The sequence below is a fragment of the Pseudomonas sp. SbOxS1 genome, assembly GCF_013416725.1.
Lineage (GTDB): Bacteria > Pseudomonadota > Gammaproteobacteria > Pseudomonadales > Pseudomonadaceae > Aquipseudomonas.
Genome location: NZ_JAAVXC010000024.1, coordinates 1 through 162,819, shown reverse-complemented (window position 1 = coordinate 162,819; position 162,819 = coordinate 1). Strand labels below are relative to the sequence as shown.

The 162,819-nt window shown below is 60.2% G+C and carries 129 protein-coding genes and 1 pseudogene; 64 read left to right on the top strand and 66 right to left on the bottom strand.

The features are described from left to right. Positions 1-493 precede the first annotated feature (493 nt). The 6 genes from HFK74_RS20215 to HFK74_RS20190 are packed head-to-tail and all read right to left on the bottom strand — an operon-like array spanning position 494 to position 8,094. Positions 494-1,921: a capsule biosynthesis protein gene (locus HFK74_RS20215; RefSeq protein WP_180205022.1), complete on the bottom strand. Its 1,428-nt coding sequence runs from the start codon at positions 1,919-1,921 to the stop codon at positions 494-496. Continuing rightward, positions 1,918-2,529 (bottom strand): GNAT family N-acetyltransferase, encoded by a 612-nt coding sequence (locus HFK74_RS20210; RefSeq protein ID WP_180205021.1) that lies wholly within the window; start codon positions 2,527-2,529, stop codon positions 1,918-1,920. The genes HFK74_RS20215 and HFK74_RS20210 overlap by 4 nt, the downstream gene beginning before the upstream one ends. After that, positions 2,519-4,027 carry an LTA synthase family protein gene (locus HFK74_RS20205; protein ID WP_180205020.1) on the bottom strand — a complete coding sequence of 503 codons (1,509 nt, stop codon included), beginning with the start codon at positions 4,025-4,027 and terminating at the stop codon, positions 2,519-2,521. The genes HFK74_RS20210 and HFK74_RS20205 overlap by 11 nt, the downstream gene beginning before the upstream one ends. Before the next feature lie 4 nt (positions 4,028-4,031). Then, positions 4,032-4,808: an SDR family NAD(P)-dependent oxidoreductase gene (locus tag HFK74_RS20200; RefSeq protein ID WP_180205019.1), complete on the bottom strand. Its 777-nt coding sequence runs from the start codon at positions 4,806-4,808 to the stop codon at positions 4,032-4,034. Next, the gene (locus HFK74_RS20195; RefSeq protein WP_180205027.1) at positions 4,805-6,031 is read right to left on the bottom strand and encodes a capsular biosynthesis protein; all 1,227 of its coding nucleotides are present in this window, start codon (positions 6,029-6,031) and stop codon (positions 4,805-4,807) included. The genes HFK74_RS20200 and HFK74_RS20195 overlap by 4 nt, the downstream gene beginning before the upstream one ends. Positions 6,032-6,063: 32 nt before the next feature. Next, positions 6,064-8,094 (bottom strand): capsular polysaccharide biosynthesis protein, encoded by a 2,031-nt coding sequence (locus HFK74_RS20190; protein ID WP_180205018.1) that lies wholly within the window; start codon positions 8,092-8,094, stop codon positions 6,064-6,066. A 1,185-nt stretch (positions 8,095-9,279) separates the two neighbouring features. Here HFK74_RS20190 and HFK74_RS20185 point away from each other — a divergent pair. Then, the gene (locus HFK74_RS20185; RefSeq protein WP_368738170.1) at positions 9,280-9,546 is read left to right on the top strand and encodes a DUF6124 family protein; all 267 of its coding nucleotides are present in this window, start codon (positions 9,280-9,282) and stop codon (positions 9,544-9,546) included. 133 nt (positions 9,547-9,679) lie between these two features. Here HFK74_RS20185 and HFK74_RS20180 read toward each other — a convergent pair whose 3' ends face one another. Further along, positions 9,680-10,741, bottom strand: a complete 1,062-nt coding sequence (locus HFK74_RS20180) for a phosphotransferase (RefSeq protein WP_180205017.1) — start codon at positions 10,739-10,741, stop codon at positions 9,680-9,682. Positions 10,742-10,998: 257 nt separating this feature from the next. Here HFK74_RS20180 and HFK74_RS20175 point away from each other — a divergent pair, with 257 nt between their 5' ends. Further along, positions 10,999-11,931 (top strand): SIS domain-containing protein, encoded by a 933-nt coding sequence (locus tag HFK74_RS20175; protein ID WP_180205016.1) that lies wholly within the window; start codon positions 10,999-11,001, stop codon positions 11,929-11,931. A 206-nt stretch (positions 11,932-12,137) separates the two neighbouring features. Here the strand turns inward: HFK74_RS20175 and kdsB are convergent, their stop codons facing one another. Further along, complete coding sequence (gene kdsB / locus HFK74_RS20170; protein WP_180205015.1) at positions 12,138-13,424, bottom strand: 3-deoxy-manno-octulosonate cytidylyltransferase; 1,287 nt, start codon at positions 13,422-13,424, stop codon at positions 12,138-12,140. Positions 13,425-13,455: 31 nt separating this feature from the next. Further along, complete coding sequence (kdsA, locus tag HFK74_RS20165) at positions 13,456-14,298, bottom strand: 3-deoxy-8-phosphooctulonate synthase (protein ID WP_180205026.1); 843 nt, start codon at positions 14,296-14,298, stop codon at positions 13,456-13,458. 671 nt (positions 14,299-14,969) lie between these two features. On the opposite strand from kdsA, the gene HFK74_RS20160 reads away from it, so the two are divergent. Continuing rightward, positions 14,970-16,052, top strand: a complete 1,083-nt coding sequence (locus HFK74_RS20160) for a DUF563 domain-containing protein (protein WP_180205014.1) — start codon at positions 14,970-14,972, stop codon at positions 16,050-16,052. A gap of 59 nt (positions 16,053-16,111) precedes the next feature. Here the strand turns inward: HFK74_RS20160 and HFK74_RS20155 are convergent, their stop codons facing one another. Then, on the bottom strand, positions 16,112-17,344 hold the full coding sequence (locus HFK74_RS20155; RefSeq protein WP_180205013.1) for a tetratricopeptide repeat protein: 1,233 nt from the start codon (positions 17,342-17,344) through the stop codon (positions 16,112-16,114). A gap of 347 nt (positions 17,345-17,691) precedes the next feature. On the opposite strand from HFK74_RS20155, the gene HFK74_RS20150 reads away from it, so the two are divergent. Then, positions 17,692-17,961: a hypothetical protein gene (locus HFK74_RS20150; RefSeq protein ID WP_180205012.1), complete on the top strand. Its 270-nt coding sequence runs from the start codon at positions 17,692-17,694 to the stop codon at positions 17,959-17,961. 174 nt (positions 17,962-18,135) lie between these two features. On the opposite strand, the gene HFK74_RS20145 is transcribed toward HFK74_RS20150, so the two are convergent. From HFK74_RS20145 to acnA, 9 genes are all read right to left on the bottom strand, one after another. After that, positions 18,136-21,078 (bottom strand): glycosyltransferase, encoded by a 2,943-nt coding sequence (locus tag HFK74_RS20145; RefSeq protein WP_180205011.1) that lies wholly within the window; start codon positions 21,076-21,078, stop codon positions 18,136-18,138. Then, a complete protein-coding gene (locus HFK74_RS20140) occupies positions 21,075-22,502 on the bottom strand; it encodes a mannose-1-phosphate guanylyltransferase/mannose-6-phosphate isomerase (RefSeq protein WP_180205010.1) in 1,428 nt (475 codons plus the stop codon). Before HFK74_RS20140 ends, HFK74_RS20145 begins: the two co-directional genes overlap by 4 nt. 33 nt (positions 22,503-22,535) lie before the next feature. Further along, positions 22,536-23,600 carry a polysaccharide biosynthesis/export family protein gene (locus HFK74_RS20135; protein ID WP_180205009.1) on the bottom strand — a complete coding sequence of 355 codons (1,065 nt, stop codon included), beginning with the start codon at positions 23,598-23,600 and terminating at the stop codon, positions 22,536-22,538. Positions 23,601-23,640: 40 nt separating this feature from the next. Next, entirely contained in the window at positions 23,641-24,747 is a 1,107-nt protein-coding gene (locus HFK74_RS20130; protein WP_180205008.1) for an ABC transporter permease, read from the bottom strand. Positions 24,748-24,795: 48 nt separating this feature from the next. Further along, positions 24,796-25,371: an ABC transporter ATP-binding protein gene (locus HFK74_RS20125; protein WP_257230371.1), complete on the bottom strand. Its 576-nt coding sequence runs from the start codon at positions 25,369-25,371 to the stop codon at positions 24,796-24,798. Positions 25,372-25,459: 88 nt separating this feature from the next. Further along, positions 25,460-26,254 carry an ABC transporter permease gene (locus tag HFK74_RS20120; protein ID WP_180205006.1) on the bottom strand — a complete coding sequence of 265 codons (795 nt, stop codon included), beginning with the start codon at positions 26,252-26,254 and terminating at the stop codon, positions 25,460-25,462. A gap of 239 nt (positions 26,255-26,493) precedes the next feature. Further along, on the bottom strand, positions 26,494-27,285 hold the full coding sequence (locus tag HFK74_RS20115; protein WP_180205005.1) for a CPBP family intramembrane glutamic endopeptidase: 792 nt from the start codon (positions 27,283-27,285) through the stop codon (positions 26,494-26,496). A gap of 657 nt (positions 27,286-27,942) precedes the next feature. Then, entirely contained in the window at positions 27,943-28,206 is a 264-nt protein-coding gene (locus tag HFK74_RS20110; protein WP_180205004.1) for a hypothetical protein, read from the bottom strand. 724 nt (positions 28,207-28,930) lie between these two features. Next, positions 28,931-31,672 (bottom strand): aconitate hydratase AcnA, encoded by a 2,742-nt coding sequence (acnA, locus tag HFK74_RS20105; RefSeq protein ID WP_180205003.1) that lies wholly within the window; start codon positions 31,670-31,672, stop codon positions 28,931-28,933. 222 nt (positions 31,673-31,894) lie between these two features. Between acnA and rlmM the strand changes: the two genes are divergently transcribed. Beyond that, entirely contained in the window at positions 31,895-32,968 is a 1,074-nt protein-coding gene (gene rlmM, locus HFK74_RS20100; protein WP_180205002.1) for a 23S rRNA (cytidine(2498)-2'-O)-methyltransferase RlmM, read from the top strand. A gap of 160 nt (positions 32,969-33,128) precedes the next feature. Further along, the gene (gene tusA, locus HFK74_RS20095; protein ID WP_033042637.1) at positions 33,129-33,380 is read left to right on the top strand and encodes a sulfurtransferase TusA; all 252 of its coding nucleotides are present in this window, start codon (positions 33,129-33,131) and stop codon (positions 33,378-33,380) included. 118 nt (positions 33,381-33,498) lie between these two features. On the opposite strand, the gene HFK74_RS20090 is transcribed toward tusA, so the two are convergent. Next, a complete protein-coding gene (locus HFK74_RS20090; protein ID WP_180205025.1) occupies positions 33,499-34,896 on the bottom strand; it encodes an MATE family efflux transporter in 1,398 nt (465 codons plus the stop codon). Between the two features lie 281 nt (positions 34,897-35,177). Here HFK74_RS20090 and pdxB point away from each other — a divergent pair, with 281 nt between their 5' ends. Beyond that, on the top strand, positions 35,178-36,320 hold the full coding sequence (gene pdxB, locus HFK74_RS20085) for a 4-phosphoerythronate dehydrogenase PdxB (protein WP_180205001.1): 1,143 nt from the start codon (positions 35,178-35,180) through the stop codon (positions 36,318-36,320). Between the two features lie 268 nt (positions 36,321-36,588). Here the strand turns inward: pdxB and HFK74_RS20080 are convergent, their stop codons facing one another. Beyond that, positions 36,589-36,768, bottom strand: a complete 180-nt coding sequence (locus HFK74_RS20080; RefSeq protein WP_008057927.1) for a PA1571 family protein — start codon at positions 36,766-36,768, stop codon at positions 36,589-36,591. Positions 36,769-37,018: 250 nt separating this feature from the next. On the opposite strand from HFK74_RS20080, the gene HFK74_RS20075 reads away from it, so the two are divergent. Then, complete coding sequence (locus HFK74_RS20075; protein WP_180205024.1) at positions 37,019-38,800, top strand: ABC transporter transmembrane domain-containing protein; 1,782 nt, start codon at positions 37,019-37,021, stop codon at positions 38,798-38,800. Between the two features lie 324 nt (positions 38,801-39,124). Here the strand turns inward: HFK74_RS20075 and HFK74_RS20070 are convergent, their stop codons facing one another. Then, a complete protein-coding gene (locus HFK74_RS20070) occupies positions 39,125-41,053 on the bottom strand; it encodes a transglycosylase SLT domain-containing protein (protein ID WP_180205000.1) in 1,929 nt (642 codons plus the stop codon). A 213-nt stretch (positions 41,054-41,266) separates the two neighbouring features. On the opposite strand from HFK74_RS20070, the gene HFK74_RS20065 reads away from it, so the two are divergent. Further along, a complete protein-coding gene (locus HFK74_RS20065; RefSeq protein WP_180204999.1) occupies positions 41,267-43,186 on the top strand; it encodes an ATP-binding cassette domain-containing protein in 1,920 nt (639 codons plus the stop codon). Between the two features lie 166 nt (positions 43,187-43,352). On the opposite strand, the gene HFK74_RS20060 is transcribed toward HFK74_RS20065, so the two are convergent. Further along, entirely contained in the window at positions 43,353-43,793 is a 441-nt protein-coding gene (locus HFK74_RS20060; RefSeq protein WP_008057932.1) for a universal stress protein, read from the bottom strand. Positions 43,794-43,897: 104 nt separating this feature from the next. Between HFK74_RS20060 and HFK74_RS20055 the strand changes: the two genes are divergently transcribed. The 7 genes from HFK74_RS20055 (at position 43,898) to HFK74_RS20025 (ending at position 53,085) form a co-directional block, all read left to right on the top strand. Further along, on the top strand, positions 43,898-44,335 hold the full coding sequence (locus HFK74_RS20055; protein ID WP_180204998.1) for a hypothetical protein: 438 nt from the start codon (positions 43,898-43,900) through the stop codon (positions 44,333-44,335). 612 nt (positions 44,336-44,947) lie between these two features. After that, entirely contained in the window at positions 44,948-47,095 is a 2,148-nt protein-coding gene (gene fadB, locus HFK74_RS20050) for a fatty acid oxidation complex subunit alpha FadB (protein ID WP_180204997.1), read from the top strand. Between the two features lie 32 nt (positions 47,096-47,127). Then, on the top strand, positions 47,128-48,303 hold the full coding sequence (gene fadA, locus HFK74_RS20045; protein ID WP_180204996.1) for an acetyl-CoA C-acyltransferase FadA: 1,176 nt from the start codon (positions 47,128-47,130) through the stop codon (positions 48,301-48,303). Positions 48,304-48,401: 98 nt separating this feature from the next. Further along, positions 48,402-48,638, top strand: a complete 237-nt coding sequence (locus tag HFK74_RS20040; protein WP_020800559.1) for a DUF1653 domain-containing protein — start codon at positions 48,402-48,404, stop codon at positions 48,636-48,638. A gap of 114 nt (positions 48,639-48,752) precedes the next feature. Continuing rightward, entirely contained in the window at positions 48,753-51,380 is a 2,628-nt protein-coding gene (topA, locus tag HFK74_RS20035) for a type I DNA topoisomerase (protein ID WP_180204995.1), read from the top strand. A gap of 803 nt (positions 51,381-52,183) precedes the next feature. Continuing rightward, positions 52,184-52,708, top strand: a complete 525-nt coding sequence (locus HFK74_RS20030; protein ID WP_180204994.1) for a DUF6586 family protein — start codon at positions 52,184-52,186, stop codon at positions 52,706-52,708. A gap of 143 nt (positions 52,709-52,851) precedes the next feature. After that, positions 52,852-53,085, top strand: a complete 234-nt coding sequence (locus tag HFK74_RS20025) for a hypothetical protein (RefSeq protein ID WP_008064452.1) — start codon at positions 52,852-52,854, stop codon at positions 53,083-53,085. Positions 53,086-53,168: 83 nt separating this feature from the next. Here the strand turns inward: HFK74_RS20025 and sulA are convergent, their stop codons facing one another. Beyond that, positions 53,169-53,642 carry an SOS-induced cell division inhibitor SulA gene (gene sulA, locus HFK74_RS20020; RefSeq protein WP_180204993.1) on the bottom strand — a complete coding sequence of 158 codons (474 nt, stop codon included), beginning with the start codon at positions 53,640-53,642 and terminating at the stop codon, positions 53,169-53,171. Positions 53,643-53,653: 11 nt separating this feature from the next. Then, positions 53,654-54,262 carry a transcriptional repressor LexA gene (gene lexA, locus HFK74_RS20015; RefSeq protein ID WP_008064450.1) on the bottom strand — a complete coding sequence of 203 codons (609 nt, stop codon included), beginning with the start codon at positions 54,260-54,262 and terminating at the stop codon, positions 53,654-53,656. A 229-nt stretch (positions 54,263-54,491) separates the two neighbouring features. Here lexA and HFK74_RS20010 point away from each other — a divergent pair, with 229 nt between their 5' ends. The 3 genes from HFK74_RS20010 to HFK74_RS20000 all read left to right on the top strand — a co-directional run bounded on the left by HFK74_RS20010 (position 54,492) and on the right by HFK74_RS20000 (position 57,117). Further along, on the top strand, positions 54,492-55,199 hold the full coding sequence (locus HFK74_RS20010) for a TetR/AcrR family transcriptional regulator (RefSeq protein WP_008064449.1): 708 nt from the start codon (positions 54,492-54,494) through the stop codon (positions 55,197-55,199). A 158-nt stretch (positions 55,200-55,357) separates the two neighbouring features. Further along, the gene (nagZ, locus tag HFK74_RS20005; protein ID WP_180204992.1) at positions 55,358-56,368 is read left to right on the top strand and encodes a beta-N-acetylhexosaminidase; all 1,011 of its coding nucleotides are present in this window, start codon (positions 55,358-55,360) and stop codon (positions 56,366-56,368) included. An 11-nt stretch (positions 56,369-56,379) separates the two neighbouring features. Beyond that, on the top strand, positions 56,380-57,117 hold the full coding sequence (locus tag HFK74_RS20000) for an S-methyl-5'-thioinosine phosphorylase (protein ID WP_180204991.1): 738 nt from the start codon (positions 56,380-56,382) through the stop codon (positions 57,115-57,117). A 141-nt stretch (positions 57,118-57,258) separates the two neighbouring features. On the opposite strand, the gene HFK74_RS19995 is transcribed toward HFK74_RS20000, so the two are convergent. Genes HFK74_RS19995 through mfd form a run of 3 tightly spaced genes read right to left on the bottom strand, consistent with a single transcriptional unit; the run spans position 57,259 to position 63,990 of the window. Next, complete coding sequence (locus tag HFK74_RS19995) at positions 57,259-59,952, bottom strand: DEAD/DEAH box helicase (RefSeq protein ID WP_180204990.1); 2,694 nt, start codon at positions 59,950-59,952, stop codon at positions 57,259-57,261. A gap of 11 nt (positions 59,953-59,963) precedes the next feature. Beyond that, positions 59,964-60,530, bottom strand: coding sequence for a CsiV family protein (locus HFK74_RS19990; protein WP_180204989.1), 567 nt, complete (start codon positions 60,528-60,530; stop codon positions 59,964-59,966). A 10-nt stretch (positions 60,531-60,540) separates the two neighbouring features. Further along, positions 60,541-63,990 (bottom strand): transcription-repair coupling factor, encoded by a 3,450-nt coding sequence (mfd, locus tag HFK74_RS19985; RefSeq protein ID WP_180204988.1) that lies wholly within the window; start codon positions 63,988-63,990, stop codon positions 60,541-60,543. 362 nt (positions 63,991-64,352) lie between these two features. Between mfd and HFK74_RS19980 the strand changes: the two genes are divergently transcribed. From HFK74_RS19980 to sthA, 7 genes are all read left to right on the top strand, one after another. Continuing rightward, positions 64,353-65,816 carry a glyceraldehyde-3-phosphate dehydrogenase gene (locus HFK74_RS19980; protein WP_033043386.1) on the top strand — a complete coding sequence of 488 codons (1,464 nt, stop codon included), beginning with the start codon at positions 64,353-64,355 and terminating at the stop codon, positions 65,814-65,816. Positions 65,817-66,527: 711 nt separating this feature from the next. Continuing rightward, positions 66,528-67,733, top strand: coding sequence for an HlyD family secretion protein (locus tag HFK74_RS19975; RefSeq protein ID WP_180204987.1), 1,206 nt, complete (start codon positions 66,528-66,530; stop codon positions 67,731-67,733). After that, positions 67,730-68,974 (top strand): hypothetical protein, encoded by a 1,245-nt coding sequence (locus tag HFK74_RS19970; protein ID WP_180204986.1) that lies wholly within the window; start codon positions 67,730-67,732, stop codon positions 68,972-68,974. The genes HFK74_RS19975 and HFK74_RS19970 overlap by 4 nt, the downstream gene beginning before the upstream one ends. Position 68,975: 1 nt before the next feature. After that, on the top strand, positions 68,976-71,126 hold the full coding sequence (locus HFK74_RS19965; RefSeq protein WP_180204985.1) for a glycosyltransferase family 2 protein: 2,151 nt from the start codon (positions 68,976-68,978) through the stop codon (positions 71,124-71,126). A gap of 9 nt (positions 71,127-71,135) precedes the next feature. Further along, on the top strand, positions 71,136-72,575 hold the full coding sequence (locus HFK74_RS19960) for an efflux transporter outer membrane subunit (RefSeq protein WP_180204984.1): 1,440 nt from the start codon (positions 71,136-71,138) through the stop codon (positions 72,573-72,575). 232 nt (positions 72,576-72,807) lie between these two features. Then, a complete protein-coding gene (locus HFK74_RS19955) occupies positions 72,808-73,824 on the top strand; it encodes an FAD:protein FMN transferase (RefSeq protein ID WP_180204983.1) in 1,017 nt (338 codons plus the stop codon). 207 nt (positions 73,825-74,031) lie between these two features. Next, entirely contained in the window at positions 74,032-75,426 is a 1,395-nt protein-coding gene (gene sthA / locus HFK74_RS19950) for a Si-specific NAD(P)(+) transhydrogenase (protein ID WP_008064424.1), read from the top strand. Between the two features lie 42 nt (positions 75,427-75,468). Here sthA and HFK74_RS19945 read toward each other — a convergent pair whose 3' ends face one another. Continuing rightward, a complete protein-coding gene (locus HFK74_RS19945) occupies positions 75,469-76,191 on the bottom strand; it encodes a glycerophosphodiester phosphodiesterase family protein (protein WP_180204982.1) in 723 nt (240 codons plus the stop codon). Positions 76,192-76,205: 14 nt separating this feature from the next. Further along, on the bottom strand, positions 76,206-76,787 hold the full coding sequence (locus HFK74_RS19940) for a PilZ domain-containing protein (protein WP_180204981.1): 582 nt from the start codon (positions 76,785-76,787) through the stop codon (positions 76,206-76,208). A 94-nt stretch (positions 76,788-76,881) separates the two neighbouring features. On the opposite strand from HFK74_RS19940, the gene HFK74_RS19935 reads away from it, so the two are divergent. The 3 genes from HFK74_RS19935 (at position 76,882) to HFK74_RS19925 (ending at position 80,134) form a co-directional block, all read left to right on the top strand. After that, on the top strand, positions 76,882-78,132 hold the full coding sequence (locus tag HFK74_RS19935; RefSeq protein ID WP_180204980.1) for a lipoprotein-releasing ABC transporter permease subunit: 1,251 nt from the start codon (positions 76,882-76,884) through the stop codon (positions 78,130-78,132). Between the two features lie 7 nt (positions 78,133-78,139). After that, positions 78,140-78,823: a lipoprotein-releasing ABC transporter ATP-binding protein LolD gene (lolD, locus tag HFK74_RS19930; RefSeq protein WP_162831855.1), complete on the top strand. Its 684-nt coding sequence runs from the start codon at positions 78,140-78,142 to the stop codon at positions 78,821-78,823. A 66-nt stretch (positions 78,824-78,889) separates the two neighbouring features. Further along, entirely contained in the window at positions 78,890-80,134 is a 1,245-nt protein-coding gene (locus tag HFK74_RS19925) for a lipoprotein-releasing ABC transporter permease subunit (RefSeq protein ID WP_180204979.1), read from the top strand. A 108-nt stretch (positions 80,135-80,242) separates the two neighbouring features. Here the strand turns inward: HFK74_RS19925 and HFK74_RS19920 are convergent, their stop codons facing one another. Both HFK74_RS19920 and HFK74_RS19915 read right to left on the bottom strand, forming a co-directional pair. After that, entirely contained in the window at positions 80,243-81,592 is a 1,350-nt protein-coding gene (locus tag HFK74_RS19920; RefSeq protein WP_180204978.1) for a heavy metal sensor histidine kinase, read from the bottom strand. Continuing rightward, positions 81,592-82,272 (bottom strand): heavy metal response regulator transcription factor, encoded by a 681-nt coding sequence (locus HFK74_RS19915; protein ID WP_180204977.1) that lies wholly within the window; start codon positions 82,270-82,272, stop codon positions 81,592-81,594. The genes HFK74_RS19920 and HFK74_RS19915 overlap by 1 nt, the downstream gene beginning before the upstream one ends. Positions 82,273-82,428: 156 nt before the next feature. On the opposite strand from HFK74_RS19915, the gene HFK74_RS19910 reads away from it, so the two are divergent. Beyond that, positions 82,429-82,950, top strand: coding sequence for a plastocyanin/azurin family copper-binding protein (locus tag HFK74_RS19910; protein WP_180204976.1), 522 nt, complete (start codon positions 82,429-82,431; stop codon positions 82,948-82,950). 61 nt (positions 82,951-83,011) lie between these two features. After that, positions 83,012-83,842, top strand: coding sequence for an NADPH-dependent 7-cyano-7-deazaguanine reductase QueF (queF, locus tag HFK74_RS19905; RefSeq protein ID WP_020798478.1), 831 nt, complete (start codon positions 83,012-83,014; stop codon positions 83,840-83,842). A 136-nt stretch (positions 83,843-83,978) separates the two neighbouring features. Here queF and HFK74_RS19900 read toward each other — a convergent pair whose 3' ends face one another. Together HFK74_RS19900 and HFK74_RS19895 are read right to left on the bottom strand one after the other, a co-directional pair. Further along, entirely contained in the window at positions 83,979-84,242 is a 264-nt protein-coding gene (locus HFK74_RS19900) for a DUF4404 family protein (RefSeq protein WP_180204975.1), read from the bottom strand. A gap of 109 nt (positions 84,243-84,351) precedes the next feature. Further along, a complete protein-coding gene (locus HFK74_RS19895; protein WP_180204974.1) occupies positions 84,352-84,981 on the bottom strand; it encodes an HAD family phosphatase in 630 nt (209 codons plus the stop codon). A gap of 198 nt (positions 84,982-85,179) precedes the next feature. On the opposite strand from HFK74_RS19895, the gene HFK74_RS19890 reads away from it, so the two are divergent. The 3 genes from HFK74_RS19890 (at position 85,180) to rssC (ending at position 87,863) form a co-directional block, all read left to right on the top strand. Then, positions 85,180-85,869 carry a VacJ family lipoprotein gene (locus HFK74_RS19890; protein WP_180204973.1) on the top strand — a complete coding sequence of 230 codons (690 nt, stop codon included), beginning with the start codon at positions 85,180-85,182 and terminating at the stop codon, positions 85,867-85,869. Positions 85,870-86,199: 330 nt separating this feature from the next. After that, positions 86,200-87,381 (top strand): two-component system response regulator RssB, encoded by a 1,182-nt coding sequence (gene rssB, locus HFK74_RS19885; RefSeq protein ID WP_008064410.1) that lies wholly within the window; start codon positions 86,200-86,202, stop codon positions 87,379-87,381. Next, positions 87,381-87,863: an anti-sigma factor antagonist RssC gene (gene rssC / locus HFK74_RS19880; RefSeq protein WP_008064408.1), complete on the top strand. Its 483-nt coding sequence runs from the start codon at positions 87,381-87,383 to the stop codon at positions 87,861-87,863. The genes rssB and rssC overlap by 1 nt, the downstream gene beginning before the upstream one ends. A gap of 187 nt (positions 87,864-88,050) precedes the next feature. Here rssC and tal read toward each other — a convergent pair whose 3' ends face one another. Then, the gene (gene tal, locus HFK74_RS19875; protein WP_180204972.1) at positions 88,051-88,977 is read right to left on the bottom strand and encodes a transaldolase; all 927 of its coding nucleotides are present in this window, start codon (positions 88,975-88,977) and stop codon (positions 88,051-88,053) included. Between the two features lie 319 nt (positions 88,978-89,296). Beyond that, on the bottom strand, positions 89,297-91,444 hold the full coding sequence (locus tag HFK74_RS19870; RefSeq protein ID WP_180204971.1) for a methyl-accepting chemotaxis protein: 2,148 nt from the start codon (positions 91,442-91,444) through the stop codon (positions 89,297-89,299). A 209-nt stretch (positions 91,445-91,653) separates the two neighbouring features. Here HFK74_RS19870 and HFK74_RS19865 point away from each other — a divergent pair, with 209 nt between their 5' ends. Together HFK74_RS19865 and HFK74_RS19860 are read left to right on the top strand one after the other, a co-directional pair. Beyond that, positions 91,654-92,970, top strand: coding sequence for a Na+/H+ antiporter family protein (locus HFK74_RS19865; protein WP_180204970.1), 1,317 nt, complete (start codon positions 91,654-91,656; stop codon positions 92,968-92,970). A gap of 104 nt (positions 92,971-93,074) precedes the next feature. Then, complete coding sequence (locus tag HFK74_RS19860) at positions 93,075-93,236, top strand: metallothionein (RefSeq protein ID WP_180204969.1); 162 nt, start codon at positions 93,075-93,077, stop codon at positions 93,234-93,236. A gap of 27 nt (positions 93,237-93,263) precedes the next feature. Here the strand turns inward: HFK74_RS19860 and HFK74_RS19855 are convergent, their stop codons facing one another. Both HFK74_RS19855 and HFK74_RS19850 read right to left on the bottom strand, forming a co-directional pair. Then, positions 93,264-93,542 carry a hypothetical protein gene (locus HFK74_RS19855; RefSeq protein ID WP_180204968.1) on the bottom strand — a complete coding sequence of 93 codons (279 nt, stop codon included), beginning with the start codon at positions 93,540-93,542 and terminating at the stop codon, positions 93,264-93,266. A gap of 28 nt (positions 93,543-93,570) precedes the next feature. Continuing rightward, positions 93,571-93,798, bottom strand: a complete 228-nt coding sequence (locus HFK74_RS19850) for a DUF6555 family protein (protein WP_180204967.1) — start codon at positions 93,796-93,798, stop codon at positions 93,571-93,573. 168 nt (positions 93,799-93,966) lie between these two features. On the opposite strand from HFK74_RS19850, the gene selD reads away from it, so the two are divergent. Then, positions 93,967-95,001 (top strand): selenide, water dikinase SelD, encoded by a 1,035-nt coding sequence (gene selD, locus HFK74_RS19845; RefSeq protein ID WP_180204966.1) that lies wholly within the window; start codon positions 93,967-93,969, stop codon positions 94,999-95,001. Further along, on the top strand, positions 95,001-96,098 hold the full coding sequence (gene mnmH, locus HFK74_RS19840; protein WP_180204965.1) for a tRNA 2-selenouridine(34) synthase MnmH: 1,098 nt from the start codon (positions 95,001-95,003) through the stop codon (positions 96,096-96,098). The genes selD and mnmH overlap by 1 nt, the downstream gene beginning before the upstream one ends. A 101-nt stretch (positions 96,099-96,199) precedes the next feature. Here mnmH and HFK74_RS19835 read toward each other — a convergent pair whose 3' ends face one another. Beyond that, entirely contained in the window at positions 96,200-96,874 is a 675-nt protein-coding gene (locus HFK74_RS19835; protein ID WP_180204964.1) for a histidine phosphatase family protein, read from the bottom strand. Between the two features lie 365 nt (positions 96,875-97,239). Between HFK74_RS19835 and HFK74_RS19830 the strand changes: the two genes are divergently transcribed. The 3 genes from HFK74_RS19830 to hemB all read left to right on the top strand — a co-directional run bounded on the left by HFK74_RS19830 (position 97,240) and on the right by hemB (position 99,925). Next, positions 97,240-97,953, top strand: a complete 714-nt coding sequence (locus tag HFK74_RS19830) for a glutathione S-transferase family protein (RefSeq protein ID WP_180204963.1) — start codon at positions 97,240-97,242, stop codon at positions 97,951-97,953. 18 nt (positions 97,954-97,971) lie between these two features. Next, the gene (locus HFK74_RS19825; RefSeq protein WP_180204962.1) at positions 97,972-98,814 is read left to right on the top strand and encodes a PhzF family phenazine biosynthesis protein; all 843 of its coding nucleotides are present in this window, start codon (positions 97,972-97,974) and stop codon (positions 98,812-98,814) included. Between the two features lie 136 nt (positions 98,815-98,950). Further along, positions 98,951-99,925 (top strand): porphobilinogen synthase, encoded by a 975-nt coding sequence (gene hemB, locus HFK74_RS19820; protein WP_180204961.1) that lies wholly within the window; start codon positions 98,951-98,953, stop codon positions 99,923-99,925. Positions 99,926-100,665: 740 nt separating this feature from the next. On the opposite strand, the gene HFK74_RS19815 is transcribed toward hemB, so the two are convergent. Then, positions 100,666-102,201: an FAD-dependent oxidoreductase gene (locus tag HFK74_RS19815; protein ID WP_180204960.1), complete on the bottom strand. Its 1,536-nt coding sequence runs from the start codon at positions 102,199-102,201 to the stop codon at positions 100,666-100,668. A gap of 85 nt (positions 102,202-102,286) precedes the next feature. Beyond that, positions 102,287-104,491 (bottom strand): TonB-dependent siderophore receptor, encoded by a 2,205-nt coding sequence (locus tag HFK74_RS19810; protein WP_180204959.1) that lies wholly within the window; start codon positions 104,489-104,491, stop codon positions 102,287-102,289. A gap of 278 nt (positions 104,492-104,769) precedes the next feature. On the opposite strand from HFK74_RS19810, the gene HFK74_RS19805 reads away from it, so the two are divergent. Next, complete coding sequence (locus HFK74_RS19805) at positions 104,770-105,855, top strand: DUF1615 domain-containing protein (RefSeq protein ID WP_180204958.1); 1,086 nt, start codon at positions 104,770-104,772, stop codon at positions 105,853-105,855. Positions 105,856-105,931: 76 nt separating this feature from the next. On the opposite strand, the gene HFK74_RS19800 is transcribed toward HFK74_RS19805, so the two are convergent. Further along, positions 105,932-106,411 (bottom strand): hypothetical protein, encoded by a 480-nt coding sequence (locus tag HFK74_RS19800; protein ID WP_180204957.1) that lies wholly within the window; start codon positions 106,409-106,411, stop codon positions 105,932-105,934. A gap of 225 nt (positions 106,412-106,636) precedes the next feature. Between HFK74_RS19800 and HFK74_RS19795 the strand changes: the two genes are divergently transcribed. Next, on the top strand, positions 106,637-107,260 hold the full coding sequence (locus HFK74_RS19795; RefSeq protein WP_180204956.1) for a glutathione S-transferase N-terminal domain-containing protein: 624 nt from the start codon (positions 106,637-106,639) through the stop codon (positions 107,258-107,260). A gap of 141 nt (positions 107,261-107,401) precedes the next feature. Here the strand turns inward: HFK74_RS19795 and HFK74_RS19790 are convergent, their stop codons facing one another. Further along, positions 107,402-107,842: a CBS domain-containing protein gene (locus HFK74_RS19790; protein ID WP_180204955.1), complete on the bottom strand. Its 441-nt coding sequence runs from the start codon at positions 107,840-107,842 to the stop codon at positions 107,402-107,404. A 291-nt stretch (positions 107,843-108,133) separates the two neighbouring features. On the opposite strand from HFK74_RS19790, the gene HFK74_RS19785 reads away from it, so the two are divergent. Further along, positions 108,134-110,494 (top strand): DNA polymerase II, encoded by a 2,361-nt coding sequence (locus HFK74_RS19785; protein ID WP_180204954.1) that lies wholly within the window; start codon positions 108,134-108,136, stop codon positions 110,492-110,494. On the opposite strand, the gene HFK74_RS19780 is transcribed toward HFK74_RS19785, so the two are convergent. After that, positions 110,459-110,929 (bottom strand): DUF1810 domain-containing protein, encoded by a 471-nt coding sequence (locus HFK74_RS19780; RefSeq protein WP_180204953.1) that lies wholly within the window; start codon positions 110,927-110,929, stop codon positions 110,459-110,461. The two genes, HFK74_RS19785 and HFK74_RS19780, sit on opposite strands and share 36 nt — an antisense overlap. Before the next feature lie 27 nt (positions 110,930-110,956). Next, on the bottom strand, positions 110,957-111,778 hold the full coding sequence (locus tag HFK74_RS19775) for an aldo/keto reductase (RefSeq protein ID WP_180204952.1): 822 nt from the start codon (positions 111,776-111,778) through the stop codon (positions 110,957-110,959). Positions 111,779-112,085: 307 nt separating this feature from the next. On the opposite strand from HFK74_RS19775, the gene HFK74_RS19770 reads away from it, so the two are divergent. Both HFK74_RS19770 and HFK74_RS19765 read left to right on the top strand, forming a co-directional pair. After that, a complete protein-coding gene (locus tag HFK74_RS19770) occupies positions 112,086-112,835 on the top strand; it encodes a hypothetical protein (protein ID WP_180204951.1) in 750 nt (249 codons plus the stop codon). 316 nt (positions 112,836-113,151) lie between these two features. Then, complete coding sequence (locus HFK74_RS19765; RefSeq protein WP_008054687.1) at positions 113,152-113,937, top strand: sulfite exporter TauE/SafE family protein; 786 nt, start codon at positions 113,152-113,154, stop codon at positions 113,935-113,937. A 33-nt stretch (positions 113,938-113,970) separates the two neighbouring features. Here the strand turns inward: HFK74_RS19765 and HFK74_RS19760 are convergent, their stop codons facing one another. From HFK74_RS19760 to speF, 3 genes are read right to left on the bottom strand one after another with little or no spacing between them, the layout of a single operon-like run. Next, a complete protein-coding gene (locus HFK74_RS19760; protein ID WP_180204950.1) occupies positions 113,971-114,876 on the bottom strand; it encodes an amino acid ABC transporter substrate-binding protein in 906 nt (301 codons plus the stop codon). A 46-nt stretch (positions 114,877-114,922) separates the two neighbouring features. After that, a complete protein-coding gene (gene potE / locus HFK74_RS19755; RefSeq protein WP_180204949.1) occupies positions 114,923-116,263 on the bottom strand; it encodes a putrescine-ornithine antiporter in 1,341 nt (446 codons plus the stop codon). A gap of 31 nt (positions 116,264-116,294) precedes the next feature. Next, entirely contained in the window at positions 116,295-118,481 is a 2,187-nt protein-coding gene (gene speF / locus HFK74_RS19750) for an ornithine decarboxylase SpeF (protein ID WP_180204948.1), read from the bottom strand. Positions 118,482-118,794: 313 nt separating this feature from the next. Here speF and HFK74_RS19745 point away from each other — a divergent pair, with 313 nt between their 5' ends. The 6 genes from HFK74_RS19745 to HFK74_RS19720 all read left to right on the top strand — a co-directional run bounded on the left by HFK74_RS19745 (position 118,795) and on the right by HFK74_RS19720 (position 124,508). Next, on the top strand, positions 118,795-119,544 hold the full coding sequence (locus tag HFK74_RS19745; protein WP_180204947.1) for a tetratricopeptide repeat protein: 750 nt from the start codon (positions 118,795-118,797) through the stop codon (positions 119,542-119,544). Between the two features lie 76 nt (positions 119,545-119,620). Further along, positions 119,621-120,523, top strand: coding sequence for a LysR family transcriptional regulator (locus HFK74_RS19740; protein WP_180204946.1), 903 nt, complete (start codon positions 119,621-119,623; stop codon positions 120,521-120,523). A 235-nt stretch (positions 120,524-120,758) separates the two neighbouring features. Then, the gene (locus HFK74_RS19735) at positions 120,759-121,733 is read left to right on the top strand and encodes a hydroxyacid dehydrogenase (protein WP_180204945.1); all 975 of its coding nucleotides are present in this window, start codon (positions 120,759-120,761) and stop codon (positions 121,731-121,733) included. 14 nt (positions 121,734-121,747) lie between these two features. Next, complete coding sequence (locus HFK74_RS19730; RefSeq protein ID WP_180204944.1) at positions 121,748-122,446, top strand: RraA family protein; 699 nt, start codon at positions 121,748-121,750, stop codon at positions 122,444-122,446. A 76-nt stretch (positions 122,447-122,522) separates the two neighbouring features. Then, positions 122,523-123,809 (top strand): CitMHS family transporter, encoded by a 1,287-nt coding sequence (locus tag HFK74_RS19725; RefSeq protein WP_180204943.1) that lies wholly within the window; start codon positions 122,523-122,525, stop codon positions 123,807-123,809. Positions 123,810-123,992: 183 nt separating this feature from the next. After that, the gene (locus tag HFK74_RS19720; RefSeq protein WP_180204942.1) at positions 123,993-124,508 is read left to right on the top strand and encodes a DUF4405 domain-containing protein; all 516 of its coding nucleotides are present in this window, start codon (positions 123,993-123,995) and stop codon (positions 124,506-124,508) included. Between the two features lie 13 nt (positions 124,509-124,521). Here the strand turns inward: HFK74_RS19720 and HFK74_RS19715 are convergent, their stop codons facing one another. Further along, the gene (locus HFK74_RS19715) at positions 124,522-124,890 is read right to left on the bottom strand and encodes a VOC family protein (protein WP_180204941.1); all 369 of its coding nucleotides are present in this window, start codon (positions 124,888-124,890) and stop codon (positions 124,522-124,524) included. 168 nt (positions 124,891-125,058) lie between these two features. On the opposite strand from HFK74_RS19715, the gene HFK74_RS19710 reads away from it, so the two are divergent. Continuing rightward, entirely contained in the window at positions 125,059-125,628 is a 570-nt protein-coding gene (locus HFK74_RS19710) for a DUF4174 domain-containing protein (protein ID WP_180204940.1), read from the top strand. A gap of 12 nt (positions 125,629-125,640) precedes the next feature. Here HFK74_RS19710 and HFK74_RS19705 read toward each other — a convergent pair whose 3' ends face one another. The 3 genes from HFK74_RS19705 to HFK74_RS19695 all read right to left on the bottom strand — a co-directional run bounded on the left by HFK74_RS19705 (position 125,641) and on the right by HFK74_RS19695 (position 132,148). After that, complete coding sequence (locus HFK74_RS19705; RefSeq protein WP_180204939.1) at positions 125,641-127,836, bottom strand: autotransporter outer membrane beta-barrel domain-containing protein; 2,196 nt, start codon at positions 127,834-127,836, stop codon at positions 125,641-125,643. Positions 127,837-127,933: 97 nt separating this feature from the next. Further along, complete coding sequence (locus HFK74_RS19700; RefSeq protein ID WP_180204938.1) at positions 127,934-131,521, bottom strand: transporter substrate-binding domain-containing protein; 3,588 nt, start codon at positions 131,519-131,521, stop codon at positions 127,934-127,936. A 3-nt stretch (positions 131,522-131,524) separates the two neighbouring features. Further along, the gene (locus HFK74_RS19695; protein WP_180204937.1) at positions 131,525-132,148 is read right to left on the bottom strand and encodes a response regulator transcription factor; all 624 of its coding nucleotides are present in this window, start codon (positions 132,146-132,148) and stop codon (positions 131,525-131,527) included. Between the two features lie 494 nt (positions 132,149-132,642). Here HFK74_RS19695 and HFK74_RS19690 point away from each other — a divergent pair, with 494 nt between their 5' ends. The 5 genes from HFK74_RS19690 to HFK74_RS19670 all read left to right on the top strand — a co-directional run bounded on the left by HFK74_RS19690 (position 132,643) and on the right by HFK74_RS19670 (position 140,449). Then, complete coding sequence (locus HFK74_RS19690) at positions 132,643-132,987, top strand: DUF6124 family protein (protein ID WP_180204936.1); 345 nt, start codon at positions 132,643-132,645, stop codon at positions 132,985-132,987. Positions 132,988-133,264: 277 nt separating this feature from the next. Beyond that, on the top strand, positions 133,265-135,985 hold the full coding sequence (locus HFK74_RS19685; protein ID WP_180204935.1) for a type VI secretion system Vgr family protein: 2,721 nt from the start codon (positions 133,265-133,267) through the stop codon (positions 135,983-135,985). Then, complete coding sequence (locus HFK74_RS19680; protein ID WP_180204934.1) at positions 135,982-137,799, top strand: phosphatidylserine/phosphatidylglycerophosphate/cardiolipin synthase family protein; 1,818 nt, start codon at positions 135,982-135,984, stop codon at positions 137,797-137,799. The genes HFK74_RS19685 and HFK74_RS19680 overlap by 4 nt, the downstream gene beginning before the upstream one ends. Continuing rightward, on the top strand, positions 137,799-139,079 hold the full coding sequence (locus tag HFK74_RS19675) for a sel1 repeat family protein (RefSeq protein ID WP_180204933.1): 1,281 nt from the start codon (positions 137,799-137,801) through the stop codon (positions 139,077-139,079). Before HFK74_RS19680 ends, HFK74_RS19675 begins: the two co-directional genes overlap by 1 nt. Continuing rightward, a complete protein-coding gene (locus HFK74_RS19670) occupies positions 139,079-140,449 on the top strand; it encodes a DKNYY domain-containing protein (protein ID WP_180204932.1) in 1,371 nt (456 codons plus the stop codon). Before HFK74_RS19675 ends, HFK74_RS19670 begins: the two co-directional genes overlap by 1 nt. A 134-nt stretch (positions 140,450-140,583) precedes the next feature. Here the strand turns inward: HFK74_RS19670 and ampC are convergent, their stop codons facing one another. Continuing rightward, complete coding sequence (gene ampC / locus HFK74_RS19665) at positions 140,584-141,741, bottom strand: class C beta-lactamase (protein WP_368738169.1); 1,158 nt, start codon at positions 141,739-141,741, stop codon at positions 140,584-140,586. A gap of 101 nt (positions 141,742-141,842) precedes the next feature. Continuing rightward, positions 141,843-143,189, bottom strand: a complete 1,347-nt coding sequence (locus HFK74_RS19660) for a 2-hydroxycarboxylate transporter family protein (protein ID WP_180204931.1) — start codon at positions 143,187-143,189, stop codon at positions 141,843-141,845. 129 nt (positions 143,190-143,318) lie between these two features. Here HFK74_RS19660 and HFK74_RS19655 point away from each other — a divergent pair, with 129 nt between their 5' ends. After that, positions 143,319-144,236, top strand: a complete 918-nt coding sequence (locus HFK74_RS19655) for a LysR substrate-binding domain-containing protein (protein ID WP_180204930.1) — start codon at positions 143,319-143,321, stop codon at positions 144,234-144,236. Between the two features lie 39 nt (positions 144,237-144,275). On the opposite strand, the gene leuD is transcribed toward HFK74_RS19655, so the two are convergent. Beyond that, positions 144,276-144,881 carry a 3-isopropylmalate dehydratase small subunit gene (leuD, locus tag HFK74_RS19650; RefSeq protein WP_180204929.1) on the bottom strand — a complete coding sequence of 202 codons (606 nt, stop codon included), beginning with the start codon at positions 144,879-144,881 and terminating at the stop codon, positions 144,276-144,278. A 3-nt stretch (positions 144,882-144,884) separates the two neighbouring features. After that, positions 144,885-146,306, bottom strand: coding sequence for a 3-isopropylmalate dehydratase large subunit (gene leuC / locus HFK74_RS19645; protein ID WP_180204928.1), 1,422 nt, complete (start codon positions 146,304-146,306; stop codon positions 144,885-144,887). 284 nt (positions 146,307-146,590) lie between these two features. Between leuC and HFK74_RS19640 the strand changes: the two genes are divergently transcribed. Beyond that, the gene (locus HFK74_RS19640; RefSeq protein ID WP_180204927.1) at positions 146,591-147,991 is read left to right on the top strand and encodes an amino acid permease; all 1,401 of its coding nucleotides are present in this window, start codon (positions 146,591-146,593) and stop codon (positions 147,989-147,991) included. 17 nt (positions 147,992-148,008) lie between these two features. Here the strand turns inward: HFK74_RS19640 and HFK74_RS19635 are convergent, their stop codons facing one another. Continuing rightward, positions 148,009-148,941 (bottom strand): universal stress protein, encoded by a 933-nt coding sequence (locus tag HFK74_RS19635; protein ID WP_180204926.1) that lies wholly within the window; start codon positions 148,939-148,941, stop codon positions 148,009-148,011. A gap of 677 nt (positions 148,942-149,618) precedes the next feature. On the opposite strand from HFK74_RS19635, the gene HFK74_RS19630 reads away from it, so the two are divergent. Then, a complete protein-coding gene (locus HFK74_RS19630; protein WP_180204925.1) occupies positions 149,619-150,359 on the top strand; it encodes a Mut7-C RNAse domain-containing protein in 741 nt (246 codons plus the stop codon). A 75-nt stretch (positions 150,360-150,434) separates the two neighbouring features. Beyond that, positions 150,435-151,016, top strand: a complete 582-nt coding sequence (locus tag HFK74_RS19625) for a hypothetical protein (protein WP_180204924.1) — start codon at positions 150,435-150,437, stop codon at positions 151,014-151,016. Between the two features lie 25 nt (positions 151,017-151,041). On the opposite strand, the gene HFK74_RS19620 is transcribed toward HFK74_RS19625, so the two are convergent. The 7 genes from HFK74_RS19620 to HFK74_RS19590 form a co-directional block, all read right to left on the bottom strand. After that, positions 151,042-151,662 (bottom strand): TetR/AcrR family transcriptional regulator, encoded by a 621-nt coding sequence (locus tag HFK74_RS19620; protein ID WP_180204923.1) that lies wholly within the window; start codon positions 151,660-151,662, stop codon positions 151,042-151,044. A 77-nt stretch (positions 151,663-151,739) separates the two neighbouring features. Next, positions 151,740-153,167, bottom strand: coding sequence for a cytosine permease (locus HFK74_RS19615; protein ID WP_180204922.1), 1,428 nt, complete (start codon positions 153,165-153,167; stop codon positions 151,740-151,742). Between the two features lie 93 nt (positions 153,168-153,260). Beyond that, positions 153,261-154,403, bottom strand: a complete 1,143-nt coding sequence (locus HFK74_RS19610) for an acyl-CoA dehydrogenase family protein (RefSeq protein WP_180204921.1) — start codon at positions 154,401-154,403, stop codon at positions 153,261-153,263. Then, positions 154,393-155,559: a CaiB/BaiF CoA-transferase family protein gene (locus HFK74_RS19605; protein ID WP_180204920.1), complete on the bottom strand. Its 1,167-nt coding sequence runs from the start codon at positions 155,557-155,559 to the stop codon at positions 154,393-154,395. The genes HFK74_RS19610 and HFK74_RS19605 overlap by 11 nt, the downstream gene beginning before the upstream one ends. A gap of 139 nt (positions 155,560-155,698) precedes the next feature. Then, complete coding sequence (gene hutU, locus HFK74_RS19600; RefSeq protein ID WP_180204919.1) at positions 155,699-157,378, bottom strand: urocanate hydratase; 1,680 nt, start codon at positions 157,376-157,378, stop codon at positions 155,699-155,701. A 395-nt stretch (positions 157,379-157,773) separates the two neighbouring features. Next, the gene (gene hutC, locus HFK74_RS19595) at positions 157,774-158,526 is read right to left on the bottom strand and encodes a histidine utilization repressor (RefSeq protein WP_180204918.1); all 753 of its coding nucleotides are present in this window, start codon (positions 158,524-158,526) and stop codon (positions 157,774-157,776) included. Positions 158,527-158,653: 127 nt separating this feature from the next. Further along, entirely contained in the window at positions 158,654-159,886 is a 1,233-nt protein-coding gene (locus HFK74_RS19590) for an NADH:flavin oxidoreductase/NADH oxidase family protein (RefSeq protein WP_180204917.1), read from the bottom strand. A gap of 292 nt (positions 159,887-160,178) precedes the next feature. Between HFK74_RS19590 and HFK74_RS19585 the strand changes: the two genes are divergently transcribed. Further along, positions 160,179-161,105, top strand: coding sequence for an acetoacetate decarboxylase (ADC) (locus HFK74_RS19585; protein WP_180204916.1), 927 nt, complete (start codon positions 160,179-160,181; stop codon positions 161,103-161,105). A gap of 53 nt (positions 161,106-161,158) precedes the next feature. On the opposite strand, the gene HFK74_RS19580 is transcribed toward HFK74_RS19585, so the two are convergent. Continuing rightward, on the bottom strand, positions 161,159-161,602 hold the full coding sequence (locus tag HFK74_RS19580) for a MerR family transcriptional regulator (protein WP_180204915.1): 444 nt from the start codon (positions 161,600-161,602) through the stop codon (positions 161,159-161,161). A 119-nt stretch (positions 161,603-161,721) separates the two neighbouring features. Between HFK74_RS19580 and HFK74_RS19575 the strand changes: the two genes are divergently transcribed. Continuing rightward, a complete protein-coding gene (locus HFK74_RS19575; protein ID WP_180204914.1) occupies positions 161,722-162,552 on the top strand; it encodes an alpha/beta fold hydrolase in 831 nt (276 codons plus the stop codon). A 48-nt stretch (positions 162,553-162,600) separates the two neighbouring features. Here the strand turns inward: HFK74_RS19575 and HFK74_RS32995 are convergent. Beyond that, positions 162,601-162,819: pseudogene (locus tag HFK74_RS32995) on the bottom strand (hypothetical protein); the annotation flags it as partial.

Genomic DNA, 162,819 nt, shown 5'->3' with positions numbered 1-162,819 from the left:
ACACAAGATCCAAGACCGCCTTCGCCGGCAAGCCGGCTCCTACAGGTCGCATGATTTTTGTAGGAGCTGGCTTGCCAGCGAAGAGGCCCGCAAGCCCGACACAAGATCCAAGACCACCTTCGCCGGCAAGCCGGCTCCTACAGGTCGCATGATTTTTGTAGGAGCTGGCTTGCCAGCGAAGAGGCCCGCCAGCCCGACACAAGATCCAAGACCGCCTTCGCCGGCAAGCCGGCTCCTACAGGTCGCATGGTTTTTGTAGGAGCTGGCTTGCCAGCGAAGAGGCCCGACAGCCCGACACAAGATCCAAGACCACCTTCGCCGGCAAGCCGGCTCCTACAGGTCGCATGATTTTTTGTAGGAGCTGGCTTGCCAGCGAATGGGCCCGCAAGCCTGATGCAAGATCAAGGCAGCCTTCGCCGGCAAGCCGGCTCCTACAGGGGCTGGTTGCCTGTGATATTGATGCGATATTCGAGGCCGTCTCGAACGGCAATGTTCAGAGCATGCCTTTGAGGTATCTGCGAACCTGTCGATACCGCGCACACCCTTCCAGCAGTCCTGCTTTAGGGCGGGTTTTATCAGCCTGGGCTTGCTGCGGGCTGCAAGGCAGGCCGCGGATCTGCGCCAGGGGTTGTTCATCGCCGCACGGCCATTGCAACGCATCCGGGCGGATACGCCACAGTGGCACGCCGTGGGCCTGGGCACGGGCTGGCAGATCGCCCGATTCGTAAGCATGCCACACCATCAGCTTGCCCGTTTCGCGGGCCACAGTCGGGATCAGCTCGGCGCTGTCGCGGGCAAACGTCAAGCGGCCCCAGCGACTGTTGAGCAACCTGCGCAGCGCCGGCCGCTCGCGGCGCGGCACGCCGATCAGCGTCAGGTTGCCGGCAAACTGGCTGTCCTGCCGCTTTTGCCGGGCCAGTTGCCGGGCCACGGTCATGACGTCACAGCGCTGGTCGGTCAGCGGGTCGACGTAACGGCAATAGCGGATATACGCCGCCGCCACCAACTGCACCAGGGTTGGACGTGCCTGGCGGCGGGGGATGGCCAGGCGATCATCGGTCAAGCCCCAGCCGGCATAGAACGGCAGGCCGAAACAGGTCACCGGGATGCCCTGGATCAAGGCCTCGAGCCCGGCCTGGCTGGTGCCCACATAAACCCGTTGGGCCCGGCGCGCCAGGGAGGCCCAGGACACATGACGACTCTCCAGCACCAGGCCGCGTTCGCGGGCCGCATCGAGCAGGCAGCTTTTCTTGTGGCCGGTGACGCAGTCCGGGTGAATCCGCACCCGCACATCCGCCTCGGGATTTTCCGCCAGCGCCGCGTCGAGCATGCGGATAAAGTCCGCCTCACACAGCCCGCCACCGGGAATCGAAAAGTCGCCGTAGGTCTGGTCCACCACAAGCACCAGCGGCCGCTCACGCCCCAGCGGATCGTCATCGCTCAAGTCCGGCGCATTGTTGTACTTGCCGATGCCGCTGCTGCGCATCAGGGCAATCAGTTCCTGCGCGGTGGCCAGATCCGCATCGCTCAGGGTGTGCGGCACCTGCAGGATGTTCTCCAGCAACGACGGCCGATCGGCCAGGTAGTGAATGCCGATCGGATCGACCACCATCGACATCGGCGTATCGCCTTCCACCCCCAGCGACGAAGAACGCAAGAAGCCATCCTCCAGCGCCACGTAGGGAATACCCCAGCGCTTGCACAACACCCGGGCATGATCCGACGAGCTCTTGTAGCCGATCCCGGAAATCGCCTTCAACCCCGCAGGCCGTTGTCGACCGCGTCGCCACAACCACTGCGGCGTTCCTTCAGGGTCGAGAAACTCACCCAGGTGAAAGACTTTCCACATCACCCATTGCGACATGATGCCCACCCAGCCGGGGCCTTCCACCAGGGACTCAAGGGCGACGGGTCGATTCATTTCGTGGGCACTCGTGAAAGGGGTGACAACGTGCGGCGCAGGTTGATGACCGTGGGAATCGGCATCAGGCGGCTGAGCCAGCGCAGGGTGCGGATCGGCACAAAGCCGTGGCGGGCATAGAACGCCCGGGCGGCGAGGTTTTTCGCCTGCACTTCCAGCTCGACTTTTTCATGGCCGCCGCCCAACGCCTGCTCGAACACCGCCTGCAGCAAGGTGCTGGCAATTCCCTGGCGGCGGGCGACCTTGTGCACGCGCAAGCCATACAGGTAAAACCCGTAGTACCACTCACGGCACTCGCTGATCATGAACAGCCCGTAGCGCAGCGTGCCACCCAGCCAGCCGAACTCACGCACAAAGGGCGCGAGGCCTGGTGAAAACGGCCCGAGTCGATGATGTTTGAACGCCGCGTAACCGATGACGCCATCACTGCGAGAGGCAATCAACACCCTGTCCCAATTGATCCCGTCGGCCAACAGGCGATAACGGCAATCTTCGTCGCCGAGGATGAACGCCAGCGAGCCACGCCCCGAGGTGATCCAGCGTGCAATCGCCGGCTCGCGCTGCGCAAGGCTGGAGGCGAGGACGATCTGCACCGGTTCACGCTGCATCGTGTACCGACGCCAGGTGATCGATAAACGCCTTGGCGAGGTGCTCGACCCCCATGTCCGCGGGAGCGCTGGCGCTGCGCGCGGTATTGGACCAGATGAAGTACTCGGTATCGCCATCCGGCTCACCCAGGGCGCCATACACGTCGGGCAGGATCGGCACATGGTCGCCGAAGAAACACAGCCCGGTCGGCGTGTCGCGCGCCAGCAAGTGCTCACGCAACTGGCCGAGCATGCGATTGGCGTTGCCCAGGTGGCGCACGTACGGCGCCAGGTCGCGCAGGTCTTCAGGCAGGGGACGGTCGAACCATTGCGCCAGATCGGCCGCTTCGACGCTTTCCAGGTGCAACGGCCCGTGGTTCTCCATGGTGATGGCATGGATGTACAACGGCTGCGTACGACCCGGCGCATCCAGCAATTCGCGGATCTTGTCCGCCACCGCACAGTCACCGATAAAGGGGCCGGCCTTCTGCTGCTCGGTGAAGCTGCGCACGTCGATGAACTCATCGAAGCCCAGTGCCGGCAGCACCTTGTCGCGACCGTAGAAACTGCCCACATAAGGATGCACGCACACCGTGCGATAACCCCGGCGCTTGAGTTCCAGGGCGATGCTGGCAACGCCCTGGCGTGCCAGGTGGCGATAAGGGTTGAAGCGATGGACGCCGAGCTGGTCGACCTTGATGCCGGTCAGGAAGGCGAACTCGGTACGCACCGTGTTGGCACCCCAGGCCGCCACCTGCAAACGGCCGTGGGCCAGCGCTTCATCGCGCAAGGTGTCGAATTGCTCGAGCACCTGCGCACGAACACCGGGCCACAGCCTGCGCGCATCGAAAAACGATTCACTCTGCACCGACACCAGGTCCGCGAGGGTGGCATCGGCCATGGGCCGTGCTTCCTCGCCAAGGAACGGCGACTTCAATGACGCCAGCGCCACAGGGCGCCGGGCGGCAAAAAAGTACGTCCACAAACTGGCCGCCAAACCCCAGCGCCCCAAGTCCAGGCCGGCGTCGAAGGTCGGCTTCAGGGGTTTAAATCCACCAAGCCAGAGCAGCGCCAGGCCACCGATCAAGGTGCCCGTCGCCACGGCATGGGCGTTGGCACCCACCGGTTCGAAATACAGGCCGCAGGCCAAATACACCAAAAACAGCAGCGCCAAACCAATGGCCTTGCCGATGCCGAAGAACGGCAGGTACAGGCGCGGATAGCGCACCGCATCGCTGAAGTATTCGAAGTCGGCGCACACGAAGGGCTCGCGCAGCGAATGGTACTTGGCGTTGCTCACCAGCACGATCAATAGCCACAGGGCCAGCACGTTCACCGCGCTGAACCAGGCACGGCCGGTGATCAGGTACAGCAAGCCGATGGCGAACCCCCAGGCACCGGCGTGCAACAGCCAGGCGCGCAGCGGGCGACGCCAGCCGGGGCAGGGCACCAAGAGTTTTTCGAACGCGCACGAGAGGAAAAAACCGAGCACAACCACCAGGCTAAACGCACTACTCAACACATCAGGCACCGTAATCCAGCCACCGCAAAATGATCGACGACAGCCGTGGCGGAATAACCCCCAGGGCCCAGCATCCAAGGTTCAGCGGGAACGGAAAGCTGATCCGTGCCTGGTTTGCCGCCAGGCCACTGCGAATCCTGCGCGCGGCCTTGTCCGGCACCCACAGCAAGGGTTTCGGGCCGGGCATTTCAAAGCACATCTTCGATTCGACGTAGCCGGGCATGATCACGTTGATCTTCACCCCGTCCACCGCCACCAGGTCGCGCATCGCTTCGCCGTAGGCCTTGATCGCCGCCTTGCTGGCGCTGTAGCTCGGGGTGGCGGGCAGCCCGCGCCAGCCGGCCAGCGAACTGAACAGGGCGATCTGCCCGGACTTGCGCGCGCGCATCGCCGGCAACGCCGCCTGCACCGTGGCCAGGGCCGCCAGCACATTGATTTCGATCAGCGCCTGGGACAGTTCCCAGATTTCGCCCTCGCCGTTATCACCGGTGGAGGTGTTGACCCCGGCGCCAACGATGATCAGGTCCGGCGCCTCGCTTTCGCTGATCTCACTGATCCAGCGGCGCAAGGCTTCCAGGTCCTGGACGTCGAGCGGCTGCAGCAACACCCGGGCACCGAGGGCGCGGCATTGCACAGCCATTTCTTCCAGGCGATCCAGGCGCCGGCCTTGCAGGATCAGGGTCACCCCCGGTGCCGCGTAAGCAGGCGCCAGGGCACCACCGATGCCGCCGGTGGCACCGGTGATGAGAATGCAGCGTGGAGACTTGTGCAGCGTCATAGGTACTGTTCGATCTTCGAGGTTTTCGCCATCAACACTTCCAGGGAGTTGTTCACCGCCATGTCGATGCCACAGCGGGTATAGAAGCCGCCGTTGACCTGCGTGGTGTGAATGACCGTGCTGCGAAAGCGTTGAAACAGCGTGGAGTCAGGTGGTTCCGGGTGGTCCCAGAACGCGTCGAGGCCGCCCTGGTGGGTCAGCCCCTTGAGGTTGTAGATCGGGTCGCTGAGGGCGATGGTTGGCACGTTGTGCATCAGCGACGAGCCGCCCACGGTGCTGTTGACCGTGACCACGCCGGCGACATGAGACAGCAGCGTCGGCATGTGCCCGCTCTCGAGGAAATCCACGCGGCCTTCGATGCCCAGCTTGTGGGCGATGCGCCGGGTGATGCGCTGGTAGTTGACGATGCCGGGCGTCAGCGGATGGTTCTTCACCACCAGCCGCGCATCGCTGCCGGCATGCCGGGCGAACGAGCCCATCACATGCTTGAGCACATCCTTCATGTGGCGGAACGGCGAGTGATCGCGGATCTGTGCATCGCTGTCCAGTTGCAAGGGCAGCAGGAAGGTGCGGTGACGGTTGCGCACCACCTCACTGATCACCTCGGAATCGCGACCCTTGGCACTCAACAGGCGAAGGCCCTGGCGAATATAGCCCGCATACTCCACCGCCGCGTTGAACGGCGCGTGGGTCTTGTAATGGGGAAACACCACTTTGTTCAGCGCGCCGCCGACGTGATACATCACATCGTGCAGGGCCCGGGAGGCAAACGACAGGCGAAACTCGTTGCCGTTGTGATAACGCGGGATGTACTTGCCCACCTCCCGATACCACTCCGGATCCCGGGGCAGCAGCGAATGACTGTTCACGCCATTGCGCTCGAGGGTAATCCAGTAGGGTCGGAAGTAGCCTTCCTCGAACACATGCACACGAATACCCAGCGACTTGGCCAGCGCCACCGCCGGTTGATGCACCGGCCGGCAGTCGCCGAACAGCACCACGTCGGTGATGTGCTCCGCCTTGAAGCAGTGGTTGTAGAAATCCGCCAGCTGCTCGGGGCGCGCCGAGTAAAACACCCGCGCACCGCTGCCATACAGGGTATCGCCCATGTTGAAACTGACCGACTTGACCCGCTGTCCCTCGTTGCGCAGGGCTTGCGCCAGGCGCGAGAAAAACGGCGAACTGACGCCCTGCAAAAACAGGAACGAGTTGCGCGGCTTCACCGGCACCGGACGCAGCGAGCGCTGCCTGGGAATCAGGATTGCCTGAGGCGTGGTTTCAAAACCGTAAGGAACAAACGCCGAATCATCTCTCGCCATGTTGAAGTTCTTCCTTGCGTTGGTACTTCATCCCAGTTCTGGATCTCGATAAGCGTGCGTTCAGGCGTGGTAAATTTTCGGGTGATGCGGCTGACATAAGTCGGGTAGCGGATCAGCGTCGCGGCCACCAGCTCGTCCAGGCTCAGGCGCCGGGTACGGCGCGCCTGGACGTCCGGGCTCAGGTCGCGATCCTGGGTCAACCCCCAACCGGCATAGAACGGCTGGCCATAAGTGGTTACCGGCACGCCGCGCAACAAAGCTTCGAAGCCCGATTGCGAGGTCAGCACATGCACCTCGTCGACCTCGGACAACAGCGAGTGGAAAGGCACATCGCCCACCACCTGGTTGCACCAGTCGCTGGTGCGTTCTTCGTCTTCGCCGGCCTCACGTGTGCCGGCCAGTACTTCGGGGTGCGGCTTGTACAACAGCCACGCCATCGGATGACGCTCGCGCACCGCCTTGAGCAAATCCAGGTTGCGGTGGATCCGGTGCGCGCCATAACGAATCGACGCATCCGACTCCACCTGCCCCGGCACCAGGATCACCCGCTCGACACCGGCCGGGCGTTTCCACGGGGTGCCGGGCAGGTTGTACTTGGTCACGCCGGCCACGCAGATCGCTTCACGCAACGCCGCTGCCCGCTGCAACAAGCCCGGTGCACAAGGCTCGTTTTGCAAGATGTGTTCCAGACGTGAAGGGCGGGTGGCGTCGTAGTAAATGCCCAGGTCGTCGAACACCCAGGACAGAGGGCGGGTTTTCTTCGCACCCAGGCCGACGGAGCGCAGGAAGCCGTCTTCGACGCGGCCGAGGTGGCGAGTTGATTTTCCGGACAGGGGCGTATCGTGCTGGCAACCCCAGGTGATCACCGGAGCGGTCACGTGGCGACGGGAGAAACGCCCGAGAAACCGAACGGATGAGCCGTTGAAGAAGTCGAGCACCAAGGGTTGTTTCCACTTGCTGAAGCCGACCATTTGCAAGTCATGGGGCAAGCGACTGCGCATCCGTCGCTGCAAACCCAGCCACGCCAGCACGGTATCGACCTGACACGGCGCACCCGTCTCCGGGTCGACGTAGCGCGGATATTCCACCAGCGCGGCATGCAGCAACTGCTCAAGGCTGACCGGCTGACGTCGCTCAGGCGCGGGCAGCGCATCAAGGGTCAAACCCCATCCGGCATAGAACGGCATGCCAAAAGTGTGCACCGGCACGGCCCACAACAGGGCATCGAAGCCCAGTTGCGAAGTCATCACGTACACCGCATCGACGGCCGACATCAGCTCGGCAGGGTGCACGTTATCGCTGATCACCTGCACCCGCGGATGCTTACGCAAGGCCGCCAGGTCGAAGTGCCCCTGCTTGCGCCCGGCCACTACGTCCGGGTGAACCTTGACCACCACCGTGCTCTGCGGGTGACGGGCCAGCGCAGCGTCGAGCATGCGCTGGAAATCGGCGGCAGTGGCACCTTGTAGCGAGGCATCGCCACGGGTCTGATCAGCAACCAGCACGCAAGGCTGCGGCAATGCGCAGGCCTCGATCCGCGCGCCGTTGTACTTCGACACCCGCTCTTCGCACCAGCTCGCCTGCAAGGCACGGGCACGCAGCACCTGCGCTTGGGTCAGCGGTACGGGAATCAGTTGTTCGAGGCGAGAAGGAGCGCTGGCGTCGTAGTAGATGCCCACCGGGTCGACAACCAACGACAGCGGCGGGTCTTCAGCACCGAGTCCCACCGAGCGCAAAAAACCGTCTTCGACCGTAATCAGCGGCAACCCGCCAGCATCGGCAGCGGTCTTGGCACGCAGCGCACTGGGCTTGCGTCCCCACGCCAACACGTCATCGGCCTGGGTAATGTCGCCCACCGTACCACACAGCAGCCGATATTCAGGCAGCAAGGCGGGGAGCGTGGAGATCTGTTGCGCACCCTTGGACAGAATCAGCAAAGAGCGACGCGGTGGAGCAGCATTGTCCATAAAAAACAGCGGATATCCATAACGGGCGCACTCTTCGGTCAGGCACAAATCATTGCGTGTGCCTGGAGGAAATGCTCAATGAAATTTGCTGCGGATGATAATACAAACGGACGATTGCCATTCATAAAAGTAGGAGGATTCTGACGACTTTTTCACATAATTCGTGATTTCCCGAAACACGTGCAGACCCCGCCAGCCAGCGGCCCGATGAGCGGCAGCTGCGGCGCTCACGGGCCGATTGACAATCATAGAAAGCCTATCCCCCAGCCTAAGAGCGGACTTGCCAGAGAAGACGTCGGCAAGCCCGGGACCGGCGTTTTTTACAGCCGCACTAAATGACGCGATGACAGGGTTCAAGAAAGAAGGCCGGTTCCAGGTAATCACTCGGTGCATCAATGGCGGGCTCAATGGACGGACAGATCGGCTGAAGCTGTGGGCGAAGGCTTCGACGTGTTAGCGTGATCTCGCTGTCGAAGCCTCTCTGCTGGCTGTATGCAAGGCGTGCGTGCGTGATTTGAATCGATAGGATTTTCGGGCGAATAATACAGGTCGTCTTCGTCATCCCGCAGGTGGCAGTACCACCCATACAGCGATGCCACAAGGGTGACAACGATCATGGCTATGAGGATGAAGACTAGATAACGCATCGTACTCGGCTGCCTTTAGTGGTGCGAGTGTATGGTTGAGATGCGTCCTTGCTGGTAAGCGAATTTAAGCCACTTGGAGAAACTGCTGTCTGTAGGGTAAAGCCCTACATGAGGGTTTTTTTCCCCTAGATGCAGGAGCCGGCTTGCCAGCGGCGGCGCCTATCCAAGCCAATCTATATCGCCTAAATTCACTCAACCTCCGAAGAAACATCCCACAACCCTTTCAGGTTGCCCCTCGGAAGCTGCATCTCTAGCCTTTGCCCGCCGCTGTCAAATCAGCGGCCGGGGCTGGCAACCCCGAAGTGTAAACGGCGCTAAAGCGCCCTTCATAACGAAGGATTGCGCGCTTTTAATGTGTGCACTCCGTTATGGCGGCTGTGCGCTGGAGACCTCCGTGTCTACCGGGTTGCCGTTTGCTCGTGTTTCCAGCCTGCGTACAGCTGCCACCCCTTCGCCTGGAAGCGGATGGGGGGCATCTCAAAGCATCAAACGGAGCTTCATCATGCCCAAACCTTTCCCCAATCCCCCCGAAACATAAATTGACCTGCACCTGAAACCCGCAATCCTCAAACCCTGCGCGTCCCACAATCCCAGCTCGATGTTCGTCGTCGCCCCAGGCATCGACACTGAAACGCTGCTGGCCCACGCCTGCCAATCGCTGGCGTCTGCCAGTGTCATGGCCAGTGATTTCGCAACATTCGTGGATGGGCCGCTGCGCAGCATGCTGCTAGGTATCCAGCAGGTGATCATGCTGGCTGATATGGCGGTGAATCGAGCGCTGGATAATCTTGATCCGCAAGGGTGATCACGTACGCAAAACCCCGGGCATGAAGACGCCCTCCTGTCAAACAAGCCCATTGTAGGAGCTGGCTTGTCGGGTCGCCGCATCGCAGCGAAGGCGTCCTCACCTCAAACAACGAACGTCCGTATCGACTCGCCTAACGCCCCGAAATCAAGGGTAGTGCCAACAAGTACTCATACTTCTCAAGCAACAGATCCAGCTTGCCCCGTCGCTTATAGTCAGCAATGGTCGTGGGCCGCAGGAAATACCAGAGAGAGTTTTGCAGGAACAAGTAATCCAGGTTGCGCAACGCCTGTTGCTGGTCGAACCGAGGGTCCAGCACTTCGACATAGGTGGCGAGGAACTCGGCGCGAACGCTGATAAAGCGTTCCATGTCACTGCGCCGGAATACCGCACTCACATAGGAACCGCCGTCAAATCCGACACGCCCGATCTTGAACTCGCTCCAGTCGATCATTTGCAGACCCTGGGGCGACTGGAAAAAATTCTTGCGCAAGTAATCCATATGACAAAAACAGCGCTGACTGTTTTTTGCCCGATTGGCCTCCCGACGCACTATCGGCCGTAGTGCGAGAAGTCGACGGGGCAGGTCAGCAAAGCGGTTATCGTCTCGAGCCAATTTCACAAGGGAGTGCAAATAGCGCTCGAAATTGAAGCGCGGCCGCACTAGATACCAAGGCCGAAAAAAATCCATGGTCCAGAACTTGGGAGCCTGCCACCAGGCCGAGAAGCCGAGATATCGACTGGACAGATTCTCGATTTCGGCAATGCCCGGCGCCATGATCTTGGCGATAGATGCCAGGCGTGGCGGACGGCCTTGTACATAACTGGTAAAAATCAGGCTTTCCCACGGTGTCTCAATGACGCCCAGGCAAATTGGGTGCTTGAAATGAACGCTTCCCCATAGCACGTTGCGCTCTCGATAAAAGCGTGACTCAAGACTGGGGATAAAGAGAATTTTGCGAATCGACTTTTCGATCACGTCAACCGTGGCGCCGGTACGGAGATCCGTTATTCGGTGATGCCGAACGTAATTGACGAACGAGGCATTGGACGCCAAGCCGGTCGTGACGATGCTGAAACCATCAGCTCGATACGCAGGCAGGAAAAAGCTCAAGCGTTTTTCCAGCGTGGAGCGGCTTAACCAGAAAGCATTCCTGTTGCTGGCGAATATTGTGGTGTTCGAATCGATACCCATGCGTTCCAACTGTAAGCAATCATCCATTTTTTGCCTGACACACCAGTGAAGGCGGCGCGGTCCTTGCCCACTTCCCCGTAACAGTTGACCAGAAAGGGCGCGATAGTACGGATTCTGTCCATTGATTGCCAATTATCTGGCGCGTAACGACTTATTCTTGGGAAATTTCCTACAGACGGAAGTCTATTGGCGTTCCATGACCGGTGTTGAGCCGTTACCATACGCGCCTTCAAAATCAAGGAACGATAAGGTCCCCCATGAATCACCTTCCGATTGCCAAAGAAGCCCTCTGCGCCCAGGCGCAAGCCATCAGTCAGCTGGCGGAGCGCCTGGATGGCGAATTCCAGCGTGCGGTCGAACTGATCCTCGGTTGCAAAGGTCGCACCGTCGTGTGCGGCATGGGAAAATCCGGCCTGATCGGGCAAAAGATGGTCGCGACCTTCGCCTCCACCGGCACCCCGAGCTTCTTCCTGCATCCGGCTGAAGCCTTCCACGGCGACCTGGGCATGCTCAAGCCGATCGACGTGCTGATCCTCATCAGCTACAGCGGCGAGACAGAAGAACTGATCAAGCTGATTCCAAGCCTGAAATCCTTCGGCAACAAAATCATCGCCATGACCGGCAACGGAAAGTCGACCCTGGCCAAGCACGCGGATATCTGGCTGGACATCTCCGTCGAGCGAGAGGTATGCCCAAACAACCTGGCGCCGACGACCTCCACCCTGGCAACCATGGCCATGGGCGATGCCTTGGCCGTAGCTTTGATCGAAGCCATTCAATTCAAGCCGATGGATTTTGCCCGCTACCACCCCGGTGGCAGCCTGGGTCGCAAGTTGCTGACCCGAGTCAGCGATGTCATGCACACGCCAGCACCGATCGTCACCCCGGCCACCAGCTTCCACGACTGCCTGCTGGTGATGACCCAAAGCCGTATGGGCCTGACCGTGGTCATGGAAGAGGGTGCGCTGGTCGGTATCGTCACCGACGGCGACCTGCGTCGCGCACTGCTGGAAAACGAAGGCGTGATCCACACCACCGTTGCCCACTTCATGACCGCCAACCCGCACACCATCAAGGATGATTCGCAGCTGTCGGAAGCGGAAGCCTACATGCTCGACAACAAGATCCGTGCCCTGGCCGTCACCAACAGCGCCAACGCTGTCGTAGGCGTCGTCGAAATCTTCGACTGATACCGTCAATCTCCAGGCGCCACCAACTCCTACGATCCAACGCGCTCACTGTAGGAGCTGGCTTGCCAGCGAAAGCGCCCGCAAGGGCGCCTTCATTTTCAAGCGTGCAAACGCTGCATCCCGCGTAGTCCATATATCGATCTGCAGAAACGAAAACGGAGCCCAACATCGGCCCCGTTATTGTCTTCCATGAACGACTCGTCGGCTTACTGCGCCATCTTCGCCATCACCTGCGCATAACCCGCCGCAGTGCCCAGTACCGCATCCTTGCCCTGAGCAAACAGAATACTGTCCGCGACTTCACGGAATGCACCGGTACCGCCCGCTGCGCTCAGCACATGGGTGGCCGCCGCTTTCACGTACACCGGCGCATCCGCCACGGCAAACGACAGAGCGCAAGCCGCGAAGGCCGGCAAGTCAATGCAGTCGTCACCAATGCACGCCGTTTGCGCGGCGCTGACACCGGCTTCCGCCATCAACTGGTTGCACGCCGACTGCTTGTCCTTCACGCCGAACTGGCAAAGGGTAATGCCCAGGTCAGCCACGCGCTTGCGCAACGTTGCCGAATCACGCCCGGACAACACCGCCACCCGCACACCGTTTTCTTCCAACAACCGCATGCCCATTCCATCGCGCACATGGAAGCGCTTCAGGCATTCGCCAGTGGCGTCGTAATAGATGCCGCCATCGGTAAGCACACCATCCACATCGGTGATCACCAGACGAATATCGTTAAGGGTCGGCTGTGGGGCAGGGGCCTGGCCGCTAATCAGCGCCCGCACTTGCTCCAGGCACTCCGGTGTGTCCACGCCCGGCCCGGTCGGTTCGACCTCGTACGCCCGAATGCAGTAACCCGCGGCCATCAGCCTCAGTTGCTCGAGTTTCTCTGCATGCTCCAACATCGGCTGTGGCAGGCTGCTGTAGTCGGCCAGCACATCGCGACGATAGCCGTAGACACCAACGTGCTTGAGGTAGTGCGCGACTTCGCCGTCCCGTGGGTACGGAATCGGCGAACGGCTGAAGTACAGCGCGTTACCGTTATTGGCCAGCACCACTTTCACAGTGTTGGGGTTGCCGGCTTCGTGCGCTTCGATCGGGTGGCACAGGGTGCCAACCTTCACGCTCGCATCAGCGAGCATGCCCGCAGCCAGCGCCTCGATGTCCGCTGGACGTACCAGCGGTTCATCTCCTTGCAGGTTGATGTAGATGTCCGCATCAATCTGCGCCATGACTTCGGCCAGGCGGTCGGTGCCGGAGGGGTGATCCGGCGAGGTCATGACGCATTCGCCACCGAACGCGCGCACTGCTTTCGCAACGCGTTCGTCGTCAGTGGCGATCACCACCACATGAGCATTGGCGACTTGCAGGGCGCGTTCGTAAACGTGTTGCACCATTGGCTTGCCGGCAATATCAGCCAGCGGCTTGCCCGGCAGGCGAGTCGAGCCATATCGGGCCGGAATGACAATCGCGACTCGTTGTTCTGTACTTGCCATGTTCACAATCCTTGTTTCAACAGATTTGGCTTCAGGCAATGTTCAGTGGCGGGAACGACTTGACCAGATCATCCAGTGCCTTGATCTGCGCCAGGAACGGCTCCAGTTGATCCAGCGGCAGGGCGCTTGGGCCGTCACACTTGGCTTGATCCGGGTTCGGGTGAGCTTCCAGGAACAGACCAGCCAGGCCAACACCCATGCCGGCACGGGCCAGTTCAACGACCTGCTCACGACGACCACCCGATGCAGCGCCCGACGGATCACGCTGCTGCAGGGCATGAGTCACGTCGAAAATGATCGGCAGGTTCGCGCAGGTACGCTTCATCACGCCGAAGCCCAGCATGTCCACGACCAGGTTGTCATAACCCAGGCAGGTGCCGCGGTCGCACAGGATCAACTGGTCGTTACCGGCTTCCTTGAACTTGTGCACGATGTTCTGCACTTGCGACGGGCTCAGGAACTGAGGCTTCTTGATGTTCACCGGCTTGCCGGTTTTGGCCAGAGCCACTACCAGATCGGTCTGGCGGGCCAGGAATGCAGGCAGTTGCAATACGTCAACCACTTCGGCGACAGGCTCGCACTGGTAAATCTCGTGGACATCGGTAATCACCGGTACGCCGAACTCAGCCTTTACCGCTTCGAAAATGCGCAGGCCTTCTTCCATGCCTGGGCCGCGATAGGAGTGGATGGAGGAGCGGTTGGCTTTGTCGAAACTGGCCTTGAAGACATAAGGAATGCCCAGTTTCTCGGTGACGCGCACGTATTCGGCACAGGCGGTCAGGGCCAGGTCCAAGGATTCAAGGACGTTGACGCCGCCAAAAAGGACGAAGGGGGCGGTGTTGGAGCATTCGATGGTTGGGGTGATTTTCAAGATCTATAGTCCATTTTGGAGAGTTTTTGACGCGTTGATTCATTCAACAATTAATTTTAATTGTTTTTGAGAATATGGTCTATTTTGGTTTTATCAGTTTGAAAAAGCTTATGGGCAATAAAAGCTATTTGATTACTCACTTGTGCCTGATGTCATGTTTTTGTCGCCACATGGTTGAGGGGACCTCGCGTCTTTCGGTTTTGTTGACGAGCCTCTGGATCAAGCGATCTCCTTCGCCAAAGATTCGATTCGATCGAAATCTTTACGCATAATTCCTAGGAGCAATGCCTGGCCACCTCATAGCTACGACATTTACCGAGCTATAGAGAGCCTTGCATGGACCGCATCCACACAACGTTGCTCCCTTCATTTGCTCCGTCTCGTGCCGGGGCAATTCTAGGAGGGGGCCTCTAGCGCCGCAATTCCCAAGGGCAACGCTAAATAGGCACACGTTTTGCTAGAACATATTCGGTTTGTGTAGCAAAATTGGCCTGTCAAACAGGGGGGTGAGCAATGCCGACACCACAATGCTCAGATATTGACTTCGCGCTGAATAATTCCCTAGCTACCCAATCCATATATAAGAAGCAAAGTAGGGTCTGCACGAAAAGCCTAAAAGTATAATAACACTGCAGCATGCATCATCCGGCACAATAAATTTGGATCAAAAGAATATGATGTTAACAGGAATAAATGTAAGTTTAAAAACAGCGGCTGAAAATTCTGGCGGAACATGGCATCCAGTGGATTTGCAGCACGAAAGCTACGACTGGATTAAGAGAGAGCGAAAGCACGTTGAGTTTGGTGTGGCTGAACTCAATAACGTAATTGTGAATCATGCTTCGCAGATTTTCTTGCCGCAGCATGACATGTGTGTGCTTGACGAAGGTTATGTAAACGCACTGAAGTGGTTTCCGATGCCTCACAGTATGGAGGGCGATCGGTTTACTGCGACGATAGATAAGCCTATCACTGAAATTACAGCTCCTACTGTGTTGGTTGGAGGGCAGAATAATCACTGGCATATGCTAATGAACTGGCTTCCAAGAATCATGCTTTTCGAGAAAGTATTTGGAACTGCGTCCCGTTATTGGATAGCGATGCATTCAAGGCCTCACCCTTCTCAAATGGACTTCCTTCGGCTTCTGAAAATTAATACCGATAAAAGCATGGTATATAATGAGCCGAATTATGGAATAACGAAAACTTTCCACTTTTTTAAAAAATTATACGTTCCAACATTTTTCTCAAATCATACTTTGAATCCGGCGGTAATTAACTGGTGGAGAGATGAAATTGCGGAAAAGCTGAACAGGACAGGGCCTCAACTTTACAGTGGTGGTATCTATGCCAGCCGCCAAAACGAAAAAAGGGTGCGTAGACGAATTCGAAATAGTTCAGAGCTTGAATCCGCCTTGGCGGTTAAGGGGATTCAGCCAATATACTGCGATGATCTATCACTCCAGGGGCAGGCTCGAGCTTTTAGCGAGGCCCCAGTAATCGTAGGCGCGCACGGTGCTCAGCTAGCAAATCTTGTATTTGCCAAGCCAGGCACTAAAGTTATTCTCTTTGAATATAAAGACATAAGCGAGTACGAAGCATTATGCGATATGGCGGGGTTGGAGTGCCATAAAATCATAACCCCGCAGGTAGAGGGGACGCCTGAATTTGGCGGAAATGCTACTGAGGAACGCCTCCGGGATTTCGAGGTAAATATGTCAGACGTTAATGGTGTGCTGTCTAAAATATACGGTTAGAGTAAAGCAATTCCCCCCTCCTTTCTCCAGAAGGGGGGAGTTTCTAATGCGTCGACATCCTACGATTGCTGTGTTTCAAGCGCTGCAAGGCACTCGGGAGTTTTGGCAAGAATCTCAGCCCCCGCACAGTCACCAAGCTTTCTTAAGATCTCAATTTTCTTTTTATACAATGCTCCGATGTTTGGGGATGCAGTGAGCCCTTCGTTTACCTCAACTAGAGCTTCATCATATTTTTCGAGCTTGATGTAAAGATGGCTAATGTGAACTCGATAAAAAGGGTTGCTGTTATCTAAGAAGCAAGCTAATTTGGCTGAGTGTAGCGCAAGCTCTAACTTCGATAAGCCTAGTAATACTTCGCTTTTTTGGCGATGCAGTACGGCCATGTCACTGTGCAAGCTTAGGCCTTTATCTATAAGTTGCAATGCGCTTTGGTATTTTCCATGCTTTGTTAGGAGTTTGCTGGCGCGCAAAATAATTAATGGGTTAGAGTCCAGCTGAATTGCTTCTATGAGCGAGTCTACTGATTCAGGTAGTTTGCCCATTGCTTCTAATATTGTGCCCTTATGAATAAAAAGAGATGGCGTAGATTGGTCAAGCTCAATAGCTTTGTTGATAACAAAAAGCGCGCGGCTGAATTTCTTGTTTTTGTAGAGATGAAAGGAGAGATTTCTCAGGTAGGACTTCGAAGTTTTCCTGGATGTTCGAAAATCTGTATTTATCACATCACTTCCAAGGAAAACATTTAATGCCAGTTCTTTTAGTTGGTTTGATTCAAGTAGGAAGCTGCTAACTGGATGTCCAGCAAAAGGAAGTTCCAGAAATACATAGTTTTCTGCTGGGATCAGTTTCTCAAATAGTTGGGCGTGCGCATTATCTAAGTCATGTGGATCATAAGCAATAACGTACTTGCATTCTTTGCTGATGGACTCTGGGGAGATTTGGTGGTTCCAGAGGATTTTATTCGAAAGTTTTTCCCATCGGCAATCAAATTCATCAACTATTGAATATTGGGGGGAGAGTGCTAGTACTGCATTGCAGCCAATATATTTAGAGAACTGAATTGCTGCATAGCCACCCATGGATGAGCCATATGCCACAACTGAGCTATAGCCTTTTAGATTAATTATTCGATTTATTTCTTCTAGGAGTTCGATTGTTACTGATTGAAACCAATCATCGTTATCGCACTTAAATGCAATCACATCAATTTTATTGCTAAGTAAGAATTTTCCACCAAAGCCCTCTCCCGTCAGCGTCCTATTACCACTTGGGCTGAAGGTAATTGCAACCATGTGAGGAGGGATCAGTGGGTTATGGTAGTAGTCAACGCAGAGGTTCGAAGACTTTATTATTGTCCCATTAACTATCATTTACGCCAGCTATATAATTAAATTGAATGATTAAAAAGCGCTAACGGGCATAAAAATGACCGAAGCTTGGGAACGCATCATGGTGCCCATGATGCAACCTTAGCAAATCTATCTCAAGCCAATCTTGACGTCGTTTTTTTGACGCTTGTGGCATGCTTTTGCGGAGTTCAGGCATTAATCTGAGGTGGGCGGATCAAGACGCGGTTAGCCTAAATCTCAGCTACGTGTAGGAGCTACCAGCACTGAGGGAGGCAACGAGACGTACAGTAATGTCGGTTGTCATCGAAAACCAGCCATTCTGCTCGGAGCCGACTGAAAAAATCAACGTCACAGGTCGCATCTCAGAAACCACTGGTGGTTACCTGGCGGGGAAGTGGAAAAATCTTAGCTTTGTGTTGACGAGGGATATTGGCAGTCGGAAACGTCGTGCCGAGCCTTCGACCCAGGTATTTATCATCGGAAAACCAAGCTGGATAGTTAGTGCCATGTTCAGGAAACGACAGAAGATGAGTGATTCTATAGGTTGGTTTAGCTTGTGAAAGTAATTGGCTAAGCGCGATTTACTAAATAGCTTACGATAATGACGTCGGCTGAGGTCGTGGGGGGTAGATGGAATTGTGTTTATCTGAATGCTTAAGTGGGCAGAAAGGTAATAAAAGTCACTGTTTGGATACTAAAAAACGGACTGTCATTTTGATGACAGTCCGTTTCTATTAGGCTGTTACTGGGTAGAAGTATTCATCAACATAAAATTCGTTTGCTGTCATTGCTTTTGGTTTTATAGCGGCTTTTGACGAGATGATGGTTATTGAAAGTAAGTTCGATTCGCCGGTCGCCCTTTCGTCAGCATTGTTTATAAATTTGATTTCTGCGCCAGTTGCTTTTTTGAAATGTGCAGAAATAGTCTCTTCTGTCACTAAGGGGCGAGTGTTTCCGTTAAGCCACAGGTACGTTTCTGGTTCGAGCATGTTGCGGACTTCGATTTTACTCGCAGTACCCAGTGCGGTAACGTAATTTTTATAGTATTGCATATACTGCGAAGCCATTTGAGCTGGTTTTGGCGCAGCTAATGAGTTATTAATTACAACTCCATTTTTCAGTAGAGCTGATTCGATAACTTTTCTGTTGGCTTCCATATTGTCTAGGCGGATTAGGCTTGCACTGAATAGCTGGTGAACTAGAGCCTCAGTCCTAAGCTTAACGGTATCATTATCGATTTTGTTAGTAATGATCGTCCTAACGGCTTGTTCAATATGCTCTTTATGGAAGGCATCAAGAGTGATCCCTTTTCCAGAATAGACGCTATGACCAAGCGCAATAGTTGGGCGTTCGAGCAAAATTGATTCTAGTCCAACGGTTGAGTTGATAATCACGTTCGCAACAGAGTGTTTCAACATTGTGTGTAGGTGTAGTGAGTTATCAAATGTAATGCTCGGAAAGCGCTTCTTCAACTCCGAAAGAGTAATTGTGTTTTCAGGGTGTGGACGGCAAACTATTTTAATGCCGGTGCGGCGTGATACGAGCTTAAGATCGTCGATCACTTCAACCATCTTTTTATAGATGGGCGAGTTGAGGATGATGTTCGAATCGCCTTCAATCTGCATTGGAAAGAAAATATATCGGCTAGTTGCTGCTAAGCCGATGCGCTTAAGAACGTCGTCCCGAGATAGAGTGTTATCCGCGTCTTTGCCGACGATCGTTTTGCCTTGTGCACCGAACTGTTCAATGTATTTTCTTGCTATTGCGCGCTCATTGTTGTTGATCAGTGGTAAGTAACTTCCAGCTATATAGCTCTTGAAGTTTACACCCTGTGGATCAAATACAAGCGTGTCAGGCAGCAGTCCGCGCTCGACGTGGAAGATCGGAAGATTCGAAATTTTTGCTGCGACTTTCATCAGGAAGATGAAGTGAGGTCCATTTCCATTCCAGCCGACAATAAAATCAGGAGAGGTTTTGGCGATTCTGCGCAGAATGGAATCTAGAATTAAAATGGCATGCGCTGCCACATCGATAAGCTTTTTACCTTCAAAGTGCTCGGGAAACATCTCTTTGTATGTGTTGAGATCGTCGGTAATATTGACGCCTTTGAGGTTTATTTCTATTTTTCCCTCTGTATCAAGTTGTGTCTGAAGGTCAGCTTTTATACTGGCTCTTTTTTTCTTGTCCAAGTCAGGTCTGGTTGCATGCGCCAGGTAACCTTCAGATAGAAAGCGATTAGTGCGTGCCGCATCCATTGTTATGAATTCAGAATATATGCCAAGCTTCTTGAAGTTTTCTGCTAATGCAAGCTTGTAAGAGATGAGGTAGTCAGCATCGGAGCTGTAAATAAGTGCTTTGGTGCGGCGTTGAATGGCACTTGTCGGTATGGAAGCAGAAGTGCTCTCACTCGGCATCAACTCGGGGCGATAGGTGAAGTCGTTGTTGATGATCGTATTATAGCTTATTGCGGCCGTGCTTTTGCTATACATGCTTCTGGCAAGCAAGTAAGCATTTTTAGAGATTTTTGCGCGGTGTGCATTGTCAGTCAATAGCTTGAGCACGGCTGCTGAAAAGCTGCTGTTGTCGTCTGTAATGATGCAGTTCACGCCGTCGGTGCCCTCAATGCCATCCATGGAGAAGCTGGTGGCTACAAGGGGCATTCCGTGAGAGAAGGCTTCAATGTTTTTGACTTTCATGCCTGCGCCGCTCACGATCGGTGAGACAACTACTTTTGATGCGGCATAAGTGTGGGTCAAGTTTTCTACTCGCCCCAAGTATATAATACTGTCGTTTTTTAGTGCTTTCACCGATGCGATATTGCTCACTTCGCCAGCAATGGCAAGGCGGACGCTAGGCATTGCCTTTCGAATTGCTGGAAGGCAGTGACGGATAAAGTTTTTGATTCCTTCTGCGTTAAACGGCGACGCAGATCCTACGAAAAGAATATCGTATATTTCTTTTCCGGGAATGTGTTTGTATTGGAAGTCATTGAATGCAGGAAGCGTCAGAATTTTTTGTTCTGGTAGCCTTTCCTTGATTTCCCTGGTTTCGTTCGGGTTGATCGAAATGACATAGTCATATTTCGAGAGAAGACCAAACTCTTCCGCCTCGAATTGTTTCATGTCGATTTGTTTTTTGAACGTCCCGCTTTTTATCGCAGCATTAATGATGTTCGTTTGGATGTCGTGCGTGTCAACGATCTTTATTCCACTATAAGAGCGAGGAATTGCTCGGTCCAGCTTTACATAATTGACCAGAATGTGGCTTGGATTGATGTCCTTGACCATCTGATGAACAAGTTTTTTGTAGCTGTCCGGGCAGGAGTCTCTATTGGAGACCTGGCCCTTGTCGGTGAGCTTGTGGAGTTTTGTGAGAAGCGGGTTGGCCGGTTGCTTGTTGAATCTCGGGTGCCTTCTTACTTCCACTGCCTCGATCGTGGGATAGTGGTTTTTTATTTCCGCTTGAACGGAGGCCGAGCTTCTATCCTCTTGATTGAAGTTCAAGATAGCTAGCGAAACCTTGTGTCCCGCTTCGAGAAGTACTTTCAGAGTCTGGTCGATACGGCTCTGATTGCCCTTGAAAACCGGAAACGGGATTTCAGGAGTAAGAACGAGGATGTGCTTTTCTTGTTTCATGAGACTAGGTTTACCAATGAGGAAATGGAGATAGGTATTCATGCGGGTTCGGTAGCTACGTCTACTCGACCGTACCTATCTTCAAATCGGACGATGTCATCCTCGCCCAAATATCCACCTGATTGAACTTCAATCATTTCCAGAGGAATTTTCCCCGGGTTCTCAAGCGCGTGTACGACGCCCACTGGGATGTAGGTCGACTGGTTTTCGGTTAGCAGTATCTGTTTGTCGCCAATCGATACTTTCGCCGTGCCAGTCACGACAATCCAGTGTTCAGCGCGGTGATGGTGCATCTGTACCGAGAGCTTTTGCCCTGGTGCAACGGTGATGCGCTTCACCTGATAACGTGGTCCGTGGTCAATGGAGTCGTAAGCACCCCATGGGCGGTACACTTTGCGGTGATTTGTCGCTTCAGTGCGCGCGCTCTGTTTGATGCGATCAACCAGCAGTTTTACGTCTTGCGCTTTGTCCTTAGCCGCGACCATCACAGCGTCTGCGGTTTCGACCACGATGACATCATCGAGACCCAGTACGGACACCATGCGGTGCTCAGCATGAACGTACGCATTGCGGGTGGCTTCGAGCATGACGTCGCCGCGGGATGCATTTCCCTGGGCGTCCTTTTCGGCGATTTCCCAGACCGCAGACCATGAGCCTACGTCGTTCCACCCGGCGTCCAGCGGTACCACAGACACCTGGTTGGATCGCTCCATCACTGCATAGTCGATGGAAATGTTTTCTGCAGTTGCAAAAGCCATGGTGTCCAGGCGGGTGAAGTCCAGGTCTTCCTTGGCATTTTTCAGTGCGGCCTGTACAGCATCCAGCACTTGCGGGGCGTGTTCTTCCAGTTGAGCGAGCATGCTTGATGCCTGGAACAGGAACATGCCGCTGTTCCAGTAATAACGGCCATCAGCCAGGTATTGCTCTGCGGTGGCGAGGTCCGGTTTTTCAACAAATTCTTGAACAGCCTGAATTTCGTCGGATTTCTCTGCAACGCGAATGTAGCCATAACCTGTTTCGGCTTTGTTCGGTACGATTCCGAAGGTCACTATCCGGCCGTTACGGGCTGCGGGTGCCCCGATTTCGAAAGCCTTGTGCAGTGCATTCAGATCATCGAAGACGTGGTCGGCAGGCAACACCAGCAGCAATTCGTCCCTGCCTGTAGCCAAGGCCTTCACGACCGCAGCGGCAATGGCAGGGGCGGTGTTGCGGCCGATCGGCTCGAGCAAAATAGCTTGAGGGTTGATGCCGAGTGCGCGGCATTGTTCTGCCACCAGGAAGCGGTGGTCTTCGTTGCTGACCACGATTGGGGTTAGCGGTCCATCCTGGATGCCCGCCAACCGCGACAACGTCGCCTGGAACAGCGACTGGTCGCCGTTGAGAGTGAGGAACTGCTTTGGGTGCATGGCACGCGAAAGCGGCCAGAGCCTGGAGCCTGAGCCACCAGAAAGTATTACCGGGATCATGTAATTTCCCTATCGCTGATCGAAATTCAAAGGTTACTTGTAAGCGCCCACTGTGCGGCCCAACACCATGGTCTGTACGATTGGCGAGATAACTTTTTGCCATTCGTAAATCGCTGCGTTAGTCACATAGATGGTGTCATCCGGTTTGATCATGATCTGGCGAGCGTAGAAAACCGCTGCCGGATCACGCATGTCCAGGCGCAGGACTGTCGGTTTCGGGTTAGCCCCTTCGCCCATGCGGAACACGAATACACCTTCAGGGTTAGCGTTGGCTTCTCGTAGCCCGCCAACACTGCCCAGTGCATCGAGCAAGCTGGTGTTCTGGGCTGGCAGGTCTTTCAGGCCTGGCTCGCCAACGGCGCCCATGGCGACGAAGCGTTGGCGGGCGCGGTCCAGCACGACTTCCGAGTTAGGGCGCAGCACCATGTTGTTGCCGGCCAGTACATCTTCATAATTGAACTGTTGAACCTGGCTGCCGGTGCGCACAGTGACGTTGACCAAGTGTGGCTCCATTACCGGGCCGCCAGCCTGGTTGACGGCGTCGAGCAGCGTCAGTGGGCCTTGCAGGGTGCTAAAGCGGCCAGGGGATTTGACCGCGCCGGCTACCAGCACCGACCCCGACAAATCACCGACCAGTTCAACGTGGGTCTGCACGTCGGTGGTCACGCCTTTCAGCTGCTTGCGGATCATGTTCTCAACCTCGTTGAGCGTCATGCCAGCGACGAACTGACGACCGACATAGGGCAGGGAGATCATACCTTGGTCGTCGATACGAGTTTTGAGCTGGGTACCTCCAACGGACAACGGTGCGAACAGGGCCGAGCCTTCCGGGGCATTGTCGGTGATCAGCACGTTGAGGATGTCACCGGCCATCAGTCGCGCAGAGGGAGCGACTGGCTTGGCAATGCTCGATTGAATCGGGCGTACTGCACCACGCATGTAGGGAGCGATGGTGCTGGCGTTGATCTCGACCAGGTTGTACGGCTGGTTTTTGCTTTCGATATCGCCCTTGTAAGGACCGGCGCCGGACAAAGTGCCGCCGCAGCCTGCCAAGCTCAGGGCGGCCAGCATCAAACCCGCTACAGCGCTGTTTCGCATGCTCACGTTTAGGGGGCGAAGGGGCAGGCCAGTAATGGATTTAATCACGATGATCCTCGATCGATGCAATTAGGAAGCGGGTGATGCCATAGAGCAACAACAGTGCCAGGAAGATGGTTGCCAGGTTGTAGAGGCGCTCTGGGTAGATGGCCAGTTGCGGCGTGTTCGGGCTGACCACGGTGACCAGGGTGCGAATCTTCTTGCTGGCTTCGATACGGGCGTTGTCGAGTGCGGCGACGGCAGTCTTGTAGGTTTCTTCAGCGATGCCGGCGTCCAGGGTCAATTGCTGGAAGCTCGAGGCAACGACGTTGAGTTGGTCACCATCGGGTGCGGATACCAGTAGGCGTTTTTCAGCATTCAGCTGTTCGCGAATGGCGCTCACGCGTTGTTGCTGCTGCTTGACCTGCGGTGAGTCGGCGCGAAGCTTGTAGAGCATCTGGGTGAGCACGGCGCGCTCTTTGGAGTGCTCGCCTTCCAGAGTGTCGATGATGCTGGCGCGGCCTTGGGCCGAGCTTCTACCGTCCAGTACCTTGTTGCGGTTCTGGAAGCTCAGCAGCTCTTCCTTGCGTTGGGTGTAGTTCGCTTTCGCGCCTTCCAGTTCGCCTTGGGAGAAGCGCATCTGCTCGCGGGCGATGCTGTGGGAGACTTCGTTGACGAAGTGTTCACTGGCTTCCAGGATGACCTGAACCATTTGCTCGGCGAGTTCCGGGCTGAAGGCTTGTACTTCAACTTTGAGCAGGCCGGTGGTTTCGTCATAGTGCGCGGTGACCATGCGCTGGTAGTACTTGAGCAGGTCTTCGCGCTCGGTGTCGGTGCTCAGCCAGAAAAACGGGTCGTTGCGTTGCTTGCTGTATTGTTCGACCCAGTGCAGGCGGTCTTCCAGCAGCTGCATCATGTCCATCGACACGATGTATTCGCGCAGGTACAGGGTCTCTTCGCGGGAGGCCGGATTGGTGCCGCTGAGCAGCATGGCCAAGCCGGGCAATTGGGCGCTGGGGTTACTGCCTTCTTGGCGCACCACGACTTGCGCTGAGCTGACATAACGATCCACAGCAAAAAAGCTGTAGTAGATGATAGCCACTACCATTGGCACTACAATCAGCCCTACTGTCAGACGCCAACCCTTGAATTTACCCGTACTGCTCATATGCACACGCATCCTTGAAATAAAACATTCACGCCACGGTCAGGGCGATCAGGTGTTGTAGGCCTTGATGCCCTCGGCGACATCGTCATAGATCTGCACCCCGCCATCGCGCACCAGCAGTACGACATCGCAGAGTTTTTGAATTTCATTCATGTTGTGTGAAACCAGGACGACCTTGGCTTTTTGCAGGCGCTCTTCGAACACGTCAGCACATTTGCGCTTGAACTGGGCATCACCCACCGACATCACTTCGTCGATCAGGTAGTAGTCGAAGTCGAACGCCATGCTTAGACCGAACGCCAAACGCGAACGCATACCGGAGGAGTAGGTCTTGACGGGTTCATCGATCCAGCTACCGATCTCGGCGAAGTCTTCGACGTAGGCCACCTTTTCACGCATAGCGTCGCCGACCGCACCGTAGACACGGCTGACAAACTTGATGTTTTCACGGCCGGTCATGCTGCCCTGGAAGCCGCCAGACAAACCGACGGGCCAGGAAATGCTCTTGTTGGTGGCAATGGTGCCGGAGTCCGGTACATCGGCGCCTCCCAGCAGGCGAACCAAGGTCGATTTGCCCGCGCCATTGCGACCGATCAGGCCGATGTTTTTTTCGGGTATCTTCAATGACAGGTCACGAAAAACATGACGACGCCCTTTGGGGGTCAAGTACGACTTGGTGATATTTCTGAGCTCGAACACGGTAAGCCTGCGATTAGCCGTTCTTGGTGGAGATCAAATGCAGTCGACGAACCCGGTATGTTCCGAGCGATACGAACAACAAAACCAGGGTTACAGCGATCACGTACTCAAGAGAGACGCCATCGACGGGCACGTAGTAAGGGAAGATCTCGGCGCGGATCAGTTCCAGCAAGTGCAGGAACGGGTTGAGCAAAAGCAACGGAAGCATGGCGTGTGGGAGGTAGGAAGCTGGAATCAACACGCCTGAAATGAAATACAGTGGAAAGAACATCATGCGGATGAATATTTTGCTACCGGGGATCGCATGAGCGACCAACGCCAGTAGCATGCCCAGGCCAAAGGCAAACAGCAGGCCCAGCAGGATGGTCAGTACCCATTGGATAGGTGCCTTGACCGACATGTCGAAGCCATACCAGGCGAAGCCGAACACCAGGATGGCGTACACCATGGCGGAGATGCTGAATTCCACCAGGGCTCGGGCGATGAAGGTGTCGAGGGGTTTGATCTGCTTGTAGGCGAACAGCGAACGGTTTTCCTTTGGGCTGTCCATCAGGCGCAACGCTGTGTTGCGAAACAGCAGGAAAGGTGCGAGTCCAACGAGGACAAAGACAGGGAATTCGAGGCCAACTACCGTTCTGCCGCGAATCAGTGCGAACAGAACGCTCAAGACTAAAAGGTGGGCTATCGGTTCAAGCAGCGTCCACACTGCGCCCAAACGGCTCGCGCCTATACGCGCTCGAGCTTCGCGCAATACTAGGGCGAAAATGACGGATTTTTTAATCTGCAGGGGGGAGCGGGGCTTAAGCATGATTTACCGCACAGCACAACACCGCGATAAACGCGTTGCTTGAATTCATTTTCAGAGGACTTTCTGTCGATGTAGGACAGATCGCTTCCATTCGTGGGGCGGGAGGTTAAACGCTCGGCCTGACAGGAGTCAAGCTGCATAGTTCCCTACTGATAATCGGCTGTTTTTGCCATCGGGGAGGGCATTTTGACGGGATTTGACCACTCGGTCAGGACTTTGCTTTTTCGTTGAGTGATGGCTCAGGTCGCCATCATTGGGTAAGTGAATAAGCCGAAGTGCAGCAAATTCAAGCCGAAGTGGGTGGCGATGGCGGCTGCCAATCCGCCGAATCGATAGGCCAGTCCGTAGCCAGCGCCTGCCAAGGTTGCCAATAATACCCATTCCCATCCGGCGCCCCAATGGGCTAAGCCAAATAGTAGAGAAGCCACCAGCAGGGCGAGGTGTTCACCGTAGGGTAGGTGTTGGAATCGTTGGCTCAAGCCACCTTGCAGGTAGCCACGAAACAGCGCTTCTTCTACCAGCGTTACCAGCAGCAGGTTGTTGTTTATCCACAGCCATGATTGTGGCGGCCATTTTGGTGACCACTCGACGATTCCCAGCAGCCATGCGACTCCCAGGGTAACGAGCGCCGTTAGACTCAGGTTCAGGGCACCTGCCTTCAATGCTTGTGTCCATGAGTGGCGGCCGATGATCCATGGGCATATGAGTAACAGCCAGAAGCCTATCAGTGGTTTGTCCAGGTTGAGGTACATCGAGAAGGGCAGGGCGTTCTCGGTGAAGCGTTCCTGGTCGATCATCCTGGCGTTGTGAAAACCCGGCCACCAATGCAGGGCCAGGGTGAGGGCCAGCAGGATAAACAGTGCGTGACCCAGATAGCGGCCGTAGCGAACGTGCTGTTGCTGGACGGCGAATCCGGCGAGCAGCAGCAGGATAATTGCGATGCTTGCCTGGGGGGAAATTTGCCCGTAGGTGAGTGCCAGGACATAACCGGCGGAGAGGAGTGTCAGGTATGGCCAGGGCATTACGAGCATGAACGTTTCCTTGTTTCGGGTGAGCTCGCTCTCATGTGGGGCATTTAGGCAGATATGGCCGTGCTTCTGCAATTGTGATGCTGTGTCTTAGTGCGTAAAACAGAGTGCGTGACTATGTTTAAAGGTGCCTGACATTCGTTTGGAAGGTGCTCTGCCGAATCCTGCTGGAAAAAGGGGAAGCATATGACAAGTTGGTCCGTGATCGCTGTGACGTTGTTGATGTTGATGCCTGTGATGGCCCTGGTTACTTCGATAAGAGGGTGGGTCGTGCATTTCAAAATCGAAGGTGATACCGAGTACTAGTCGTGGTTTGACGGCGCATCGGTTATTTCTAGAGCGCGAATACTGGGCACAGGGATGTGGTCCTTCCGCAAATACGGCATTTTGTGCGTAGTGCTGTTCCCTTCAGGAGATTGCCCCACTATTGGGCAGGCTCGGCCTCTGGAGGCGGGGCGGATCAAGGTTCAAGGATTCCAGCTTTCAGATACCTGGCAGATCCTCGGCGGACGCAGTCGTTGTGTCATGACGATCAGTCTGTAGGCGCCGGCAAGCCGGACTCCTGGACTGATCGCGTTGGTGGCTGATCAGGCCTATGTTCGGGAAGCTGGCGGAAAGAAAATGAAACGTCCGCTCAGGTGCGTCAGCACAGGGTGAGGCTTAATGAACGGCCGATGACCTTGGCACAGGAACGCGATCAAACCTGGAAACCTCTTTGATCCAGAATCGACGGTATTCAGTCTGGTCCGGCGCCAATGGCTTGTGGTTTGACCAGGTGTGTCCAGTTTTCAGGCTTTCGCGATATGCCTCCCACTCTTTTTCCTCGGCGACTTCCTTCGCCTTTTTTTCATCGTCGAACCAGCCAAGAACATACACTTCGCCTTGATCGATGCCGTGCTCGATCAATAGATAAATCTCTTTCATACGCTAAACCCATAACGACACATTTCTAAAATACCCTACCACAGCGTATTGCCCTGGCTATCGGCAGGGGTTTTGATTTCTTGAGCGAATGCAATGACAGTGGAACTTGAATGATCGTTTTGGGTTGAGCTCTCAGGCGGTCAAGTAACCTCGCGCAGGGGGGGCGCCTAATGTTGATCATCGGCTGTCAGGCCGCCTTCGCTGGCAGGCCAGCTCCCACAGTGGATCGGGTGCGTTCGGGAGTGATGGGTTGGCTGTCGGGTTGCCTTCGCTGGCAAGCCAGCTCCTACAGTTAATCGGGTACATTCGGGAGTGATTGGTTGGCTGTCAGGCCGCCTTCGCTGGCAGGCCAGCTCCCACAGTGGATCGGGTGCGTCCGGGAGTGATTGGTTGGCTGTCAGGCCGCCTTCGCTGGCAGGCCAGCTCCCACAGTTAATCGGGTACATTCGGGAGTGATGGGTTGGCTGTCGGGTTGCCTTCGCTGGCAAGCCAGCTCCTACAGTTAATCGGGTACATTCGGGAGTGATGGGTTGGCTGTCGGGTTGCCTTCGCTGGCAAGCCAGCTCCCACAGTGGATCGAGTGCATTCGCAAGTAATTGGTTGGCATTAAGGACGCCTTCGCCGGCAAGCCTGGCTCCAAGGATTGAGTGTGGAGGGTGGGGGTAGCGTCACAGGCGCCGTTACCGCAATAACGGCGCCTGAAGCCCCAACGCTTATTCCGCGCTTACGACGCAATCAACTGCCGCAGCACATAGTGCAAAATCCCCCCCGACTTGAAGTATTCCACCTCATTGAGCGTGTCGATCCGGCACAGCACTTCGATTTTTTCCCGGCTGCCGTTTTCCCGGGTGATGACCAGGGTCAGGTTCATCCGCGGTGTCAGCTCGACGCCGCTCAGGCCGAGGATGTCCAGGGTTTCGCGGCCGGTCAGGTTCAGGCTCTTGCGGTTCTGGTCGAGCTTGAACTGCAGTGGCAGCACGCCCATGCCCACCAGGTTGGAGCGGTGGATGCGTTCGAAGCTTTCGGCGATGACCGCCTTGATCCCTAGCAGGTTGGTGCCCTTGGCTGCCCAGTCGCGGCTTGAGCCGGTGCCGTATTCCTGGCCGGCGATTACCACCAGCGGGGTGCCGGAGGCTTGGTAGCGCATGGCGGCGTCGTAGATCGCCAGTTTCTCGCCGGTGGGGATGTAGTAGGTGTTGCCGCCTTCTTCGCCGTGGAGCATTTCGTTGCGGATGCGGATGTTGGCGAAGGTGCCGCGCATCATCACCTGGTGGTTGCCTCGGCGTGAGCCGTAGGAGTTGAAGTCGCGCGGTTCCACGCCTTTGTCGCGCAGGTAGTGGCCTGCCGGGCTGTCGGCCTTGATGTTGCCGGCGGGGGAGATGTGGTCGGTGGTCACCGAGTCGCCGAGCAGGGCGAGGATGCGTGCGCCGCTGATGTCCTTGACCACCGGTGGCGGGCCGCCGATGTCGTCGAAGAACGGCGGATGCTGGATGTAGGTGGAGTCGTCCTGCCAGACGTAGGTGGCCGCTTGCGGCACTTCGATGGCTTGCCATTGTTCGTCGCCGGCGAACACTTCGGCGTATTCCTTGTGGAACATGGCGGTGTTGACCCGTTCGACCGCCTCGGCGATTTCCTGGCTGCTGGGCCAGATGTCGCGCAGGTACACCAGCTTGCCGTCCTGGTCTTCGCCCAGGGGTTCCTGGCTGAGGTCGATGCGTACGGTGCCGGCCAGGGCATAGGCGACCACCAGCGGCGGCGAGGCCAGCCAGTTGGTTTTCACCAGCGGATGCACCCGGCCCTCGAAGTTGCGGTTGCCCGACAGCACCGAGGCCACGGTGAGGTCGGCCTTCTGGATGGCTTTTTCGATGGGCTCCGGCAGTGGCCCGGAGTTGCCGATGCAGGTGGTGCAGCCATAACCGACCAGGGCAAAACCCAGGGTGTCGAGGTACTGCGTCAGGCCGGCGGCCTTGTAGTAGTCGGTGACCACTTTCGAGCCCGGGGCCAGGGAGCTTTTTACCCAGGGTTTGCGGCGCAGGCCTTTTTCCACGGCTTTTTTCGCCACCAGCCCGGCCGCCATCATCACGCTCGGGTTGGAGGTGTTGGTGCAGGAGGTGATGGCGGCGATCACCACCGCGCCGTTTTTCAGGCGCAGGGTCTGGCCTTCGAATTCGTAGTCCACTTCACCGGCCATGTCCGCGTTGCCCACGGCCACGCCGCCACCGCCTTCGCTTTCCAGGCGGCCTTCTTCCTTGCTGGTGGGTTTGAGTTGCAGGCCGACGAAGTCGCTGAAGGCTTGCGCGACGTTCGGCAGCGACACGCGGTCTTGCGGGCGCTTGGGGCCGGCGAGGCTGGCTTCGACGCTGGCCAGGTCCAGGGCCAGGCTGTCGGTGAACTGCGGCTCCTTGCCCGGCAGGCGCCACAGGCCTTGGGCCTTGCTGTAGGCCTCGACCAGTTTCACCGTGGCCTCGGGGCGCCCGGACAGGCGCAGGTAGTTGAGGGTGATGTCGTCCACCGGGAAGAAGCCGCAGGTGGCGCCGTACTCCGGCGCCATGTTGGCGATGGTCGCGCGGTCGGCCAGGGGCAGGTCGGCCAGGCCGTCGCCGTAGAACTCGACGAATTTGCCGACCACGCCTTTCTTGCGCAGCATCTGGGTGACGGTCAGCACCAGGTCGGTGGCGGTGATGCCTTCCTTGAGTTTGCCGGTGAGCTTGAAGCCGATCACTTCGGGTATCAGCATCGACACCGGTTGGCCGAGCATCGCCGCTTCCGCTTCGATGCCGCCGACGCCCCAGCCGAGCACGCCGAGGCCGTTGATCATGGTGGTGTGGGAGTCGGTGCCGACCAGGGTGTCGGGGAAGGCGTAGGTGCGGCCGTCTTCATCTTTGGTCCAGACGGTGCGGCCGAGGTATTCGAGGTTGACCTGGTGGCAGATCCCGGTGCCCGGTGGCACCACGCTGAAGTTGTCGAAGGCGCTCTGGCCCCAGCGCAGGAAGGCGTAGCGTTCGCCGTTGCGCTGCATTTCGATGTCGACGTTCTGTTCGAAGGCGCTGCTGGTGGCGAACTTGTCGACCATCACCGAGTGGTCGATCACCAGGTCCACCGGCGACAGCGGGTTGATGCGCTGCGGGTCGCCGCCGGCCTTGGCCATCGCCGCGCGCATGGCGGCCAGGTCGACCACGGCGGGCACGCCGGTGAAGTCTTGCATCAGCACGCGCGCCGGGCGGTACTGGATCTCGCGGTCGGAGCGACGCTCCTTGAGCCAGGCGGCGATGGCCTTGAGGTCGGCTTTGGAGACGGTCTTGGCGTCTTCCCAACGCAGCAGGTTTTCCAGCAGCACTTTGAGCGACATGGGCAGGGCGTCCAGGTCGCCGAGGCTTCTGGCGGCCTCCGGCAGGCTGTAGTAGTGGTAAAGCTTGTCGTCGACTTGCAGGGTCTTGAGGGTCTTCAGGCTATCGAGGGACGGCATTACGATCACTCCTTTGAGTCCGCACGGCTACGGACTGAGGGAACGGGCAGAGCACTAAACCTAGCCCTGTTTTAAGTAGCTGGCTAATAACTGGACTCTATGGGCAAGTCCGAGGTTCCGAAGTCGGCTATCATGCGCCGGTTTTCGTGACAGGCTTTGCGCCAGCGCAAGTCTGGGCATCGCGCAGTGGTCGAATGTTTCGCCATCTGCCCAGGAGTAAGAATGAACACCCTTTTCATGCATTGCCGGCCGGGCTTCGAAGGTGAAGTCTGTTCCGAGATTTCCGACCTCGCCGCACAACTGAACGTGGCCGGTTATGCCAAGGCCAAGGCCGCCAGCGCCTGCGCTGAGTTTGTCTGCACCGAGGAAGACGGCGCCGAGCGCCTGATGCGCGGGCAGCGTTTTGCCAATCTGATCTTCCCGCGCCAGTGGGCCCGGGGGATTTTCATCGACCTGCCGGAGAGTGATCGCATCAGTGTGATCCTCGCGCACCTGGCGGATTTTCCGACCTGCGGCAGCCTGTGGCTGGAAGTGGTCGACACCAATGATGGCAAGGAGCTGTCGAATTTCTGCAAGAAGTTCGAAGGCCCGCTGCGCAAGGCGCTGACCGGCGCCGGCAAGTTGGTGGACGATGCCAGCAAGCCGCGCTTGTTGCTGACCTTCAAGAGCGGCCGTGAAGTGTTCGTCGGCCTGGCGGAGTCAAACAACTCGGCGATGTGGCCGATGGGCATCCCGCGCCTGAAATTCCCCCGCGAGGCGCCGAGCCGTTCGACCTTGAAGCTCGAAGAGGCCTGGCACCACTTCATCCCACGGGACCAGTGGGATGAGCGCCTGCACAGCGACATGACCGGGGTCGACCTGGGTGCTGCGCCTGGCGGCTGGACCTGGCAGCTGGTCAACCGCGGCATGCTGGTGACCGCCATCGACAATGGCCCGATGGCTGAAAGCCTGATGGACACCGGCCTGGTGCAGCATTTGATGGCCGACGGTTTCACCTTCAAGCCCAAGCAACCGGTGGACTGGATGGTCTGCGACATCGTCGAGAAACCGGCACGCAACGCGGCGATGCTGGAGGAGTGGATCGGCGAGGGGCATTGCCGCGAGGCGGTGGTCAACCTCAAGCTGCCGATGAAACAGCGCTACGCCGAAGTGAAGCGCCTGCTCGAGCGGATCGCCGATGGCTTCAAGGCCCGGGGCATTCGCGTGGAGATCGGCTGCAAGCAGCTGTACCACGACCGTGAGGAAGTGACCTGCCATTTGCGCCGGTTGGATGTGAAGAAACCGAAATCCCGCTGACTGTGCGTACTGATCGTTCCCACGCTCTGCGTGGGAATGCATCCCGTGACGCTCTGCGTCACATCCAGAGCTGGAACGCGGAGCGTCCCTGGCGGCATTCCCACGCAGAGCGTGGGAACGATCAGCGGTGTACAATGCCGGCAAGTTTCAGGAGTTAATCATGAGTGAAATGCTTGATAAGCCGGTAGACGGCACCCTCGACGCCACCGGTCTCAACTGCCCGGAGCCGGTAATGATGCTGCACCAGCACATCCGTGACCTGGTGCCTGGCGGCCTGCTCAAGGTGATCGCCACCGATCCGTCGACCCGCCGCGACATTCCCAAGTTCTGCGTGTTTCTCGACCATGAACTGGTGGGGCAGCATGAAGACGCCGGCACCTACCTCTACTGGATCCGCAAAAAATCCAGCTAACCCACAAAACCCTTGTAGGAGCTGGCTTGCCAGCGAAAGCGGTGCGTCATCCAACAGAGATGGCGACTGATACACCGTCTTCGCTGGCAAGCCAGCTCCTACAAATAAAGGATGGTGGTTAAGCCAGGCGAATCCGCTTGCGTGCACTGCGCGTCAGGCGGATCGACAGCATCAGCGCCGCGCAGCTCAGGCCGACGATCAGGCCCTGCCACAGGCCGCTCGGGCCGCTAGGCGTGCCGAACCAGTCGGTCAGGCCGAGGGCGTAGCCCACCGGCAGGCCGATGCCCCAGTAGGCGAACAGCGTCAGGATCATCGTCACCCGGGTGTCCTGATAGCCGCGCAACGCGCCGGCCGCCGTGACCTGGATCGCATCGGAAAACTGGAACAGCGCCGAATACACGATCAACATCGCCGCCACCTTGATCACCGTCGGGTCCGCCGTGTAGATCGTGGCGATGTGCTCGCGCAGCAACAACATCATGCTCGCCGACAGACAGGCGTATGCCAGCGCCGTGCCCATGCCCACGCCCGCGGCGAAGCGCGCTTCACGGGGTTGCTCGCGCCCCAGCGCCTGGCCGACCCGCACGGTCACGGCCATGCCCAGGGAGTAGGGGATCATGAACACCAGCGAGCTGAAGTTCAGGGCGATCTGGTGCCCGGCGACCACGGTGGCGCCGAGGCTGCCGATCAACAGGGCGATCACCGCGAAGATGCTCGACTCGGCGAACACGGCGATGCCGATGGGCAGGCCGATGCCCAGCAGGCGCTTAATTACCGACCATTGCGGCCAGTCGAAACGGCTGAACAGCTGGCTCGATTGATACGCCGGCGCCCAGCGCTCCCAGCCGGCCATGCCCAGGGCCATCACCCACATCACGATCGCCGTGGCCCAGCCGCAACCGACGCCACCCATGGCCGGCACGCCGAAGTGGCCATAGATGAACACGTAGTTCAGTGGAATGTTCAGCGCCAGGCCGCACAGGCCCAGGACCATTGCCGGGCGGGTGCGCCCCAGGCCGTCACTGAAGCAGCGCAGCACATGGTAGAGCGCGACCGCAGGCAGGCCGCTGGCGATGCCGTGCAGGTACTGCATGCAGGGGCCGATCAGTTCGGGATCGACCTTCATCACGCGCAAGATGGGTTCGGCGCACAGCAGCATGCCGGTCGCCATCAGGCCCACCACCAGGGCCAGCCACAGTGCCTGACGCACGATCGGGCCGATCTCGCTGTGGGTGCCAGCGCCGAAGCGCTGGGCGACTTTTGGCGTGGTGGCCAGCAACGTGCCGGTCATCAACAGGAACACCGGCACCCAGATCGAGTTGCCCAGCGCCACCGCCGCCAAGTCGCGCGGCCCGACCCGACCGGCCATCACCGCGTCGACGAAGCCCATCGCCGTGGTGGCCAGTTGCGCGATCATGATCGGCAAGGCCAGGCCGAGCAGGTTTTTCAGCTCCAGGCGGACCCGGGCGGGGCGGGAGAGGGAAGGGCGGGTGGTGTGGTCAGTCACGGAGTTCAAGGGCAAAACGTCCAAGGATTTTTCATGCGCGGGTGCGCATTCTACGCGTTGACGCAACGGTCAGGAAAAGACTGTGTTGGGCATTTGTAATTACACCCCCTTTCCCCTGTAGGAGCGAGCGGTGCGGCGATCCGACTTGCCCGCGAAGGGTGCGCCGCGGTGCACCTGAAACCCCGCGTTATCGTTCTTCGCGGGCAAGCCTCGCTCCTACAACAAGCGATGCGTGCTAGGCGCCAGGTACCCTCTACGCCTACACTGCCGGTCCGCCAAAGGAGCCTGACATGCTGATCGTTGCCGACGAAAATATCCCCCTGCTCGACGCCTTCTTCCAGACATTCGGTGAAATCCGCCGGGTGCCGGGGCGTTCCATCGACCGTGCAACGGTCGAACAGGCCGATGTGCTGCTGGTGCGTTCGGTCACCCGCGTCGACCGTGCGTTGCTCGAAGGCAGCAAGGTGCGTTTTGTCGGCACCTGCACCATCGGCACCGATCATCTGGACCTGGAATACTTCCAGCAGGCCGGCATCACCTGGTCCAGCGCGCCGGGCTGCAACGCCCGGGGCGTGGTCGACTACGTGCTCGGCAGCCTGCTGACCCTGGCTGAAATCGAAGGCGCCGACCTGACCCGGCGCACTTACGGCGTGGTTGGTGCCGGTGAGGTGGGTGGACGCCTGGTCAAAGTCCTGCAGGGCCTGGGCTGGAACGTGCTGGTCTGCGATCCGCCACGCCAGGCCGCTGAAGGGGGCGACTACGTCAGCCTTGAGCAGATCATCGAGCAATGCGATGTCATCAGCCTGCACACCCCGCTGACCCGCAAGGGTGCCCAGCCGACCTGGCACCTGTTCGATCAACGCCGCCTGAACCAGCTCAAGCCCGGCACCTGGCTGATCAACGCCAGCCGTGGCCCGGTGGTGGACAACAGCGTCTTGCGAGAGGTGCTGCTGGAGCGCGAAGACCTGCAGGCGGTACTCGATGTCTGGGAGGGCGAGCCGGAAGTCGATGTGGCCCTGGCCGAGCTCTGCGTGCTGGCCACGCCGCACATCGCCGGCTACAGCCTCGATGGCAAGCAGCGCGGAACGGCACAGATCTATCAGGCGTACTGCGAGTTCCTCGGGCAAGCGCCCCAGGTCAGCCTCAGCGACTTGCTGCCAGCCCCCTGGCTGTCGCAGGTGACCTTGAGCGGGGACACCGACCCGGCCTGGGCCCTGGCGATGTTGTGCCGTGGCGTGTACGACCCGCGCCGTGACGATGCGGATTTCCGTCGCAGCCTGGTCGGTAGTGTGAGCGAGCAGCGTGCGGCGTTCGACGTGTTGCGCAAGCAGTACCCGTCGCGACGGGAGATCGACGGGTTGCAGGTGCGCATCGATGGGGATGCGCCAGCGTTGCAGCAGATCGTGGCGGCGCTGGGCGCCACGGCGCTCTGAAAACCGGGCACCTCGTATCCGTAGGAGCGAGGCTTGCCCGCGAACCAGGCACCGCGGTGTAACTGCTGCACCGCGTAATCGTTCTTCGCGGGCAAGCCTCGCTCCTACAGGCGAACTAGACATTGCGGTGTATCTGTTAAACCGCGTCATCGTTTTTCGCCGGCAAGTCGGATCGCCGCACCGCTGGCTCCTACAGAAAAATATGCGGGTTCTCAGGCAATAAAAAACCCGGCCCTCAAGGGCCGGGTTAATGAAAACCGTGGCTACATCACTTCTCTTCGGCAGGCTTGACCAATCGCTTCTCCAGTTCGCTGCACGCTTTCTGGATCATGTCTTCAGTGATCGGCACTTCGCGGCCCTGTTCGTCGATAATCGAGCACCCCAGAGACTGGTCTGGCTGCGTGCGGATCACTTCAATCTTGTCATCGCTGCGTTGTTGCAAGGACATGGCCTGTCTCCTCATCAGGTTGTGTGCCTAGTGTAGAACCGTCAGGTGACCAGGCTATGACAACTCCCTGCGATCACTCCTGAACGGCACCGCCAGTCGACCAGAAATAGCCCAGCCTGGCTACCGCAACTTTAGACCAATAATGTCTAGGTACTAGACTGCACGGTCATAATTAACCTGACTCATTCTGATTCAGCCATTGCACCTCGTTGGTCGGTGTACGCTGGTCCTGTCAATGGCTCCATTGTGGATGATGCAAATGCTCACAGTTCGTCACCGTCGCGCGATTCGCCTGGCCAGTCGTTTCATCGCCCCTTATCGCTGGCAGGCGCTGGGTGCCCTGTTCGCGCTGGTCGTCACGGCCGGCATTACCTTGTCCATGGGGCAGGGCATTCGCCTGCTGGTGGACCAGGGGTTCATGACCCAGTCGCCGCATTTGCTCAACCAGTCCATCGCTTTGTTCATGCTGCTGGTGATCGGCCTGGCGGTCGGCACCTTTGCACGGTTTTACCTGGTGTCGTGGATTGGCGAACGTTGCGTCGCCGACATCCGCCGCCGGGTGTTCAATCATCTGGTCTACCTGCACCCGGGGTTCTACGAGGACAACCGCAGCTCCGAGATCCAGTCGCGCCTGACCGCCGATACCACGCTGCTGCAATCGGTGATCGGCTCGTCTCTGTCGCTGTTCCTGCGCAACTTGCTGATGGTGATCGGCGGGATTGTCCTGCTGTTTGTCACCAACCCCAAGCTCACCAGCATCGTGGTGATTGCCTTGCCGTTGGTGATCGCCCCCATCCTGATCTTCGGCCGGCGGGTGCGCAGCCTGTCGCGCCTGAGCCAGGACCGGATCGCCGACATCGGCAGCTATGTGTCCGAGACCCTGGGCCAGATCAAGACCGTGCAGGCCTACAACCACCAGGCCCAGGACGAACAGCGCTTCGCGGCTACCGTGGAAGAGGCGTTCGACACGGCGCGCAAGCGCATTTTCCAGCGGGCCTGGCTGATTACCCTGGTGATCGTGCTGGTGCTGGGCGCCGTCGGCGTGATGCTCTGGGTCGGCGGCATGGACGTGATTGCCGGGCGGATTTCCGCGGGTGAGTTGGCGGCGTTTGTGTTCTACAGCCTGATCGTCGGCAGTGCGTTCGGCACCCTGAGTGAGGTGATCGGCGAGTTGCAGCGCGCGGCGGGCGCGGCCGAGCGGATCGCCGAGTTGCTGCGCGCGCAGAACATCATCCAGCCACCGACCACTGGCCGAGTGACCTTGCCCGAGCGGGTACGGGGTGACCTGGTGTTGCAGGACGTGCGCTTCTGCTACCCCTCGCGCCCGGAAAGTTACGCGGTCGATGGCCTGAGCCTGACCATCCAGGCTGGGGAGACCCTGGCGTTGGTCGGGCCGTCCGGGGCCGGCAAATCGACGGTGTATGACTTGTTGCTGCGCTTTTACGACCCGGCCGAAGGGCGCATCCTGCTCGACGGTGTTCCCCTGACTCAGCTCGATCCGCTGGACCTGCGGCGTTGTTTCGCCCTGGTCTCGCAAACCCCGGCGCTGTTCTTCGGCAGCATCGAGGACAACCTGCGCTACGGCAACCCGACGGCAACCCTGGCCGAGGTCCGCGAGGCGGCAAAAATCGCCTACGCCCACGACTTCATCGAAGCCATGCCCAACGGTTACCAGACGCACCTGGGGCACGGCGGCCTCGGCTTGTCCGGCGGCCAGCGCCAACGCCTGGCCATCGCCCGCGCGCTGCTGGTGGATGCGCCCATCCTGCTGCTGGACGAAGCCACCAGCGCCCTCGACGCCCAAAGCGAACACCTGATCCAGCAGGCATTGCCGAGCCTGATGAAAAACCGCACCACCCTGGTCATCGCCCACCGCCTGGCCACGGTCAAGAACGCCGATCGCATTGCGGTGATGGACCAGGGGAGGCTGGTAGCGGTGGGGACGCACCAGTCGCTGATTGCGAGCAACGCGCTGTATGCGCGGCTGGCGGCGTTGCAGTTCAGTGATGGACAGACTGTCCCCGAACTGTAGGAGCTGGCTTGCCAGCGAATGCGCCCGCAAGACCGGCGCAATGTTCGAGGACGCCTTCGCCTGTAGGAGCGAGGCTTGCCCGCGAAGGGGCCCGGAAGGCCGGCGCAATGTTCAAGGACGCCTTCGCCTGTAGGAGCGAGGCTTGCCCGCGAAGGGGCCCGGAAGACTGGCGCAATGTTCGAGGACGCCTTCGCCGGCAAGCCTGGCTCCTACAAAGTAAAGAGGCCCGGAAGGCCGGCGCAATGTTCGAGGACGCCTTCGCCGGCAAGCCGGGCTCCTACAAATGAAGGCGTCCGGAAGGCCAGCGCAATTCAGGGCCGACTGTTACTGATCGTCGAAGTACCGCTCATGCCAATCCACCAGCGGCTGCGGCGAGTTGAGTTTCTGGCCGTAGATCACCGAGTACGACAACACGTTCTGCACGTACTGGCGGGTTTCGTCGAACGGGATGCTTTCCACCCAGACGTCGAAGCTCAGGTGGTCGGCGCCACGCAGCCACTGGCGCACGCGACCGGGGCCTGCGTTGTAGGCGGCGGAGGCGAGGACGCGGTTGCCGTTGAACTGGCTGTGGACCTGGCTCAGGTAGGCTGCGCCGAGCTGGATGTTCTTGTCCGGTTCGAACAATTGCTGCGGCGACGCATAAGGAATACTGAACTTGCGCGAGGTTTCCTTGGCGGTGGCCGGCATCAGTTGCATCAGGCCGCTGGCGCCGACGCTCGAGCGGGCGTCGTCCATGAAGGCGCTTTCCTGGCGAGTGATGGCGAACACCCAGCTCGAATGCAAGCCGCGGTTCCTGGCTTCACGCACCAGCGTGTTGCGGTGGGCCATCGGGAAGCGGATGTCCAGGTCGTCCCAGTACTGCGCCTGGCTGATGGTGCGAATCGCCGGGAAATACCATTTCAGGTCGTAGGCCAGTTTGGCCTGGGCGACCATTTCGTCGCGGCTGAAGTGGCGGCTGACGTGGTACCACTCGCGGCGACCGTCGACGATCTGCCCGCGGGCATGGAACTCCAGGGCACGACGCACACCGGGGGTGTTGCGCACCTTGTTGATCAGCGCCTGGCTGAGCACCAGCGGTTTGTTGTTCAGCGAATACGGCGACTGCGAACGGTCGGCGGCGAGGAAACCATAGAAATCGCGCTCGCGGGCGAGGTTCTTGTAGAGGGTTTGCGCCTCGGGGTTCTGCGGTTGCGCCAGTTCCAGGCTGCGGGCCTGCCAGTAGCGCCAGCGGTTGGTGGTGGCCAGGTCCTGGGGCAGGCGGCGGGTGAGCTGGTAGGCATCGTCCCAGCGCGCCAGGCGCAGCAACAGGCGCAGGCGCCATTCAGACACCGTGTTGTCGCGCAGTTCCGGGTCGTATTTGGTCATCATGTCCAGCGCGCGGCTGTCGAAACGTCGGGCCAGGGTCAGCCCGATTTCCCGGGCGATGGCCACTTTTTCGTCGCGCGAGAAGTGCATGCTGCTGGCGTAGCCGTCGAGCAGGGCCATGGCCCTGTCCGGATCCTGGCGGGCGAGGCGGCGCAGGCCGAGGCTGACCACGTCGGACATCGGTTCGTCAGCCGGGGTGAAGCGCGACGGTGAATTGAGCAGCTCCGGGTTCTGTGCCACATCGATCAGCAGGCGGCCACGGGGGGCGAGGGTGGTCAAGCCATTGACCAGGCTGCCGGCCAGTGGATAGTTGCGCGCCTGGGCGGCGAGCTTGGTGCGTTCCCAGCGCTTCTGCTCGGTCAACTGGCCTTCGGCGGCCCACATGCCGAACAGGGCGTCACAGGCGGCCGGTTGCGATTTGCCGGTCAGCCAGAGCTTGTTGGCGTTGGCGTAACCTTCGGTCTTGAGGTTGTGGCTGATCTGGTATTGCGCGTTCAGGCAGTCCAGTTCGGTGAAATTCATCTTGGGGTCGTAATACTTGACGAACGTCGCCCAGTCGCCGCGTTCGGCCAGCCAGCGCAACCAGCGCAGCTTCATCCAGTTGGCCTGGGGCAGGTCGCCGTGTTCGGCGAGGAACTTCTCGATCTCGGCATTGCTCGCGGTTTTCAGGCGCGCGGTCAGCTCGTCGTAGGCCAGGTACGGCTCCAGCGGATAGTCGGCCAGGGCCTGGCTGTAGCGGAAGTACGGTCCGGTGTCGCCCTTGGCCAAAGCACGCTTGGCTTCATCGTAGTACTGGCGTTGGGTGGACAGGTCTACCGCCTGGACGGATTGAACGGCAGCGGCAGAAAGTAAAAAACACGACAAAAGATTGAGGAGGCGACTGCGCATGAGACGTCCGGACAGAAAAAACATGACAAGTGCTGGCGATGCCCGCACTGAATTATCCGTAGCTTAGCCTTTTGCCAGCAACGGGTGAAAGCTTTGCGGTCCCGTCTGCATCAGTTCGCAACATTTGTCGTGCAGAGTGTTGCCAGGGTGAAAATGCCGGCCTGCTGAGGCCCCAATTCAGGTAGAATGCGCGCCCGGTTTTTGGAGAAGCTCATGACCCTGCTCAAATTCAGCGATGTGTCCCTTGCTTTCGGCGCTATGCCGTTGTTGGACAAGGTGTCCTGGCAGATCGCCCGTGGAGAGCGGGTGTGCATCATCGGCCGCAACGGCACTGGCAAGTCCAGCATGATGAAGCTCGTCAAGGGCGACCAGAAGCCCGATGACGGCTCGGTTTGGCGCGCACCCGGGCTCAAGATTGGCGAATTGCCGCAAGAATTGCCGGTAGCCGACGAGCGGACAGTGTTCGACGTGGTTGCCGAAGGCCTGGACGGTGTTGGTGCGTTGCTCGCCGAATATCACCACCTGAGCCAGAACATCGTCACCGATGCCGACCTGGACAAGCTGATGCACGTCCAGCACGACCTCGAGGCCCGCGACGGCTGGCGTTTGCAGACCCTGGTCGACAGCACCCTGAGCCGCCTGCAGTTGCCGGCCGACAAGACCCTCGCCGAATTGTCCGGCGGCTGGCGTCGTCGCGTGCTGCTGGCCCAGGCCCTGGTGTCCGAGCCGGACCTGCTGCTGCTCGACGAACCAACCAACCACCTGGACATCGGTGCGATCGCCTGGCTGGAAGAAGCGCTGAAGGATTTCCAGGGCGCCGTGCTGTTCATCACGCACGACCGTTCCTTCCTGCAGAACCTGGCAACCCGCATCCTGGAACTGGATCGCGGTGGCCTGATCGACTGGAACGGCGACTACGCCAGCTTCCTGGTGCACAAGGAAGCCGAACTGGCCGCCGAAGCCACCGCCAACGCGCTGTTCGACAAGCGCCTGGCCCAGGAAGAAGTATGGATTCGCCAGGGCATCAAGGCCCGTCGTACCCGTAACGAAGGCCGCGTGCGCGCCCTGAAGGCCCTGCGCGTCGAGCGCAGCGAGCGTCGTGAGCGCACCGGCAAGGCCAACATCCAGCTGGAAACCGCCGACAAGTCCGGCAAGCAGGTGATGGTGCTCGAGAACGTGAGCTTCGCTCACCCGGGTGGTCCGTTCCTGATCAAGGACTTCTCCATGGTGCTGCAGCGCGGCGACCGCATTGGCCTGCTCGGCGCCAACGGCACCGGCAAGACCACGTTGCTCAAGCTGATGCTCAGTGGCCTGCAGCCCACCAGCGGCAAGGTAGAAGAGGGCACCAAGATCGACGTCGCCTACTTCGACCAGTTGCGCCACCAGCTGGATCTGGAAAAGACCGTGATCGACAACGTCGCCGAAGGTCGCGACTTCATCGATATCGACGGCCAGAGCCGCCACGTGCTGAGCTACCTCGGTGACTTCCTGTTCAGCCCGCAGCGTGCCCGCACGCCAGTCAAGGCGCTGTCCGGTGGCGAGCGTGCCCGTCTGTTGCTGGCCAAGCTGTTCAGCAAGCCGGCGAACCTGCTGGTGCTCGACGAACCGACCAACGACCTCGACGTTGAAACCCTCGAACTGCTCGAAGAGGTCTTGCTGACCTTCAACGGCACCGTGCTGATGGTCAGCCACGACCGGGCATTCCTCGACAACGTGGTCACCAGCACCCTGGTCTTCGAAGGTGAAGGCAAGGTGCGCGAGTACGTTGGTGGTTACCAGGACTGGCTGCGTCAGGGCGGTTCGCCGCGCCTGCTGGGCGTGACCGAGAGCAAGTCCGGCAAGGCTGACTTGAATTCCGCCGTGGTCAAGGCCGAGCCTGCACCTGTCGCGGCTGCGGTCGAGGCGCCGGTGGCGAAGAAGAAGCTCAGCTACAAGTTGCAGCGTGAGCTGGAAGCGTTGCCGGGGCAGATCGAAGCCATGGAGCAGCAGATCGTTGCGGTTGAGGGGCAGATGGCCGATGCCGGCTTCTACCTGCGTCCGGCAACGGAAACCGCCGCCGTGATCGCGCAGCTGGCGCAGTTGCAGGCTGAACTCGACATCATGGTTGAGCGTTGGGCCGAGCTGGATGCCTGAATGATCCTGCAATAAAAAAAGCCCGGCACTCAGTGATGAGCGCCGGGCTTTTCATATCCAATGCAATCCCTTGTAGGAGCTGGCTTGCCAGCGAAGAGGCCCGCAAGACCGATACAAAATCCAGGACCGCCTTCGCCGGCAAGCCGGCTCCTACAGACGATGGCTATCAGCTTTTGCTTTGCAGGCGCACTGCAAGCACATCGCAAGGCGCGCCGTGCAGGACGTCGTTGGCGGTGGAGCCCAGCAGCAGTGCCAGGCCATGGCGGCCGTGACTGCCGACCACGATCATGTCGCACCCTTGCTCCTTGGCCAGGTGGTGAATTTCCTGGCGTGGCTGGCCGTAGGTCAGGTGGCTGTATTCCCTGGAGAGCTCAGGGTATTTCAAGATCAGGCGATCGAGTCGCTCCTTGGCCTGGTCGAACTGCTGTTGTTGCAGTTGTGACAGGTCCATTGGCACATCGCCACCAAAGGCCATGGCCATCGGCTCGACGATATGCACCAGGGACAACTTCGCCCCATTGCTCACCGCCAGCTCGCGAGCACGGTGGATGACAGGGTCGCACTCTTCGGTCAGATCTACAGCGACCAGAATATGGTTGTAGGGCATGAGGTGCTCCTCCTGAGGATTGCAATATTGGTAAGTATGGCTGGTTTCAAGCGCATTGGCTCCAAAGTGACTCAATGCGCTCATCAAGAATCGGGAGTACAGATATGACGGTCTGGATAGTGGTGTCAATCCTGCTGGTGGTGTTGAGCCCCTTGGCATGGCTGCGACCCTCGCGCCATCAGAGCGGGCGCATGGCCCTGCGCATGGAGGCGCGACGCATTGGCCTGGCCATGCAGCTGGCGCCTCAGGAGTGGCCGCACTGGCTCAGCCAGGAGCCGCCAAACCCTTGTGCGCAGTACCATCGACCACGCCGGGGCAACCAACCGGCGTGCTGGAGTTACTGGCAAAAATCACCGGGTGTGTGGGTCAACCAGTGGCAGGAACCCTGCGACGACCCGGCGCTGCTCAATCATTTCGAAAAGTTGCCGGACAATGTCTACAAGGTCGAGGCCGACAGGCAGATGATTACCCTGTATTGGGGTGAGAAGGGCGAAGCGACCGTTTTGCAAAATATCGATGCCACCCTCAAGGCCCTGGCCTGAACCCGATCTTCCTCGCTGAACCCGACCCCCTGTAGGAGCTGGCTTGCCAGCGAAGCTTTTAGCGTCAGTGAGGACGCCTTCGCTGGCAAGCCAGCTCCTACAAGGGCTCGCGGCTTTTTTGCAGGCAATAAAAAGCCCGACAACGTCATCGGGCGGGGTTGGCCAGGCAGGCCGGTAATTCGGTTTGGGCTGATCTTACGCTGGGCATTCGCCAAAAGCGTTCATTTTTTTCCCCAGGTTCCGCCAGCGTAGCCGGTTAAACACCGGCTGCCGCGAATTAGGGCGAATTTTCTAATCATTGATTCTATGAATGTTTGCCAATGCAGCCTCGTGTTGCAGGCCTTCGTCTTACAGAAATGACCGTCAGGTCGCCGCTCAACCCATACTTTGGGCGATTGACAATTGTCGGAATTTCCGTGAAGGTGGCGTACCCAAATCAAACGGGCGTATGAAATGAGCGTTTGTATGACAAACAGCTCCTACAGAATCCCGACTATCGCGTTGGCGGGTGTGCCGGGTGGATAGGCGTAGCATCGACGAGAGACGTCCCTGCCAGCCATCCGCCTGCGTCCGGCGTGTACTGTTCAGCTTCCATATCGTGGAGATCAGTTGATGATTTACGAAGGTAAAGCCATCACGGTTAAGGCTCTTGAAAGTGGCATCGTCGAACTGAAGTTCGACCTCAAGGGTGAGTCCGTCAACAAGTTCAACCGTCTAACCCTGAACGAACTGCGTCAGGCTGTGGACGCCATCAAGGCAGATGCTTCGATCAAGGGTGTGATCGTCAGCAGTGGCAAGGACGTGTTCATCGTCGGTGCCGACATCACCGAATTCGTCGACAACTTCAAGCTGCCGGATGCAGAGCTTGTGGCTGGCAACCTCGAAGCCAACAAGATTTTCAGCGATTTCGAAGACCTCAACGTCCCGACAGTCGCCGCGATCAACGGCATCGCGTTGGGTGGCGGTCTGGAAATGTGCCTGGCAGCGGACTACCGCGTCATGTCGACCAAGGCCAAGATCGGCCTGCCGGAAGTCAAGCTGGGTATCTACCCGGGCTTCGGCGGCACCGTGCGCCTGCCGCGCCTGATCGGTACCGACAACGCCATCGAGTGGATTGCCGCCGGCAAGGAAAACCGTCCTGAAGACGCACTGAAAGTCGGTGCCGTCGATGCCGTGGTTGCTCCTGAGAAACTGCAGGAAGCTGCGCTGGAACTGATCAAGCGCGCCATTTCCGGCGAGTTCGACTACAAGGCCAAGCGCCAGCCGAAGCTTGAAAAACTCAAGCTGAACGCTATCGAGCAAATGATGGCTTTCGAAACCGCCAAGGGTTTCGTGGCCGGCCAGGCTGGCCCGAACTACCCGGCCCCGGTCGAAGCGATCAAGACCATCCAGAAAGCCGCGAACTTCGGTCGTGACAAGGCCCTGGAAATCGAAGCCGCCGGTTTCGTCAAACTGGCCAAGACCGCCGCTGCACAGAGCCTGATCGGCCTGTTCCTGAACGATCAGGAACTGAAGAAAAAAGCCAAGGCCTACGACGAAATCGCCAAGGACGTGAAGCAGGCCGCCGTACTGGGCGCTGGCATCATGGGTGGCGGTATCGCCTATCAGTCGGCGTCCAAAGGCACGCCGATCCTGATGAAGGACATCAACGAGCACGGTATCGAGCAGGGTCTGGCCGAAGCCGCCAAACTGCTGGTTGGCCGCGTTGACAAAGGCCGCATGACCGCCGCGAAAATGGCTGAAGTGCTCAACGGCATTCGTCCGACCCTGTCCTACGGTGATTTCGGTCACGTAGACCTGGTGGTCGAAGCGGTCGTCGAGAACCCGAAGGTCAAGCAAGCCGTACTGGCCGAAGTCGAAGACAAGGTCAAAGAGGACACCATCCTCGCCTCGAACACCTCGACCATTTCCATCAGCTTGCTGGCCAAGGCCCTCAAGCGTCCGGAAAACTTCGTCGGCATGCACTTCTTCAACCCGGTGCACATGATGCCGCTGGTGGAAGTGATCCGTGGCGAGAAGTCCAGCGAACTGGCAGTGGCCACTACCGTTGCCTACGCCAAGAAAATGGGCAAGAACCCGATCGTGGTCAACGACTGCCCGGGCTTTTTGGTCAACCGCGTGCTGTTCCCGTACTTCGGCGGTTTCGCCAAGCTGGTCAGCGCCGGTGTGGACTTCGTGCGTATCGACAAGGTCATGGAAAAATTCGGCTGGCCAATGGGCCCGGCGTACCTGATGGACGTGGTCGGCATCGACACCGGCCACCACGGTCGCGACGTGATGGCTGAAGGCTTCCCGGACCGCATGAAGGACGACACCCGCTCGGCCGTGGACGTGCTCTACGAAGCCAAGCGCCTGGGCCAGAAGAACGGCAAGGGCTTCTACGCCTACGAGACCGACAAGCGCGGCAAGCAGAAGAAAGTCGCCGACCCGTCGGTGCTGGAAGTGCTCAAGCCAATCGTCTTTGAACAGCGCGAAGTCACCGACGAAGACATCATCAACTGGATGATGATCCCGCTGTGCCTGGAAACCGTGCGCTGCCTGGAAGACGGCATTGTCGAAACCGCCGCCGAAGCCGACATGGGCCTGGTCTACGGTATCGGTTTCCCTCCATTCCGTGGCGGTGCGCTGCGCTATATCGATTCGCTCGGTGTGGCAGAGTTCGTTGCCCTGGCTGACCAGTACGCTGATTTGGGCGCGCTGTACCACCCGACCGCAAAACTGCGTGAAATGGCCAAGACTGGCCAACGGTTCTTCGGTTAAGCGTCCCAACTTTTGAGCGAGAGTGAAATTTTATGAGCTTGAATCCAAGAGACGTCGTGATTGTCGACTTCGGTCGTACTCCGATGGGCCGCTCCAAGGGCGGCATGCACCGCAACACCCGCGCCGAAGACATGTCGGCGCACCTGATCAGCAAACTGCTGGAACGCAACGTCAAGGTTGACCCGAGCGAAGTCGAAGACGTGATCTGGGGCTGTGTGAACCAGACCCTGGAGCAGGGCTGGAACATCGCGCGCATGGCGTCGCTGATGACCCAGATCCCGCACACCTCGGCCGGCCAGACCGTCAGCCGCCTGTGTGGCTCGTCGATGAGCGCCCTGCACACCGCTGCGCAAGCGATCATGACCGGCAACGGTGACGTTTTCGTGGTTGGCGGCGTCGAGCATATGGGTCACGTGAGCATGATGCACGGCGTCGATCCGAATCCGCACATGTCGCTGTACGCGGCAAAAGCGTCGGGCATGATGGGCCTGACCGCGGAAATGCTGGGCAAGATGCACGGCATCACCCGTGAGCAGCAGGACGCCTTTGGCGTGCGCTCCCACCAACTCGCCCACAAGGCGACCGTGGAAGGCAAGTTCAAGGACGAAATCATCCCGATGCAGGGCTATGACGAGAACGGTTTCCTGAAAACCTTCGACTACGACGAAACCATTCGTCCGGAAACCACCCTGGAAAGCCTGGCGGCATTGAAGCCTGCTTTCAACCCGAAGGGCGGCACCGTGACAGCCGGTACTTCGTCGCAGATCACCGATGGTGCCTCGTGCATGATCGTGATGTCGGCGCAGCGTGCGCAGGACCTCGGCATCCAGCCCCTGGCGGTGATCCGCTCGATGGCGGTGGCAGGTGTGGACCCGGCGATCATGGGCTATGGTCCAGTACCGGCTACACATAAAGCATTGAAGCGTGCGGGTCTGAGTATCTCCGACATCGACTACTTCGAGCTCAACGAAGCTTTCGCTGCACAGGCCTTGCCGGTGTTGAAAGATCTGAAAGTGCTCGACAAGATGAACGAGAAGGTTAACCTGCACGGCGGCGCGATCGCCCTGGGTCACCCGTTCGGTTGCTCCGGTGCGCGGATTTCCGGCACTTTGCTGAACGTGATGAAGCAGAATGGCGGCAACCTTGGGGTAGCCACCATGTGCATTGGTCTCGGCCAAGGCATCTCCACCGTCTTCGAACGCGTTTAAGCGTTGCGTTGATGGAAGCCGGGGCCAAGTGCCCCGGTTTTTGTTTTTGCGGATTTTTTTATTTTTTATTTCAAACTGATTTGAGTGAGGGCCGAAGCATGCCGATACAACCTGGGCTCTACCAACATTACAAAGGTCCGCAGTACCGTGTGTTCAGTGTCGCACGGCATTCGGAAACCGAGGAAGAAGTGGTCTTCTACCAAGCCCTGTATGGCGATTACGGCTTTTGGGTACGCCCCTTGAGCATGTTCCTGGAATCGGTCGAAGTTGACGGCGAACAGGTGCCACGCTTTGCTTTGGTGCAGGCCGAGCCAAGCCTTTTTAACAAGCCATAAGCTGAGTGCGCGCAGGACCCTGCGCTTGACCTCACCTTGTAGCCACTATATATAGCGGTGCCGCGTCAGGCGCCAACCGCCTTTCACTTCTAGAATTCAGGAATTTTCTGATCCATGGGCAAATCGCTGGTCATTGTGGAATCCCCGGCTAAGGCCAAGACCATCAACAAGTATTTGGGCAACGAATACGTGGTGAAGTCGAGTATCGGCCATATCCGAGACCTGCCCACCAGCGGTTCGGCTAGCGCCAGCAAAGAGCCAGCCGCCAAGCGCGGCAAGGCTGCTGCGGGCGAAGCGCCGGCCTTGTCGCCGAAAGAAAAGGCGCGCAAGCAGCTGGTCGCGCGCATGGGTGTCGATCCCGATCATGGCTGGAAAGCCAAGTACGAGATCCTCCCGGGCAAGGAAAAGGTCATCGAAGAGCTGCGCCGGCTCGCCAAGGATGCTGACACCATCTATCTCGCAACCGACTTGGATCGCGAGGGGGAAGCCATTGCCTGGCACCTGCGCGAAGCCATCGGTGGTGACGACACCCGCTACAAGCGCGTGGTGTTCAACGAAATCACCAAGAAGGCGATCCAGGAAGCCTTCTCCCAGCCAGGCGAGCTGGACATTGATCGTGTCAACGCCCAGCAGGCGCGTCGTTTCCTCGACCGCGTGGTGGGTTACATGGTGTCGCCGCTGCTGTGGGCCAAGATCGCCCGTGGCCTGTCCGCCGGTCGGGTACAGTCGGTTGCCGTGAAGCTGGTGGTGGAGCGTGAACGTGAAATCCGTGCGTTCATCCCGGAAGAGTACTGGGAAGTCCACGCCGACCTCGGCACCGCCAAGGGCGCGACCGTGCGTTTCGACGTCGCTCGCGAGAAAGGCGAAGCCTTCAAGCCGCTGAACGAAGCCCAGGCCATGGCCGCGCTGGAGAAGCTCAAGGCGTCCAGCTACAGCATCGTCAAGCGCGAAGACAAGCCGACCAGCAGCAAGCCGTCGGCACCGTTCATCACGTCCACCCTGCAACAGGCCGCGAGTAACCGCCTGGGCTTTGGCGTGAAGAAAACCATGATGATGGCCCAGCGTCTGTACGAAGCCGGCTACATCACTTACATGCGTACCGACTCGACCAACCTCTCGGCCGATGCCGTGGCGATGGCGCGTACCTATATTGAAGGCGAGTTCGGCAAGAAGTACCTGCCGGAAAACCCAAACGTCTACAGCAGCAAGGAAGGCGCCCAGGAGGCTCACGAAGCGATTCGCCCGTCCGACGCCAACACCGAGCCAAGCAAGCTGTCGGGCATGGAGCGTGATGCAGAGCGGCTGTACGAGCTGATCTGGCGCCAGTTCCTCGCCTGCCAGATGCTGCCGGCGCAGTACCTGTCGACGACCGTCACCGTCGGTGCCGGTGACTTCGAGCTGCGCGCCAAGGGCCGTATCCTGAAGTTCGACGGTTACACCCGGGTCATGCCGCAAATCGCCAAGCCGGGCGATGACGACGTGCTACCGGACATGGCTCAGGGCGACGCGATGAAGCTGATCAAGCTTGATCCGACCCAGCACTTCACCAAGCCGCCGGCGCGTTACTCGGAAGCCAGCCTGGTCAAGGAAATGGAAAAACGTGGCATCGGTCGTCCTTCGACCTACGCCGCGATCATTTCGACCATCCAGGACCGCGGCTACGTGGCGCTGCACAACCGTCGTTTCTATTCGGAAAAGATGGGTGACATCGTCACCGAGCGCTTGTCGGAAAGCTTCTCCAACCTGATGGACTACGGCTTCACCGCCGGCATGGAAGAGCACCTCGATGACGTGGCCCAGGGCGAACGCGACTGGAAAAACGTGCTGGACGAGTTCTATGGTGACTTCAAGAAGAAGCTCGAGGTAGCCGAGAGCCCGGAAAGTGGCATGCGTGCCAACCAGCCGGTGATGACGGACATTCCGTGCACGACCTGTGGCCGTCCGATGCAGATTCGTACTGCATCCACCGGTGTGTTCCTCGGTTGCTCCGGTTACAGCCTGCCGCCGAAAGAGCGCTGCAAGGCGACCGTCAACCTGGTGCCGGGCGATGAAATCGCCGCGGACGACGAGGGTGAATCGGAATCCCTGGTGCTGCGTGGCAAGCACCGTTGCCCGATCTGCAGCACGGCGATGGACGCCTACCTGCTGGACGAGAAGCGCAAGCTGCACATCTGCGGTAACAATCCGGATTGCGACGGCTATGAAATCGAAGAGGGCACCTATCGCATCAAGGGCTATGAAGGTCCGAGCCTGGAATGCGACAAGTGCGGCAGCGAGATGCAGCTCAAGACCGGCCGTTTCGGCAAGTTCTTCGGTTGCACCAACGCCACCTGCAAGAACACCCGCAAACTGCTGAAAAGCGGTGATGCGGCGCCGCCGAAGATGGACCCGGTGAAGATGCCTGAGCTGAAATGCGAAAAGGTCAACGACACCTACATCCTGCGCGACGGTGCGTCGGGCCTGTTCCTGGCCGCCAGCCAGTTCCCGAAAAACCGCGAGACTCGTGCGCCGCTGGTGATGGAGATCATCCCGCACAAGGATGAAATCGATCCGAAGTACCACTTCCTTTGCGAAGCGCCAAAGAAAGATCCGGATGGCCTGCCTGCTGTGATTCGTTACAGCCGCAAGACCAAGGAGCAGTACGTGCAGACGGAAGTCGACGGTAAGCCGACTGGTTGGAAAGCGTTCTACGACGGTGGCAAGTGGAAGGTCGAGGACAAGCGACCGGCTGCGAAGGCGTAAAAGTCGCCAAACCGAAAAAACCGCATGAGAACCTTCGGGGTTTCATGCGGTTTTTTTGTTTGCGATGTCTGTGGGGTGCCGGCTTGCCGGCTTGCCGGCTTGCCGGCGAAGGCGGCCTGACAGCCGACCTGATCGGGAGCCGTACGCGTTCCCCCTGTAGGAGCCAGGCTTGCCGGCGAAGAACGATAATTCGGTGTAACAGACACACCGCAGCGCTTGGTTCGCCGGCAAGCCTGGCTCCTACAGGGGATCAGGTGCAGCAGTAAAAGTCAGGTCGGCTGTCAGGCCGCCTCGCTTTTGTTTTTGATCTGGGGCGCCCCGTTAACCACGCTGGCCGAACGCAGGCATTGCGCAGTGGGTAAACCGGCAGGACGCCGGTTTAGCCGCGCTGGGCCATGGATGGCCCATTGCGGCGACCCACGGAGCAATGCCTTCGTTATGGCATGCCGAGCCCTAGCGAGGCACCGAGTGGTGGGGCAAAGCCTTTTGCTTCCTTTTTGCTGGGCCGGCACTCCGGCGTTTGAAAAAGGGAGTCGCTGTAAGAGCGAAACCATAAGTGGCCGTTACCGCAGGAACGGATATGTACTCAGACAACCATCTCCCACAGGCTTTGACGCGGGGTCGGCCGCCCTGATCGGGAGTCGTGCGCTTTTTTCCAGGGAGCGGTTTCGTTCACAAGGGTGGTGGCGATTTATTGAGTGGGAGTGTCATTCAGGATCAGACAATGCTTGCGGGATAAGGAGTTGATCCACGACACTGTCTGACCTGCGTGAAGCAATTATTTCGTTGTGGAGGCTGCCGTCATGGCCCACGAACTCTATACCCGTACCAACCAGAAGATCTATTTCGCCGGCCTGTCGCTGGAAGCGCTCGCCAAAGCCGAAGAGGGGCGGGCGATGAATTCCCTGGCGCTGATTCAGGCGGGGCGCGAATCGGCGTTGTTTCACTTGTACGGCGCCTTGCTGGGCCTGTGCCACGAGATTGCCGGCTTCTATCGTTTGCCCCAGGCCAATGCCTCCCGGGCCGAATCGTTGCTGACGCGCGAAGTGCTGGAAAGCATCGCTATCCCGGAAATGGCCGAGATGGTCGAGCTGGCCAATAACCCGGAAACCTGGCTGGCCAAGTTGCTGGCTGCCCATGCTGCGTTGTTCCAGCCGCCACGGGCGCCGCACAAGCCTAAAGGCGATGTGACGCAGCCGTTGATCCTGGCGGTAAACCTCGATGAAGAAGAGGCGCCTCAGGAGCTGGGTCGCGAGGAGCTGGAGAGCTGGCGGCAAAACCTGAAAAGCCTGGCCATCCGTTTTCGCGAAGGCTTGAACGAGTGCTGAGGGACTGAACAGCGCAGCGAACGATCTTTGGGGTTGTTTGCTCGGCTGCTGAGTCGTTTATCGCGAGGGTATCTGGTCAAGATCCCGAGCGAAGCCTGGCCGATGCCTATATAATGCTGGCCTTTCGTGGAGAACAGACCTTTATGCCAACGTCCTTTCTAGAAATTGTCGAGTTACCAGACGGCCGAATCGAGCTGCGCAGGGCTGAGGACGAGGGTTCTCTGGTTACTTTGGATTTCTCCGAGGACGCCAAAGCGTTCCTGCAAGGCCAGCACGTAGAAGTCGCCAAGGCGATGTTGAGCGTCGGCGTGCAGATGGCCGGGCGCATGGTTGAAGGCGAATTCGAGAAAGAAGAGGGGCCGCGGGTCCTTCATTGATCTCCGCCTGTCGGTTTTTACCGGCACCGCCTCCAATAGGCTTCTCTATCCTTGCAGAAGCCCTGCGCGTTCAGCGTGCGCCGTTAACCCAGTCGAATATTCAGGCTTTGAGCGTCCCCGGTCCGGGCGGCGCTGATCAGCTGTTGCCGTGAGATTTTGCTCAATGGGTTGAGCCAGCTGACCACCGTGTGGCTGCGGCCAAGGCGAAGGGCCTCGCAAGTCAGTTGCTGGGCACTTTGGGTGCCGCGCGGTTGCAGCAACAGGATGCGCTCGCGATTGAGCCCGGCGTCCCGCAGCCAGGCCTGGGTCAGGCTGGCGGGCGGGGCGATCAGGGTCAGCCAGCGTGCATCCTGGTCCTGGCTGAGTTCCCGCAGGATCGGCGCCAGAAGGTTCAGGCAGTTCCCGGCAGCACCAAGCAGCGACAGTTCACTGAAGACCTCGGGCTCGGCGCTCCAGGGCGACGCGTCCTCCTTCAGGATTGGCGCCAATGGCTGTGCCATGAACGCCTCGAACTGAAGCGGCAGTTGGGCTTGCTGTGATGTGTATGGGAACTGCATAAAGCCTCCTTTTAGCGGCGAATGACGCCGACGCTCAAGCCTTCGATCACCAGTTCCTGATCTTTAAGGTTCACTTCGATAGGGGCAAACTCAGGGTTTTCGGCCAGCAGCCAGACTTTGCTGCCGTCGCGCTTGAAGCGCTTGACGGTGACTTCGTCGCCGATCCGCGCAACCACGATCTGGCCGTTGCGGGCTTCGCGGGTGGTGTGGACGGCCAACAGGTCGCCGTCGAAGATGCCCACATCCTTCATGCTCATGCCGTGTACCCGCAGCAGGTAATCGGCGCGCGGGTGGAAGAACGCAGGGTTGATGTTGCAGGACTCTTCAACGTGTTGTTGGGCGAGGATCGGCGCGCCGGCTGCGACGCGGCCAATGATCGGCAGGCTGGAGTCGTCGGCCTTGGCCTCGAAACCCGGAATGCGAATGCCGCGCGAAGCGCCCGGCGTCATCTCGATCGCGCCCTTGCGGGCCAGCGCCTTGAGGTGTTCTTCCGCCGCGTTGGGCGATTTGAAACCCAGTTCCTGAGCGATTTCCGCGCGGGTCGGCGGGTAGCCGTTGTCTTCGAGGCAACGTTTGATGAAGGCCAGAATCTCGGCTTGGCGTGGCGTCAGCTTTAGCATATTGATCGCTCTGTCTTTTTATACAGTGACTGGGATTATATACAGTGGAACGGTCTTGGCAATGCCCCTTTTTTTGTGCGCCGCCAGACGGTCGCTCAACCGGCTGATGGAAGCTTTGCGGTTGTGTGGTTAAATGCATGACCGACCATTCCCGAAACGAACTGCCAGACTTGACAACGCACGGGCTGAAACGTATGTTTCAAACAAGTGTTTGTCAGGCGGAGTAGCCATGGCCCAGTCGGAAACCGTTGAACGCATTCTCGATGCTGCCGAGCAGTTGTTCGCGGAAAAAGGTTTCGCTGAAACCTCGTTGCGCCTGATCACCAGCAAGGCGGGTGTCAACCTGGCGGCGGTGAACTATCACTTCGGCTCCAAGAAGGCCCTGATCCAGGCCGTCTTCTCGCGTTTCCTGGGGCCGTTCTGCATCAGTCTCGATAAAGAGCTGGAGCGGCGCCAGGCCAGGCCTGAAAACAAGCCTTCCCTCGAGGAACTGCTGGAAATCCTCGTCGAGCAAGCCCTGGTGGTACAGCCGCGCAGCGGCAACGACCTGTCGATTTTCATGCGTTTGCTGGGACTGGCCTTCAGCCAGAGCCAGGGGCATTTGCGCCGTTATCTAGAAGACATGTATGGCAAGGTGTTTCGCCGCTACATGATGCTGGTCAACGAGGCCGCCCCGCGCATCCCGCCGATCGAACTGTTCTGGCGCGTGCACTTCATGCTGGGTGCGGCGGCGTTCAGCATGTCCGGTATCAAGGCCTTGCGCGCCATCGCCGAAACCGACTTCGGGGTCAACACCTCCATCGAGCAGGTCATGCGCCTGATGGTGCCGTTCCTGGCGGCCGGCATGCGTGCCGAATCCGGTGTCACCGACTCGGCCATGGCCACCGCGCAGCTGCGCCCTCGTAGCAAATCGACACCGGTTGCCGCCAAGGTTTAACCGCTCATGGGTGGGCGCGGCAGCTGACATCCGATAAGCTAGCCGCCCATGCCGACTCTCGTTCTGAACCCGTTCCCACTGATGATCGCCGACCTCCCGGGTACAGCCCAGGGCGGCGCATCGTTGCGCACCGGGTTTATCGTTATCAAGGAATTGCTATGACTGCTGGCCTGCAAGGCTCGTTGATGGTGGACGTCGCCGGTACCTGGCTGACGGCTGAAGATCGCCAATTGTTGCGCCAGCCCGAAGTGGGTGGCTTGATCATTTTCGCCCGCAACATCGAACATCCGCGCCAGGTTCGCGAACTGAGCGCGGCGATCCGCGCCATTCGTCCCGACCTGCTGCTGGCAGTGGACCAGGAAGGCGGGCGGGTCCAGCGCCTGCGCCAAGGGTTCGTGCGTCTGCCGGCGATGCGCGCCATTGCCGATAACCCGAACGCCGAATACCTGGCCGAACAGTGCGGCTGGATCATGGCCACCGAGGTGCTGGCCGTTGGCCTGGACCTGAGCTTCGCCCCGGTGCTGGATCTCGATCACCAGCGTAGCGCCGTGGTCGGGACCCGTTCCTTCGAAGCCGATCCGCAGCGTGCCGCGCTGCTGGCCGGTGCTTTCATTCGCGGCATGAACAGCGCGGGCATGGCCGCCACCGGCAAGCACTTTCCTGGCCACGGCTGGGCCGAGGCGGATTCCCACGTGGCGATCCCCAATGACGAGCGCAGCCTCGAGCAGATCCGTGCCCATGACCTGGTGCCCTTCGCCCAATTGAGCAGGCAGCTGGCCGCCGTCATGCCTGCCCACGTTATTTATCCACAGGTCGATGCCCAGCCAGCGGGCTTCTCCCGGCGTTGGCTGCAGGACATCCTGCGGGGCGAGCTGCAATTCGACGGGGTGATTTTCAGCGACGACCTGTCCATGGCCGGTGCCCACGTGGTTGGCGATGCCGCCAGCCGTATCGAAGCGGCGTTGACCGCCGGTTGCGACATGGGCCTGGTGTGCAACGATCGCGCTGCCGCCGAACTGGCCCTGAGCGCCGCCCAGCGTTTGCAGGTCACGCCGTCGGCGCGCATTGCGCGGATGCGCGGCCAGGCGCATGCGAGCACCGAGTACCGCCAGGATCCGCGCTGGCTGGCGGCCGTGGGCGCGCTGAGGGATGCACAGCTTATTGATTAAGGAGGGGCGCCATGACGGTTTACGCGATTATCGGCGGCAGCGGCCTGACCCGGCTGGACGGCCTCCAGATTCGTCAGTCATTGGCGCTGGATACGCCCTACGGTACGCCGTCTGCCGAGGTGCAGGTCGGCGAGTACGCCGGCAGGGACGTGTTGTTTCTCGCGCGACATGGTCATCCGCACCGTTTTGCCCCGCACCGGGTGAATTATCGCGCCAATCTCTGGGCGCTGAAGCAGGCCGGTGCCGAGGCGATTCTGGCGGTCAACGCGGTGGGCGCGATCAGCGGGGCGATGGGCACCGGGCATTTCTGCGTGCCGCATCAGTTGATCGACTACACCAGCGGTCGCGAGCACAGCTACTTTGCCGATGACCTGGAACCGGTCACCCATATCGATTTCAGCTACCCCTACAGCGAATCGCTGCGCCAGCGCCTGATTGCAGCGCTGGCGGCCGAAGGCGTCGGTTTCAGCGATCAGGGGGTGTATGCCTGCACCCAAGGCCCGCGATTGGAAACCGCTGCCGAGATCCTGCGCCTGGAGCGCGACGGGTGCGACATCGTCGGCATGACCGGGATGCCGGAAGCGTCCTTGGCCCGCGAGCTGCAACTGGATTATGCCTGTCTGGCGCTGGTGGTGAATCCGGCGGCGGGCAAGTCGGCCTCGGTGATCAGCATGGCCGAGATCGAGCGGGCGTTGGGGGAGGGGATGGTTAAGGTGAGGTCGATGTTGGCGCGGGTGCTTGCGGGCTAAGCCGGGCGCGGGACCGAGTTGCTTTCTTCGCGGGCAAGCCTCGCTCCTACGGGTCTTGGGTCAATCGCGAGATATGCGATCAACACGAAACTGTAGGAGCGAGGCTTGCCCGCGATAGCGATCTGTCCGGCGCCGCAGTTCTCAACGCTTCTCCAGCTTGTCCGGCAACGGCGCAAACAACGCCTCGATATCATCGCTCTGCAACTTCCAGTCCCCGGCCTGCCGTCCATCCAGCACACCCGCCGCCAGCTCGGATTTCTCCTTCTGCAGGTGCTGGATCTTCTCTTCCACCGTGCCGCGCGCGATCAGCTTGTAGACGAACACCGGCTTTTCCTGGCCGATGCGGTAGGCGCGGTCGGTGGCCTGGTTTTCCGTTGCCGGGTTCCACCAGGGGTCGTAATGAATCACGGTGTCCGCTTCCGTCAGGTTCAGGCCGACACCACCGGCCTTCAGGCTGATGAGAAAGATCTGACGCTTGCCGCTCTGGAATTCCTTCACCGGTGTACGACGGTCACGGGTCTGTCCGGTCAGCAGTGCGTAGGGCACGCCGCGCTTGTTCAGCTCTTCTTCGATCAATGCCAGCATTGAGGTGAACTGCGAAAACAGCAGAATCTTGCGGCCTTCCTCGAACAGCTCTTCGAGCATTTCCATCAGGCTGTCGAGCTTGCCCGAGGTGCTGCCCCTTGTCGGCAGGGGGGCTTCATTGACCAGGCGCAGATCGCAGCACACCTGGCGCAGCTTGAGCAGCGCCTCGAGGATGATGATCTGGCTGCGGGCCACGCCCTTGCGGGTGATTTCGTCGCGGACTTTCTTGTCCATGGCCAGGCGCATGGTTTCGTACAGGTCGCGTTGGGTTTCGTTGAGTTCGACCCAATGGATGATCTCGGTCTTGGGCGGCAACTCGGTCGCCACCTGTTCCTTGGTGCGACGCAGCAGGAAGGGTTTGATACGGCTGTTGAGGTGTTGCAGCCGGACTTCGCTCGCGCGCTTTTCGATGGGAACCCGGTAGTCGCTGTTGAAGCTTTTGACGTCGCCGAGCCAGCCCGGCAGCAGGAAGTGAAACAGCGACCACAGTTCGCCCAGGTGGTTTTCCAGCGGCGTGCCGCTCAGGCACAGGCGCTGGCGGGCGTTGAGCTCGCGGGCGGCCTGGGCGGCCTTGCTGTTGGGGTTCTTGATGTATTGCGCTTCGTCCAGTACCAGCACATGCAATGGCTGCTTCGCCAGGCGTTCGACATCCTTGGGCAGCAACGCATAGGTGGTCAGGATCAGGTCGTAATCGGCCAGGTTGTCGAAATGCTTTTTGCGACTGGCGCCGTACAGCGCCAGCACCTTGAGTTGCGGGGTGAAATGCGCCGCTTCGTCGAGCCAGTTGGGAATCAGGCTGGTGGGCATCACCACCATGCACGGGCGATCGAGGCGACCGGCGTTTTTCTCGGAAAGAACGTGCGCCAGGGTCTGCAGGGTTTTACCCAGGCCCATGTCGTCCGCGAGGATGCCGCCGACTTCCAGCTGGCGCAACGACTGCATCCAGCTCAGGCCTTCGAGCTGATACGGGCGCAGTGTCGCGTTCAAGCCGTCCGGTGCCGTGGCGGTGTAGTCCTTGATGTCGCGCAGGCGTTGGGCAAAGCTGCGAATCTGCTCGCCACCTTCCCAGAGCAGCGGCAGGTCTTCCAGCGAATTGAGGCGCGTGGCGTCGGCCTTGCTCAGGCGCAGCGTGGTTTCGCCAGGTTCTTGCAGATAGAACTCACCAAGGGTCGCCAAAACCGGTTTCAGGCGGCCGAAGGGCAGGGCGACTTGCAAGGGGCCATGCTCGGCGTTCGGCCGGTTGGGAATGTTGACCAGGATCAGCTCGTCGTCACGTCGGCGGGCGAGGCGTTCCGGGTTGAGCAGTTCGGTGTGGGAGCGCATCAGGTTCAACAGGATCGGCAACAGGCTCAACCGCTCGCCATTGACGATGATCCCCAGCTCCAGGTCGAACCAGTCGCGCTCCGGTACCTGTTCGACCGTGGCGTACCAGTCGTCCACGGCGGTCAGGTCGAAGCCGAAGTCCTCGTTGATCTGCAACTCCCAGCCCTGGGTGCGCAACTTCGGCAGTTCATTGAGGGTGAAGGTCAGCCAGGCGCTGTCATTGACCATCTCGAACAGTTCGCCGGCGCTTTCCGGCAGGGCCTTGCTTTGCCGGGTGGCAATCTTGAAGCCGAGGATTCGCAGCTGTTCCCGGTAGGACTGTTCGACGTCCGGGTGGCGTTTTATCCGTAGGGTCTGGGTCTCCTGGCGAATCAGGATGTCGGAATTCTTCTGGCCCGAAACGTACTCATCCAGATAACTGAACGACAGCGCCGCGCGATGCTGGATGTAACGCTGCATCCGCCCGTTGCGCGGCTCGAAGGCGCTGAACTCGATGCTCGCCAGCCACAGGCGCGGTACCGGTTGCACGTTGTCCACCAGTACCTGCGGTGGCGCCTTGGGGCTACGGTTTTCCAGCACTGCCTGGAGTTTTTCCAGGAGTTCGGCGTCTTTGGCGGCGGCGGGGTAGTCGAGGGTTTCCTGGATTTGCAGGAGCACCGCCGCGCAATGTTTGCAGTTGCTGTGCACCGGGCAGGAGCAGATGGCGTCGACCATCAGCAAGGTGCCTTTGGCCGACTCGCGCAGGCGAATGGTCTGACGGTAAACGTTACCGCCAGAGCCTTCGCACGCCGCGGTGATCGTCGCGTCGCCGACCTCGACTATCCTGACGCGGTTCTCCAGTGCATACCGGCGACCGCGCTCCAGGCTTTGTTCCTTGAATCGGCTGACCCAGGAAGGTGCCAGGGGTTTGCTCAGGGTCGCGGACATGGGGGGCTCGATCAGTCCGGGACGACTTCAGGGGCTTCCCGGGGAGCGGGCGCCGTCAGTGAGGTGATCTTGATCAGCAGGCCCAGGTGGCCGTTGTCGAGGAAGTTCAGCTGGCCGTTCTTGGTGTGGCTTTCCTGTTTCAGGCGTTCGCTGGCGGTGACCAGGCCTTCGTCGTTGAACTGGTTGACATAGAAATCGGCGTCTACATCGGTGAAGCGTCCCAGCGTCAGGTTCAGGGTGCCTTCGATCGGGTATTGGCCGAACTGTTCCTTGCCGTCGCTGACCGCCACCTTGACCGCTGTCTCGCCGAGTGTCTGCTGCCACGCCTTGTGCAACAGCACGCTGTATTCATTGCTGGCGGTGAGTTTTTCCACTTCGCTGTTGAGGCTCGGCGTGCGCAGGCTGTCGGGGCTGACGGCTTGCGCGCCGGCGGCCCAGTCTTCCGGCGCGGCGCGGCTGACAATCGCCGGCACAGCATTTTGCCGTACCAGAATCATTTCAATCTGATACAGATCATCGGCAAACACCGAAGGGGCGACCAGGGTTATCAACAAGGTCAGTGAGCGAAACAGGCGCATGCGGCGTCCTTCAAGCAGTTTTCGGGATGAGGCGCTCAAACAGCGCCTCTACAGTATTAAAGCGCTCTTCCGAGCGCTCCATCGGGACTTGGAATTTAAACATCGTGGCCCCTTCGAATTTGTAGCGTTTGGGCTGGCTCTGGATCAACTTGATCAGGGTCAGCGGGTCGACCGGGGTCTGTGTCGCAAACTCGATTCGGCCACCCTGCGGGCCGCCGTCGACTTTCTTGATGCCCAGCAACTCGGCCTGCAATTTCAGCGAGGTGATGCGCATCAGGTTCTTGGTCGGCTCGGGCAACAGGCCGAAACGGTCGATCATCTCCACCTGCAGATCCTTGAGGCCTTCCTCGTCGGTGGCCGAGGCGATGCGCTTGTAGAGGATCAGGCGGGCATGGACGTCCGGCAGGTAGTCTTCGGGAATCAACGCCGGTACGCGCAAGTTGACTTCCGGGCCACCGCCTAGCGGTTGATCGAGGTTGGGTTGTTCGCCCTTGCGGATCGACTTCACCGCGCGCTCGAGCATTTCCATGTACAGGGTGAAGCCGACCGCCTGGATCTGCCCGCTCTGGCCGTCGCCGAGCAATTCGCCAGCGCCGCGGATTTCCAGGTCGTTGGTGGCGAGCACGAAGCCGGCGCCGAGGTCCTGGGTATTGGCGATCGCTTCCAGGCGCTTTTCCGCGTCCGCGGTGATCTGCTGGCGCGGCGGCGTCAGCAGGTACGCATAGGCCTGGTGGTGACTGCGACCGACACGACCACGCAGCTGATGCAATTGTGCCAGGCCGAACTTGTCGGCGCGTTCGATGATGATGGTGTTGGCGCTCGGTACGTCGATGCCGGTCTCGATGATGGTCGAGGCGATCAGCACGTTGAAGCGCTTGTGGTAGAAGTCGCTCATCACCTGTTCGAGCTCGCGCTCGCGCATCTGCCCGTGGCCGATGCCGATCCGCGCTTCCGGCACCAGTTCGGCGAGGTCGGCGGCGCATTTCTCGATGGTCTTGACGTCGTTGTGCAGGTAATAGACCTGGCCGCCACGCAGCAGCTCACGCAACAGGGCTTCCTTGACCGTGCTCTTGTTCTGCTCCATGACAAAGGTGCGCACCGACAGGCGACGGGCTGGCGGCGTGGCGATGATCGACAGGTCGCGCATGCCCGACACGGCCATGTTCAGCGTTCGCGGAATCGGCGTTGCGGTCAGGGTGAGGATGTCAACTTCACTGCGCAGGGCCTTGAGCTGTTCTTTCTGGCGCACACCGAAGCGGTGTTCTTCGTCGATGATCACCAGGCCCAGGTTTTTGATTTTCACATCGTCCGACAGCAGCTTGTGCGTACCGATGACGATGTCGATCTTGCCTTCAGCCAGGTCGGCGACCGCTGCATTCACTTCCTTGGCCGACTTGAAGCGGCTCATCACTTCCACGCTCACCGGCCAGTCGGCGAAGCGGTCGCGGAAGCTGTTGTAGTGTTGCTGGGCGAGCAGGGTGGTGGGTACCAGGATCGCCACCTGGCGACCACCGTGCACCGCAATGAACGCCGCACGCATGGCCACTTCGGTCTTGCCGAAGCCGACGTCGCCGCACACCAGGCGATCCATCGGTTTGGGTGCGAGCATGTCTTCGCGCACCGCTTCGATGGTGGTTTGCTGGTCGGGCGTTTCTTCGAACGGGAAACCGGCGCTGAAGGTGGCGTAATCGGCTTTCGGGTCGGCGAAGGCGTACCCTTCGCGAGCGGCGCGGCGCGCATAGATGTCGAGCAATTCAGCGGCGACGTCGCGCACCTGTTCGGCGGCCTTGCGCTTGGCTTTTTGCCAGGTCTCGGAGCCCAGGCGATGCAGCGGGGCGAGGGCGTCGTCGCTGCCGGTGTAGCGGGCGATCAAGTGCAGGTTGGCCACCGGCACATACAGTTTGGCGCCCTCGGCGTATTCCAGGGCGAGGAATTCGGCGGTCTGGCTGTCGATTTCCAGCGTCGCAAGACCGAGGTAGCGACCGACACCGTGGTCGATGTGCACCACCGGCGCGCCTTCGCGCAGCTCGGTGAGGTTCTTGATGACCGCGTCGTTGTTGGCGTCGGCGCGTTTCTCGCGGCGCCGGCGCTGCATCACGCGCTGGCCGAACAACGGGCTTTCAGCGACCAGCGCCAGGGCCGGATCGTCGAGCACCAGGCCTTCGTCCAGCGGCGCGATGGTGATCGCCAGGCGCTCCTTGCCAGCGACAAAGTCCGGCCAGCTGTCGACGGTTTTCGATCGCAGCTTCAGGCGTTCCAGCAGTTCCAGCAGTACTTCGCGACGGCCCGCGGATTCGGCGGTGAACAGCACGCGCCCGGGGAACTCGTCGAGGAAACTGGAGAGCGCCGCCAGCGGCTGGTTGGCCTTGGCTTCGATGGCCAGGTTCGGCAGTTCCCGCGCGGGGAAGCGTTCGCGGCCGGCACCGGTTTCCACGTCCTGCTGGCTCGCCACCACCCGCGGCCAGTTTTTCAGGCGCGCGAAGCAGTCTTCCACCGGCAGGAACAACTCAGCCGGCGGTAATAAAGGACGGGATGGATCGACGCGCCGCTCTTCATAACGGTTGCGCACGTCGTTCCAGAAGTTTTCCGCGGCCTGTTCGATACCTGGCAGGGAGAACACCTGGGTGTCCTGGGGCAGATAGTCGAACAGCGTCGAGGTTTCTTCGAAGAACAGCGGCAGGTAGTACTCGATGCCGGCAGGGGTAATCCCGCTGTTCAAGTCCTGGAAGATCGGGCAACGTCGGAAGTCGACATCGAAGCGTTCGCGAAAGCGCGCCTTGAAGCGGGTGACGGCTTCCTTCTCCAGCGGGAATTCCTTGGCCGGCAGCAGCTTGACCGAATCGACCTTGTCGATGGAACGCTGGTTTTCCGGGTCGAAGGTGCGCAGGGTTTCGATTTCGTCGTCGAACAGGTCGATCCGGTAAGGCAACTTGCTGCCCATCGGGAACAGGTCGATCAGGGAGCCGCGCACAGTGAATTCGCCGTGCTCGTACACAGTATCGACGTAGCGATAGCCGGTGGCCTCGAGGCGGGTGCGCATTTGCTCGACGTCGAGCTTCTGGCCGACATCCAGCACCAGGCTGCTGCCGAGCAGGAATTTGGTCGGCGCCAGGCGATGCAGGGCTGTGGTGATCGGCACCACCAGCACGCCATGACTCAGCTCCGGCAATCTATATAGAGCGGAGATGCGCTGGGAAATGATGTCCTGGTGCGGCGAGAACAGGTCGTAGGGCAGGGTTTCCCAGTCGGGGAAATGCAGCACGGGCAAATCCGGGGCGAAGAAACTCAGCTCCTGTTCCAGTCGTTCGGCACTTTGGCTGTCGGCTGTGAGCAGCAGGGTAAAGCGCTTGGCAGCGCTGGCGGCCTCGGCGATGGCCAGGCTCAGGGCGGCACCGGGCAGGTTGCCCCAGTGCTGTTTACCTGCCGCGGCAGGGAGAAGCGGTAGACGCAGAACGGGCACGGAAGGTTGAGCTCCAAGCGTTGCGACAAAGTCGGTAATTGTAGCGGTCCCGGGTGCCGGCTGTCAGTCGCTGATGTGTCTATTACGCGGGTAAGGAGAAATGTAGTGGTAAAGACAAAATCGCGGTGTTTTTTACCGGAAATTAGCGATTATGTAGTGGCAAAACCAACCAGTGTTACGGATGGTTACGGACAAGATTGCGCTGTCCCCAAAAAATTGACGATGCTGGAGGCCCCGGTTTCATTGGGCTTCAGCGGGGCGTGATTTTTTTGAAAGGAATTTTGTTACTGACAGTACGACAAGCGCGCATTGCTACACGAGGCGCGCGGCGGCATAATGTAGCCCCTTTTTTCTGCCCCTACATGTGGAAGGTTCCCGTGACTCAGAAGCCCGACCAGTGTCTTGGTGAATGGATCGACCGTGAAGCACTCGCAGAAGCGATGATTCCGCTTATCGGTCAGCTCTACCGCAATAACAACGTGGTGAGCTCGATCTATGGCCGCAGCCTGATCAATCGTTCAGTCATTGCGATTCTCAAAGCTCACCGCTTTGCTCGTCACCGTCAGACCGACGATACCGAGCTGTCCGTCCACGAAACATTCCCGCTGCTCAAGGCGATGAGCGAGCTCAAGCTCGGCGCTGCTTCGGTAGACCTGGGCAAGCTGGCAGCCAAATTCAAGGCTGAAGGCAATGGCCGTACTGCCGAGCAGTTCGTCCGTGAAGAACTGGCCGACGTGGTTGGCCAGCAGAACGCTTCCGCCCGCAAAGGCACCGACGTTGTCCTGTACGGCTTCGGTCGTATCGGCCGTCTGCTGGCGCGCATCCTGATCGAGAAAACCGGTGGCGGCGACGGCCTGCGCCTGCGCGCCATCGTGGTCCGCAAGGGCGCCGAGAACGACCTGGTCAAGCGTGCCAGCCTGCTGCGTCGCGACTCGGTCCATGGTCCGTTCGATGGCACCATCACCATTGATGAAGCCAACAACACCATCACCGCCAATGGCAACCTGATCCAGGTTATCTACGCCAAGAGCCCGACCGAAGTCGACTACACCCAGTACGGCATCGAGAACGCACTGATCGTCGACAACACCGGTGTATGGCGTGACGCCGATGGCCTGGGCCAGCACCTGGCCTGCCCGGGCGCTGCCCGCGTGATCCTCACCGCACCTGGCAAGGGCGCGCTGAAGAACATCGTGCACGGCATCAACCACGGCGACATTAGCCCCGACGACAAGATCATCTCCGCGGCTTCCTGCACCACCAACGCCATCGTGCCGGTGCTGAAAGCAGTGAATGACAAGTTCGGCATCGTCAACGGCCACGTCGAAACCGTTCACTCGTTCACCAACGACCAGAACCTGATCGACAACTTCCACAAGGGCAGCCGTCGTGGCCGCGCCGCGCCGCTGAACATGGTCATCACCGAGACCGGCGCCGCCACTGCAGCCGCCAAGGCGCTGCCAGTGCTCAAGGGCAAGCTGACCGGCAACGCGATTCGCGTACCTACGCCGAACGTGTCGATGGCCATCCTGAACCTGAACCTGGAAAAGGCCACCACCCGCGAAGAGATCAACGAGTACCTGCGCCAGATGGCCATGCACTCGGACCTGCACAAGCAGATCGACTACGTCAATTCGCAGGAAGTGGTTTCGACCGACTTCGTTGGCTCGCGCCACGCAGGCGTCGTGGACGCTGAAGCGACCATCACCCAGGATAACCGCGTTGTACTGTACGTCTGGTACGACAACGAATTCGGTTACAGCTGCCAGGTGGTACGCGTGATGGAAGACATGGCCGGTGTAAACCCGCCAGCTTTCCCGCGCTAAGCCTTTAGCTGCATTTGAAAACGCCCCGACTTAGGTCGGGGCGTTTTTGTTTGTGCGATTTGCCGGAGTGAAATGTGTTGTCTGAACCGGCCTCTTCGCGGGCAAGTCGGAACGCCGCCCGCTCGCTCCTACAAGATTGTGTCCTGCCCAAATATTGCGGAAACACAAAGCCCTGTAGGAGCGAGCGGGCGGCGTTCCGACTTGCCCGCGAAGAGGCCCTTAAACCCGTCGCAAAACTTCTATTACTTATATCGATTTAATCTTTCTGGTAAGCAGTTAAGCGTTATTTAGATTTCGATACAAAGTTCATTTAATTATTAAAAATAAAAACTCCCAATAAAAATAGGTAGTTGGCGAGCGGTTGCGTCTGGGTGGTTTTTATGGATCCAATTATAGAGCTGTTACATATTTGACGTCATTTAATTGTTCGAAGCGGATGCTTGACACTCCATTTCTCTGAATCTAGTGTCGCCAATAACAGACCCGCTCTGCCACGGGTTTGGTAAGTCCTGCTACTGCGCTGAACAGCAACCCTCCAAAAAGACGGGAATCCCATTCCCGCTCACATCACAATAAAAATCATATGAACCAGCGTCGGCTTAATTGCCGTCCAGCGATCAATTGCGTTTGCTCACCCTGCCAAAAGTATTTCGCGGTCATGGCCTGTTATTGCCTGGCTGATATGCGGTTGGTCTATCGGGAGAGTCGAACATGGCGCAAGAACGCTCGAAGTTGTTATCGCTGTTACCGCGCCTGGTGGGATTGGGTGTGCTGGGGTTTATCGTCTGGCTGTTGCTGTCGACCTTGCTCATGCCGCTGGTGTCGGCGTCTGCTACCCGGGCGATTCTGAATGCGCCGGTGATTCTGTTGACCACACCGATCGATGGCGTGGTGAGTTCCCTGGCGGTCAAGCCCGGTGTGACGTTCGCCCAGGGCCAGAAAATCGCGGTGGTGGAAAACCCGCGGGCGAACCAGGAAACCTTGCTTACCCTGCAAACCCGGCGCCTGACCCTGGAGCAACAGTTGTCGTCTTCGGCCAGCCAGGCCGAGCACGATCAGCGTTACTACGAGGAGCTGGAGAAAACCAGCCAGCGCTACCAGGCCGCGTTTCATACCCGCCAGCTGTACACGCAAAAGGCCCTGAAAGCCGAGAACAGTGCCGCCAGTGCGCGCTTGATCGATGCCCAGGAAACGGTCGAGCGCAATCTCGAGTTGTTCGTCCAGGGGGCGGTGAGTGGTGCGGTGGTGGCTTCGTCGAAAGCACAGCTGGCTTCGTTGCAAGGCGCGGCCGAGTCGGTGCGTTCGCAGTTGCGGATCACCGATGGTGACGTCAGTGCTGCCAACAAGCAGGTCTACCTCGACCCCGATCAATTGCGCATGTTCGATCTCAGCGCGCAAATGACCACGCTCAAGCTCAGCCTGGAGAATCAGGCGCGCAACCGCGCGACCTATCAACAGGAACTGGCCAACCTCGACCAACTGATCGCGACCGAACAGAACCGGATCAAGTTGATGGCCGGCTACGACGTCGTGGCGTATTCGCCCGGTACCGTCCAGGAGCTGCTGGCGCCCCAGGGCACGCTGGTGCAGGCCGGCTCGACCTTGCTGCGGGCCACCGATTGCGCGCAGAGCTATGTGATCGCGGTGTTCCCCGAGCGCATGGCCAGCAAGATCGACCGCGACAGCGTGCTGACCGTGAAAATCCGCGGCCTCGACCAGCCCCTCAAGGCCAGTGTGGTGCAGTTGTTGTCCAGTGCTTCGGACATGCGCGCCAATACCTACAGCGTGCCGTTTCCCTATGCCGAGCAAAATTCGGTGTACGTGGTGGGCACCTTTGCCGCGGACCTGACGGACAGCCAGCGCGCCATGACCTGCAACCCGGGCTTGTGGGCCAGCGCCGAGGTGTCGCGGCCATGAACAGGATTTTTCGCGCAGTATCGGGCGTGATGCTGATCGCCAGTGGAGTGCCCGCCATGGCAGAGCAAGCCCGGCCGCAACTGGCGGCAATGACTTGTGCGGCGTTGGATCAGGCCGTGACATCGCAGCCGGCGGGGCCGGTGCTGGTGGCCAGTTATCCGCCGCTCGCTGGCCAGCCCGCGCCGATCCTGGCGTTGCGCGGCGTGGCGTTCACCTACGACAACGCGCTGGCGAGCATTGCCTTGTTTGCCTGCGGCAAGGCCGAGTCGGCGCGGCGCATTGCCGATGCGTTGGCGTTCGCCACCGGCCATGATCCGGAGTATCAGGACGGGCGCCTGCGCAACGCCTACGCCGCAGGCCCGGTGGCAGCGCCGTCGATGAAGTTGCCGGGCTATTGGAGTGTCGAGCGCAACGCCTGGAACCAGGACGCCTATCAAGTCAGCAGCGCCACCGGCAATCAGGCCTGGGCGGCATTGGCGCTGCTCGAAGCGTTTCGCCAGAGCGGCGAGGCGTCATACCTGGAGGCGGCGCGAAAAGCCCTGCACTGGTCGCAGCACAACACCTACGACGGGCAGGCGCCGGCCGGTTTCAGTGGTGGCTACTACGGTTACTTTTCCCAACAGGTCCAGCAGAGCTGGAAATCCACCGAGCATAACGTCGACCTCGCGGCGGCATGGTCGGCGCTCGACGCGGTGGCGCCGAACCAGGATTCGGCGAAACAGGCGCACATTGCCCGGCAGTTTGTCGCGAGCCAATGGGACGCCGGGGAAGGGCGCTTCCTGATCGGCACTGGCGCGGATGGCCAGACTTCGGACCGCGTGCGCTCGGGGCTGGATGCGCAGATCTGGCCCTTGATCGCCCTGCATGAGCCACCCAAGGACTGGCGGCGGGTTTTCGCCTTTATCGACCGCGCTCACCGTGCCGGCGAAGGTTACGGTTTCAATCGCGACCCTGATGGCCTGTGGACCGAGGGCACGGCCCAGGCCGCTGCCGTGGCGCGCTTGAGTGGCTTAAGTGACAAAGCCCAGCCGTTGTGGAGTGTGCTGCTGGCCCAGCAGGCCGGCAACGGCTGGCTGTTCGCAACCCCGGCGGCGCGCATCAGTACCGGGCTGGCCATAGGCCCGGACTCGGTCAGCAACGATTTTTTCTACTACCACCTGCCTCACCTGGGCGCTACAGCGTGGGCGGCGATTGCCGCCACCGGCGTCAATCCCTTTACCGGTTCGCAAGAGGCTGACTGACATGCAGGCACTGGACTCGCTGCAACTGCTGCAAATCAATTTCTGGACGCTGGCAGCGGTGATTCTGTTCACCTGCCTGACTCACCGCGATCAATGGGCCGCGCGGGTCGGTTTCGGCGCGGTCACCGCGTTGCTGCTGGTCAACTATGCGGCCTGGCGGATTCGCGACACCTTGCCCGACGGCCATTCCGGATTTGCCACGGTCTGGGCCTACACCTTCCTGTTCTTCGAGATGCTGGCGATTGGTTACACGCTGTTTTCCATCGTGGTGATGCTGTGCCGCACGGATCACCGCAAGGCGGCGGATGCCGGCGAACGACGCTTGCGAGCGCAAGGGAGCGCGGTGCCGGCAGTGGATATCTTCATCGCCACCTACAACGAAGGCCTGGAAATCCTCGAAAAAACCATTATTGCCGCCCAGGCGATCGACTATCCGAACTTCACCATCTGGGTGCTCGACGACACCCGCCGCGACTGGTTGCGCGACTACTGCGCCGAAATGGGCGTGCAGTATGCGCGGCGTCCCGATAATTCCCACGCCAAGGCCGGCAACCTCAACAACGGCCTGCGCCAGTCGGCGGCCCTGAGCAACGCGCCGTACATTCTGGTGCTCGATGCCGACTTTGCGCCGCAGCAACCGATCCTCCTGCGCACCCTGGGACTGTTCGACGACCCCAGGGTTGGCCTGGTGCAGACGCCACAGTTCTACTACAACCCCGATCCGATCCAGCACAACCTCGGCACGTCGGCCTGCTGGGTGGATGAGCAGCGGGTATTCTTCGATGTGTTCCAGCCGGCGAAGGATGGCTGGGATGCGGCGTTTTGTGTCGGCACGTCCTTCGTGGTGCGGCGCGATCTGATTACCGAAGTCGGCGGTTTTCCTACGGGCTCGGTGTGCGAAGACATCTACACCACCTACCGGTTGTTGCAAAAAGGCTATGTCACCCGCTGGTTGAATGAGCGTCTGTCCATTGGTTTGTCTGCCGAAGGCTTGACCGAGTACATCAACCAGCGGGGGCGCTGGTGCCTGGGCACGATCCAGGTGGCGTTGCTCAAGGAAGGGCCGTTGCGCGGCAGCGGCTACACACTCAATGACCGGCTGCACTACATCCACGGGCTGATGCACTGGTTTTCCAAACCGTTCATTTTGATGATGCTGGTGTCGCCGGTGCTGTACTGGTACTTCGGCATCGCCGGGTTCTACGCCAATCCGGTGGATTTCCTGGCGTTCGGCATGCCGGCGCTGATTGCGTTCTGGGGCTACGGAACGTGGGTAACGGACCGGCGAACCTTGCCGATCTTTACCGAGGTCACGCAGATCGTGGCCTCGCTGGCGGTCACGGCCACCATCGCCAGCGCCATGATCCGCCCGTTCGGAAGGCCGTTCAAAGTTACCGCCAAGGGTCTCGACCGGACGAAAACCATGGTGCACTGGAAGCTGTTCGGGTTCTTCCTGGCCCTGACCCTGCTTTCGCAATTTGGCGCCTACATCGCCATCAGCACCGCGGCCTCGTTCGACGGCAACATGCTGTTCAACCTCTGCTGGACGGTGGTGGCGCTGATCTACAACCTGGCGACCCTGGTGGCCTGTGTCGACCGCCCACGCTTGCACGGCGAAGAGCGCTTTCCGTTCGACAAACCCACGGGGTTTCGTTTTGGCGGCAAGGTCCTGGCGGGGCGCCTGGTGGATATTTCCCTCAGTGGCGCATCGCTCAATTGCGCCTTCGCTTCCTCGATCAAGCCGGGCCTGTGCGGCCAGATCTGGATCGACAAGCTCGGTTGGCTCGATGTCGAGGTCATGCGCAATCACGGTGAGGACCAGTTGGGCCTACGCTTCGCCGACCTTGATGAAGCGCTGCGCCGACGCCTGATCGCGCGGTTGTTCAGCGACGCGACCATCAACGTCGTCAGCAAGGCCGAGCCAGCACAGGCCTTCGGCACCTTGCTGCAGCGCTCGTTACTCGGTGAAAAACGCCTGGCGCCGCGTTCACCCAAGCCGGTCAAGACGCCGGCCTACATCGCGCCACCGCGGTGGCGGCCGATCAGTGTGCGTTCGCGTAAACAGGCTGTGCCGTACATCAGTACCGAGCGGTCGGGCCTGTGGTCGTTGCTTCTTTCCCCCTTGCGAGCTTTGCTCGGCCAACGTCTTTAGGTGCGCGCCATGAACCGTTGCTTGCCCACTTCATGTTTCATGACCTTGTTTTTGCTCGGCGGTTGTTCGCTGGAACCGACCTACGAGAAACCCGAGGCACCGATCGACCAGCAGTGGCCGGCGAACACCGCCGGTGAATGTTGCAACGGCAAACAGGCTTTCGATAAGGATTGGCGCGGTTTTGTGGTCGACGAGCGCCTGCGCCAGTTGATCGACATGGCCCTGGCCAACAACCGCAGCCTGCGGCAGTTCGCAGCCAGCGTCGAGGAGGCGCGGGCGGGGTATGACAGTGCGCGTTCAGGGCTTTTTCCTACGATCGGCATCGACACTTACGCCGGTCGCAGCAAGTTGCCGCCGTTGGTGCGCACGCCGGGAGGCGGCGATACGGCTGGCAGCATCGCCAACACCTATCAGGCAACGGCTGGTTTTACCTCCTATGAGCTGGACCTGTTCGGTCGCATCCGCAGTCAGCGCAATGCTGCCGGGGCGCGATTCGAAGCGTCCGAGGCCGACTACCAGACGGCGCGGCTGGCGCTGATCGGCGAAGTCGCCAGCACCTGGTTGAGCCTGAAGGCCAACCAGCATTTGCTCGACCTGGCGCAGACCACCTGGCAATCCCAGGACCGTTACGGGCAGCTGTTGCGCAAGAGTTATAACCTCGGTTCCAGTGCGCGGATCGATGTCCACCAGGCGGATGCACAAACCAACACGGCGGCGGTGCAGGTTAATACCTATCGCATGCAAGTGGCGCAGGACATGAATGCGTTGCGGGTGCTGGTGGGGCAACCGGTGCCGGTGGGGTTGCTGCCGACCGGCCCGCTGGGTGAGCAGTTGGCAACGCTGGACGTGCCGGCGGGGTTGCCTTCGGCGCTGGTTGAACGACGGCCCGACATCATGTCGGCCGAGGCGCAGCTGCGTGCAGCCAACGCGGATATCGGCGCGGCCCGCACGGCGTACTTCCCGACCTTTTCCCTGACGTCGGCACTGGGCAGCCTGACCGGGGAATTTTCCCAGTTGCTTTCCGGCCCGGCGGAATTCTGGGCGGTGGCGCTGGCCGGCTCATTGCCCTTGATCGACGGGGGCGCGCGGCGCGCGCAAGTGGATGCCAGTCATGCCCGTTTCGCCGGCCAGGCAGCGGCCTATGAGGCCACGGTGCAGAATGCTTTTCGAGAAGCGGCCGATGCCTTGAATGCCCGGCAGGAAATGCTCACTCAGGTCGAGTACCAGAAAAAGCTGGTAGGGGATTATCAGGAAGCCTACCGCCAGTCGCGCCTGCGTTTCGAGTCGGGGCTGGACAGCTATTTTTCCACCATGGATGCGCAGCGGTCATTGTTTGATGCGCAGCAGAAATGGGCGCAACTGGAATTGGCGCGGGAGATCAACCAGGTGACGTTGTACAAGGCATTGGGGGGAGGGTGGAGCCAGTCGTTGAAGATGGCGGATCGTTGATACCACAAATCCCTTGTGGGCGAACCTTTGTGGCGAGGGGATTTATCCCCGTTGGGTGGCGAAGCCGCCCCAAATCCTGCACACACGTTGTGTCAGATGTACAGCATGCACTGGGTTTACGACTGCTGCGCAGCCGAACGGGGATAAATCCCCACGCCACAAAGGCTCATTCCCACATTTGTATCGCATAATGGCTGAGTCTGGCGTTGTGTCCGGGAATGATTGGGGGAATTTGTTGAATAGGTGGCAGGCAGTTTTTTTTGTGTTGATCGCCACCTTGTCCGCCTGCGGCAATGGCGACTCCATGGAAAGCTTCGGCGGCCCGACCATGGGCAGCACGTATTCGATCAAGTACGTGCCTCACGCCGGTCTTCCCGCCCCGGCCGACGTGCAGGTCGAGGTCGAAAAGATCCTCGCTGATGTCGACCGGCAACTGTCGACCTATCGCAGTGATTCGGATATCGAGCAATTCAACGCGCTACCGACCAACCACTGTCGGGTAATGCCTGCGTCGGTCCTGCAATTGGTCCGCGTGGGTGAGCAGCTGTCAGTGCAAAGCGCAGGCGCCTTCGACTTGACGGTCGAACCGCTGCTCAATCTCTGGGGTTTCGGCCCACAGGCCCGTGCAGAAAGAATCCCCACCGCCCAGGCGCTGGCTGAGGTGCGCGAGCGTGTCGGTCACGACCATCTGCGCATCGACGGCGATCGGTTGTGCAAGGACGCCGCCGTCGAAGTCGACTTCAACAGCATCGCCGCCGGTTATGCGGTGGACACCATTGCCGCCAGGCTCGAGGCCATGGGCATCCACGACTACCTCGCCGAAGCCACCGGTGAACTCAAGGCCGCCGGCAGGAAACCCGACGGCACAGCGTGGCACATCGCCCTGGAAGAACCCCGCGACGATCAGCAGGTGGCCGAGCGCATCATCGCCGTCGACGGTTATGGCGTGTCGACGTCGGGCGACTACCGCAACTATTTCGTGCAGGGTGGCCAGCGTTTTTCCCACACCCTCGATGCCCGCACCGGTGTTCCGGTCTCACACAGCCTGGCGTCCGTCACGGTGATTCATCCTTCAGCGTTGATGGCCGATGGCTTATCGACCCTGTTGCTGATTCTCGGCCCGGAGCAGGGTTGGGACTACGCGGAAAAACACGACATCGGCGCATTTTTTGTGATGCGTGCCGATACAGGTTTCGTCACACGCAGCAGTCACGCTTTTGAGCGTCTGAGTGGCAATAAAACCGAGTGATTGCGGCGATTCGGGCATTGAAACCTGGCGTTGTAGTGCAGGCAAAACTAGCCTACGACGCGACCAAGGGTTAATGTGCGCGGCGTTGACGCTTCTATAGACTGTGTCCGGGTTCTGCATGGGCCCCAAATTGTTCCTTCATGCCACAGATTGGCGTGATTTAGCCGCAGGTGCCGCTGGCGCCGCGGCCTGTTCTGAGGAGTACGCATGGCTGTCTACAACTACGACGTGGTGGTGTTGGGTTCCGGCCCGGCAGGGGAAGGCGCGGCAATGAATGCCGCCAAGGCAGGGCGCAAGGTCGCGATGGTCGATAGCCGTCGCCAGGTCGGCGGCAACTGCACTCACTTGGGCACCATCCCGTCCAAGGCACTGCGTCACTCGGTCCGGCAGATCATGCAGTTCAACACCAACCCGATGTTCCGGGCCATTGGTGAACCGCGCTGGTTCTCGTTCCCGGACGTGTTGAAAAGCGCTGAAAAAGTGATCTCCAAGCAAGTCGCCTCGCGCACCGGCTACTACGCCCGTAACCGCGTCGATGTGTTCTTCGGCACCGGCAGCTTCGCCGACGAACAAACCATCGAAGTGGTCTGCGCCAACGGCGTTGTCGAAAAACTGGTGGCCAAGCACATCATCATCGCCACCGGCTCGCGCCCTTATCGTCCGGCCGACATCGATTTCCATCACCCGCGTATCTACGATAGCGACACCATCCTCAGCCTCGGCCACACCCCGCGCAAACTCATCGTTTACGGCGCCGGTGTGATCGGTTGCGAATACGCCTCGATCTTCAGTGGCCTGGGTGTACTGGTCGAGCTGGTGGACAACCGCGGTCAGTTGCTGAGCTTCCTCGACTCGGAAATTTCCCAGGCCCTGAGCTACCACTTCAGCAACAACAACATCACCGTTCGCCACAACGAAGAGTACGACCGTGTCGAGGGCGTGGACAACGGAGTGATCCTGCACCTCAAGTCCGGCAAGAAGATCAAGGCCGACGCCTTGCTCTGGTGTAACGGCCGCACGGGCAACACCGATCAGCTGGGCCTGGAAAACATCGGCGTGAAGGTCAACAGCCGTGGCCAGATCGAAGTCGACGAGGCGTACCGCACCGCCATCCAGAACATCTACGGCGCAGGCGACGTGATCGGCTGGCCGAGCCTGGCCAGTGCCGCCCACGACCAGGGCCGTTCGGCCGCTGGCAGCATTGTCGACAACGGCAGCTGGCGCTTCGTCAATGACGTGCCGACCGGGATCTACACCATTCCGGAGATCAGCTCGATCGGCAAGAACGAGCAGGAGCTGACCCAGGCCAAGGTGCCGTACGAAGTGGGCAAGGCGTTCTTCAAGAGCATGGCCCGCGCGCAAATCGCCGGCGAGCCGCAAGGCATGCTGAAGATCCTGTTCCACCGTGAAACCCTGGAAGTGCTGGGCGTTCACTGCTTCGGCTACCAGGCCTCGGAGATCGTGCACATCGGCCAGGCGATCATGAACCAGCCGGGCGAGTTGAACACGTTGAAGTACTTCGTCAACACCACGTTCAACTACCCGACCATGGCCGAAGCCTATCGGGTCGCCGCGTACGACGGCCTCAACCGGCTTTTTTGAGCGGCTCCGGCCGGTGGCCTGAGCCGGCCGGGGAGACCGATTTCAGCAATTCTCGAGCGTGGCAGTGGCCAAACCGGGAAAGTCTGTAATCAGGCTGTCAACGCCGAAATCAGCGAGCCTGCGCATCAGCGCGGGTTCGTTGACTGTCCACACCGACACATGCAGCCCCTGGCGCTGCGCCTTCTGCAGGCGTTCCGGCGTGCACAGGGTCCAGTTCAGCGCCAGGATCTCGCAGCCGTAACCTTGCGCGACCTTCAACGGGTCGAGCCAGGCGTATTCGGCCACCAGGCCGCGGGACACGTCCGGCACCAGGTCCAGCGCCGCCCTCAAGACTTCCCGCGAACTCGAGGTGATGGTGACCCTGTCCAGCAGGCCATGACGTTGGGCCATTTCGCGAATCGCCAGCACCGTCGTGGCGGCGCGGGTGCGTGAAGCGCTCTTGACCTCCAGCTGCCAGTGCTCGAAATCACATTGCTCGAACAACTCTTCCAGGGTCGGAATCGGGCACGGCTTGATCCAGCCCGGCCCGCCCTTGCGCGCATCGTAGGTCACCAGGTCCGCCGCGGTGTGCTCGGCGACCTTGCCGCGGCGGTCGGTGGTGCGCTTGAGCGTCGGATCGTGGATGACCATCAGCTCGCCGTCCATGGACAGGTGCAGGTCCAGTTCACAACGGCGCACGCCGTGCTTGAGACATTGCTGGAAGCTGGTCAGGGTGTTTTCCGGTGCTTCGCCCTTGGCGCCGCGGTGGCCGTAGATGAGGGTCACGATCGTTCCTTAATTTAAATGCCTGATTCGTTCAGTTCGCGGGCCAGGCGTCGTTCCTGGGCCTGCCTTTGCAAAATGTAGCGCGCCAACAGTTGCCGCTGGGCGTCGGTCAGGTGTTCGAACTCGGTGCCGACATCAAAGCCCTCGCCCTTGCGGTCGCAATGGGTGACGCGTGCACGCACCAACAGGCCCAAGGCCTGGGGCATCAGCACCAGCTTGATCGACAGGCGCGCGTTGGTGGCGATGGGTGAGGGGTGCTGGAAGTCGATGCCGCCTTCGGAAATGATCACCGGCTGTGGTTCGCCGATCTGCCCGAGCACGGTGATGGCAACCACCTGGCTGAGCAGGTCGATGCGCTTGTTCTGGGATTTGAGGAACGCCGCGAGGTTGCGGTCGCGCTCGCTGATCTGGCGCAGCAGGTGCTGGGACTCGAATTCGCTCAGGTGCAGTTCGCTGAGCAGATTGAACAGCGGGGAAGCATCCTGCAACACTTCCTGCCCGGCGGCTTCGAGGGCTGACAGGGGCCGAATTTCCAGTGCGATCATGTCCTCGATACGGTAGTATTCGCGGCGATCTTCTTCATCTAATGTCGACATGGCGAACCCATGGTAGCGGCGGTGGTCTGAGTGTAAAGCTGGTTATCGACCCCCGCCACAAGGACGTTCCTTTTCCCTCCGAACAAGCCCCGACATGTTCAGACCTCTCTTCGTATTTATCGGCACGCGTTATACCCGTGCAAAGCGTCGCAATCATTTTGTGTCATTCATTTCCCTGACCTCGATGATCGGACTCGCCCTTGGCGTGGTCGTGATGATCGTGGTGCTGTCGGTCATGAACGGCTTCGATCATGAGATGCGCACCCGCGTGCTGGGCATGGTGCCCCACGCGACCATCGAATCCGGCGAGCCGATCAGCGATTGGCAGGGCCTGGCCACCAAGGTCAAGCAGAACCCGCAGGTGTCGGCCGTAGCGCCGTTCACGCAAATGCAGGGGTTGCTGACCAACAACGGCAAGGTCAACAAGATCCTGCTCAATGCCATCGACCCGGCGCAGGAGCGCCAGGTGTCGATCATCGACAACTTCATGCAGCAGGGCAAACTCGACGACCTGGCGCCAGGCGAGTTCGGCATCGTCATCGGCGACAAGGCGGCGGCCAAGCTCGGTGCGGCCGTGGGCGACAAGCTGACGTTCGTGGCGCCGGAGGTCACGGTGACCCCCGCCGGGATGTTCCCGCGCATGAAGCGCTTCACCGTGGTCGGCATCTTCCATGTCGGTGCCGGTGAGCTCGATGGTTACCTGGGCATCACCAACCTGCAGGACCTGGCGCGCCTGCATCGCTGGAAGCCGGATCAGGTCCAGGGCCTGCGGCTGAAGTTCGACGACCTGTTCCAGGCGCCGCGCACGGCGTGGAGCATCGCCCGCGAGCTGGGCGAAGACCGTTACTACGCCCGCGACTGGACCCGCACCCACGGCAACCTGTACCAGGCGATCCGCATGGAGAAAGCCATGATCGGCCTGTTGTTGCTGCTGATCGTTGCGGTCGCCGCGTTCAACATCATTTCCACGCTGGTGATGGTGGTCAACGACAAGAAGGGCGATATCGCGATCCTGCGCACCCTCGGCGCCACGCCGGGCACGATCATGCGCACCTTCATGGTCCAGGGCACGGTCATCGGCGTGGTCGGCACGGCCATCGGCGCGGTGGTCGGGATTTTCGCCGCGCTCAACGTCAGCGCCGCGATCTCGGCGCTTGAAGGCCTGATAGGCCACAAGTTCCTCAACGCCGACGTGTATTTCATCGATTACCTGCCGTCGCAGGTGCAGAGCCAGGACGTGGTCATGGTCTGCTGTGCGGCGTTGGTCCTGAGTTTCCTCGCCACCCTGTATCCCGCCTGGCGTGCCGCGCGCACCCAGCCGGCGGAGGCGTTACGTTATGAGTGAGTCGGGCATGAGTGATAAAGCAATCTTGAGCTGCCGCAGCCTGGGCAAATCCTACGAGGAAGGCCCGGAGTCGGTGGAAGTGTTGGCGGGCCTGCAACTGGAGTTGCACCCGGGCGAGCGTGTGGCGATCGTCGGCAAGTCGGGTTCGGGCAAGAGTACCTTGCTCAACCTGCTGGGCGGCCTTGATACGCCGACCAAGGGCAGCGTCTGGCTCGACGGCGAAGAACTGTCGGCGCTGAGCGAAAAGAAGCGCGGCCTGCTGCGTAACCGCGCCCTGGGCTTCGTGTACCAGTTCCACCACCTGCTGCCGGAATTCACCGCCCTGGAAAACGTCTGCATGCCGCTGCTGATCGGCAAGACCGCGATCCCCGAGGCGCGCAAGCGTGCCACGGCGTTGCTGGAGCGGGTCGGGCTGGGCCATCGCCTGGAGCACAAGCCGGCCGAGCTGTCTGGTGGCGAACGCCAGCGTGTGGCCATCGCCCGCGCCCTGGTGAACAACCCCGGCCTGGTGATGCTCGACGAGCCGACCGGTAACCTCGATTCCCACACCGCCCAGGGTATCCAGGACTTGATGCTGGAGCTCAGCACTTCGATGCGCACGGCGTTCCTGGTGGTGACCCACGACATGAACCTGGCCCGCCAGATGGATCGCGTCCTGCACTTGCAGGAAGGTTGCCTGACGCCTATCTGACGGGTTGAAACCCGACGGCGCTGAAAAGTCCGTCGGGTCATTTATTTTTATACGGTGCCACAGCGAATGTTCAGACCGTTATCGATCTTTATCGGCGCGCGCTATACCCGCGCCAAGCGCCGCAATCGCTTTGTTTCCTTCATCTCGATGACCTCGATGATCGGCCTCGCCCTGGGCGTGCTGGCGATGATCGTGGTGCTGTCGGTGATGAACGGCTTCCAGCGCGAAATGAGCTCACGCATCCTCGGCATGGTGCCGCATGCAACTATCGTCGGGGTCAATCCGATCGATGATTGGCAGCCGGTGGCCGCCGCGGCGATGAAAAATCCAGAAGTGACCGCCGCGGTGCCGTTCACCGAGATGGAAGGCATGCTGTCCTACAAGGGCACGATGCAGCCGATCCAGGTCAGTGGCGTCGACCCGGCGCTGGAAGGCCAGGTGTCGATCGTGGCCAAGCACATCGTCCAGGGGCGACTGGATGCCCTGAAGCCGGGTGAGTTTGGTGTGGTGATCGGCGAAATCACGGCACGCCGCTTTCGTTTGAACGTGGGTGACAAAATCACCCTGATCGTGCCGGAAGTCAGCAACGCGCCGGGTGGCATTACCCCGCGCATGCAACGGCTGAACGTGGTCGGGGTGTTCAAGGTCGGTGCCGAACTGGACGGTTCGATGGCGCTGATCCACGTCGCCGACGCTGCGCAAATGCAGCACTGGGAACCGAATCAGGTGCAAAGCGTGCGTCTGGCGGTGAAGGATCTGTATGCCGCGCCGCAAGTGTCTGGCGAGGTCGCAAGCTCCCTGGGCGCAGCCTACAAGGCTGACGACTGGACCCACACCCAGGGCAGCCTGTTCAGCGCCATGAAGATGGAAAAAACCATGATTGGCCTGTTGCTGCTGATGATTGTCGCGGTGGCGGCGTTCAACATCATCGCCACGCTGATCATGGTGGTGAACGACAAGGGTGCGGACATCGCGATCCTGCGCACCATCGGTGCCACGCCACGGCAGATCATGGCGATCTTCATGGTGCAGGGTACGGTGATCGGTATCGTCGGCACCTTGATCGGCGGTGTGCTGGGCGTGATTGCGGCGTTGAACGTCAGCGCCATGGTCGGTTGGGTAGAACGGGTCAGCGGGCAGCACATCTTCAGTTCCGATGTGTATTTCGTCAGCAACCTGCCGTCTGAACTGCAGGGTGCGGATGTGGCGCTGATCTGCACGGCGGCATTTGTCTTGAGCTTTTTGGCCACGGTTTACCCAGCGTGGCGGGCGGCGAAGATCGAGCCGGCTACCGCATTGCGTTATTCGTAATCAGTTGTACCGCCATCGCGAGCAGGCTCGCTCCCACATTTGATCTGTGGCGTTCACAAATCCCATGTGGGAGCGAGCCTGCTCGCGAAGAGGCCGGAACTGCTGGCCTCAATGTCCCTTGGGTAACTCCATCACAAACCGCGTCCACCCATTCTCCGATTCACAACGAATCTGCCCACCATGGGCGCGGACAATCGACTGGGTAATCGCCAAACCCAACCCCGCATGCTCGCTACTTCCTTCATGGCGCGCCGGATCGGCGCGGTAGAAACGATCGAACAGGCGCGGCAGTAGGTCTTCTGAAATACCGTCACCGCTGTTTTCAACCGTCAAGCTGAGGCCCTTGGGCTGATCAACGATCCACACCCGAACCTCCCCCCCAGCCGGAGTAAAGCGCAACGCATTGTCCAGCAGGTTGGACAGCGCCCGGCGCAACATGCTGCGGTCGCCTTGCAGGCGGGCATCGCCGTCACGGCTCAGCGTCACCCGTGCGTCTTCGGCCAGGGGCGCAAAAAACTCCAGCAACAGGTCCACTTCTTCTGCCAGTTCGAGCGGTTCGCGCTTAGGCATCAACAAGCCGTGGTCGGCCTTGGCCAGGTAAAGCATGTCGTTGACCAGTTGCGCCATCCATTGCAGCTCCTCGAGGTTGCTGTGCAGCGCTTCGCGGTAATCCTCAAGGGAGCGAGGGCGGGTGAGGGTGACCTGGGTGTGGGTCAGCAGGTTCGACAGCGGGGTGCGCAGTTCATGGGCTATGTCGGCGGAGAACGCCGACAGGCGCTGGAAGGAATCGTCGAGACGCCCGAGCATGGCGTTGAAATGGTGGGCCATTTCCGCCAGTTCCGGCGGCATGTCTGCTTCCGGCAGGCGGGCGTTGAGCGATTGTGCCGAGACGCCGCTGGCGACTGCGCTCATGCGGCGTAACGGTCGCAGCCCGCTGCGTGCGGCCCAGGCGCCGAGCAGGGCGGTGGCCAGGGCGGACAGGCCGACGGTCAGCCAGATCAGGTGTTGCATGCGCTGCAGGAAGTGCTGGTGATGGGTGATGTCCAGCAGCAGGCTCAGTTGCGGCGAATCGGGATTGTCGGGGTACAGTGGTGCGTTCAGCACGCGGTAGTCGGTGCCGTCGTGGCTCACCGTGGACAAACCGGGCTGGCTTGGCAAGGTCTGCGGCAGGCGCGGGGAGCTGTCATACCAGCGGCGGCCATCGCTGCCATGGATGCGCAGTGACAGATCGGCTTGCCGGCTAAATTCGTCGGTCAGCCGGGCGTCACGCTCGCTTGACTGAATATCCGGCAACGCCCGTCGCAAGCCCGTCAGCTTGCCCTCCAGCAATTGCTGGTCGAGCTCGATGAAGTGCGCCTCGCTGGCGCGGCTGAACAGCACGCCGGCGAACAGCGAGACCACGGCGGTGCAGGCGGCGAACAGCAGGGCCAGGCGAGCGCTCAAGGATAGCTGGCGCATCAGCACTGGCGCTCTTCCAGCACATAGCCCATGCCGCGCACGGTATGGATCAGCTTGTTCGGGAATTCGTCGTCGATTTTCAGGCGCAAGCGGCGGATCGCGACTTCGATGACGTTGGTGTCGCTGTCGAAGTTCATGTCCCAGACCTGGGACGCGATCAGCGATTTGGGCAGGACTTCGCCCTGGCGGCGCAGGAGCATTTCCAGCAGGGCAAACTCCTTGGCGGTCAGGTCGATACGCTGGCCGCCGCGCTCGACCCGGCGGCGGATCAGGTCCAGGCGCAGGTCGGCCAGTTGCAGGCTGGTTTCCTGGGGCGTGCTGCTGCCCCGGCGCAATAGGCTGCGCACCCGGGCGAGCAATTCGGAGAAAGCGAACGGCTTGACCAGGTAATCGTCGGCGCCCAATTCCAGGCCGTGTACCCGGTCCTCGACGGCGTCCCGGGCGGTCAAGAACAGCACCGGCGTGTCGAGGCCGGCGCTGCGCACCGCTTGCAGGATCTGCCAGCCATCGCGCCCGGGCAGCATCACGTCGAGAATCAGCAGGGCATAGTCGCCACTCAACGCAAGTTGCTGGCCCGTGCTGCCGTCGGCCACCAGTTCCGTATTGAACCCGGCCTCGGTCAGGCCCTGGCGCAGGTAATGGCCGGTTTTCGGTTGGTCTTCGACGATCAGCAGTTTCATGGGCGACTCGGGCTAAATGGAACGACAGCGTTATACCGTGGACGACGATGCTGCGGGCCTTGCTGACAAAGTTGTAATCTGGCTGTCAGGTAACGGGCAGCGGTGTCAGTTTAGAGTTTTCCACAGGCTGAACCTTAATCTTGTTGGAGTACTTCGATGTTTTTGCGTAAATCCGTGTTGCTGGCCAGCTGCCTGTTGGCGCTGAGTTTTCCGGTGTGGGCGGCTCCAGAGGCTACCTATGATTTCGGTCAGCCGGCACCTGCTGCCAAGGCGACCCGCAGCGTCGAGGTGGTCATGGCTGACATGACGTTTACCCCCAAGGCTATCGAGATCAAGGCGGGGGAGACGGTGCGTTTCGTGCTGGTGAATAAAGGCCAACTGCTGCACGAATTCAACCTCGGCGATGCAGCGATGCATGCCAGGCACCAGCAGGAAATGTTGCAGATGCAGCAAAACGGCATGCTCACGCCGACCGGCATGAAGCCAATGGACCACGGTGCCATGGCCGGCATGGGGCATGCCATGCAGCACGACGACCCCAATAGCGTACTGGTGGCGCCGGGCAAGACCGCCGAGCTGACCTGGACCTTCAGCAAGGCCACCAGCCTCGAATTTGCCTGCAATATCCCCGGTCATTACCAGGCCGGCATGGTAGGCAAGTTGACTGTCAGTCAGTAAGCACTCAAAGGCTGCGGCAAAGGCTGGTAGAATCCGCTGATTCTTCAGTCAGGTTTCCGCCATGCATCCCGCAGCCGAACACTCGCCGCTGGGCAAGTCCAGCGAATACATCGCCACGTACACACCGTCCCTGCTGTTTCCGATCCCGCGTACCGCCAAGTGGGCCGAGCTCGGCCTGACGGCCCAGACACTGCCGTACAAGGGCGTGGACTTCTGGAATTGCTTTGAACTGTCGTGGTTGTTGCCGTCGGGCAAGCCGGTGGTGGCGATCGGCGAATTCAGCATCCCGGCGGATTCGCCGAACATCATCGAATCCAAGTCATTCAAGCTCTACCTCAATTCCTTGAACCAGACGCCGTTCGCCGACACCGCGAGCCTTGAAGCGACCCTGGCCAAGGACCTGTCGGCCGCGGCCGGCAAGCCCGTGGGCGTGCGCATCCGCAGCCTGAAAGAGGTTGAGGCCGAAGGTGTGGTGGCATTGCCCGGCGTGTGCATTGACGATCTGGACATCAGCGTCAGCAACTACGAGCACCCGCGCCCGGAACTGCTGCGTTGCGATGAGTCACGCATTGTCGAAGAAAGCGTGCACAGCCATCTGCTCAAGTCCAACTGCCCGGTGACCAGCCAGCCGGACTGGGGCAGCGTGGCGGTGGAGTACCGTGGCGCGGCGCTGGATCACGCGAGCCTGCTGGAATACATCGTCAGCTTCCGGCAGCACTCGGACTTCCATGAACAGTGCGTGGAGCGGATTTTCCTGGATCTGCAGCGGTTGCTCAAGCCTGAGAAATTGACCGTGTATGCGCGTTATGTGCGGCGGGGTGGGTTGGATATCAACCCGTATCGCAGTACTGAAGAGGTGCAGTTGCCGAACCATCGCCTGGTCCGTCAGTAGGAGCTAATCGGCTCCGGGCGGCGTTCCGGCGATGGCGGTGGTTCAGCCAGCATCGATATTGAACGTGCTGGCCTCATCGCGAGCAGGCTCGCTCCCACAGGGATGGCATTTCAATTTCAGCTGTATCCGCTTGGGTTCAGATCCCCATGCTGTGCAGGGCAGCGCCAATCTGGCGCAGGGCGGCGGCGAGGGTCGGGTGTTCGAGTTCGAAGCGATCGACGGCCAGGTTGACGTTATCGGCGAGGTTCACGTCCTTGGTCTTGGTTTCGAGCTCAAGTTCAAATTCGATCTTTTGCATCAGCGCGTGCAGGTCTTCGCGCTCGGCTTCGGTCAGCGGAGGATTCTGGTCCAATTGCTCGCGCAGGGCATTGAGCTGGTCTTGCAGTTCGCGGGCAGACATGGCGTTCTTCCTTTTATCGAGAGGCACTGGCATAGACCGCGACGGCGCGCCAAAGGTCTATGGCTTACCTTTAGATTAATCCACTCGCGGCTAACCTGCATGATCTCGATCAGGGCTTTTCGCCCTTGAGCCGACGCAAGCTGATGTCTGCCAGGCAGTTGTCGAGCTCACCCAGGTGATCGATCACCGAATGCACGCCCAGGCCGAACAGCTGCACTGTGGCCTTGCTGCGCTTGATGTCGCGTTCCTGCGCGGACAATGCCTGCCATTGCACGGGCGAGAGCCCGCAGAGCGAGCCGCAGGAGGCCAGGCCGATGGTCCACAACCCGGCATTGAGTCCCGATTGCAGCAGCCGGGGTTCGCCGCTGACCAACACGCAGCCATCCAGCCGCTCGATGCCCAACGCCATCAAGGCTTGCCAGCAGGCATCGGGCGCCGGCCAGGGTTTGATTGTTGCAAGCTGTTGCGAGGGCTGCGAGGCTTTGATCCACTGCGGCAGGCCGATAGCCAACTCCTGGCTGATGGCGGGGGAGAGCTCATCAAGCCAGGCGCAGGGGATCTGCTGGTGTTGCAGGCTGTGCAGACTGTCCAAAGCACCGGGGGTGGCCTGGGCGTGATCGGCGTCTGGGTTGCCTTGAAGGCGTGTACGGGCGCCGAAATCAACCAGGCAGCCACTCAGGCCGAACAGCACGGCAGTCAGGTTCGGCGCGGTTTGCGGGGTGATTTCGGCGTGCGGCATGTCAACGTCCCTGAAATAGCCTCAAGGCTAGAGCGCGACGGTGACAGTTGAGTGACACTGCTGTGAATCGCTCGCATTCACCGGCGATCATGGGCAGGTATGGGCCCAATGCTGCCTAAAGTGGCCGATCCGTCTTATACTGATGGTCTTTGCGTCGGGCCAAGCGCCCGGCGACGGTATATTTCCAAGGAGTTTTCTATGCGCTGGAGCAATCATCTCGCCCGGCTTTGTGTGTGCGCCAGTGCGCTATTGGTTCCGTTTGTTGCCCAGGCCGCCTCGGAAGATGATCCTTGGGAAGGCATCAACCGTCCGATCTACAAGTTTAACGATGTCGTCGACACCTATGCCCTCAAGCCCCTGGCCCAGGGTTACCAGTTCGTGACGCCACAGTTTCTTGAAGATGGCATCCACAACATGTTCCGCAACATCGGCGATGTGACCAACCTCGCCAACGATATCCTGCAGGCCAAACCGGCAGCGGCGGGTGTCGACACCGCGCGACTGATCTTCAACACCACCTTCGGCGTACTGGGCTTCTTCGACGTGGGCACCCGGATGGGCCTGCAGCGCAACGACGAAGACTTCGGCCAGACCCTCGGCTACTGGGGCGTTGGCAGCGGGCCTTACGTGATGCTGCCGCTTTTGGGGCCAAGCACCCTGCGTGATGCGCCTTCCAAGCTCGTCGATGGCTATACCGGTCCTTATCCATACATCAACGACGTACCGGTGCGTAACTCGATCTTCGGCCTGAACATTGTCGATACCCGGGCGGACCTACTGTCCTCCGAGAAGTTGATCACCGGCGACAAGTACACGTTTATCCGCAACGCCTATCTGCAGAACCGTGAATTCAAGGTGAAAGACGGCCAGGTCGAAGACGATTTCTGATCTCGACCGGTAAAAAGGAAGGCGGCCATCGAGCCGCCTTCTGTCTTTTTGTCACCGGCCATGACCTTTCATTGGGTTTCGGTTTTGGCGGTTCTTATAACTCCCGGTGATTTCAAAAGTGCGGGCGCCAAGCGACCATCGGTGTGAGCTTGAAACGCCTCGCGGATGGGAGTACCGTCTGCGCCTTAGAAGGGCACCTCTGGTGTACGTGTGGATCGGGTCAATGCTCGAAAACAGTGCAGCAGAGAGGCTAGAAAGCGAATCCAGTAGTCAGAGCCGGGCGACAATCCGAGCCGCTACGCCAACCTAATTCTGGCGCCGTTTGCCCACATGCCAAAAACCAGTGCCACGCTGCTGATAATCGATGATGACGAGGTAGTGCGCGCGAGCCTCGCGGCCTATTTGGAAGACAGTGGTTTCAGCGTCTTGCAGGCCAGCAATGGCCAGCAGGGCCTTCAGGTATTCGAGCAAGACAAACCCGACTTGGTCATCTGCGATCTGCGCATGCCACAGATGGGCGGACTCGAACTCATCCGCCAGGTCACCGAGCTGTCGCCGCAAACCCCGGTGATCGTGGTGTCGGGTGCCGGCGTAATGAACGACGCGGTCGAGGCCTTGCGCCTGGGTGCGGCGGATTACCTGATCAAGCCTCTCGAAGACCTGGCTGTGCTCGAGCACTCGGTGCGCAGGGCCCTGGATCGTGCGCGCCTGCTGGTGGAAAACCAGCGCTACCGCGAGAAGCTGGAAAAGGCCAACCGCGAGCTCGCCGCCAGCCTGAACCTGCTCCAGGAAGACCAGAACGCCGGTCGCCAGGTGCAGATGAACATGCTGCCGGTCAGCCCCTGGGCCATCAACGACTTCAAGTTTGCCCACCAGATCATCCCGTCGCTGTACCTGTCGGGTGATTTTGTCGACTATTTCCGGGTCGACGAGCGCCGGGTGGCGTTCTACCTGGCCGACGTTTCTGGGCATGGCGCCTCTTCAGCCTTTGTCACCGTGCTGTTGAAATTCATGACCACGCGCCTGTTGTTCGAGTCCAAGCGCAGCGGTACCTTGCCGGAATTCAAGCCGTCTGAGGTCCTTGGGCATATCAACCGGGGCCTGATCAGTTGTAAGCTGGGCAAACACGTCACAATGGTCGGTGGAGTCATCGACGAGGAGACAGGTTTGTTGACCTATAGCATCGGTGGTCATTTGCCGTTGCCTGTGTTGTACACACCCGACAGTGTCAGTTATCTGCAAGGGCGTGGTCTGCCCGTGGGCCTCTTCAATGAGGCCACCTACGAAGATCACGTATTGGAGTTGCCGCCGACGTTCAGCCTGACGCTGATGTCTGATGGCATTCTGGACCTTTTGCCAGAACCCACACTCAAAGAAAAAGAGGCTGCCTTGCCCGAACGGGTCAAGGCGGCGGGCGGCAGCCTGGATGGCCTGCGGCAGGTTTTTGGATTGGCCACGCTAGGGGAGATGCCGGATGATATCGCCCTGTTGGTGTTGAGCAGGAATCTTTGATGAGTACCGGTAGAATCCAGTTCGCCGAGCAGGACGGCACCTTTGTCCTGAAATTCGTCGGTGAAGTTCGCCTGACCCTGTGTTCGGCGTTGGATGCGACTATTGAAAAAATCTTCACCGCGATGAATTTCAACGCGATCGTGATCGATTTGACCGAAACCCGCAGCATCGACAGCACGACCCTGGGCCTGTTGGCCAAGCTATCGATCCTGTCGCGGCAGAAGGTCGGGCTGCTGCCCACCGTTGTCACCACCCACGAAGACATCACTCGTCTGTTGCAGTCGATGGGGTTCGAGCAGGTGTTCAACATCGTCGACCAGCCGGTGCCATGCCCGGAATGCCTGGACGACCTGCCTGATCAGGATCAGTCGGAAGAGGTGGTGCGGATCAAGGTGCTTGAAGCGCACAAGATCCTCATGGGCCTGAACGACTCCAATCGTGAAGCGTTTCATGACCTGGTGAATGCGCTGGAGCGGCATTGATTTTTCAGGTCAGGCGGCGATCGTTCTGACGCCTTCGCCGGCAAGCCGGCTCCTACAGGTGTTCTGTGTCGTTCTGTAGGAGCTGGCTTGCCAGCGAAGGCGTCCGCAAGATCGCCACATACAATCAGGACTCATAAAAAAGGGCGAACCCACCAAGGTTCGCCCTTTTTGCATTGCGCGATTCAGATCACAGCTTGGCCTGCAACAACGCCTCCAGCTTCTCCTGGTCACGGGCGAACTGGCGAATGCCCTCGGCCAGTTTCTCGGTCGCCATGGCGTCTTCGTTGGACAGCCAGCGGAATTGCGCTTCATTGAGGTTCAGGCGCGCTTCACCGGCGCTGCCCGGGGCCAGCTTGCGCTCCAGCTTGCCGGTGTCTGCCGCCAGCTTGTCGATCAGGTCCGGGCTGATGGTCAGGCGGTCGCAGCCGGCCAGTTGCTCGATCTGGCCGAGGTTACGGAAGCTTGCACCCATGACCACGGTCTTGTAGTCATTGGCCTTGTAGTAGTTGTAGATACGCGTCACCGACTGCACGCCCGGATCGTCCGCGCCGACATAGTCGTTACCGGTGGCTTTCTTGTACCAGTCGTAGATGCGACCCACGAACGGCGAAATCAGGAACACCCCGGCGTCGGCGCAGGCAGCCGCCTGGGCAAAGGAAAACAGCAGGGTCAGGTTGGTCTGGATGCCTTCTTTTTCCAGGATCTCGGCAGCGCGGATGCCTTCCCAGGTGGAGGCGATCTTGATCAGCACCCGGTCGCGGCCGATGCCGGCGTTTTCGTACAGCTCGATCAGACGGTGCGCGCGCTTCAATACGGCGTCAGTGTCGAACGACAGGCGTGCATCCACTTCGGTGGAAATACGGCCAGGAATCACCTTGAGGATTTCCTGCCCGACGGCGACGGCAAAACGGTCGCTGGCCAGGCCCACATCGCCCTTGCAGTCGCTGACGCATGCGTTCAGCAGCTCGGCATAAGCGGGAATGGCCGCCGCCTTGAGCAGCAGCGAAGGGTTGGTGGTGGCGTCCACGGGCTTGACGCGAGCGATAGCTTCGAAGTCGCCGGTGTCGGCAACCACAGTGGTCATCTGTTTGAGTTGTTCCAGCTTGGAAGTCATGGGCGTGCTCTGTCCTATGGGTCTGATGACATTACCCGAGCGCTGACAGCCACTCAAGGGCATGTACGTGTATCGATGGCCCCTGTGGCAACAACCGCAAAACGGCTGTTTGAATGGCGGGGCGCGGTATCGGTAGATTCGATACCGAAACGCTGCGCAGGTTCCAGGCAACTGACCGGTTGTGCTGCAATCTCATGTACGACAGATAAACCTGTGGGAGCGAGCCTGCTCGCGATGGCGTCGTGTCAGTCGACATCAATATTGACTGACACCACGCCATCGCGAGCAGGCTCGCTCCCACAGTTGATCGGTGCGTTGGTTAAACGCGGAACTGATCCATCAGGCTCTGCTGCTGGTTCGCCAGGCGATTGAGCGACTGGCTCACCCGCGCCGATTCGTTGGCTTGCCCCGACAGCGATTCGGTGACGTCGCGGATGGTTGCCACGTTGTGGTTGATTTCCTCGGCCACGGCGCTTTGCTCTTCGGCGGCGCTGGCGATTTGCAGGTTCATGTCGCTGATCACGGTGACCGCGTCGCCGATCTGCTGCAGCGCCGTCACGGCCTGGCCAACCTGTTCGACGCTGTCCTGGGCCTGGCGATGGCTGTTGCCCATTGAACCGACAACGTCCTGGGTGCCGCTTTGCAGTTGTTCGATCACCAGGCGGGTTTCTTCGACCGACTCCTGGGTGCGGCGCGCCAGGTTGCGCACTTCGTCGGCCACCACGGCAAAGCCGCGCCCGGCTTCACCGGCACGGGCGGCTTCGATGGCGGCATTGAGGGCCAGCAGGTTGGTCTGTTCGGCAATGGCGCGGATCACTTCCAGGACCGAACCGATTTTCTCGCTGTTGGCCGCCAGGCCTTCGACCTGGACCATCGCCGCGCTCATGTCGGCGGCGAGGTTGTCGATGCTGGTGGTGGTGCGGTCGATCACGGTCAGGCCCTGGCGGGTGGCCTGATCGGCATCCCGCGCGGCCTGTGCCGCTTGTGCGGCGCTGCGGGCGACGTCCTGGGCGGTGGCGCTCATTTCGTGGGAAGCGGTCGCGACCTGGTCCACCTGGCGGTATTGCTGCTCCATGCCGGCGCTGGTCTGGCTGGCGATGGCGGACGACTGGTCCGCCGTGCCGCGGGCGTCCTGTACCGAGCGCTTGACCTCGGCGATGATCGGTTGCAGCTTGTCGAGGAAACGGTTGAACCAGCCCGCCAGCTGGCCCAGTTCATCCTGCTTGTCATACGCCAGGCGGCGGGTCAGGTCGCCTTCGCCACTGGCGATGTCCTCAAGCATGTGCGCCACGCCCAGGATCGGCCGGGTCACGCTGCGCGCCATCAGCCACACCAGGAGCAAGCCAACCAGCGCCGCGAGGATGCCCAGGCCGAGTTCGGTCAGGGTGCCGGCGGTGTTGCTGTCATCCAGTTGTTTCTTCAGGGCCTCGGCCGGGCCGACGAGGACTTTTTCCGGCACGTCGAGCAACACGCCCCAGGCTTTGCCGCCGGGAATCGGCTGGAACGGCGACAGCACTTTCAATTGCTGATCGCTGTGCAGGCTGGACGTCTTGCTGCTGGTGGCAAGCATGCGCATCAGCTCGGCGCCGGTGGTGGTGTCCACGGCTTCCAGGCGCTGGCTGAGCTTGCTGGCGTCCTTGCTGTAACCGGCAAGCAGACCGGCCGGGCTGACGATGCTGACGCTGGTCTGGCCGTCATAGAGTTTGCGGCTGGCGCTCTGGCTGATCGCTTGCAGGCTGTTGAGGTTGATGTCCACCGATAGCGAGGCGATGACCTTGCCATTGACCATCAACGGGAAAACGATGCTGGTCATCAGCACGTTCTGGCCGTCGATCACATAGAAGTATGGCTCGATCACGCAGGGCGTGAGGTGGGTGCGCGGGCAGGTGAACCAGGCGTTGGCCGGTTCGCCACTGGGGCCGGTGCGGGTGTCGGCGATGTCGCTTTCGGGCAGCGCCATGGAGGTCACCTTGCCCGGCGTCGGCTGCGACCAATACAGGGCGAAACGGCCCTTGTCGTTGCTCCCCAATTCAGCCTGGCCGCTGAACAGATCGTCCTTGCCATCCAGTGCGTTGGGTTCGAACACCAGGGACAGGCCGAGTAGCTCGGGGTTGGCTTGCAGGGCCGACTTGACCTGGCGGGTCAGGTCTTCGCGCAGGTCGAAGGCATCGAGGAAGCGTTTTTCGGCCTGGTCGCGCAGAAACAGCACCTGGCGCGAAAAACCGTGGCCATATTGATAAGCGTCCATGAACTGCTGGCGGATCATCAGCGCCTGGTTTTCACCTTGCGACTCGATCCGTGCCTGGGCGGCTTCGGTCAGCATCTCCATGCTCGAGGCTTTCACCAGCGCGGAGCTGTGCTCCATGCGGTACAACGAAAGACCCACCAGCAGGGTCACGATGCCCGCCAGGCACAGCCCGGCCAACAGGGTGATTTTCCATTGAATGGAAAGTTGTCTGAGCGACATGGAGGCGTCCTTATTCGATAAATATCTGCGACTTTGCTCTGTAACGGCCATAAAGCGGCTTTCTTGAGGCAAATCTTGTCGCTTGAAGCTTGCAGCTTGCCGCTGCTTCCTTCACAGTGCGCGCCCTCTAATAAAACCCATTCCTTAATCCGTTGGTGGCTCTCACAGCCTGCCGGACGGAGTCTTTCCGTTTGTCTCGAGGTAATGAAATGAATGCAGTAATTGCCGCGGTCGGCATCATGCTGATACTCAGCCTGTCCCGCGTGCATGTGGTGATCGCGCTGATCGTCGGGGCGCTGGTGGGTGGCCTGACCGGCGGCCTTGGCATCGACGCGACCCTCAAGGCGTTCAACAGTGGCTTGGGCGGTGGGGCGACGGTGGCGTTGTCCTATGCGTTGCTCGGCGCGTTTGCGGTGGCGATTGCCAAGTCGGGACTGGCCCATGCGTTGGCCGACAAGGCCCTGGCGATGGTCGACCGCCAGCATGCCAGTGGCGGCGGCCAGGTCAAATGGCTGCTGATCGGCCTGTTGTGGGTGGTGGCCATTGCCTCCCAGAATATCCTGCCGATTCATATCGCGTTCATTCCGTTGCTGGTGCCGCCGCTGCTGTACGTGCTGACCCGGCTGCAGCTCGATCGCCGACTCATCGCCTGCGTCATGACCTTCGGCCTGATCACCCCGTACATGTTCCTGCCGGTGGGTTTTGGCAACATCTTCCTCAATGAAATCCTGCTGGCCAACGTCGCGCGCAGCGGCGTCGATATCAGCGGCATCAACGTGACCCATGCCATGGGCATCCCGGCGCTGGGCATGTTCGTAGGCCTGCTGATCGCGTTTGTCAGTTACCGCAAGAAGCGCGTCTACGACCTGGAAAAGATCGAACAGGTCGAGCAGGTTGCGGTGCAGTACAACCCGCTGAGCCTGATGGTCGCCGGCGTGGCCATCGCCGCGGCGTTCATCATCCAGTTGCTGCTCGATTCGATGATCATCGGCGCGTTGGTGGGCTTCCTGATTTTTTCGGTGTCGGGCATCGTCAAGTGGCGCGACACCGATGACCTGTTCACCGAAGGCATGAAGATGATGGCGATGATCGGCTTCATCATGATCGCCGCGTCCGGCTTCGGCGAAGTGATCAAGGCCACCGGGCAGGTGCAGACGCTGGTCGAAACCTCGGCCGCGTGGATTGGCCACAGCAAGGCCGTCGGCGCCTTGCTGATGTTGCTGGTCGGCCTGTTGGTGACCATGGGCATCGGTTCGTCGTTTTCCACCGTGCCGATCCTGGCGGTGATTTTCGTACCCTTGTGCGTGCAGCTGGGCTTCAGCCCGATCGCCATCGTGTGCATCGTCGGCACCGCGGGAGCATTGGGCGACGCCGGGTCGCCGGCGTCGGACTCGACCCTGGGGCCGACATCCGGCCTGAACATCGACGGCCAGCATCACCACATCTGGGACACCGTTGTTCCGACGTTCCTGCACTATAACCTGCCATTGCTGGTGTTTGGCTGGATTGCGGCGATGGTGCTCTGATATCAACTCGACAAGGTCTGACTGCCTCCCTCATCAACTCCTACACTGGTACAGCGGGTTGCTCACCCAGCCCGCCGACGACCACTGCCAAAGGAGTCAGCGCCATGACCGATGAGAAGAGTAAGTGCGACTGTCCAAAATGCAACTGCAAGCTCGGCGAACGTCCGATCGTGCGTCACGGCAAGCATTTCTGCTGTGAAGCCTGCGCCAAGCACCACGAGCACGGCGAAGAGTGCGCCCACGAAGGTTGCAAGTGTGCCCACTGACACTGGCCCCACACCGGGACGTGGGGCCTAGTCGGGCTCCACTTCCAGTTTCAGGCTGTCGTCGTCGAGCCGTTGGCTGTGGCGCACGGTGCCCGTCAGACGTCGTCCATCGACCCTCACCACCACGGTCGTGGCATGCTCAAGATCTTCCGGCAATGGTGCTGGAATGCGCACCGCGAAGCGCGTCGGATCACCTTCGACCTGTTCAAGGCCGACGCGGCATTCGGTGGTGCGGGTGACGCGGCCCAACGCCGTATCCAGGCCGTAGTCCAGCTGTGCAGGGCTGCTGACGAGTGTCGAAGTCATTACATTCCCCCAATCCTTCGCTTCCGGGCTAACCGGCCGGTCGCCACTTGACGTTTTCCACGCCGAATTTTTCCGCCATCGGTTTGCTGGTCTTTTGCACTTTTTCACGGCCAAAGCGAGGGATTCTTCCGACCCCCGCGTCGCAGCTCGCCCAATGCCAGGCCTCCGCGTTGTCCATCTTGTCCAGGCGGATGATGAACGACTTGGGGACGCCATGAAGAGTGTATTCAATGATGAACAGTTTTGCGTTGTTCATAGAGCCTTTGTTCCTCCCTGTTGTACATAGAGGGATCGTCGGGCGTTCGGAAAATTCATTCGGATTGTCGGACGGTGCCTGTCATGAACGCATCCGGGCAGGCCTCGGCCTTAGGGTCAGTGGCCGCTCTGCTAGAATCGACCCCATCGACCCAGTGAGGTGTCACCGATGAGCGAGCCGATCCGTCTGACTCAGTACAGCCACGGCGCAGGCTGTGGCTGCAAGATTTCCCCCCAGGTGCTGGAAGTGATCCTGGCCGGCAGCGGGGCGCAGAATCTTGATCCGAAACTGTGGGTCGGCAATGCCTCGCGCGATGACGCGGCGGTGTACGCCATCGATGACGAGCGTGGCGTGGTGTCGACCACCGACTTTTTCATGCCGATCGTCGACGATCCTTTCGATTTCGGCCGTATTGCCGCCACCAATGCCATCAGCGACATCTACGCCATGGGTGGTGATCCGTTGATGGCGATAGCGATCCTCGGCTGGCCGGTCAATGTGCTGGCGCCGGAGATCGCCCGGGAAGTGATTCGCGGCGGGCGCTCGGTGTGCGATGAGGCCGGGATTCCCCTGGCCGGTGGGCATTCGATCGACGCACCGGAGCCGATCTTCGGCCTGGCTGTCACCGGGCTGGTGCAAAAGCGCCACATGAAGCGTAACGACACGGCCACGGCCGGTTGCCTGTTGTACCTGACCAAGCCCTTGGGCATCGGCATCCTCACCACGGCGGAAAAGCAGGGCAAGTTGCGCAGCGCCGATGTGGGCCTGGCCCGCGACTGGATGTGCACCCTGAACAAGCCCGGCAGTCGTTTCGGCAAGCTGGACGGTGTGGCGGCGATGACCGATATCACCGGTTTCGGCCTGCTCGGGCACCTGGTGGAAATGGCCGATGGCAGCGGCCTCACCGCGCGCATCGACTATGCCCGGGTACCGCGCTTGCCGGGCGTCGAGTATTACCTCGACTTGGGCTGTGTGCCCGGCGGCACATTGCGCAATTACGACAGCTACGCGAGCAAGCTCGGGCGTCTCCAGGAGCTGCACAAGCGTGTGCTGTGCGACCCGCAAACCAGCGGTGGCCTGCTGGTCGCCGTGACACCCGAGGGCAACGCCGGCTTTCTCGCGGTCGCTGCCGAACTGGGGCTGAGCCTGGCGCCCATCGGCGAGCTGGTCGAGCGACAGGGCCATGCGGTCGAGGTGTCCTGATGCCTGTCGACTGCACCGGTTATCGCGACATTTTTCTCAACGACCGGCCCATGATGGATGTCCGTGCGCCGGTCGAGTTTCTCAAGGGTTCGTTCCCCGGCGTGGTCAACCTGCCGCTGATGAATGATCACGAACGGCAACGGGTGGGCACCTGTTACAAGCAACACGGGCAGCAGGCGGCGCTTGAACTGGGCCATCAGTTGGTGTCCGGCGCCATCAAGGCCGAACGCATCCAGGCCTGGGCGGATTTTGCCCGGGCTCACCCTGACGGCCTGTTGTATTGCTTTCGTGGCGGCCTGCGCTCGCAGATCGTCCAGCAATGGCTCAAGGACGAGGCGGGCATCGACTGTCCGCGGGTAGGCGGTGGCTACAAGGCCCTGCGCAGCTTCCTGCTGGAAACCATGGACCAGGCCGTGGACCAGTGCGATTTCGTGTTGTTGGGCGGCATGACCGGCACCGGTAAAACCGAGCTGCTCACGCAACTGGACAACGGGCTGGACCTTGAGGGGCATGCCAACCATCGCGGCTCCAGTTTCGGCAAGCGCGTCACGGGCCAGCCGTCCAACATCGACTTCGAAAACCGCCTGGCCGTGGACGTGCTGAAAAAGCGTGCCCGCGGCATCGAACAGTTCGTGCTGGAAGACGAAAACCGCGCGGTCGGCAGTTGTGCGCTGCCATTGCCGCTGTATCAGGGCATGCAGCAGTTCCCGATGGTGTGGCTTGAAGACAGCCTGCAAGGGCGGATCGAGCGGATCCTGCGCGATTACGTGGTGGACCTGTGTACCGAGTTCATCGCCGTGCATGGCGACGAAGGTTTTGCGTTGTTCTCCGAGCGCCTGTTGGCGAGCCTGGACAATGTGCAAAAGCGTCTGGGCGGTGAGCGCCACCGGCGAATGCTGATCCTGATGGAGGAGGCGTTGGCCGAGCAGGGGCGCAGTGGTGCGGTGGATTTGCACCGGGGCTGGATCGAGGGGTTGCTGGTTGAGTATTACGACCCGATGTATGTGTTTCAGCGCGAGAAGAAAGGGGCGCGGATCGAGTTTGCCGGGGAGCGGGGGGCGGTGTTGGAGTATCTGCAGCGGCGCCTTCGCCTGTAGGACCCAGGCTTGCCGGCGAACTGGGTGCCGCGGTGTGTCTGTTATACCGCGTCATCGTTCTTCGCCGGCAAGCCTGGCTCCTACAAGGGGCACCCCAAAAGTCAGGTCGGGCAAGTCTCCCGCCCGTTATCCAGCCCCTGCTTATAGCTGTGGCTCTGCAGGCTGGCCTTGCCGTTGTGCCAGGTCAGGGTCAGCACGTACAGCGAGTCATAGTCGCTGGATTCCCAGTCCTCGGTGATCTTCTGTTTCTTGCCGACGGCTTCACCGGCGACCTTGTTGATCAGTTCCGGCAGGTAGCCGTGGGACCAGGCGGTGTAGATGACCGAGTTGTGGTACTTGTCGTGGAGCAGTTCATCGGCCAGGTCGCTGGTGTCATTGGCCGAGAAGTTGATGTTCACCGGCAAGCCGAGCTTGATCGCGCTGGGGCTGATGGTCATCAAGGGGCGGATGTAGCTGTAGGAGTTGTCCAGTTCGCCTTCCTCGACGTTGCGCGTCGGGTTGGCGGCAAACACGTAGTCGGCCTTGCCGAATTTTTCCGGCAGCAGGGTGGCCAGATCGATGGCGCGGTTCAAGCCTTGGCAATTGAGCTGGCCCAGGCCGCCCTCGGGCTTTTCCGCATGGCGCAGGAACACCAGGGTCTGGGTGCCATCCACCGGCTGGGCGCGGCTTTCCCTGGATTCCAGCACCAAAAACAACGCGCTGACCGCCAGCAGTGCGGGCAGGAGCAAATACGCGCGGTGTTTAAAGTGTCGGGTGAATTTCAAGGGATTGATCATTGAATAAAAGGTTCTTCAGCGCATTTGGGTTAAGGCTGACAAACCTTTACACCGCGACTTTCCAGCGTCGGGTGTTTTCCATGTCGTAAAGCCGTTCCGTATCAAAGGGACATATCTCAGAGTCCTCTGATGCCCATTTGGTTCGATTCCGGCCGAGAGCGCAGCACTTTACCGGTAACCTTTAATGGGTTGGAGCAAAGGTTATCGACAGGATGTTGCGAAATTATGGACACCCTACACTAGCCGGCAGACAAGCGTTGTGATCTCGCTTGATCTTGACCATCAGCGATATTCATGGCGCCACACACCGCAGGCCGGCTCATCTCCATTATGATCGGCAGTCTCAATTTCTCGTGGAGGCTCCCATGACCGATTTGTCTGCGTTCCCCATCACCCGCAAATGGCCGGCCCGGTACCCGGAGTGGATTCAGCTGTACTCCTTGCCGACCCCCAACGGCGTCAAGGTATCGATCATGCTTGAAGAGATCGGCCTGCCCTACGAGCCTCATCGTGTCGGCTTCGACACCAACGACCAGATGTCGCCCGAGTTCCTGTCGCTGAACCCCAACAACAAGATCCCGGCCATTCTCGACCCCCACGGTCCGGACGGCCAACCGCTGCCGCTGTTCGAGTCCGGGGCGATCCTGATCTACCTCGCCGACAAGAGCGGGCAATTGCTGGCGCAGGAAACGGCAGCGCGATACGAGACCATCCAGTGGCTGATGTTTCAGATGGGTGGCATCGGCCCGATGTTCGGCCAGTTGGGTTTCTTCAATAAATTCGCCGGCAAGGACTACGAAGACAAGCGTCCACGTGATCGCTACGTCGAGGAAAGCCGCCGCCTGCTCAGCGTCCTCGATGCACGCCTGCAAGGGCGCGACTGGATCATGGGCGAGCGCTATACCATCGCCGATATTGCGACCTTCCCGTGGGTGCGCAACCTGATCGGTTTCTATGAAGCCGGCGATCTGGTTGGCATCGACAATTTCCCGAACGTCACACGCGTGCTGGAGCGTTTCCTGGCGCGGCCGGCGGTCAAGCGCGGGCTGGAAATTCCCAAGCCGAACGATTCGATCTGATCAGGACCAGGGACGGCCATGCATACCTTCAATTTCAAGCAAGTCGATGTCTTCAGTCGCGCGGCGCTCAAAGGCAACCCTCTGGCGGTGGTGTTTGGCGCCGACAAGCTGAGCGATGAGCAGATGGCGGCGTTCGCGACCTGGACCAATCTCAGCGAAACCACGTTCATTCTGGAGCCGCAGGATCCCCGTGCCGATTATCGGGTGCGCATCTTCACGACCCTCAAGGAGTTGCCGTTCGCCGGGCATCCAACGTTGGGCACTTGCCATGCCTGGCTGGAAGCCGGCGGTGTGCCCAAGGGCGAAGAGATCATCCAGGAGTGCGGTGTCGGCCTGGTTCGGGTCCGTCGGCAGGGCGCGGAACTGGCGTTTCTCGCTCCGCCACTGCTCAAGACCGGGCCGGTGGACGCCAGCCTGATGACGCGCGTGCGGTTGGGCCTGGGGCTGGAGCCTGAGGCGATTGTCCGCGCGCAGTGGGTCGATAACGGTGCGGGCTGGTTGGCGGTCATGCTCGCGGATCGCCAGCAAGTGCTTGATTTGCAACCGGATCATGCGCATATGCTCGGCCTCGCCGTGGGTGTCATCGCGCCGTGGCATCCGGAACGCGATGGCGATGACGCGCAGTTCGAAGTGCGGGCCTTCATTTCCGGTGACGGCATGCCTGAAGATCCGGCCACGGGTAGCCTCAACGCCGGGATTGCCCAATGGCTGCTCGGTGAAGGGCTGGCGCCGCCCCGTTATCTGGTCAGCCAGGGCCTGACCATGGGCCGCGCCGGGCGCATCCAGGTGGAACAGGTGGGCGATGACATCTGGATCGGCGGGGCGGTGGTGACCTGTATCGACGGTACGCTGAGCCTTTGAGACCTTTGTCGCAGCGATTATTGCTGACGCCGCAAGGGTCATTTCTCCCGGGCGATTTGTGCCCTGCGCCTTGCAGGGCATAAGCTTCGCTCCCTCTACGACTTTTATCTTGTTACCTGTTTTTTGAGGCATCTCCATGTCCAGTCAGTTCCCCGAAGCACGCCCACGCCGTCTGCGCCGCAATGCAAGCCTGCGCAGTCTGTTCCAGGAAACCGAATTCAGCTTGAATGACCTGGTACTGCCGATTTTCGTCGAAGAAGAAATCGACGATTTCGTACCGATCAAGAGCATGCCCGGGGTGATGCGCATTCCGGAATCGAAACTGGCGGGGGAGATCGAGCGTTATGCCCGCGCCGGGATCAAGTCGGTGATGACCTTTGGCGTGTCCCATCACCTGGACAGCAACGGCAGCGACACCTGGAACGACAACGGCCTGGTGTCGCGCATGTCGCGCATCGCCAAGGACGCCGTGCCGGAAATGATCGTCATGTCCGATACCTGTTTTTGTGAGTACACCGACCACGGGCATTGCGGCGTGATGCACAACCATGAAGTCGATAACGACCAGACCCTGCTCAACCTCGGCAAACAGGCAGTGGCCGCCGCCCGTGCCGGCGCAGACGTGATTGCCCCATCGGCGGCGATGGACGGGCAGGTCCAGGCCATTCGCCGGGCGCTCGATGCCGCCGGGTTCACCCAGACGGCGATCATGGCCTATTCGACCAAGTTCGCCTCGGCACTCTATGGTCCGTTCCGCGAAGCCGGCGGCAGCGCGCTCAAGGGCGACCGCAAAAGCTACCAGATGAACCCGATGAATCGCCGCGAGGCGGTGCGTGAGTCGCTGCTGGACGAACAGGAAGGCGCCGATGCGCTGATGGTCAAGCCGGCCGGTGCGTACCTGGACATCATCCGCGACATTCGCGAAGCCTCGCGCCTGCCCTTGTCGGCGTATCAGGTGAGCGGGGAGTACGCGATGATCAAGTTCGCCGCCCAGGCGGGGGCCATCGATGAGGATCGCGTGGTGCGCGAAAGCCTTGGCGCGATCAAGCGGGCGGGGGCTGATCTGATTTTCACGTATTTTGCGATGGACCTGGCGCAGGCGGGGATCTGAAAAACACCTTGTAGGAGCGAAGCTTGCTCGCGAAGGCGGTCTGACAGATGACTGGGATGGTTGGTTTTACCGAGTACATATCCATTCCTGCGGTAACGGCCACTGATGGTTTCGCTCTTACAGCGACTCACTTTTCCAAACGCCAAAAAGTAAGCAAAAGGCTCTTTCCCACCACTCGGTGCCTCGCCTAGGCTCGGCATGCCGTAACGAAGGCATTGCTCCGTGGGTCGCCGCGATGGGCCATCCATGGCCCAGCGCGGCTAAACCGGCGTCCTGCCGGTTTCCCCACTGCGCAATGCCTGCGTTCAGCCAGCGTGGTTAACGGGGCGCCCCAGATCAAAAACAAAAGCGAGGCGGCCTTAAAGCCGACCTGACTTTTTACAGATACCCCCAATCCCCTGTGGGAGCCAGCCTGCTGGCGATGGACGTCAACGATAACGCGCCCTGTCTGGATGAACGCGTTGCCTGTAAGTCCATCGCCAGCAGGCTGGCTCCCACAGGGGAATGTGGACAGGCCTGTAATCAGGTCGGCTTTAAGGCCGCCTCGTTTTCGCTTTGGCTGTTGATTTGGCTTTTGATTTTCTTGCCCCCTAGCGAGGCACCGAACGCCAGGGGCAAGAGCCCTTGGTTACTTGGGGCTCTTCCAAGTGACTCGCCGTAAGGGCGAAACCATAAGCGGCCGTTACCGCAGCAACGGATATACACCCAATCCAAATACGCACCTGTAGCCCAACCTAAAATCAGGGAGCACCAAAATACGGCCGGATCCCGCGGTCACGGAAATACCGTTCGATGACCTTCGGGTCCGAACAGGTTTCGGCAATCGCCACATACGTATCCGGCCGTAGCAGGTAGAACCCGCTACGCCCCAGCCCGGCTGCTTCAAATGCCGGGCGCCAGCCGAACACATGCAGCGGCAGATGGTGTTCGTGGCACCAGTCGATCATCTCGTCGCTGGTGTCGCCATACACATGCACCTGCCAGGTCGGGCATTTGAGCGATTCGAAATTGTCCCCTTCACCGTCGTGCGCCCAGGGCAGGCGGTCGCCGCCATGCACGCGTCCGGCAACGCCCGCACTCAAGGGCATCGAGCGATAGTTCAGGGTGATTTGCGACACCGTGCGGAACAGGAACTCGCGGGTGGTCTCAAACGAGGCCATTTTTGGAATCAGGAAGGGCGCCAGCCGCGTGCGTAACACATCCGCCATGGGCCCGTCGGCGGTGACGAACGTGAACACCCGGTCGGTGGTGGCCACCAGTTTGCGGGCGAAGGCGATGCGTTCGGTTTCGTAGGTGTCGAGCAGTTTCGCCTCGGCGGCGCCGCTCAGGACCGCCGCGAGTTTCCAGGCCAGGTTGATGGCATCGCCAATCCCGGTGTTCATGCCCTGGCCCCCGGCGGGGCTGTGCACATGGGCGGCGTCGCCCAACAGGAAGGCGCGTGCGCTGCGAAAGTGATCCGCCACCCGATGATGCACGCGGTAGGTCGAGAACCAGTTCAGTTGTTCGACCTTGACCTGCATATGCTCGATGGCCCGACTGCTCACGTCATCGAATTGCAGGGTTTGCGCCTGTTCGGCACGTTCGTCGCGCACGGTGCCGATCAAGCGCGCGCGACCGCTGCCGGCCAGCGGGAATACCGCGAGGAAATCCGCCTCATCGAGATCCACATGCAGCTCGCCATTGAACGCCGGGCCGCTGGCCTGCACGTCGGCGACGTAGAAAATCTGCTGGTATGTACCCCCTGGAAAACCAGTGTCGAGGGTCTTGCGCACGATCGAGCGGGCGCCGTCGCAACCGGCCAGGTAGCAGGCCTGGCAGTTTTCCTGCTGACCGTCGGGCAGGCGCAGCGTGGCGCTGATGCCGTCAGCGGTTTGCTCGAAACCTTCGAGCTCGGTATTGCGCTCCACCGTGATGCCGAAGCTTTGCAGGCGGTCGATCAGCAGCCGTTCGTGTTCGTCCTGTGGGTAGATTTCGAGGAAAGCGTAGGGCGTCAGGCCCTCGCCGACGCGGCTTAACGGCAGGCGCGCCACGGGCTGGCCTTTGACCCAGAAATTGGCGGCCGCGACCCGATGACCGTCGCGCACGATGGCGTCGGCCAGGTCCAGCTGGCGATACAGCTCCAGCGTGCGCGCCTGCACCGCCAGTGCCCGTGAGGTGGTACCCGGTGCAGAGGTCTTGTCGACGATCCGCACGCGCACCCCCAGTTTGCTCAGCCATAGCGCCAGGACCAGCCCCGTCGGGCCGGCGCCGATGATCAACACATCGCTACGCTGCATGAACCCGTCCTCTTGCCGTGTGCAGCAAGTATGGTCCAGCCTTGCGCAGCGGCCAGACTGGCCGCTGAATGGATGCAGGCCGAAATCAGAAGTCGATGGTCCCCGACAGCTTGGCCACCCGTGGTTCGCCCTGGGTCAGGAAGCCGCCCTGGGCTGATTCCCAGTACTTCTTGTTGGCCACGTTTTCGACGCCAAAACGCAAGGTCACGTCCTTTTCCTGCACCTTGAAGGCGTAGCGGGCACCAGCATCGAAGCGGTTCCAGGTCGGCAGGCTGAGGTTGTTCGCCGCATCGGCGTATTGACCGCCAGTACGCAGCATCCGACCGTTCAACGCTACGCCCGGAAGGCCCGGTACGTCCCAATCGACACTGGCATTGAACTGGAAGGTCGGTACGCCGATGGCCCGGTTACCGTCGTTGAGGCCGCCCTGGGTTTTCTTCAGTTCGGTGTCCATCACCGTTACCCCGCTGAGCAGGCGCAGGCCGTCGAGGGGTTCGCCGAAGACGTTGAGTTCCACGCCTTTGTTGATCTGCTCACCCTTGTGCACGAAACGCGCGGTGCTGGTGTCGATGACCTCGGTGTAGCCATCGGCCGGTTGTTCGATGCGATACACGCCAAGGGTCGCGCCATAGGTGCCCATGTCGACTTTCACACCCGCTTCGATCTGTTTGGAGCGGGCCGGGGCAAAGACTTCGCCGCCGTTGACCACCACGCGCGAACCGGCGGTGTTGGGCGCTGTCGGACCTTCGGCCAGGCCTTCGATACGGTTGGCATAGAACGACACGTGTTCCCACGGCTTGAACACGATGCCGTACACCGGGGTGGTGATCGATTCGTCGTAGTTGGAGGTGCGGGTTCCGGTGCCATAGGCATAACCCTGGACCACCAGTTGCTGGCGACGCACCCCGACGGTGACCAGCAGGCGATCATCGAAAAAGCCCAGGGTGTCGGACACCGCGCCGCTGCGCACGAAGGTTTTACCGGTGATGCCCGGGTCGTGCAGGTCGCCGCCGGAGAAACCGCCCTGGGGCGCCGGCACGTCGACCGGGTGGTAGATGTTGTTCGGGTATCGGGTCAGGTCGAAATCGAACGCGTTGCGCTGCTGGGTCCAGATCCCGGCCAGGCCGAAATTGAGCTGGTGACTGACCGGGCCGGTGGCGAATTTGCCGTTGAGGCCGGCCATGGCGCTGCTGTTGTCCTCGTCATGGGGAATGAACGAGCCGGTGGTCACGGAGCTGCCATCGTTGCCGACCAGGGTCGTGCCGTCGTAGTTGCCGACTTCACGGGTGTGCTTGGCGCCAGCGGCGGCGTAGGCGGTCCAGCCGTCGTTGAGGTCGTACTCGGCGCGGAGCATGCCGAACGTATCTTCGATCTGGCTGAAGCCCCATTTCTGCGCATAGTTGGTGTCGGCCGACGGCGCATCCGGGATGTGCGTGGCCGTGCCGAGGTTGACCGAGCTGCGGCCGCCGTTGATGCGCTCCTTGGAATAGATGAAGTCGCCGGAAACGCGCAGGGCGTCGCCACGGTAGTCGAGGCCGATGGCGAACAGTTTCGAGCGCTGGTTTTCATCGTCGATGGCGGTGTCGCCTTCGCGCTGGGACAGGTTGATCCGCGCACCGAAGCGGTTGTCCTCGCCGAAGCGCTGGCCGACGTCCAGGTGTTCGCCGATACGCCCCTCATCACTGATGTCGGTGGTAAAACGGCGCAACGGCGCATCGGCGGCGCGCTTGGGTTGCAGATTGACGCCGCCGCCGATGCCGGAACCGCTCGGGGTCACGCCATTGATGAAGGCGTTGGGGCCCTTGAACACTTCGACGCGCTCCAGGGCATCGGTGGAAATGATCTGCCTGGGCAAAATGCCGTACAGGCCATTGAAGGAGATGTCGTCGCCGTTGAGCGGCAGCCCGCGGATCATGAAGGTCTGGGCCTGGTTGGAAAACCCCGAGGCCTGGCGCACCGACGAGTCGTTGAGCAGCACATCACCCACGGTTTCGGCCTGCTGGTCGCGGATCAGTTCTTCGGTGTAGGCGGTGACGCTGAACGGCACGTCCATGATGTCCTGGTTGCCCAGCACCCCCAGTTGCCCACCGCGCGCGACCTGGCCGCCAGCGTACACCGGAGGCAGGTCGGACGGTGAGGGGGGCTGGGCATTGACGTTGACGTTGTCCAGCACCAGCGCAGGCGAGTTGCCTGGCGCGGGCGTCGCGGCGTGGGCCGTGACGGACAATGAGCAAAGCAAGGCCAGTAGCGTCGACCGATAGGGGATGGCGGTTCTGGCTGGAGTCATCATGCTGGGTTCCTGGGCGGCGCCGCCGCAAATAAAAAGGTATGACGGCGCGGAACTCCTTGCGCAAATGCGACTCCAGGTGCAAATGATAAGAGTTCGCAGTCGTGTGGCGCAATCAGTTTGTATGACGTGCTGCAGGTAATGAGTCCCGAGAGGAAAAACCGCAGCGGCCAGCGATTTTCGCGGGTGCCTGAGGAACAGCCGGGTTCGCCCCCGGTCATAGCCTGCGCCCTGTCATTGATCGTATGGTTAACCCGGTTCAACGAACGCCCTGGAGCAACATGCAAAACCATCGATTGATCATGAGCATCGCCGCCTTACTGGTGCTGGCCGGTTGCAGCAGCCAGCGGCCCCAGGAACCCGCGGCGCGCAAACCCGCCGAGGTCAAGGCGCAGATCGTGCGCCTGCTACCGGCCAAGACCGTCGACCGCCAGGGCTGGGCCACGGACATCTATGCCGCGTTTGCCGCACAGAACATCGCACCGACCACGCAAAACCTCTGTTCGGTGCTGGCAGTCACCGAGCAGGAGTCGACCTTCCAGGTGGATCCCGGTGTGCCGGGGCTGGGCAAGATCGCCCGGGACGAGATCGATCGCCGCGCGGCCAAGGCGCATATCCCCGAACTGTTGGTCAGCGGTGCACTGCGTGTGAATTCGCCCAACGGCAAAACCTACAACGACCGACTCAATGCGGCGCGCAGCGAAAAAGAACTGAGCGCGATTTTCGATGACTTCATCGGCATCGTGCCCATGGGCAAGACCCTGTTCGCCGGCTTCAACCCGGTGCACACCGGCGGGCCGATGCAGGTCAGCATCGACTTTGCCGAACAGCAGGCCAAAAGCTATCCGTATCCGGTGGACGGTTCGATACGGCGTGAAGTCTTTACCCGGCGCGGCGGCATGTACTTCGGCATCGCGCACCTGCTCGGTTATCCGGTGAGCTACAAGCAGCCGTTGTACCGCTTCGCCGATTTCAACGCCGGTTGGTACGCCAGTCGCAACGCCGCCTTCCAGAACGCCGTGAGCCGGGCCTCGGGCATTCCGCTGGCGCTGGATGGCGACCTGGTGCGCTACGGTTCGATCATGCCCGGCACCACGGAGCGGGCGGTGCGCACCCTGGGTAAACAGCTGGGCATGCGCAATCCGACGATCAGGGATCAACTGGAGGAGGGCAACACCCTGGCGTTCGAGGACAGCGAGCTTTATCAACGGGTCTTTGCCTTGGCCGAACAGGCCGAAGGGCGTTCCCTGCCGCGGGCGGTATTGCCGGGGATCGTGCTGCAAAGCCCGAAAATCACTCGCAAGCTCACCACCGCCTGGTTTGCCAAGAGGGTCGACGAGCGTTACCAGCGCTGCATGGCGCGTTGAGCAGACCCGGAATAAATGCATGAAAAAGCCCGGCTGATCAGGCCGGGCTTTTTGTGTGTGCGGTGCAGCGATGGGATCAGGCGACTGTGTTGCCTTGCAGGCGGTCAGAGCCATCGGCAGCGACTGTGTTGCCTTGCAGGCGGTCGGAGCCATCGGCAGCGACGGTGTTGCCTTGCAGGCGGTCGGAGCCATCGGCAGCAACGGTGTTGCCTTGCAGGCGGTCGGAGCCATCGGCGGCAACGGTGTTGCCTTGCAGGCGGTCAGAGCCATCGGCAGCGACGGTGTTGCCTTGCAGGCGGTCGGAGCCATCGGCGGCAACGGTGTTGCCTTGCAGGCGGTCAGAGCCATCGGCAGCGATGGTGTTGCCTTGCAGGCGGTCAGAACCATCGGCAGCCACACGATTCTCGATCAGGCGATCCGAACCACCCTCGGCCACCCGGCTTTCAATCAGACGATCCGAGCCACCTTCAGCCACGACAGGCTGAACAGAAGTAGCGGCAAAAGCGTTAACTGCGAAAACCGAGAAAGCGATGCTGAGGAGGGTTTGGCGTTTCATGATCGTGTGCTCCGGGGTGTTGTTGGTTGGTATGGAGCTGATGTTACGCCGCGGATTTTTTAAGAGAACTTCATTGACGTGATGGTGAACATCGACGTTATTGATAGGGGTGCGGCGATACCGTTCGTGGGCGTGATGTTGCAGTCGTCGGACGTTCGGGCCGTGGTCGATGGCGCCTTCTACACTGGTTAGCTGGTGCTGATCGCGGCCAACCAGGAGGTGTGTATGTATCAACTTTACGGGCATCAGAACTCGGGCGCGGCCGCGATCGAGGCCGCACTGGAGCTGTGCGAAATCGCCTATCGCTTCATCGATGTCGAAACCTCCCCGGAGGCCGCCCAGGCGCTGGAGAAGCTCAATCCGCTCAAGCAGATTCCGACGCTGCAGTTGCCCAACGGCGGCATCCTCACCGAGAGCGCGGCAATCCTGATCCATCTCGGGCTGACGTTTCCCCAGTCGAACCTGTTGCCGGCTGACCCCGCCGACCGTGACCAGGCCATTCGGGGCCTGGCGTTCATCGTCAGCAATTGTTACGCGGCCATCGGCATCATCGATTACCCGGAGCGCTGGCTGGCCAGTGCGGATGAATCGTCGCGGCAAAACCTCATGGCCGGTGCCCGGCAGCGACTCCACTGGAGTTGGGAAGTGTTTGCCGACCAGTTTTCCGCGGAGTTGTATCTGGGGGACGAGACACCGGGCGCGCTGGATGTGCTGGCGGCGGTGATCACGCGGTGGGCGGGCAGCCGCGAACATTTGCGCCGGACCCGGCCGGGTTTTTCCGCCTGGCTGGAACGGATTGACCGGCATCCGACATTGGCGCCGGTGTTTGCCCGGCATTGGCCGTCGTAGACACCTCAATCCCCCGTATCTGTAGGAGCCAGGCTTGCCTGCGAAGAACGATGACGCGGTGTATCTGTAAAGCCGCGTTATCGTTCTTCGCAGGCAAGTCGGATCGCCGCACCGCTGGCTCCTACAAGGTAACGGGTTGTGTCATTCGCCGCGGATGTACTGCTCCAGCTGGCGAATCAGTTCGGCTTGCTCGGCGATGGCCTCCTTGACCAGGTCGCCGATCGACAGCAGGCCGATCAACTTGCCGTTTTCCACCACCGGCAGGTGGCGCAAACGCCGGTCGGACATGATGCCCAGGCAGGTGTCGACGGTTTGATGGGTGTCCACGGTAATCACGGGCGATACCATGATGTCGCGTACCGGCGTGCCCACGGAGGAGCGGCCATGCAGCACCAGTTTGCGCGCGTAGTCGCGCTCACTGATGATGCCCAGCACCTCGTCATTTTCCACCACCAGCAAGGCACCGACGTTCTTTTCGGCCATCTTCATCAGCGCTTCGAGCACCATGTGATCAGGTTTGATCTGGTGCACTTCCTGGTTCTTCTGATCTTTCATCTTGAGCAGTTGCGCGACGGTTTTCATGGCGGTTGTCCGGGTGTTGTCGTTGTTCTTGAAGAATCGTAGACCCAGGCGTTCAGGGCAAGGGCAAAAGCGGCAGATAGCACGCAAAAAACGTCATTGGGCGGTTTTTCTTCGGTAAGCCTCATATTCCAGGTTGGCAAAAAAACGGTGGGAGCGAGCCTGCCCGCGAAGGCGTCGTGTCAGTCGACATAAAGGGTGAATGTCAGTCCCCTATCGCGAGCAGGCTCGCTCCCACAGGTTTGATGATGACGGGTAGAATCACCCTCTGAATCAGCGTTGAGGTTTGCAGTGGTGGATTTACCGCAGGGCTTCGTCCTGACCCGGCATTGGCGCGACACGCCGGCGGGCACCGAAGTCGAGTTCTGGCTGGCGACCGATAGCGGTCCCCGGCGCATCCGCCTGCCTCATCAGCCGTCGGTGGCGTTCATCCCGGCAGACCAGCGCGAGCAGGCCGAGGCGCTGTTGCGCGACGAAAAAAACGTCGAGCTCAAGCCCCTGGCCCTGCAGGACTTCGACCACCGCCCGGTACTCGGCCTGTACTGCCGGCAGCACGGACAACTGATGCGCCTGGAAACCGCGCTGCGCAGGGCGGGCGTCGAAGTGTACGAGGCCGATGTGCGCCCGCCGGAGCGCTACATGATGGAACGGTTCATCACCGCGCCCGTGCGCTTTGGCGGCACACCGGGGGCCGACGGCCTGCTGCTCGATGCGCAGATGAAGCCCGACCCCGACTACCGTCCCAGTCTGAAACTGGTGTCCCTGGACATCGAAACCACCGCCCAGGCCGAGTTGTATTCCATTGCCCTGGAAGGCTGCGGCGAGCGTCAGGTCTATATGCTCGGCCCGCCCAATGGCGACCATGGCGCGGTGGATTTCCAGCTCGAATACTGCGAGTCGCGAACCCAGCTGCTGAAAAAGCTCAATGAATGGTTCGCCCGCCACGACCCCGACGCCATCATCGGCTGGAACGTCGTGCAGTTCGACCTGCGGGTCCTGCATGAACACGCCCGGCGCCTGGCCGTGCCGCTGAGACTGGGGCGTGGCGGCGAGGAAATGCAGTGGCGCGAACACGGCAGCGGCAACCATTACTTCGCATCCGCCGCCGGCCGGCTGATCATCGACGGCATCGAATCCCTGCGCTCGGCGACCTGGAGCTTCCCCTCGTTCAGCCTGGAAAACGTCGCGCAAACCCTGCTGGGCGAAGGCAAGTCGATCGATAACCCGTACCAGCGCATGGATGAAATCAACCGCATGTTCGCCGAGGACAAGCCGGCGCTGGCCAAATACAACCTCAAGGACTGCGAGCTGGTCACGCGGATCTTCGCCAAGACCGAGCTGCTCAAGTTCCTGTTGGAACGGGCCAGTGTCACCGGGTTGCCGGCCGATCGCATGGGCGGTTCGGTGGCGGCGTTCACCCACCTCTACATGCCGCTGATGCACCGCCAGGGCTTCGTCGCGCCCAACCTGGGCAGCAAGCCGGCGCAAGCCAGCCCCGGCGGTTTTGTCATGGACTCGCAACCGGGGCTGTACGAGTCGGTGCTGGTGTTCGACTACAAAAGCCTCTACCCGTCGATCATCCGCACCTTCCTCATTGACCCGGTGGGCCTGATCGAAGGGCTCAAGCACCCCGATGACCAGGATTCCGTGCCGGGTTTTCGCGGGGCGCGGTTTTCCCGCACCCGGCATTGCCTGCCCGCCATCGTCGCCCGGGTCGCCGAAGGCCGGGAAACCGCCAAGCGCGAGCACAACGCGCCGCTGTCCCAGGCGCTGAAAATCATCATGAACGCCTTCTACGGCGTGCTCGGTTCCAGTGGATGCCGCTTCTTCGACACGCGCCTTGCGTCATCGATTACCTTGCGTGGCCACGAGATCATGCTGCGCACCCGAAAGCTGATCGAAGCCCAGGGCCATACGGTGATCTACGGCGACACCGACTCGACCTTCGTCTGGCTGCGGCGCGCCCACGGCCAGCAGGAAGCCGCGCAGATCGGCCGCGCGCTGGTCGACCACGTCAACCAGTGGTGGCGCGAGCACGTGCGTGAAGAATATGGGTTGGAGAGCGTGCTGGAGCTGCAATTCGAAACCCACTACAAACGCTTCCTCATGCCGACCATCCGCGGCGCGGAGGAGGGCAGCAAGAAGCGTTACGCGGGGTTGGTCACGCGCGCCGATGGCAGCGACGAAATGGTCTACAAGGGCCTGGAAACCGTGCGTACCGACTGGTCGCTGCTGGCCCGGCAGTTCCAGCAGGAGCTGTATTCGCTGATCTTCCACCGCAAGCCCTACCAGGACTACGTGCGCGAGTATGTGCGCAAGACCCTGGCCGGTGAGTTTGACGACCGCCTGATCTACCGCAAGCGCCTGCGCCGCACGCTGGACGACTACCAGCGCAACGTCCCGCCCCATGTCCGGGCGGCGCGCCTTGCCGACGATTACAACGATCGCCAGGGCCGCCCGCGGCAGTACCAGAATGGTGGCTGGATCAGCTACGTGATCACCCTGGCGGGCCCCGAGCCGCTGGAAATCCGCAGTGCGCCCATCGACTACGACCACTACATCACCCGGCAACTGCAACCGGTGGCGGACGCCATCCTGCCGTTCGTCGATGACGACTTCTCAACCCTGGTGGGGGGGCAACTGGGCTTGTTTTGAGTCCATCAGCGACAAGGTCCAGTCATCCACGATGCCGTGAAAATACTGGTTCAAGGCTTGATGAAACAGACTGTCGGCGGCCGCGACCTGGGCGAACAAGGTCATCGAGGAGCGAAACTTCAGATCGTCGGGGTGGCCGAAAATCGCCGCCACCGAGCGTTGCTGGATGTTCAGCACTTGCTGGGTACAGGTCCTCAGCCGCACACCCAGCAGCGGATGTGCGAGGTAGGCCTGTGCTTCTTCCCGGGAACGGATCGCGAAGCGTCGGGACATCTCGCTGTCACCCAGCCCGGCAAACTGCGGAAAAACGAACCACATCCAGTGACTGCGCTTGTGGCCGGCGTCCAGTTCAGCCTGGACCCGCTCGAACACCGGGTTTTGCGCCTGGACGAAGCGTTGCAGGTTGAAGACGTCCGGTTGATCGGTGCTTCTCATGTGGAAGCCCTCTGTCACCGCGATGGCTTAGACCATGGCCAACCGCTGCTTGCGTTTGGGCGCCTGAAACGCTTGGTCCAGCGCCTCCAGATCCCCAGCCTCCAACTTCAGTTGCGCCGCTTGCGCATTGAGTCGCACGTGTTCGGGGCGGACGGCCTTGGGGATGGCGATCACGCCGTCCTGGCGCAGCAGCCATGCCAGTGAAACCTGGGCAGGCGTGGCGTCATGGCGGGCAGCTACTAGTTTGAGCGTAGCATTGGCCAGCATTTTCCCCGCCTGGCCGATCGGGCAGTAGGCCATGACCGGCATGCGCTGCTCCTGGCACCAGGGTAGTAGATCAAATTCTATGCCACGTTCCTCGAGGTTGTAGAGCACTTGATTGGTGGCGCAGGCCGTTGCGTTCAGTTCGTGCAGGTCGTCGAGATCAAGGTTGGATACGCCCCAACGGCCGATCTTGCCGGCTTCACGCAGGCGTTCGAAGGCCTCCACCGTTTCTTCCAGGGGATACTGGCCACGCCAGTGCAACAGGTACAGGTCGATGGTATCGGTTTTCAACCGGCGCAGGCTGCGTTCGCACGCCAGGGGGATGCCCTGGCGACTGGCGTTGTGCGGGTAGACCTTGCTGACGAGAAAGACCCGGTCGCGCTGGCCGGCGATGGCGTCACCCACCACGAGCTCGGCACCGCCTTCGCCGTACATTTCGGCGGTGTCGATCAGGGTCATGCCCAGTTCGATGCCCAGGCGCAACGCGGCCACTTCCGCTTGATGGCGGGCGGGGTCCTCGCCCATTTGCCAGGTGCCCTGGCCGATGACGGGGACCTGGGTGCCGGCCAGTTGCTGGGTGCGCATGTTTTGCTCCTTGTGGTCATTATTGCGGTTGGCATCAGGATAGTCCCTCGGGTTCCCTCGTGGCGGCCTGATAGCCGACCAGCCACCCGCGGATGTACCCGATCTACTGTAGGAGCCAGGCTTGCCGGCGAAAGCGTCCGAAAGACCAACGCAATGTTCAAGGACGCCTTCGCCGGCAAGCCGGCTCCTACAACTGCCGGTGATCGATTGCCGACCCTCCCCACTGCACTTTTGCGCCACCAACGGCTCTATCCCTTGCCAGCCGATGGCGATCCCCACCGTCGGCCCATGCCCAAGTCCAATACCCATGGCTCGAGTTTCACCCCACATTGCCCGCTCAATCCGTCGCCATCGCCTGCTGCTGGCCGGCCTGTCGCTGTCCCTGGCCAGTGGTTGCAGCCATCAGCCAGGCAACGACCTGTTCACCCAGATACGCGATGGCAAACCCCAGGAGTTCCTGCAGACCAGCGTCGACCGCATGGCCACGCTGACCATGCGCGACAACCTCGACAGCCTTTACCTGCTGATGGGCAAGCTGTACCTGCGCAACCCCGAGGAGTTGAAAAAGTCCGGTTTCCTGGATGCCCGTACCGCGGGCAAACAGGTGCGCATGGCCATTGAGCAGCAGGAGCCGTTGCCCACGCTGGGTGGCAAGAAGGATCTGGCGGCGTTGCGGTTTGCCATGAGCCCGGAGTTTCTCGGTGATCGGGTCGGTGCGTTCATCTATGCCATCGGCAGCATGCTGGTGACGGCCCATGGCAATCGCCTGGAGTTCTACATGACGGACGCGATCAACCCGACGTTCGTCAGCAATGCCGCGCGCAACATCGAGATCGCCACCTGGATCCTCAGCCAGCGGCAGAACAAGGACGGCCAACCCATGCTGTTCTCCAACGAAATCTCGGAGGAGGGCAGCAACCTGAGTTTCGCCGTGGAGTTCGGCAAGATCGTCGCGCGGCTGGACCTGCTGACCCAGATGCTCGACGAGCGCTACCGGCGGATCGGCTTGAATTACGCCCAGAGCCTGCTGTTCCTGAATTTCCTGCCAGTCCAATGACCTGCTTTTATTTGTAGGAGCCAGGCTTGCCGGCGAAGAACGATGACGCGGTGAAACAGATACACCGCGGCGCCTGGTTCGCGGGCAAGCCTCGCTCCTACAGGCGAAGAACGATGACGCGGTATGGCAGATACACCGCAGCGTCTGGTTCGCCGGCAAGCCTGGCTCCTACAAGAGAAGAAATCGATGACGCGGTTTGAAAGTTACCCGACGAAATACGAATCGGGCATAAAGATAGATCGCATCGATATAACTGGTTATAAGAAATGTCGCTATGCTGCGGGCCAGTTATTCCCTGTGGTTTTTGGACGTATCAATGGATCTGTTGAATATCGGGTTGGTCGTAGCCGGGCTGGTGGTTGGCTTTATCGTCGGCATGACCGGCGTCGGTGGCGGGTCGTTGATGACGCCCATCCTGTTGTGGTTCGGCATCAACCCGGCCACCGCGGTGGGCACCGATCTGCTGTACGCGGCCATCACCAAATCCAGTGGCGTGCTGGTGCACAGGAAGAACAACAACATCGACTGGTCGATTACCGGTTGGTTGACCCTCGGCAGCGTGCCGGCGGTGGCGTTGACATTGTGGTTCCTGAGCAGCCTGAACGAAGCCCCCGACGCAATGAATGCAATCATCAAGCAGGCATTGGGTTTTGTCCTGTTCGCCACGGCGCTGGCGATCCTGTTCAAGAAACGCCTGCTCGATTTCGCCCACAAGCGTGCGGGCGGCAACTACAAACCCAGCGGTGCGCGGCTGAATGTCCTGACCGTGATCACCGGCCTGGTCCTGGGCACCATGGTCGCGTTGACCTCGATCGGCGCTGGCGCCCTGGGCACCGTGGCGTTGTTCATCCTCTACCCGTTGCTGCCGACCCGCCGCCTGGTCGGCACGGAAATCGCCCACGCCGTGCCCCTGACCCTGGTCGCCGGCCTTGGCCATGCGAGCATGGGTAACATGGACTGGCACGTGCTTGGCTACTTGCTGGTCGGTTCGTTGCCGGGTATCTACCTGGGCAGCCACCTGACCGGGCGCATCTCCGATGAATGGTTGCGCCCTTGCCTGGCGACGATGCTGGTATTGATCGGCTACAAACTGGCGTTCTAATAATGTAGGAGCGAGCCGGCTCGCTCCCACAGTTCAAGGCAATGCATACACCCTGAACAGCTTTTTCATCGTCCCGTTGATCCCGCCCAGGTACTTGTCGTACCCCTGCTCGATGGCGCCAGAGCGATAAGCCTCGCTCAGGGCCGTATCAACCAGCAGGCGGAAGTCCTCGTCACCGCGTTCGACGATCATGGCCACCGGGGCGTACTCGAAGATGCGGTCCAGGACCATCAGGTCATTGTTGGCGCCGCCTTTTTCCACCTGGTTTTTCAAAAACATGCGCTCGGCGAAGAACGCATCGGCCTTGCGCGCAGCCACCAGCCCGGCGCCTTCTTCGGTATTGGCCACGGTCACCAGCGAAGCGATCACGCCGAGCATGCGCATCCGTTCACGAATCCAGTCCTCTGTCACTCCGCCCTCGATGGTGGCGTAGGTCTGGTTGGCCAGGCCGCGGTTGATCGTCGCCCGCCAGGTCGGGCCGGGGTTGGCCTCTTTACCATTGAGCGCGTTGAGCAGCGATTCGGCGGCATCCTTGCGCACCAGTACCGAGAGGCCGGCGGTGTACACCGGTATCGAGTAGCTGATGGTCTTGCGCCGTTCGAGGGTCGGCGGGGTCGGCGTGCAGAGGATGTCGACCTTGCCCAGTTTCACCGCGCTGGTCTCTTCGGCAACCGTGACGGGCTCGTAGCGCACCTGCAGGTTGGGCAGGTTGAGCTCGGTCTTGAGCTTGTCGGCGATCTTCAGGCACAGGTCGATGGCATAACCGCTGGCCTTGTCGCCTTGTGCAACGCTGAAGGGCGACAGGTCCGGTACGTAGCCCAGGGTAAAGGTATTGCTGGCGCGGACGCGCTCCAGGGTGTTGGCACCCGCCACCATCGGCAGTGCGGTGAACACTAAAGCGAGCAGCAGGCGAGTGCTTTTTGCAAAGGGTACGTTCATGTCCGGTTTCCCCGTGTACAAGTCTGAGCAGTCCTGATTGCCATGCCTAAACATTGCCGGTCCTGACTTGGGCAACGGTTGGCGCGTCGACGAAACGCTTGGCGAGGAAGCCATAGAGCAGGTAACCAAAGGCGAGCACCAGCGTGCCGCCCAGTACCGCATCCTTGCCGCAGGCGTAGAGCGCATACAACGAGTAAGCCACCGCGATCAGCAGCACCACCACGTTACGCGAGTACACCGCGGGCCCCACCTGAGCTTTGTGCATGATCACCAGCAAGCCGGTCAGCGCTGTGATGTAAGGGATCAGGTTGGTCACTGCCGCCAGGCTCACCAGTTTGCTGAACTGCGCAGCGGCGTCGGGCGAGATGGTCGACACGGCCATGATCGTCTGCAGCACGCCGCAGACGATCATGCCGACTACGGGTGCATTGCTGGCGTTGACCTTGCTGAACAGCTTGAGGAATAGGTTCTGATCGGCCGTCATCTTGGCGGTTTGCGCCAGGGTGAACTGCCAGCCCAGCAGAGAACCTACACAGGCCATGACCGCCAGGGCCATGACGATGTTACCCACCATCGGGTTGAAAATCTTGGCGTAGACCAGCGCGAAAGGCGCTGAGGAATTGGCCAGCTCGGCGTTGGGAATGATCCCCTGGATCACCGTGGTCGACAGCACATAGACTGCGGCGGCACCGAGGGTGCCGAACAGGCAGGCCAGCGGTACGTTGCGCTTGGGGTTTTCCACCGCGTCGGTGGCCTGGGCTGCCGACTCCATGCCGAGGAAGGCCCACAGGGTCAAGGGGATGGCCTTGCCGATGGCTTCGGAAATCGCCAGGTTGTTGGGGTTCCAGGCGGCCGCCAACACATCGGAGTCGAACCAGAACCAGCCGATGATGCTCAGGCCCGCCACCGGAATGATCACCCCCCATACGGTGAAAGCGCCGATCTTGCCGGTGATGCTCGGGCCACCGAAGTTGGCGATGATGGTTATCCAGATCAGCGCGACCGTGCCGACGAACAGCGGGATGGCACCACTGCTGAGCCAGGGCAGGAAGGCGCTCATGTAGCCCACCGCCGAGATCGCGACGGCGACGTTGGCGATCGCCAGGGACAGGAAATACAGATAGGAACAGAGGAAGAACCCCGACTTCGCATGGGCTTCTTCGGTGTAGGCGGACAAGCCGCCGGATCGCGAACAGAACACCCCACACTGGGCGAAGCAATAAGCTATGGCCATCGAGCCGATCGCCGTGAAAATCCACGACAACAGCGAGACTGCCCCGAGTTGGGCCATGTTGGTGGGCAGCATGATGATGCCTGAGCCCATCATGTTGACCGTGACCAGCGTGGTGAGCCCCATCAGGCCCATTTTCTTGCTTGAATCAGCCATCGCACACTCCTTGCCCTGTTCAAGTCGAGGATCAGCTCTTGAGCACATACCCATAGGCGCGAATACGGCCGCCTTGTTCTTTCAGGTACACGCCCTGCAGTTCCGGCGTGAACCCGGGCAAAGCGTTAATGCCTTCTTCCAGCGCCAGGAAGTACTTCAGTACCGCGCCACCCCAGATTTCCCCCGGCACCACGCACAGGACACCCGGTGGGTAGGGCAGCGCGCCTTCGGCAGCGACACGGCCATCGGCATCGCTCAGCGCGACCAGCTCGACGTTACCGCGGATGAATTCGATCTGCGCCTGTTGCGGGTTCATGGCTTTTTTCGGGAAGTGTTCCTTGCGGAACATGTCCTTCTGCAGTTGCTGCACGTTATGGCTGCGGTAGAGGTCGTGCATTTCCTGGCAGAGCTGGCGGATCCTGTAGTTGCGGTAGCGGTCTTCATGGCGTGCGTAGATGGCCGGCAGCACCCGGCTCATGGGTGCATCATCGGCAAGGAACTGCTCGAAGCGGGCCAGTTGCGCGGCCAGGTGGCTCATCTTCGCCCAGTCTTCGGCGGGCGTGAGCAGGAACAGGATCGAGTTGAGGTCGCACTTCTCCGGGACGATGCCGTTCTGGCGCAGGAAGTTGGCGAGGATGCCGGCATGGATGCCGAAATCGGTGTAACTGCCGTCAATCGGGTCGATGCCGGGGGTGGTGAACAGCAGCTTGCAGGGGTCGATGAAGTACTGCTTGTCGGCATAACCGGGGAAGGCGTGCCAGCGATCCTTGGGGTGGAACTCGAAGAAGCGCAGGTCGTTGGCGATGGCGTCGGAGGGGTGGTCCTGCCATGGGCGGCCGTCGATGGTTTCCGGCACGAACGGACGCACCAAGGTGCAGGCCTCGAGGATCAGCTTGCGCGCGTTGATGCCGAATTTCACGCAGTCTTCCCACAGGCGCAAGCCACTGCGGCCGGCGTGGATGCGCGCATTCACATCCAGCGAGGCGAACAGCGGGTAGAACGGGCTGGTGGAGGCCTGGGCCATGAACGCGTTGTTCAAGCGTGCGTGATTGCAGTAGCGCGCCTGGCCCTTGATGTGGCGGTCCTTCTTGTGGATCTGCGAGGCCTGGGAGAAGCCGGCCTGCTGTTTGTGCACCGATTGGGTGACGAAAATCCCCGGGTCGTCTTCACCCAGGTCCAGCAGCATGGGCGAGCAATCCTTCATCATCGGGATGAACTGTTCGTAGCCCACCCACGCCGAGTCGAACAGGATGTAGTCGCACAGCTTGCCGATGCGGTCGACTACCTGGCGCGCGTTGTAGATGGTGCCGTCATAGGTGCCCAACTGGATGATCGCCAGGCGAAACGGCCGTGGCAGCCGCGCCTTGTCCGGGGCGACTTCATTGACCAGTTCGCGCAGGTAGTTTTCCTCGAAGCAATGGGCGTCGATGCCGCCGATGAAACCGTAGGGATTGCGCGCGGTTTCCAGGTACACCGGCGTAGCGCCGGCCTGGATCAACGCCCCCTGATGGTTGGATTTATGGTTGTTGCGATCGAACAGCACCAGGTCGCCAGGCGTCAGCAGTGCGTTGGTGACCACCTTGTTCGACGCCGATGTGCCATTGAGCACGAAGTAGGTCTTGTCCGCGTTGAATACCTTGGCGGCATGCTTCTGCGCCAGCAGGGCCGGGCCTTCGTGGATCAGCAGGTCGCCGAGCTTGACGTCGGCGTTGCACATGTCGGCGCGGAACAGGGTTTCGCCAAAGAAATCGAAGAACTGGCGGCCGGCGGGATGCTTGCGAAAGAACTGGCCGCCCTGGTGACCGGGGCAGGCGAAGGTCGCATTGGCGGCCTCGGTGTAGTGCTTGAGGGCGTCGAAGAAGGGCGGCAGCAAATTTTCTTCATAGGCCTTGGCGGCGGTTTCGAGCTGGTTGCCGTAGTACTCGGCGTTGTAGCTGGAGAGGTCAAACACGCCGTTGACCAGCAGGATCACCTCGTGCAAACGCTTGTAGACATCCAGTGCACGATTGCCCGCGCCACCGCGAGGCACCACCAGAAACAGCGGGATGTCGAAGCCGGTTCGTTGAATGGTATCCAGCGCGCCGCCCATCACATCGTCCACGGTCAACACCGCAGCGGCGACATCGGTAAAGTCAGTTTGATCCAGGGCAACGATCGGGCGGGAAGTCTGGAAGCACCCCAGGACAGCATCGCTTGCAGCAACTTTCAAAACATTCATAACCAGTGGCTCCTGGTCTGTTTTGACGATGAGATACCGGGTACAAACGCCTGCACAGGTGTTTGAGACCGGGCTAGGTACAGTTGCTCATTGGGTATAGTTCAATTTTTTTAAAGTTGAAAATTTAATGCTTTTTAAAAAGGCAGGATTTGGCTGATAGAAGGGCAGCGCTCGAACACTGCCTGAAGTGGCCTGTGGCCGGGAACTTCAGGCTGTTGGCCAGGTCAGTAGGGGCCCTGCATCGGAGATTCCGAGCAGTGCTGGTGGCCTGCTCTCATGGCGGTGCCGTCCGACATCAGCCGAGTCTGCCCCGATGCCAACCCTGCGTTTTCTGCCGAGCCTTATCCTGGCGTGCTGCGCCGTCGCGTCGCTTTCCTCGGTGGCTGCCGAGCGGCGGGTGCCCGCGCAAAGCAACAGCGCATCCACCACTCTGATCGAAACCGCCTCGCGCCAGTATGAAGATGGCCAGCTGGACCAGGCCGCCGCCACGCTGGAGCGTGCCCTGCATATCCAGCCGAACAATCCCGCAACCCTGCATTACCTCGGCGTACTGCGCCTGCAGCAGGGGCAGTACCAGCAGGCTGAAACCCTGGCGGCGCGCTCGAACCTGCGGGTTGGCAGCAACGTCGAATTGCGCAACCGCAACTTCCAGTTGATCCAGGCGGCGCAGCAGGCCCAGGCTTCGGGTACCCCACCCAAGGCCCAGGAGGACCTGGTCGCCGCACAGAAGGCCCGCGAAGCGCAGGCGCAAAGGCTCCGCGAAGCAGAACGGGCGGCGGCTGAACAATCCACTGCGCAGACGCAGCCCCTCCCTGGCAACTTCGCTCGCGTGGCGGATTCTGCGGCGACTGCCAGAACGCAGCCCGAAGGACAATTTCAGGTGGCTTCCACCGCGGCAGAATCCGCGAACGATGAGATTGCGATTCCCCGCGGCCATTGGCCGCCGCCGGGTCAATGCCGCATCTGGTTCCCCGATCGCCCGCCTGGGCATCAGCCTCCTCCAGGCAGCTGCAAGAAGCTGCGAAAGCGGATTCCGTCAGGCGCCTTCCTGATGCAGGGCTGAACCTGCTGCCCCATGTTCCTGTTTGATGGGTTACCCTGCCCGCCACTCTGGGTTCGCGTGAGGGAACAGTGCCTCGATGAGCATCAATCTTCAGATACGTGATTTGGCGTACTTCATGAAAATCGCCGAGTTGGGCCACCTGGGACGAGCGGCGGAGGTGCTGCATGTTTCGCAGTCGGCGCTATCCAAATGCATTGATCGGCTGGAAGACGCCTACGGCGCCGAGCTGTTTGAGCGGGTAGGGCGCGGGATCAGGTTGACCAGCGCCGGTCAGTTGCTGTGCGAGCGCTCGCAGAAGGTTGAAAGATTGCTGGACGAAACCCGGCGTCAGACGGTCTCGATGGGCAAGGGCCTGGCGGGCGTCATTCGCGTCGGGGCGGCGGCTACCACGGCCGAATTCGTCTTGCCCAAGGCATGCCGCCTGCTTCAGGAACAAGCGCCTGCCGTGTTGCTTGAGATCCAGATCGGCATGAACGACGTGCTGCACGACTCCCTGCGCAAGGGCGCGCTCGACCTGGTGGTGGGGCCGTTGGGAACCCGTGATGAAGAACTGAGCGAACTGGCGATCCTGAACGACGAAGTGGTGGTGGTCGCAAGCGCTAATCACCCCTTGGCGGGCCGGCACGTACCGATGCAAGCGTTGTGCGAATACCGCTGGATTCTGTCGCCCACCTCGGTGGCGACGCGCCAATGGCTGGAAGCTGCGTTCAGCGCCAACGGCCTGCCGGCACCGGACGTCGCCATCGTGTCCAGCTCCCTGGCGTCGATGCGCAACCTGATTGCTGAAACCGGCCTGTTGAGTTTCGTTTCCCGGCGCAATCTGGCGAGCACCGGCGATGTGCTGATAGAAATCCCCAACGAAAAAACCACCATGCCTCGGCGTTTCGGTGTGATCCATCGCACCGATGCCTACCTGTCTCCCGCCACGCGGCGTTTTATCGACATCCTCCAGCAGCAGGGCGATGCAGCCAGCAGCTAAGACGTCCAATCATTACATTCCTCGCAGGAATGGTTTGTTGAAAATTCGATAATAGATTCCAACAATCTGCACAGTGATACTGACGGCGTACTCCCCGGTGGGGGGCATAACAATAAAAGCCGGAGATCACTCCATGAAGTTGTCCGCCACATTTGTGCAGTGCCTTGCGCTTCAGGTTCCGCTGAATCCGCTCGCCCCACCTATTTGCCCACCTCCCTCGCTGAAGGCTTGACTCATGCCCCATACCATTCTGGTCACGGCCCCGAAACTGGCGGCCGCCGGCCTTGATTTGCTGCACGCGCACCATTGCCGGGTTTTGTTCGTCGCGCCAGGTCAAGGCGCCACGGAGATCGAACAGATCCTCGCCCGTGAGCCGGTCGATGCAGTGATTTCACGCACCTTGGACCTGACCGCCACGGCGATCGCCGCATGCCCGACACTCAAGGTCATTTCCAAGCATGGCGTGGGTGTCAGCAACATCGACGTAGGTGCGGCCACCGCACGCGGCATTCCGGTGTACGTGACGCCCGGCGCCAATGCGCAATCGGTCACCGAAATGACCCTGGCACTGATGTTCGCCGCTGCGCGCCGGGTGAGCTGGATGGACCAGGAGCTGCGCGACGGGCGTTGGTCCCGTGCGCAAGACGGCCTGGAGTTGAGCGGCCGGACATTAGGGCTGGTCGGCTTTGGCCAGGTGGCGCGGCGCGTATCGCTGGCCTGCCAGGCGATTGGCATGAGTGTGCTGGTCTTTGATCCGCTGCTACCCGTAGACAGCGATCTGCAAGGAGCCGAACGCGTCGAATCGCTGGAGCAACTGCTGCCCCGCAGCCAGGTGTTGAGCCTGCATGTGCCGCTCACGGAAAAAACCCGTGGGTTCATCGGTGCCGAGCAGCTGGCGTTGCTGCCCCGGGACGCGCTGCTGATCAATACCGCGCGCGGCGAAGTGATCGATGAGTCGGCGCTGATCGTCGCTCTGCGTGAGCGCCGTCTTTACGCCGCCGGGCTCGACACCATGGCCATCGAGCCGCTGCCCGCCGACAGCCCGCTGCTCAGCCTGGACAACGTCGTGCTGACGCCCCACGTCGGCGGCTCGACCCCGGCGGCGCTGGCCGCCATGGCGGCAGGTGCTGCACGCAATGTACTCGGCTATCTCAACGGCGCAGCGGTATCGGCGACTGCCTGCGTCAATCCGACTGTGCTCTGCAACTGATCAGGAGTTTGTCCATGACTGGCTATACCAATGAACACTGGCCCGCGGGCTATCGCATCAACCCTCGTGTCGACAGTCTCCCCGCCGATCTGGTCGAGGCGTTCCGGGCCATCCCGGTCGCGGTCGCGGGCGACTGCATGGGCCGTAGTGTCGGCGCCCGGGGCTTGAAGGCTTATCACGGCGATCTGTCGCTGAAACTCTGCGGACCGGCCTTTACGATCCGCATTCGCCCGGGTGACAACCTGATGGTGCACAAGGCGCTGATGATGGTCGAGCCCGGTGATGTGCTGGTGATCGATGGCGGCGGTGACGTCAGCCAGGCGGTTATCGGCGGCCTGGTAAGGACCACGGCGCTGCGGGTGAAACTGGGCGGGATCGTTATCGACGGGGCTGTGCGTGACCTCGAAGAACTCGCCGAGGGCATCGTTCCGGTATTCGCCGCCGGCCACACCCATCGCGGTCCGAGCAAGGATGGCCCCGGGGAAATCAACGTGCCGATTGCCTGCGCGGGCTTGTGCGTATTACCCGGCGACCTGGTGCTTGGCGATGCGGACGGCGTGATCGCCATTGCCGCTGCAGACGCGGCGGCGCTGTTGCCCAGAACGCTGGCTCATCTGCAGCGTGAAGCGGGGATTCGCGAAACCAACGAGCAGGGCACCGCTGACCCCGAACGCTTCAATGCCCTTTTACGGGCCAAGGGATTGCCGGTCTGACTGAACGATGCAACGCGTCCAGCCGACGTCGGCCGGACGCCGCCAGCCTGTACAACTATAAAAACAGGGTAACGCCATGCTCATGCTTCTCAGCTTCTTGATGTTGGCCAGCTTCATCTATTTCCTGATGAGCAAACGCCTGTCCGCGCTGACGGCGCTGATCCTCATTCCCACGGCCTTCGCCTTGATGGGCGGCTTCCATGCCGACCTGGGAAAATACGTCATCGATGGCTTGAAAATGGTGGCGCCCAACGGGGTGCTGATGATTTTCGCCATGCTGTATTTCCTGACCATGACGGAAGCCGGCATGTTCGACCCGCTGGTGACCCGGATCGTCAAGGCTGTGCGGGGTGACCCGGTGAAGATCTTCATCGGTACCGTTCTGCTCGCATTCATCGTCGCGCTGGATGGCGATGGCGCGACCATCTACATGATCGTTCTCTCGGCATTTTTGCCGATCTACAAACGCCTCGGCCTGTCGTTGCCGATGGTCTGCTGCCTTTTGCTGCAAGTGGCCGGGCTGGGCAACATGGTGCCATGGGGCGGGCCCACTGCCCGGGCCGCGACCTCGATGAATGTCGACGTCGCCGACATGTTCGTGCCCATGCTGCCCGCCATGCTCGCCTGTGTCGGCTCGACCTTCGTCCTGGCCTACCTGTTTGGGCGCCGTGAACGTGCGCGACTGGGTGGCACCATCGACTTGAACGGCGACTTCGCCGTGCACAAGGAACATCGTGGTGAGGGGTGGCGTTTCTATTTCAACTGGGCGTTGACCGCGCTGTTGATCCTGGGCCTGTGCCTGCAGCTGTTCCCCCTGAGCTACCTGTTCATGGTCGCGGCCTGTCTGGCGGTGGTCGTCAACTTTCCCGACCTCAAGGCCCAGCAGGAACAATTGGCGTTACACGCACCGCCGATCCTCGCGGTCTCCAGCCTGATCTTCGCGGCCGGCGTCTTTACCGGCGTGCTCTCCGGTACCGGTATGGCCAATGCCGTTGCAAGCGGTTTGCTGCAGGTGATTCCCGACAGCTTTGGCCCTTACCTGGCGGTGATCACCGCGTTGCTGAGTATTCCGGTGACCTGGCTTGTGTCCAACGACGTGTTCTATTTCGGTATCTTGCCGATCCTTGCCGAGACCGCCCAGCATCACGGTATCAGCGCGATGGAAATGGCCCGCGCGTCATTGGTGGGGCAGCCCGTGCATATCCTGAGTCCCCTGGTCGCGTCGACTTACCTGGTGGTCAGCATGCTCAAGCTCGATTACGCCGAGAACCAGCGCTTTACCATGAAGTGGTCGGTGATCAACTGTTTCATCTTGCTGGCGGTGTCGCTGTTGAGCGGGATTTTTCCACTGTTCGTCAACTAAGGGTTCATTAAGAAACAGGGGTGTGGGCACTTGTCGGGCTCAATGTAACTTCAAACTTTACTCTGGCTTACAAACTCCTTACACGGATCAGCGGTACCATCATGCACTTGAACCCTTGCATGAAAATCCCTCTTTGTCAGTCCAGTGCTCGCGCTTGCCCGCCGTCACCAAGACCACTGATCCATGGAAAACTGTCACTTGAAAAACCTGATCAATCGCTTCGCAACCCCGCTGACCACAGGCTTGTTTGTCGTCTCTGTGATTTCTGGCGTGGCACTGTTCTTCCATTGGGCGCCGGCGCTGTTTCATGGCATGCATGAATGGCTGAGTATTGTGCTGCTGGTTCCATTTGCGCTGCACTTATGGAAAAACTGGGGGCCGTTGATGGGGTATATCAAGCGCAAGTCACTTTATATACCGCTGCTGTTGTCGATCCTGGTGGCAGTGCCTTTTGTCGTTTCAGGCATGGGTGGCAAGCAGGGCGGAAATCCGGCCTTTGCCGCGGTGCAACTGGTGACCAAGGCGCCTTTGACCGACAGCGCAGCGCTGTTCAAGAACACCCCTGATGAACTGGTTGAGCGACTGCGCCAACGCGGGTATTCGGTGGCATCGCCCAGCGACAGCCTCAACCAGGTCGCCCAGGCAGCCAAGATGCAGCCCACGCAGTTGATAGCCGAATTGCTGAAAGAGCGGCAGTAACCGCGAAAGGGCGTCATTCGCGGGTGAAAATCTCCAGCAGATGCCCGTCCGGGTCGTCGAAATACACCCGCCGTCCTCCACCATGCTCATTGATTTCATTGGGTCGCTGCTTGCCCGGATCGGCCCACCACGGCTGCCCGTTGACCTGCAGGTGAATGAAGGCCCGGTCGAAATCGTCGTCGCCGAGCAGGAACGCGTAGTGCTGCGAGGCGATCGGCGGATCGTTGTCGTAGAAGTCCAGCGACACCTGGTTGTCGAGCCTGACGATCAACATCGGCCCGAAGGGCTCCGGGGGCGGCAGGCCGAGGAGCTCGACCAGGAAATGTGCCGACCTGTGCTTGTCGCGGCACCAGACAATGGTGTGGTTCAACTGAGCACTCATAGCGGTCTCTCACAACGAGCCGGGATATGTTTCAGATTAGTCCAGCCTGTTGCGCAATGACCGCCCTGACCTAAGCTTGGAGCATGGCGAAACACATTTGCCAAGTGTCACCGGAACGAACGCCGTAATGCGCAATCATTAGAGCGTGGATATCAAAAGGAGATGCGCATGCTCATCAGGTCACTGACCCTGGCTACCTTGCTGGCGATTGCCGGCCCCTTGTTCGCCTCCGATGGCGATTCACCTCTGGATATCGACAAGGGCAGGGCCCGGCCGCTGATCGTGATTGCCCCGAGCACCGTCGACCCCGTCTGGGTCAACCTGAAAAAGTCCCTGGAAGATCCCGCCAACAAGCAGGGTGTCGCCGAGCGCAACATCCGGGTCTACAGCGTGCTGAACATGTCCGGCCAGCTGGACGGCAAGGACCTCGGCCAACAGGACACCATGGCGTTGATCCGTGCGCTGAAACTGGGGGCCGGCGCGTTACCCAAGGTGATCCTGGTGGGCAAGGACGGCGAGAAGAAACTCGAAAGCTCGGGGGAAGACTCAAGGTCGGTCGACCTGAAGAAAATCTTCGCCACCGTCGATGCCTTGCCGGCGACCGAGAAGGAAGCCGCAGCCCCCACGCCACCGCCGGTTGCCGAAACCCCACCGCCCCCAGGGGCCAAGGCTGCAAAAAACGGCAAACCGGCAAAACCGGCAAAACCGGCCAAGCCACCGGAAATGCCGGATGATTGAGCCGGCACCGCTTTACCACTGGTAGCGATAACCCGCTGTCACTGCCCAGGGCTGCTCGATGTCGTTGCCCTGGGTGTAGCCACCCTCGACGAACAGGTTGTGTCCCTGAACCATTGAAACCATGACCCCGCCACCGAGTTCACCCCGTGCGCCCGGCAGACGGCTGTCCAGTTTCGCCCCGCTGACGTGCACATGGCTGTCGCCGGCATGTTCGGTGATCCAGGTGGCCTTGGCATAGGGTTTGACGGACATGCCGCTGTCCAGTTTCAGGTCACGGCCAACGATGCCGCCGACCCGGCTCTGCACCGAGAGCATTGCATCTTGCTCGACTTCCAGGCCATTAGTCGCGGTGTAGTGGCCGCCACTGACGCGCGCCATTTGCAGCCCCACCTGCGGCTCGACAAACCAGTCCCTGGCCAGCTCGATATGCTTGCCCACTTGCACGTCAGCACTCACGGCGTGGGTCTGGTAGTCGGCCTTGACCTTGTCGCCAAGGTTGCTGGTGATGTTGATCTCGTTGTCCAGTCGGCTGTATTTCAGCGCGCCGTCGACGTACAGCCCGCTTCGATCCAGGTAGCTGGCATAACCGCCGATTGTCAGGCTGTCGATCTTACCTTTGCTGGCCTCGCCGAAATCCTGCCGACCCTGCCCCTGGCCGATCAAGCCGCCGACGTAGAGGGTGCCATCGGCAGAGGGCAGGGCCTTGTCCGCACCGATTTCCATGCCGTCGACCTGTTGCTGGAAGGCGCGACTGGTGCCGCTGTCCAGATGTTGTTCGGCGCCATAGCCGCGGGTCCAGATACCGCCCTTGTCCTTGCCTGAGCGCAGCTCGCCGAAATGCCCGGTGGTGGCATTCATCTGGGCACTGATCAAGGCGGCACTGGCGGCGTGGCTGGCCACGGCGGCGTTGGCGCCTTTGCTCAGGGTTTCGGCCTGTGGCAGTTGAGGTGGCTGGGCGGGGATGATGGGCTCGGCAGGGGCTACAGGAGAAACCGGTTCAACGGGGGGAACGGGATCTACGGGCGTGACCGGGGTGACCGGATCAACAGGATCAACTGGATCAACTGGATCAACAGTATCCGTCGGCGGCTCCACAGGCGGGACCACCGGGTCGACCGCCGCCAGATTGGCCAGATACCAGTCATCGCCCTGTTGCTGTAACTGATAGCGGTAAGCGCCCGCATCCACCGTTTGGCCGTGCAGCCTGAAGTCACCGCTGCTGCCGTCGCCGTCCACCAGAAGCAGTTTTTGCAATGCGCCGGTGGGGGCGTTGCCCGAGTCGGCGACAACCAGCGTGTGACTGCCACTGACCGTGCCCAGCAGCGTGAGGCGGTCGCCGCGCAGCGCCGCCAGATCGGTGTTCATCAGGAACTGGCCGTTGCCGCTCAGCGGGCCTTTGATCAACAGGGTATGGAAGCCGTTGACCGCGGGGTCGGCGAACTTGACCTGACCGTCGACATGGTTCGCACCACCCAGGATGGCATCACCCTTGAGTTGCAGCACAGCCCCTGCATCGAGCCGGGTGTCGCTGGCGTCGGCGCGGTCACCCAGGACCATCAGCCCACCCGGCCTCACGGTGGTGAAGTGTACGTGGGTGCCTGCCACGCTTTCCATCACGCCGCCCTGATTGACCAGGGTGTCGAGGGCCGACGCCGAGTCAGCGACGGACATCAGCCCGCCGTTGTCGACGCTGGTCTGCTGGGCATGACCGTTCTGGTAGACGGTCATCTGGCTGTCGCCGACGCGGGTGTTCTTGGCCGTGGCGCTGCCGTAGACATACATCGTACTGGCGTTGAGCTGCGTGTCGCTGACCACCGCGTTTTGCGTCACCTCGAAATTACCCTGGTCTACCTGCGTGCCCAGCGCCGTAGCCGAACCGACCACCACCAGGGTCCCGTCGCGCGCCACCGTGCTGTCGACCGCCGTGCTGTTGTCCTCCATCACCATCCATCCTGCTCCGATGATGCGAGTGCCCAGCGCCGACGCGCTATCCAGAAGGTTGATCCGGCCGTTGCTCACGCTGCTGTCGCGCAGTTCACCGCCTGTGCCGACGTTGAACCAGGCGCCATCGTCAATCACTACATTGGCCTGTGGCGAGTGCAGGCAGGTGAGGGCATCACAACTGTCCGCAAGCGCCAGACCGGGAGCGGCCCCCAACAACAGCAACGCGCCCGACACCGAAACCCGAGAAAGACTCAACGCAAACATAATGATCCGCCGCCAACAGAGAGATGAGGCGGCGAATTCTGCGCAGGCGCGAGGACGGGGTATTGCGGGTGATTCCGAAGTTTTTGTAGGAAAGGTCCTACAGTGCTTGTCGATCAAGCACGCCTTGCAGGTGCTTCTGTAGACGCCTCATCTGGCCGGCAAAGGCGTCGAACAGGCGATGCAGTTCCTGTTGCGTGACGGTGGTCCCGCAGCTTGACTCCAGTTGCTCGCAGGCACAGATCAAAGGCGCGGCGTGAATGATTCGGGCACTGCCGAGGATCTTGTGGCAACACCGGGCCATGCTGCTGAAATCCCCAGCGCAGAACAGTGCCTGCAGGGCGTCGAAGTCTTCTTGGTTGGTGCGCAATACCGTGGCCAGCAGTTGCCGGGTCAGCGCCGCGTCACCGGCGGTGATGTCGTGGACCTTGGACAGGTCGAAACACGGCGCGGTGGCCTGACGGGTGTGTTCGGCCTCGTGCAGGTAGCGCTCCAGTACGCCGCGGGTGAGCGGCTTGAACAGGCAGTCGTTCATGCCGGCTTCGAGGCAGCGCTGGACTTCCCCGGGCTGGGCGTTGGCGGTCAGCCCCAGCACGTGGGTCGGTGTGCGCCCTTCGGCGGCCTCGATGGCACGTAGCTGACGGGTCAACTTGTCGCCATTGAGCAACGGCATGTTGCAATCGGTGATCAGGTAGTCGAAGGCATCCTCGCCCCACAGGCGCAGGCCCTCCAGGCCGTTCTCGGCACAGGTGACGCGCATCCCTAAGGATTCGAGCTGGCGTTGCAGGACCATGCGATTGAACTCGTGATCTTCGACGATCAGCACATTGCGCGTCGGCAGCGGCGGCAGGGGCGCGCTGTCGAGCGGCACCGCGGCTTCGGCTTCGGTGACGGGCGCAACGTCCAGCCTCAGGGTGAAGCACGAGCCCTGTCCCGGTGTGCTGGCACAATCCAGTTGCCCGCCCATCAACCGGGTCAGTTGCTGACAGATCGCCAACCCCAGGCCGGTGCCGCTCTGCAGTTCGCTGTCCTGACCGGAAAATTGCGTGTAGGGCTGGAACAGCCTTTGGCGCTGCTGTTCGTCCATGCCGATGCCGGTGTCGCGCACCCCCAGTTGCAAGTGCGCCATGGGCGTGTCGGCGTCCAGGGTCAGCTCTACGGTGACCGTGCCTTGGGCGGTGAACTTGATGGCGTTACTGACCAGGTTGGACAGGATCTGCCGAAAGCGCAGGGAGTCGAGCTGCACCGCGCTGTCGGGGCCATGGCTGATGAATTCGAGTTCGAGGTTTTTCTGTTGCGCGAGGCTGGCAAAACTTTGCAGCACCGTGCGCGCCAGGCGTTGCGGATGGGCGCTGGCGCTGCGTAATTCGAGGTGCCCGGATTCGATCTTCGATAGGTCGAGGATCTCGCCGATCAGCTCCATCATGCCGCTGGCGGATTTCTGCGCGATGTCGATCAGATCGACGTCCTTGCCCTGTCCGGCTGGCTGTCCGCGCAGCAGTTCAAGGACTCCGACCAGGGCGCTCATCGGCGTGCGAATCTCATGGCTCATCACCGCCAGGAAATGGCTTTTACCGCGATTGGCCGCCTGCGCCTGGTTTTTCGCCTGGATCAGCGCGTGTTGCAGGTGATGCTGCTCGGTCAGGTCGATCCAGCCGCCAATGACCCCGGTCATGGTGCCGTCGGAATCGCGGTACGGCAGCGCCCAGTGGTAGACGTGGTAGGTCTTGCCCTTGACCGTCATGGTGAAGTTGTCGAACGACGGCTCGGCGCTTTCGAGGGTGGCGCGGTGAATCCGCTTGTAGCGGTGGGCATCGCTCAGCGGCAGGATGTTCGCTTCGATCAATCCCTTGTTCAGCACTTGCCCGAGTTCGACTTCCATCACTTGCAGGTAGGCGCGATTGCACGTCTGCAGCAGACCTTCGCGGTTGCGGACGTAGATCGGATGCGGCGTGCCATCGACCAGCACCTTCATGAACACCAGTTGGTCGTTCAAGGCTTTCTGCGCCTTGAGACGCTCGGCGATTTGCCGGCGCAGCGCGAGGTTCCACGCCAGCCCCACCAGCACCAGCAGGACCATCCCCGTCACGGCGCGCAGGAACCAGTTTTTGTAGGCGCTCCAGGCGCCGTGGCTTTCCTGCGGGTTCTGCCAGCGGTTGGCCAGGTCGCTGAGATCGTCGGGCGAGATGTCGAGCAAGGCCTTGTCGAGGATTGAAAGCAGTTCGGCATTCTGTTTGCCGCTGGCGAAGCCAATCAGGGCTGGCTGCGAACCGAGCACCGAATCGATTTGCAAGCGGCCGCGAAAGAACCGGTCAATCAGGTAGGACGCCGTCATTTGCGGCTGAATGACGCCGTCGACCTGACCTTCGGCCAGCAATTCGTAGGTTTCGATGGGGGTATCGACCTGCACCACCTTGATGCCCGGCCACTCGCGCTGCAGCCAGTTGGCGGCCTGCGAATTGTCGATGATCGCCACGGAATGGATGCCGGCCAGGCCATTGCGTTCCGGTTGCACCCGGGTAACCAGCACAAACGGGTTGACCGCGAAGGGCCGGGCGAATGCCAGGCGGTCCTCGCGGCGCTCACTGTAGGTCAGGGCAGCGATCAGGCTGGGTGGGTCGCGCTCGGTGCGTCGGGTCATGGCTTCCACCGACGACATCTTGCTCGGCTTGAACATCAGCCCGGTGCGGTCGTTGATCATCTCCAGTACGTCGGCGGCCATGCCGCGAAACTGGTCCTGGCCATCAAAAAAGCTGAAGGGTGAGTACAGATCGTTGGCCAGCACGTCGATGCGTGGATGATCCTTGATCCACTGCTGCTCGGCAGCGCTCAGTTGCAGGCGGTTATAAGCCAGTTTCGGGTTGGCGCCGATGCCCCAGCGGTGGGCAATCGCGACTCGCTCCTGGATCGAGATACCGGCCAGTACGCTGTTGAGCAGGGTCAGCAGCTGGCTGTTCTGGCGCTGCACGGCAAAGCTGAAACCCAGCCCTTCGGAGTCGCGCTGGACGGTTTGCCTGAGGCTCTGCTGATAGCTGCGTTCGAGCAGGTACTGGGCGGAAATCGCATCGGTCAGCAGCACCTTGCCTTCGCCGTACGCCACCATCCCCAAACCGTCCTGCATGGAGTCGACGGCCTGCACCTTGTGCTCAGGGAACAACGCGTTCACCCGTTCCTGTTGCATCCAGCCCGGGTCGAACAACACCGTGGTGCCCGCCGGCAATTCGTTGTTGGCCCAATGGGTGCCGAAGCGGCTGATCAAGACCGCCTGGTCGTAGGCATAGGCAGCGCTCAGGCGCAGATCGGTGTATTGGCTTTCAAGGTGATTGATCCGCGGCACCAGGTCGACCTCGCCCCGTTGCAGGGCGGCCAGGGCTTCGGACTGGCTGGCGTAGCGTTCGACCTTGACGCGCACGCCCAAGGCGCGCGTCAGGACATCGAGGTAATCCGCAGAAAGCCCTTCGTAATCCTTTTGATTGGCGGTGATGTCCAGCGGCGGTCGGTCAGGCAGGTAAACACCGGCCCGCAGGACGGCAACCTCGTCGAGCCACTGACGCTGCGCCGTGCCGAGCGACAGGTGCACGGTGTTTTCGCTGGCACGGCTGAGCAGCGTCAGCGGTTCGGCCGACGCGTTCAGCACCCCCAGCGACAAGGCGAACAGCCCAAGCAGCAACCAACCCTTGAGGTTCATGGTTCAGACCAGGTCATTGCGCTTGGCGAACTCGATCAGCTCGAGCAAGGTATTGACGTTGAGCTTCAGCATCAGCCGCGTCTTGTAGGTGCTGACGGTCTTGTTGCTCAGCAGCATGTCGTCGGCGATCTGCTTGTTGCTCAGGCCCAGGGCCAGCCCGTGCAGCACCTTGAGCTCGCGCCGGGTAATGCCGCTGAGCAATTGCGCGTCGTCACGGGCGAAATCGCTGTGGCGCACCGAGTTGAGAGTGCCCACCGGATACCAGGACTTGCCGCTGGCGACGGCCTTGAGCGCCGTGACGATTTCCACCGGATCGTCGATTTTCGACAGGAAACCGGCCGCCCCGGCCCGCATGCATTGGGCGGCATACGCCTGGCTTTTCAACCCGGTATGCACCAGCACATGAGCGCTGCTGCCGCCAATGCGCAAGCGGTCGAGCACCGCCATGCCGTCGAGCTGCGGAATATCCAGGTCGAGCACGATCGCATCGGGCTTGAGCTCGAACGCCAGGCTCAACGCGTCCACGCCGTTGTCGCACTCGCCGACGATGTCGTGACCTTCACGGCCCAGAATCATCGCGATCGCCATGCGTACTACAGCGTGGTCATCGACCAACAGCACTTTCATGGATCAGCCCTCATGTCCTGTTTCAGCATAGTCCCCAGGCGACATGGAGCCGCGGGGGGCTGATGCGTGGCGGGGGTGGAAAAAAATGAGGCGCGATCCTAAGCGGTTTGCACAAACTGCGGAAAGGGGTTTGTAACTGGATGCTCATTAAATAAGTGTGGGCAATGACCTTCACTGGCGTCGGAAATGTCCTGCAAGACGCGGCGGATCCCATGAACTGGTGCGCGTTGTGGCGTATCGATAACCTTCTTTGGCCGCTGTGAAGTCAGTGGTCGGATGTGGAAGTCCGTTGGTTACCGAGAACGCATGTGCACCTGTAAACAACTCTTGGCGTTTTTTATGCCAACATTGTTGCTTATGGCGGCTGCGCGCAGGAGCACTCTTGAGTGCACTGGGTTTCTCTCGGTATCCCGGACTTCCACACCTGCGAACAGCTGCCACCCTCCTGTGGAAGTGAGATCGGCAGTTTCTTTAATTACCGAGGTTCTTCGCACATGAAAAAATTGAGTCCCAACCCCCCAGACCCCGCATCCGCTTCAGATCCCCTCGATACTGCTCCGCTTTCTGACATCACCGAACCCGCCATCAGCGCTCGTCTGCGTAACCCCAGGCAATCCGATCCGGTCAGCCACATCTTCACCATCGTCCCCGGCGTCGATACCGCAACCCTGCTATGCCACGCCTGCGAAACCCTCGCCTCTCTGAACGTCCTTGTCACCGATCTGGCCTGCGAACTGGAAAGCTCCAAACGCAACGTGGCGCTGTCGATTCAGCAATTGGCAGTGGTGGGGGAGTTACTGGTGAATAGGGCGCTGGACAACATCGACCCGCAGCAATAGCGCTAACCCTCTGTAGGAGCTGCCGCAGGCTGCGATTTTTTGATCTTGAAAAATCAACGTCAAAAGATCGTCCGAACGCGGCCCGAGCCTGCGGCAGCTCCTACAGCGTTGTCCGACACGTTAACCCCCGTATTCCAATACAGAAACGCCCTACGCCATCCTCAGAAACGTCCTATTTCCAGCTTCCTTCGATTTCACTAAAGCTTTTACCCGTCAGGACCCGGGTGAACGCCAAACCCTTCCTGCACGTTCCCCCCGCAGACCAGGAAGGCCTGAAATGAGCACACAATCGCGCATCTTCTTCAACCACAGCCATCATAAACTCTGGGTCCGCGATCTTGCGACCCACCTCGACGTCCTCGCTTTCCACGGCGAAGAACGCCTCAGCCAACCCTTCACCTACCGCGTGGAATTCACCAGCACCGAGCAGGATCTCGCGGCCGAACACCTGCTGGGCAAGGACGCCAGTTTCAGCCTGTACGCCGCCCAACAACCACCGGTCATCAAAGGCCTGCCCACCCCTGAAATCAAACCGCTGCGCACCCTCAACGGCGTGATCACCGGGTTAAAACGCCTGTCTGCCTCCGTCGACGAAGCCCGCTACGAACTGACCCTGCAACCGCGTTTGGCCTTGCTCGAGCGCGGCCGGCAATACCGTATCTACCAGCAACAGTCGGTACCGGAAATCGTCGAAAGCATCCTGCGCAGCCGCCACGACTTCCGAGGCCAGGACTTCCTGTTCCGCCTGGCACGAGAGTACCCCCGGCGCGAACAGGTGATGCAGTACGGCGAAAGCGACCTGGCTTTCATCAGCCGCCTGCTGGCTGAAGTGGGCATCTGGTACCGCCTCACCAGCGACCAACGCCTGCACATCGACGTCGTGGAATTCTGCGACGGCCAGCGCGGCTACCAGTTCGATGTCGAGTTGCCAAACTTCTCGCCCGCCGGGCTCAGCAGCAGCGATGAGGACGGCGTGTGGGGCCTGCAAACCAGGCACCAGGTGGTGGAAAAAAACGTCAACATCCGCACTTATCAGCCCTTGGACGCCAGCGCCCACCTCGACGCCGATGTCGACCAGACCCGCGGTGCGAAAATCACCTACGGCGAGGCCTACCACTACGCCGAGCCTTACCGCGTGCTCGGTGGCGCCTACGATCAGCACGAAGACCTGGAAAGCGAAAGCGGCTACTTCTACGCGCTCCTGCGCCACGAGCGCTACCTCAACGAGCAGACCCAGCTGAGCGGTATCAGCAGCAGCGCCACCCTGGCACCGGGCCAGGTGCTGACCATCACCGGCGGCGGAGCACCGCAGGCTTTCACCCCGCGTTGCGCGATCGTCGCCGTACGCACCCGTGCCGCCCGCGATGTCAGCTTCGAGTGTCGCTTTGAAGCCATGCCCTATTCGGAAACCCTGTGCTTTCGCCCGCCACTGCTGGCCAAACCACAAATCGCCGGCACCGTCCCGGCCCGGGTCACCAGCGGTGAAGCCCACGACAAATACGCCGAAATCGATCTCCAAGGCCGCTACAAGGTCAACTTCCTGTTCGACCGCGACCCGTGGAAGCTCGGCGAGGAAAGCATGTGGCTACGCCAGGCGCGCACCTACGCCGGCGACACCCATGGCCTGCACCTGCCGCTGATCTGCGGCACCGAAGTGGCCATCGCCTTCGAACAGGGCGACCCCGACCGCCCCTACATCGCCCACGCCCTGCACGACAGCGAACACCCGGACCACGTGACCCTGCGCAATCGCGACTACACCCGTAACGTGCTGCGCACCCCGGCGAACAACAAGCTGCGCATGGAAGACCTGCGCGGGCAGGAGCACGTCAAGCTCAGCACGGAATATGGAGGCAAGAGTCAGCTGAACCTGGGGCATCTGGTGGATGCCAAGAAGCAGAAGCGGGGGGAAGGGTTTGAGCTGAGGAGCGATGGTCATGGCGCCCTCCGTGCAGGCAAAGGATTGTTCATCAGCGCCGATGAACAACCGAAAGCCCAGGGTCAGGTGCTGGACATGCAAGCCGCACTGGCCCGCTTGCAACAGGCTGGCGAGCAGATGCAAGGCTTGTCCAGTGATGCCCAGGCGGCCCACGCCGAACCTGCCGATGTGCAGGCGCAACTGTCACTGATGCGCGATCAGCTCGATGAGCTCGAGGCCCAGGTGATTCTGCTGAGCGCGCCCCAAGGCATCGCCCTCACCAGCGGCCAGCACCTGCAATTGGCGGCGCAGGAAAACCTGATGCTCAACGCCGGCGGCGAGGCCGATCTCAGCGTGGTCAAGCGCCTGTTCATCGGTGTGGGCCAAGGGTTGAGCCTGTTCGTGCGCAAGCTGGGGATCAAGCTGATTGCCAACCAGGGCGCGGTACAGATTCAGGCCCAGAACGACAAGCTGGAACTGCTGGCGCGGCATGGCCTGGACATCACCAGCACCGAAGACGAAGTCCGCATCACGGCGAAAAAGAAAATCACCCTCAATGGTGGCGGCAGCTACTACACCCTCGATGCGTGCTGCATCGAATCGGGAACCTTGGGAGATCACAACGTCAAGGCGGCGCACTTCGAATACAGCGGCCCGGCCAGCATGACCGCCGCCCATCCGGATTACCCACAAAGCCTGTCCAAACAGACGCTGCGATTCAACTTGTCGCAAGCCCCCAATGCCAACCGCCAGGTCTGGGCGGGCATGCCCTACACGCTGTACGCCGACGGTGCCGAGCTCAAGCAAGGCGTGCTGGACGCTTCCGGGCAATTGCTGATCGATCATCAGGTCGTGACCCGAAGCTACCGGTTGGTCATGGCCAACGGTGTGACCTACCAGATTCCGGTGCCCACCGATTACCGCAACCCCGAACAGGCGCACCTAGCCAATCGTGGCTTGCACAACCACCCCACGCAGGCCGATTCAGAGATGAGCCAACCCACCTCGCACACGGATCACCGCGCGCTGTACGACGCGGCGCTACACGCAATCAACGATCAGAAAGGGATGACGTCATGAGCAAATATGAGTTCGTCTCACCGGTTGCATTCCAGCACAGCCAAGAGGTGACCTGCACCCCGCCCTGGTATGTGCGGAACACCGAATACCCTCCCGCCCTGGCAACCTATGAACCGTTGATCAACGGAGAAGACACGTTCAGGGCAGTTCACGAGGCTATTTTCAACGCCACGAAAACTGTCGACATCATCTGCTGGGGCTTCCAGCCGTCGATGTATTTCATCCGCGATCGCGAGGTGCCGAGCATCGGCGAGTTACTCAAGGCCAAGGCGAAACAGGGCGTCAAGGTTCGGATACTGGGTTGGGAAGCGCCGTTCAATGCCGCAGGCCTGTCAGGTGAAGCCAACTTGCCGGGCAAAGGCATGTTGCGTATCAACGATCGGGCCTTGCAGAGCTCCACCCAGGCGCAATACGACTATGACCGCCAATGGTTTGCCGAGTTTGCGGTCCAGGGTGATCAGGCGGCTGAGCGTGGCGAACTCAGGCTGCCACTGTTTGTCAGTCGTGGTTTCGATGTTAATGAACGAGCGGAAATCGCCCATCAAGTGCGACGCGCGCGTCTCGATCCGCAGGTCAGCGGGGCCACGCGCTTCTTCCTGAAAGCGACCCCCACGCATCATCAAAAAACCGTGCTGGTGGACTTCGAACTGCCGGACAGTGCCGTCGGTTTCGTCATGGGCCACAACATGCTCGACGAATACTGGGACACCAACGCCCATTCGGCGCTGAATCGTTCCGAGGAGCGCAAGCCGCCACCCCATAAAGGCCCGCGCGGCATGACCCCGCGTCAGGACATTTCCAGCCGCGTCAGCGGGCCGATCCTGGAAGCCCTGCACAACAACTTCGCCAAGGCCTGGCGCAAGGAAACCGGCGAGGACCTGATTGCCTCACGGCAGTCCATGCAATGCGGACCGCAACTGCAATGCACCCCGGACGCCACCCGACAAATCGCGCAGATCGTCCGCACCCAGGCCCAGGATGGCAAACGCGATATCGAGCAGCTCTACCTGCAAGCCGTCAACAACGCCACCCAGTTCATCTACATCGAAAACCAGTACTTCCGCTGGCCACCCCTGGCCGAACTGATCAAGGCGGTGGCGGCCGGCCAGACCAAGGCCGGGCGCGATCCCGGCATACATGGCCCCTTGCATCTGTTCGTGATCACCAATGCCAGCGAAGACAGCGTAGGCCCCGGCGCGGTCAATACCCAGCGCATGCTCCAGAGCCTCGGACGGGGCGAGATCATTCCCGGAGTCACCAAGTTACAGCGCATCGAAGAGGTCAAACAAAACGCGCCGCCCCAGCCGACCTTCGAACCTCACGACCGCGTCGGGCAGCAGGAACTGGCCAGGTGGGAGTCCGAGCTCGATCGGCAAACCAGGGCGATCAAGGAAAGCACGGTTCAACAGGAGGAACGTCCCGGCCTGAAGGTCCATCTGTGTTCACTGGTCGCCCCTGACTCGCCCGCGGGCCAGCGGTGGATGCCGGTGTACGTCCACTCCAAGTTGATGATCATCGACGACGTGTTCACCACCCAGGGCTCGGCCAACATCAACACCCGCAGCATGCAGGTCGACAGTGAGCTGAACATTGCCCATGAGTGGGCGAGTGTGACGCAGGCGTTGCGGCGGCGGTTGTGGGATCTGCATACGAAGGGGATGGGGGCACAGGATGACCCGGGGGGAGCATTCAAGGCTTGGAAAGACATCATCGATGTAAATATCGATCGCCAGGGTGAAAAGGTTATGGGGGCACCCTACGCCCCCCTCGTCGAATTTTATTACGACAAAGCCACCCTCAAGGGCATCGACTGATGCGTCTCGCTCTTTTGTTGTCATGCCTGCTGCTGACTGCTTGCGACAGCCGCAGCACCTTTACCTATATGAAGAAGGACCCTCAGGTGAAATCACTTAACGAGACCAAGGCCGATCTGGCCTTTAGCTGTGTGCATGAGCAATTTCCCGCGCCGTCAGCCGAGGCCGATGTGCTGTTCCAGTACGCACGCTGGCTGCAAAAAAATAATCAGCTCAAAGAAGATAAAAGCGTCGATGTGGAGATCGAAAGGCTGTACCGCATTGCCGCCGAAAACGGTCATTACAAGGCCAACATCAACCTGCAGAACGGCGCCATGCGCGGGCACTTCCAGCTTCGAGGTGACGAACATTTGCGGTTGAGCGAGCGATTGATCAGCGAGGGTGTGGCGACGGGTTATTACATCGTCGGGATCTTCCTACAACAAGGTTCAGCCGGGCTGAAGCAGGATCCGGAAATGGCCCTGCGTTACTTCCGCAAAGCTGCCGATAGCGGCAATGCCCAAGCCCAGGCGTATGTGGGCCAGAAACTGGCTCCGAGCGATATGGCCCCGGACATTGCCCGGCAAATGCGCCGCTGTGCTGCCGAGCAAGGCCATGGCGAAGCGGCTAATGCATTGGGAGTAAATCTTCAGGGCAAAGGGCGTTACCAGGAAGCGCTCGAAGCCTATCAACTTGGGACGGCTGCTGGTAACTCAAATGCTGCCGGCCACCTAGAAGAAGCATTTCGTAATCCCCCTCCTTCCAATGAACTCTACTACCTCGGCCAACAGGAAGACCTCGAACGCGCCGAACGCTACGAAAAAATCTGGCGAATACTCGCCAACTACTCCTATGCCAACCCCAAAGTCCCCGAAATCAACGAAATTCTCCCCCTGCCACCCGCCAAGCTGCCCGCCTGGGACGGCAAGCTCCAATGGCTCGAAGAGCGCCTGGCCAATGTCCCGCCAGAAAAACCCAGCACCGCGCTGATCAACCAACTGGCCAAGGCCAAACTCCTAAACCCGGCCACCGGCCAGGGACTGCCGGGGTCCCCAGCGTTCAGCCAGGCTCATTTATCCGCGCCGTACTGCTATAGCGGCCAAGTCTGCCCGGTAAGTGGGTACTGGAAGATTGGTTGGCTTCCTCGCCATCATTCAGTGAAGGCCGGGAACGACACCCGGTATTTCGAGCAGGGCGAGATCTTGCCGATGCAACTGGTGGAGCGTTATCACATACGCACCTGGCCCTTCTCCGACAAGATCACACGATCTGAGCAAGCGGTTGAATGGTGCCTACTCTGATGAGAAATCACTTTCCTAAAGTTATGCTATTGGCTGGGTTGCTACTTATATGTGGAGTCTCTACTGCACAAGCCGCCTTGACACGTGAATGTAAAGAAACTTGGTACCCGCAGGCTGAAGTTGACGAGGCGATTTACGAACTGAAACCGACAAAGCAAGCTAAATGTCAGGACATAAAGATTGACATGGTGAGCAGCAGATTTGGTGTGATTGAAGGCAAGGGTTACTTTATTACTCGTTCAGAAAAAACCTCCTATGCCTGCCCGCGCGTTGGCTCTGGTGATGGGATTCCACACTTCGCTTGTATGCTTCCTAAAACATTGCAGAATGATGTACTGCTTGAAGAGCGTAACTATTACCTGCTTACACCCAACGGCGCCGACTTGCGTCCAATTGGAGATTCCGGCTATGTGACCGATGGTCGTACGGTATTTCTCCTCACTACAGTCGTCAAAGGTGCAGATCCCGACACTTTTCATCCGATTGATGCTAAGGATGGCGACCGCAATCCTAAATGGGCAGGAGACAAAGACCATGTTTACTATGAAGAATCTGTTGTTCCGGATTTGGTGCGCGGAGGTGTGAAGTTTGCGGGTCCGTTTGTAGTTAATAATAATCTGGTATACCGGTTTGATTCGATCGACGGAGTTTATCTTAGATCAGATGTACGACCTGATCTTACTCTACTTTCTCCTGCAAGTGTATATTACGGAAGTATAGTTAGTGATGGTGAACGTGTTTACTTGAATGGCAAAGCTTTGGAGGAAATACCTGCAGGTGATATCCAAATGCTTAGTCCTTCCTGTCCTGTGCCTGGGCATCCTGAACTGCGGTGTTCCAAAGCCTTTGATCTGTCCAATGGAACTAGCGAACGATTTCGTTTTGCTCGTATTGGAAGCGACGTTCTGAATTTTTGGCAGTTTGATAAAATAATACGCATTCTCGATGTTCCTGAGTTCGCCTATTTCCAACCAGCAGATAGCGACCGAGTTTTTGGCATTAACGGCCAGCAGCTGTTCTCGGTGGACAATTTCCAAAACTCCACAGAACCTAGGGTATTCCACGGGCGCATTAGCGGCCCCATCGCAGGCGCACTCACTGATCAGGCCGGCTTTATTACATCTTTTCGTTGGTCAAATTTTACGCTGTGCCAGGGGTACCCAGACACTACTCCATGGCCGAAGAGCAATGGCTTGGCACACTTGGGACCACTGCGTCGACTGCCCGATATAGAATTACCGAAAGGTTTCAAAGTGGCACTGGAGAATCAGCGATACCGCTACCTGTTCGTGAGTCTGGATGAGCGAAGTGCTGATGACACAATCATAGATCTGCACAGTGGTGTCCATCAGAAGACGGGCTGCAAATGAATACGGCGGAGCGGTAGAATGCATTCTTTTGGGTGCTACTTACTGATTCAGTGGACATCGCAGCCTGCAGCGATAATGGTAAGACGTACGCCTATAGCGGCGCAGGCTGCGATCTTTTGATTTTGATCTCCTCCTCAGTCGCTCAACGCACTCAGTATCTGATGAGCAATCTTCACCCGCTCCCCATTCGGGTAGTTTTTATTAGCCAGAATCACAACGCCAATATCCTTCGATGGCACATACGCAACGTAAGCCCCGAACCCCCCGGTCGAACCGGTTTTGTTGAACAACATATTCCCTGTCTGTAATTGTGGTGGATTCAGCCACTGAACCTGATGCGCCTGCATAGCCATCTCCGTCGAGTTCCCCGCCAGCAAACGATCAAGAGTGACCGGATAGCGATACATCTCCCAACCCAGCCCCTGAGTCATGTCGCCGACGCTGTAGTAACCGGTATGGGTCAAGGCGATGGCCTGTTGCAAGGGTTTGTCCAGGCTGGCCGGTTGCAGGCTGGCCTGAACAAAACCAATCAAATCCGCAGCACTGGTTTTCACACCATAGGCTTCAGCATCCAGCGCCCCCGGCCCAACCCGCACAGGTTTGTCGGCCTTGTCATAGCCCTGGGCATACCGCGTCATCTGCTCCTGCGGCACCTTGAGCCAGGTGTGTTTCAGGCCAAGCTTGGGCAGCAGGGTGTTTGCCATGGCGTCATCGAAGGGCTGGCCCATGCTGTGGGCGGCGAGGTAGCCGGACAAGCCGATGCTGGGATTCGAATACAGGCGGTGGCTGCCAACGGCATATACCGGTTTCCACTGCTGGAAGTAGCCGAGCATCTTCTCAGGCGAATCAGCCTCGGCCGGAAATTGCAGCGGCAAACCGCCGGCACTGTAGGTGGCCAGCTGCAACACGCTGATGTGGTCGAACGCGCTGCCGCGCAAGGCCGGCAGCACTGCGCTGGCGTTGTCGGTCAATGCCAGCTTGCCGGTGGCCTGGGCGTAGGCGAGGAGGGTGGCGGTGTAGGTTTTGCTGACCGAGCCAATCTCGAACAGGGTGTCTTGCGTCACCGGGCTGCCGGTCTCTTTTGAGGCCACGCCATAGTTGAAGTACTGCTGTTTGCCGTTGAGGGTGACGGCCACGGCCATGCCGGCGATGCCTTGGGTTTGCATGACTGGGCGCACGGCGTCGCCGACGATCGATTCGAGGCTGTCCTGCGCGAGCGCCGGGCCTGCCGCCAGCATCGCTGCGCAGACAGCCAGAATCTTCAATCTGCGTGGGTTGAGGGTGTCCGTCACAGGTTTCGCTCCCTTCGATCATGATGAGTCATAGGCAAAAAAGGTGTTCACCGCAAAGTGAACACCTCTATGTTAATTGAAGGGGGTCTATGAATTGGCGATCAAACAAACATCCGCAAAAGAATAGTCGCCAGGATCACCGTCGAAGCACCGCCTATGCGTGTGGAGATCTGTGCAAAGGGCATCAACGACATGCGATTGGACGCTGACAGGATCGCAACATCCCCGGTGCCGCCAAGGCCGCTGTGGCAGCAGGTCACGATGGCCGATTCAATGGGGTACATCTTCATCCAGTTGCCGATGAAGAAACCGGCGACGGTCATGGCGACAACCACGGATACGCAGACCAGCACATAGCCGATGGAAAAGACCTTCACGACGCTGTCGAGTGGTACATACAGCATGCCCAGGCCGATCATGACCGGCCAGATGAAGGCGGCGGACACCAGTTTGTAGAAAGTGTTTGCGCCTATTTCCAGTTTTTCCGGCAGGACGCGCACGTACTTGAAGAGTACGGCGGCCAGAATCATCATCACGGGGCCGGGAATACCCACGACTTTCTCAAGCAGGCCGCCCAGGACGAAGAAAGCACAGATGACCAGCACGCCTGCGCCCATCACTCTGAAATCAATGACCTTGCTGATCTCTTCCTTGACCTGGAACTTGTCATTTTCGTCCTTGGCACGGATCAGTGAACCCTCGCCATTGAGATGCGGGCGTTTAAGGGCCAGGCGCGCCAGATATCCCGCACAGATAATCGCCGCGATGTTGCCCACCACAGCGGCGGGTGCAAGTTGGGCCACATAGATATCCGGGGTGCCACCGAGGATCGCCGAATAGGCCAGCGACAGCGGCAGGATTCCTTCACCGATACCCCCGCCAATGATCGGCACAATGATGAAGAAAAAGGTGTGGTGGAAGCTGTAGCCGACGAGTTTGCCTACGATCAGCCCACTGCCCACGGCCGCCAGGGTTCCGACGAGCAGGGGTATGAACATCCTCACCATGCCTTGAACCAGGATGAAGCGACTCATGCCCAGGATGCTGCCGACGACCAGGCTGGCAATCACGAAGTACAGGAAGTTGGCTTCCTTCATCAGCATTTTCGTGGCGTCAATCGTGGCCGGCCCGAAGAAGCCGTAGAACACCAGGATCGATGGCAGCATCAAGCACAGGATGGCGCCGCCGCCGATCTCTTTCAGAACGGGCAGGCGCGAACCCAGTTGGCCGAAGAACATGCCCATCGTCATGATGACGGCGAGTCCTCCGATCATGTTTTTCGGCAAAAAGCCCAAGTGCGCCGACAGGTAAACGATCACGGCGATGCCAAGAAACACCGGTAGGGGTATCACCCCGATTTCATAGGCGCACAGGCTGCGCAGGCGTTGACGAAACGCACCCTCACGCACTTCATCGACTTTCAGGGATTGCTCATAAGGCTTGTTCATGTGGCTATTTCCTCATGTTGTTTTTATCGAGGATTCAAGAACTCACGGTTGACCAGGGCCTGGTCACCACTCGGTAAATCGATGCTATCCTTCGCAAATTGAGAGATAAATAGCGGAACCATGCGGCGTATGAACACGAATCGTGATCAATTTCCCTTGCCGGAAGACCTCAAAGTCTTCCTGACCGTCATTCGAAAAAATGGCTTCGCGAGTGCCGCCGAAGAGCTGGGATATTCACCGGCCTACATCAGCAAACGTATTGGCGTACTGGAGTCGACCCTTTCCACGAAGCTGCTGCACCGCACCACAAGGCGCATCGCGTTGACCGACGACGGCGAACGAGCGCGGATATGGGCGGAGAAACTGCTGGGTGACCTCGACGATTTTGTTGGCGAAATTTCCGAAGCGCGGCACCAGCCAACGGGGTCGCTGCACATCTGCAGTAGCTTCGGTTTTGGACGCAACCACGTAGCTCCCGCCCTGTGCAAACTGTCGCAGACCTACCCGAAACTCGACGTCCGCCTGGACGTGTTTGACCGCGTCGTCGATATCGTCGGCGAGGGGTTCGACCTGGAGATTCGTGTGGGGGACGACCTGCCGGGTCAGCACCTGGGTCGCAAACTGGTGAGCAATCGACGGGTGCTGTGCGCGACACCGCAGTACCTGGAGCGCAGGGGCACGCCTCGCACGCTGGATGATTTGCAACGCCATGATTGCCTGGTGCTCAAGGAGCGCGATAACGCGTTCGGCGTCTGGAACCTGACCAAGGATGGACAGCAGGAGTCGGTGCGTGTCAGCGGCCCCTTGTCCTCCAACAGTGGCGAGATCGTACTGGAATGGGCGTTGAGCGGCGGCGGGATCCTGTTGCGATCGATGTGGGACGTCAAGCCCATGCTGGAGCAAGGGCGGCTGGTGCAGGTACTGCACGAATACACCCAGAGTGCGAACGTGTGGGCCGTGTACCCCACCAGGCTCAGCGAGTCGGCGAAACTGCGGGTGTGTGTCGAGTTTCTCGAAGCGTATTTCCGCGGTCTGTCGGTGGAGTAATGCGTTGGTGATCGGACACCACCAACGCACACCTTGCCCTTACAGCCAGGGATTCTCTGACAGGTGCCGGGCTTCAAAGCTGCGAATTTGCTCTTCACGTTGAAGCGTGGTGCCGATGGCATCCAGACCCAGCAGCAACGATTGCTTGCGCAACTGATCGATCTCGAAAGCAATGACCGCGCCGTCAGCCAGCTCAATTTGTTGCGCCGGCAGGTTCACGCTGATCTTCGCTGTTTTAGCGTTGCTGATAACGCCCGCAATCTGTTGCAGCTGCGCCTCGGACACTTGAATCGCCAGTACCCCATTGCGCTGGCAGTTGTCGTAGAAAATGCCCGCAAAGCTGGTGCCGATAAGGGCGCGGATACCCACCTGCTTCAAGCCCCAAACGGCGTGCTCTCGACTTGAACCGCAACCGAAGTTGGGCCCCACCACCAAAAACGCCGCATCGCGCCACGCCGGCTGGTTGAGGATGAATGCCGGGTTTGGCTCCCCGGATTCAAGGAACCGCAAATCGAAAAACAGTCCCCTGTCCAGGCCCTTGCGATCGATGCCCTTGAGAAACTGCTTGGGCATGATCACGTCGGTGTCGATGTTGGACGCCAGGAACGGGGCGGCGCTGCCACTCACCAGGTCGAAAGGTTGCATGCTTCAAGCCTCCAGGGCGAAAGAACGAACGTCGGTCAAATGCCCGGTTATCGCGGCAGCGGCAACCATGGCGGGGCTCATCAAGTGGGTACGTGCCCCCGCGCCCTGACGCCCTTCGAAGTTACGATTGGTGCTGGATGCGCAGCGGTCGCCGGCTGCGAGCACGTCGTCATTCATGGCCAGGCACATCGAGCAACCGGATTGGCGCCACTCAAAACCGGCGTCCAGGAAAATTCGCGCCAGCCCTTCTTCTTCAGCCTGGTTACGCACCAGGGTTGAGCCGGGAACGATCATTGCCCGGACATGGGGAGCAACATGCTTGCCGCGCACGACACGGGCGACATCACGCAAGTCTTCAATGCGAGCATTGGTGCAGGAGCCGATGAATGCGTGGCTGATCACCACGTCGCTCAGGGGCATTCCGGGTTCCAGGCCCATGTAGTCCAGCGCGCGTTGCATGCCCTGGCGCAGGATAAGGTCTGGTTGCGTGGCGGGATCCGGCACATACCCGCCCACCGGCGCGGCCTGGTCGGGGCTGGTCCCCCAGGTGACCATGGGCTCCAACGCGTCGACGTCGAGCGTGACTTCGCAATCGAACACAGCGCCTTCGTCACTGCGCAGGCCTCTCCATTTGGCGACTGCCTGCTGCCACATTTCACCTCGGGGTGCGCGGGGCTTGAGTTGCAGATAGGCAAAGACCTTATCGTCCGGCGCCATGAATGCGCCCCTGGCGCCGGCCTCCACGGCCATGTTGCAGATGGTCATCCTGGCTTCGACGCTGAGGTCGTTGATCGCCGGCCCTGCAAACTCGATCGCGTAGCCGGTGGCGCCCGATGCACCGATTTTTTCGATCAGCGCCATGATGATGTCCTTGGACGTCACGCCTGTCCCCAGTGTGCCGTTGACCGTGACCCGCATGGTCTTCAGGCGCTTGTAGACCAGCGTCTGCGACGCCAGCAGGTGTTCTATTTCAGACGTGCCAATGCCGAAGCCGAACGCACCTAATGCGCCATAGGTGGTGGTGTGGCTATCGCCGGCGGCGACGACCATTCCCGGCAGGATAAATCCTTGCTCGGGAGCCACGACGTGTTCGATGCCCTGGCGCTTGTCGAGCACGTCAAACAGTTCGATCCCGAAGTCGCGGCAGTTTTCTTCGAAGTACGACACCTGCCGTGCGCCGCCGGCATCCGGCATGGTTGCAATGCGCACAGGCGCTGTCGGGTTGACGTGGTCGACGACCGCCAGCGTCGCACTCGGGCGCCAGGCCTTGCGGCCAGCTTCACGCATGCCGCTGAATGCTTGCGGGCTGGTGTATTCATTGGCGACCTGGCGGTCAATGTACAAAAGCACATGGCCCTGGTCGTCGAGAGAACAAACGGTGTGACTGTCGATGTGCTTCTGGTAGAGCGTTCTGGGGCTGTTCATGGGGTGGGCTCTTTCTCTGTCTTGTGCGAGATCACGGGTTCAACGTATGAACAGCATATTCATCGCAAATTCTGCATCAAGAGCGCTAAAGTGATGACGTTGCGCACGTATTGTGAATAATTCGCGCCAGCTGTTAACCCGCTACCTGTTGATGACCGATGAGTTCTGGCTGCGAACGAACACCTCGCCCGTGTCGAGATCAGGTACGGAGGCGGCGTGATCAGGTAATTGATTTGGCGGAGAAGCCGGGTAAGGTGGCGCATCTTTTTGTCGCGGTGCCCACAATGACAAGCCCTAGCTTCAAGGATTCGAACGGCCAATTGGCGCAGGGCTTCAAGCCTCGTCACGTCACCATGCTTTCCATCGCCGGCATCATCGGTGCCGGATTGTTCGTTGGGTCTGGGCATGCCATCGCGGCGGCTGGCCCGGCGGTCATGCTGGCCTATCTGTTCTCCGGCCTGCTGGTCGTGCTGGTCATGCGCATGCTCGGGGAAATGGCGGTGGCCAACCCCGATACCGGGTCTTTCTCGACCTATGCCGACCAGGCCATCGGGCGCTGGGCCGGCTTTACCATCGGTTGGCTCTACTGGTGGTTCTGGGTCCTGGTGATTCCCATCGAAGCGCTGGCTGCCGGCCATGTGCTGCACCAATGGTTTCCCCAGGTTGATGCCTGGCTGTTCGCCCTGGGCTCGATCATTGCCCTGGTGGTGACCAACCTGTTCAGCGTGTCCAAGTACGGGGAGTTCGAATTCTGGTTCGCCATGGCCAAGGTGGTGGCGATCATCGGTTTTATCGCCCTGGGTTTCGCGGTGTTGATGGGCTGGATTCCCGAGCGCCAAGCCAGCGGCCTCAGCCAGCTGATGGCGGACCACGGCGGCTTCGCCCCCAACGGCCTGTCGGCGGTAGTCGGCGCCTTCATCACCATCATGTTCAGCTTCATCGGCACTGAAGCTGTGACCATTGCCGCCGCAGAATCCAACAACCCGGCACAGAACATCGCCAAGGCCACGCGTTCGGTGATCTGGCGCATCGGCGTGTTCTACGTGTTGTCGATTTTCGTGGTCATCTCCGTGGTGCCCTGGAATGATCCGCTGCTGGCTTCCGTGGGTTCCTACCAGCGCGCACTGGAAATCATGAACATTCCCCACGCCAAGTTCATGGTGGACGTGGTGGTGCTGATCGCCGTGGCCAGTTGCATGAACTCCTCGATCTACATTGCCTCGCGCATGCTGTATTCCCTGGGCCGTCGTGGCGATGCGCCAAAGGCGCTCAAGGTGACTTCCGCCGAAGGCGTGCCGCGGGCAGCCGTCATCGCCAGTACCGTGCTGGGCGCCGCGATCACCGTATGGAGCTACTTCATGCCCGCCGGCCTGTTCGAGTTCCTGCTCGCCAGTTCCGGTGCCATTGCCTTGCTGGTGTACCTGGCCATTGCCGTGTCGCAGTTGCGCATGCGGGGCATGTTGCGCCGGCAGAAGGTCGAGCTGACCTTTCGCATGTGGTTGTTCCCGTGGCTCACCTGGCTGGTGATCCTGTTCATCTGTGCGGCGCTGGCGGTGATGATGATCACGCCTGAACACCGTACTGAAGTGAGCACGACCATCGGCCTGGCGTTGGCGATCTCCTTCATTGGCCTGGTGACATCCCGTGAGCCGGGGCAGGCTGCGCGGGCGACCTCGGCGGGATAGGTGGCCTGTTGTGGCTCCTAAGTATGTGGCCGATGGTTATGGTGGTGATACGGCCAGGAGAATGCCACGGCATCTGCCGATGTGCCGTGTGAGGGGGCTGCCAGTTCCTCCAGGTGGGTGATGATGTCGTCCGGCTTGAGCACCAGTACATCGCTGTCCAGGGTGTCCAGGATCATCTCGGCGGTGTTGCCGATCAATGCGCCGGACAGTCCGGTGCGGGCCACGCTGCCGATCACCGTGAGCACGGCTTCGAGCTTGTGCGCGATGTACGGGATCAGCACATCGGCCGGACCTTCCTCGATGTGCAGGCGATCATCGCTGACATTGAATTCGGCCTGGAATGTCTTGCACAGTTCGCGATAGAGCGCCTGAATGCTTTCCTTGAGCTGGAATACGGAATCGGCCGCCGACAGCATGGGGTAGGGGTGGGCGCTCAACATGTGCAGGGTGCCGCCGGCCAGTGTGGCGATGTCATAGCCGTGGCTGACGATGCCGGAATGCAGGACGCGATGTTCCATGTCACTGCTGCCAGCATCGATTGCCGCGAGAATGGCGCCACCGGTCCAAGGCCTTGCGCTTTTCACTATCAGTACCGGGCTGGGGCAGTAGCGCAGCAGCTTCCAGTCCTCTGGGGTGAGCAGGGCCTTCATCAGTGGGTTGTCGGGCAGGTGCTGCTTGATCACCAGGCCACAGTCTTGCGCTTGCTGGGCGGCGATGATGGTCTTGTGTGAACTGCCATGCCAGGCCTGCTCGGTGCTGACGCTGTAACCCTCCTGTACCAGGGTGCCTTGAATGTCGTTCAAGCAGGAGGAGTGCTGGTTGCCCTTGTCGCAGGCCAGCAGGTGCAGGTGCGACTGGGTGGCGCTGGCAATCATTTTGGCTCTGTTGAGGGTCAGGTCGTTGGTCTGCTGTGAATCCACCACCACCAAGGTGTTGCGAATGGTGTGCATGAGCGTCTTCCTGTGCGTGAGTACAGTTTTTAGGTGGGGCGGCGGCAGGGGCGTTTTTTGGCCTATGTCGTTTCGGGTGGGTTGTATGCGTTGGGCCAACCCTTGTCCGCCCGTCAACCGGAAGCTCACTTACCGACTTCATGCACGCGACAGCTAATATCCAATCCTGCCAGCCCAGTCCGATTGTTGACGCTCGAATCGAGCTGGCATTCATTACTGGAACGACTGCTGATCGCTCATGCAACTGCGCAAGTTGACTCCATCACTGGCGCTGTTCTTCCATGGCATCTATATTGAGTTGTAACGCGACCGGTACACTGAGTGCCGAATGAACCGCGTTACTTCCTGTTGGTTGCGTTGCCGGCAATGAAACGCGTGAACATCTGCCGCGCTCAATGCCATGCCTGCCTGCGCCTATCCACCCGCGCCAGGATTCCGCGCAGGTGGATACCTCCAAACTTGGTGAACTAAATCGAGTTGTTTTATTGCGCGCACTCTTGCGCGCTCAACTCGGTTGCTGATTATGGGGCTAATCTGCTTAAAGTTCCGTCAGCTGGTCGACTGACTTAGTTGATTTTTACCTAAGGGCCCGCTGAACAAACCCTATTCGGTCTGATGAAAACGCGTCGTGGCCTGCCTGGGCTCGTTCATCCTGCAGGCCTGCCATACTGTTGAGCATGACCAGTGCAACGTTTCGCTTCTATGAGGAGCTCAACGATTTCCTGCCGGCCGAGCGGCGGCGGCAGTCTTTTACCTGCGAGTGCGCACAAGGGGCGACGGTCAAGCACATGATCGAGGCGCTCGGGATACCGCACACGGAGGTCGAGCTGGTGCTGCTCAACGGCGAGTCGGTAGGCCTGGACCGGGTGATCTTCGACGGTGACCGGCTGGCGGTGTATCCCAAGTTCGAAGCGCTGGACATCAGCCCGCTGCTGAAGGTGCGTGCGCACCCTTTACGGGTGCTGCGCTTCGTCGCGGATGCTCACCTGGGCGGGCTGGCCAGCCTGTTGCGCATGAGCGGCTTCGACACGCTCTACGACAATACCTTCGAGGATGGCGAGATCGCCGAGATCGCCGCAACCCAAGGGCGCATCGTGCTGACCCGCGACCGCGAACTGCTCAAGCGGCGGATCATCAGCCACGGCTGTTACGTGCATGCCCTGAAGCCGTCGTTGCAGCTACGTGAAATATACGAGCGCCTCGACCTGGCGCGTAGCGCGCGGCCCTTCAGCCTGTGCCTTCATTGCAACCTGCCGCTGCACGAGATCAGCCCGGAACTGGCCCGCTTGCAGGTGCCGCCACGGATTGGCGCCCTCTATTCGCACTTCCTGCGCTGCGACGGTTGCCAACGGATTTATTGGGAGGGTTCGCACTGGCGCGGCATGTGTGCACTGCTGGCACCTTTGCTGGATCGATAACTGATCTTGCAGCCAGACGATCACTTTTGCGCTGCTATGCTGATTACATCTGTTTCCATACTCGAGACGAGTAGCATGGCAGCGCAAGGCACGCATTCCCCGCTCATCTTCAAGGCGATGGCCTACCCGGCTGGCGTTTTCCTTGTCGCTGGGGCTGCCATGAAGCTGCTCGACACTTACTTCGAACTGTCGCTGTTGGCGGCTACCACGGGCTGGCTGCTATTTTTTTGGGATTGGCTTTTGCTGGAAACGCCAATGCCCAATTGGTCGCTGCTGATGATTATCGCGATTCTAATCGGCACGCTGTCTATAGCGATTTTCTACGCCCGCATCACGGATGGAATTGACGGCGAGCTTCACGAGATAGAGCGAAAAGTTTACAAAAAGAACAACCCTCAATTTCCACGCCTGACGGAAAACCAGACGCTGTTGATGGAAGCCCTGGCCTATCATGCGAACTTCAGGAAAGTTGCCAACCTGGACTCGGTTTGCAAGCTTGTCTCCCTCAGCACACTGGAAGTCGAAGTCGGTCTGAAGCAACTCCAGGCCAAACGTCTTGTGAAGCAAAAAGTGACGAGGGGGACGTTCGGCGCCACCATTTTTGAACTCACCCTGGCCGGCAAGGATTATGCGCTGGAGCGATTTGAGCTGACGTAGCAGCAATCCGCCCGCTCGTGGCCCCTCAATACGTTGCTTGTCGAGAATCTTCCTTGCTGCTTGCGATCATGCGCATGACGCAACCCGTGAGTAATTCCGTCAGGTGCTGCTCGGTAATCTTCAATTCGTTCCAGTGCAACTGGCCATAGAGCATGCCCATCACTGCATGGGTGATCAGGCAAGTCTCGGCATAGGGTTTGTTCTTCAATTCGTGTTCACCGGCGATGATGTCGCTCAACATCGCGTGGTGCGCACGCTTCAACTTGTCAGCGTGGTGTTTGTGGGTCTCGTTGAGGTTCACGAACTCGCGGGTCACCAGGATCAATCGGTGCTTTTCGTTCAAGGTAAAGCTTACGAAGGCCTGGACAAAGCGACGTACCCGTTCGGCTGGGGTCTTGGCGCCTTTCATGCGACGCCTGGTGATGGTCAGCAGGTCGGACAAAGCGGACTCGATGAGCTCGAACAACAGGCACTGCTTATTTTCGATGTGATGGTAAAGCGACCCGGCCTGCAACCCGAGGTGAGCTGCCAGATCACGCAAGCCAATGGCCTGGAAGCCATGTGTTGCGAATAGCTCGACCGCAGCGTGAACCAGCCGGTCGCGAGCGCTGAGTGGCGAATGGGTGGAGGCGTCGATTGCAAGCATGGTGGTGTCATCAGGGAAAAATTGATCGTTCAGGGTTGCCAGGCAGGGCGGCCCTGGCGCGCCGCCCTGCAGCCGGATCAGACCGGATTGGACTCTTGCGGGAGAATCAGCCGCGAAGGCACTCGTTGGTGCGAACCCCGTGCCACCCAGTAGTAGATGAAGGCGGGCACTATCAGGCCGATCAGCCATGAAATATCGGTGCCGCCGAGGGTTTCGACCAGCGGGCCGGTGTAGAAGCTGGTGGCAATGAATGGCATCTGGATCAGCACGCCGAGGGTGTACACAGCGATGCCAGGAAGGTTCCAGCGGCCGTAGCGGCCATCAGGATCCGACAGGGCCGGAATGTCATAGCGCTCCTTGGTCACCAAGTAGAAGTCCACCAGGTTGATCGCGCTCCAGGGGGTGAAAAACGCCAGCAGGAACAGGATGAAGGCGGAGAAGTCATGCAGGAACGAGTGCCGTCCCATCAAGGCCAGTGCTGTCGCCGCGCCGACCATGACCAGGATGTAGAGCAGGCGCGACACCCTGGAAATTTCCTGATTGCCGCGAAAACCGCTGACGATCGTTGCCAATGACATGAAGCTGCCATAAGCGTTGAGGGTCGTGATGGTGACCTTGCCGAACACGATGCTGAAAAACAGCAGCGACGCCACAAAGCCGCTCGCACCCAGGCCAACGATGTAGGACACCTCGTGCCCGGCGAACTGATCCCCCGCCAGTGCGGCGACGAACACACCGAAGATCATTGAAATCTGGGTGCCGATGACCGATCCCAGCCCGACGGCGAGAAAGGTTTTCAGGGCCGATGTGCTTCTCGGCAGATACCGCGAATAGTCGGCGACATAGGGGCCGAACGCGATCTGCCAGGAGGCCGACAGCGAGATCGCCAGCAGAAAGCTGCTCAGGGAAAAATGCCGGTTGGCCAGCAGTTCGCCGATGTCGTGGGCGGACAGCAAGCGGTAGAACAGGTAGAAAAACGACACCACGCCAATCAGGCTCGACAGCCGCCCGATCCAATGGATGGTGCGATAGCCCAGCACGGTCAGCACGACGATCATCGCCGCGAAAATCAGAATGCCGGTGCCATCACTGACGTTTACCAACTGGCTGATAGCCTGGCCGGCGAGCACCGAGCCGCTGGCCGAGAACCCCACGTACATCAGGCAGGCCAGAACGATGGGGATGACGGCGCCGTAGACACCGAACTGCACACGGCTGGAGATCATTTGCGGCAGGCCCAGCTGCGGGCCCTGGGCTGCGTGCAGGGCCATGATCGCGCCCCCCAGCAGTTGACCGATCAGCAGGCCGATCAGCGACCAGAACACATCGCCGCCCAGCACCACGGCCAGGGCCCCGGTGACGATGGCGGTGACTTGCAGGTTGGCGCCGAACCACAGGGTGAACTGACTGAGCAGCCGTCCATGGCGCTCGGATTCGGGGATGTAATCGATGGATCGCCGTTCTATATACGTCTTGCGCTGCGCACTTTCTTTGGAGGCGGACATGGCGGTTCCTCTCGGGTGTCGTGGGATACGACAGCCTTCTCAGGTGGGGACACTGGGGTGAGGCCTGCAAGTCAGGCCCCGGTTTTTGCCTGGTTAGCGCTGGGCGTCGAGCACGCTTCGCGAAATGATGATTTTCTGCACTTCCGAGGTGCCCTCGAAAATCCGCAGAATCCGAGCGTCGCGCACATAGCGTTCCAGCGGCAGGTCGCGGATGTAGCCGTAGCCGCCATGCAGTTGCAGTGCGGCATCGGTAATGAAGCCGGCGCATTCGGCGGCGAACAACTTGGCAGTGGCCGATTCCAGGCTGAAGCGTTCACCGCTGTCGCGGCGCGCGGCGGCTTTCCAGGTGAGCATGCGGGCCGCTTCGAGCTGCGCGTACATGTCAGCGATGCGCCATTGGGTGCCTTGATACGCCGCCAGCGGCTTGGGCCCGATCTGCCGTTCGCGCACCCAGCCAAGGCTTGCCTGCAACGCCGCATTGGCAACACCCAGGGACATGGCGGCGACTTCGACGCGGCCGCGATCGAGGACGGCCATGGCGGTGTTGAAGCCAGCGCCTTCGCTGCCCAGCAGTGCCGATGCCGGCAGCCAGCAGTCCAGGGACAGTTCATAGATGGTGCTGCCGCGCAGGCCCATGGTTTTTTCCGGGCTGGAGAAGCTGATGCCCGCAGTGCCCTGGGGAATCATGAAGGCGCTGATGCCCTTGTGCCCGGCGTCGGCATCGGTCTTGGCGTAGAGCACGATGAAACCGGCTTCGCGGGCGTTGGTGATGTAGTGCTTGCTGCCGCGGATTCTCCAGCCGCCGTTTTCAGCCTGCGCCCGGCAACGCATGTCGGCCGGGTTGGAACCCGCGGCCGGTTCGGTCAGGGCGAATGCCCCGAGCAACTCGCCGCTGGCAGCGCGGGGCAGCCATTCCTGCTTTTGCGCTTCGGTGCCGCCGATCAGGATCGAGTCGGTCGCCAGGAAGTGCGCGGTCAGGGCCGACGCCGTTGAAGTGCAGGCACCGGCGACGGCCTCGACCACGCGGCTCATCGCCAGGCTGCCGATGCCCAGGCCACCATATTCTTCGGGCAGGTTGATACCCATGCCACCCAGTTCAGCCAGGGCTTGCAGGCTCTCGGCACAGAACGTCTCGGTTTCGTCGTAATGCTGGGCGCGCGGCTGGATCACTTCACGGGCCAGTTTTTCAGCGGATTCGATCACGGCCAGTTCGACCTGGTCCAATTCAAAGTTCATGGGAAAGCTCCTGTTTGTTCAGTCCGAATGCCTCGTTGTCAGCGCCCAGGCGAGGGGCGAGGGTGAGGGCATGGGGTTTATGGCCATTGAAGAAAACCGGTTGCGGCACCAGTGGCTGCTCGCAGCCCTCGGGGCGAACCAGCAATTGACGAACGTGCGCCTGTTCGCTGTCGGCAGCCTGGGCGAGGTTCCACACCGGGGAGGACGGCACGCCGGCATCGAGGAGCGTGTCGCAGGCCTGGTCGACACTGAGTTGGCCGGTCCAGTGTTCGATTTCGGCGCGCAAGGCCGGCTCGTTCTGCGTGCGTTGCGGGTCATCGGCGAAGCGTGGGTCACTGGCCAGTCCTGGCTTGCCCATGCATTCGCACAGGCGCTGGAACAGTTTGTTGCTGGCGACCGCGATGACCACCTGGCCATCCGCGGCGCGATAGGTATCGAAGGGGGTCGACACCGGATGGCGATTGCCGACCAGGCCCGGCGCGACGCCATTGGCAAAGAGATTGGAAAGGCCGGTCATTTGCAGGCTGAACAGCACGTCGAACATGGCGACGTCGATGTATTGCGGGCCCGGCGCGTGCCGCTCGCGGGCGAACAGCGCCGAGCTGATGGCCCAGGCGGCGTAGACCCCGGCACACAAGTCGCCGATGGCCTCGCCGCTGCGGGTCGGCCCTGTCTCGGTAAAACCGGTGACGCTCATCAGCCCGGACATCGCCTGCGCGACGATGTCATAGGCCGGGTTGGCTGATAGCGGGCCATGCTGACCGAAGCCGGAGATGCTCGCGTAGATCAGCCTCGGGTTGTATTGCTTGAGGGTGTCGAAATCGATGCCCAGGCGACGGGTGACGCCGGGTCGGAAGTTCTCCACGACGACGTCGGCGTCGCGCACCAGTTCATACAGGCGGGCCAGGTCTTCGGTGGACTTGAAATCCATCTCGACACTGCGCTTGCCGCGATTGATCAGGCCGAAGTAAACACTCTCGCCGTCCTTGAAGGGCCCCAGGTGACGGCTGTCATCGCCGTGCCCCGGCACTTCGAACTTGATCACGTCGGCACCAAGGTCCGCCAGCATCGCGGTGCAGTGCGGGCCGGCCAGGACGCGACTCAAGTCGAGCACGCGAACACCTTGCAGTTGTTGGGTAAACGGGCTGCTGCTCATGGCAGTTTCCTCGTGTAAAAGCTGTCGTTTTCCCTGTAGGAGCGGGCTTGCCCGCGAAGGCGTCTTTCCTGACACACCGAGGTGCGTCATTCGCTGGCAAGCCAGCTCCTACAGGTTTGCGTCGGTCAAAGCCGGCTTTTTATTTACCGGTGATCATCGGCAGGTTCAGCCCTTGTTCCTTGGCGCAGTCGATCGCGATCTGGTAACCCGCATCGGCGTGGCGCATGACGCCGGTCGCCGGGTCGTTGTGCAGGACGCGCGCGATACGCTCGGCCGCTTCATCGGTACCGTCGCAGACAATCACCATGCCCGAGTGCTGGGAGAAGCCCATGCCGACGCCGCCGCCGTGGTGCAAGGACACCCAGGTCGCGCCGCTTGCCGTGTTGAGCAGGGCGTTGAGCAGTGGCCAGTCGGACACGGCATCGGAACCGTCCTGCATCGATTCGGTTTCGCGGTTCGGGCTGGAAACAGAACCGGAGTCCAGGTGGTCGCGACCGATCACGATTGGCGCGGACAACTCACCGCTGCGTACCATTTCGTTGAACGCCAGGCCCAGCTTGGCGCGCAGGCCCAGGCCAACCCAGCAGATACGCGCCGGCAGACCCTGGAAGCTGATGCGCTCACGCGCCATGTCCAGCCAGTTGTGCAGGTGGGCGTCGTCCGGGATCAGCTCTTTTACCTTGGCGTCGGTCTTGTAGATGTCTTCGGCGTTGCCCGACAGCGCAGCCCAGCGGAACGGGCCGATGCCACGGCAGAACAGTGGACGAATGTAGGCCGGTACGAAGCCTGGGAAGTCGAATGCGTTTTCCACGCCTTCTTCCTGGGCCATCTGACGGATGTTGTTGCCGTAGTCGAAGGTCGGGATGCCTTGCTTTTGAAAATCCAGCATGGCCTGGACATGCACAGCCATTGATTGCTTGGCGGCCTTGACCACCATCGCCGGATCGGTAATGGCGCGGTCGCGGTACTGTTCCCAGGTCCAGCCCGCTGGCAGGTAGCCGTTCAGTGGGTCGTGGGCGCTGGTCTGGTCGGTGACCATGTCCGGACGCACACCGCGACGGACCAGTTCCGGGAGGATTTCAGCGGCGTTACCCAGCAGGGCGATGGAGATCGCCTTGCCTTCCTTGGTGTATTTGGCGATGCGTGCCAGCGCGTCGTCGAGGTCTTTGGCTTGTTCATCGACATAGCGGCTGGTCAGGCGGAAGTCGATACGGCTTTGCTGGCATTCGATGTTCAGCGAGCAAGCGCCGGCCAATGTAGCTGCCAGAGGTTGAGCGCCACCCATGCCACCGAGGCCTGCGGTCAGTACCCAACGACCTTTCAGGTCATCGTTGTAGTGCTGGCGACCGGCTTCGACGAAGGTTTCGTAGGTGCCCTGGACGATGCCCTGGCTGCCGATGTAGATCCAGCTGCCGGCGGTCATCTGGCCATACATGGCCAGGCCTTTGGCGTCGAGCTCGTTGAAGTGCTCCCAATTCGCCCAGTGTGGCACGAGGTTGGAGTTGGCGATCAGCACGCGCGGGGCATTGGCGTGGGTCTTGAACACGCCGACCGGCTTGCCGGATTGCACCAGCAGGGTCTCGTCGTCGTTCAGGTGGGTCAGGCTCTCGACGATCTTGTCGTAGCACTCCCAGTTACGTGCCGCACGACCGATGCCACCGTAAACCACCAGTTCCTTAGGGTTCTCGGCGACTTCCGGATCGAGGTTGTTCATCAGCATGCGCAGCGGCGCTTCGGTCAGCCAGCTCTTGGCGGTCAGCTTGCTGCCGCGGACAGCGCGGATTTCGACGTCACGCAGGCGGGTGGTCTTGGCGGTCATGGTCATCTCCTCTCATTCAGCGGTTAGCGGGTTGGCGGCGCGGTTCAGCTTATCTATATGCGCTTATATCAACCTGTATGTACAAGTGAATGCAAGTGAGAGGCCAAAATCTGACTTAACGACCTCAAGAAAAATGTAAAAGTAAAATAAAATGATTTAAATCAATGAGTTAAGAAAACAAAGAAAAAATGACCCATGCGCAGCTGAGACAAAATTCTGTTGCAACTTTTCGATAAGCTGATGCGAAGCCGAGCATTGCGTAACACTTTTGTGCGGTGGGGAACGACGAAATGTCACCTTTTTGCCACTTCGGGCGGTGGCAGTAACAATGTCGGCAGGATGTCTGCAACAACAAGCAGGTCGAGCGGCAAGCGGGGGCCGCTCGACCCGTGGAATCAGCTACCGAACTTGCCTTCCAGTCGATAACGCGACCCCGGATAAACCAGCCGCGCACAGCCGACCTGGCCTTTGGCTGCCCAGGTACGGCGGCGAATCAACAGGCACGGCTCATAGCGTTTGATTTGCAAGAGCTTGCACTCGGCGGATTTGGCGTGGATCGACTCGACCACATGTTCGCCTTCAGTCAACGGGGCCAACTGGATCAGGTACGCATAGGGCGTGACCTTGGTGAAGTCCTGCTGCAGATAAGCGGGTGCTACCTCGGCGTTGACGAAGCGTTCTTCGATCTGCACCGGCACACCATTCTCGTGATGCACCACCACCGAATGGAACAGGCGCTTGACCCCTTCGAGTGGGAAGGGCATCGACGCACGGGCCCGTTCAGGCATCTCTTCGAGCACGATCACTTCGCAGCGATGCTCGTGACCCCGGGCCTCGATTTCTTCGGCGATGTTGTGGATCTCGAACAATGCGGCATGCCCCTTGGGCTCCGCGACGAAGGTGCCAACCCCTTGCATCCGCACCAACGAGCCTTCAATGGTCAGCTCGCGCAAGGCGCGGTTGATGGTCATGCGACTGACCCCCAGCAAATTCAGCAATTCGCTTTCCGACGGCACCTTGGAATTGGGCAACCAGGCACCGGAGCGAATCTTCTGCATGATGATTTGCTTGACCCTCGCATACAGCGGGGAGGGACTCTCGAGCGAAAAAGACTCGAGAGACGCATTGTCCTCAATAGATTTGGCCACGTTGATTCCTGAATTGAAAAATTGCCCCGACTAGCTTGCCGGCTAGTTTACCGAGCTACGGCAGATACGCCTATGCGTAGACGAGGCGCCTGGCAATTGCTGCGACAACACCCAGGCAAGCGTCGAGTCACGTCGAACGCTTTTCAATCCACCGCCGATATTGGCGAGTGCGCCATGCGTTGGCGAGCTGTTGCAAGATCAACGCGCGCAGCGGTGATACCTTCGGATCGGGTTTTTTATCCCGACTCAGCTTGCGCAGCTGGAACTTGACGACCGCCATGTTGGCCAACGAGGCGATGGCTTTGTTTTTCCAAGTGATTGGCGGCAATTGCGGGGCGTTGTCGTTACCCAAGCGCCATTCACGAGGCAGGTGAGGGTCAATGGCCAGCGCCGTTCCGATGCCCACCATGTCCACGCCACTCTGGACGACCCTGTCAGCCACGGGGCGTCGACGTACGCCGCCGGTGACCATCACGGGCATTTTGGCGACGGTCTGGATGTCACGGGCGAATTCAACGAAATAAGCTTCGCGAGCCAGGGTGCGACCATCGCGCGCCTCGCCCTGCATGGCGGGTGCCTCGTAGCTGCCACCGGATAACTCCACCAGATCCACACCCCGATCGTTGAGCCGTTCAACCACCTGCCTGGCGTCATCGGCGGTGAATCCACCCCGTTGGAAATCCGCTGAATTCAGTTTGACCGCCACCGCAAAGTCCGGGGAAACCACGGCCCTTACCGCGTCAACGATTTCAAGCAACAGGCGCGCGCGGTTTTCCAGGGAGCCGCCCCATTCGTCCGTCCGTTGATTGGTCAGCGGCGACAGGAACTGACTCAACAGATAGCCATGGGCGGCGTGGATTTCCACGCCGGTAAAACCGGCCTGTTCGCCAAGCTGTGCGGTACGCGCAAAACGCTGGATGACCTCTTCAATCACGCTGGGGGTCATCGCGTGAGGCGTGGCGAAATGCCTGGACATCGTGCCCAGGTTCAGCGGTACAGCCGACGGCGCCCAGGTCTTCTGCCCAAGGTTTGCCTGCATCTGGCGGCCAGGGTGATTGATTTGCAGCCAGAACTGCGCACCCGCGGATCGACCGATGCGTGCCCAGCGCTTGAACTTGTCCAGTTGCTGGTCATCCTGCAGCACCACGCCGCCCGGTCCGGTCATGGCACGGCCGTCGACCATCACGTTGCCGGTGATAATCAGGCCGGCACCCCCGTCGGCCCACGCCTGGTACAGGCGCATCAGTTCCTCGGAAGGCGCTTGCTCGGCGTCCGCCATGTTCTCTTCCATGGCGGCTTTGGCGATGCGGTTCTTGATGGTCGAACCATTGGGAAGCAGCAGGGTGTCGAACACATTCATGGGGTGGTCCTCATTTGATGTGGGGCCACCTTAAGATTGAAGTGAACTTTAAGGTCAATACCTTTTTCAACGACGTTCAAAAACCTTCGTTCGATACTCAAGGCGGCGCTTGACCTTAAAGCTCAGTTTAACGTTAGGGTGATTTCAAGCAGGCCCCGCAAGCCTGCCCTGGCCGATGCCATCAAGCCGATGCAATCACCTGGAGAGAGACAGATTGAAACTCGCAAGCGCCGTTTTAACAGGACTGCTGTTCAACCCATTGGCCAACCCTGCGTTGGCGCAGGTGCCTGAAATGCCCACCCACAACGACTCAACCCTGATCGACATAGCGGGTCACCAGGTGCCAGTCGTCAAGGGCGGCTTGTACGATCGCTTTCGCTCCAACCCGCCGTTGTCGGTGATTGCAGCAGAAGTCCCGGGCGTGGATTTGAGCTGGTTCAAAGGGTTGGAGAAGAACAAGGTCGACATTGGCTTTGAGTCGTACTCGCCAAACTTCTACTACCAGAACAGTCGCGTCACGGCGGTGTATACGGCAGACCTGGACCGGCTGCGGGCACTGATGCCGCCTGAAGTACTGGCAACCGTCCAGCCCCTGCAGATCTGGCCAGGTCGAGGCTTGATCGCGTTTACCGCCTACACCTACGAACACTGCGATAACGACGCCTATAACGAAGTGGCCGTGTCGATCATCACCAACAAGCCCGGCAAATCCAACCTGGGTCCGTTCACCCTGATTGGTCAGTCGATGTCTGGAGACTTCTGGGGCTATGTGCTCAAGCTGCCGGTCAATACCGAGCTCGCCAGGGTTCGCGGGGTCGTTGGTTACAACCTGCCGAAATGGCTGACGGGCATCGAGCGCAAAGAGGATGCCCAATCGGTCATCTATGACATCACCGACAGCCAGACCGGCAAAGTGGACGTGTCCTTCAAGGCGAAGAAACTCGACGACCTCTCCAGTGATGTCGATATCGTCACCAGCAGCTTCACCAATCTCGATCACCAGGGCCAACTGGCCTATGGATACGCGGTGTCCCGCCAACTCAGCCACGGTTCCAGCCGGAGCGCGGATTCGGCAACGCTCACTCTAGGCGAGGGCAGCCTGTCGAATTACATGCGCTCCCTGAAGCTGGGGAAAATGATGAAGTACGAATATGTGCCAGCGTTCCAAAGTGCCCTCTACGCGCCGAAGCCGTTAGCGGCACTGGCTAGTGCGCACTGATTCAACGATCCGGCAAAAGCCTGCCAGGCCTTGGAAGCCTGGCAGGCTGCGTCTTACTTGGAAGGCACAACACCACGGCTGCCTGAAGCCACACCCTCTTCGCGCAGACGATGCAATAACAACTGCGTGTTGTCCGCACAGCCCATGCCCTCGGGCTTGCTCTCGACGCCCTCGATCACCAGCAGCAATTGCGCTTTATTCTGGGCCAGGCGTTGCTGCAGGATTTCGATTTCCTCGACCTTGCGCTTGAGCCCGCTGAGCAACTCGTCATGTTGCCAACCGCTTGCATTCATCGGCAGCAATTGGCGGATTTCTTCCAGTGAAAACCCCGCCGCCTGTGCGCCCGTGATGATCTCCAGGACCCACTCGGTGTCAGGGGCATAGTCCCGATACCCGTTGGCTTTGCGCGCGACAGACTTGATCAGGCCGCTCGCTTCGTAGAAACGGATGCGTGAAGGCGCCAATCCGCTGATTTTCGCCAGTTCGCCTATTCTCATAGTCCACCCAAAAAACCATTGACCTTAAAGTTGACTTTAAACCTAAAGTTCTTTGGCAGCCAAGCGGCGCAGGTTTGATGTTTTGGTCATGGCCTCCCAACCACACAGGAGATGCGAGCATGAGTCATGTCACTACGCAGGACGGTGTCGAGATCTTTTACAAAGACTGGGGCCCACGGGATGCCCAGGTGATCTTCTTTCATCACGGATGGCCACTGAGCGCAGACGACTGGGATGCGCAGATGCTGTTTTTCCTGGCCAACGGCTATCGGGTCATTGCACACGACCGGCGCGGTCACGGGCGATCCAGCCAGGTCTGGGACGGACACGACATGGATCACTATGCCGATGACGTCGCGGCCGTCGTCAACCACCTTGGCGTGCAGGGCGCCGTCCATGTGGGGCACTCCACCGGCGGCGGTGAAGTCATCCACTACATTGCCCGTCACGGCGAAGACCGCGTGTCGAAGGCTGCGATCATCAGCGCCGTACCGCCGCTGATGGTCAAGACTGAAAACAATCCGGGCGGGCTGCCCAAATCGGTTTTCGATGACTTGCAGGCACAACTCAAGGCCAACCGCGCCCAGTTCTACCACGACGTCCCGGCCGGGCCTTTCTACGGTTATAACCGCCCGGGCGCGAAACCGTCCGAGGGCATCATCCGCAACTGGTGGCGCCAGGGCATGATGGGCTGCGCAAAGGCACACTATGACGGGATCGTGGCCTTTTCCCAGACCGACTTCACCGAAGACCTGAAAAGCATCACGATACCCGTGCTGGTGATGCATGGGGATGATGACCAGATCGTGCCCTATGAAAACTCCGGGCTCCTGTCCGCCAAGCTGTTGCAGAACAGCACGCTGAAAACCTACTCGGGCTTCCCCCACGGCATGCCCACCACGAACGCCGATACGATCAATGCCGACTTGCTTGCTTTCATTCGAGGTTAGGCAACGGGAGGGGCGGGTAGAAAAGCCTGCCCCTCTGCGTAATGCTGTTCACTTGAGCATGGGGTTGTAATAGGGATTGGGGGGGGCATATCCATTGCTGCGGTAACGGCCACTTAGGGTTTCGCCCTTACGGCGACTCACTTTTTCAAACGCCAAAAAGTAAGCAAAAGGCTTTGCCCCACCACTTGGTGCCTCGCTTAGGCTCGGCATGCCGTAACGAAGGCATTGCTCCGTGGGTCGCCGCGATGGGCCATCCATGGCCCAGCG

Excerpts from the sequence above, each read along its gene's own strand:
- HFK74_RS19980 (WP_033043386.1), top strand. The coding sequence starts at position 64,353 with ATGTGGAAGGTTCCCGTGACTCAGAAGCCCGACCAGTGTCTTGGTGAA.
- sthA (WP_008064424.1), top strand. The coding sequence starts at position 74,032 with ATGGCTGTCTACAACTACGACGTGGTGGTGTTGGGTTCCGGCCCGGCA.
- HFK74_RS19720 (WP_180204942.1), top strand. The coding sequence starts at position 123,993 with ATGGAAAACTGTCACTTGAAAAACCTGATCAATCGCTTCGCAACCCCG.
- mnmH (WP_180204965.1), top strand. The coding sequence starts at position 95,001 with ATGCCTGTCGACTGCACCGGTTATCGCGACATTTTTCTCAACGACCGG.
- HFK74_RS19990 (WP_180204989.1), bottom strand. The coding sequence starts at position 60,530 with ATGCGCCTGTTTCGCTCACTGACCTTGTTGATAACCCTGGTCGCCCCT.
- HFK74_RS19825 (WP_180204962.1), top strand. The coding sequence starts at position 97,972 with ATGCATACCTTCAATTTCAAGCAAGTCGATGTCTTCAGTCGCGCGGCG.
- nagZ (WP_180204992.1), top strand. The coding sequence starts at position 55,358 with ATGACTGCTGGCCTGCAAGGCTCGTTGATGGTGGACGTCGCCGGTACC.
- HFK74_RS20175 (WP_180205016.1), top strand. The coding sequence starts at position 10,999 with ATGAATCACCTTCCGATTGCCAAAGAAGCCCTCTGCGCCCAGGCGCAA.
- leuC (WP_180204928.1), bottom strand. The coding sequence starts at position 146,306 with ATGAACAGCCCCAGAACGCTCTACCAGAAGCACATCGACAGTCACACC.
- tal (WP_180204972.1), bottom strand. The coding sequence starts at position 88,977 with ATGACTTCCAAGCTGGAACAACTCAAACAGATGACCACTGTGGTTGCC.
- HFK74_RS19895 (WP_180204974.1), bottom strand. The coding sequence starts at position 84,981 with ATGCCGCACGCCGAAATCACCCCGCAAACCGCGCCGAACCTGACTGCC.
- topA (WP_180204995.1), top strand. The coding sequence starts at position 48,753 with ATGGGCAAATCGCTGGTCATTGTGGAATCCCCGGCTAAGGCCAAGACC.
- HFK74_RS20070 (WP_180205000.1), bottom strand. The coding sequence starts at position 41,053 with ATGCGCAGTCGCCTCCTCAATCTTTTGTCGTGTTTTTTACTTTCTGCC.
- sulA (WP_180204993.1), bottom strand. The coding sequence starts at position 53,642 with ATGCAGTTCCCATACACATCACAGCAAGCCCAACTGCCGCTTCAGTTC.
- HFK74_RS19790 (WP_180204955.1), bottom strand. The coding sequence starts at position 107,842 with ATGAAAACCGTCGCGCAACTGCTCAAGATGAAAGATCAGAAGAACCAG.
- HFK74_RS19610 (WP_180204921.1), bottom strand. The coding sequence starts at position 154,403 with ATGAACTTTGAATTGGACCAGGTCGAACTGGCCGTGATCGAATCCGCT.
- HFK74_RS20210 (WP_180205021.1), bottom strand. The coding sequence starts at position 2,529 with ATGCAGCGTGAACCGGTGCAGATCGTCCTCGCCTCCAGCCTTGCGCAG.
- HFK74_RS19780 (WP_180204953.1), bottom strand. The coding sequence starts at position 110,929 with ATGAGAAGCACCGATCAACCGGACGTCTTCAACCTGCAACGCTTCGTC.
- HFK74_RS20025 (WP_008064452.1), top strand. The coding sequence starts at position 52,852 with ATGCCAACGTCCTTTCTAGAAATTGTCGAGTTACCAGACGGCCGAATC.
- lolD (WP_162831855.1), top strand. The coding sequence starts at position 78,140 with ATGAGTGATAAAGCAATCTTGAGCTGCCGCAGCCTGGGCAAATCCTAC.
- potE (WP_180204949.1), bottom strand. The coding sequence starts at position 116,263 with ATGGCTGATTCAAGCAAGAAAATGGGCCTGATGGGGCTCACCACGCTG.
- HFK74_RS19805 (WP_180204958.1), top strand. The coding sequence starts at position 104,770 with ATGCAAAACCATCGATTGATCATGAGCATCGCCGCCTTACTGGTGCTG.
- HFK74_RS20080 (WP_008057927.1), bottom strand. The coding sequence starts at position 36,768 with ATGTCCTTGCAACAACGCAGCGATGACAAGATTGAAGTGATCCGCACG.
- HFK74_RS19625 (WP_180204924.1), top strand. The coding sequence starts at position 150,435 with ATGGCAGCGCAAGGCACGCATTCCCCGCTCATCTTCAAGGCGATGGCC.
- HFK74_RS19850 (WP_180204967.1), bottom strand. The coding sequence starts at position 93,798 with ATGAACAACGCAAAACTGTTCATCATTGAATACACTCTTCATGGCGTC.
- HFK74_RS19635 (WP_180204926.1), bottom strand. The coding sequence starts at position 148,941 with ATGCACACCATTCGCAACACCTTGGTGGTGGTGGATTCACAGCAGACC.
- selD (WP_180204966.1), top strand. The coding sequence starts at position 93,967 with ATGAGCGAGCCGATCCGTCTGACTCAGTACAGCCACGGCGCAGGCTGT.
- HFK74_RS20215 (WP_180205022.1), bottom strand. The coding sequence starts at position 1,921 with ATGAATCGACCCGTCGCCCTTGAGTCCCTGGTGGAAGGCCCCGGCTGG.
- HFK74_RS19735 (WP_180204945.1), top strand. The coding sequence starts at position 120,759 with ATGCCCCATACCATTCTGGTCACGGCCCCGAAACTGGCGGCCGCCGGC.
- HFK74_RS20155 (WP_180205013.1), bottom strand. The coding sequence starts at position 17,344 with ATGGTTGCAATTACCTTCAGCCCAAGTGGTAATAGGACGCTGACGGGA.
- HFK74_RS19690 (WP_180204936.1), top strand. The coding sequence starts at position 132,643 with ATGAAAAAATTGAGTCCCAACCCCCCAGACCCCGCATCCGCTTCAGAT.
- HFK74_RS20075 (WP_180205024.1), top strand. The coding sequence starts at position 37,019 with ATGATGCAAATGCTCACAGTTCGTCACCGTCGCGCGATTCGCCTGGCC.
- HFK74_RS20065 (WP_180204999.1), top strand. The coding sequence starts at position 41,267 with ATGACCCTGCTCAAATTCAGCGATGTGTCCCTTGCTTTCGGCGCTATG.
- HFK74_RS19800 (WP_180204957.1), bottom strand. The coding sequence starts at position 106,411 with ATGAAACGCCAAACCCTCCTCAGCATCGCTTTCTCGGTTTTCGCAGTT.
- HFK74_RS20110 (WP_180205004.1), bottom strand. The coding sequence starts at position 28,206 with ATGAAAGAGATTTATCTATTGATCGAGCACGGCATCGATCAAGGCGAA.
- HFK74_RS19760 (WP_180204950.1), bottom strand. The coding sequence starts at position 114,876 with ATGAACGTACCCTTTGCAAAAAGCACTCGCCTGCTGCTCGCTTTAGTG.
- HFK74_RS19865 (WP_180204970.1), top strand. The coding sequence starts at position 91,654 with ATGAATGCAGTAATTGCCGCGGTCGGCATCATGCTGATACTCAGCCTG.
- HFK74_RS20130 (WP_180205008.1), bottom strand. The coding sequence starts at position 24,747 with ATGAGCAGTACGGGTAAATTCAAGGGTTGGCGTCTGACAGTAGGGCTG.
- tusA (WP_033042637.1), top strand. The coding sequence starts at position 33,129 with ATGAGTGAAATGCTTGATAAGCCGGTAGACGGCACCCTCGACGCCACC.
- HFK74_RS19620 (WP_180204923.1), bottom strand. The coding sequence starts at position 151,662 with ATGCTTGCAATCGACGCCTCCACCCATTCGCCACTCAGCGCTCGCGAC.
- HFK74_RS19615 (WP_180204922.1), bottom strand. The coding sequence starts at position 153,167 with ATGTCCGCCTCCAAAGAAAGTGCGCAGCGCAAGACGTATATAGAACGG.
- HFK74_RS19605 (WP_180204920.1), bottom strand. The coding sequence starts at position 155,559 with ATGAGCAGCAGCCCGTTTACCCAACAACTGCAAGGTGTTCGCGTGCTC.
- HFK74_RS19775 (WP_180204952.1), bottom strand. The coding sequence starts at position 111,778 with ATGCGCACCCAGCAACTGGCCGGCACCCAGGTCCCCGTCATCGGCCAG.
- HFK74_RS20060 (WP_008057932.1), bottom strand. The coding sequence starts at position 43,793 with ATGCCCTACAACCATATTCTGGTCGCTGTAGATCTGACCGAAGAGTGC.
- HFK74_RS19730 (WP_180204944.1), top strand. The coding sequence starts at position 121,748 with ATGACTGGCTATACCAATGAACACTGGCCCGCGGGCTATCGCATCAAC.
- HFK74_RS20145 (WP_180205011.1), bottom strand. The coding sequence starts at position 21,078 with ATGAATACCTATCTCCATTTCCTCATTGGTAAACCTAGTCTCATGAAA.
- HFK74_RS19860 (WP_180204969.1), top strand. The coding sequence starts at position 93,075 with ATGACCGATGAGAAGAGTAAGTGCGACTGTCCAAAATGCAACTGCAAG.
- HFK74_RS19975 (WP_180204987.1), top strand. The coding sequence starts at position 66,528 with ATGGCGCAAGAACGCTCGAAGTTGTTATCGCTGTTACCGCGCCTGGTG.
- queF (WP_020798478.1), top strand. The coding sequence starts at position 83,012 with ATGCATCCCGCAGCCGAACACTCGCCGCTGGGCAAGTCCAGCGAATAC.
- rssC (WP_008064408.1), top strand. The coding sequence starts at position 87,381 with ATGAGTACCGGTAGAATCCAGTTCGCCGAGCAGGACGGCACCTTTGTC.
- HFK74_RS19965 (WP_180204985.1), top strand. The coding sequence starts at position 68,976 with ATGCAGGCACTGGACTCGCTGCAACTGCTGCAAATCAATTTCTGGACG.
- HFK74_RS19925 (WP_180204979.1), top strand. The coding sequence starts at position 78,890 with ATGTTCAGACCGTTATCGATCTTTATCGGCGCGCGCTATACCCGCGCC.
- HFK74_RS19700 (WP_180204938.1), bottom strand. The coding sequence starts at position 131,521 with ATGAACCTCAAGGGTTGGTTGCTGCTTGGGCTGTTCGCCTTGTCGCTG.
- fadA (WP_180204996.1), top strand. The coding sequence starts at position 47,128 with ATGAGCTTGAATCCAAGAGACGTCGTGATTGTCGACTTCGGTCGTACT.
- HFK74_RS19580 (WP_180204915.1), bottom strand. The coding sequence starts at position 161,602 with ATGAGAATAGGCGAACTGGCGAAAATCAGCGGATTGGCGCCTTCACGC.
- HFK74_RS19575 (WP_180204914.1), top strand. The coding sequence starts at position 161,722 with ATGAGTCATGTCACTACGCAGGACGGTGTCGAGATCTTTTACAAAGAC.
- HFK74_RS20135 (WP_180205009.1), bottom strand. The coding sequence starts at position 23,600 with ATGCGAAACAGCGCTGTAGCGGGTTTGATGCTGGCCGCCCTGAGCTTG.
- HFK74_RS19590 (WP_180204917.1), bottom strand. The coding sequence starts at position 159,886 with ATGAATGTGTTCGACACCCTGCTGCTTCCCAATGGTTCGACCATCAAG.
- HFK74_RS19770 (WP_180204951.1), top strand. The coding sequence starts at position 112,086 with ATGGCTCGAGTTTCACCCCACATTGCCCGCTCAATCCGTCGCCATCGC.
- leuD (WP_180204929.1), bottom strand. The coding sequence starts at position 144,881 with ATGCAACCTTTCGACCTGGTGAGTGGCAGCGCCGCCCCGTTCCTGGCG.
- HFK74_RS20010 (WP_008064449.1), top strand. The coding sequence starts at position 54,492 with ATGGCCCAGTCGGAAACCGTTGAACGCATTCTCGATGCTGCCGAGCAG.
- HFK74_RS20180 (WP_180205017.1), bottom strand. The coding sequence starts at position 10,741 with ATGGGTATCGATTCGAACACCACAATATTCGCCAGCAACAGGAATGCT.
- HFK74_RS19765 (WP_008054687.1), top strand. The coding sequence starts at position 113,152 with ATGGATCTGTTGAATATCGGGTTGGTCGTAGCCGGGCTGGTGGTTGGC.
- hemB (WP_180204961.1), top strand. The coding sequence starts at position 98,951 with ATGTCCAGTCAGTTCCCCGAAGCACGCCCACGCCGTCTGCGCCGCAAT.
- HFK74_RS19705 (WP_180204939.1), bottom strand. The coding sequence starts at position 127,836 with ATGTTTGCGTTGAGTCTTTCTCGGGTTTCGGTGTCGGGCGCGTTGCTG.
- HFK74_RS20150 (WP_180205012.1), top strand. The coding sequence starts at position 17,692 with ATGTCGGTTGTCATCGAAAACCAGCCATTCTGCTCGGAGCCGACTGAA.
- rssB (WP_008064410.1), top strand. The coding sequence starts at position 86,200 with ATGCCAAAAACCAGTGCCACGCTGCTGATAATCGATGATGACGAGGTA.
- HFK74_RS19995 (WP_180204990.1), bottom strand. The coding sequence starts at position 59,952 with ATGTCCGCGACCCTGAGCAAACCCCTGGCACCTTCCTGGGTCAGCCGA.
- HFK74_RS19920 (WP_180204978.1), bottom strand. The coding sequence starts at position 81,592 with ATGCGCCAGCTATCCTTGAGCGCTCGCCTGGCCCTGCTGTTCGCCGCC.
- HFK74_RS19680 (WP_180204934.1), top strand. The coding sequence starts at position 135,982 with ATGAGCAAATATGAGTTCGTCTCACCGGTTGCATTCCAGCACAGCCAA.
- HFK74_RS19715 (WP_180204941.1), bottom strand. The coding sequence starts at position 124,890 with ATGAGTGCTCAGTTGAACCACACCATTGTCTGGTGCCGCGACAAGCAC.
- HFK74_RS19855 (WP_180204968.1), bottom strand. The coding sequence starts at position 93,542 with ATGACTTCGACACTCGTCAGCAGCCCTGCACAGCTGGACTACGGCCTG.
- lexA (WP_008064450.1), bottom strand. The coding sequence starts at position 54,262 with ATGCTAAAGCTGACGCCACGCCAAGCCGAGATTCTGGCCTTCATCAAA.
- HFK74_RS19830 (WP_180204963.1), top strand. The coding sequence starts at position 97,240 with ATGACCGATTTGTCTGCGTTCCCCATCACCCGCAAATGGCCGGCCCGG.
- HFK74_RS19745 (WP_180204947.1), top strand. The coding sequence starts at position 118,795 with ATGCCAACCCTGCGTTTTCTGCCGAGCCTTATCCTGGCGTGCTGCGCC.
- HFK74_RS19960 (WP_180204984.1), top strand. The coding sequence starts at position 71,136 with ATGAACCGTTGCTTGCCCACTTCATGTTTCATGACCTTGTTTTTGCTC.
- HFK74_RS20140 (WP_180205010.1), bottom strand. The coding sequence starts at position 22,502 with ATGATCCCGGTAATACTTTCTGGTGGCTCAGGCTCCAGGCTCTGGCCG.
- HFK74_RS20200 (WP_180205019.1), bottom strand. The coding sequence starts at position 4,808 with ATGACGCTGCACAAGTCTCCACGCTGCATTCTCATCACCGGTGCCACC.
- HFK74_RS20190 (WP_180205018.1), bottom strand. The coding sequence starts at position 8,094 with ATGGACAATGCTGCTCCACCGCGTCGCTCTTTGCTGATTCTGTCCAAG.
- rlmM (WP_180205002.1), top strand. The coding sequence starts at position 31,895 with ATGAACACCCTTTTCATGCATTGCCGGCCGGGCTTCGAAGGTGAAGTC.
- HFK74_RS19970 (WP_180204986.1), top strand. The coding sequence starts at position 67,730 with ATGAACAGGATTTTTCGCGCAGTATCGGGCGTGATGCTGATCGCCAGT.
- HFK74_RS19910 (WP_180204976.1), top strand. The coding sequence starts at position 82,429 with ATGTTTTTGCGTAAATCCGTGTTGCTGGCCAGCTGCCTGTTGGCGCTG.
- kdsB (WP_180205015.1), bottom strand. The coding sequence starts at position 13,424 with ATGGCAAGTACAGAACAACGAGTCGCGATTGTCATTCCGGCCCGATAT.
- HFK74_RS20040 (WP_020800559.1), top strand. The coding sequence starts at position 48,402 with ATGCCGATACAACCTGGGCTCTACCAACATTACAAAGGTCCGCAGTAC.
- HFK74_RS19630 (WP_180204925.1), top strand. The coding sequence starts at position 149,619 with ATGACCAGTGCAACGTTTCGCTTCTATGAGGAGCTCAACGATTTCCTG.
- pdxB (WP_180205001.1), top strand. The coding sequence starts at position 35,178 with ATGCTGATCGTTGCCGACGAAAATATCCCCCTGCTCGACGCCTTCTTC.
- HFK74_RS19835 (WP_180204964.1), bottom strand. The coding sequence starts at position 96,874 with ATGATCAATCCCTTGAAATTCACCCGACACTTTAAACACCGCGCGTAT.
- HFK74_RS20115 (WP_180205005.1), bottom strand. The coding sequence starts at position 27,285 with ATGCTCGTAATGCCCTGGCCATACCTGACACTCCTCTCCGCCGGTTAT.
- HFK74_RS19585 (WP_180204916.1), top strand. The coding sequence starts at position 160,179 with ATGCCCACCCACAACGACTCAACCCTGATCGACATAGCGGGTCACCAG.
- HFK74_RS19640 (WP_180204927.1), top strand. The coding sequence starts at position 146,591 with ATGACAAGCCCTAGCTTCAAGGATTCGAACGGCCAATTGGCGCAGGGC.
- HFK74_RS19655 (WP_180204930.1), top strand. The coding sequence starts at position 143,319 with ATGAACACGAATCGTGATCAATTTCCCTTGCCGGAAGACCTCAAAGTC.
- HFK74_RS19940 (WP_180204981.1), bottom strand. The coding sequence starts at position 76,787 with ATGTCGACATTAGATGAAGAAGATCGCCGCGAATACTACCGTATCGAG.
- HFK74_RS19740 (WP_180204946.1), top strand. The coding sequence starts at position 119,621 with ATGAGCATCAATCTTCAGATACGTGATTTGGCGTACTTCATGAAAATC.
- HFK74_RS19890 (WP_180204973.1), top strand. The coding sequence starts at position 85,180 with ATGCGCTGGAGCAATCATCTCGCCCGGCTTTGTGTGTGCGCCAGTGCG.
- HFK74_RS19815 (WP_180204960.1), bottom strand. The coding sequence starts at position 102,201 with ATGCAGCGTAGCGATGTGTTGATCATCGGCGCCGGCCCGACGGGGCTG.
- HFK74_RS20160 (WP_180205014.1), top strand. The coding sequence starts at position 14,970 with ATGATGTTAACAGGAATAAATGTAAGTTTAAAAACAGCGGCTGAAAAT.
- HFK74_RS19915 (WP_180204977.1), bottom strand. The coding sequence starts at position 82,272 with ATGAAACTGCTGATCGTCGAAGACCAACCGAAAACCGGCCATTACCTG.
- HFK74_RS19675 (WP_180204933.1), top strand. The coding sequence starts at position 137,799 with ATGCGTCTCGCTCTTTTGTTGTCATGCCTGCTGCTGACTGCTTGCGAC.
- hutU (WP_180204919.1), bottom strand. The coding sequence starts at position 157,378 with ATGACCGCCAAGACCACCCGCCTGCGTGACGTCGAAATCCGCGCTGTC.
- HFK74_RS19710 (WP_180204940.1), top strand. The coding sequence starts at position 125,059 with ATGCTCATCAGGTCACTGACCCTGGCTACCTTGCTGGCGATTGCCGGC.
- HFK74_RS19810 (WP_180204959.1), bottom strand. The coding sequence starts at position 104,491 with ATGATGACTCCAGCCAGAACCGCCATCCCCTATCGGTCGACGCTACTG.
- HFK74_RS20055 (WP_180204998.1), top strand. The coding sequence starts at position 43,898 with ATGACGGTCTGGATAGTGGTGTCAATCCTGCTGGTGGTGTTGAGCCCC.
- speF (WP_180204948.1), bottom strand. The coding sequence starts at position 118,481 with ATGAATGTTTTGAAAGTTGCTGCAAGCGATGCTGTCCTGGGGTGCTTC.
- acnA (WP_180205003.1), bottom strand. The coding sequence starts at position 31,672 with ATGCCGTCCCTCGATAGCCTGAAGACCCTCAAGACCCTGCAAGTCGAC.
- HFK74_RS20000 (WP_180204991.1), top strand. The coding sequence starts at position 56,380 with ATGACGGTTTACGCGATTATCGGCGGCAGCGGCCTGACCCGGCTGGAC.
- HFK74_RS19670 (WP_180204932.1), top strand. The coding sequence starts at position 139,079 with ATGAGAAATCACTTTCCTAAAGTTATGCTATTGGCTGGGTTGCTACTT.
- fadB (WP_180204997.1), top strand. The coding sequence starts at position 44,948 with ATGATTTACGAAGGTAAAGCCATCACGGTTAAGGCTCTTGAAAGTGGC.
- HFK74_RS20030 (WP_180204994.1), top strand. The coding sequence starts at position 52,184 with ATGGCCCACGAACTCTATACCCGTACCAACCAGAAGATCTATTTCGCC.
- HFK74_RS19900 (WP_180204975.1), bottom strand. The coding sequence starts at position 84,242 with ATGTCTGCCCGCGAACTGCAAGACCAGCTCAATGCCCTGCGCGAGCAA.
- HFK74_RS19795 (WP_180204956.1), top strand. The coding sequence starts at position 106,637 with ATGTATCAACTTTACGGGCATCAGAACTCGGGCGCGGCCGCGATCGAG.
- HFK74_RS19870 (WP_180204971.1), bottom strand. The coding sequence starts at position 91,444 with ATGTCGCTCAGACAACTTTCCATTCAATGGAAAATCACCCTGTTGGCC.
- HFK74_RS19725 (WP_180204943.1), top strand. The coding sequence starts at position 122,523 with ATGCTCATGCTTCTCAGCTTCTTGATGTTGGCCAGCTTCATCTATTTC.
- HFK74_RS19685 (WP_180204935.1), top strand. The coding sequence starts at position 133,265 with ATGAGCACACAATCGCGCATCTTCTTCAACCACAGCCATCATAAACTC.
- HFK74_RS20120 (WP_180205006.1), bottom strand. The coding sequence starts at position 26,254 with ATGCTTAAGCCCCGCTCCCCCCTGCAGATTAAAAAATCCGTCATTTTC.
- HFK74_RS19935 (WP_180204980.1), top strand. The coding sequence starts at position 76,882 with ATGTTCAGACCTCTCTTCGTATTTATCGGCACGCGTTATACCCGTGCA.
- HFK74_RS19695 (WP_180204937.1), bottom strand. The coding sequence starts at position 132,148 with ATGAAAGTGCTGTTGGTCGATGACCACGCTGTAGTACGCATGGCGATC.
- HFK74_RS19660 (WP_180204931.1), bottom strand. The coding sequence starts at position 143,189 with ATGAACAAGCCTTATGAGCAATCCCTGAAAGTCGATGAAGTGCGTGAG.